At 71.4% G+C, this 227,839-nt stretch carries 211 protein-coding genes, 1 tRNA gene, 2 pseudogenes and 2 riboswitches (2 of these 216 only partly in view); of the genes and pseudogenes, 67 read left to right on the forward strand and 147 right to left on the reverse strand.

Going from position 1 to position 227,839, the window contains the following annotated elements:
- Window positions 1–2,340 carry the 5' portion of an FAD-dependent oxidoreductase gene (locus ABGA98_RS28315; RefSeq protein ID WP_347621447.1) on the reverse strand. Its footprint begins 24 nt before the window's first position, so only the first 2,340 of its 2,364 coding nucleotides appear in the window; the start codon lies at window positions 2,338–2,340; the stop codon falls past the left edge of the window.
- Between the two features lie 68 nt (window positions 2,341–2,408).
- Between ABGA98_RS28315 and ABGA98_RS28320 the strand changes: the two genes are divergently transcribed.
- Complete coding sequence (locus ABGA98_RS28320) at window positions 2,409–3,314, forward strand: choline/ethanolamine kinase family protein (RefSeq protein WP_347621448.1); 906 nt, start codon at window positions 2,409–2,411, stop codon at window positions 3,312–3,314.
- 4 nt (window positions 3,315–3,318) lie between these two features.
- Window positions 3,319–3,924, forward strand: coding sequence for a DUF4126 domain-containing protein (locus ABGA98_RS28325; protein WP_347621449.1), 606 nt, complete (start codon window positions 3,319–3,321; stop codon window positions 3,922–3,924).
- An 83-nt stretch (window positions 3,925–4,007) separates the two neighbouring features.
- On the opposite strand, the gene ABGA98_RS28330 is transcribed toward ABGA98_RS28325, so the two are convergent.
- The 3 genes from ABGA98_RS28330 to ABGA98_RS28340 all read right to left on the reverse strand — a co-directional run bounded on the left by ABGA98_RS28330 (window position 4,008) and on the right by ABGA98_RS28340 (window position 6,952).
- Window positions 4,008–4,808 carry an alpha/beta hydrolase gene (locus ABGA98_RS28330; protein ID WP_347621450.1) on the reverse strand — a complete coding sequence of 267 codons (801 nt, stop codon included), beginning with the start codon at window positions 4,806–4,808 and terminating at the stop codon, window positions 4,008–4,010.
- A gap of 4 nt (window positions 4,809–4,812) precedes the next feature.
- The gene (locus tag ABGA98_RS28335; protein WP_347621451.1) at window positions 4,813–5,649 is read right to left on the reverse strand and encodes a glucose 1-dehydrogenase; all 837 of its coding nucleotides are present in this window, start codon (window positions 5,647–5,649) and stop codon (window positions 4,813–4,815) included.
- Window positions 5,650–5,812: 163 nt separating this feature from the next.
- Window positions 5,813–6,952 (reverse strand): transposase, encoded by a 1,140-nt coding sequence (locus ABGA98_RS28340; protein ID WP_347621452.1) that lies wholly within the window; start codon window positions 6,950–6,952, stop codon window positions 5,813–5,815.
- Window positions 6,953–7,369: 417 nt separating this feature from the next.
- On the opposite strand from ABGA98_RS28340, the gene ABGA98_RS28345 reads away from it, so the two are divergent.
- A complete protein-coding gene (locus tag ABGA98_RS28345) occupies window positions 7,370–7,978 on the forward strand; it encodes a hypothetical protein (protein WP_347621453.1) in 609 nt (202 codons plus the stop codon).
- 57 nt (window positions 7,979–8,035) lie between these two features.
- Window positions 8,036–8,611 carry a Uma2 family endonuclease gene (locus ABGA98_RS28350; protein WP_347621454.1) on the forward strand — a complete coding sequence of 192 codons (576 nt, stop codon included), beginning with the start codon at window positions 8,036–8,038 and terminating at the stop codon, window positions 8,609–8,611.
- Here ABGA98_RS28350 and ABGA98_RS28355 read toward each other — a convergent pair.
- On the reverse strand, window positions 8,608–9,171 hold the full coding sequence (locus ABGA98_RS28355) for a hypothetical protein (RefSeq protein WP_347621455.1): 564 nt from the start codon (window positions 9,169–9,171) through the stop codon (window positions 8,608–8,610). The two genes, ABGA98_RS28350 and ABGA98_RS28355, sit on opposite strands and share 4 nt — an antisense overlap.
- A 284-nt stretch (window positions 9,172–9,455) precedes the next feature.
- On the opposite strand from ABGA98_RS28355, the gene ABGA98_RS28360 reads away from it, so the two are divergent.
- The gene (locus ABGA98_RS28360) at window positions 9,456–10,352 is read left to right on the forward strand and encodes an RIO1 family regulatory kinase/ATPase (RefSeq protein WP_347621456.1); all 897 of its coding nucleotides are present in this window, start codon (window positions 9,456–9,458) and stop codon (window positions 10,350–10,352) included.
- 9 nt (window positions 10,353–10,361) lie between these two features.
- On the opposite strand, the gene uvrB is transcribed toward ABGA98_RS28360, so the two are convergent.
- Both uvrB and ABGA98_RS28370 read right to left on the reverse strand, forming a co-directional pair.
- Window positions 10,362–12,470, reverse strand: coding sequence for an excinuclease ABC subunit UvrB (gene uvrB / locus ABGA98_RS28365; RefSeq protein WP_347621457.1), 2,109 nt, complete (start codon window positions 12,468–12,470; stop codon window positions 10,362–10,364).
- Between the two features lie 36 nt (window positions 12,471–12,506).
- Complete coding sequence (locus tag ABGA98_RS28370) at window positions 12,507–12,740, reverse strand: helix-turn-helix transcriptional regulator (RefSeq protein WP_347621458.1); 234 nt, start codon at window positions 12,738–12,740, stop codon at window positions 12,507–12,509.
- A gap of 154 nt (window positions 12,741–12,894) precedes the next feature.
- Here ABGA98_RS28370 and ABGA98_RS28375 point away from each other — a divergent pair, with 154 nt between their 5' ends.
- The 3 genes from ABGA98_RS28375 (at window position 12,895) to ABGA98_RS28385 (ending at window position 16,678) form a co-directional block, all read left to right on the forward strand.
- Window positions 12,895–14,520: an SPFH domain-containing protein gene (locus ABGA98_RS28375; RefSeq protein ID WP_347621459.1), complete on the forward strand. Its 1,626-nt coding sequence runs from the start codon at window positions 12,895–12,897 to the stop codon at window positions 14,518–14,520.
- A 135-nt stretch (window positions 14,521–14,655) separates the two neighbouring features.
- The gene (locus ABGA98_RS28380; protein ID WP_347621460.1) at window positions 14,656–15,894 is read left to right on the forward strand and encodes an SPFH domain-containing protein; all 1,239 of its coding nucleotides are present in this window, start codon (window positions 14,656–14,658) and stop codon (window positions 15,892–15,894) included.
- A gap of 10 nt (window positions 15,895–15,904) precedes the next feature.
- On the forward strand, window positions 15,905–16,678 hold the full coding sequence (locus tag ABGA98_RS28385) for a sporulation protein (RefSeq protein ID WP_347621461.1): 774 nt from the start codon (window positions 15,905–15,907) through the stop codon (window positions 16,676–16,678).
- On the opposite strand, the gene ABGA98_RS28390 is transcribed toward ABGA98_RS28385, so the two are convergent.
- Window positions 16,675–16,818, reverse strand: coding sequence for a hypothetical protein (locus ABGA98_RS28390; protein WP_347621462.1), 144 nt, complete (start codon window positions 16,816–16,818; stop codon window positions 16,675–16,677). The two genes, ABGA98_RS28385 and ABGA98_RS28390, sit on opposite strands and share 4 nt — an antisense overlap.
- 51 nt (window positions 16,819–16,869) lie before the next feature.
- Between ABGA98_RS28390 and ABGA98_RS28395 the strand changes: the two genes are divergently transcribed.
- On the forward strand, window positions 16,870–18,318 hold the full coding sequence (locus ABGA98_RS28395) for a zinc ribbon domain-containing protein (protein WP_347621463.1): 1,449 nt from the start codon (window positions 16,870–16,872) through the stop codon (window positions 18,316–18,318).
- Between the two features lie 10 nt (window positions 18,319–18,328).
- Here the strand turns inward: ABGA98_RS28395 and ABGA98_RS28400 are convergent, their stop codons facing one another.
- From ABGA98_RS28400 to polA, 8 genes are all read right to left on the reverse strand, one after another.
- A complete protein-coding gene (locus tag ABGA98_RS28400; RefSeq protein WP_347621464.1) occupies window positions 18,329–19,711 on the reverse strand; it encodes a glycoside hydrolase family 43 protein in 1,383 nt (460 codons plus the stop codon).
- Between the two features lie 144 nt (window positions 19,712–19,855).
- Window positions 19,856–20,458: a dephospho-CoA kinase gene (coaE, locus tag ABGA98_RS28405; RefSeq protein WP_347621465.1), complete on the reverse strand. Its 603-nt coding sequence runs from the start codon at window positions 20,456–20,458 to the stop codon at window positions 19,856–19,858.
- A 52-nt stretch (window positions 20,459–20,510) separates the two neighbouring features.
- Window positions 20,511–20,969, reverse strand: a complete 459-nt coding sequence (locus ABGA98_RS28410) for a GNAT family N-acetyltransferase (protein ID WP_347621656.1) — start codon at window positions 20,967–20,969, stop codon at window positions 20,511–20,513.
- Window positions 20,970–20,982: 13 nt separating this feature from the next.
- The gene (locus tag ABGA98_RS28415) at window positions 20,983–22,755 is read right to left on the reverse strand and encodes an alpha/beta fold hydrolase (protein WP_347621657.1); all 1,773 of its coding nucleotides are present in this window, start codon (window positions 22,753–22,755) and stop codon (window positions 20,983–20,985) included.
- 114 nt (window positions 22,756–22,869) lie between these two features.
- On the reverse strand, window positions 22,870–24,003 hold the full coding sequence (locus tag ABGA98_RS28420) for an epoxide hydrolase family protein (protein WP_347621466.1): 1,134 nt from the start codon (window positions 24,001–24,003) through the stop codon (window positions 22,870–22,872).
- 259 nt (window positions 24,004–24,262) lie between these two features.
- Window positions 24,263–25,747, reverse strand: a complete 1,485-nt coding sequence (gene rpsA / locus ABGA98_RS28425) for a 30S ribosomal protein S1 (RefSeq protein ID WP_132593811.1) — start codon at window positions 25,745–25,747, stop codon at window positions 24,263–24,265.
- A 192-nt stretch (window positions 25,748–25,939) separates the two neighbouring features.
- Window positions 25,940–26,986 carry a polysaccharide deacetylase family protein gene (locus ABGA98_RS28430; RefSeq protein WP_347621467.1) on the reverse strand — a complete coding sequence of 349 codons (1,047 nt, stop codon included), beginning with the start codon at window positions 26,984–26,986 and terminating at the stop codon, window positions 25,940–25,942.
- 134 nt (window positions 26,987–27,120) lie between these two features.
- The gene (polA, locus tag ABGA98_RS28435) at window positions 27,121–29,811 is read right to left on the reverse strand and encodes a DNA polymerase I (RefSeq protein WP_347621468.1); all 2,691 of its coding nucleotides are present in this window, start codon (window positions 29,809–29,811) and stop codon (window positions 27,121–27,123) included.
- Between the two features lie 79 nt (window positions 29,812–29,890).
- On the opposite strand from polA, the gene ABGA98_RS28440 reads away from it, so the two are divergent.
- The 6 genes from ABGA98_RS28440 to ABGA98_RS28465 all read left to right on the forward strand — a co-directional run bounded on the left by ABGA98_RS28440 (window position 29,891) and on the right by ABGA98_RS28465 (window position 35,171).
- Window positions 29,891–30,286 (forward strand): hotdog fold thioesterase, encoded by a 396-nt coding sequence (locus tag ABGA98_RS28440; protein WP_347621469.1) that lies wholly within the window; start codon window positions 29,891–29,893, stop codon window positions 30,284–30,286.
- Between the two features lie 398 nt (window positions 30,287–30,684).
- Complete coding sequence (locus ABGA98_RS28445) at window positions 30,685–31,974, forward strand: branched-chain amino acid ABC transporter permease (protein WP_347621470.1); 1,290 nt, start codon at window positions 30,685–30,687, stop codon at window positions 31,972–31,974.
- 16 nt (window positions 31,975–31,990) lie between these two features.
- Complete coding sequence (locus ABGA98_RS28450; RefSeq protein WP_347621471.1) at window positions 31,991–32,989, forward strand: branched-chain amino acid ABC transporter permease; 999 nt, start codon at window positions 31,991–31,993, stop codon at window positions 32,987–32,989.
- Window positions 32,979–33,917 (forward strand): ABC transporter ATP-binding protein, encoded by a 939-nt coding sequence (locus ABGA98_RS28455; RefSeq protein ID WP_347621472.1) that lies wholly within the window; start codon window positions 32,979–32,981, stop codon window positions 33,915–33,917. The genes ABGA98_RS28450 and ABGA98_RS28455 overlap by 11 nt, the downstream gene beginning before the upstream one ends.
- Complete coding sequence (locus ABGA98_RS28460) at window positions 33,914–34,699, forward strand: ABC transporter ATP-binding protein (protein ID WP_347621473.1); 786 nt, start codon at window positions 33,914–33,916, stop codon at window positions 34,697–34,699. The genes ABGA98_RS28455 and ABGA98_RS28460 overlap by 4 nt, the downstream gene beginning before the upstream one ends.
- A gap of 223 nt (window positions 34,700–34,922) precedes the next feature.
- Entirely contained in the window at window positions 34,923–35,171 is a 249-nt protein-coding gene (locus tag ABGA98_RS28465) for a hypothetical protein (protein WP_347621474.1), read from the forward strand.
- Window positions 35,172–35,226: 55 nt separating this feature from the next.
- Here the strand turns inward: ABGA98_RS28465 and ABGA98_RS28470 are convergent, their stop codons facing one another.
- Complete coding sequence (locus ABGA98_RS28470) at window positions 35,227–36,528, reverse strand: ABC transporter substrate-binding protein (protein WP_347621475.1); 1,302 nt, start codon at window positions 36,526–36,528, stop codon at window positions 35,227–35,229.
- Window positions 36,529–36,717: 189 nt separating this feature from the next.
- On the opposite strand from ABGA98_RS28470, the gene ABGA98_RS28475 reads away from it, so the two are divergent.
- The gene (locus ABGA98_RS28475; RefSeq protein WP_347621476.1) at window positions 36,718–37,572 is read left to right on the forward strand and encodes a hypothetical protein; all 855 of its coding nucleotides are present in this window, start codon (window positions 36,718–36,720) and stop codon (window positions 37,570–37,572) included.
- 47 nt (window positions 37,573–37,619) lie between these two features.
- On the opposite strand, the gene ABGA98_RS28480 is transcribed toward ABGA98_RS28475, so the two are convergent.
- Complete coding sequence (locus ABGA98_RS28480) at window positions 37,620–38,921, reverse strand: ABC transporter substrate-binding protein (RefSeq protein WP_347621477.1); 1,302 nt, start codon at window positions 38,919–38,921, stop codon at window positions 37,620–37,622.
- A gap of 329 nt (window positions 38,922–39,250) precedes the next feature.
- Window positions 39,251–39,895 (reverse strand): response regulator, encoded by a 645-nt coding sequence (locus ABGA98_RS28485; protein ID WP_347621478.1) that lies wholly within the window; start codon window positions 39,893–39,895, stop codon window positions 39,251–39,253.
- Window positions 39,896–39,942: 47 nt separating this feature from the next.
- On the opposite strand from ABGA98_RS28485, the gene ABGA98_RS28490 reads away from it, so the two are divergent.
- The 3 genes from ABGA98_RS28490 (at window position 39,943) to ABGA98_RS28500 (ending at window position 40,851) form a co-directional block, all read left to right on the forward strand.
- Window positions 39,943–40,025: transfer RNA gene (locus tag ABGA98_RS28490), tRNA-Leu, on the forward strand.
- 209 nt (window positions 40,026–40,234) lie between these two features.
- The gene (locus tag ABGA98_RS28495; RefSeq protein ID WP_347621479.1) at window positions 40,235–40,378 is read left to right on the forward strand and encodes a hypothetical protein; all 144 of its coding nucleotides are present in this window, start codon (window positions 40,235–40,237) and stop codon (window positions 40,376–40,378) included.
- On the forward strand, window positions 40,375–40,851 hold the full coding sequence (locus ABGA98_RS28500; protein WP_347621480.1) for a hypothetical protein: 477 nt from the start codon (window positions 40,375–40,377) through the stop codon (window positions 40,849–40,851). The genes ABGA98_RS28495 and ABGA98_RS28500 overlap by 4 nt, the downstream gene beginning before the upstream one ends.
- Before the next feature lie 36 nt (window positions 40,852–40,887).
- On the opposite strand, the gene ABGA98_RS28505 is transcribed toward ABGA98_RS28500, so the two are convergent.
- The 5 genes and pseudogenes from ABGA98_RS28505 to ABGA98_RS28525 all read right to left on the reverse strand — a co-directional run.
- Window positions 40,888–41,328, reverse strand: coding sequence for an AMP-binding protein (locus ABGA98_RS28505; RefSeq protein WP_347621481.1), 441 nt, complete (start codon window positions 41,326–41,328; stop codon window positions 40,888–40,890).
- A 6-nt stretch (window positions 41,329–41,334) separates the two neighbouring features.
- Window positions 41,335–43,218, reverse strand: a complete 1,884-nt coding sequence (locus ABGA98_RS28510) for an ABC transporter ATP-binding protein (protein ID WP_347621482.1) — start codon at window positions 43,216–43,218, stop codon at window positions 41,335–41,337.
- Window positions 43,215–44,897, reverse strand: coding sequence for an ABC transporter ATP-binding protein (locus ABGA98_RS28515; protein WP_347621483.1), 1,683 nt, complete (start codon window positions 44,895–44,897; stop codon window positions 43,215–43,217). The genes ABGA98_RS28510 and ABGA98_RS28515 overlap by 4 nt, the downstream gene beginning before the upstream one ends.
- Before the next feature lie 8 nt (window positions 44,898–44,905).
- Window positions 44,906–45,133 (reverse strand): MbtH family protein, encoded by a 228-nt coding sequence (locus ABGA98_RS28520; RefSeq protein ID WP_347621658.1) that lies wholly within the window; start codon window positions 45,131–45,133, stop codon window positions 44,906–44,908.
- 63 nt (window positions 45,134–45,196) lie between these two features.
- Window positions 45,197–45,358: pseudogene (locus ABGA98_RS28525) on the reverse strand (SidA/IucD/PvdA family monooxygenase); the annotation flags it as partial.
- Between the two features lie 214 nt (window positions 45,359–45,572).
- Between ABGA98_RS28525 and ABGA98_RS28530 the strand changes: the two are divergent.
- Window positions 45,573–45,995: a pyridoxamine 5'-phosphate oxidase family protein gene (locus tag ABGA98_RS28530; protein WP_347621484.1), complete on the forward strand. Its 423-nt coding sequence runs from the start codon at window positions 45,573–45,575 to the stop codon at window positions 45,993–45,995.
- A gap of 23 nt (window positions 45,996–46,018) precedes the next feature.
- Window positions 46,019–46,981 carry a 2,3,4,5-tetrahydropyridine-2,6-dicarboxylate N-succinyltransferase gene (gene dapD / locus ABGA98_RS28535; protein ID WP_347621485.1) on the forward strand — a complete coding sequence of 321 codons (963 nt, stop codon included), beginning with the start codon at window positions 46,019–46,021 and terminating at the stop codon, window positions 46,979–46,981.
- A 612-nt stretch (window positions 46,982–47,593) separates the two neighbouring features.
- On the opposite strand, the gene pyk is transcribed toward dapD, so the two are convergent.
- The 4 genes from pyk to gltB form a co-directional block, all read right to left on the reverse strand.
- Window positions 47,594–49,024, reverse strand: coding sequence for a pyruvate kinase (gene pyk, locus ABGA98_RS28540; protein WP_132508412.1), 1,431 nt, complete (start codon window positions 49,022–49,024; stop codon window positions 47,594–47,596).
- Window positions 49,025–49,149: 125 nt separating this feature from the next.
- On the reverse strand, window positions 49,150–50,793 hold the full coding sequence (locus ABGA98_RS28545; protein WP_347621486.1) for a S8 family serine peptidase: 1,644 nt from the start codon (window positions 50,791–50,793) through the stop codon (window positions 49,150–49,152).
- Between the two features lie 394 nt (window positions 50,794–51,187).
- The gene (locus ABGA98_RS28550; protein WP_347621487.1) at window positions 51,188–52,666 is read right to left on the reverse strand and encodes a glutamate synthase subunit beta; all 1,479 of its coding nucleotides are present in this window, start codon (window positions 52,664–52,666) and stop codon (window positions 51,188–51,190) included.
- A 77-nt stretch (window positions 52,667–52,743) separates the two neighbouring features.
- A complete protein-coding gene (gene gltB, locus ABGA98_RS28555; protein ID WP_347621488.1) occupies window positions 52,744–57,249 on the reverse strand; it encodes a glutamate synthase large subunit in 4,506 nt (1,501 codons plus the stop codon).
- Window positions 57,250–57,568: 319 nt separating this feature from the next.
- On the opposite strand from gltB, the gene ABGA98_RS28560 reads away from it, so the two are divergent.
- Window positions 57,569–59,140, forward strand: coding sequence for a bis-aminopropyl spermidine synthase family protein (locus ABGA98_RS28560; RefSeq protein WP_347621489.1), 1,572 nt, complete (start codon window positions 57,569–57,571; stop codon window positions 59,138–59,140).
- A 179-nt stretch (window positions 59,141–59,319) separates the two neighbouring features.
- Here ABGA98_RS28560 and ABGA98_RS28565 read toward each other — a convergent pair whose 3' ends face one another.
- The 6 genes from ABGA98_RS28565 to ABGA98_RS28590 all read right to left on the reverse strand — a co-directional run bounded on the left by ABGA98_RS28565 (window position 59,320) and on the right by ABGA98_RS28590 (window position 64,966).
- On the reverse strand, window positions 59,320–59,907 hold the full coding sequence (locus ABGA98_RS28565; protein ID WP_347621490.1) for a hypothetical protein: 588 nt from the start codon (window positions 59,905–59,907) through the stop codon (window positions 59,320–59,322).
- Window positions 59,907–60,614 carry a hypothetical protein gene (locus ABGA98_RS28570; RefSeq protein WP_347621491.1) on the reverse strand — a complete coding sequence of 236 codons (708 nt, stop codon included), beginning with the start codon at window positions 60,612–60,614 and terminating at the stop codon, window positions 59,907–59,909. Before ABGA98_RS28570 ends, ABGA98_RS28565 begins: the two co-directional genes overlap by 1 nt.
- Before the next feature lie 1,184 nt (window positions 60,615–61,798).
- Window positions 61,799–62,503, reverse strand: a complete 705-nt coding sequence (locus tag ABGA98_RS28575) for a VIT1/CCC1 transporter family protein (protein WP_347621492.1) — start codon at window positions 62,501–62,503, stop codon at window positions 61,799–61,801.
- Complete coding sequence (gene lgt, locus ABGA98_RS28580) at window positions 62,500–63,705, reverse strand: prolipoprotein diacylglyceryl transferase (protein ID WP_347621493.1); 1,206 nt, start codon at window positions 63,703–63,705, stop codon at window positions 62,500–62,502. Before lgt ends, ABGA98_RS28575 begins: the two co-directional genes overlap by 4 nt.
- A 26-nt stretch (window positions 63,706–63,731) precedes the next feature.
- A complete protein-coding gene (locus ABGA98_RS28585; protein WP_347621494.1) occupies window positions 63,732–64,496 on the reverse strand; it encodes a thioredoxin domain-containing protein in 765 nt (254 codons plus the stop codon).
- Window positions 64,493–64,966 (reverse strand): MauE/DoxX family redox-associated membrane protein, encoded by a 474-nt coding sequence (locus ABGA98_RS28590; protein WP_132600894.1) that lies wholly within the window; start codon window positions 64,964–64,966, stop codon window positions 64,493–64,495. The genes ABGA98_RS28585 and ABGA98_RS28590 overlap by 4 nt, the downstream gene beginning before the upstream one ends.
- 216 nt (window positions 64,967–65,182) lie before the next feature.
- On the opposite strand from ABGA98_RS28590, the gene ABGA98_RS28595 reads away from it, so the two are divergent.
- Complete coding sequence (locus ABGA98_RS28595; protein ID WP_347621495.1) at window positions 65,183–65,764, forward strand: TetR/AcrR family transcriptional regulator; 582 nt, start codon at window positions 65,183–65,185, stop codon at window positions 65,762–65,764.
- A gap of 251 nt (window positions 65,765–66,015) precedes the next feature.
- On the opposite strand, the gene trpA is transcribed toward ABGA98_RS28595, so the two are convergent.
- The 9 genes from trpA to ABGA98_RS28640 all read right to left on the reverse strand — a co-directional run bounded on the left by trpA (window position 66,016) and on the right by ABGA98_RS28640 (window position 72,442).
- Window positions 66,016–66,810 (reverse strand): tryptophan synthase subunit alpha, encoded by a 795-nt coding sequence (gene trpA / locus ABGA98_RS28600; RefSeq protein ID WP_347621496.1) that lies wholly within the window; start codon window positions 66,808–66,810, stop codon window positions 66,016–66,018.
- Window positions 66,811–67,025: 215 nt separating this feature from the next.
- Window positions 67,026–68,231, reverse strand: coding sequence for a tryptophan synthase subunit beta (gene trpB, locus ABGA98_RS28605; protein WP_347621659.1), 1,206 nt, complete (start codon window positions 68,229–68,231; stop codon window positions 67,026–67,028).
- Between the two features lie 38 nt (window positions 68,232–68,269).
- A complete protein-coding gene (gene trpC, locus ABGA98_RS28610; RefSeq protein WP_347621497.1) occupies window positions 68,270–69,109 on the reverse strand; it encodes an indole-3-glycerol phosphate synthase TrpC in 840 nt (279 codons plus the stop codon).
- A gap of 118 nt (window positions 69,110–69,227) precedes the next feature.
- A complete protein-coding gene (locus ABGA98_RS28615; protein WP_347621498.1) occupies window positions 69,228–69,659 on the reverse strand; it encodes a DUF2752 domain-containing protein in 432 nt (143 codons plus the stop codon).
- A gap of 46 nt (window positions 69,660–69,705) precedes the next feature.
- Window positions 69,706–70,275, reverse strand: coding sequence for a CD225/dispanin family protein (locus ABGA98_RS28620; protein WP_347621499.1), 570 nt, complete (start codon window positions 70,273–70,275; stop codon window positions 69,706–69,708).
- A 154-nt stretch (window positions 70,276–70,429) separates the two neighbouring features.
- Window positions 70,430–71,026 carry a DUF4190 domain-containing protein gene (locus tag ABGA98_RS28625; RefSeq protein WP_347621500.1) on the reverse strand — a complete coding sequence of 199 codons (597 nt, stop codon included), beginning with the start codon at window positions 71,024–71,026 and terminating at the stop codon, window positions 70,430–70,432.
- 110 nt (window positions 71,027–71,136) lie between these two features.
- On the reverse strand, window positions 71,137–71,715 hold the full coding sequence (locus ABGA98_RS28630; RefSeq protein WP_347621501.1) for a Trp biosynthesis-associated membrane protein: 579 nt from the start codon (window positions 71,713–71,715) through the stop codon (window positions 71,137–71,139).
- An 8-nt stretch (window positions 71,716–71,723) separates the two neighbouring features.
- Window positions 71,724–72,071 (reverse strand): phosphoribosyl-AMP cyclohydrolase, encoded by a 348-nt coding sequence (gene hisI, locus ABGA98_RS28635; RefSeq protein ID WP_347621502.1) that lies wholly within the window; start codon window positions 72,069–72,071, stop codon window positions 71,724–71,726.
- A gap of 50 nt (window positions 72,072–72,121) precedes the next feature.
- A complete protein-coding gene (locus ABGA98_RS28640; protein WP_347621503.1) occupies window positions 72,122–72,442 on the reverse strand; it encodes an STAS domain-containing protein in 321 nt (106 codons plus the stop codon).
- A 168-nt stretch (window positions 72,443–72,610) separates the two neighbouring features.
- Here ABGA98_RS28640 and ABGA98_RS28645 point away from each other — a divergent pair, with 168 nt between their 5' ends.
- Together ABGA98_RS28645 and ABGA98_RS28650 are read left to right on the forward strand one after the other, a co-directional pair.
- A complete protein-coding gene (locus tag ABGA98_RS28645) occupies window positions 72,611–72,736 on the forward strand; it encodes a hypothetical protein (RefSeq protein ID WP_347621504.1) in 126 nt (41 codons plus the stop codon).
- A gap of 4 nt (window positions 72,737–72,740) precedes the next feature.
- Window positions 72,741–73,118 (forward strand): ATP-binding protein, encoded by a 378-nt coding sequence (locus tag ABGA98_RS28650; RefSeq protein WP_347621505.1) that lies wholly within the window; start codon window positions 72,741–72,743, stop codon window positions 73,116–73,118.
- Between the two features lie 72 nt (window positions 73,119–73,190).
- On the opposite strand, the gene ABGA98_RS28655 is transcribed toward ABGA98_RS28650, so the two are convergent.
- Entirely contained in the window at window positions 73,191–74,972 is a 1,782-nt protein-coding gene (locus ABGA98_RS28655) for an ABC transporter ATP-binding protein (RefSeq protein ID WP_347621506.1), read from the reverse strand.
- Window positions 74,969–76,801, reverse strand: a complete 1,833-nt coding sequence (locus ABGA98_RS28660; protein ID WP_347621507.1) for an ABC transporter ATP-binding protein — start codon at window positions 76,799–76,801, stop codon at window positions 74,969–74,971. The genes ABGA98_RS28655 and ABGA98_RS28660 overlap by 4 nt, the downstream gene beginning before the upstream one ends.
- Before the next feature lie 69 nt (window positions 76,802–76,870).
- Between ABGA98_RS28660 and ABGA98_RS28665 the strand changes: the two genes are divergently transcribed.
- The 3 genes from ABGA98_RS28665 (at window position 76,871) to ABGA98_RS28675 (ending at window position 79,261) form a co-directional block, all read left to right on the forward strand.
- Window positions 76,871–77,500, forward strand: a complete 630-nt coding sequence (locus ABGA98_RS28665) for a TIGR03085 family metal-binding protein (protein WP_347621508.1) — start codon at window positions 76,871–76,873, stop codon at window positions 77,498–77,500.
- Between the two features lie 176 nt (window positions 77,501–77,676).
- Window positions 77,677–77,838 carry a hypothetical protein gene (locus tag ABGA98_RS28670; RefSeq protein ID WP_347621509.1) on the forward strand — a complete coding sequence of 54 codons (162 nt, stop codon included), beginning with the start codon at window positions 77,677–77,679 and terminating at the stop codon, window positions 77,836–77,838.
- 61 nt (window positions 77,839–77,899) lie between these two features.
- Entirely contained in the window at window positions 77,900–79,261 is a 1,362-nt protein-coding gene (locus tag ABGA98_RS28675) for a glutamine synthetase family protein (protein ID WP_347621510.1), read from the forward strand.
- A 4-nt stretch (window positions 79,262–79,265) separates the two neighbouring features.
- Here ABGA98_RS28675 and hisF read toward each other — a convergent pair whose 3' ends face one another.
- Genes hisF through hisD form a run of 9 tightly spaced genes read right to left on the reverse strand, consistent with a single transcriptional unit; the run spans window position 79,266 to window position 85,286 of the window.
- Entirely contained in the window at window positions 79,266–80,027 is a 762-nt protein-coding gene (hisF, locus tag ABGA98_RS28680) for an imidazole glycerol phosphate synthase subunit HisF (RefSeq protein WP_132637079.1), read from the reverse strand.
- The gene (locus ABGA98_RS28685; protein ID WP_347621511.1) at window positions 80,024–80,434 is read right to left on the reverse strand and encodes a Rid family hydrolase; all 411 of its coding nucleotides are present in this window, start codon (window positions 80,432–80,434) and stop codon (window positions 80,024–80,026) included. Before ABGA98_RS28685 ends, hisF begins: the two co-directional genes overlap by 4 nt.
- A 20-nt stretch (window positions 80,435–80,454) precedes the next feature.
- Window positions 80,455–81,177 (reverse strand): bifunctional 1-(5-phosphoribosyl)-5-((5-phosphoribosylamino)methylideneamino)imidazole-4-carboxamide isomerase/phosphoribosylanthranilate isomerase PriA, encoded by a 723-nt coding sequence (gene priA / locus ABGA98_RS28690; protein WP_347621512.1) that lies wholly within the window; start codon window positions 81,175–81,177, stop codon window positions 80,455–80,457.
- Window positions 81,177–81,506 carry a hypothetical protein gene (locus ABGA98_RS28695; protein WP_347621513.1) on the reverse strand — a complete coding sequence of 110 codons (330 nt, stop codon included), beginning with the start codon at window positions 81,504–81,506 and terminating at the stop codon, window positions 81,177–81,179. Before ABGA98_RS28695 ends, priA begins: the two co-directional genes overlap by 1 nt.
- A 25-nt stretch (window positions 81,507–81,531) precedes the next feature.
- Window positions 81,532–82,164: an imidazole glycerol phosphate synthase subunit HisH gene (gene hisH, locus ABGA98_RS28700; protein WP_347621514.1), complete on the reverse strand. Its 633-nt coding sequence runs from the start codon at window positions 82,162–82,164 to the stop codon at window positions 81,532–81,534.
- Window positions 82,161–82,316, reverse strand: a complete 156-nt coding sequence (locus ABGA98_RS28705; protein ID WP_347621515.1) for a hypothetical protein — start codon at window positions 82,314–82,316, stop codon at window positions 82,161–82,163. Before ABGA98_RS28705 ends, hisH begins: the two co-directional genes overlap by 4 nt.
- Window positions 82,313–82,906, reverse strand: a complete 594-nt coding sequence (hisB, locus tag ABGA98_RS28710; protein ID WP_347621516.1) for an imidazoleglycerol-phosphate dehydratase HisB — start codon at window positions 82,904–82,906, stop codon at window positions 82,313–82,315. Before hisB ends, ABGA98_RS28705 begins: the two co-directional genes overlap by 4 nt.
- Window positions 82,903–83,973 carry a histidinol-phosphate transaminase gene (locus ABGA98_RS28715; RefSeq protein WP_347621517.1) on the reverse strand — a complete coding sequence of 357 codons (1,071 nt, stop codon included), beginning with the start codon at window positions 83,971–83,973 and terminating at the stop codon, window positions 82,903–82,905. The genes hisB and ABGA98_RS28715 overlap by 4 nt, the downstream gene beginning before the upstream one ends.
- Window positions 83,970–85,286: a histidinol dehydrogenase gene (gene hisD, locus ABGA98_RS28720; RefSeq protein ID WP_347621518.1), complete on the reverse strand. Its 1,317-nt coding sequence runs from the start codon at window positions 85,284–85,286 to the stop codon at window positions 83,970–83,972. Before hisD ends, ABGA98_RS28715 begins: the two co-directional genes overlap by 4 nt.
- 411 nt (window positions 85,287–85,697) lie before the next feature.
- Between hisD and ABGA98_RS28725 the strand changes: the two genes are divergently transcribed.
- The 3 genes from ABGA98_RS28725 (at window position 85,698) to ABGA98_RS28735 (ending at window position 88,559) form a co-directional block, all read left to right on the forward strand.
- The gene (locus ABGA98_RS28725; protein ID WP_347621519.1) at window positions 85,698–85,892 is read left to right on the forward strand and encodes a hypothetical protein; all 195 of its coding nucleotides are present in this window, start codon (window positions 85,698–85,700) and stop codon (window positions 85,890–85,892) included.
- A 48-nt stretch (window positions 85,893–85,940) separates the two neighbouring features.
- Complete coding sequence (gene ligD, locus ABGA98_RS28730) at window positions 85,941–86,945, forward strand: non-homologous end-joining DNA ligase (RefSeq protein WP_347621520.1); 1,005 nt, start codon at window positions 85,941–85,943, stop codon at window positions 86,943–86,945.
- A gap of 90 nt (window positions 86,946–87,035) precedes the next feature.
- Window positions 87,036–88,559, forward strand: a complete 1,524-nt coding sequence (locus ABGA98_RS28735) for a trypsin-like peptidase domain-containing protein (RefSeq protein WP_347621521.1) — start codon at window positions 87,036–87,038, stop codon at window positions 88,557–88,559.
- Window positions 88,560–88,600: 41 nt separating this feature from the next.
- On the opposite strand, the gene ABGA98_RS28740 is transcribed toward ABGA98_RS28735, so the two are convergent.
- On the reverse strand, window positions 88,601–89,725 hold the full coding sequence (locus ABGA98_RS28740; RefSeq protein ID WP_347621522.1) for an MFS transporter: 1,125 nt from the start codon (window positions 89,723–89,725) through the stop codon (window positions 88,601–88,603).
- Window positions 89,726–89,778: 53 nt separating this feature from the next.
- Between ABGA98_RS28740 and ABGA98_RS28745 the strand changes: the two genes are divergently transcribed.
- Entirely contained in the window at window positions 89,779–90,516 is a 738-nt protein-coding gene (locus tag ABGA98_RS28745; RefSeq protein ID WP_347621523.1) for a helix-turn-helix transcriptional regulator, read from the forward strand.
- Between the two features lie 20 nt (window positions 90,517–90,536).
- Window positions 90,537–91,031, forward strand: coding sequence for a Cys-tRNA(Pro) deacylase (ybaK, locus tag ABGA98_RS28750; protein ID WP_347621524.1), 495 nt, complete (start codon window positions 90,537–90,539; stop codon window positions 91,029–91,031).
- A 3-nt stretch (window positions 91,032–91,034) separates the two neighbouring features.
- Here ybaK and ABGA98_RS28755 read toward each other — a convergent pair whose 3' ends face one another.
- A complete protein-coding gene (locus ABGA98_RS28755) occupies window positions 91,035–93,287 on the reverse strand; it encodes a transglycosylase domain-containing protein (RefSeq protein ID WP_347621525.1) in 2,253 nt (750 codons plus the stop codon).
- A gap of 51 nt (window positions 93,288–93,338) precedes the next feature.
- Window positions 93,339–94,649, reverse strand: coding sequence for a UDP-N-acetylglucosamine 1-carboxyvinyltransferase (murA, locus tag ABGA98_RS28760; RefSeq protein WP_347621526.1), 1,311 nt, complete (start codon window positions 94,647–94,649; stop codon window positions 93,339–93,341).
- A gap of 192 nt (window positions 94,650–94,841) precedes the next feature.
- Between murA and ABGA98_RS28765 the strand changes: the two genes are divergently transcribed.
- Window positions 94,842–95,228: a hypothetical protein gene (locus ABGA98_RS28765; protein ID WP_347621527.1), complete on the forward strand. Its 387-nt coding sequence runs from the start codon at window positions 94,842–94,844 to the stop codon at window positions 95,226–95,228.
- A gap of 38 nt (window positions 95,229–95,266) precedes the next feature.
- Here ABGA98_RS28765 and ABGA98_RS28770 read toward each other — a convergent pair whose 3' ends face one another.
- Window positions 95,267–96,637, reverse strand: coding sequence for an amidase (locus tag ABGA98_RS28770; protein WP_347621528.1), 1,371 nt, complete (start codon window positions 96,635–96,637; stop codon window positions 95,267–95,269).
- Between the two features lie 53 nt (window positions 96,638–96,690).
- Window positions 96,691–97,479: a type II CAAX endopeptidase family protein gene (locus ABGA98_RS28775; protein WP_347621529.1), complete on the reverse strand. Its 789-nt coding sequence runs from the start codon at window positions 97,477–97,479 to the stop codon at window positions 96,691–96,693.
- A 124-nt stretch (window positions 97,480–97,603) separates the two neighbouring features.
- Between ABGA98_RS28775 and ABGA98_RS28780 the strand changes: the two genes are divergently transcribed.
- Together ABGA98_RS28780 and ABGA98_RS28785 are read left to right on the forward strand one after the other, a co-directional pair.
- On the forward strand, window positions 97,604–98,815 hold the full coding sequence (locus ABGA98_RS28780) for a sensor histidine kinase (RefSeq protein ID WP_347621530.1): 1,212 nt from the start codon (window positions 97,604–97,606) through the stop codon (window positions 98,813–98,815).
- Window positions 98,812–99,459 (forward strand): response regulator transcription factor, encoded by a 648-nt coding sequence (locus ABGA98_RS28785; protein WP_347621531.1) that lies wholly within the window; start codon window positions 98,812–98,814, stop codon window positions 99,457–99,459. Before ABGA98_RS28780 ends, ABGA98_RS28785 begins: the two co-directional genes overlap by 4 nt.
- A 227-nt stretch (window positions 99,460–99,686) precedes the next feature.
- Here ABGA98_RS28785 and dnaE read toward each other — a convergent pair whose 3' ends face one another.
- Window positions 99,687–103,214: a DNA polymerase III subunit alpha gene (gene dnaE, locus ABGA98_RS28790; RefSeq protein ID WP_347621532.1), complete on the reverse strand. Its 3,528-nt coding sequence runs from the start codon at window positions 103,212–103,214 to the stop codon at window positions 99,687–99,689.
- 310 nt (window positions 103,215–103,524) lie between these two features.
- On the opposite strand from dnaE, the gene ABGA98_RS28795 reads away from it, so the two are divergent.
- Window positions 103,525–104,454: an SGNH/GDSL hydrolase family protein gene (locus ABGA98_RS28795; protein WP_347621533.1), complete on the forward strand. Its 930-nt coding sequence runs from the start codon at window positions 103,525–103,527 to the stop codon at window positions 104,452–104,454.
- 25 nt (window positions 104,455–104,479) lie between these two features.
- On the opposite strand, the gene ABGA98_RS28800 is transcribed toward ABGA98_RS28795, so the two are convergent.
- Window positions 104,480–104,776, reverse strand: a complete 297-nt coding sequence (locus ABGA98_RS28800) for a chorismate mutase (RefSeq protein ID WP_347621660.1) — start codon at window positions 104,774–104,776, stop codon at window positions 104,480–104,482.
- Window positions 104,777–105,921: 1,145 nt separating this feature from the next.
- Between ABGA98_RS28800 and ABGA98_RS28805 the strand changes: the two genes are divergently transcribed.
- From ABGA98_RS28805 to ABGA98_RS28830, 6 genes are read left to right on the forward strand one after another with little or no spacing between them, the layout of a single operon-like run.
- The gene (locus tag ABGA98_RS28805; RefSeq protein WP_347621534.1) at window positions 105,922–107,736 is read left to right on the forward strand and encodes a serine/threonine-protein kinase; all 1,815 of its coding nucleotides are present in this window, start codon (window positions 105,922–105,924) and stop codon (window positions 107,734–107,736) included.
- A gap of 10 nt (window positions 107,737–107,746) precedes the next feature.
- Window positions 107,747–109,381: a serine/threonine-protein kinase gene (locus ABGA98_RS28810; RefSeq protein WP_347621535.1), complete on the forward strand. Its 1,635-nt coding sequence runs from the start codon at window positions 107,747–107,749 to the stop codon at window positions 109,379–109,381.
- 2 nt (window positions 109,382–109,383) lie between these two features.
- Entirely contained in the window at window positions 109,384–110,214 is an 831-nt protein-coding gene (locus tag ABGA98_RS28815; protein WP_347621536.1) for an AraC family transcriptional regulator, read from the forward strand.
- Between the two features lie 22 nt (window positions 110,215–110,236).
- Window positions 110,237–110,899: an AzlC family ABC transporter permease gene (locus ABGA98_RS28820; protein ID WP_347621537.1), complete on the forward strand. Its 663-nt coding sequence runs from the start codon at window positions 110,237–110,239 to the stop codon at window positions 110,897–110,899.
- Window positions 110,896–111,207 carry an AzlD domain-containing protein gene (locus ABGA98_RS28825; protein ID WP_347621538.1) on the forward strand — a complete coding sequence of 104 codons (312 nt, stop codon included), beginning with the start codon at window positions 110,896–110,898 and terminating at the stop codon, window positions 111,205–111,207. The genes ABGA98_RS28820 and ABGA98_RS28825 overlap by 4 nt, the downstream gene beginning before the upstream one ends.
- Window positions 111,208–111,217: 10 nt before the next feature.
- A complete protein-coding gene (locus tag ABGA98_RS28830) occupies window positions 111,218–112,582 on the forward strand; it encodes a protein kinase (RefSeq protein ID WP_347621539.1) in 1,365 nt (454 codons plus the stop codon).
- On the opposite strand, the gene ABGA98_RS28835 is transcribed toward ABGA98_RS28830, so the two are convergent.
- Genes ABGA98_RS28835 through ABGA98_RS28845 form a run of 3 tightly spaced genes read right to left on the reverse strand, consistent with a single transcriptional unit; the run spans window position 112,583 to window position 114,439 of the window.
- Window positions 112,583–113,512: an RluA family pseudouridine synthase gene (locus ABGA98_RS28835; RefSeq protein ID WP_347621540.1), complete on the reverse strand. Its 930-nt coding sequence runs from the start codon at window positions 113,510–113,512 to the stop codon at window positions 112,583–112,585.
- The gene (gene lspA, locus ABGA98_RS28840; RefSeq protein WP_347621541.1) at window positions 113,505–114,014 is read right to left on the reverse strand and encodes a signal peptidase II; all 510 of its coding nucleotides are present in this window, start codon (window positions 114,012–114,014) and stop codon (window positions 113,505–113,507) included. The genes ABGA98_RS28835 and lspA overlap by 8 nt, the downstream gene beginning before the upstream one ends.
- A gap of 35 nt (window positions 114,015–114,049) precedes the next feature.
- Window positions 114,050–114,439 carry a TraR/DksA C4-type zinc finger protein gene (locus tag ABGA98_RS28845; protein WP_347621542.1) on the reverse strand — a complete coding sequence of 130 codons (390 nt, stop codon included), beginning with the start codon at window positions 114,437–114,439 and terminating at the stop codon, window positions 114,050–114,052.
- A gap of 475 nt (window positions 114,440–114,914) precedes the next feature.
- Here ABGA98_RS28845 and ileS point away from each other — a divergent pair, with 475 nt between their 5' ends.
- On the forward strand, window positions 114,915–118,058 hold the full coding sequence (gene ileS / locus ABGA98_RS28850; protein ID WP_347621543.1) for an isoleucine--tRNA ligase: 3,144 nt from the start codon (window positions 114,915–114,917) through the stop codon (window positions 118,056–118,058).
- Between the two features lie 147 nt (window positions 118,059–118,205).
- Here the strand turns inward: ileS and ABGA98_RS28855 are convergent, their stop codons facing one another.
- From ABGA98_RS28855 to mraZ, 18 genes and pseudogenes are all read right to left on the reverse strand, one after another.
- The gene (locus ABGA98_RS28855) at window positions 118,206–120,344 is read right to left on the reverse strand and encodes a hypothetical protein (protein WP_347621544.1); all 2,139 of its coding nucleotides are present in this window, start codon (window positions 120,342–120,344) and stop codon (window positions 118,206–118,208) included.
- A 77-nt stretch (window positions 120,345–120,421) separates the two neighbouring features.
- The gene (locus ABGA98_RS28860; RefSeq protein WP_132598847.1) at window positions 120,422–121,312 is read right to left on the reverse strand and encodes a DivIVA domain-containing protein; all 891 of its coding nucleotides are present in this window, start codon (window positions 121,310–121,312) and stop codon (window positions 120,422–120,424) included.
- 104 nt (window positions 121,313–121,416) lie between these two features.
- Window positions 121,417–121,704 (reverse strand): YggT family protein, encoded by a 288-nt coding sequence (locus ABGA98_RS28865; protein ID WP_132331012.1) that lies wholly within the window; start codon window positions 121,702–121,704, stop codon window positions 121,417–121,419.
- A gap of 80 nt (window positions 121,705–121,784) precedes the next feature.
- Window positions 121,785–122,285, reverse strand: a complete 501-nt coding sequence (sepF, locus tag ABGA98_RS28870; RefSeq protein ID WP_347621545.1) for a cell division protein SepF — start codon at window positions 122,283–122,285, stop codon at window positions 121,785–121,787.
- A 139-nt stretch (window positions 122,286–122,424) separates the two neighbouring features.
- A complete protein-coding gene (locus ABGA98_RS28875; protein ID WP_347621546.1) occupies window positions 122,425–123,117 on the reverse strand; it encodes a YggS family pyridoxal phosphate-dependent enzyme in 693 nt (230 codons plus the stop codon).
- A 96-nt stretch (window positions 123,118–123,213) separates the two neighbouring features.
- On the reverse strand, window positions 123,214–124,758 hold the full coding sequence (gene ftsZ, locus ABGA98_RS28880) for a cell division protein FtsZ (protein ID WP_347621547.1): 1,545 nt from the start codon (window positions 124,756–124,758) through the stop codon (window positions 123,214–123,216).
- Window positions 124,759–125,094: 336 nt separating this feature from the next.
- Window positions 125,095–125,763 carry an FtsQ-type POTRA domain-containing protein gene (locus tag ABGA98_RS28885; protein WP_347621548.1) on the reverse strand — a complete coding sequence of 223 codons (669 nt, stop codon included), beginning with the start codon at window positions 125,761–125,763 and terminating at the stop codon, window positions 125,095–125,097.
- A 76-nt stretch (window positions 125,764–125,839) separates the two neighbouring features.
- Complete coding sequence (murC, locus tag ABGA98_RS28890; protein WP_347621549.1) at window positions 125,840–127,237, reverse strand: UDP-N-acetylmuramate--L-alanine ligase; 1,398 nt, start codon at window positions 127,235–127,237, stop codon at window positions 125,840–125,842.
- On the reverse strand, window positions 127,234–128,313 hold the full coding sequence (gene murG, locus ABGA98_RS28895) for an undecaprenyldiphospho-muramoylpentapeptide beta-N-acetylglucosaminyltransferase (protein ID WP_347621550.1): 1,080 nt from the start codon (window positions 128,311–128,313) through the stop codon (window positions 127,234–127,236). The genes murC and murG overlap by 4 nt, the downstream gene beginning before the upstream one ends.
- 12 nt (window positions 128,314–128,325) lie before the next feature.
- On the reverse strand, window positions 128,326–129,585 hold the full coding sequence (gene ftsW, locus ABGA98_RS28900; RefSeq protein ID WP_347621551.1) for a putative lipid II flippase FtsW: 1,260 nt from the start codon (window positions 129,583–129,585) through the stop codon (window positions 128,326–128,328).
- Complete coding sequence (gene murD, locus ABGA98_RS28905; RefSeq protein ID WP_347621552.1) at window positions 129,569–130,945, reverse strand: UDP-N-acetylmuramoyl-L-alanine--D-glutamate ligase; 1,377 nt, start codon at window positions 130,943–130,945, stop codon at window positions 129,569–129,571. The genes ftsW and murD overlap by 17 nt, the downstream gene beginning before the upstream one ends.
- The gene (gene mraY, locus ABGA98_RS28910; protein WP_347621553.1) at window positions 130,945–132,000 is read right to left on the reverse strand and encodes a phospho-N-acetylmuramoyl-pentapeptide-transferase; all 1,056 of its coding nucleotides are present in this window, start codon (window positions 131,998–132,000) and stop codon (window positions 130,945–130,947) included. The genes murD and mraY overlap by 1 nt, the downstream gene beginning before the upstream one ends.
- 932 nt (window positions 132,001–132,932) lie before the next feature.
- Window positions 132,933–134,162, reverse strand: a pseudogene (gene murF, locus ABGA98_RS28915) (UDP-N-acetylmuramoyl-tripeptide--D-alanyl-D-alanine ligase); the annotation flags it as partial.
- On the reverse strand, window positions 134,162–135,691 hold the full coding sequence (locus ABGA98_RS28920; RefSeq protein WP_347621554.1) for a UDP-N-acetylmuramoyl-L-alanyl-D-glutamate--2,6-diaminopimelate ligase: 1,530 nt from the start codon (window positions 135,689–135,691) through the stop codon (window positions 134,162–134,164). The pseudogene murF and the gene ABGA98_RS28920, both read right to left, overlap by 1 nt.
- A 40-nt stretch (window positions 135,692–135,731) precedes the next feature.
- Window positions 135,732–138,554, reverse strand: a complete 2,823-nt coding sequence (locus ABGA98_RS28925; RefSeq protein ID WP_347621555.1) for a penicillin-binding transpeptidase domain-containing protein — start codon at window positions 138,552–138,554, stop codon at window positions 135,732–135,734.
- Window positions 138,551–139,084: a hypothetical protein gene (locus tag ABGA98_RS28930; RefSeq protein WP_347621556.1), complete on the reverse strand. Its 534-nt coding sequence runs from the start codon at window positions 139,082–139,084 to the stop codon at window positions 138,551–138,553. Before ABGA98_RS28930 ends, ABGA98_RS28925 begins: the two co-directional genes overlap by 4 nt.
- The gene (rsmH, locus tag ABGA98_RS28935) at window positions 139,074–140,039 is read right to left on the reverse strand and encodes a 16S rRNA (cytosine(1402)-N(4))-methyltransferase RsmH (protein WP_347621557.1); all 966 of its coding nucleotides are present in this window, start codon (window positions 140,037–140,039) and stop codon (window positions 139,074–139,076) included. The genes ABGA98_RS28930 and rsmH overlap by 11 nt, the downstream gene beginning before the upstream one ends.
- A 218-nt stretch (window positions 140,040–140,257) precedes the next feature.
- Entirely contained in the window at window positions 140,258–140,689 is a 432-nt protein-coding gene (gene mraZ, locus ABGA98_RS28940) for a division/cell wall cluster transcriptional repressor MraZ (RefSeq protein ID WP_132511788.1), read from the reverse strand.
- A 469-nt stretch (window positions 140,690–141,158) separates the two neighbouring features.
- On the opposite strand from mraZ, the gene ABGA98_RS28945 reads away from it, so the two are divergent.
- Genes ABGA98_RS28945 through ABGA98_RS28955 form a run of 3 tightly spaced genes read left to right on the forward strand, consistent with a single transcriptional unit; the run spans window position 141,159 to window position 145,848 of the window.
- Window positions 141,159–142,136, forward strand: coding sequence for a MoxR family ATPase (locus ABGA98_RS28945; protein WP_132604931.1), 978 nt, complete (start codon window positions 141,159–141,161; stop codon window positions 142,134–142,136).
- A complete protein-coding gene (locus ABGA98_RS28950) occupies window positions 142,133–143,395 on the forward strand; it encodes a DUF58 domain-containing protein (RefSeq protein WP_347621558.1) in 1,263 nt (420 codons plus the stop codon). Before ABGA98_RS28945 ends, ABGA98_RS28950 begins: the two co-directional genes overlap by 4 nt.
- On the forward strand, window positions 143,392–145,848 hold the full coding sequence (locus ABGA98_RS28955) for a DUF3488 and transglutaminase-like domain-containing protein (protein WP_347621559.1): 2,457 nt from the start codon (window positions 143,392–143,394) through the stop codon (window positions 145,846–145,848). The genes ABGA98_RS28950 and ABGA98_RS28955 overlap by 4 nt, the downstream gene beginning before the upstream one ends.
- 60 nt (window positions 145,849–145,908) lie before the next feature.
- On the opposite strand, the gene ABGA98_RS28960 is transcribed toward ABGA98_RS28955, so the two are convergent.
- From ABGA98_RS28960 to ABGA98_RS28995, 8 genes are all read right to left on the reverse strand, one after another.
- Entirely contained in the window at window positions 145,909–146,322 is a 414-nt protein-coding gene (locus ABGA98_RS28960; protein ID WP_347621560.1) for a DUF3040 domain-containing protein, read from the reverse strand.
- 229 nt (window positions 146,323–146,551) lie between these two features.
- Window positions 146,552–147,793: a DNA polymerase IV gene (gene dinB / locus ABGA98_RS28965; protein WP_347621561.1), complete on the reverse strand. Its 1,242-nt coding sequence runs from the start codon at window positions 147,791–147,793 to the stop codon at window positions 146,552–146,554.
- A 127-nt stretch (window positions 147,794–147,920) separates the two neighbouring features.
- Complete coding sequence (locus ABGA98_RS28970) at window positions 147,921–148,640, reverse strand: methyltransferase domain-containing protein (protein WP_347621562.1); 720 nt, start codon at window positions 148,638–148,640, stop codon at window positions 147,921–147,923.
- 165 nt (window positions 148,641–148,805) lie between these two features.
- Entirely contained in the window at window positions 148,806–149,150 is a 345-nt protein-coding gene (locus tag ABGA98_RS28975; protein ID WP_347621563.1) for an MmcQ/YjbR family DNA-binding protein, read from the reverse strand.
- A 381-nt stretch (window positions 149,151–149,531) separates the two neighbouring features.
- Window positions 149,532–149,942 carry a transcription antitermination factor NusB gene (gene nusB, locus ABGA98_RS28980; RefSeq protein ID WP_347621564.1) on the reverse strand — a complete coding sequence of 137 codons (411 nt, stop codon included), beginning with the start codon at window positions 149,940–149,942 and terminating at the stop codon, window positions 149,532–149,534.
- 1 nt (window position 149,943) lies between these two features.
- Entirely contained in the window at window positions 149,944–150,504 is a 561-nt protein-coding gene (efp, locus tag ABGA98_RS28985; protein ID WP_347621565.1) for an elongation factor P, read from the reverse strand.
- Between the two features lie 25 nt (window positions 150,505–150,529).
- Window positions 150,530–151,579: a Xaa-Pro peptidase family protein gene (locus ABGA98_RS28990; protein ID WP_347621566.1), complete on the reverse strand. Its 1,050-nt coding sequence runs from the start codon at window positions 151,577–151,579 to the stop codon at window positions 150,530–150,532.
- A 58-nt stretch (window positions 151,580–151,637) separates the two neighbouring features.
- Window positions 151,638–153,323 (reverse strand): serine/threonine-protein kinase, encoded by a 1,686-nt coding sequence (locus ABGA98_RS28995; RefSeq protein WP_347621567.1) that lies wholly within the window; start codon window positions 153,321–153,323, stop codon window positions 151,638–151,640.
- Between the two features lie 138 nt (window positions 153,324–153,461).
- Here ABGA98_RS28995 and ABGA98_RS29000 point away from each other — a divergent pair, with 138 nt between their 5' ends.
- Window positions 153,462–153,602 carry a hypothetical protein gene (locus tag ABGA98_RS29000; protein ID WP_347621568.1) on the forward strand — a complete coding sequence of 47 codons (141 nt, stop codon included), beginning with the start codon at window positions 153,462–153,464 and terminating at the stop codon, window positions 153,600–153,602.
- Window positions 153,602–153,811 carry a helix-turn-helix transcriptional regulator gene (locus ABGA98_RS29005; RefSeq protein ID WP_347621569.1) on the forward strand — a complete coding sequence of 70 codons (210 nt, stop codon included), beginning with the start codon at window positions 153,602–153,604 and terminating at the stop codon, window positions 153,809–153,811. The genes ABGA98_RS29000 and ABGA98_RS29005 overlap by 1 nt, the downstream gene beginning before the upstream one ends.
- A 118-nt stretch (window positions 153,812–153,929) precedes the next feature.
- Here the strand turns inward: ABGA98_RS29005 and ABGA98_RS29010 are convergent, their stop codons facing one another.
- Window positions 153,930–155,219, reverse strand: a complete 1,290-nt coding sequence (locus ABGA98_RS29010) for a dicarboxylate/amino acid:cation symporter (RefSeq protein ID WP_347621570.1) — start codon at window positions 155,217–155,219, stop codon at window positions 153,930–153,932.
- Between the two features lie 211 nt (window positions 155,220–155,430).
- Entirely contained in the window at window positions 155,431–156,471 is a 1,041-nt protein-coding gene (locus ABGA98_RS29015; RefSeq protein WP_347621571.1) for an LLM class F420-dependent oxidoreductase, read from the reverse strand.
- A gap of 92 nt (window positions 156,472–156,563) precedes the next feature.
- Here ABGA98_RS29015 and ABGA98_RS29020 point away from each other — a divergent pair, with 92 nt between their 5' ends.
- Window positions 156,564–157,451, forward strand: coding sequence for an endonuclease/exonuclease/phosphatase family protein (locus ABGA98_RS29020; RefSeq protein WP_347621572.1), 888 nt, complete (start codon window positions 156,564–156,566; stop codon window positions 157,449–157,451).
- Here ABGA98_RS29020 and ABGA98_RS29025 read toward each other — a convergent pair.
- The 33 genes from ABGA98_RS29025 to pyrR form a co-directional block, all read right to left on the reverse strand.
- Entirely contained in the window at window positions 157,437–158,003 is a 567-nt protein-coding gene (locus tag ABGA98_RS29025; protein WP_347621573.1) for a nucleotidyltransferase family protein, read from the reverse strand. The genes ABGA98_RS29020 and ABGA98_RS29025 overlap by 15 nt on opposite strands.
- A complete protein-coding gene (locus tag ABGA98_RS29030; RefSeq protein WP_347621574.1) occupies window positions 158,000–159,103 on the reverse strand; it encodes an XdhC/CoxI family protein in 1,104 nt (367 codons plus the stop codon). The genes ABGA98_RS29025 and ABGA98_RS29030 overlap by 4 nt, the downstream gene beginning before the upstream one ends.
- Entirely contained in the window at window positions 159,096–160,172 is a 1,077-nt protein-coding gene (locus ABGA98_RS29035) for a VWA domain-containing protein (RefSeq protein ID WP_347621575.1), read from the reverse strand. Before ABGA98_RS29035 ends, ABGA98_RS29030 begins: the two co-directional genes overlap by 8 nt.
- Window positions 160,165–161,031 (reverse strand): MoxR family ATPase, encoded by an 867-nt coding sequence (locus ABGA98_RS29040; RefSeq protein ID WP_347621576.1) that lies wholly within the window; start codon window positions 161,029–161,031, stop codon window positions 160,165–160,167. Before ABGA98_RS29040 ends, ABGA98_RS29035 begins: the two co-directional genes overlap by 8 nt.
- A gap of 67 nt (window positions 161,032–161,098) precedes the next feature.
- Window positions 161,099–161,545 carry a PH domain-containing protein gene (locus ABGA98_RS29045; protein ID WP_347621577.1) on the reverse strand — a complete coding sequence of 149 codons (447 nt, stop codon included), beginning with the start codon at window positions 161,543–161,545 and terminating at the stop codon, window positions 161,099–161,101.
- 19 nt (window positions 161,546–161,564) lie between these two features.
- Complete coding sequence (gene ribH, locus ABGA98_RS29050) at window positions 161,565–162,032, reverse strand: 6,7-dimethyl-8-ribityllumazine synthase (RefSeq protein ID WP_347621578.1); 468 nt, start codon at window positions 162,030–162,032, stop codon at window positions 161,565–161,567.
- Window positions 162,029–163,258, reverse strand: a complete 1,230-nt coding sequence (locus ABGA98_RS29055) for a bifunctional 3,4-dihydroxy-2-butanone-4-phosphate synthase/GTP cyclohydrolase II (protein ID WP_347621579.1) — start codon at window positions 163,256–163,258, stop codon at window positions 162,029–162,031. Before ABGA98_RS29055 ends, ribH begins: the two co-directional genes overlap by 4 nt.
- A complete protein-coding gene (locus ABGA98_RS29060; RefSeq protein WP_347621580.1) occupies window positions 163,255–163,914 on the reverse strand; it encodes a nicotinamide mononucleotide transporter family protein in 660 nt (219 codons plus the stop codon). Before ABGA98_RS29060 ends, ABGA98_RS29055 begins: the two co-directional genes overlap by 4 nt.
- A complete protein-coding gene (locus ABGA98_RS29065) occupies window positions 163,911–164,501 on the reverse strand; it encodes a riboflavin synthase (protein WP_347621581.1) in 591 nt (196 codons plus the stop codon). Before ABGA98_RS29065 ends, ABGA98_RS29060 begins: the two co-directional genes overlap by 4 nt.
- Entirely contained in the window at window positions 164,501–165,619 is a 1,119-nt protein-coding gene (gene ribD / locus ABGA98_RS29070) for a bifunctional diaminohydroxyphosphoribosylaminopyrimidine deaminase/5-amino-6-(5-phosphoribosylamino)uracil reductase RibD (protein ID WP_347621582.1), read from the reverse strand. The genes ABGA98_RS29065 and ribD overlap by 1 nt, the downstream gene beginning before the upstream one ends.
- A gap of 106 nt (window positions 165,620–165,725) precedes the next feature.
- A riboswitch (FMN riboswitch) is annotated at window positions 165,726–165,856 on the reverse strand.
- Between the two features lie 89 nt (window positions 165,857–165,945).
- Window positions 165,946–166,755 carry an oxygenase MpaB family protein gene (locus tag ABGA98_RS29075; protein WP_347621583.1) on the reverse strand — a complete coding sequence of 270 codons (810 nt, stop codon included), beginning with the start codon at window positions 166,753–166,755 and terminating at the stop codon, window positions 165,946–165,948.
- Between the two features lie 35 nt (window positions 166,756–166,790).
- Window positions 166,791–167,453 (reverse strand): ribulose-phosphate 3-epimerase, encoded by a 663-nt coding sequence (gene rpe / locus ABGA98_RS29080; protein ID WP_347621584.1) that lies wholly within the window; start codon window positions 167,451–167,453, stop codon window positions 166,791–166,793.
- An 11-nt stretch (window positions 167,454–167,464) separates the two neighbouring features.
- Window positions 167,465–168,442: a phosphatase PAP2 family protein gene (locus ABGA98_RS29085; RefSeq protein WP_347621585.1), complete on the reverse strand. Its 978-nt coding sequence runs from the start codon at window positions 168,440–168,442 to the stop codon at window positions 167,465–167,467.
- 121 nt (window positions 168,443–168,563) lie between these two features.
- Window positions 168,564–170,030 carry a transcription antitermination factor NusB gene (locus ABGA98_RS29090; protein WP_347621586.1) on the reverse strand — a complete coding sequence of 489 codons (1,467 nt, stop codon included), beginning with the start codon at window positions 170,028–170,030 and terminating at the stop codon, window positions 168,564–168,566.
- A gap of 42 nt (window positions 170,031–170,072) precedes the next feature.
- Window positions 170,073–170,999, reverse strand: coding sequence for a methionyl-tRNA formyltransferase (fmt, locus tag ABGA98_RS29095; RefSeq protein WP_347621587.1), 927 nt, complete (start codon window positions 170,997–170,999; stop codon window positions 170,073–170,075).
- Between the two features lie 4 nt (window positions 171,000–171,003).
- Window positions 171,004–171,552, reverse strand: a complete 549-nt coding sequence (gene def / locus ABGA98_RS29100; protein WP_347621588.1) for a peptide deformylase — start codon at window positions 171,550–171,552, stop codon at window positions 171,004–171,006.
- A gap of 121 nt (window positions 171,553–171,673) precedes the next feature.
- Window positions 171,674–173,017, reverse strand: coding sequence for a hypothetical protein (locus ABGA98_RS29105; protein ID WP_347621589.1), 1,344 nt, complete (start codon window positions 173,015–173,017; stop codon window positions 171,674–171,676).
- Between the two features lie 37 nt (window positions 173,018–173,054).
- Entirely contained in the window at window positions 173,055–174,527 is a 1,473-nt protein-coding gene (locus ABGA98_RS29110) for a hypothetical protein (RefSeq protein ID WP_347621590.1), read from the reverse strand.
- A gap of 49 nt (window positions 174,528–174,576) precedes the next feature.
- A complete protein-coding gene (locus tag ABGA98_RS29115) occupies window positions 174,577–177,489 on the reverse strand; it encodes a primosomal protein N' (RefSeq protein WP_347621591.1) in 2,913 nt (970 codons plus the stop codon).
- Between the two features lie 383 nt (window positions 177,490–177,872).
- Entirely contained in the window at window positions 177,873–179,060 is a 1,188-nt protein-coding gene (gene metK, locus ABGA98_RS29120; protein ID WP_347621592.1) for a methionine adenosyltransferase, read from the reverse strand.
- A 129-nt stretch (window positions 179,061–179,189) separates the two neighbouring features.
- A complete protein-coding gene (locus ABGA98_RS29125) occupies window positions 179,190–179,552 on the reverse strand; it encodes a hypothetical protein (RefSeq protein ID WP_165974989.1) in 363 nt (120 codons plus the stop codon).
- A gap of 132 nt (window positions 179,553–179,684) precedes the next feature.
- A complete protein-coding gene (gene coaBC, locus ABGA98_RS29130) occupies window positions 179,685–181,220 on the reverse strand; it encodes a bifunctional phosphopantothenoylcysteine decarboxylase/phosphopantothenate--cysteine ligase CoaBC (RefSeq protein WP_347621593.1) in 1,536 nt (511 codons plus the stop codon).
- A gap of 8 nt (window positions 181,221–181,228) precedes the next feature.
- Window positions 181,229–181,498: a DNA-directed RNA polymerase subunit omega gene (gene rpoZ / locus ABGA98_RS29135; protein WP_132510563.1), complete on the reverse strand. Its 270-nt coding sequence runs from the start codon at window positions 181,496–181,498 to the stop codon at window positions 181,229–181,231.
- Between the two features lie 5 nt (window positions 181,499–181,503).
- Window positions 181,504–182,112 carry a guanylate kinase gene (gene gmk / locus ABGA98_RS29140; RefSeq protein ID WP_347621594.1) on the reverse strand — a complete coding sequence of 203 codons (609 nt, stop codon included), beginning with the start codon at window positions 182,110–182,112 and terminating at the stop codon, window positions 181,504–181,506.
- Window positions 182,113–182,212: 100 nt separating this feature from the next.
- The gene (gene mihF / locus ABGA98_RS29145) at window positions 182,213–182,536 is read right to left on the reverse strand and encodes an integration host factor, actinobacterial type (RefSeq protein ID WP_020541698.1); all 324 of its coding nucleotides are present in this window, start codon (window positions 182,534–182,536) and stop codon (window positions 182,213–182,215) included.
- A 912-nt stretch (window positions 182,537–183,448) separates the two neighbouring features.
- Window positions 183,449–184,141 (reverse strand): orotidine-5'-phosphate decarboxylase, encoded by a 693-nt coding sequence (pyrF, locus tag ABGA98_RS29150; RefSeq protein WP_347621595.1) that lies wholly within the window; start codon window positions 184,139–184,141, stop codon window positions 183,449–183,451.
- A gap of 74 nt (window positions 184,142–184,215) precedes the next feature.
- On the reverse strand, window positions 184,216–185,193 hold the full coding sequence (locus ABGA98_RS29155; protein ID WP_347621596.1) for a dihydroorotate dehydrogenase: 978 nt from the start codon (window positions 185,191–185,193) through the stop codon (window positions 184,216–184,218).
- Window positions 185,183–186,049 carry a dihydroorotate dehydrogenase electron transfer subunit gene (locus ABGA98_RS29160; RefSeq protein ID WP_347621661.1) on the reverse strand — a complete coding sequence of 289 codons (867 nt, stop codon included), beginning with the start codon at window positions 186,047–186,049 and terminating at the stop codon, window positions 185,183–185,185. The genes ABGA98_RS29155 and ABGA98_RS29160 overlap by 11 nt, the downstream gene beginning before the upstream one ends.
- Window positions 186,050–186,084: 35 nt before the next feature.
- Window positions 186,085–189,372, reverse strand: coding sequence for a carbamoyl-phosphate synthase large subunit (gene carB, locus ABGA98_RS29165; RefSeq protein WP_347621597.1), 3,288 nt, complete (start codon window positions 189,370–189,372; stop codon window positions 186,085–186,087).
- 144 nt (window positions 189,373–189,516) lie between these two features.
- Entirely contained in the window at window positions 189,517–190,713 is a 1,197-nt protein-coding gene (gene carA, locus ABGA98_RS29170) for a glutamine-hydrolyzing carbamoyl-phosphate synthase small subunit (protein ID WP_347621662.1), read from the reverse strand.
- A gap of 29 nt (window positions 190,714–190,742) precedes the next feature.
- The gene (locus ABGA98_RS29175) at window positions 190,743–192,032 is read right to left on the reverse strand and encodes a dihydroorotase (RefSeq protein ID WP_347621663.1); all 1,290 of its coding nucleotides are present in this window, start codon (window positions 192,030–192,032) and stop codon (window positions 190,743–190,745) included.
- 32 nt (window positions 192,033–192,064) lie between these two features.
- Window positions 192,065–192,982, reverse strand: a complete 918-nt coding sequence (locus ABGA98_RS29180; RefSeq protein WP_347621598.1) for an aspartate carbamoyltransferase catalytic subunit — start codon at window positions 192,980–192,982, stop codon at window positions 192,065–192,067.
- The gene (gene pyrR / locus ABGA98_RS29185; RefSeq protein WP_132510581.1) at window positions 192,979–193,524 is read right to left on the reverse strand and encodes a bifunctional pyr operon transcriptional regulator/uracil phosphoribosyltransferase PyrR; all 546 of its coding nucleotides are present in this window, start codon (window positions 193,522–193,524) and stop codon (window positions 192,979–192,981) included. Before pyrR ends, ABGA98_RS29180 begins: the two co-directional genes overlap by 4 nt.
- Window positions 193,525–193,810: 286 nt before the next feature.
- Here pyrR and ABGA98_RS29190 point away from each other — a divergent pair, with 286 nt between their 5' ends.
- The 5 genes from ABGA98_RS29190 to ABGA98_RS29210 all read left to right on the forward strand — a co-directional run bounded on the left by ABGA98_RS29190 (window position 193,811) and on the right by ABGA98_RS29210 (window position 199,183).
- Window positions 193,811–195,064, forward strand: a complete 1,254-nt coding sequence (locus ABGA98_RS29190) for an arginine deiminase (RefSeq protein ID WP_347621599.1) — start codon at window positions 193,811–193,813, stop codon at window positions 195,062–195,064.
- Entirely contained in the window at window positions 195,064–195,999 is a 936-nt protein-coding gene (arcC, locus tag ABGA98_RS29195; protein WP_347621600.1) for a carbamate kinase, read from the forward strand. Before ABGA98_RS29190 ends, arcC begins: the two co-directional genes overlap by 1 nt.
- Before the next feature lie 10 nt (window positions 196,000–196,009).
- Window positions 196,010–197,431, forward strand: coding sequence for an amino acid permease (locus tag ABGA98_RS29200; protein WP_347621601.1), 1,422 nt, complete (start codon window positions 196,010–196,012; stop codon window positions 197,429–197,431).
- 89 nt (window positions 197,432–197,520) lie between these two features.
- Window positions 197,521–198,387, forward strand: coding sequence for a universal stress protein (locus ABGA98_RS29205; RefSeq protein ID WP_347621602.1), 867 nt, complete (start codon window positions 197,521–197,523; stop codon window positions 198,385–198,387).
- Window positions 198,388–198,688: 301 nt separating this feature from the next.
- A complete protein-coding gene (locus ABGA98_RS29210; protein WP_026214021.1) occupies window positions 198,689–199,183 on the forward strand; it encodes a transcriptional regulator in 495 nt (164 codons plus the stop codon).
- 399 nt (window positions 199,184–199,582) lie between these two features.
- Here the strand turns inward: ABGA98_RS29210 and ABGA98_RS29215 are convergent, their stop codons facing one another.
- The 3 genes from ABGA98_RS29215 to ABGA98_RS29225 all read right to left on the reverse strand — a co-directional run bounded on the left by ABGA98_RS29215 (window position 199,583) and on the right by ABGA98_RS29225 (window position 201,880).
- Window positions 199,583–200,029, reverse strand: a complete 447-nt coding sequence (locus ABGA98_RS29215; protein WP_347621603.1) for an SAV_6107 family HEPN domain-containing protein — start codon at window positions 200,027–200,029, stop codon at window positions 199,583–199,585.
- Between the two features lie 459 nt (window positions 200,030–200,488).
- Complete coding sequence (locus ABGA98_RS29220) at window positions 200,489–200,680, reverse strand: ferredoxin (protein WP_347621604.1); 192 nt, start codon at window positions 200,678–200,680, stop codon at window positions 200,489–200,491.
- Window positions 200,681–200,686: 6 nt separating this feature from the next.
- Window positions 200,687–201,880, reverse strand: coding sequence for a cytochrome P450 (locus tag ABGA98_RS29225; protein ID WP_347621605.1), 1,194 nt, complete (start codon window positions 201,878–201,880; stop codon window positions 200,687–200,689).
- Between the two features lie 96 nt (window positions 201,881–201,976).
- On the opposite strand from ABGA98_RS29225, the gene ABGA98_RS29230 reads away from it, so the two are divergent.
- The 3 genes from ABGA98_RS29230 to ABGA98_RS29240 are packed head-to-tail and all read left to right on the forward strand — an operon-like array spanning window position 201,977 to window position 203,173.
- Window positions 201,977–202,582: a TetR/AcrR family transcriptional regulator gene (locus ABGA98_RS29230; protein WP_347621606.1), complete on the forward strand. Its 606-nt coding sequence runs from the start codon at window positions 201,977–201,979 to the stop codon at window positions 202,580–202,582.
- A gap of 55 nt (window positions 202,583–202,637) precedes the next feature.
- Window positions 202,638–202,805 carry a hypothetical protein gene (locus ABGA98_RS29235; RefSeq protein WP_347621607.1) on the forward strand — a complete coding sequence of 56 codons (168 nt, stop codon included), beginning with the start codon at window positions 202,638–202,640 and terminating at the stop codon, window positions 202,803–202,805.
- Complete coding sequence (locus ABGA98_RS29240) at window positions 202,802–203,173, forward strand: hypothetical protein (protein WP_347621608.1); 372 nt, start codon at window positions 202,802–202,804, stop codon at window positions 203,171–203,173. The genes ABGA98_RS29235 and ABGA98_RS29240 overlap by 4 nt, the downstream gene beginning before the upstream one ends.
- A 33-nt stretch (window positions 203,174–203,206) precedes the next feature.
- Here ABGA98_RS29240 and ABGA98_RS29245 read toward each other — a convergent pair whose 3' ends face one another.
- On the reverse strand, window positions 203,207–203,944 hold the full coding sequence (locus tag ABGA98_RS29245) for a L,D-transpeptidase family protein (protein WP_347621609.1): 738 nt from the start codon (window positions 203,942–203,944) through the stop codon (window positions 203,207–203,209).
- Window positions 203,945–204,138: 194 nt separating this feature from the next.
- Between ABGA98_RS29245 and ABGA98_RS29250 the strand changes: the two genes are divergently transcribed.
- Together ABGA98_RS29250 and ABGA98_RS29255 are read left to right on the forward strand one after the other, a co-directional pair.
- The gene (locus ABGA98_RS29250; protein ID WP_347621610.1) at window positions 204,139–204,615 is read left to right on the forward strand and encodes a YbaK/EbsC family protein; all 477 of its coding nucleotides are present in this window, start codon (window positions 204,139–204,141) and stop codon (window positions 204,613–204,615) included.
- 274 nt (window positions 204,616–204,889) lie between these two features.
- Entirely contained in the window at window positions 204,890–205,198 is a 309-nt protein-coding gene (locus ABGA98_RS29255; protein WP_347621611.1) for a GNAT family N-acetyltransferase, read from the forward strand.
- A gap of 405 nt (window positions 205,199–205,603) precedes the next feature.
- Here ABGA98_RS29255 and metF read toward each other — a convergent pair whose 3' ends face one another.
- Entirely contained in the window at window positions 205,604–206,524 is a 921-nt protein-coding gene (gene metF, locus ABGA98_RS29260; protein WP_347621612.1) for a methylenetetrahydrofolate reductase [NAD(P)H], read from the reverse strand.
- A gap of 91 nt (window positions 206,525–206,615) precedes the next feature.
- Between metF and ABGA98_RS29265 the strand changes: the two genes are divergently transcribed.
- Window positions 206,616–207,683 carry a polyprenyl synthetase family protein gene (locus tag ABGA98_RS29265; protein ID WP_347621613.1) on the forward strand — a complete coding sequence of 356 codons (1,068 nt, stop codon included), beginning with the start codon at window positions 206,616–206,618 and terminating at the stop codon, window positions 207,681–207,683.
- Between the two features lie 41 nt (window positions 207,684–207,724).
- On the opposite strand, the gene thiE is transcribed toward ABGA98_RS29265, so the two are convergent.
- Genes thiE through ABGA98_RS29280 form a run of 3 tightly spaced genes read right to left on the reverse strand, consistent with a single transcriptional unit; the run spans window position 207,725 to window position 209,909 of the window.
- Window positions 207,725–208,363 carry a thiamine phosphate synthase gene (gene thiE, locus ABGA98_RS29270; RefSeq protein ID WP_347621614.1) on the reverse strand — a complete coding sequence of 213 codons (639 nt, stop codon included), beginning with the start codon at window positions 208,361–208,363 and terminating at the stop codon, window positions 207,725–207,727.
- Window positions 208,341–208,715 carry an Rv2175c family DNA-binding protein gene (locus ABGA98_RS29275; RefSeq protein ID WP_132510611.1) on the reverse strand — a complete coding sequence of 125 codons (375 nt, stop codon included), beginning with the start codon at window positions 208,713–208,715 and terminating at the stop codon, window positions 208,341–208,343. Before ABGA98_RS29275 ends, thiE begins: the two co-directional genes overlap by 23 nt.
- A gap of 30 nt (window positions 208,716–208,745) precedes the next feature.
- Window positions 208,746–209,909, reverse strand: coding sequence for an FAD-dependent oxidoreductase (locus ABGA98_RS29280; protein ID WP_347621615.1), 1,164 nt, complete (start codon window positions 209,907–209,909; stop codon window positions 208,746–208,748).
- 59 nt (window positions 209,910–209,968) lie between these two features.
- A riboswitch (TPP riboswitch) is annotated at window positions 209,969–210,085 on the forward strand.
- Here ABGA98_RS29280 and thiO point away from each other — a divergent pair.
- The 4 genes from thiO (at window position 210,075) to pknB (ending at window position 214,382) form a co-directional block, all read left to right on the forward strand.
- A complete protein-coding gene (gene thiO, locus ABGA98_RS29285; protein WP_347621616.1) occupies window positions 210,075–211,211 on the forward strand; it encodes a glycine oxidase ThiO in 1,137 nt (378 codons plus the stop codon). (Overlaps the previous riboswitch by 11 nt.)
- Entirely contained in the window at window positions 211,208–211,408 is a 201-nt protein-coding gene (gene thiS, locus ABGA98_RS29290; RefSeq protein ID WP_132510617.1) for a sulfur carrier protein ThiS, read from the forward strand. The genes thiO and thiS overlap by 4 nt, the downstream gene beginning before the upstream one ends.
- Window positions 211,401–212,156 carry a thiazole synthase gene (locus ABGA98_RS29295; RefSeq protein ID WP_347621617.1) on the forward strand — a complete coding sequence of 252 codons (756 nt, stop codon included), beginning with the start codon at window positions 211,401–211,403 and terminating at the stop codon, window positions 212,154–212,156. The genes thiS and ABGA98_RS29295 overlap by 8 nt, the downstream gene beginning before the upstream one ends.
- Window positions 212,157–212,477: 321 nt before the next feature.
- Window positions 212,478–214,382 (forward strand): Stk1 family PASTA domain-containing Ser/Thr kinase, encoded by a 1,905-nt coding sequence (gene pknB / locus ABGA98_RS29300; RefSeq protein WP_347621618.1) that lies wholly within the window; start codon window positions 212,478–212,480, stop codon window positions 214,380–214,382.
- 71 nt (window positions 214,383–214,453) lie between these two features.
- On the opposite strand, the gene alc is transcribed toward pknB, so the two are convergent.
- The 4 genes from alc to ABGA98_RS29320 form a co-directional block, all read right to left on the reverse strand.
- Complete coding sequence (gene alc / locus ABGA98_RS29305; protein WP_347621619.1) at window positions 214,454–215,443, reverse strand: allantoicase; 990 nt, start codon at window positions 215,441–215,443, stop codon at window positions 214,454–214,456.
- On the reverse strand, window positions 215,444–216,754 hold the full coding sequence (allB, locus tag ABGA98_RS29310; RefSeq protein WP_347621620.1) for an allantoinase AllB: 1,311 nt from the start codon (window positions 216,752–216,754) through the stop codon (window positions 215,444–215,446).
- Window positions 216,751–217,995 carry a glycerate kinase gene (locus ABGA98_RS29315; protein WP_347621621.1) on the reverse strand — a complete coding sequence of 415 codons (1,245 nt, stop codon included), beginning with the start codon at window positions 217,993–217,995 and terminating at the stop codon, window positions 216,751–216,753. Before ABGA98_RS29315 ends, allB begins: the two co-directional genes overlap by 4 nt.
- A 132-nt stretch (window positions 217,996–218,127) precedes the next feature.
- Window positions 218,128–218,340 (reverse strand): EF-hand domain-containing protein, encoded by a 213-nt coding sequence (locus ABGA98_RS29320; RefSeq protein WP_347621622.1) that lies wholly within the window; start codon window positions 218,338–218,340, stop codon window positions 218,128–218,130.
- A 78-nt stretch (window positions 218,341–218,418) separates the two neighbouring features.
- Here ABGA98_RS29320 and ABGA98_RS29325 point away from each other — a divergent pair, with 78 nt between their 5' ends.
- Window positions 218,419–218,940 (forward strand): GNAT family N-acetyltransferase, encoded by a 522-nt coding sequence (locus ABGA98_RS29325; protein WP_347621623.1) that lies wholly within the window; start codon window positions 218,419–218,421, stop codon window positions 218,938–218,940.
- On the opposite strand, the gene ABGA98_RS29330 is transcribed toward ABGA98_RS29325, so the two are convergent.
- The 7 genes from ABGA98_RS29330 to ABGA98_RS29360 form a co-directional block, all read right to left on the reverse strand.
- Entirely contained in the window at window positions 218,930–220,309 is a 1,380-nt protein-coding gene (locus ABGA98_RS29330; protein WP_347621664.1) for an 8-oxoguanine deaminase, read from the reverse strand. The two genes, ABGA98_RS29325 and ABGA98_RS29330, sit on opposite strands and share 11 nt — an antisense overlap.
- Window positions 220,310–220,350: 41 nt before the next feature.
- Entirely contained in the window at window positions 220,351–220,821 is a 471-nt protein-coding gene (locus ABGA98_RS29335) for a (2Fe-2S)-binding protein (RefSeq protein WP_347621624.1), read from the reverse strand.
- Window positions 220,821–221,681 (reverse strand): FAD binding domain-containing protein, encoded by an 861-nt coding sequence (locus ABGA98_RS29340; protein ID WP_347621625.1) that lies wholly within the window; start codon window positions 221,679–221,681, stop codon window positions 220,821–220,823. Before ABGA98_RS29340 ends, ABGA98_RS29335 begins: the two co-directional genes overlap by 1 nt.
- A 6-nt stretch (window positions 221,682–221,687) precedes the next feature.
- Window positions 221,688–222,548 (reverse strand): factor-independent urate hydroxylase, encoded by an 861-nt coding sequence (gene pucL, locus ABGA98_RS29345; protein ID WP_347621626.1) that lies wholly within the window; start codon window positions 222,546–222,548, stop codon window positions 221,688–221,690.
- Window positions 222,549–222,848: a hydroxyisourate hydrolase gene (gene uraH / locus ABGA98_RS29350; protein ID WP_347621627.1), complete on the reverse strand. Its 300-nt coding sequence runs from the start codon at window positions 222,846–222,848 to the stop codon at window positions 222,549–222,551.
- On the reverse strand, window positions 222,845–223,354 hold the full coding sequence (gene uraD / locus ABGA98_RS29355; protein ID WP_347621628.1) for a 2-oxo-4-hydroxy-4-carboxy-5-ureidoimidazoline decarboxylase: 510 nt from the start codon (window positions 223,352–223,354) through the stop codon (window positions 222,845–222,847). The genes uraH and uraD overlap by 4 nt, the downstream gene beginning before the upstream one ends.
- A 108-nt stretch (window positions 223,355–223,462) precedes the next feature.
- Window positions 223,463–224,404 (reverse strand): NADP-dependent oxidoreductase, encoded by a 942-nt coding sequence (locus ABGA98_RS29360; RefSeq protein WP_347621629.1) that lies wholly within the window; start codon window positions 224,402–224,404, stop codon window positions 223,463–223,465.
- Window positions 224,405–224,639: 235 nt separating this feature from the next.
- Here ABGA98_RS29360 and ABGA98_RS29365 point away from each other — a divergent pair, with 235 nt between their 5' ends.
- A complete protein-coding gene (locus ABGA98_RS29365; protein ID WP_347621630.1) occupies window positions 224,640–225,479 on the forward strand; it encodes a deoxyribonuclease IV in 840 nt (279 codons plus the stop codon).
- A 430-nt stretch (window positions 225,480–225,909) separates the two neighbouring features.
- On the opposite strand, the gene ABGA98_RS29370 is transcribed toward ABGA98_RS29365, so the two are convergent.
- The 3 genes in view from ABGA98_RS29370 to ABGA98_RS29380 are tightly spaced (at most 22 nt apart) and all read right to left on the reverse strand, a layout consistent with a single transcriptional unit that may run on beyond the window.
- Window positions 225,910–227,403 carry a cation acetate symporter gene (locus tag ABGA98_RS29370; RefSeq protein ID WP_347621631.1) on the reverse strand — a complete coding sequence of 498 codons (1,494 nt, stop codon included), beginning with the start codon at window positions 227,401–227,403 and terminating at the stop codon, window positions 225,910–225,912.
- Window positions 227,400–227,699, reverse strand: a complete 300-nt coding sequence (locus ABGA98_RS29375) for a hypothetical protein (protein WP_347621632.1) — start codon at window positions 227,697–227,699, stop codon at window positions 227,400–227,402. Before ABGA98_RS29375 ends, ABGA98_RS29370 begins: the two co-directional genes overlap by 4 nt.
- 22 nt (window positions 227,700–227,721) lie before the next feature.
- Window positions 227,722–227,839, reverse strand: the 3' portion of a protein-coding gene (locus tag ABGA98_RS29380; protein WP_347621633.1) for a LytTR family DNA-binding domain-containing protein. It continues 623 nt past the right edge of the window; the window shows 118 of its 741 coding nt (coding positions 624–741); its start codon lies beyond the right edge, outside the window — the gene reads right to left on this strand; its stop codon occupies window positions 227,722–227,724.

A 227,839-nucleotide genomic window follows, 5' to 3' on the forward strand; every position in this document is an offset into this window, starting at 1 on the left:
CACGGTGCCCGGCACCCAGGTGCCCTCGACCTCGATCTCCACCCCGGCCCCCGGCTCGACCGGCAGGTACGCGTAGGCGATCGACCGGCCGGCGGTGTAGCCGTACCCGCCGGAGGTGACGCGGGCCAGCACCTGACCGTCCACCCGGACCGGCTCGTTGCCGAGCGCGACCGCCCTCGGGTCGCTCAGCGTCACGCAGCGCAGCCGTCTCCCGGGATCGGGGTCGAGGGCGTCCCCGCCGAGGAAGTCCTTGTCCGGCTTGACGCAGAACCCCAGCCCCGCCTCGTACGGCGTCGTCTCCGGCCCGATGTCGGCGCCCCACACCCGGTAGCCCTTCTCGAGCCGGAGGCTGTCGATGGCGCGGTAGCCGCAGGCCGCCATCCCGTGCGGCTCGCCCGCCTCCCACAGCGCCTGCCACAGCGCGAGGCCGTACTCGCTGGAGCAGTAGAGCTCCCAGCCGTGCTCCCCCACGAACGTCACCCGCAGCGCCAGCACCGGCACGTCGCCCACGGTGAGCTCCCGTGACGACATGAACGGGAAGTCGAGCGGGTCGGGGGTGAGGCCGGACAGGATGTCGCGGGCGCGCGGCCCCCACAGGGCGAGGCAGGCGTACTGGCCGGTGACGTCGGCGATCCTGGCGGTCGAGCCCGTGAGCGCGGCTTGCTTGCGCAGCCAGCCGAGGTCGTGCGTGCCGCACGCGGTGCCGGTGACGATGAGGAACTCCTCCTCGCCGCGCCGGGTGACGGTGAAGTCGCACTCGATGCCGCCGCGCCGGTTGAGCGCCTGGGTGTAGGTGACCGCGCCGACCTCGCGGGCGACCCGGTTGTCGCACACCCACTCGAGCAGGGTGGCCGCGTCCGGACCGGTGACCTCGATCTTGGCGAACGAGCTCTCGTCGAACAGCCCCGCGGCCGTGCGCGTGGCCCGGTGCTCGGCCCCGGTCGCGGGCGACCACTCGCGTCCCGCCCAGCCCGCGGGGCGCTCGCCGCCGTCCCCGCCGGCCTCGTTGGCCGCGTAGTGGTTGACCCGCTCCCAGCCCGCCTTCTCGCCGAAGACGGCCCCGTGCCGCTGGTGCCACGCGTACGCGGGCGAGACCCGCAACGGCCGTCCGGCCGACCTCTCGTGGCCCGGGTAGCGGATGTCGTAGTACGTCTCGTAGTTCTCGACCGCGCGCTTGATCGTGTACGACGGCGAGCGGTAGTGGCGGCCGAAGCGGCGGATGTCCATGTGCCGGACGTCCATGGCGGGCTCGCCCTCGACGATCCACTCCGCCATCACCTTGCCGATGCCGCCGGCGCCGGCGATGCCGTGGGCGCAGAACCCGGCCGCGACGAAGAACCCGCCCACCTCCGTCTCCCCCAGGCAGAACTCGTTGTCGGGGGTGAACGCCTCGGGCCCGTTGATCAGCTTGCGGATGCCGACGTCGGCCATCGCCGGCACGCGGATCCTGGAGTTGTCGGAGATCTCCTCGAACCTCGCCCAGTCCTCGGGCAGGAGGCGGCCGTTGAAGTCGGGCGGCACCGCGTCGAAGGTGCCAGGACCGGCCGTCCAGGGCGCGCACGTGCGCTCGTAGCCGCCCATGACCAGGCCCTGCACCTCCTGCCGGTAGTAGACGAGCAGGTCGGGGTCGCGCAGCGTGGGCAGGCCCTGGTGGCCGTGGAAGGCGTCGGTCACCACGTACTGGTGGGACATCGGCACGATCGGGACGCGCACGCCGGCCATGCGCCCGATCTCGGCGGCGAACATGCCGCCGCAGTTGACCACGATCTCGCAGTCGATGTCGCCCTGGTCGGTGCGCACGCCGGTGACCCGGCCGCGCGCGGTGGTGATGCCGAGGACGCGCGTCTTGGTGCGCAGCCTCGCCCCGCCCTCGCGGGCGCGCGCGGCCAGCGCGTAGCAGAGCTGGGAGGGGTCCACCTGCCCGTCCGTGGGCAGGTACGCGGCCCCCACGACGCCTTCGGGGTCCATGAGGGGGAACAGCTCGACGGCCTCCGCCACCGAGATCTCCCGCAGCGGCAGCCCGAACGTGCGCGCCCAGCCGATCTGGCGGCGGATCTCCGCCATGCGCTCGGGCGTGGAGGCCAGCTTGATGCCGCCGCACTCCGTCCAGCCGGCGTCGAGGGTGCGGTAGAGCTCGACGGAGTACTGGTTCATCCGGGTCAGCGTCGGGTCGGCGCGCAACTGGCCGACCAGGCCCGCGGAGTGGAAGGTGGAGCCGCTGGTGAGCTCGTCCCGATCCAGCAGGACGACGTCGCGTTCGCCTAGTTGGGTGAGGTGGTAGGCGACGGACGCGCCGCCCACCCCACCACCGATGATCACGATGCGGGCCGAGTCGCTCATGGTCGCGAGGCTAACCGCCGTACCATAAAAGGTCTAGACCGTTTAGGCCGGTGGAGCTAGCATCGACCATGGCCGTTGCCCAGGTCCTCGATCGCATCCCCCTGCTGTCCGGCGTGCCACGAGCCGTGGAGGAGCTGCCAGGGGGGTTGACCAATCGCAACTATAAGGTGACCACGCCCGGCGGCACGTATGTCGTGCGCGTGTCGGCCAGCGACGGCGCGCTGCTGGCCATCGACAGGGACGCCGAGCACGCCAACTCGCTGGCCGCGGCACGCGCCGGGGTCGGCGCGCCGGTGCACGCCTACCTGCCCGGCCAGGGGGTGCTGGTGGTGGGCTACCTCGATGCGCGCACGTTCACCGAGGCGGATCTGCACGATCCGGCCAACCTGCCGAGGGTGGCGGAGGTGTGCCGGCGGCTGCACGCCGGGCCGCGGTTCGTGAACGACTTCGACATGTTCGACGTGCAGCGGCGCTACCTGGGGATCGTTCAGGAACGCGGCTTCCGGCTTCCGACCAGATATCTCGATTTCATGCCCATCGTTGCCGAGATCCGGAAATGTCTGGCTATACGGGATGAAGGCACGGTTCCGTGTAACAACGACCTCCTGCCCGGCAACATCCTCGACGACGGCAGGCGCCTCTGGCTGATCGACTACGAGTACGCCGGCAACAACGACCCCTGTTTCGAGCTCGGCAACGTCTGGAGCGAGTCCGACCTGCCGCCCGGCCACCTGGAGGCGCTCGTCACCGCGTACTACGGCCGCCCGCTCCGCCACAAGATCGCCCGCGCCCGCCTGCTCGGCCTCATGTCCAAGTACGGCTGGACGCTCTGGGCCTCCATCCAGGACAGCGCGAACGCGAGCATCGACTTCGACTTCTGGTCGTGGGGGATGGAGAAGTACGAGCGGGCGGTGGCCGAGTTCACCGGTCCCGCCCTGGCGGGCCTCATGGACGACGCGGCCCGGGCAGACTAGGGGCATGCTCGCCGCTCTGACCGGACTGGGCCTGTCCACGGCCGCCGGGCTCAACGCCTACATCCCGCTCCTCGTCGTGGGCGTGCTCGCCAACTTCACCGACGCCGTGAAGCTCCCCGACGGCTACGCCTGGCTGTCCGACTGGGGCGTGCTCGCCGTGATCGCGGTGCTGCTGATCGCGGAGACGGTCCTCGACAAGGTCCCCGCCGTCGACAGCGTCAACGACGCCATCCAGACCGTGATCCGCCCGGTGTCGGGTGGCGTGGTGTTCTCCGCCACGAGCGCCGCCGCCGAACTCGACCAGTCGACCTGGATGGCCGAGCACCCGTGGGCCGGATGGTTGCTGGGCATCGTGATGGCCCTGGCCGTCCACGTGGTCAAGACGACCGCCCGGCCGGTGATCAACGTCGGCACGGCCGGGGCCGGCGCGCCGGTCGTCAGCACGGCGGAGGACGCGGGCGCGCTCGGCATGAGCCTCGTCGCGATCTTCCTGCCCGTCCTCGTGATCGTCGCGCTGCTGCTGCTCGCCGTCCTGAGCTGGTGGCTCATCAGGAAAGTACGCCGCCGCCGCGCCCGCGGACGGGCGGCCGGAGGCCTTCCTCCTGCCTGAGGCGTCCTCCCGGCCGAGGCGCTCCGGCCTGAAGCCGCCCCCGGCCCGGCCCCGGCCCGGCCAGCGGGCCCGTCACCGGCCGGTCACGTGCGCAGGCGGGCCACCCACCCCTCCACCAGGTGGACGAACTCGGCGGCCCGTTCCTCGTGCAGCCGGTGGCTCGAACCCTCCCAGCACACCACCTTCGAGGCCGGATCGCTCATCAGCCCGGCCTCCCAGCGCGCCCGGCCCGGATCCGACCAGATCGACAACACCGGGCACCGCCTGCGCGCCAGATAGTCGTCGGAGGCAGGCCGCACCCCGATCGCGTCCGGACCGGTGAACATCGCCTCGAACGCCTCCGCCAGCACGTGCGGCGGCATGGCGTGCAGCCGGCGTTTGTGCCAGCGCCTGATGACGGCGGGGGTGGCGGCGTTCGTGCACCACTCGTCGATCTGCTCGGCGACCGCGTGCGCGTGCTCGCCGCGCAGGCCCGCGATCATCTGGGGGAAACCGGCGGCGACGTCCGCCGTCATGCCGTAGCCGGGGTCGACGGCGACGACCCCGCGCACTTGCCCGGGATGGTCGACGGCGAGGATGGACACCACCTGGGCGCCCATCGAGTGCCCGGCCACGGTCGCCCGCGGGATGCCGAGGTGGTCGCCGAGCAGGGCGTGCAGATCGCCGGCCATCGCGCGGGGCGTGTTGCCGGTCGCCGGAACCGTCGAGTAACCGTGGCCGCGCAGGTCGACGGCGATCACGCGGTGCCGGGCGGCCAGCGCGTCGATGTGCCACGACCACTGGTGCGAGTCGGCGCCCCACCCGTGTACGAGCAGCAACGGCGGCCCGTCACCGTCATCGGTGTAGAAGAGCCGGACATCCTCCCCGACGTCGGCGTACGGCATCGGCCTACCGCTTCCCTTCCGGCTGTTCCTCGTCCGGCCCGTTCCCGTCCCGCGGGCCCTCGTCCTGCCGGTTCCCCTCCATGCGGCTTCTGTCGGGGCGGAGCAGCAGCGCGGCCTCCCCCGCCGTCAGCCCTCCGTCGACGGCCAGCTCGGCCCCCGTCACGTACGAGGCCGCGTCGGACAGCAGGAAGGCGATCGTCTCCGCGACCTCCTCCGGCTCCCCCCAGCGCCCGGCCGGGGCCAGGGGGAAGGTGCCGTCGCCGGACACCGCGCCGAGCGGCTCGGTCATCGTTGTGACGATCATCCCGGGATGCACGGAGTTGACCCGGATGCGGTGCCGCCCGAACTCCAGCGCCGCGATCTTGGTCAGCCCGCGCACCCCCCATTTCGAGGCGCCGTAGCCACCCGTGCCGGGCAGGGCGCTGAGGCCGGCGACCGACGACAGGTTCACGATCGCGCCGCCACCCGACTCGCGCATGGGCCCCACCACCGCCTTGAGACCAAGGAAGACGCCGAGCAGGTTGACCCGCAGCACGTTCTCGAACTCCTCGGCCGACTGCTGCTCGATCATCAGCATGGTGGCGATGCCGGCGTTGTTCACCAGACCGTCGATTCGCCCGTACTCGTCGACCGTCTGGGCGACCACCGCCGCCCACTGATCCTGATCGCGCACATCGTGGGCGATGAACCGGGCGTCCACTTCCTTGGCCGTGGCCGTACCCTCGTCGACCAGCACATCCGTGAGAACCACCCGCGCCCCCGCCGCGGCACACCGCCGCGCTGTCGCGGCCCCCATCCCCCGCGCACCACCAGTGACGATCACAACCTTGTCCTCAAGCACCGCCCTGTTCCTTTCTGCCGCACAATGCCTCTGGTCGCGTCGCCGGCAGGCGTGACCCGCCGCCCGGCGACCGATGCCGATGGTGAAGTCAGCTTCTCGGCCGTGAGTGAACGACCGAGCTTGCAGCTCCTCGCCGTACATGGGGTGCACGGTCTGGTCCGCGTCAGGCAGCGTGACTCACTGCCCAGCCCGTATCACCGCGTGAGGCGATGTTGCGGGCCGCGTTGACGTCGGCGTGCTCAGCGAAGCCGCACGACGTGCAGGAGAAGGTGGCCTGGCCGGGCCGGTTGCGCCGGTCCACGTGCCCGCACTGCGAGCACTGCTGTGAGGTGTAGGACGGGTCGACGTGGATGACGGCGACCCCGGCCCGGGCCGCCTTGTAGGAGATGAAGCTCCCGAGTTGGTGGAAGCTCCACGCATGCAGCGTGACCCGCTGGGGCTTGCGAAGCCGTACCCGCTCGCGGATACCCTGGAGGTCTTCCAGAGCGATCCCTCGCCCGGTGCGTTCCGCCTCGGTCACGATCTGCTTGGCGATCACATGATTGGTGCCGGCCGCGAACCGGGCCTCCTTGCGGCGACGGCGCTTGAGCAGCCGCTTGGCGGACTTGGTCGCTCTGGCCTGCAACCGGCGGCGCAATGCACGATGCCGGTGCCGCACCGCGTTCAGCCCTCTACCGCTGCGCCGGACGCCGTCGCTGGTGGTGGCGATGTTGGCGATGCCCAGATCCACGCCCAAGAACCCCTCCGGCGCGGCGGCCGGAACGTCGGGGACCTCGATGGTGGCGTGCAGGAACCACATCCCGTCCCGGCACACCAGATCCGACTCGCCACGGCGGTGCGCGGCCAGCAGCGCCAGGTGCTCCTCTGAGCCGGTGAAGGCCACCCCTTTCAGCCGGCCGCCGGTCGTCCAGATCGACACCGTCCGCGCCTCGTGCTGCCAGGACAGGCACCGGTCGTCATACGGCTGAGCCGCCAGCGGCCGGAAGGAGACCGGCTTGGCTTCGGCCTTGAGACGGCGGGATCCAGGCCCTCCCAGACTCCCGGCGGCCAGGTTGGCGTGCAGCGTGCGATAGGCGTCGGCGACCTTCTTGATCACATGCTGGGCGGCCTGGGCCGCCAGCCCGAACTCCGCCTTGATCTGATCGTAGGCGTGCCTGCGCCGATCGAAGTTACGGAAACAGCGGCGCTGGAACGCCAGTGCCGCGACCAGATTCGCCGCTCGGTTGACGGCGTCCAGAGTGGCTTCCAGCGCCGCCGCCTGCTGCGGCGTCGGCAGCAGCTTCACCTGCACCACCAGTTTCACGATCGAACACACTATCAAGAGGTCCATGTCACAGCGCGGGGAACCTCAACCCGATATCCGCGCTGCGCAAGGAGTTTGCGGTCCACATCCGCCGGTACCTATGGGGTGGCCGGCTCTGGTCCCCCTTCGTATGTCTCCGCGTCCTGCGGCGGGCCACCCCTGCCGATCATCAAGGAGTACATCGGGAATCAGAAGCGGCCAGGCTGAGCCACCCACACAGACTGGCTGTCAGAGCATTGCTCGGGCCTGGAGGCCCTCCCGCGCTGTCGTTTCCTCCCGGGCGTAAATAAACGCCCGGGGTTCCACGCCAGATCACGCTGAAACACAGGCCAAACTGATCGATCAAGAGCGGCTCCGGCCAAGCGCCCCAGACCCGCCCGGCCGGACTATCCTTCACATCAACAACCCCGACAGGAGGTGGCGGAGATCAGCGAAATCCTTCTCATCGCCCTGGTGATCCTGGCGTTCCTCCTGTTGCTGGGCGGCGTCGGCATCTACGTGCTGGTCAAGCTGGGCAAGAAGGCCGCCGTCAAGGCCAGGGAGGCCACGACGCGGATCGCCACGCACGTCAACGCGATGGGCACGGGCGAGGCCGCCGAGGTCGAGCGCCTCCGGCTCGACCTGCGCCGCGAGATGTCCCTCACCCGCCAGGCCGTCGACCAGGCCCAGCGCCAGGGATGGGGCCTGGGCGACCTGCCGAGGATCATGGCCGACCTGACGAAGCACGTCGACACGCACGACGAGCAGCTGGCGATGTTCGCCCAGCAGCAGCGCGTGTCTCCCTACCTCGACCACGCCACGCTCGACCGGCTCAGGCAGCACCAGGCCACGCTGACGGCCACGTGCGCCCGCATACGCACCGGCCTGCTCAATGACCAGGTCCACCACACCGCGTCGGGCATCGCCGACCTGACCTCCCGCACCGACCTGGAGATCGAGGCCCGGCGCCGCGACCCCGACCCGCTCGACGAGATCGACGACCTCTACCGCCGCACGATGGAGGAACGCAGGAACCGGCCCGAGTGATCACTTACCGTGGCACCATGGTCGCTTCAGCGCGATGCTCACTGAGGAGGCCTACCGGTGACCACGGCTCTCCCGGAATGGTTCTATCCCGGCCCTCCCGGCGGCTGGACCGCCGACATGCTCGATCACCTTCCCCCCGACGCGCCCCGGCACGTCGAGCTGATCGACGGCTCACTCATCATGAGGCCGCCGCAGACCGGTTTCCACATGCTCACGCTCCGGATGTTCGAGATCTCGCTCAAGCCGCCACCGCGGCTCGCGGTGGTTCGCGAGATGACGGTTACGCTGGGTCCGCGCCAGCGGCCGGAACCAGATGTCCTCCTGGTCAGGAAGTCGGCGATCGGCCCGGCGACCACGTCGTTCAAGCCGGAGGATGTGCATCTCGTGGCAGAGGTCGTGTCCGAGGAGTCTGGGGAAAGAGACCGGACCACCAAGCCGATCAAATACTCCAACGCCGGCATCAAGCACTTCTGGCGCATCGAGCAGGAGAACGGCTTGCCGCTGGTTCACACGTTCGAGCTTGAGCCGACGACCAGGACATATGTCCCCACCGGCATCCACCGCGAGCGGCTGCAGACCAACATCGGGTTCGACGTGGACGTCGATCTCGCCCTCACATGGCCGCCCGCTTAGGGGTCCGTTCGCCAGTCGCCGAAGATGACCGCGGCCAGCTCCGCCTCGCCAGCGCCCTTGCCCACCATGGCCTTGGTGGCCTGAGCCTGCTCAATGGTGGGCAGGCGGCCGTCCAGGAGCACGGGCAGGGACAGGCGCCGCAACAGCACCTCCGACGCCGAGATCCCGTACGGGCGGCGTGTCACGGCCACGTTGACCCGCAGCGCGTGCTCGTTGCCGGGCGGCACGCCCGGACGGTCGATCTCGATGGCCGCATAGCGGAAACCGTTGGCCAGGTCGCAGGGGGCGCACCCCGCCGGGCCCCTGCTGAGCCGACCGCCGCACTCCGTGCAGGTCAGGCGGTCGTACGCGGCGTCCACCACGCGCCACGCATGCCGGTCCGGTTCGTCCACGACCATCTCGGCGACGAGCCGCTCGCCGGACGGCTCGGGCGCGCCGAACTCGCGCTCCAGGAAGGCCCGCCAGCCCTCCTCCACGATCTCGTCGACCAGACGCGCGCACCGGGCACAACCATGGGCCCCGGCCGGCTCCCACTGCCCGCACTCACCGCACCGTCGCATGCCCGCAAGGTACACGCCCATCCGGCCGTACCGCACCGCGATATCCTGCCCCACCCGCACACGCCGGCGGCATCCGCCCGCATCGCGACAGGCCGCCTATTCGGTTGCGGCGCTCGGGGTGGACCGGCATACTCGGGGCGAGTTGATCGCCGCGACGCGAAGGGAGGGTGAGACCGTGATGACGATTTTTCGCGTGCCGGCTTCCGCGTCCTCACACCTTCCCACCGGGCGTTCGCTGATCTGACCGACGAGCCGGTGGGCCTCACTTCTGGAGCATTCCCACCGTGCCCAAGCACTCGCAACACCGCCGCCGCGGCAAGTACGCCCTCGACGCCGACGACATCGCCTGGCTGGAGAGCACCTCCTCGAGCATCTCACCGGGCACCTCCTCCGGGCCCGACGACGGCCCTCCCGAAGGTGATCGCTGGTCCACCTGGGACCAGAGCACGCCCACCGAGAAGGGCCCCCGGCCCTACCCCGACTGGCTGGTCACCGAACTGGCCGCCGTCGACACCGAGCACGGCGTGCTCAAGACCGGCAAGGAAGCCGACGTCCACCTGATCTCGCGTGGCGTGCCCGGCACCGACCGCGAGTGCCTGCTGGCCGCCAAGCGCTATCGATCCGCCGACCACCGCCTGTTCCACCGCGACGCCGGCTATCTGGAGGGACGCAGCACCCGTGAGAGCCGGATGAACCGGGCCATGGCCAACCGCACCGCCTTCGGCAAGCAGGTGATCGCCGCCCAGTGGGCGGTGGCCGAGTTCGCGGCCCTGTGCCGGCTGTGGCAACTCGGGGTGCCGGTGCCGCATCCGGTGCAGATCGTCGGGACGGAGATCCTGGAGGAGTTCGTCGGCACGCGGGACGGCTTCGCGGCGCCGCGGCTGGCCCAGGTGTCCGACGACCTGGACGACCTGTGGGAGCAGCTGGTCACGGCCATGGTCACCCTGGCCAGGGAAGGGCTGGCCCACGGGGACCTGTCGCCGTACAACCTCCTGGTGCACGAGGGCAGGCTGGTCATCATCGACCTTCCGCAGATCGTGGACGTGATCGCGCATCCGGCGGGCCCGTCGTTCCTCGACCGGGACGCGCGCAACGTCGCCACCTGGTTCGCCGCCAAGGGCGTCACGGCCGCCGACCCCGACACCCTCGCCGCCCTTCTGCGGGAGGAAGCCCGGATGTGACCGCCCCCGTTATTCGACGCCTGCCTCGCGCATGTCGCGCAGCTCGCGCTTGAGCTCCTTGATCTCGTCGCGCAGCCGGGCGGCCACCTCGAACTGCAGGTCGGCCGCGGACTGGTGCATCTGCTCGGTCAGCGAGTCGATCAGGGACTCCATCTGCGCCCTGGGCATGTCGCCGGCGATGGCCTTGGCGTGCTGACCGGCCTGCCGGGCGGCGAAGCCCGGCACCGGCGCCTTGCCGCGCGACTGCTGACGGCCCCCGCCGAGCAGCCGGTCGGTGTCGGCGTCCTCGCGCTGCAGCGAGTCGAGGATGTCGGCGATCTTCTTGCGCAGGGGCTGCGGGTCGATGCCGTTGGCTTCGTTGTAGGCGATCTGCTTGGCCCGGCGCCGGTTGGTCTCGTCGATCGCCCGCTCCATCGACGGGGTGATCTTGTCGGCGTACATGTGGACCTGGCCGGAGACGTTACGGGCGGCACGGCCGATGGTCTGGATCAGGGACGTCTCCGACCGGAGGAAACCCTCCTTGTCGGCGTCGAGGATCGACACCAGCGAGACCTCGGGCAGGTCGAGGCCCTCGCGCAGGAGGTTGATGCCGACGAGCACGTCGAACTCGCCGGTGCGCAGCTCGCGCAGCAGCTCGATGCGGCGCAGCGTGTCGACCTCGCTGTGGAGATAGCGGACCCGGATGCCGAGCTCCAGGAGGTAGTCGGTCAGGTCTTCCGACATCTTCTTGGTCAGCGTGGTGACCAGGACGCGCTCGTCGCGTTCGGCGCGCTCGCGGATCTCGTGGACCAGGTCGTCGATCTGGCCCTTGGTGGGCTTGACCACGATCTCGGGGTCGACCAGGCCGGTCGGGCGGATGACCTGCTCGACGACCTCGCCCTTGACCCGGCCCAGCTCATAGGGCCCCGGAGTGGCCGACAGGTAGACCGTCTGCCCGATGCGCTCCAGGAACTCCTCCCACTTGAGCGGCCGGTTGTCGAGCGCCGACGGCAGCCGGAACCCGTGCTCGACCAGCGTGCGCTTGCGCGAGGCGTCGCCTTCGTACATGGCGCCGATCTGCGGCACGGTCTGGTGGGACTCGTCGAGCACCAGGACGAAGTCTTCGGGGAAGTAGTCGAGCAGCGTGTTGGGAGCGCTGCCGGCCTCGCGGGCGTCCATGTGGCGCGAGTAGTTCTCGATGCCGGAGCAGGTGCCGATCTGGCGCATCATCTCGATGTCGTACGTCGTGCGCATGCGCAGCCGCTGCGCCTCCAGCAGCTTGCCCTGGCGTTCGAGCTCCGACAGGCGTTCGGCCAGCTCCGCCTCGATGCCCGCCACGGCGGCGGCCATGCGCTGCTCCCCCGCGACGTAGTGGGAGGCGGGGAAGATGTAGAGCTCTTCGTCCTCGGTGATGACCTCGCCGGTCAGCGGGTGCATGGTCGAGAGCTTCTCGATCTCGTCGCCGAACATCTCGATGCGCACGGCCAGCTCTTCGTATTTCGGGATGATCTCGATCGTGTCGCCGCGCACCCGGAAGGTGCCCCGCGTGAAGGCGAGGTCGTTGCGGGTGTACTGCATGTCGACCAGGCGGCGCAGCAGCTGGTCGCGGTCGACGTCCATGCCGACGCGGAGCCTGGCCATGCGGTCGACGTATTCCTGCGGCGTGCCCAGGCCGTAGATGCATGACACGGAGGCGACCACGATGGTGTCGCGCCGGGTGAGCAGCGAGTTGGTCGCCGAGTGGCGCAGGCGCTCGACCTCGTCGTTGATCGAGGAGTCTTTCTCGATGTAGGTGTCGCTCTGCGGGACGTAAGCCTCAGGCTGGTAATAGTCGTAGTAGGAGACAAAATATTCGACCGCGTTGTTCGGCAACATCTCGCGGAGCTCGTTGGCGAACTGCGCGGCCAGGGTCTTGTTGGGCTGCATCACCAGCGCGGGCCGCTGCAGCCGCTCGATCAGCCAGGCGATCGTGGCCGTCTTGCCCGTGCCGGTTGCCCCCAGCAGGACGTTGTCCTTCTCCCCGGCCTTGACGCGGCGCTCCAGCTCGGCGATGGCCGTCGGCTGGTCGCCGGAGGGAGTCATCTCGGTGACGACCTCGAAGGGCGCCACCTTCCGCTGCAAATCTGTGACCGGTCGCATGGTGCCCACTGTAGGCGGCCGGACCGACAGAAAACGTCAAGCGGACCGCTCGCCGATCCTGGGGAAAGGGCTGGTGGAGAAGACCACTTCGACGGGCACCTCGAAATAGCCGGCGATGCGCAGCGCCAGGTAGAGGCTGGGGCTGTACTCGGCGCGTTCGAGATAGCCGACGGTCTGGTAGTGGACTCCGAGGGCCTCGGCGAGCTGCCTGCGGGTCACGTTCCGCTCCGCGCGCAGCAACGCGATGCGGTTGTAGACGGTCTCGCTCATCGAACTCCTTGCGCCCATCCCCGACGTAGCACGTCCACTACATGAGCAGCACACCTGCTACGAACAGCCATACACATGTGACGCCGCATTGCAAGCGAACAGTAAGTCATTCCCGATACGGTCGGAATCGCCTGTAGCGGAAAAGGAAGGTCCAATGTCACGTCCCAGAGAGGCACTACGCCAAGCAGGTCAGGGCATCGCCCAAGCGGTGGCGCAAGGGGGTGACGTACGCCAGGCGATGGGTCAGGCCGCAGAACAGTTCGCCGGCCAGATGGGGCCGCTGGGCGGACAGGGCCAGGCCCGGGGCTTCGCGCTGAACCCGCACGACTTCGCGGCGGCCCGCGACGGCGGCGCCTCCGTCGGCACCCTCATCGAGGCCAGGACGGCGTCGCTGAACGAGGCCGGGGAGATCGTCAACCGCAGCTTCGCCGACAACGGCATGCACGTCATCTCGCCTGTGGTGATCCCCAAGGGCAGCACCGCGAAGGTGCTCGTGCCCCTCGTCATCCTCGTGGTGCTCGGCCTGATCGGCGCCCTCGGCAACGTCATCCCCAACACCGACCTGATCTTCGGCCCGCACTACTGGTTCGTGCTGGTCATGGCCGCCGTGTTCCTGTGGTGGCGGCGGAGCGTGGTGATGGTGCCCGAGGGCTGCAAGGCGCTGATCACCAAGTTCGGCAAGCTGGTGCACATCGCGGACCCCGGGCGGGTGACGCTGTTCAACCCGTGGAAGCGGGTCAGCTACATCGTCAACACCACACGTGAATACCCGTTCAACGCGCCGATCAGCGAAGCGCCGACCCAGCAGGGCGTCAAGGCGAGCGTGGACCTGTTCCTGCAGTTCAGGATCGAGAACCCGGCCGAGTTCATCTTCGTGCTCGGCTCGGTCAGCGGCTTCCAGTCGAAGCTCCAGAACGCCATCAGCGAGGTCACCCGCTCCCTCATCTACGCCCAGCGGGCCGAGGAGATCTACGACCTGGTGGGCGAGAGCACGCTCGGCATGCTGGAGAGCCTCAACCAGCAGTTCCTGCCCGCCGTACGGCTCACCGACGTGAACATCACGCACGCCGAGCCCTCCAGCCAGGAATACCGCATGGACCTGGCGGCCCCCGAGATGGTCCGCGTCGCCAAGGAGGCCTACACCTACGAGTACGAGCTGAACCTGCGCAAGGAGCAGAACGAGGGCGACCTGATCAAGGAGCTGGCCGGGCTGCAGGAGACGCTGAGCGCCATCCAGGCCGAGATCGCCGGCTACCAGGCCCGCATGGACACCGCGCTCGAACGCGCCACCCACCAGGCCACGGCGCAGGCCAGGCAGCGGCTGGTCGAGGCCGAGTCCACGGCCAACGCCAACGCCGCGCTCCTGGAGGCCCAGGCCCTGGACATCAGGGCGTTGTCGGCAGCGGAGGCGCCCGAGATCCTCGACTACCGCTTCCAGCAGGACCTGCTGACCAAGCTGGAGTCCGTCTCGGCCCGGCTGCCGCAGGTGGTGCAGGTGGGCGAGCAGACCGACATCGACTTCCTGGCCCTGGCGCAGCAGCTGGTGGGCGGGAAGGGCGCGGTGCTGTTCTCCCCCGAGGACATGGCCGCCATCCGCTCCAGGCTCGACGAGATCGGCGCGCGCGTGGCGGGCCGGGAGGACGAGATCGTCGCCCTGCTCAAGAAGGCCGCCGCCGACGTGGGTGAGGCCGTGGAGGCCCCGGAGCCCGACCCGGAGCTCGATCGGACCGTCGAACGCCTCCTGCCGGGCGGCCGGGCCCAGGGAAGTGAGCTCCTGTGAGCAGAGAGCCGAACCGACGCGTGCATGAGGAGCTGAGCGACCGATGAGCAGGGAGCGAACCCGACGCAGTGAGCGGAGTGGAGGGCCGAGGAACGAGGCACTCCGCGGAGCGAATGAGGAGCTGGTGAGCGACCTATGAGCAGGGAATTCTCGAAGATCAAGGAGTCGCTGGCCTCCTGGGGCGAGATCCGCCAGCTGCTGCGCGGCGGCGAGCAGGGCCAGCTCGTCCCCGTCGTGATCCCCAAGGACCGCCGCGGCTTCGCCTGGATGGCGCTGGTGTTCCTGGCGCTCTACTGCGCCGGCATGGCCGCGCTGACCGACCTCACGGTCATCGCCGCGCTCGCGGCGCTGGTCTTCCTGGCCCTGGCGCTGGTCATGATGTGGCGCAAGGCCATCATCGAGATCGAGGAGGGCACCACCGGCGTGCGCAGCCGTTGGGGCGCCATCACCAGCACGCTGCCCCCTGGCCGCCACTACCTCTGGCTGCCGTGGGACCGGGTGGACGCGGTCGTCGACACCTCGACCGAGATCCCGTACTCGGCGCCGATCGTGGCCTGCCCCACGGCCGAGAACGTGCCGCTGAAGTCGATCGAGTTCTTCCTGAAGTTCCGCATCGTGGACCCGGTCGCGTTCGTCCGCACGATCGGCGCGGGCAACTTCGACCTGGTGCTCTCCAGCGCGGTGCAGGACGCGATCAGGCAGCGCAGCCGCAGGGTCCACACCGAGCGCGCGTACGACCTGCGCGGCTCCGACGTCGGCGACATGCAGGACGCCCTCAACCGCCAGCTCGGCAGGTACGGCGTGCGCATCACGGGTGCCAACATCCCCGACGTCCAGCTGCCCGACCAGTACCAGCAGCACCTGTCCACCCGGGAGAAGGTGGCCAAGGAGATGTCGGCCTACGAGCGCGAGTGGGAGCTGACCCGCAAGCGCCGCATCGACACCCTGCTGATGGAGATCGAGCGCTCCAAGAAGACCCGTGACGCCCGCGTGGTCGAGGTCAAGGCCGCCCACAACACCGCGCGCAAGGACGTGGCGCGCATGCTGGAGGAGCAGGAGACCGAGGCGCAGCGGGTGACGTGGGAGATCGAGGCGCGCGGCAGGGCCGAGCTGACCGCCGCCGAGAACGAGGCCAAGGCGCTGCGCCGGCTGGCCGAGTCGTACCGGGACAACCGGGCCGTGCTGCAGTACGAGCTGGCCCGCAAGCGCCTCGACGTGGGCGCCAAACTGGCGGAGAACGCGCCCCAGCCGCTGGTCGTACGCACCCAGCAGGGGCAGTCGGACTCCGCGCTCTCCACCCTCCTCCTGGCCCAGCTGCTTCCCCGAATCTCGGGCACGGGCTCCGGCCAGAACGGCCACACACCTTCCGCATAGGAGAACCCCCATGGTGTTCCGCAAGTTGATGGCCGCGTTCGGCGCGGGCGTCGAGGTTGACACGGTGCTGACCAACACGGGAGTGCGCCCTGGCGAGCTGCTGCGCGGGGTCGTCCACTTCCGCGGCGGCAAGGCGGACTACAAGGTCGAGGGCATCCACATCGATCTGACCGCGGTCGTGGAGGTCGAGTCGGGCGACAACGAGTACAAGTCGACCTACAGTTTCCTGCGCCAGCAGGTCTCGGGGCCGTTCCAGCTCGCCGCGGGCGCGCAGCACGAGCATCCGTTCGAGGTGGCGATCCCGTGGGAGACGCCGATCAGCGCGATCGCGGGGCAGCCGCTGCGCGGGATGAGGCTGGGCGTGCAGACGGAGCTGGCGCTGGCGGGCGCGCTCGACAAGGGCGACCTCGACCCGCTGTTCGTCAGCCCGCTGCCCGTCCAGGAGCACGTGATCGCCGCGCTCGACCGGTTGGGCTTCCGGTTCAAGAAGGCCGACCTGGAGCGCGGCACGCTCTACGGCTCGACGATGCCGTTCTTCCAGGAGATCGAGTACTACGCCGGCGGCACGTGGCGGCGCCACTTCAACGAGCTGGAGCTGACGTTCGTCGCGGGGCCCGGGAGGATGGACGTCATCCTGGAGGCCGACAAGCGGGGCGGCTTCCTGACCTCCAGCCATGACTCCTACAACCGGTTCACCATCCGCTACGACGATCCGCCCGGCGCGGCGGACCAGGCCCTGGAGCGAGGGCTGGAGAAGATGGCCCGCCACCGCGGGTGGTTCTAGGCCCGCGTCACGGCCAGCAGATGACCGCTGGCCCCCAGGAGCGACGGCTCGCACTCGACCTTGCGGGCGGCGTCGAGCAGCAGCTCGCGCCGCCCGTCGTCGTCCAGCCAGGCGTTCACGTCGCCGTAAAGCCAGAACACGCCTTCCAGGCCGTAGCGGCGCGGCTCGGGCAGCCCGGCCTGCCCGCCGACGTGTTCGAGGCGGAGGCAGCGCCGCGCACAGCGCGGATGCTGCTGCTGTCGGCGTGCGACGGGCAGCAGGCCGGCATCGAGCGCGGCGACGATCCCACGCGGGCGCTGCTGCGCCTGCAACTCCCCACCCGTCCCGACCCGCGCTCCTACCGGGACTGGACGTGGGTGTCCTGCCCGATCGCGCTGCCGCCCACGATCCCGGCCCGCGCGGTGCTGCACCTGCCCACCCTGCGCATCCGCCGGGGAGAAGTCCGCGCTGATCTCGCCTACACCCACGCGGTGCCCAAGACCCGGCGCACTGGTCACACGGTCGCACTCGGCGTGGACTGGGGCCTGAACACGCTCCTCAGCGCCGGCGCCGCCCGTCTGAACGACGAGGGACGCCTCACCGCCCTCGGCTCCGGCGCCCAGTTCCGGGCCGCGGGCGTGCTGGCCAAGCAGCATCGGCTGCGCCGCCTGTCCGAACACCTCCACGCTAAAATCGACCACTACCAGCGACTGATCAGCCAAGACGCCGACAATCCCCTGGCCGCCAGGCACGCGGTCCTGACCGGCGAGCTGACGGCGGTGTCCGAGCGCAGGTCGCACCTCAACCAGGCCCTGGCTTGGTCGGCCGCCCGCTGGGCCGTGGACCAGGCCATCGCGGCCGGTGCCACGGTCATCTACCTGGAAGACTTGCGCTCCATGGAAGCCAGGGGCATGGGCCGCAGCATCAACACGCGCTTGTCCCAGCAGGTACGTGGGCAGATCGCCGACCGTATGCGGCACCTGGCCGCCGAGACGGGCATCGCCGTGGTCACCGTTCCGGCCCGGGACACCTCCCGGCGCTGCCCGCAGTGCCTGACCGTGTTGCGGCACCGCAAGGCACCCGACCGGCCCACTGCTGCGGGCTGGAAGTGGGCGATCTGCCCCGACCGCGACGACTGTGGCTGGCAGGGCGACCGCGACATGGGTGCATGGCGGCGGATCGCCGCACGCGGCCTGACCCACCAGGCCACAACCGTGACCGACCGCGCCGGCGGGCAGATGGTCATCCGCAGCGTCGCAGACAAGCTCGAAGCCAAGGCGGTCATCACCCCGGCCGGACCACAGGCCAGCCGAAAGGACCGGTCCAAGACCGGCCCCACCCGGCGACGAACCACACGCCCCGCGCCCAGGCGACGCAGGGCACCCTCCCCCACCGGCCCATCGGGTCCGGCGGGCAAGCGTCCGGAGGGACACGCACCCACGGGCCGGACCCGGCTGCCCCGCGCAGCCCACCGGCACCAGAGCGTGACGACGATCAGCACTCCCTCCCCCAGACTCCGTCCGGAGGGCTCCCCATCCAGCCGACACCGGCCACGCGGGGCGGCATTGGGCGCGGGCTTCCATCTCCGCGCTCACGCCACCCGCCCACGATGGGAAATCCCGCTGCCAGACACCACGTCTGGCATAGGATCACTTAGCTGATTAGAGACGCTCAGTACACCTCGATCCGGTCCATGCTGATCACGGTGCTGCCCGAGGCGGGGTTCTTCTCCCCCGTGACGCGGACCCGCAGGGTGTGCGTGCCGCGCGGCAGGACCGGGCTCAGGTAGTTGAGCTGCTCACCGACCCGGATGCCGCTGTAGTAGTCGACGCGCTGCTCGGGACCCCCGTCGATGGAGATCGCGGCGATGCCGTTGCCGCGGTCGCGCACGCTCAGCAGAGCCACTCTGGTGCCGGTGAAAGTGACGGTAGCGGTCGCGCCGGCCTCGCCGCTCCAGTGGTCGTTGCTCCAGAAACACTGGTTGCCGCAGCCGGAGCCTGACTGCCACGTGCCGGTGTACGACACCTGCGGGTCGAAGTCGTTGATCACCGAGGTGGCCGCGCCGGGGTCGCCGGACGGAAGATCCTGGGTGGCGCCGGCGGCCAGCGGGCGGCCGAAACCGGGCGTGCCGTCGGCGTTCCAGGTGAACTTCTGCACGCGGGTGGTGCGGAAGTCGTAGGTGTAGGTGCTGGTGTTCTTGCCGTGGTAGGCGATCCAGTCCTCGGTGCCGTCGGGCGAGCGGAAGAACGAGTGGTGACCCGGTCCCCACACGCCGGTGGCGTCGTTGCGCGAGAACACCGGCCCGGGATGCTGCCTCCAGTTGGCCGCCACCATCGGGTCGCCGCCGTCCGCGATGCTCTTCATCCACAGCTGGTAGTCCGGCTTCCCGGTGTCGCACGTGGAGTAGGTCAGGAACGTCCTGCCGTTGCGGTAGAGCGGGGTCGGCCCCTCCCGCACCTCCGTGCACCCCCCGTCGGCGGGGATGGCCACCCGCCCGCCGGTCACCGTCCACGGGTTGCTCATGCGGGCGATGTAGAGCTGCGCCGGGCCGCCCATGCCGCGGCCCGGGCCGGCCCAGACGAAGTACTGCCGGCCGTTGTGGGTGATCGGCTCGCCGTCGATGGCGTACTCGCCGAAGTCCGCGATCTTGGCCTTGAAGGTGTACGGGCCCATCGGGTCGTCGCCCGCGGACTCCAGGACGTACATGCGGTGGTTGGCGTCGACGCCGTCGGAGGCGGTGTAGTAGACGTACCAGCGGGAACCGACGTGGCGGAAGGCGGGCGCCCACATCTGGGTGTTGCGGCTCGGGTCGCTGTCGCGCCACACCACCTGCTCGGGCGCCGACAACAAGGTGGCCAGGCTGGGCGACTTCCAGATGCCGATCCGGTCGCCGCGCGTGGTGGCCACGTAGTAGTTGCCGTCGTGGTACATCAGGCTGGGGTCGGCGCTCGGGTTGACCGGGTTGCGGAACGTCTGCGTCGCGGCGCTCCCTGCGGCGGCGCCGGGGAAGATCCCCATGAGCGCGATGAGGACTGCGGGTAAGACTGCGGACAAGCGCGGCATCGGGGGTCCTTCCACGAAACCTGTCGGACGATCTTTCCGATGGTCATGGATCGTGGTCAGCCCGTCAACGCCCATCGTCCCCGGGACGGCGGGCTCCTGCCGTGCCGGGCACGGGCGGGAGCCGTCTGCTCGTGCTCAGCCGCGGCCGGCGCGTCTCGTCAGCTCGTCCCAGACCTCGGCCACGCGGGTGTCCAGCTCGTCGAGGGAGCCCTCGTTCGGCACCACGATGTCGGCCGCCGCCAGCCGGTCCTCGCGGCTCGCCTGGGCGGCGATGCGGGCCCTGGCGTCGGACTCCGGCATGCCCCGGTGTTCGGCGAGGCGCCTGACGCGCACCTCGTCGGCCGCGTCGACGACGATGACGACGTCGTACATGGCAGCCAGGTTGTTCTCCACCAGCAGCGGCACGTCGTAGACCACGATCGCGTCGTCAGGAGCCTGGCCTTGCAGCTCGGCCACCCGCTCCCCCACCAGCGGATGGACGATCGCGTTGAGCTCGGCCAGCCGCTCGGCGTCCTGGAACACGATGGACCCGAGCCGCTCCCTGTCGAGCGAGCCGTCCGGGCGGAGCACCCCCTCGCCGAACGCGGCGACCACCTTGGCCAGGCCCGGCGTGCCCGGCTCGACCACCTCTCGCGCGATCTTGTCGGCGTCGATCACCATGGCGCCTCTGGCCGCGAACCGCTTGGACACCTCGCTCTTGCCGGAGCCGATTCCGCCGGTGAGCCCTGTCGTCAGCACGAGCACGAGCCTATCGACCGGAGCCGCGCCATGGGGAAGGCGCCTGCGCCGATCACCTCGGGTCCGCGGGCCTGCGCAGGTGCACCAGCGTCAGGTGGTCGTCCATCCGCTCCCGGCGCGTCTCCCGATAGCCGAGGCGACGGCAGAGCCGCACGTTGCCCTCCGACAGGTGCCCCGTGAACAGGTCGAACGCCGACGCCTCCGGCACCTCCGCGTGCAGGGACCGCAGCAGGGCCGTGCCCAGCCCCTGCCCCTGGCGGTCGGGCGCGACCACCAGCCGGCCGACCACGCACGTGGTGCCCGACAGCTGCCCGCGCACCGCGCCGACGATCCTCCCCGCGTCGAGCGCCTTGAGCACGACGGCACCTTCGATGGCCTTGCGCACCTGCTCCAGCGACTCGACGAGCGGCGGGATGTACGGGTCGCCGTAGAGCTGGGCCTCGCTCACATAGGCCGCCCGCTGCACGGTGAGGATCTCACCCGCGTCCGCGGCCACCGCCCGTTCGATCAGCACGCGCAGCACCCTACCCGGCGGTCGCGCCTCTCGGGTCCATGCCGTCCACCAGGGCTCCCCTGCAGGCGGTGCCGCGGGCGGGCAGCGTGCCCTTGACGAAGTAGTCGTGCACGCGGGCGCGCAGGCAGGTGGCGCGCAGCTTGCGTACGCCCTGCAGCAGGTAGGCGTCATGCCCGTCGCCGTGCCACAACACCACCGCGCCGGGGATCCGCCTGGCCGCCCGTGCCGCGCCGGAGGCGGGCGCCTCGATGTCCAGCCGCCCGATCCCCACCAGCACCCGCGTCCCCGCGGACAGCGAGGACAGGCGGGACGGCTGGGACACCGCAGAGGAGGGCCGGGACGGCTGGGAGGGCCCGGTGCCCGCCAGGCCCAGGCAGCGGCCGGCCTCGTGTCTCCCGCTCATCCACCCCACCCGGGGAGCGACCGCGCGCAGCCTCTTCTCCATGCCGAGAAAGCCCTGGTATCGGGGCATGGCGGACACGAAGTCCTGACACATCATCATCCGCAGCGTCGTACCGTTCGTGCTCGGCAGCCGAGGCGCATCGTCCGCGCCCGCCGGAGCCGGAGAGCCCGGGGAGGCCGGGGAGGCCGGGGAGGCCGGGGACGGAGAGGTCAGGAACGGAGACCCCGGTGACGCAGACGCCAGGGACGCCAGCGGGCGGGCGTCGCCGGATCCGGCCGCCGACAGAGCTCGGGCCAGTTCGGGCCAGCGTGCCGGGGTGAGGCCGGCGTACACGGCGGCGACCAGCCGCCGGGCGTTCACCTCGCTTCGCGGCCCGGCAGGCAGCGGCACGCGTCCGGCCAGGTGGTCGAAGACCGACACGGCGTCGTCCTCGCCCAGCGGGCAGCCCAGCCGGCCCCGGCACCAGTCGCGGAAGGCGTACAGCTGGCGCTCCACCGCGCGGGCCCTTGCGGTCATCCGCCGCTCCAGCCCGGGTTCGACGAGGTCGGGTACGCCTTCCAGGTACATCCGCCCCACGCGGCCCGGGAACGACTCCGCGTACGCCTGCCCGTAGACGGCCCCGTAGGAGTTGCCGAAGTAGCGCAGCCGTGCCTCGCCGAGGGCGGCCCGCAGGGCGTCGAGGTCGCGGGCGACCTGCCAGGACGTGAGCCGGGTGGCTCCCGCGGCGGCGCGGCAACTCCTTCCGTAGGCGGCGTTGGCGCGGGCGTGGGCGCGCCAGCCGGCCGGGCCCCGGGACAGTTGGAGGCGCAGCACGTCGGGGGGCGGCACCGCGCATCGTACGGCCGCCGCACTGTCGTGGTCTCCGGAACCGCGCGCCTCCATGATCACGACGTCGAACCACCGCGCCAGCTCGCTCACGGTGTCGGGCCGCGCCCGCACGTCCTGGATGGAGGACCCCGCACCGGTGTTCACGACCAGGTGGCCGCGACTGCGCCTCGGGTCCCGCGCTGGCAATCGGGCCACGTCGATCTCGGTACGGGCTCCGCCCGGCCTGGCCCAGTCGGCGGGCACGGACAGCTTGGCGCACCGCAGCCCGTCCCCGCAGTCCCACCAGGCAAGCCGTCGCCGCGTCCCGCCCGCCTGCCGCTGCGCCGCGCCGCCACCGCGCGCCTCCGCTGCCACGCGGGCGCCACTGACCTCCCGCACCCCAGAAACGCTGCCCGCCTCGGGAGCGCCGCTGACCACCGGCATGGGTCCCGTCCCATGAACCTCCGGCGCGACCCGCTCGGGGCCCGCGCCGACCGGCGCCGGTGCGGTGAGTACGCCACCCGCGCCGGCGACCGCCAGAGCGGTCGTCATCCGCAACATCCGCTGACCCATGCCCACCGCGTCGCTCCTGCAGAGTAGTGCCGACAGCGCAGGTCAGCAGTCTGTCAGCGCCCTGCGGGCCGGTGGACGGCTTCGCCGAAGGCCGTCGGGAAATCTCCGGCAGCCTCAGCGGATCGTCCGGAAAGCGGCGCGTATGCCCGCCACCAGGGAGTCCGGCGCCGCCATGGCGACCATGTGGCTGGGGCTGTGCGCCTCTCCCCAGTAGACGATGTCGTTGCCGCGTTCGGCGATCCGCCGCATCACCGCCGGCCCTCCGTGCGTCACCCCGGTCGGCACGGCGCGCTGGTCGATGGGCAGCCCCGCGGCGCCTTCGTAGTAGGGCCACGACGACGACCCACCGGTGCCGGTCAGCCAGTAGAGGCTGGCGTTGGCCAGCACCAGGTCGCGCTCGACGGTCTCGGACCCCGCCCCCCACCCGTCGAACTCCTTGAACCTCTCCACGAGGTAGGCGAGCTGCGCCACCGGTGAGTCGGTGAAGCCGTACGCGAGCGTCTGCGGCCTGCTCGCGAGGTAGGGGCCGTACCCGCTGCCCTCGGTCATCCAGGCGGCCGTCTCCGCCAGCTCGGCCCGCTCGGCCTCGCTGAACCCCTCCAGCTGCGCCGGGTCGCCCGTGTGGATGCCGAGCCCGGCCGTGATGACGGAGCCGATCACGTGCTCGCTGTCGAGCACGGCCAGTCGCGGGCTCACCAGCGCTCCGGCGTCGTTGCCGTGGGCGCCGTACCGCTCGTAGCCGAGCCGGCGCATCAGCTCGGCCCACGTGCGCGCCACCCGCTCGATGGTCCACGGCCGCTCGTCGGCGGGCTCGGGGAACGGCGAGAACGCGAACCCGGGCAGCGAGGGCGCCACGACGTGGAAGGCGATGTCCGGGTCGAGCCCGTGCCGGCGCGGGTCGGTGAGGGGCCCGATGACGTTCAGGAACTCGGCGACGGAGTTCGGCCAGCTGTGCGTCATGACCAGCGGTATGGCGCCGGGTTCCGGGGAGCGGGCGTGCACGAAGTGGATCGTCTGCCCGTCGATGCCGGTGGTGAACTGCGGGAAGGCGTTGAGCCTGGCCTCCCACTCCCGCCAGTCGAAGCCGTCGGCCCAGTGTTCGGCGAGCTCGCGCAGGTATGGTGCGGGCACGCCCCGGTTCCACCCGCCGGGCAGCGCCCTCGCCCATCTCGTGCGCCGCAGCCGGTCGCGCAGGTCGTCGAGGTCGTTCTGCGGAATGTCCAGGTAGAAGCGCTTGATGACGTCCATGCCCGGCACCCTAGGAATCCTTGCGGCAAGAACGCTTCCGCATTGACGCCCGATCCACCGCTCGGACGGACCGTCCGGAGGACGGCGTACGCGGGGAGTGCCGCCTGAGCGTCACCGGCGCGGGCCGGAGGACTGCGTACCGGACGTGCTCCGGGGTGTACCCCCCGCGAAGACACCCGCAGACGAGAAACCCCGCACGGTCATCCGTGCGGGGTTCTTCGTTCAGGCCAGGGATCGAGCCGCAGCCTTCAGCGAAGCGTCAGCTCTGGCCGCCGGCGAGCTTCTCGCGCAGGGCCGCGAGCGCCTCGTCAGAGGCGAGCGCGCCGCTGGCGGGAGCCGACGACGAGCCGCCGCCCGACTGGGCCGGGGAGTCGCCGCTGTAGGACGAGGGAGCGGCCTCGCCGGCCTCCGCCTCGGCCTTGCGGGCCTCCTCGATCTGCTTCCTGTGGGCCTCGAAGCGCTGCTGGGCCTCGGCGTACTGCCGCTCCCACTCCTCACGCTGCTTGTCGAAGCCCTCGAGCCACTCGCCGGTCTCCGGGTCGAAGCCCTCGGGGTAGATGTAGTTGCCCTGGTCGTCGTAGGTGGCCGCCATGCCGTAGAGGGTCGGGTCGAACTCGACCTCGGTGCCGACACCCTCGTTGGCCTGCTTCAGCGACAGGCTGATGCGACGGCGGTCGAGGTCGATGTCGATGATCTTGACGAAGATCTCGTCGCCGACCTGGACGACCTGCTCCGGGATCTCCACGTGGCGCTCGGCCAGCTCGGAGATGTGGACCAGACCCTCGATGCCCTCCTCGACCCGGACGAACGCGCCGAACGGCACCAGCTTGGTGACGCGGCCCGGCACGACCTGGCCGATCTGGTGGGTGCGGGCGAACTGCTGCCACGGGTCTTCCTGGGTGGCCTTGAGTGACAGGGAGACGCGCTCGCGCTCCATGTCGACGTCGAGGACCTCGACCGTGACCTCCTGGCCCACCTCGACGACCTCGGACGGGTGGTCGATGTGCTTCCAGGACAGCTCGGACACGTGGACCAGGCCGTCGACGCCGCCGAGATCGACGAAGGCGCCGAAGTTGACGATCGAGGAGACGACGCCCTTGCGGACCTGGCCCTTCTGGAGGGTGTTGAGGAACGTCTGGCGAACCTCGGACTGCGTCTGCTCGAGCCAGGCACGGCGCGACAGGACCACGTTGTTGCGGTTCTTGTCGAGCTCGATGATCTTGGCTTCGAGCTCGCGGCCGACGTACGGCTGCAGGTCGCGGACACGCCGCATCTCGACCAGGGACGCCGGGAGGAAGCCACGGAGGCCGATGTCGAGGATGAGACCACCCTTGACGACCTCGATGACGGTGCCGGTGACGATGCCGTCCTCGTCCTTGATCTTCTCGATCGTGCCCCAGGCGCGCTCGTACTGGGCGCGCTTCTTGGACAGGATCAGGCGACCCTCTTTGTCCTCCTTCTGGAGAACCAGGGCCTCGACGTGTTCGCCGACCTCCACGACGTCAGCAGGGTCGACATCGTGCTTGATCGAAAGCTCGCGCGAGGGGATGACACCCTCGGTCTTGTAGCCGATATCGAGAAGGACCTCGTCTCGATCGACCTTGACGACGGTGCCCTCGACAATGTCGCCGTCGTTGAAGTACTTGATGGTCTCGTCGATCGCTGCGAGGAAGGCTTCCTCGGACCCGATGTCGTTGACCGCTACCTGCGGGGTGCTCGAGGTGGCCTCAGTGCTGGACGTCATGTGTGGAATTGCTCCGAACGCGGACAGGATGTCGATGTGGCGGATGCGCGGCAGGCCCTCTTCCGCATCAAGCCGAGGAATGACGACATCGACGTGACCGAGCGCGAGCCCGCTCCGTCTGAGGCGCGCGCGAGCCCACAGCGCAGCGATCAGCATATGAGACCTGGGCCACGGGGTCAATCCAGGGAGGCGTCAATACGCGATGACCTGGAGCCCTCGCTTGGCCACGATATTACCGCGAAGTTTCTTCGGTATGGAGATCCGGTCGGGGTCGCCGTCGGAGACGTAGCGCTCACCAGGGTGCTTTCGCAGCCAGTCGAGCCAGTGTTGCGAACACCACTTGCGGCACTCGCCCTTCTTGGCGTTGCTCTGGATGCGCTGGATCGCCCCCCGGTCGAATTTTTTCGCGTAGGGCGAAAGTGACGGCTCGGCTCCGGCGAGGAACACGCCCGCGAAATCATAACGCGTGCCGTCCCACGCCCCGACCCGAGCGGGCTTCTTCCCGCGGGGCAACGAGCCGTACGGCAGGGCCATGGTCCTGGAGGACGGCACGCCAAGCTTCTTGAGCAGGCGTTCGAGCCGGACGATCTGCTCGCGCACCTTCTTCCGCTTGATCGTCCGCAGGTCGGGGTGGCTCCAGGTGTGGTTGGCGACCTCGTAGCCATGGTCGACCAGCCACCGCACCGCCGCCGTCTGCGACGGCCTGTCGCGCAGCCCGAACGGCTCCTTGTTGATCCAGAACGTGGCGACGGGCCGGAAGGACGGGTGTTTCCTGGCCACCTCCTGGATCACGGCCACGGCCGTGTCCGCCGCCGGGTTGCCCGCGGCGTCGAGGGCGAAGTGGCTGGGGTGACCGTCGTCGAACGTGAGCACCACCGGGAACCTCCCCGCGGGGACCCGGATGTCGCCGGTGGCGAACTCCCTGGCGCTGATCGGCACGTAGCCCTCCTTCGCCAGCCGCTCCAGCTCCTTCCTGAGCTGGGCGGGGGTCCTGTCGATGGAGGCCTGCCGTTCGGCGACGATCCGGTGGTACATCAGGACCGGCACCAGGCCGGCCTCGTTGGCGCGCACCTGACGGGCGAACTCGGGCGTGGACACGACGCCGGGCGGCTGGCCCACCGGCGACGGGCTGGGCGGCGAGCTGGGCGGCGGAGGGTTGTCGCCGACCTCTGCCGCGTCGTCGGGCCGCGCGTGCGGCCGCGGCTCGTCCGGTAACAGGCTGAGCCCGACGATCGCCACCGTTATCACCACCACGTTCGCAACGCCGATGATCCGCGTGAGGGACGCTGGTAACCGCACAGAACTCCCGGGCCGCTCGGGTGAGAAACACGATCAGGCTAGTGCAGATCCCCCACGGCGGGCGGCCCTCGACGTCAGTGGCCGGCGTCCTCCCAGGTGCGCCCGACGCCCACGGAGACCTCCAGCGGCACGCGCAGGTGGTAGGCGGCGTTCATCTGGTCGCACACGAGCTGCGTGAGCGGCTCCAGCTCGCCGGGCGCCACCTCGAACACCAGCTCGTCGTGGACCTGCAGCAGCATCCGGGAGGCCAGCCCCTCCTCGCCGAGCGCCTGGCGCACGTGCAGCATGGCGACCTTGATGATGTCGGCCGCCGAGCCCTGGATGGGGGCGTTGAGCGCCATGCGCTCGGCCATCTCACGGCGCTGGCGGTTGTCGCTGGTGAGGTCGGGGAGGTAGCGGCGGCGGCCCATGATGGTCTCGGTGTAGCCGTCGGCGCGGGCCTGCTGGACGATGGCGTGCAGGAAGTCGCGCACGCCGCCGAACTCGGTGAAGTATTCCTCCTTCAGCGCCCGCGCCTCGGCCACCGGGATGTTGAGCTGCTGGGACAGCCCGAAGTCGGACAGGCCGTAGGCCAGGCCGTAGTTCATCGCCTTGATGCGGGCGCGCAGCTCGCCGTCGATCTGCTCGGGCGGCAGGTCGAACACCCGGGCGGCGGTGGCCTGGTGGAAGTCGTGACCCGACTCGAACGCCTCGATCAGCGACTCGTCGCCCGACAGGTGGGCCATGATGCGCAGCTCGATCTGGCTGTAGTCGGCCGTCAGCAGCGTCTCGTAGCCCTCGCCGACCACGAAGCCCTGCCGGATGCGGCGGCCCTCGGCGGTGCGGATCGGGATGTTCTGCAGGTTGGGCTTCTCCGACGACAGCCGGCCCGTGGCGGCCATGGTCTGGTTGAACGTGGTGTGGATGCGCCCGTCGTCGGCGATCTCCTTGATCAGGCCCTCGACGGTGATGCGGAGCTTGGCCTGGTCGCGGTGGCGCAGCATGATCGTGGGCAGCTCGTGCTCGGTCTGGGTGGCCAGCCAGGCGAGCTGGTCGGCGTCGGTGCTCCAGCCGGTCTTGATCTTCTTCGTCTTGGGCAGGTTGAGCCGGACGAAGAGGATCTCCTGCAACTGCTTGGGCGAGCCGAGGTTGAACTGCTCGCCGACCGAGCGGTGCGCCTCCTCCACGGCGTGCTTGACGGCGGCGCCGAACTCGGCCTCGAGGGCCGCGAAGTATTCGCTGTCGACGGCGATGCCGGCGCGCTCCATCTCGGCCAGCACCGACAGCAGCGGCAGCTCCACGTCGGTCATGAGCTGGGTGCCGCCCCTGCCGGCCAGGAAGCTCTCCAGGGCGTCGGCCAGCTCGCGCACGGCGTGGGCGCGCAGCGCGAGGTCCTTGGCCGGCGCGTCCTCGTCGTCGCCGAACAGCGCGGCCTGCCCGTCAGACTCCTCCTCGGCGCGCAGGTCGCGGTTGAGGTAGCGCCTGGCCAGGTCTTCCAGGGCGAACGTGCGCTGCCCCGGCATGGCGAGGTAGGCCGCCAGCGCGGTGTCGCAGCTCAGGCCGCGCAGCTCCATGCCCTGCGCCCAGAGGGCCAGGATGGGGCCCTTGGCGTCGTGGACGGCCTTGGGACGGGCGTCGTCGCCCAGCCAGGCGCGCAGGGCCGTCTCGTCGGCCTCGGTGAGCTTGACGAGGTCGATGTGGGCGGCCGTGCCGTCGGGCGAGGCGATGGCGACGGCGTCGACGCGCCCGCCGCCGCTGCCGTAGGAGCCCTTGAACGCCAGGCCCGCGCGGCCGGCGGGCAGCGCCGACAGCCAGCCCGCGACGCGGTCGGGGCCGAGCAGCACGGTCTCCACCTCGAAGCCCTGCTCGGGCTCCTGCTCGCCGGTGCCGAGCACCTTGAACACCCGCTCGCGCAGCTCGCCGCGGATCTGGAGGGTGTCGAACAGTTTGTTGATCTCCTCGCGCTCCCACGTGCCCTGGCTGAGCGCGCCGGGCTCGACCTCCAGCGGGACGTCGCGCAGCAGCTCGGTGAGCCGGCGGTTCATCAGCACCTGGGCGACGTGCTCGCGCAGCTTGTCGCCGACCTTGCCCTTGACCTCGTCGACCCGGTCGACCAGCGCGGTCAGCGAGCCGAACTCGCGCACCCACTTGGCCGCGGTCTTCTCCCCCACGCTCGGGATGCTCAGCAGGTTGTCGCTGGGGTCGCCGCGCAGCGCCGCGAAGTCGGGGTATTGCGCGGGCGTCAGGCCGTATTTCTCCTGGACCGCCTCGGGCGTGAACCTGGTCATGTCGCTGATGCCGCGCCGGGTCATCAGAACGGTGACGTTCTCGTCGACCAGCTGGAGCGCGTCGCGGTCGCCCGTGACGATCAGGACGTTCATCCCCTCCGCCGAGGCGCGGGTGGCCAGCGTGGCGATGAGGTCGTCGGCCTCGAAGCCCGCCTTGGACAGCCGCGGGATGCGCAGCGTGTCGAGCAGCTCGAAGATCAGCTGCATCTGCCCGCGGAAGTCTTCCGGCGTCTCGCTCCTGTTGGCCTTGTAGTCGGAGTATTCCTCATGGCGGAACGTCGGCTCCGACCTGTCGAAGGCCACCGCCACGTGGGTCGGCTGCTCGTCGCGCAGGATGTTGGTCAACATCGAGGTGAACCCGTAGACCGCCTCGGTGTGCTGACCGTCGGTGGTCATCAGGTTGGCGTCCTTGAGCGCGTAGAACGCGCGATAGGCCAGGGAATGCCCGTCAAGCAGCAACAGGCACGGGCGGCTGGGGGTCACTTCACTCTTCGGCACACCCGCAGCCTAGTCTGCGTCTGCGACAGAAACCTGAGCTCGGAAGAGTGGAGGCGTCCCTTTGACACAGACCAACCCCATGGATGTAGCGATGGTCGGCGACATGCACGCGGGCACGCTTCCCGAGCGGATGGGCGTCGAGTTCCTCGAGGCCACACCGGAGCGAGTGACGGGCCGGATGCCGGTCGAGGGCAACACGCAGCCGTACGGGCTGCTGCACGGCGGGGCGTCTGTGGTGCTGGCCGAGACCCTGGGCTCGGTGGCGGCGGCCATCCACGCGGGGCCCGACCGCATCGCCGTGGGCATCGAGATCAGCGCCACCCACCATCGCTCCGCGACCTCCGGCCATGTGACCGGCGTGGCGACCAGGTTGCACGCCGGCCGGACGCTGGCGACGTACGACATCGTGATCAGTGACGAGCAGGGGCGTCGCGTGTGCACCTCTCGCCTCACCTGCATGCTGCGCGACCGCTGACACACCGGCCACTTGCGCACAGCCTTTGCGCGCTCCCCCCGCGGGTCGCTACGGTTGACCGAACAGAGCCCCGCGGGGAGGCTCAGTAGAAAACGTGTACGGCCGGGGAAGCCTTACACGGCCCCAAAGGCCGCCCCGCGGGCTCGTCAACATCCACAGGCGATCGTTATTCCATCGTTTTTCCCCATGCCAGGCGTCTCCCCCGATCTAGCCCCTGACCTGCCTCGTTGTTTCCTCACATCAGTGACACACGCATGTCACTAATTGGTGACGAACGATACTGAAACGGGCGCACCCAGAATAGGCTCCCGCCATTGCATCCCAGTTGTGCCTGCGATGCGCGCGTGTCGAGATGGAGGGGCACAACCCCGCCTTGACCTATTTTCGAGGGAGCACCATTGCGCAGAGCCGTGATCGCGTTCACGGCCTTCCTGGGTGGACTCATCTTCCTGCTCGCCGGCCCGGCCCACGCGGGGCCGGCCGACTGCCAGGGCTTGAGGGGAACACTCAACTTCCAAGGCCAGCCAGTGAACGGCGCCAGAATCTCCGTGACCACCGAGGACGGCAAACCCGTCTCGGAGGCCACCACCGACGCTCAGGGCAAGTGGGATGTCCAGGTCGAGGATCCGGGCAGGTACAAAGTCACCCTGGATCCCAGCAGCCTGCCGCAGAACGCCGAGCCGCGGGGCGGCACGAACGTCCGCACGCTGAGCGTCCATGAGGGCAACTGCTCCACCGCCCTCTTCCCCCTCCAGCCGAAGGGCGCCGGCCAGGACCAGGGGCAGCAGAGCGACGACAACAGCGCGTTCTGGACCCGCGCCGCGCAGCTCACCTTCGAGGGGTTCAACCTCGGCCTGATCATCGCCCTGGCCGCGCTCGGCCTCTCGCTCATCTACGGCACGACCGGCCTGACCAACTTCGCCCACGGCGAGCTGGTCACCCTCGGCGCGATCCTCGCCTACGGGTTCAACGCGGGCATGGGTCTCGGCCTCATCCCCGCCGCCGCCATCGCCGTCATCGTCGCCGGCCTGCTCGGCTACCTCCAGGACCGCTTCTTCTGGGGGCAACTGCGCAGGCGCGGCACCGGCATCATCGCCATGATGATCATCTCGATCGGCGTCGCGCTCTTCCTGCGCTACCTGTTCCTCATCCTCTTCGGCGGCCAGACGGAGGCGTACACCGAGTACAACGCCCAGCCCGGCGTGCAGGTGGGGCCGATCTCGGCCGCGCCGAAGAACTTCGTCGCCATGGGCATCGAGCTGGTCGTGCTGATCATCGTCGGCATCGCCCTGCTGCGCACCCGCACCGGCAAGGCCGCGCGCGCGGTGGCCGACAACCCGGCGCTCGCGGCGTCGTCCGGCATCAACGTCGACCGGGTCGTCCGCATCATCTGGACCTCGGGCGGCGCCATCGCCGCACTCGCGGGCATCATGCTCGGCCTCTCCCAGAACCTGAAATACACGATGGGCCAGGAGATGCTCCTGCTCATCTTCGCCGGCGTGACCCTCGGCGGGCTCGGCACCGCATTCGGCGCGTTGATCGGGTCACTGGTGGTCGGCCTGTTCATCCAGGTCTCGACGCTGTGGGTGCCGCCGGAGCTGAAGAACGTCGGCGCGCTGGCCGTACTCATCATCGTGCTCCTCGTCCGGCCGCAGGGCATCCTCGGCCGCCGCGAGCGGATCGGCTGATCGGGGGAGGATCAGAATGGACTGGATCACGATCTTCAGCACCACCATCAAGGCCGCGGTCGGCGTCGAGACGGTGCTGTACGGCATCGCCGCCATCGGTCTCAACATCCACTTCGGCTACACCGGGCTGCTCAACTTCGGCCAGGCCGCGTTCATGGGCGTGGCCGGCTACGGCCTGGCGGTCACCGTCGTCGTCCTCGGCATGCCGTTCTGGGTCGGCATCATCTTCGGCCTGATCGCAGCGGTGATCCTGGCGTTCCTGCTGGGCATACCGACGCTGCAGTTGCGCGCCGACTATCTGGCCATCGTCACCATCGCGGCGGCCGAGATCGTCCGGCTCGTCTTCCGCTCGGTGCAGTTCAAGGACGTCTTCGGCGGCTCCGACGGCCACCGCGGCTTCACCGAGGGCTTCTACGCGCTCAACCCCTACCCCGCGGGAAACTACGGCTTCGACCTCGGCCCCATCCCGCTGTTCTTCAACCACCGCACGATGTGGGTGATCACCGTCGGCTGGGTGCTGATCGCCCTGGCCTGTTTCGTGGTCCACCTGCTGATGAAGAGCCCGTGGGGCCGCGTGCTCAAGGCCATCCGCGAGGACGAGGACGCCGTGCGCAGCCTGGGCAAGAGCGTCTTCTCCTACAAGATGCAGGCGCTGGTGCTGGGCGGCGTCATCGGCTGCATCGGCGGCTTCATCTATGGGCTGGGATATGCCTCGGTGCAGCCTGACGTGTTCGGCACCGAGACGACGTTCTACATGTACACGATGGTCATCCTCGGCGGCGCGGCCCGCGTGCTCGGCCCGGTCATCGGCTCGATGCTCTTCTGGGTCCTGCTCGTGCTCATCTACGGCGTGCTCTCCGAGGCCGTCCGCGTGGGGTACATCACCTTCATGGACACCAACCAGGTCGGCGCCCTGCGCTGGATCCTGGTCGGCGCCGGCCTGATCCTGTTGCTTGTCTACCGGCCACAGGGCATCTTCGGTGACAAGAGGGAGATCGCAATCGATGCACGCTGAGACCACGAGCACCGACCGCAAGGCCGCCGCCCTGGCCGCCTTCAAGGACCTGGCGCGCGATCCGGGCGTGCCCAAGCCCGACCCCATCCTCGTGGTGGACCACGTCGTCCGCCGTTTCGGCGGCCTGACCGCCGTCGACGTCGGCCACGTGGAGATCCAGCGCGGCTCCATCACGGCGCTGATCGGCCCCAACGGCGCCGGCAAGACCACGTTCTTCAACCAGCTCACCGGGTTCGACAAGGCCGACGCCGGATCGTGGACGTTCAACGGGCGGTCCATGAACGGCGTTCCCGCCCACAAGGTGGCCAGAAGCGGCATGGTCCGCACGTTCCAGCTCACCAAGGCGCTGTCGCGCCTGACGGTGCTGGAGAACATGCGCCTCGGCGCCCAGCGGCAGAAGGGCGAGAACTTCTGGCAGGCGCTCGTGCCGAGCCTGTGGCGTGCCCAGGAGGACGAGATCACCGAACGGGCCGAGGAGTTGCTGGCCCGCTTCAAGCTCGACGCCAAGCGCGACGACTTCGCCGGATCGTTGTCCGGCGGCCAGCGCAAGCTGCTGGAGATGGCCCGCGCGCTCATGGTGAACCCCGAGCTGGTCATGCTCGACGAGCCCATGGCGGGCGTCAACCCGGCGCTGACCCAGTCGCTGCTCGGCCACGTCAAGGACCTGCGCGAGCAGGGCATGACGGTGTTGTTCGTGGAGCACGACATGGACATGGTCCGTGACATCAGCGACTGGGTGATCGTCATGGCCCAGGGCGCGGTCATCGCCGAGGGCCCGCCCTCGACCATCATGTCCGACGAGCGGGTGATCGACGCCTATCTGGGGGCCCACCACGACGCGCCCCTGTCCGAGGGCGAGCTGGAGGCCCAGTTGCAGGAGGCTGAGGCGGCGCTGGAGGCCGAGATCGAGGAGGAGACGCAGAAGTGAACGCCGGCCCAGAGTCGAAGGCGGCCGTCACCGACCGCAGCGCGCACCTGGAAGGCGCCGAGGACGCCGTGCTCCGGTGCGACGAGCTGATCGCCGGCTACCTGCCGGGCGTCAACATCCTCAACGGCTCCGACCTCTACGTGAAGGACGGCGAGCTGATCGGCATCATCGGCCCCAACGGCGCCGGGAAGTCGACGCTGCTCAAGGCCATGTTCGGGCTGGTCAACATCCGCAGCGGCACGGTGCTGCTGAAGGGTGAGAACATCACGAACATGAAGGCGCACACGCTGGTCGCCCGCGGGGTCGGCTACGTCCCGCAGACCAACAACGTCTTCCCCAGCCTCACCATCGAGGAGAATCTCGAGATGGGCGCCTTCCAGACACCCGGGAAGTTCAAGGAGCGCTTCGCGTTCGTCGCCGAGTTGTTCCCCGCGCTCGCGGAACGGCGCAAGCAGCGCGCCGGATCCCTGTCCGGCGGCGAGCGGCAGATGGTGGCGATGGCCAGGGCCCTGATGACCGAGCCCTCGGTGCTGCTGCTCGACGAGCCGTCCGCGGGTCTGTCGCCCAAGCTGCAGGACCTGGTCTTCATCCAGGCCCAGCAGATCAACAAGGCGGGCGTGACGGTCATCATGGTGGAGCAGAACGCGCGCCGCTGTCTGCAGATCTGCCACCGCGGCTACGTCCTCGACCAGGGCCGCAACGCCTACACCGGCACCGGGCGCCAGCTCGCCAACGACCCCAAGGTCATCGAGCTCTACCTCGGCACGCTGGCCAAGGCGTAGATCCAGCGATCGTTCGCGGAAACGGCGAAGGGGCTCCCGGTGAGCCCCTTCGCCGTTCTTTAATGATCGGTGTGAAACGTTTGGCGACAGTCGCGCTCATGCTCCCCGTCCTGCTCGCCGGCTGCCAGGACGCCGCCTCGTCGGCGGGAAAGTACAGCACCGGAGGCGATCCCACCGACAGCCCTGCGCCCGCGTGGTGTCCGCCATCGGGTACGCGGGCCTCATGCTGGGCCCGAAGGGCCAGGAGGACCGCCAGCACTTCGAGGACGCCCTGACCGGCCGCCTGGCGGAGGTGCACGGCATCACGCGGGAGTTCGGCGGCCGGTTGCCCGGCTCGCTGAGCGGGGCCGTGGAGACCGTCGAGGCGACGACCGCGGGGCTGTCCAGGAACGACGTGCCGCGCGAGCGGCGGGTGGCGCTGCTGAAGCGCTACCGCGCGGCCGCCGACCGGATCGTGGCAGGCTGCGCGTGAAAGAAGAAGGGCCCGGTCCTGACGACCGGGCCCTTCTCCGTCACGCGGGTGCTGGTCAGCCCTCGATGTTGCCGGTGCGGTACTCGAGCGCCTTGACCGGGTACTTGTTGTCGTCGCCGTACTGGTAGATGCCGATGGTGGCGACGGCAGGGTCACCGGCGTCGTTGAACTCGACCGGGCCGCTGACGCCGTCGTAGTCGATGTCCTTGCCGGCCTTCAGCAGGTCGACGCACTCCTTGAAGTTCTTGCACTTCTCGCCGTCCTTGCTGACCTCGGCCAGCTTGGCCGCGATGTCGGCGCCCGCGTCGCTCTTGGCGGCCTCGGCGGCCAGGGCGATCAGGTTGGCCGCGTCGTAGGACTCGGGAGCGTACGTGAAGTCCTCGAGCTTCGGGTCGACCTCCTTGAGGTCCTTCCTGAACGTGTCCGGGGCCGAGGCGCCGGGGTAGGTGCCCTTGACGCCCGTGAGCGTGCCCTTGGGCATCTTCTCGTAGTTGGTGTTCGACATGTTGCCGTCGACCATGTACCACTTGTGCTTGCTGGCCGGCATGCCCTGCTTGACGAGCTCGCCGATGACCTTGGCGGTCTCCTCGAAGCCGATGAGGACGATGGCCTTCGGGTTCTTCGCCTTGATCTTGGCGATGTCGGCGGAGAAGTCGGGCGCCTTCGGGTCGTAGTCGACCCGCTCGACCACCTGGGCGCCGGCGTCGGTGACGGTCTTCTCCACCTGGTCGGCCAGGCCGGTGCCGTACGAGTCCTGCATCGCCATGATGGCGACCGTGTCGTTGCCGTCGGACACCACGAGGTCGCCCAGCACGCGGCCCTGCAGCTTGTCCGGCGGCGCGGTGCGGAAGTAGAGGCCGTTGTCCTTGATGGTGGTGAACTTGTCGGAGGTGTTGGCGGGCGAGAAGTGCACCACGCCGGCACCCGTGATCTTGTCGATCACCGACTCCGACACCGACGACGACGCGGCGCCGATGATGGCGTCGGCCTTCTGCGCCAGCAGCTTGTCCACCGACTGGGACGCGATGTTGGTCGTCGTGTCACCCGAGTCGGTGTCGAACTTCTCGACGGGCTTGCCGAGCACTCCGCCGGCCTCGTTGATCTCCTTGAGCGCGAGATCGACCCCGGCGAACTCGGGCGGGCCGAGGAAGGCCAGCGAACCGGTCTGGGGCAGCAGCGTGCCGAGGGTGAGCGTGCCGTCACCCTTCGCCGCGGCCGGCGCCGACGAGGATGAGGCGGGCGCGGCACTTTCGGAGGTTTGCGTGGCCGTGTCGCCGCCACCACCGCAGGCTGTCAGGGCCAGGCTGGTGGCAGCCGCGACAGCCAGCGCCCGTCCCACGGGAGCAATGCGGATCATGAAGTGTCTCCTTCATTTCAGGCCGGGGATCCGTCAGCACCGCCGAACGTTCCCGATCGAATGACGGAAACGTACAAAACTGTCGCATGCTCCAACCAGATGCCGCGAGGAACTGTCGGCACTTGGATGCGGAGTCGTAATCAGTCCTCAACTTACGGGACCTGCGGAAGGAGGCTTAATGTGCGTCAGGTGAAGCGTATTACCACCTTCTTGGCCGCGGTGGCCCTTCTGACCGGCTGCGGCTCCACCGGGGCGACGTCCGGGCCGTCTCCCGCGGCTCTCTCGGGCCCGCCCGCCGGCGTCTCCGTCACGCTCGGGCAATGGCGTTCCGACGAACCGGCGCACCGGCTTCAGGTGGCCGTGCGCAACACCCGCGACACCCCCGTCTATTTCGCCGACGTCCAGCTGGTGACGCCGTCTTTCCGTACGGTGCCCGCGAGCCAGGCCGGCGCCGCCATCGGCAGGACCGAGCGCACCGACCTGCCCATCCCGTACGGCGCCGCCAACTGCCCGCCCGGCGGCCTGCCCCAGGTGCGGCCCGCCACCGTCGTGGCCCATCTCCGCACCGGCTCGGAGCCGCTGCGCAAGGTCGCCTTCGAGCTGCCCCACCCCGACCCGCTGCTGGCCAGGCTACTGCGCGACGAGTGCTCGGAGTTCCTCATCAAGCAGGCCGTGAACATCACGTTCGGCCCGGAATGGACGGAGTCCGGCACGGTCATGCGCGGCGACCTGGTCGTCACCCGGCGCGGCGCGGGAGCGGTGACACTGGCCTCCATGGGCGGCACGACGCACTACAACGTCGCCTACGACGGCCGGCGCCTGGGCCTGCTGCGGGCCACGGAGCAGCGCCTGGAGGTGCCGATCGAGCTCACCCCCGCACGCTGCGACGGCCACGCGTTCGGCGAGGCCAAGAAGGCCTTCCAGTTCCCCGTGCGGGCCGGCATCGACGGCGGCGAGGAGCGGGTGGTCGTCGTGGCGCCGCCCAAACCGCTGCAGGACCGCCTGATCGGCTACGCGTTCAGGGCGTGCGGCTTCGGCCGCTGAGCGACCCGCTGTACGCCGGGTCGCTCAGCTGCCGGACCCGGAGGTCTTCAGCCCTCGATGTTGCCGGTGCGGTACTCCAGCGCCTTGGTGTCGTAGGTGTTGTTCTCGCCGTACTGGTAGATGCCGATGGTGGCGACCGCCGGGTCGCCGGCGTCGTCGAACTCGACCGGGCCGCTGACGCCGTCGTAGTCGATGTCCTTGCCCTCCTTCAGCAGGGCGGCGCACTCCTCGAAGTTCTTGCACTTCTCGCCGCCCTTGCTGACCTCGGCCAGCTTGGCCGCGATCGACGCGCCGGAGTCGTCCTTCGCCGCCTCGGCGGCCAGGGCGATCAGGTTCGCCGCGTCGTACGACTCCGCCGAGTACGTGAAGTCGTCGAGCTCGGCATTGAGCTTCTTGAGCTTCTTCCTGAAGTCGTCAGGAGCCTCGGCGCCCGGGATGGTGCCCTTGACGCCCGTGAGCGTGCCCTTGGGCATCTTCACGTAGTTGGTGTTCGACATGTTGCCGTCCACCATGTACCACTTGACCTTGTCGGCCGACAGGCCCTGCTTGACCAGCTCCGCGATGACCTTGGCGCCCTCCTCGAAGCCGATCAGCACGACCGCCTTCGGGTTCTTCGCCTTGATCCGTGCCACGTCGGCGGAGAACTCCGGCGCCTTCGGGTCGTAGTCGACCCGCTCCACGACGCTCGCCCCCGCCTCCTCTGCGGTTTTGGTGACCTGGTCGGCCAGGCCGGAGCCGTAGGAGTCCTGCATGGCCAGGATGCCGATGGTGTCGTTGCCGTCGGCGGCGATCAGGTCGCCCAGCACGCGGCCCTGCAGCTTGTCCGGCGGCGCCGTGCGGAAGTAGAGGCCGTTGTCCTTGATCGTGGTGAACGCGTCGGAGGTGTTGGCCGGCGAGAACTGCACCACGCCCGCGCCCGTGACCTTGTCGATGATCGACTCCGACACGGACGACGAGGCCGCGCCCACGATCGCGTCCACCTTCTGCGCCAGCAGCTTGTCCACCGACTGCGACGCGATGTTGGTCGTCGTGTCACCCGAGTCGGTGTGGACCGTCTTGACCGGCTTGCCGAGCACGCCCCCGGCGTCGTTGATCTCCTTGACGGCCTGGTCGACGCCGGCGAACTCGGGCGGGCCGAGGAAGGCCAGCGAACCGGTCTGCGGCAGCACCGTGCCGAGGGTCAGCGTGCCGTCGCCCTTCGCCGCGGGTGCCGAGGACGCGGCGGACGACGACGCCGGCGCCGACTGCTGCGCCGACGTGTCGTCGCCACCGCCGCCACAGGCCGTCAGGGCCAGGCTCGCCGCGGCCGCGACGGCCGGCAGGCGTCCCGCTGGAGCAATGCGGATCATATAAAAGACTCCCCCAATCTCAGCGAAGGAACGTCCCCTTCGCCGGGTTCTCCCAGCTCAGCATGCCTCTCGGAAGGGACAAAAGGGGGTTGTTACCTGGCTTTTATGCCGATTCGTGATGTCCTAAATACCCATAGTAATGGGATGTTTCACCACAGTTACGGACACTTCACACAAGGAACGGTCCTGACCCGAAATTTCGGATCAGGACCGGAATGTGGGGAAGATGGGACGTAAGGGAATGCGGAGACCATCCGGGACCGCGCCGTGACCGACGCCCCGCCCCGCGGGCTCCGATGCGGTGGGACACCCCACGTGGCGCGGGCGCCTCAGCCCCGCTCGGCCGCGTCGTCTATAACGATCTGAGCAACCTCACGCATGCTCAGACGCCGGTCCATCGACGCCTTCTGAATCCACCGGAAGGCCTGGGGCTCGCTCCAGCCGTGCTGCGTCATCAACTGCCCCTTTGCGCGCTCGACCAGCTTCCGCGTCTCCAGTCGCTCCGACAGGTTGGACACCTCGGCGGCCAGCGCCACCATCTCCTCGTGCCTGCTGACCGCCATCTCGATGGCCGGCACCAGATCCGCCTTCGTGAACGGCTTGACCAGGTAGGCCATCGCCCCCGCGTCCCTGGCCCGCTCGACCAGGTCACGCTGGGAGAACGCGGTCAGGATGAGGCACGGCGCGATGCGCTCGCCCACGATGCGCTCGGCCGCGGAGATGCCGTCGAGCACGGGCATCTTGACGTCGAGAATGACGAGGTCGGGTTTCAGCTCGGCGGCCAGCCGGATCGCCTGCTCGCCGTCACCGGCCTCGCCCACGACGACGTAGCCGTCCTCCTGGAGCATCTCCTTGAGGTCGAGGCGGATCAGGGCCTCGTCTTCCGCGATCACTACTCGCCGCTGCGTACTCACGAGCGCAAGAGTACAGACGTCCGGTAGATTAGATCCACGCTGGCACCCGTTGCTGATCATCTTCGGCGGTGGAGCGCGGCGTTGATCCGGACAAGTCCGGAAAATCAGCCGGAATGATGGAATGGCAGACATGGACGCCTCAAAAGCGTCTGCTCGAAAGGGCGTGCGGGTTCGAATCCCGCTTCCGGCACTCCATCCACGCGTGACCGCGCCCGCTCCAGCTGCTGGGGTCGGGGATGCGGAACGTCACCTCCAGAAGCCGCCCGCCGGGCGCGTCCGGACCCGGGGTGGCCGGATCGGCGACGACGGCGGCGCCCTCGGCCGCGACTGCTGGGGTTGGACATATCGGGTGTCCTAAACTGGCGCGCTGACAGGGACGCATGATCATTGGGGTGCCGCATGGCTACGCTCTCCGGACAGGATGACGATCGCGAGATCATGGCCGCGATCGACGGCAAGGTCGACCAGATGGTGCGGGAGTCCTTGGCGGCGCGGGATCGCGATCGGGTGATCGCCGGGTCGGTGAGAGCGACGACAGGATGATCAGGGCGAAGGCCGACGCCGACGGCGCGATCGTTTCGCTCGCTCTCGATCCGCGCGTGATGCGGCGTGACGCGGACCGTCTCGCCGAGGATGTGGCCGCGGTGCTCAGCGCGGCGCAACGGGACGCGCGGGAGATCCTGGACGGCGCCGCCCTTTCCTCGATCACGTCCGACCGGCTCGGCGAGAGCCTGGCGACCGACCGCGACGGGCGGGCGGTGAGCGACGTTCTCCGCCGCCTCCTGGAGATGTCCGGCTCCGGCGCCGTGGCGGACGAGGACGAGCGCCGGGTGCCCGATGTCCTGGAGAAGCGGTACGACGAGCTGGAGAGCGTGGTCGGCACGGGCGCGGACGCGTCCGGGCACGTCACGGCGACCGCGGACGCGTACTGGCCATGCACTTCCCTTATTTACTTCGACGACGTGGCCGCTCGACGGGATCACCGCCGCGGTCTCGTGCCGGCACGGCTCCGCTGAGGAGGAGCGGCTTGGTCGGCCGTAATCCGCAAGACCTCAATCGATCAGCAATCTTTCGGTCAACTGCACTTTTACCACCTGACGCCGGTCGTTCAACGACATTTTCCGCATGCCGCAGCCGCCCCCAGGGGTGCGCGTGACCGTAGCACGCATTTCATGCGCAGCTCCTCGTCGCAGATGTGCACGTGGTGGCACTCGACCAGCCACAGCAGTTCCTCCCACGACATGGCGAAGGAGAAGGAGACCGTGTGGGCGACGGTGAGGATCCGGCCGCGGGGTCGAGACGGCGACGACCTCCTCGGGGCGCAGCCCCTGCTTGTGCAGGTGCTGCGCCAGCTGGAAGACGCGAGCGCCGAGTTCCGCGTACGTCAGCCGCACGCCGGGCGCGACGACGGCCGGCGCCTGCGGGGTCCTGCGCACCTGGTCGATGAACAGGTCCGCGATCGTGGTGATCCTGGCGGGAGAGTTCGCTTCCATGGCTGCCTAACGTGATGACGACGTGGGGGTGCGCGCCTCCCAGGCACGCCAGAGCTGCGCGTACCGGCCGCCCGCGGCGACCAGCTCCTGGTGCCGGCCCTGTTCCGCGATCCGGCCGTGCTCCAGGACGACGACCTGGTCGGCGGCGGCGGCCTGGGTCAGCCGGTGGGCGACGATCAGGGTGGTACGTCCCCGGGTGGCCGCGGCGGCGGACTCCTCCAAGGTGCGCGCGCCGAGGCTGCCCGCCTCCGCGGTGGCCTCGTCGAGGATGGCGATCGCCGGGTCGACGAGGATCAGGCGGGCGAGGGCGAGTTGCTGGGCCTGGGCCGTGGTCAGTTCGTGGCCGCCCTCGCCGACCACCGTGTCGAGACCGTCGGGCAGGGCCGTCGCCCAGTCCAGCGCGCCGACGGCGGACAGCGCGGAGGCGATCTCGCCCGGCGACGCCCCCTGCCTGGCCAGGCGCAGGTCCTCGATGAGAGGGCCGGCGAAGACGTGCACCTCCTGGGTGATGATCGCGACGTGCGCGCGCAGCCGGTCGGGCGGCAGCGCCACGCCGCCCACGGACACGGTGCCGCTGCCGGGGCGCAGGATGCCCGCGGCGATCGCCGCGAGCGTGGACTTGCCCGCGCCCGTGGATCCGACAAGCGCGACGCGGGCGCCGGCGGGCAGGCTGAGGGAGACGCCGTGCAGCACCTCCGGCCCGCCGTCGTAGCCGAAGCGCACGCCGGACAGCTCCAGCCCGGCGCCGGCCGTCCCGCCCGCGCCGCCGCCGGCCCGGCCCGGGTCACCGCCGGCACGGCCCGGGTCACCGCCGCGGGCCGCCAGGCCGCCGGCTGGACGGTCCAGGCTGCCACCGGGACCGTCAGCGTCACCACCGGGACGGTCCGGGCCGTCGCCTGGGTCCGCCGCGAGGTCCACCACGCCGACCAGCCGGGCCAGGCTCGCCGCCGCCGCCTGCAACTCGTCGAACGTGAACAGCAACATGCCGATGGGATTGAACAGGCGGTGGAACAGCACGGCCGCCGCGGCGCTCTGGCCGACGGTGGCGGCTCCCGACCGGACGAGGAGGAAACCGACCACGAGGATCGCGGCCAGGCCGAAGAACTCCGCCCGGTTGACCCGGCCGACGAAACGGGTGAACAGCGTGAAAACCGACAGGGAGATGTCGTGCACCCGGTGCGAGGCGTCGCCGATGTCGCGCAGCCGGCGCTGCTCCAGCCGGTAGGCGTGCACCGTACGCACACCTTGCATGTTCTCCACCAGCAGCTGCGAGTTGCCGGCCACGGCGTGCCGCTCGGCGGCGTACTTCGGCGCCGCCCTCGGCAGGTACCACCGCAGCGCCGCGACGTAGAGCGGGACGGCGACCGCACCGGCGAGCCCGAGCCGCCAGTCCATCCCGGCCATCGCCACGATGCTCAGCACGCCCAGCAGGAAGGCGGAGATCATCGTGGGGACCACGCTGGTGGCGGCCTTGCCGATCGAGGCGGCGTCGGTGCTGACCCGTGACAGCAGATCTCCCTTGCCGACCCGTTCCAGCGTGGTGACGGGCAGGGTGAGCGCCCTGGCCACCGTGCGTTCCCGCAGGTCGGCCAGCATGTGCCCGCACACCCGGCCGATCAGGTACGTGGCCGTGCCGGTGGCCGCGCCGCCCGCGACGGCCGCGGCCACGATGACGACCGCGATGGGCACGATCGCCGAGACCGGCGCCTGCTCCCTGACGCGGTCGACGAGGGTGCCCAGGGCGTACGCGGGCACCACCGACGCGGCGGCGCCCACGACGCCCACCAGCGCGGCGAGCGTGCCGCCGATCCATCGCGCACGGAGTTCGAGCCGCAGCCACGCCCAGGTCCTGCGGGCGTCGGCGACGGGCAGCCGGTCCGGTCCGGTCATCGCAGCACCGCCCGGTTGTAGTCGTCGTCGGTGACGGCCAGTTCGGCGTGGGTGCCCTCGGCGGCGATCCGGCCGCCGTCGAGGACCACGACCCGATCCGTCATGGCGAGCAGGGCAGGGCTGCTCGTCACCACCACGGTGGTGAACCGCCCGGAGCCGGAGTGGCGCAGGGCGCGCAGCCCGCGGGCGATCTCGTGCTCGGTCACCGCGTCCACGGCGGTGGTGGGGTCGTGCATGACGAGGATCGCGGGGCGTGCCGTGAGCGCGCGGGCCAGCGCCAGCCGTTGCCGCTGCCCGCCCGAGAGGCCGGCGCCCCGCTCCGCGACGACGTGCGTGAGGCCGTCGGGGTGGGCGGAGACGACCTGGTCGGCGGCGGAGGCGGCCAGCGTGGCCTCGTCCAGCGGGCCTCCGGCGGTCACGTTCTCCTCGATCGTCCCGGTGAACAGGTCCGTGAGGTGGGGTTCCACGAGCATCGCCCGGCGGGCGTGCTCCGGGTCGAGGCGCGCCAGGTGCGTGCCTCCGACGAGGACGCCGCCCTCGTACTCGCCGGGCGCCACCCGGCCCGACAGGATCTTGACCAGTGCCTCCCCGTCAGCGGGGCGGTGGGGCACCACGCCGACGAGTTCGCCGGGACGCACGTGCAGGTCGACCCCGTCCAGCGGGCCGTACCTGAGCGCCCGCAGTTCGAGGCCGGGTGAGCCGGTGTCGAGCGTCTCCGTGCCTTCTGGCAGCAGCGCGGGCGCGTCGAGCACGGTGGCGACACGGTCGGCGGACGCCCTGGCCTCGGCGACCCAGCCGGGCACGACGGCGAGCGTGCCGATGGGCTCCATCAGGAACTGCGCGAGGCCGATGACGGTGATGAGCTCGCCGACGGTGATCCTCCCGTTGAGCGCGAACCATCCGGCCAGGATCGCGATGCCGCCGGTCAGGAGCGCGCCGCCGGCCGTGGAGGCGGACAGGTACGCGCCCTGGGTGCGCGCCGCGCGTAACGCGGCCCGCAGGGACCGCCTGCTGACCTCGTCGTAGCGGCCTGCCGCCGCCCGCTCCGCGCCGATGCCGCGCAGCGGGCGCACCCCGCTGACCAGGTCGGCCGCCAGCGAGGTGGCCTCCCCTGCGAGGTCCTGCTGCTCGGTGACCCGCTTGGTGATGAGCGGGGTGGCGGCCTGGAGCCCGAGGAGCACCACGGGCGTTCCGGCCAGCACGGCCAGCCCGAGTCGCACGTCGATCACCAGCAGCGCGACGGCGCTCACCGCGGTCGCCGTGACCGCCCCCGCCACGCGCGGCACGTAGTCCAGCAGGTAGGAGGTGTTGTCGGTGTCGGTCGTGGCCACGGTGAGCAGGTCACCGGCACGGCGATCGGTGCTGATCCCGCGCGGCTGCATGATCTTGGAGGCCACTTCGACGCGCAGCAGGTGCGCCTCGTCCGCGATGGCGAGCATCAGCCGGCGGGCGCCGAAGCGGTAGGCCGTGCTCAGCACGGTGAACAGGCCGGCCAGGGCGGCCACCCAGAGCACCAAAGCCCCGCCGTCCCCCGGGCCGATGGCCTGGTCGACGATCACCCCGATGAGGATTGGCACCAGCGACTCGCAGACCTGGTGCAGGCTGATCAGGCCGGTCCCCGTGCTGAGCTGCCACCGGTTGCGCGTCACCGCACGCCACAACACCCGCCGGCCGGTCATGGGCCGCGTCACTGGTCGGCGGCCATGCTCTCGCGCAGGCTCCTGGGCCGCAGGTCCGTCCAGTGCTCCTCGACGTAGTCCACGCACTCCTGGCGTTTGCTCTGGCCGCCTTCACCGAAGACCACCCGCCAGCCCTGTGGCACCTCCTTGAACGTCGGCCACAGGGAGTGCTGCCTCTCGTCGTTCACCAGCACGTAGAAGGTGCCGTTCTCATCGTCGAAGGGATTGTTGGACATCGTGACTCCTGACTGCGTGATGGGGATGACCAGCGGGGTGTGGGGCTCCGGCGTGTGCGAGCCGAAGCCGGGCTGCTTCTCCAGGAGTCGCACGTGGACCCGTTCGGGTGCTGGGACCCGGGTGTTGTGCTCACGCAAGGCGATCGCCAGCGCGAGATTCGATGGGCCGAAGCCGATTCCCAGGATGTCGTAGGTGCCGTTGAATCTGCTCAGCTGTGTCTCCACCGAGGCGTCGCCTCCCCCTGCGGCAGATGCTAGGTTAGCTTAGCCTTACCTTGCAAGGGCGGCTGTCCGCCCCGAGGCAAGGGGTCGGGGGCCTGGGATCCGGCGAGCCAAGACCGGGGGACGACCGGCGCGGAAAGGGACGGCGAGTGGCTTTTCGGGACCGCTCCCACCGGGAATGACCGTCATCAAGATCGATGAAGACGGGGGTGGGCGCATGCCGTTGGACGTGGCGGCACGGGAGGCGTTCCTGGCGGAACCGCACATCGCGAGCCTCGCCGTGGAGGCCGGCGAGGGGCGGGGGCCGCTGAACGTACCCGTCTGGTACGACTACCGCCCCGGCGGCGAGATCCGGTTCCTGACCGACGGCGACTCGGTCAAGGCCCGGCTGATCGCGAAGGCGGGCAGGTTCTCGATACTGGTACAGCGGGTCAGCCCCACCTACCGGTACGTGTCGGTGGAGGGGCCGCTGGTGCGCTCCGATCCCACGACGCTGGAGGATCTGACGCGCATCTCGGCGCGTTACCTGCCACCCGACGCCGTGTCGGGTTACGTGCAGGGCTCCGACCTGCACGCGCTCGTCACGTACAGGATGCGGCCCGAACACTGGCTCTCGGCCGACCTCGGCGCCCTGAGCTGAGCGGAAACGGTATTTTTGGCCCCGTGACTGCTATCGATCCCACCTCGACCGGCGCGTTCGGCGTCGGCCTCGCGACCATCGCCTCCGACGGCACCGTGCTCGACACCTGGTTCCCCGCACCCGAGCTGGGCGACGCGCCCGTTTCGGGCACCGAGCGGCTCCCCGCCGGCGAGGCCGGCGAACTGGCGGGGCTGACCGGGCCCGACGAGGCGCGGGGCGTGGAGGTGGTCGCGGTGCGCACCGGCATCGCCAAGCTCTCCGAGGCCCCCGTCGACGCGCACGACGTCTACCTGCGACTGCACCTGATCTCCGCGCGCCTCGTCAGGCCGCACGGCGTCAACCTCGACGGCATCTTCGGCCTGCTGGCCAACGTGGTGTGGACCGACGCGGGCCCGTGCCCGGTGCCGGACTTCGAGCGGACCCGCCTGCGGCTACGGGCCAGAGGCGCGGTGACGGTGTACGGCGTCGACAAGTTCCCGCGGATGGTCGACTACGTGATGCCGTCCGGCGTGCGGATCGCCGACGCCGACCGGGTGCGCCTGGGCGCGCACCTGGCGAGCGGCACCACCGTCATGCACGAGGGCTTCGTCAACTTCAACGCCGGCACGCTGGGCGCCTCGATGATCGAGGGCCGGGTCTCGGCCGGCGTGGTGGTCGGCGACGGCTCCGACGTGGGCGGCGGCGCGTCGATCATGGGGACGCTGTCGGGCGGCGGCAAGCAGGTCATCTCGATCGGCGAGCGCTGCCTGCTGGGCGCGAACGCCGGCATCGGCATCTCGCTGGGCGACGACTGCGTGGTGGAGGCCGGGCTCTACGTGACGGCGGGCACGAAGGTCGCCCTGCCCGAGGGCCGGGTGGTCAAGGCCGCCGAACTGTCGGGGTCGAACGGCATCCTGCTGCGCCGCAACTCCCAGTCGGGCGCGGTGGAGGCGGTGCCGCGCGAGGGCGGCACCATCGAACTCAACGCCGCCCTCCACGCCAACTGACCCGACCATACAAAGGCTCTCTTCCTTTACGGCTGCGCCCCGGTCCAGCCACCCGCCGCACGTGGCTGAGGACCTTCCAGGAAACGGCCGCTGACCCTTCAGCGGCCGGTCACCGTAACGGAGCGCGCGGTCGGCCCGCTTCGTGGTCCGGGTCACCCGGTCGCGCAGCGGCCCGCCGCCGGCCGAATGCCGGGCGCCGGCGGGGTGCGGCCGGATGCCGCCACGGGCCCTCCCCCCGCCCGTGCGCCCACCCGGCCCTCGGACACCGACCTCACACCCGACGTTCCAGGCTGCAGGGCGGACCCGGGCCCTACGTGCGCACCACGGAGCGGGCCCGCCCTGAGAACCACGGAGCGGGCCCACTGTGCGCTCCGTGGCGGCGGGCGGCCGGTGAGGGGTCAGCGGCCGTTTCAGGCGGCAGGCATCCTCGCCTGCCAGGGGATGCACCACAATGAACCCCACGGCCGCTCATTGATGATCAGGTGCTCGGCAAACCCAGATCGTCGATGAGCGGCCGCCTGCGCATGGGCGTTGTTACAAGATCGCGACAGCAGTATGGACCCACGGGATCCTCCTGCTTCACTGTTCAAAAGTGAGCCAAGAACCGAAAAGTCAGTGCGCGTGGGACACGGCGGATCCGATGGTGTGGACGCGCAGGGCGTTGGTGGAGCCCGGGGTGCCGGGAGGCGAGCCGGCCACGATGACCACCTTGTCGCCCTTCTCCAGCCGCCCCGACGACAGCAGCGAGGCCTCGACCTGCCGCACCATGTCGTCGGTGTGGTGGACGAACGGCACGTGGAACGTCTCCACCCCCCACGTCAGCGAGAGCTGCCCCCGCACGTGGGGCGCCGACGTGAAGGCCAGCAGCGGGATCGGCGAGCGGTAGCGGGCCAGCCGCCGGGCCGTCTCGCCCGACATCGTGAACGCCACCAGCGCCTTGGCCCCGACGATCGCGCCGACCTCGGCCGCGGCCCTGGCGATGGCGCCGCCGGTCGTCTCCGGCATGCGCTCCAGCGTGTGGGTGGCGTGCAGGGAGTGCTTCTCCGCGGCGCAGGCGATGCGGTCCATCGTGGAGACGGCCTCGATCGGGTAGTTGCCGACGGAGGTCTCGCCGGACAACATGACCGCGTCGGCGCCGTCCATGACCGCGTAGGCCACGTCGGAGGCCTCGGCGCGGGTGGGGCGTGGGGAGCTCATCATGGAGTCGAGCATCTGGGTGGCGACGATGACCGGGCGGGCCTTCTCCCGGCACAGCTCGATGATGCGCCGCTGCACGATCGGCACCTGCTCGAGCGGCAGCTCGACGCCGAGGTCGCCGCGGGCCACCATGATGCCGTCGAAGGCCTCGACGATGTCGGGGAGGCGGTCGACGGCCTGCGGCTTCTCGATCTTGGCGAGCAGCGGGAGGCGCACGGCCTCCTGCTCCATGATGTTGCGCACGACGTCGGCGTCGGACGGGCGGCGGACGAACGACAGGGCGATCATGTCGCACCCGGTGCGCAGCGCCCAGCGCAGGTCGGCTTCGTCCTTGTCGGTCAGCGCGGGCGCGCTGACGTTGACGCCGGGCAGGTTGAGGCCCTTGTTGTCGGAGATCATGCCGCCGATGACGACGCGGGTGGCGATGCGGTCGCCGTCGACGCGGGTGGCCTCGAGCACCAGGCGGCCGTCGTCGACGAGGATCGTGTCGCCGGGGCGCACGTCGTTGGGCAGCCCCTTGTAGGTGGTGGAGACCTGCTCGCGGTCGCCCGGCACGTCTTCGGTGGTGATGGTGAAGACGTCGCCGAAGCCCAGCCTGACGGGGCCTTCTTCGAACGTGCCGACACGGATCTTGGGGCCCTGCAGGTCGGCGAGCACGCCTACACCGCGGCCGAGGTCGGCCGCCACCTCCCTGACCCGGTCGTAGACCTCTCTGTGCAGGTCATGGTTGCCATGACTGAGGTTGAACCGTGCCACGTCCATGCCGGCGGCGATCAGCTCGTGCAGGCGTTCCTTGGACGATGTGGCGGGGCCGAGAGTGCAGACGATTTTCGCGCGACGAGTCACGAGTCCTACCTTAATTGGTACAGACCACTTAACAGTCACTGACGACGGAGAACGTACCCGCAGAAGGCGAACAGAACGAGAACGGCGCCCCCTGGACGGGCCAAGTTCGGGTACTCGTCGGACTCTCAGGGTTCGACGGTCGCGGCCTTCCAGGCGTCCACGATGCCGTGGCCGTAGAAGCCGTTGTCTGCTTTGTCGCCCTCACACTCGTGCGTCTCGGTCTTGTTGTAGATCTTGTAGACGTGGCGGCGGGGCGTCGGGCACGCCTTCTGGGTCGCGGTCTTGTAGAGCAGTCGCTCGGTGGTGGCCGGATCGAGGTGGAGCCCGCCCTTGCCGGGCTTGCCGAAGCGGCTGATCAGGATCGCCGCGACCCCGGTGGCGTGCGGCGAGGCCATGGAGGTGCCCTCCAGATACTGGTAGTACGAGCAGCGGCCGTCCTTGCAGTCCTTGACCACGTCCGCGCCCTTCGGGTTGCCCTTGGCGTCGATGCGCCCTGATGCGCGCAGCACGTGCTCGGGTGCGGCGGCCAGGATCCCCCGGTCGGCCCTGGCGCCCTCACCGTCGAGGATGTCGCCTCCGGGCGCGGCCAGGTCGGTCTGCTCGACACCGTAGTCGCTGTAGATCGCCTTGCGTCCGGAAGGGCCGACGGCGGAGACGGAGATGACGCCGGCGGACTCCGCGGGCACGTTGACGCAGGAGTTGTCGATCTCGCGTTTCTTCTCGTCGCCCTTCGGGTAGCCGGGGCTCTGGTCGTCGATCGTGGGATGGCCGAGGTCGGTGCCGCCGTTGCCGAGGGCGGAGATGAGCGTCACGCCCTTCTTCCTGGCGTAGTCCAGGGCCCGCTGCATGCCGGTGATGACGGCCTGCTGCTCCAGCTGCTGCTTCTTGGTGTCGGCCGGGTTGGCCTTGCAGTTGAACAGCCAGGGGTCGACGTAGTAGCTCATGTTCACGACATCCACGCCGATGTCGGCGGCGTAGGCGAGCGCGTCGAGGCTGGGCTTGAGGAAGAAGAACCCGGAGTCCTGGCCGGCCCTGAGGTTCACGATCTGCACGCCGGGCGCCACTCCCGCGATGCCGATGCCGTTGATCGGGGAGGCGATCGTGCTGGCAACGTGGGTGCCGTGGCCGTCGTCGTCCACGTCGGCGGGGTCCTTGCAGCCCTCGGCCTCGCAGGGGCCGTCGAGCGTCTCGCCGTGCCGGTCCTTGGGCCGGTCGGTGACGAAGTTGCGGCTCAGCTCGCGGTTGAAGTTGGGGGCGATGTCGGGGTGCTGGCCGTCGACGCCGGTGTCCATGACGCCGACCAGGACCTTCTTGGTGCCGGGGACCTTGGCGTTCGCGCGGTCCGCGCCGATCATGCGCATGTCCCACTGGCGGCCGGCGAGCGGCTCGGCCGCGCTCTTGGTGAACGACGACGCGTCGGGGAAGGCCGCGGGCCGGGCCGCCTGATGCGTGCCCTGGCGAGCCGTGGCGTAGCCGATGCGCCGGTCGGCGGACACGCCCACGACGGCCTGGTCGGCGCCCACGCCCTCGGCGAAGCCACCGCCCGCGCCCCTGGCCAGGAGGTAGCCGAGCCTGGCGTCCTCTCCGACCGTGGTGCCGCCGGCCCGTTCGACGGCGTTCACGGCCTCCGCGTGCCGTCCCGCCGCGTAGAAGACGAGATAGTCGTTCTGGGACGTGGCCGGCCTGTGGGGGTTCGCGGCCGGCGGTGCGCAGGCCGTGAGGGCGACTGCGGCGGCGAGCGCCATCGTTCCTGAGGCGACTCGCCGCATGGTTCCCCCGCTCGCTGACTGGTAGTGAATCCGCATCTTCCCGACAGTCAACCAGCGATGCGCCTTAGTAGTGAAATTTCGGTCGATAGGGGGCGAAGCTGGGTCAATACCCTCAGCCCACTGCGCGGCAAGCGCTGCGCCGCCGTTGCGCATCATCCGGGAGGGCATCGCTGATCTGCGTGCGGCGTGGGCGCGCCATCCGGACGACACGGCCCTGTCGGAGCTTATCGACGAGCCGGCCCGGGCCGGCGGCTGGTCATCCACCGTGCCGCCGATCCCGCCTCCCAGCGTGTCCTCGACGCCGTGACCGGCGCGGCCGGCGCCGCGAACGTTCTCACCTCCCGCTGAGCGCACGGATCCGGGGCCGCCTCGCGGGCGGCCCCGGGCGGTGCCGTCAGACCAGCGGGCGGGCGGTGGGCAGGATCGGGTACGGCAGCGACGTCTCCCCCGTCAGGAACCGGTCCACGCCCGAGGCCGCCGCGCGGCCCTCGGCGATGGCCCAGACGATGAGCGACTGCCCGCGCCCCATGTCGCCCGCCACGAAGACGCCGTCCACCTTGGACATGTACGTCTTGCCGCGCGAGACGTTGCCCCGAGCGTCGTAGAAGCCGTCACCGGCGACGGCGGCGAGGTCCTGCAGCAGGGCGCCCTTCTCCGGGCCGAGGAAGCCCATGGACAGGGTGACCAGCTCGGCCGGGATCTCCCGTTCGGTGCCGGGGACGGGCTTGAACCCGTTCTGCGGCCCTTCGACCTCGACCAGCCGCAGCGCCCGCACGTTGCCGTCGGCGTCGCCGGCGAACTCGGTGGTGGAGACGGCGTAGACCCGCTCTCCCCCGCCGTCGGCGAGCTCCTCGTGGGCGCTCTCCATCTTGAACAACATGGGGTACGTCGGCCACGGCTGGTTGCCCGGCCTGGTCGCCGGCGGCTGGGGCATGATCTCAAGCTGGGTGACCGACTTCGCGCCCTGCCTGATCGCCGTACCGATGCAGTCGGCGCCGGTGTCGCCGCCGCCGATCACCACCACGTGCTTGCCCTCGGCCGAGATCGGTGACCGGTCGAGATCGCCCTCCTGGACCTTGTTGGACAGCGGCAGGTATTCCATGGCCTGGTAGATGCCCTTGAGCTCGCGCCCGGCCACCGGCAGGTCACGCCACTGGGTGGCGCCGCCCGACAGCACCACGGCGTCGAACTGCTCGCGCAGTTCGGCGGCGGTGATGTCGACGCCGACGTTGACGCCGGTGCGGAACTCGGTGCCCTCGGCCCGCATCTGGTCGAGACGGCGGTCGATGTGCCGCTTCTCCATCTTGAACTCGGGGATGCCGTAGCGCAGCAGGCCGCCGATCCTGTCGGCCCGCTCGAACACCACCACGTCGTGCCCGGCCCTGGTGAGCTGCTGGGCGGCGGCCAGGCCCGCGGGCCCCGAGCCGACGACGGCGACCCTCTTGCCAGTCCTGACGGCCGGCGGCTGCGGGGTCACCCAGCCCTCGGCGAACGCCCGGTCGATGATCTCGACCTCGACCCGCTTGATCGCCACCGGGTCGGAGTTGATGCCGAGCACGCACGCCGCCTCGCACGGAGCCGGGCAGAGCCTGCCGGTGAACTCCGGGAAGTTGTTCGTGGCGTGCAGCCGCTCGATCGCCTCGCGCCAATCGGTGCGGTAGACGAGGTCGTTCCACTCGGGGATGAGGTTGCCGAGCGGGCAGCCATTGTGGCAGAACGGGATGCCGCAGTCCATGCAGCGGGCCGCCTGCCTGGTCAGCTTGTCCTGCGGGAAGTCCTGGTAGACCTCGCGCCAGTCGCTGATGCGGACGTCCACGGGGCGGCGCGCCGGCAGCTCCCGGTCGTGCGTGAGGAAACCCTTCGGGTCAGCCATTCGGTTACGCCTCCCTTAACCCTGAACAGTGGTTGACAAGCACGGCCCGCCATGGCGGGACGGCTCATTACGGCGGGTCATGACTGCACCGCGGCCGCCATGACGGCCTCGTCGACGTCCCTGCCTTCGATGCGGGCGGCCTCGGCGGCCTCCAGCACCCTCTTGTAGTCGGTCGGCATGACCTTGCCGAACCTGCCGAGCGCGCCGTCCCAGTCGGCGAGCAGTTGCTTGGCGACGGGCGAGCCGGTCTCCGCGAAGTGCTTCTCGACGGTCTCCTTGAGGAACTCGGCGTCCTGCTCGGTGAGCGCCTCGATGGCGACCATCTCGCGGTTGACCCGCTCGGGCTTGAGATCCAGCAGGTACGCGACGCCGCCCGACATGCCGGCCGCGAAGTTGCGCCCGGTCGGGCCGAGCACCACGGCCTTGCCTCCGGTCATGTACTCGCAACCGTGGTCGCCGACACCCTCGACGACCGCCGTGGCGCCGGAGTTGCGCACGCAGAAGCGCTCGCCGACGACGCCGCGGACGAACACCTCGCCGGACGTGGCGCCGTACAGGGCGACGTTGCCGGCGATGATGTGGCCGTCGAGCGGAGCCGCCTCGTGCGGCCGGACGGTGATCCGCCCGCCGGACAGCCCCTTGCCGAGATAGTCGTTCGCGTCGCCGGTCAACCTCAGCGTGATCCCGCGCGGCACGAACGCGCCGAACGAGTTGCCCGCCGAACCGGTGAACGAGATGTCGATGGTGTTGTCGGGCAGGCCCTTGCCGCCGTGGCGCTTGGTCACCTGGTAGCCGAGCATGGTGCCGACCGTGCGGTTGACGTTGCGGATGGGCAGTTCCAGAGTCACGGGGGTGCCGTTCACGAGGGCGCCCTCGGCGAGCTGGATCAGCGTGTTGTCGAGGGCGTGCTGGAGCCCGTGGTCCTGCTCGACGACGCGGCGCAGCGCGGTGCCCGCGGGCAGCTCCGGCCGGTGCAGGATCGGCGACAGGTCGAGCCCACCGGCCTTCCAGTGGTCCTCGGCCGCCGTCGTGTCGAGCAGCTCGACGTGCCCGATGGCCTCGTCGAGCGAGCGGAAGCCCAGCTCGGCCAGATATTCGCGGATCTCCTCGGCGATGAACTCGAAGAAGTTGACCACGAACTCCGGCTTGCCGGTGAAGCGCTTGCGCAGCTCGGGGTTCTGCGTGGCGACGCCCACGGGGCAGGTGTCGAGGTGGCAGACCCGCATCATCACGCAGCCGGAGACGACGAGGGGCGCGGTGGCGAAGCCGTACTCCTCGGCGCCCAGCAGCGCGGCGATGATGACGTCGCGGCCGGTCTTGAGCTGGCCGTCGACCTGCACGACGATGCGGTCGCGCAGGTCGTTGAGGAGCAGCGTCTGCTGGGTCTCGGCCAGGCCGAGCTCCCACGGGGCGCCCGCGTGCTTGAGCGAGGTCAGCGGCGAGGCTCCGGTGCCGCCGTCGTGCCCGGAGATGAGCACCACGTCGGCGTGCGCCTTCGACACGCCCGCCGCGACCGTGCCGACGCCGACCTCGGCGACCAGCTTCACGTGGACCCTGGACTCCGGGTTGGAGTTCTTCAGGTCGTGGATGAGCTGGGCGAGGTCCTCGATCGAGTAGATGTCGTGGTGCGGCGGCGGCGAGATGAGGCCGACGCCGGGCGTGGAGTGCCGGGTCTTGGCGATCCACGGATAGACCTTGTGGCCGGGCAGCTGGCCGCCCTCGCCGGGCTTGGCGCCCTGGGCCATCTTGATCTGCAGGTCGGCCGCGTTGACCAGATATTCGCTGGTGACGCCGAAGCGCCCGGAGGCCACCTGCTTGATGGCGCTGCGGCGCGCCGGGTCGTAGAGCCGCTCGGGGTCCTCGCCGCCCTCGCCGGTGTTGGACTTGCCGCCGAGCCGGTTCATCGCGATGGCGAGCGTCTCGTGCGCCTCCATCGAGATCGAGCCGTACGACATCGCGCCCGTGGAGAAGCGCTTGACGATCTCCGAGGCGGGCTCGACCTCCTCGATGGGGATCGGCGTGCCCTTGCGCAGCTTGAACAGGCCGCGCAGGGTCATCAGCCGCTCCGCCTGGGAGTCGACGAGGTTCGTGTACTCCTTGAAGATCTCGTAGCGGCGGGTCCTGGTGGCGTGCTGCAGCTTGAAGACGGTCTCGGGGTTGAACAGGTGCGGCTCGCCCTCGCGCCGCCACTGGTATTCGCCGCCGACCTGGAGGTTGCGGTGGGCGTTCGGCACCCGCGGGTAGGCGTGGCGGTGCCGGAGCTCGATCTCCCTGGCCAGGACGTCGAAGCCGACGCCGCCCAGGCGGGAGGTGGTGCCGGTGAAGCAGGAGTCGATGACCTCCTGGCTCAGGCCGAGCGCCTCGAAGATCTGGGCGCCGGTGTAGGAGGCCACCGTGGACACGCCCATCTTGGACATGACCTTGATGACGCCCTTGCCGTAGGCCTTGATCAGGTTGCGTACGGCCTTGCGCTTGTCGAGCTGGAGCGCGCCCGAGTCGACGAGGTCCTCGACGGTCTCGACGGCGAGGTAGGGGTTGACCGCGCCGGCGCCGTAGCCGATGAGCAGCGCCATGTGGTGGCACTCGCGGGCCTCGCCGGTCTCGATGACCAGCCCGATCTTGGTGCGGGTCTTCTCCTGGATCAGGTGGTGGTGCACCGCGCCGGTCAGCAGGAGCGCCGGGATCGGCGCCAGCGTCTCGGACGAGCCCCGGTCGGACAACACGATGATGCGCGCGCCGCCGGCGATCGCCTGGGACGCCTCCGTCCTGATCTCCTCCAGGCGCCGCAGCAGCGCCTGGCCGCCGCCGGCCACGTCGTAGAGCCCGCTGATGACGTACGGGTGGAAGCCGGGCAGGTCACCCTCGTCGTTGATGTGGATGATCTTGGCGAGCTCTTCGTTGTCGAGCACCGGGTACGGCAGCACGAGCTGGCGGCACGACGTGGGGCCGGGGTCGAGCAGGTTGCCCTCGGGCCCGATCGTGCTGGCCAGCGAGGTGACCAGCTCTTCACGGATGGCGTCCAGCGGCGGGTTCGTGACCTGCGCGAACAGCTGCGTGAAGTAGTCGTACAGCAGGCGCGGCTTCTCGCTCAGCACGGCCACGGGCGTGTCGGTGCCCATGGAGCCGATCGGCTCGGCACCGGCCCTGGCCATCGGCGACAGGATGACGCGCAGCTCTTCCTCGGTGTAGCCGAAGGTCTGCTGCCGCCTGATGAGCGCCTCGTGCGTCGGGATCTCGCGCTGTCGTGCGGGCAGCTCCTCGAAGCGGACCAGGCCCGCGTGGAGCCAGTCGGAGTACGGCAGCTCGGCCGCGAGCTCGGCCTTGATCTCGTCGTCTTCGATGATCTTGCCGCGGGCGGTGTCGATGAGGAACATGCGGCCCGGCTGCAGGCGGCCCTTCCTGACGATGTCGTCGGGCTTGAAGTCGAGCACGCCGGCCTCGGAGGCCAGCACGACGAGCCCGTCGGCGGTCACCCAGAAGCGGCCCGGGCGCAGGCCGTTGCGGTCGAGCACCGCGCCGGCCAGGGTGCCGTCGGTGAACGTGATCGAGGCGGGGCCGTCCCAGGCCTCCATCAACGTGGAGTGGAACTCGTAGAAGGCCCGCCGCGCGGGGTCCATCTCGGTGTGGTTCTCCCACGCCTCGGGGATCATCATGAGCACGGCGTGGGGCAGGCTCCGGCCGCCGATGTGCAGCAGCTCAAGGGCCTCGTCGAAGCTGGCGGTGTCGCTGCCATCCGGGTCACAGATGGGGAAAAGTCGTGAAATATCGCCAGGAATGTCGGCGGACTTCAGCATCGCCTCGCGCGCCCGCATCCAGTTGCGGTTGCCCTTGACCGTGTTGATCTCGCCGTTGTGGGCGACGTAACGGTAGGGGTGGGCCAGCGGCCAGCTGGGGAACGTGTTGGTGGAGAACCGCGAGTGCACCAGCGCGATCGCGGTCGCGTAACGCTCGTCGCTCAGGTCGGGGAAGAACGGCTCGACCTGGTCGGGCGTGAGCATGCCCTTGTAGACGATCGTCCTGGCCGACAACGAAGGGAAGTAGACGTCGGCCTCGTGCTCGGCCCGCTTGCGCAGGCAGAACGCGAGCCGGTCGAGCTCCAGCCCCTCCAGCCCGCCGGGTCCCGACACGAACAGCTGGGCGAAGTGCGGCATGACGGCCCGGGCGCTCGGCCCGGGAAGAGCGCGGTCGACGGGCAGCTCCCGCCAGCCGAGCACGGTGAGGCCCTCCTCGGCCGCGATCTCCTCGATCAGGCCGACGGCGACGCGCCTGGCCTCCGCGTCGATCGGCAGGAAGGCGATGCCGGACGCGTAGGCGCCGGCGGCGGGCAGCGCGAACGGCACGGTCGCGCGGTAGAACTCATCGGGGATCTGCGTCAGGATCCCGGCTCCGTCGCCGGTGTCCGGCTCGCTACCCTTGGCCCCCCGGTGATCAAGGTTGCACAACGCCGTCAGCGCCTTGACCACGATGCCGTGACCACGGCGTCCCGCGACGTCGGCGACCATGGCGACACCGCAGGCGTCGTGCTCGCTGGCGGGGTGGTAGAGGCCCTGGGGCTCGGGGAACCCGAGGTGGGCAGCAGGCATTTAATCCCTCCCGTCGTCATCGTCTGTCTCGAACTGCTCTACAGGCGGGGACGACGTTGGCCCTGCTGCGTATCGTGGGTAGAGGTTACAACACCCTGCCGGAATGGTGCCCGCCACGTCCGCATTGCGAACATTCGGGCTGGTCCACCATCCGAACTCTCTATCCCAAACTCCGGGCGAGGCCCATGTCATTCCCGGTTCGGCGCACCTGTATGCGGCAGAGATGACGATTTTCTGCCGGCCCCGCGCGGCGGGTGGCTCGCCGGCCGCGCTGCGCGAGCGTTCCGGCACGACCCTGGCCCCTCGATAGGGTTTGCCCATGGACCGCGAAGGGGTGGAGCGCCTGCTCCGAGAGGCCGGTGCCGACAGCAGGCGGCTGAGGCACGCGCTGACGCTCGTATGCGACGGCCAGTGGTGGAGGCTCGCCGGCCTGGTCCGCGAGACCGCCACGTCGAGGCGCACCATCGAGGCGCTGCTCCGCGAGCTGCCGCTGGAGCGGTCCGGCGACGCCTTCCGCGTGCCGCTCACCCAGGCCCCCGCCTACCAGGACCTCTTCGCCGTCGCGCCGCCACCGGAAGACCCGGTCGCCCACCTGCTCCCCCACTACTCCACCGCGCTCGACCGCCTGAGCGCCCTCATCGCCGGCGCCCCGCGCGCCCGCCACGTCCTCGACCACGTCGCCGCCACGCCCGAGACCGTGCTGCGGCGGGCGCTGCTGCTCGGCGCCCGCTTCTGGCTGCCGGGCGCGCGCCTGCTGTGCGTGGGCGACCACGACCTGACCTCGCTGGCCGTCAAGCTCGTCCACCCGGAGACCGAGGTCACGGTGGCCGACATCGACGAGCGCATCCTGGCCTACATCGACGCCCAGGAGCTCGGCGTCCGCACCCGCTGGGCCGACCTGCGGCTCGGCCTGCCGGCCTCGGCCAGGGGTCACGACCTGGCGCTCACCGACCCGCCGTACACGCCGGAGGGCGTCGGCCTGTTCGTGGCGCGCGCCGTGGAAGGGCTGAAGGACGACGGGCGGGTGTTGCTGGCGTACGGCGCCGGCGAGCGTATGCCCATGCTGGCGTTCAAGGTCCAGCAGGCCCTCGCGGACCTCAACCTCGCCTACGAAGCCATCTACCCCGACTTCAACCGCTATTTCGGCGCGGAGGCCATCGGCTCGGCGGCCGACCTGTACATCCTCCGGCCCACCAGCAAGACCCGCCCGGCCGTGACGTCCCGCCTGAGCCGCCAGGCCACCGCCATCTATACCCAAGGCCCACAAGCCGTAGAAAACGCCCACAAGGGCATCTCAGCCCCAGAGAGGTGCATTTCAGACTTCGAGCCCGACCTGCTGGTGGGCGAATGGCCCAAGGAGCTCGCCCAGCCCCGGGTCAAGGTGTCGACCTGGCTCGCCAAGCCGTACGCGGCCGCCTCCGACCGCGTGGCCGTCGCCCTGCCGCCCGGCCTGGAGGCCGCGCTCCCCCGCCTGCTCCTGGCGACGCGCGCCTCCCACGTACGCGTCATCGGCGCCGGCCTGCCGCCCCTGCCCGGCGTGCTGTCCGCCGTCTACACGTCGAGCGCCGGCGAGGACCTGCTCGACGCCGTACGCCTCCCGCAGCCCGGCGACCCGGCGGCCCGCGTGCTGCGCAGGATCCTGGACAACGGTCACGCCAAGCTGGCCAACACGTGGCGCGAGGCCCTCATCGCGGCGGCCCGCGAGCAGGGCGCCACGCTCACCAAGAACGACGCCAGGGCCCTCATCCGCGAGGCGGCCCCCTGGGCGGAGGACCTGACCCCGCTGGAGGCGCCGCTGCACCGCCTGTCCAGCCTCCCGGAGGCGGTCTCCGCAACCGTCACGTCCCTGACCACGACCTCCCCCACGTCCCCTGGCAGCACCTCCTCCTGACCCGCTTTCCCCGGCTCGGCTCCCCCTCCCCGCGGCTTTCAGGGTCGCCCGGTGGCAGCACGGCGTTCCTCCAGAGGCGGAGCGCCGAACCGCCCGCCCCGAACCGAGGCCGGCCCCAGCCGGAGTGCGGCTACGTACCCGAGATCCAGCAGCTGACCAGGTCCGGCACCGTTTCGAGGTCAGGTGGTGGCGACGACGCGGTCCTGGACGACACGGCCCAAGCCGTCGAGTGCCACCAGCGCCGCAAGGAGTTGCTGCGCGGGCGCGGAACCGCCGACCCAGCTCACCGTTACGTAGTGGCCCATGGCACGCACCTGCGCGCGACTGCCGGCGGCCTCGAAGGCGATGCCCTGGCGTACGAACCCGTCCGTGCCCAGAGCCGACACCAGCGCGTCGGCGGCTCGCCCGTCACCCATGTTGAAGATGACGAACTGGCCCGTGGTCAGGTTGCCCTTGTAGACGCCCTGGAGCGCCTGCGTGCAGCCCGAGGCCGAGGCGCCCCACAGGACCTCGTCGCAGTCGGTGAACTGCTGGGTGCTCTCCAGCCGCATGGCCCCCAGGGTTTTGGCCGCGGAGGTGAAGACCTCCTGCAGGGTGAGCGGGGCGGCGTCGTTCTTGCGGTCGTCGATGGCCGCGTAGAAGGCGGAAGTGGGCTCGGCGTGGAAGGCCGACGGGCGGGGTTCGTCGCGGCGCAACCACCACCAGCCGCCCGCGGCGACGGCGACCAACGCGGCGATCACAACGGAGACGACGAGACGGCGTGACATCAGGCCGACGGCCCCGTGAGCGAGACGACCCTGCGGTAGACGGGCTTCTCCGCCCCGCGCAACGCCAAGGTCAGGGAGACGAAGTCGTCCTTGGCGGTCGGTTCGGCGCCGTCGGTTCGGCCGAGCCAGACAAGGCCGACATAATGCCCCAGCGCGTAGCCACCCGCCTCGGAATAGCCTCCCGCGGGGAAGGACGCCTTGGAGGAGGGCAGGGGGATCGTCCACCCGCCCCGGTAGTCGGTCTTCAACGACTCCACCAGGGCGGCGGCCGACTTGCCGTCCTTCAGGTTGAGCAGCGTGTACTGGCCGACATAGCGGCCGTCGGAACTGGCGTACAGGCCACGGGCGGCCTGGCTGCATCCGGCGTCGGAGACCTGTTCCACCACGGTCTCACCCCACAGAGCCGCCGAACAGTCGGCGTCGAGTTGCTTGGCGACCAGCTTGAGCTTGAGCTTCTTGGTGACGGAGAGCTGCTTGTGGCCGAACATCTCCTTCTTCGTCAGCGCGCGCTTGTCCTTGGTCCTGTCGGTCAGCGGGGCGAACAGTCTGGGCGAGCTCCAGCCGTGGAAGATCCGCGGCAACGTCGAGCCGGGCGCGACCACGGCGGCACTCGTGCGCCGCTGAGGCGTGTACTCGCCGATGGAGCCCACGGCGAACACCAGCCCCGTGCCACCGGCCAGCACGCCCACGACCACGGCGATGATCACGAGCAACCGCTGCTGATCAGGACGCAGGCCCCAGGCGGTGAGCAGCGGGAACTGCCAGTCGGACGGAGGCGTGCGCCGCCGCTTGCGCGAGGGCGTGCCCGCCCCACGCCCGACGGCCGCGGCCTCGCCCGTGCCGCCGTCCTCCTGCAGCGGCCACCCGGCGCCGCCCCGGAGCTTGACCCTGCCCCCGGACCGCTCGGCACGGCCGCTTGCCCGCCTGCCGCCCTCCGACGCCCCGGCCTCGCGCTGCCCGGTGCCGCCCCCGCCTTCCGGCCAGACCGCACCGCCCTGACCCTCGGACTGCCCGGCACCGCCCCCGTCCTCGGACCATCCGGCCCCGCCACCTCCATGCCGCCCGGCACCCCGCCGGCCCTCCGACCGACCACCATCCTCAACACCGCCGGACCGCCCGGCACTCCTACGGCCCTCGGTTCGACCAGCACCCTCAGCACCGCCGGACCGCCCCGCACCCCTACGGCCCTCCGACCAGCCACCTTCTTCAGGACCGCCGAACCGCCCACCATCCCTACGGCCCCCGGTTCGACCAACATCCTCGCCGCCGGGCCGGCCGGGAGCGCGGCCGTCTTCGCGGAACCAGCCGGCCCCGCCGCCTCCTGGTCCGGGTTGCCCGGTGCCACCGTGGAAGCTCCCGCCCGCCGGCTCCGCGCCGAACGGCCCGGTGTTGGGGCCAGGTCCGAAGTGACCGGTGCCCGGATCGCCGGATGGTGGGTCGGCAGCGGCCCGGCGGGCCGACCTGCGTCCTCCACGCGTACGGGCCGACCGGCCGCCGTCGCCCTCCCCGCTCGCCGCCGCGGGCCAACCGCCGCTGGATTGGCCCGCGGGCCGGTCATCACCGTCCGCTGACCGGCCACGGGAGTTCGTGCCATCGGCGTCGGGGGGCACCTGCTGCCTGCTGCCACGTACCCGCGCCCTCCGGCCGCCACGGGAGCCCGCCGACCGGTCCGCGCCGTCGGCGTGCGCGCCCTCCGCCGCCGGAGACGACCCCGGGCCCTGCGCCCCCGCCACAGGCCGGCCATCACCACGGCCCTCCGCCGCAGGCCACTCACCACTACGCCCACCCGCGGCGCGCGGGCCGCCGCCCTGGGGGTCGGCTGCGGGGCGGACACCGTCGTGAGGGCTTCGTGAGGGATTGCCGGAACCGGGCGCGGCTCTTCTGCGGGCCATCACAGCACCTCCGCCCCGATCAGGTTGCCCAGCGCGAACGTGACCGCGGCGGCCACCCCGCCCACCACGAGCTGCCGCAGCCCGGAATACCACCAGTTACGGGCAGTCACCGTCGAGGCGAGAGCGCCGGCCGCGAACAGGGCCACGCAGGAGATCACCGCCGACACCGTCAGGCTCTGCACCCCGACGAGGTACGGCAGCAGCGGCAGCACCGCCCCCAGGCTGAACGACAGGAACGACGACACCGCGGCCAGCGACGGTGACGGCAGGTCGCCGGGGGCCACGCCGAGCTCGTTACGGGTGTGAACCTCCAGCGCCTGCTCGGGGTTCTGCGAGATCTGCCGGGCGACCTCGGCCGCCAGCTCAGGGGACACGCCCCTCTCGACGAACGTCTGCGCCAGCTCGGCGCGCTCGTCGTCGGGGTGACGGGCGAGCTCGCGGCGTTCGACGGCGATCTCGGCCTGGGCCAGCTCGCGCTGGCTCGCCACCGAGACGTATTCGCCGCCCGCCATGGACAGCGCGCCCGCGGCGAGCCCGGCGACGCCGGCGAGCGAGATGACCTTGGTGTCGGCGGTGCCGCCCGCGACACCCGCGATCAGCGCGAAGTTCGACACCAGACCGTCCATCGCCCCGAACACCGATGGCCGCAACCAGCCTCCGGTGACGTCGCGGTGCTGGTGGTGCGCCTCCGCGCGACCGCTCATCGCGCGTTCTTCCCCTTCGTCGCGGCCTCACCGTCAGGGATCTCCGCCGGCTCGCCGGGCGCCGGGTCATCACCCTTCGGCCCGCGATCGGCGTCGCCGCCGTCGGCCGCGTCAGCCCCGGCCGCGTCGCTCCGGGCCGCGTCGTCCCCCGCCGCGTCGCTCCGGGCCGCGTCGGCCCTGGGCGCGTCGTCCCCCGCCGGGGAGGTTTCGTCGGAGGGCGTCGCCGTTTCCGCACCGGGCTCGCCGGAGGTGCCGCCGCCGGACCCCTCCGCCGGCGGCTCAGAAGCGTCGCCCGACGGCGCCGAGGACGGGGCGTCGGGCGAACCGGGGTCGGCCTGGCCGGACACGTGCGCCGGGTCAGGAAGGTCGGACAGGGGCACGACGATCTCTTCGCCGTCCTTCCTCCTCGTCGCCCAGAAGTAGACCAGCGCGCCCACGAAGAGCACGACCGACGTCCACTGGTTGATCCGGAGCCCGAGGAAGGTCACCGCGTGATCGACCCCGCCGACCGGGTCGATGCGCAGCCCTTCGATCCAGAACCTGCCGAGCGTGTAGCCGGCGACGTAGAGGGCGAACAGCCGGCCGTGGTGCAGCATGAACCGCCGCCCGGCGAACAGCAGCGCGAAGCCGAGCGCGATGTCCCAGATCGACTCGTACAGGAACGTCGGGTGGTAGAGGACCCCGGGCTCTCCCCCGTGGTCGGCGTCGATCTCCAGGCCCCACGGCAGCGTGGTCGGCGAGCCGTACAGCTCCTGGTTGAACCAGTTGCCCCAGCGGCCGATGCCCTGGGCGAAGGCGATGCCGGGCGCGACCGTGTCGGCGATGGCGCCCATGGAGATGCCGCGCTTGCGCACGGACCACCAGACGCCGACGCCGCCGAGCGCGACCGCGCCCCAGATGCCGAGACCGCCCTCCCAGATGAACAGCGCCTGGATGGGCTCCTTGATCGCGCGGCTGCCGAAATAGGTCTGCCAGTCGGTGATGACGTGGTAGAGGCGGCCGCCGATCAGACCGAAGATGACCGCGGGAACCGCGATGTCGATGATCGTCCCCTGCTGGCCCCCACGAGCGCGCCAACGCCGCTCGCTCAGCCAGACGGCGACGATGACGCCGAGCACAATGCAGAGCGCATAAGCCCGGATCGGGATGATTCCGAGATACCAGACCCCTTGGGAAGGGCTGGGAATCGAGGCAAGGGGCATGTCACGTGAGGGTAGCGGAAGCGCGGCTACTTGGCCGCCTTCGTAATCTCTTCGCGCAACTCTTGTGGGCTGAAGAGTACCCCGTTGTCTATTTCTATGCCGTTCAGTTTCACGGTCGGCGTGTGGTCGAGCTTCTGTTCATCGCTGACCTTCTTGCTGTACGACAGCTGCGCCTGGGCGTGCTTGCCCGAGGTGACGCACTGCTCGAACCCCGGCGACGTGACCCCGGCGTCCTTGCCCCACTGCACGAGTTGCTCGGGGGTGAAGCCCGGCTCGGTCTCCGGCGGCTGGTTCTCGAAGAGCAGGTCGTGGAAGGCCATCCACTGCTTGCCGTCGGCCACGCAGCGGGAGGCGCTGCCTGCGCGTACGGAATTGGACTTGGTCGGCTCCTGCGAGAAGATCGTGATGGGGTGGTAGACCACCTTGGCCAGGCCCTCGGCGGCGAGGTTCTTGAACGTCTGCCCGCTGACCCGCTCGAGCTCCTTGCAGGCGGGGCACTGGAAGTCCTCATAGATGTCGACCACGGGCGAGGTGACGCCCTGCTTGGCCATCACGGCGGCGCCGTCGGGCTGCACCGTGATGGGTGCGAGCGCGCCGGAGGCCTCCTCCGACTGGGAGGTGCTGGCCGCATACCACCAGCCGGCTCCGACCGCGGCCACCGCGACCACTCCGGCCGTCACGTAGGTCACGATCTTCCTGCGTCGCTCCTGGGCGCGAGCGGCGGCCTGCTGTTCCTTGATCTTGTCACGCGCTGACTTCGACATGGTCTTCGTCCGCTGCCCCTTGCTCATCCTTCGTCCTCCACATCACGAGTATCGCCTCCCAGACCGAGTGCTCCGTCGAGAGCGAAACGGCCCGGCGGGAAACGCGTGATCCAGGCGCCGAGAAGCACGAGGCCGAAGTCACGCAGGATGTCGAGCAGGTAGGTGGGCTCCTGCCCCTTTCCCAACTGGCCGCCGCCGCCGAAGCAGCCGCAGTCGATCCGCAGCCCGTTCGCCCAGGCCCAGGCGATGCCGAAGACGAACGCGAACATGAGCAGCCCCGCGACCACCGCGGCCACCCTGGTCAGCAGACCGACGACCAGCAGCACGCCGACCACGATCTCCAGCATCGGCAGGGCGTAGCCCACCGGGACGGCGATCGACTCGGGCAGCAGCTGGTAAGCCTTGACCGCCACCACGGAGTCCGTCGGGTTGCCGATCTTGAGCGCGCCCGCCGCGATCAGCACTCCGCCCAGGACCAGCCGGGCGACGACCGTCACCCAGGGTATCGCCGACGTAGCTCGATGTGACGGTTGTGACGCGGCCACGGGTCATCTCCTCTTTCTCTGTGCCGAGATGGGCACAGTACCGGGTTCCCATCCGATCATGTTCACGATAAGCGTCGGCTAAGCCCCTTCCTGGTTCAGGCTCTCCGAGTTGCGTGTTTTACTTGGATGAGTTAAAAATTACTCATACAAGTAAAGCGGGAGGATTCGGTGACGAGCTCCGCGCGGCGCGCACAGATCGTCGCCGCGACCATCGCCACGATCGCCGAGCTCGGCTACCGGCAGGCGTCCTTCTCCAGGATCGCCGAGCGGGCCGGGCTCAGCAGCACCCGGCTGATCTCCTACCACTTCGACAGCAAGGACGAGCTGATCGGCAAGGCGATCGGCACGATCTACAGCGAGCTGGCGGCGTTCATGACCGCGCGGGTGAGCGCCGCGACCACGCCGGGCGCCGCGCTCGAGACCTACATCCGCTCCCTGGTGGAGTACATCGCCGGCCACCGCGCCGAGATGCGCGCCGCCACGGAGATCTTCCTCAACTTCAGGCCGGAAGGCGGTTCTGCGGCGCAGGACGCGGCCACCGACCTGTCGGTGCTGGCCCACGTCGAACGTGTCCTCGTCTGGGGCCAGGAGAGCGGCGAGTTCGGCGCGTTCAACACCCGCGTGACGGCGATGGCGATCCAGCGGGCGCTCGACGGGCTGCCGTTCCTGCTGGAGGCCGACCCGGACGCCGATCTGGCGGAATATGCCGACGAGCTGGCCGGGCTGTTCGCCAGGGCTGTGCGGCCGTGAGCGCCAGGACCAGAGGGCTGCTCACCCTGGCGGTGGACGTGGGCTCGGCCTGATCGTCGACACCGGCGTGCGGGTGGTCATCGCCCACACCCTGCCGATCGACGTCGTCCCCGGCCTCGGCGCCGTGCAGTGTGCCGGCCGGCTGGTGCTGATGCAGGTCGCCCTCAACCTCTGTCTGGTGCCCAGCGGCGTCCGCACCCGTTGTTCCAAGCTCTACGCCGGCCTCCGCCACGCCCGGAACGCGCCCGGCGTCAGCGGCGCACGCCCTTGGCCATGTCTTTCGCGAGGACGGCGATCGACTCCCGGCCCGCGGCCTCGTCGGGGGCGTCGAGGATGCGGCGGATGAACGCCGACCCCACGATGACGCCGTCGGCGTAGGCCGCCACCTCGGCCGCCTGATCACCGGTGCCGACCCCCAGGCCCACGCACACCGGCAGGTCGGTGTGGGCCCGGGTGCGCTGCACGAGGCCCTCTGCGGCGACGTTGACGCTCTCTCTGGCGCCCGTGACGCCCATGAGCGAGGCCGCGTAGACGAAACCTGTGCAGCAGTCGACGACGGCCTTGATGCGCTGCTCCGTCGAGCTGGGCGCCACCAGGAACACGGTGTCGATGCCGGCGCCCGCCGAGGCGGCCCGCCACGGCTCCGACTCCTCGGGCGTCAGGTCGGGCGTGATCGTGCCCACGCCGCCGGCGTTGGCCAGGTCGCGGGCGAAGCGCTCGGCGCCGTATTTGTCGATGGGGTTCCAGTAGGTCATGACGAGCGTGGCGGCGCCGGTCGCGGCGACCCCCTCGACCGTGCGCATCACGTCGGCGATGCGCGTGCCGTTGACCAGGGACCGGTGCACGGCGTCCTGGATGGTGGGCCCGTCCATGAGCGGGTCGGAGTAGGGGAGCCCGATCTCGATGACGTCGCAGCCGGCCTCCACCAGGGTCGCGGCGGCGGCGATGGCGCCGTCCTTGGACGGGAAGCCGGCCGGCAGGTAGCCGACGAGCGCGGCCCGGTTGTCCGCCTTCGCCTTGGCGAAAACCGTCTGAAGAGTCGTCATGTCTGTCCGTTTCGAAGGTCGAGTCTCACCATGATGCCCTGCCGCGCGCCCCGCCCAGAATCCTCCGCGCCGATGAAGGCCCGGGGTGTCGCGGGAGACCGCGCGGTGAGCGCCCGGCGCAGGCCGTCAGCGGTCCGCGTGGTCCCGGCGGCCCCGGCCTCTCAGCGGTCTCGAAGGTCTCCGGGGGCTCGGAGGTCTTGAGGCCTCGGAGGGTCTCAGAGGTTGAAGTATTTCATCGCCGTGCCCATGTCCTTGTCGCCGCGGCCGGAGAGGTTGACCAGGATGGTGGCCTCCGGGCCGAGCTCGCGGCCGAGCTCCAGCGCGCCCGCCAGGGCGTGGGAGGACTCGATGGCGGGGATGATGCCCTCGGTCCTGGCCAGCAGGGAGAACGCGGCCATCGCCTGATCGTCGGTGACGCCGTGGTAGGTGGCGCGGCCGGAGTCTCTCAGCCAGGCGTGCTCGGGGCCGACGCCCGGATAGTCGAGCCCGGCGGAGATCGAGTGGGACTCGATGGTCTGGCCTTCGTCGTCCTGCAGGACGTAGGTGCGCGCGCCGTGCAGCACGCCGACCGAGCCCGCGGTGAGGGTGAGCGCGTGCTCGCCGCTCTCCAGGCCGCGTCCGGCGGCTTCGTAGCCGTGCAGTTGCACGCCCTCGTCGCCGATGAACGCGTGGAAGGCGCCGATCGCGTTGCTGCCGCCGCCGACCGCGGCGCACACCGCGTCGGGCAGCCTGCCGGTCAGCTCGAGGATCTGGCGGCGGGCCTCCACGCCGATGATGCGGGCGAAGTCGCGCACGATCTCGGGGAACGGATGCGGGCCCGCGACCGTGCCGAAGAGGTAGTGGGTGGTGTCGACGTTGGTCACCCAGTCGCGGAACGCCTCGTTGATGGCGTCTTTCAGCGTCTGCGAGCCGTTGGTCACCGGCACCACGGTCGCGCCGAGCAGCTTCATCCTGGCGACGTTGAGTGCCTGGCGCTCGCAGTCGACGGCGCCCATGTAGATGACGCACTCCAGGCCGAGCAGCGCCGCTGCGGTCGCCGTGGCCACGCCGTGCTGGCCGGCGCCGGTCTCGGCGATCACCCGCTTCTTGCCGAGCCGCTTGGTCAGCAGCGCCTGGCCCAGCACGTTGTTGATCTTGTGGGCGCCGGTGTGGGTGAGGTCCTCCCGCTTGAGCACGACCCGGGCGCCACCGGCCTGCTCGCTGAAGCGCGGCACGTCGGTCAACGTGGTCGGCCGGCCGGCGTAGGTGCGCAGCAGGTGGTCGAACTCGCGCAGGAACTGCGCGTCGTTCTTGGCCTTCTCGTAGACCGCGGCCACCTCGTCGAGCGCCGGGATGAGGGCCTCCGGCACATATCGGCCGCCGAAGATGCCGAACTTGCCGTGCACGTCGGGATCGTCGCCGTGCGCGCCGTTGCCCGCCAGGTCGGCGGCGGTCAGGATGGAACCTTCGTGTGCCACTGCTATCCCTCTGCTGAGTGGTCGGGGCGCGTCGACGGATGGGCGCCGGCCGTCACCAGCGCCTCCACGGCCTTGCGCGGGTCCTTGCCGGTGACCAGGCTCTCGCCCACCAGGACGGCGTCGGCGCCACCTCTAGCGTAAGCGAGCAGGTCATGCGGGCCACGCACACCCGACTCGGCGATTTTGATCACATTATCGGGGATCTTCGGCGCCAGCTTCGCGAACACGTCGCGATCGACCTCAAGTGTCTTCAGATTGCGGGCGTTGACCCCGATGACCCGGGCCCCCGCGGCGACCGCTCGCTCGAGCTCGTCCTCGGTGTGCACCTCGACCAGCGGGGTGAGCCCGATCGACTCGGCCCGCTCGATCAGCGACACCAGCGCCTCCTGCTCCAGGCAGACGACCATCAGCAGCGCCAGGTCGGCGCCGTAGGCCCTGGCCTCCCACAGCTGGTAGGAGGTGAGGATGAAGTCCTTGCGCAGGATCGGGATGTCGACCCTGGTGCGGACCGCGGCCAGGTCGTCGAGGCTGCCCCCGAACTTGCGGCGCTCGGTCAGCACGCTGATGACGTGGGCGCCGCCCGATTCGTAGTCGGCGGCCAGCGCCGCCGGGTCGGCGATCGCGGCGAGCGCGCCCTTGGACGGGCTGGACCGCTTGACCTCGGCGATCACCGAGATCCTGTCGCCCCCGAGCGCGGCCATCGCGTCCCGGGCCGGCCGGGCCCGCTCGGCTCGTTGCTTGAGCTCGTCCATGGACACCGCCTGCTGGCGTGCGGCGAGGTCGGCGCGCACCCCGTCGAGGATGCCGTCGAGGACGCTCGGCCCTTCCGTCCGCTCACTCACGCGCTTGGGGTCCCTCCGGTCGACAGTGGGGGTGGCGGAGAGTTCGCCTCGCGTACGCTCTCCGCCTTGTCCTGCGATGGTATCGGCCCCAGCGGGGGCACCTCACCACCGGCCCTGCCTAGGGGGCGAGGAACGCGCCGACAGGCAGATTACGGACGACCCAGTAGACCATGACGACCCCGATGAAGGCCCACAGCCACGCCGGATGCGCCAGTGTCGTGCGTCTGGGCCGGCCCTGCCAGGCGCGCAGCACCCATCGCCCCCACCAGAACAGCAGGAACGGGATCATGGCCACGGCGAGCGGGTTGAGCCCCAGCGCGGCGACCGGGTCGAGATGCGCGAGGGCGTGCATGGTGCGCATGGTGCCGCAGCCGGGGCAGTAGAGGCCGGTGAGCCACAGGAACGGGCACGTCGGATAGTGCCCGGGCTCATTGGGGTCGACCACGCCGACGAAGGCGAACGCGGCGCCCACGCCCGCCGCAACGCCGAGCGGCGCGAGCAGGCGCCTGGCGCGACCCGTGTCACGCCGCCCGGCTGTTGCGATGCTCATGCTTTCAGTATCCGCCTTCCAGCGCACTTCCCGCCGTCACACCGGCTCAGTACGTCGAGTACGAGTACGTGGACACGCTCGCGGCCAGGATGAAGAAGATCACGATGTACGCGATGATGCCGATGACGATGCCGATGGCACCGAAGATCAGGCTGCGCTTCCACCACGTCTTGGCCTCTTCCGCGGCCTGCATCGCACCCTGGTAGTCGCCGACCTGCCACTTCGAGTTGACCTGCGACGACTTGACGAGCGCCACGATGCCGAGCGGCAGGCAGCAGAACAGGGTGGTGAGGATGGCCGGGACGAGCTGGTTGTCGGGCGGGTTGCCACCGCCGCCGTAGCCACCGCCGGGGGGCTGGCCGTAACCGCCGTCGCCGTAACCACCGCCGCTGGGCGGCTGCTGGCCGTAGCCACCGCCGTAACCACCGCCGCTCGGCGGCTGCTGGCCGTAGCCACCGCCACCGCTCGGGGGCTGCTGGCCGTAGCCACCGCCATAGCCACCGCCGCTCGGCGGCTGCTGGCCGTAACCGCCGCCACCGCTGGGAGGCTGCTGGCCATAGCCACCGCCGGGTGGCTGGGCGCCGTAGCCACCGTCGCCCTGGTTTCCGTAACTCATGCTAGTGACCCCTCATGTCGTCATCTCGAGTCCAGTTCGCGCGGCAGCCTAGCGAGAAACCATCTTCTACGTGGATCAACACGGATTTTGCGGAAAATTCGTAATCGGACCGCAAGCACGCCGTCACGGTCCGGCTACACGCGCCGCGGCCGACCTACTGGTACTCCACCGTGCTGCTGGCGGTGCTGGCGAGCCCGATGAAGGAAAGGAGCATACCGCCGAAGATCAGCCAGCACAGGAGCCAGATCACCACCGTGATGTACGACGTGACGAGGCCGCCGATGGCCATGCCCGAGCCTTCCTCTCCGGTGCGCTTGATCCGGCTGAGCGCGACATGCCCGAGGATGACGCCGGGGATGCTGGTGAGGCCGCAGAAGACCAGGCCGATGATGCCGAGGACGAGCGAGGCCACCGCCATCCCGTTGGTGGACCTGGGCTGCTGGTAGCCGTAGCCCTGCTGGGGGTAGCCGCCGTAGCTCGGGGGTTGCTGGGCGTAACCGCCGCCGTAGCTCGGCGGCTGCTGGCCGTAGCCGTAGGGCTGGTCCCCGTAGCTGGGAGGCTGCTGGCCGTAACCACCGCCACCCGGAGGTTGCTGGCCGTAACCGCCGCCGCTCGGCGGCTGCTGGCCGTAGCCACCCCCGCCCGGAGGTTGCTGACCGTAACCACCGCCGCTCGGCGGCTGCTGGCCGTAGCCTCCCCCGGGAGGCTGTGCGCCATAACCTCCGCTACCGCCCTGATCCCCGTAGCTCATGAGCCGGCTCCCTCAACGTCCGTGGCGAGTTGCAACGGCAGCTTATTGAGGAAACGTTTGCCGGGCGCACACGGGTTCAGAACAGTGGAGGTTTCGTAACCGTCACCGGCTCAGCGGCCGTCGGTGGGGTCGTCTCCGCGGTCGAGCGCGTCCCACAGCGCCCTGTCGTCGGCGCGCGCCGAGGGCGCGCCCGCCGTCCGGTCGTAGCGGGCGGACATGCCCGCCCACCGGCCGCCGCGCACGACCGCCAGCACGCCGCCGGCCATCACCAGGACCGCTCCGACGACCGTCACGGCGGGCCAGAGCGGCGCGATCTCCCAGGACAGCCCGGCGGCCCCGGACAGCACGTTGTCCTCGCGCAGGCGCGCGGTCACGGTGCCGCCCGACAGCGCCGCCCACGTCGCCGCCGCTGCGCCGGCCCCGCACAGGGCGAGCAGCAGGCCGACGGCCCGGCGGCCCGCGCCCTTGGTGGCCAGCACCGCCACCACGCCGGCCAGCCCGGCCAGCGCCACGGGGGTCAGGACGGGGCTCAGCTCGCCGCCGCTCGGGGCCCGCGCCGCGGCGCCGTCTCCCAGGACCGTCACCCATGCCTGGCCCGCGCCCCACGACACGAGCACGCAGCCCAGGGCCGTCATGACCACCCAGCCCCACAACTCCCCGCGCCTGGATGTCCGCGCCTCGGGCTCCATCCGCTCTCCTAGCTCGGCGCGAGCTCTAGCGGGTAGGCGTCGAAGCAGGTGCGATCACCCGTGTGGCACGCCCCGTCGACCTGGTCGACCTTGACCAGGATGGTGTCGCCGTCGCAGTCGAGCGCCACGGACCTGACCTGCTGGACGTGACCGGAGGTGGCGCCCTTGACCCAGAGCTCCGCCCTGCTGCGGGACCAGTAGGTGGCCCTGCCGGTGGTGAGCGTCCGATGCAGCGCCTCGTCGTTCATCCAGGCCAGCATGAGCACCTCGCCGGTGTCGTACTGCTGGGCGATCGCGGGGACCAGGCCGTCGGGATTGCGCTTCAACCGTGCGGCGATCTTGGCGTCGAGGGACATGCAGCCCATTCAACCAGGTCGTGCCGCCGCCCCCGCCACCGGCGCGAGCCTCAGGCCAGGGCCTGGGGAAGGGTGTCGTAAATGGGGAAGAGCGGCGCCAGGTTGGTCCTGCGCAGCCGCCGGAGCACCTGCCCGGGGGGTGCCACCAGAGCCATCGTGCCGTCCCTGTCGCGCAGCGTGGCGAGCGCGCGCACCAGGACGCCCAGCCCCGTCGTGTCGATGAAGCTCAGGCCGGTCAGATCGACGACCAGCCGGGGGACGTGCTCCGCCACGGCTTCGTCGAGACATTTCCTGACCTCGGAGACGTTGTCGAGGTCGACCTCCCCCGCCAGGCTCACCACCACGAGATCTCCGTGTCGGCGTCGCGTCATCTCCAGCACATCCGCGCCCATGCTCCTCATGACCCCTCCCGTGGGCGGCCCCGCCGAAAAGGTACACCTGACTGCGACGCGTCACGGTGGGTTTTACCGAGAATGCGGTACGTGATGGCGTGGAGCGGAGTAATTTCGGTTTCCCGAGCCTGCCGTGGGAGGGTCGTCGTGGTGCACGTCGTAGGCTCCGCTCCCCGATACCGGCGGGTCTTCCCCGGGCCGGCCGGGGCGCGCGAGCACGGGCTGATCGGGGCGGGCAGGTCCGCCGTCGTCCTGCCGGTGCGCGATGGGTAGGCAGGTGCTCCGTGTCAGCTTCGCGCGGGGGCACATCACAGGGCTGCGCAGGACCGTGACCGAGCTCGCCGCCGGCGAGGGACTGGCAGCCGGGCGGCTCGAGGACTTCGTGCTGGCGGTCAACGAGGTCGCCACCAACGCGGTGGTGCACGGCGGAGGCCACGGGCGGTTACGGCTGTGGACGCGGGACGGGCGCCTGTGGTGCGAGGTCGCCGACGACGGCCCCGGGCTGCCACCCGGGTGGATGGGCGACACAGGGCCGCCCATGGGGTACGAGTTCCAGGGGCGGGGCCTGTGGCTGACGCGCATGGTGTGCGAGCACCTCGTGATCGTGTCGGGGCCGCGTGGCACGACCGTGACGTTCGCCTCGGCCGCACCGTGACCAGGAGCGCCTCCCGCGGGCCGGCGGACGGCCGGGTGGGAGCCCGGTGGCACGAGCCCGCGCGGCGGCCGGTCACGAGTGGGCGGCGGAGATCCACGAGGCGTGCAGGTCGGCGTACACGCCCGGCCGGCCCGCCAGCTCCGTGTGGTGACCGCGCTGCACCAGCCGGCCCCCGTCGAAGACCAGCACCTCGTCGGCGTTCTCGGCCGTGGACAGGCGGTGCGCGATCGAGATGGCGGTGCGGCCGCGGGTGACGCCCTCCAGCGCCCGCGCCAGCCGTACCTCGGTGGCCGGGTCGACCGCCGAGGTGGCCTCGTCGAGCAGGAGCAGGTCGGGGTCGGCGAGGTAGGCGCGGGCCAGGGCGACGAGCTGGCGTTCGCCCGCCGACAGTGACTCGCCGCGCTGGCCGACGGCCGTGTCCAGGCCCGCGGGCAGGCCCTCGAGCCAGTCGGTCAGGCCCAGCTCGGTCATCGCGAGCCGGATCTCGTCGGTGGTGGCGGACGGCTTGCCGTAGCGGATGTTCTCCTCCAGCGTCCCGTCGAACAGGAAGCCGTCCTGGGGGACCATGACGATGCGCTCGCGCAACGAGGAGAAGCGGATGTGACGCAGGTCGTGGCCGTCCACGGTGACGCGGCCCGCGCCCGGGTCCATGAGACGCGTCAGGAGCTTGGCGAACGTGGTCTTGCCCGACCCCGTCTCCCCCACGACCGCGACACGCGAGCGCGGCGGGATCTCGAGGGTGACCTCGCGCAGTACGGGCGCGCCCCCCGGGTAGGAGAAGTGCACGTCCTCGAAGGCGACCGAGATGGGGCCGCGGGGCAGCTCCACGCCCTGCTCGCCGGGGTCGGCCACGTCCGGCGGGGTGTCGATGACCCCGAGGACGCGCCGCCAGCCCGCGACGGCGTTCTGGGCCTCGTTCAGCACCTCGGTGGCCGTCTGGAGCGGCGAGACGAACAGGGTGATCAGGAACAGGAACGCCACCAGCTCGCCCTGCGTGATCTCGCCCGACATCCCGAGCCGCACGCCCAGCAGCACGATGCCGGCGATGGCGACGGCCGCCACGATCTCGGTGAGCGGGAAGACGAAGCCGACGATGGTCTGCGCCCTGGTCTGGGCGCGCCTGTTGGCGTCGACCGCCTGGTCGATGCGCTCGGCCGTACGGCGCTCCGAGGCGTAGGCCCTGATGACGGCGGCGCCGACGACGGACTCGCTGACCGCGGCCAGCATGTCGCCGGTGCGCTCGCGTACGGTCGTGTACGCCCGCGACAGCAGCCTCTGGAAGCGCGGCAGGGCGATCATCAGGGGGATGAAGCACAACCAGACGAGCAGGGTGAGCTGCCAGGAGTAGACGAACATCAGCACCGTGGCCACGAACAGCTGGCCGAACGCCACGATGATCATCAGCCCGCCCCACTGCATGAACGTGCTGATCTGGTCGATGTCGTTGGTGACGCGCGAGACCAGGGAGCCGCGGCGCTCGGTGTTCTGGGTGAGCACGGACAGGTCGTGCACGTGCCGGAATCCGCGCACGCGCAGGGTGGCCAGGGACGACTCCGTCGCCTTGTAGAGGCGGACGTTCATGACGTAGCCGGCGGCGGCCGTGAGCAGCACCGCGCCCGCGCAGACCAGGATGGCCCGGGTGATGTACGCGGTGTCCGGGGCGCCGGTCTTGAGTCCTGTGTCGATCGTCTGCTGGACGGCGATCGGTACGATGATCTTGCCGATGGTCGCGACGACCGCCAGCAGCAGCGTGACCACCAGCCCCTTGCGGAACTCCGGCGTGAGCGAGAGCCCATGCCGGATGGTGGCCAGCGCCGAACGTTCGGTGTTGCCTCGGATGACCTCGGCCGTCATGCGCTGACTTCCTCTTCTTCTCCGGCCGGCACGTCGATGGCGGCGCGCTCGGCCTCCTCACGCTCGTAGGCGGTCACCAGGTTGCGGTAGCCGGCGCAGCGGGTGATCAGCTCGTCGTGCGGGCCGCGGTCGACGACCCGGCCGTGGTCGAGGTAGACGACCTCGTCGGCGAGGGCGATGGTCGCCATCCGGTAGGCGACGACCACGACGGTGGACGCCTCGGCGGCGTCCCGCAGCCCGTAAAGGATCTTGGCCTCGACCTGGGGGTCCACGCTGGAGGTGGCGTCGTCGAGGATGAGCAGGCGCGGCCGGCGCACCACCGCGCGGGCCAGCGCGAGGCGCTGGCGCTGGCCGCCGGACAGCGAGGTGCCGCGCTCGCCGACGCGCGTGTCGAGCCCGTCGGCCAGCCGGCCGACGAACCCGTCGGCCTGCGCCAGCCGCAGGGCCGCCCGCACGTCCTCGTCGCCGGCGTCGAGGCCGAGCGTGATGTTGCCGCGCACGGTGTCGTCGAACAGGAACGTCTGCTGCGGCACCAGGGCGACCGATGCGGCGATGCCGCCGTGGGCGAGCTCCCGGACGTCCACGCCGTCGAGCAGCACCTGCCCCTTGTCGGGGTCGACGAGCCGGACGAGCAGCTGCACGAGCGTGGACTTGCCCGACCCCGTGGGGCCGACCAGCGCGACGGTACGGCCGGCGGGCACGTCGAAGGTCACCTCGTGCAGCACCTCGGCCTCGCCGTAGGAGTAGGAGACGTCGCGGACCTCGAGCGCGGCGGGCGCGGTCGAGCTCGCGGCGGCCTGCCCGTACTCCATGGAGCCGCTCGCGTCCAGCACGGCCTGCACCCGCTGCCAGCCGACGACGCTGCGCGGCAGCTCGGCCAGCACCCAGCCGAGCGCCCTGATCGGGAAGGCCAGCAGCGTGAACAGGTAGGCGACCTGCACCAGGTCACCGGAGTCGATCAGGCCGCCGGACAGCCGGGCCGAGCCGACGCCCAGCACCGCGAGCACGCCGATCGTGGGCAGGGCCTCCAGCATCGGGTCGAACAGCCCGCGCACCCGCCCGACCGCGATGTTGGCGTCGCGCAGCTCGTGGGCGCGCCGCTGGAACCGCTCGGTCTCCAGGTCCTCCCTGCCGAGGGTCTTGACGACGAGCGCGCCGTCGAAGCTCTCGTGCGCGATCTCGCTGACCTCGGCGCGCAGTTGCTGGGCGCGGGTGGCGAGCGGGCTGAGCTTGCGCTGATAGACCAGGTTGAGTACGGCGATCGCCGGAAATATCAGGAAGCCGACCAGCGCCAGCACAAGATCCGTGAACACCATCGCGACCGCCGCCGTGACCAGCATGACGATCACGCCCACGGCCATCGGCAGCGGCGCCAGTGGCGCCCAGGCGGCTTCGGCGTCGGCGCTGGCGTTCGACAGCAGCTGCCCTGTGGGGTGCCGGTGGTGCCACGACAGCGGCAGCCGTAGGTACTGCTTGGTCACGTCCCTGCGCGACCTGGCCTGCATGCGGTACTGCAGGATGCCGGCCAGGATCCGCCGGCCCGCCACGCCCAGCGCCTTGAGCAGCGCCGTGCCGAAGATCAGGAACGTTCCCGTCCACAACGCGCCCGCGACGGCGCGGCCCTCCCCGAAGGCCGGCAGCACGACGTTCTGGGTCGCCCACCCGAGGGCCCACGCGGAGGCGACGGTCATGCCCCCGTAGACGGCGCTGGCCAGCACCGCCAGCGTGAACACCACCTTCTCTGTGCGAATGGCCACCCCAAGGACCCGCAGTCCTTGGCGCATCACGGCCGAGGTGACCTTGCTCGCCACTCGGTTGGGTCCTCTCATCGCGGCATTTCTACGTATGTCACTATCACCCCTGATCATCTCGTTATTCCCGCGGGTAGGGTTGCCCGTGTGACTCACGCTCGTGGCGAACGCACCGCGCTCTGCGACCTGCTCGACCGGCTCGGCCCCGACGCCCCGACGTTGTGCGCGGGCTGGAGCACCTACGACCTGGCCGCGCACCTCGTGCTGCGCGAGCGCAGGCCCGACGCGATGGGCGGCATCGCGCTCAGGCCGCTCGCCGGCTACACCGCCTCGGTCCAGAACGCGCTCAAGGCCAGGCATCCCTATCCCGAACTGGTCGCCAAGGTGCGCGAGCCCGGCGGCGTGTTCCGGCTCCTGAAGGCCCTCGACCAGGCCGTCAACACGATCGAGCTCTTCGTGCACCACGAGGACGTCCGCCGCGCGCAGCCGTCGTGGGAGCCGCGCGAGCTGCCCGCCGAGCTGGAGGAGGTCTTCTGGAAGCGGCTGTCGTCCGGCGCCAGGCTGATGTTGCGCAGAGCGCCGGTGGGCGTGGTGCTGCACCGGCTGGGCGGCGGAGTGCTGCTGGCCGGCCCGCGCGGAGGCCCCAAGGTCGAGGTCACCGGCAGGGCCGGCGAGTTGCTGATGTTCTGCTTCGGACGGCAGGCGCACGCGAAGGTGGAGCTCACCGGCACGCCCGAGAACGCCGAGCGCCTGCGCGAGGCCCCGCTCGGCATGTAGCCGCGCGCCGATGGCGCAATTCTCGGCGCCACAGGCGCTCGCACCTCGTCTCAAGCCCTTACCATGGCAGAGGAAAGAAGCCCCCCGGTTAGGATCATGAACATCTTCATAGAAGATGCCAGTGATCGCCCAGATCCGGGTATATACGGCTGGGAATGGACTGCAGGAGGCCCCCCATGCAGGTCAAGAAGGTGATCACCTACGTCGCCGTCGCGTTCGTGGTCTTCTACCTGTTCACCCGGCCGGCCGAAGCCGCCGCCGCGGTCAACGGTGTGTTCGACGGGATTCTTCAAGGAGCCAATCAGTTGGCCACGTTCTTCTCAAGTGTTCTGACCTGACCTACGGTCCTGTCTGCGTCAGGTGCTTCCAAGCACTGCCGGATCGTGTTACGCAGGCAGGATGAGAGATCGCCCGAGCGGCACCACGATCCATCAGCTCGGCGCCACCGCGCGGCGCGTCCTCGAGCGAGCCGAGCTCGAGGGCATCGAGCTGATCCGTTTCCTGTACGCCGACCACGGAGGCGTGATCCGTGGGAAAGCGGCGTCCCGGTCACGGCTGGCCGAACGGCTCGACACCGGCATCGGGCACACGGTTGCCATGATGGCGATGAACATGCTCGACCAGCTCCAGGACGTCGAGCACATGGGTCCGGTGGGCGAGGTGCGCATCGTTCCCGACCCCGCGACCTACGTCACGTTGCCGCACGCGCCGGGCGCGGCGGCGATGCTGTCCGACCTGCGCCTGACCGACGGCTCCCCGTGGGGCGCGTGCCCCCGGACGTTCCTCAAGGACGCCATCGCCGAGCTGGCCACCGAGGGTTACACGCTGGTCGCCGCGTTCGAGCCCGAGTTCACGCTCGGCCGCCGCCTGCCCGACCCGTCCGGCGGCTACGACCGGCTGGTGCCCATCGACGACTCGCTCTGCTACGCGGGCACCGGCTTCGACACGGCCCACGACTACACGATCACACTCATCCGCGCCCTGGAGACGCAGGGCCTGCGCGTCGAGCACTGCCATCCCGAGCTGGGCCCCGGCCAGCAGGAGCTGTCGGTCCACCACGCGCCCGCGCTGCGGGCCGCCGACAACCACGTCCTCTACCGCGAGACCGTGCGCGGCGTGGCCATGCGCATGCAGCTGTGGGCCTCGCTTGCGCCCAAACCGCTGGCCGACCAGGCCGGCAACGGCGCCCACCTGCACCTGTCGCTGTGGCGCGACGGCCGCAACGTCTTCGCCGGCGACGGCGAGGCGCGCGACGGCTTCATCGGCGGCCTGCTCGCCCATCTGCCCGCCCTCACCGCGCTGACCTGCGGCAGCGTCAACAGCTTCCGCCGCCTGGCGCCCCGCATGTGGTCGAGCGCGTACGCCGTCTACGGCCCCGACAACCGGGAGGCCGCGGTCCGCGTCTGCTCGCCCCTCGGGGAGACCGGGGAGCCCAACCTGGAGCTGAAGCCGTCCGACTCCTCCGCCAACCCGTACCTGTCGCTGGGCGCCGTCATCCACGCGGGCCTCGACGGCATGCGGCGCGAGCTCGATCCGGGCGAGGCCGTGGAGGTCGACCCCGACACGCGGCCCGGCCGGTATCCGCGCCTGCCGTCGTCACTGGAGGAGGCGCTCGACGCGCTGGAGGGCGACGAGGTGCTCATGGAGGCGCTCGGGCCGCTGCGGCGCGACGCGTACCTTGCCGTCAGGCGGTCCGAGGCGGCCGCGTTCGCCGCCCAGGACGCCTCCTACGAGCTGTTCCACCACCTCCGGGCGTTCTGACGCGCTAGCGGACCGGGTGGCCCGCCATCCGGAGCGTCTCCTTGACCTCGGAGATCTTCAACGTGCCGAAGTGGAACACGCTGGCCGCCAGCACCGCGTCGGCGCCCGCCGCCACCGCCGGAGGGAAGTCCTCCAGGCGGCCGGCGCCGCCGCTGGCGATCACCGGCACGCGCACGACGGCCCGGACCGCGCGCAACATCTCCAGGTCGTAGCCGTCGAGCGTGCCGTCGCCGTCCATCGAGTTGAGCAGGATCTCGCCCACGCCGAGTTCTTCGCCGCGCGCGGCCCACTCCACCGCGTCGATGCCGGTGCCGCGGCGGCCGCCGTGCGTCGTCACCTCGAAGCCGCTCGGCGTGCCGGGCGCGCGGCGGGCGTCCACGGACAGCACGACGCACTGGGCGCCGAACCGCCGGGACGCCTCGGTGAGCAACTCGGGCCGGGCGATGGCCGCGGTGTTGAGCGACACCTTGTCGGCGCCGGCGCGCAGCAGCCGGTTGACGTCGTCGACCGTGCGCACGCCGCCGCCCACGGTGAGCGGGATGAACACCTGCTCGGCGGTCCTGCGCACCACGTCGAGCATGGTCTCGCGCTCGCCGGACGACGCGGTGATGTCGAGGAAGGTCAGCTCGTCGGCGCCCTCCTCGTCGTAGCGCCTGGCCAGTTCGACCGGGTCGCCCGCGTCGCGCAGGTTCTCGAAGTTGACGCCCTTGACGACGCGTCCGGCGTCCACGTCGAGACAGGGAATGACTCTTACCGCCACGGTCATGCTCGCAGTGCCTCGATTTCGATCTCGACCAGCATCCTCGGGTCGACCAGTCCGGCCACCCGTACCCCGGTGCAGGCGGGGCGCACCTCGCGGAAGACGTCGTGGATGGCCCGCCCGACGGGGTCGAAGTGGCGCTGCTCCACGACGTAGTAGCGGACCATGACGACGTCCTCGCGGGTCAGGCCGCCGGTCGCGACGGCCGCCAGCGCGATGTCGATCGCGGTCAGGGCCTGTTCGTAGGGGTCGCCGAGGTGACGCACCTCTCCTTCGACGGTGGCCGTGCAACCGGACACGATCACCCGGTCACCCGCGATGACAGCGCGGGCGTAACCGTACCTCTCCTCCCAGATGCCACCCGAGAACACCCTCCGCCCGGTGTTTTCCATGCCGATGCTGCTGACGCTCATCCCGCCCCCTCCTGGCGAAGCTACACGCGTACCGCGGCAAGCGCCTCTTCCAGCGTGAACGCGTGAGCGTACAGGGCCCTGCCCACAATGGCACCCTCCACTCCGTCGGGAACGAGAGAGGAGAGCGCGATCAGGTCGTCGAGGCTCGACACGCCGCCGCTGGCCACGACCGGCCGGTCGGTGCGGGCGCAGATCCGGCGGTAGAGCTCGAGGTTGGGGCCCTGGAGCATGCCGTCCTTGGTCACGTCGGTGACGACGTAGCGGGGGCAGCCGTCGGCCTCGAGCCGGTCGAGCGCCTCCCACAGGTCGCCGGCGTCTTTGGTCCAGCCGCGGGCGGCCAGCGTGGTGCCGCGCACGTCGAGGCCCACCGCGATCCGGTCGCCGTGCTCGGCGATGATCTTCCGGCACCAGCCGGGGTTCTCCAGGGCGGCGGTCCCGATGTTGACCCGGCGGCAGCCGGTGGCCAGCGCGGCGGCCAGCGAGTCGTCGTCGCGGATGCCGCCGGACAGTTCGACGTTCACGTCCAGCTTGCCGATGACCTCGGCGATCAGCTCGCGGTTGCCGCCCCGGCCGAACGCGGCGTCGAGGTCGACCATGTGGATCCACTCGGCGCCGGCGTCCTGCCAGGCGAGCGCGGCGGCGAGCGGCTCGCCGTGGCGGGTCTCGGTGCCGGCCTCGCCCTGGGTCAGGCGTACGGCCTGGCCACCGGCCACGTCGACGGCGGGCAACAACTGCAACGACATCAGATCCTCCGGTCGAAGGCGAGGGTCACGACAACGGGTGTGAGCAGCAGGGACAGGACGAGGACACCGAAGCTGAGCGGCGGCGAGCCCCAGACCAGCCAGACGATCACCTGCACGAGCAGGAGCCCGAGCGCCACCACCGCGTTCTGGGCGCGGCGGCGGCGGGCGAGCCGGCCGCCCTGGCGGGCGATCCGCGCCGGGCGCGGGAACACCCGGCCCAGGAACGCGCGCCGGCGGGCCCGGCGCGCCTGCCGCAGCTCGTTGGCCCGGATGGCGCGGGCCCGCTCCGCTTCGCGCTCGGCCCGCCGCCGGGCGCGTTCCTTGCTCACCGGACGTCCCGGCCCGCTCGCCCGCTCACAGCGTGCCGAGCCAGTTGCGGAGCAGGGTGGCGCCGGCGTCGCCGGACTTCTCGGGGTGGAACTGGGTGGCCATGAGCGGGCCGTTCTCCACGGCGGCCACGAACGGCACGCCGTGCTCGGCCCACGTGACGAGCGGGTCGGAGAAGCCGTCGCCCGCCTGCAGCTCCCACTCGCGCACGCCGTAGGAGTGGACGAAGTAGAAGCGGGTGGCGGGGTCGAGCCCGGCGAACAGCACGCTGCCGGCCGGCGCCTTGACGGTGTTCCAGCCCATGTGGGGCAGCACGGGGGCGTCGAGCCGGCCCACCGTGCCCGGCCACTCGCCGCAGCCCTCGGTCTCCACGCCGTGCTCGACCCCCCGGGCGAACAGGATCTGCATGCCGACGCAGATGCCCAGCACCGGGCGCCCTCCGGACAGGCGGCGGCCGATGATCTGCTCGCCGCGCACGCCCTTGAGACCCGCCATGCACGCCTCGAACGCGCCGACGCCCGGCACCACCAGCCCGTCGCAGGAGAGCGCGGCGTCGAAGTCGGACGTCACGGTCACGTCGGCGCCGGCCCTGGCCAGCGCACGCTCGGCCGAGCGCAGGTTGCCCGACCCGTAGTCGAGCACCACCACCTTCTTGCTCACCACCACAGCACCCCCGCCGTGATCGCCATCGCCGCGCCGAACGCGCAGACCGCCGCACCGAGCTTAAGCCCCTGCTTGGCCAGGGAGAACACCCCGCCGATGAGGAACAGCCCGAGGAAGACCAGCACGCCGGCGATGAGGTTTTCGGTCATAGGACACCCTTGGTGCTGGGCACCCCCGTGGCGCGGGGGTCGGGCTCGGACGCCTCGCGCAGGGCCCTGGCCAGGGCCTTGAACTGGGACTCCACGATGTGGTGGGCGTTGCGGCCGTAGGGGACGTGGACGTGCAGGCAGATGGCGGCCTGCGCGACGAACGACTCCAGGATGTGGCGGGTCATCGTCGTGTCGTATTCAGGGCCGATCATCGGCGCCATGCCCTCAGGCTCGGAGTGCACGAGGTAGGGGCGGCCGGACAGGTCGACGGTGACCTGGGCCAGCGATTCGTCCAGCGGGCACGACGCGCTGCCGAACCGCCTGATGCCCGACTTGTCGCCCAACGCCTCGCGGAAGGCCGCGCCCAGGGCGAGCGCGGTGTCCTCGATCGTGTGGTGCGAGTCGATGTGCAGGTCGCCCTCGGTCTTGACCGTCAGGTCGAACAGGCCGTGCTTGCCCAGCTGGGCCAGCATGTGGTCATAGAAGCCCACCCCGGTCGACACCTCGACCCGGCCGGTGCCGTCGAGGCCGACCTCCACCAGGACCGAGGTCTCCTTCGTAACACGCTCGACGCGGCCGACGCGACTCACAGCACTCCTTCCAGGGCGGCGCGGAACGCCGCCATCTCCTCGCCGGTGCCGATCGACACCCGCAGCCATTCTGGCGGGCCCACCTCGCGGACCAGCACCCCACGCTCCAGCAGGCCCTCCCACACCGCGCGCCGGTCGGGAAAGCGCCCGAACAGCACGAAGTTCGCGTCGGAATCGGCCACCCGCAGGCCCTTGGACCGCAGCCACGCCACCGTGTCGTCGCGTTCGCGCCGCAGCGCGTCGACCGTGCCCAGCAGCTCGGCGCGGTGCCGCAGCGCCACGCGCGCCGCCGTCTGGGTGAGCGTGGACAGGTGGTACGGCAGGCGCACCAGCAGCAGCGCCTGCACCACGGCCGGGTGCGCGGCGAGATAGCCGAGCCGGGTGCCGGCCATGGCGAACGCCTTGGACATCGTCCTGGTGACGATCAGCCGCGGGTGGGCGGGCAGCAGGGTGAGCGCCGACGGGGTGCCCTCGCGGGCGAACTCCGCGTAGGCCTCGTCGACCACGACCACGCCGTGCGCGGCGGCGAGCACCGCCTCGATCGTGGCCAGCGGCTGGGCCGTGCCGGTCGGGTTGTTGGGCGAGGCCAGGAACACGATGTCGGGCCGGTGCTCCTCGATCGCCGCCACGGCCTTGCCGGGGTCGATCGAGAAGTCGGACTCGCGGCTGGCCTGGATCCACTCGGTGCTGGTGCCGCTGGTGATGATCGGGTGCATCGAGTAGGAGGGCTCGAACCCGATGGCGGTGCGGCCGTGGCCGCCGAACGCCTGCAGGATCTGCTGGAGCACCTCGTTGGAGCCGTTGGCGGCCCACACCTGCTCGGTCGTCAGGCCGTGTCCGAGGTAGGCGGCCAGGTCGGCGCGCAGGGCGGTGGCGTCTCGGTCGGGGTAGCGGTTGAGCTCGCCCGCCTGGGCCCGCACCGCCTCGGCCAGGTCGTCGACCAGCCGAGGCGAGGGCGGGTAGGGGTTCTCGTTGGTGTTGAGCCGGACCGGGACGTCGATCTGGGGCGCGCCGTACGGCGTCTTGCCCCTCAGGTCGTCGCGGATGGGCAGGTCGTCGAGGTTCACTCGGTCTCCGTGGGCACTCGCCAGTCGAAACGGGCGCGGATCGCGGCGCCGTGCGCCGGCAGGTCTTCGGCGTCGGCCAGCACCGACACATGGGCCGCCGCTCCCGCGAGCGCCTCGCGGGAGTAGTCGACGACGTGGACGCCGCGTAGGAACGACTGCACCGACAGGCCGCTGGAGTGGCAGGCGCAGCCGCCCGTGGGCAGCACGTGGTTGGACCCGGCGAGGTAGTCGCCGAGCGAGACGGGCGCGTAGGGGCCGACGAAGATCGCACCGGCGTTCCTGACGCGGGCGGCGACGGCCGCGGCGTCGGCGGTGTGGATCTCCAGGTGCTCGGCGGCGTAGGCGTCGACGACCTTGAGGCCGTCGTCGAGGGAGCTCACCAGCACGATGCCCGACTGCCTGCCGCTCAGCGCCTCGGTGATGCGCTCGGAGTGCCTGGTCGCGGAGACCTGCCCCGGCAGCTCCTTCTCGACCGCGTCGGCCAGCTCGGCGCTGGTGGTGACCAGCACGGCGGCCGCGATCACGTCGTGCTCGGCCTGGCTGATCAGGTCGGCGGCGACGTGGACGGGGTCGGCCGTCTCGTCGGCGAGGATGGCGATCTCGGTGGGGCCGGCCTCGGAGTCGATGCCGATGCGGCCCTTGAGCAGCCGCTTGGCCGCCGCCACGTAGATGTTGCCGGGGCCTGTGACCATCGTGGCCGCCGGGCACTCCTCGGTGCCGTAGGCGAACATGGCCACCGCCTGCGCCCCGCCGGCCGCGTGGACCTCGTCGACGCCGAGCAGCGCGCACGCGGCCAGGATCGTGGGGTGCGGGAGCCCGCCGTGCTCCTTCTGCGCCGGGCTGGTCACGGCCAGCGAGCCGACGCCGGCCTCCTGGGCGGGCACGACGTTCATCACCACACTGGACGGATAGACCGCGCGGCCGCCGGGAACGTAGAGGCCCACGCGCTCGACGGGCAACCACCGCTCGGTCACCGTGCCGCCGGGCACGACCTGGGTGGTGACGTCGGCGCGCCGCTGGTCGCGGTGGACGAGCCTGGCCCGCCTGATCGACTCTTCCAGCGCCGCCCTGACCCTGGGGTCGAGCTCGCGCAGCGCCCTGTCGAGGGCCTCGGCGGGGACGCGGGTGGCGGCGATCTCGACACCGTCGAACCTGGCGGTCAGCTCCCGTACGGCTGCCGCCCCACGATGGCGCACGTCCTCGCAGATGGGCCGCACCTTCTCCAGGGCGGCCTCGACGTCGAGCTCGGCGCGGGGCAGCACGTCGCGCAGGTCCGCGGGAAGCGAACCGCGCATGTCGATACGGGAAATCACCATCACAGTTTACGGAGTCCGGGCGGCGGATCCCCATCCGTCCACCATGCGGACCTCTTCGGGCTGTCATTCCGGGCGGAACGCGCGGCGGCCGCGGGGCGGCGCTCGCCGAAGCCGCGCCCGCGGCCGCCGTCACCCCGGACCGGGCCTGCCGGGGCGGGGGCCATGGCCGTCACGGGGGCACGGCCATGGCCGGGGAAAGCCTGGCTCCCAGCTGCCCCGGTCGGGCCCTCATTAACGCGCCATGCCCAGAAATCTCATGACAAGGGAAACTTAACGTTACGGACCTTTACGCCGCCCGCGTGTCACGGCCCCTGTACGGCAGGCCCGTACGCCGCCTCCCCATCACGAACCGTGCGAGATGTTTCATATCGCTTGTCCTGTATGTCCGGTTCGTTTACTCTCTCCGGCATGGGACAGTGGCACGGCCCCGGCGGCATCCTGGTCGAGGCGATCATCCTCGATGATCGCCCCCTGCTGCGTGTCTCCCACCAGGTCAACGGCAGAAGCTACCTGCGCGGCTACTGCGCCACCGTCGCCGAGCTCGGCGAGCACGGCGTCGACCTGGCCGACCTCGTGGAGAACGCGCCCCTTGACCATCTGTAGACCCCCGTCGGCCACTGCCGGCCCACCGGAGGGGGTACGGCCTGCAGCATGGTCCGGCTGCCTGCCTACAGGCCCATGCTGGCCCGGCTCGGCACCCTGACCTCCGTCCAGGGCGCGGGCTGGGCCGCGGAGATGAAATGGGACGGTGTACGCGCGCTCGCCTACATCGAGGACGGCCACGTACGCCTGATGTCGCGCAACGCCAAGGACATCACCCCCGCCTACCCCGAGCTGCAGCTCATGGGAGGCGCCACCGGCCGGCGCGCGGCCGTCGTCGACGGGGAGATCGTCGCGTTCGACGAGGCGGGACGGCCCAGCTTCGAGGCGCTGCAACCCCGGATGCACCAGCGCAATCCGCGGATCGTGGCCGAGCTGGCCAGGACGGTGCCGGTGACGTTCATGGCGTTCGACATCCTGCACCTCGGCGACCACGCCGTCATCGCGCGCCCGTACACCGAGCGCAGGGACCTGCTGGAGAGCACGCTCACGCCCGGCTACCGATGGCAGGTGCCCGTCTGGTTCGCCGGCGGGGCCGCGCAGGCGGTCGACTCCTCCCGCCGGCTCGGACTCGAAGGGGTCGTGTGCAAGCGGATGAACTCGCCGTACCGGCCGGGCCGGCGCAGCGCCGAATGGACGAAGGTCAAGAACGTCAGCACCGCCGAGGTCGTGATCTGCGGGTGGAAACCGGGGGGCGGGCGGCGTTCCGGCACGATCGGCTCGCTGCTGCTCGGCGCGTACGACCCGCGCGGGCGACTGCGGTTCGTGGGGCACGTCGGCACCGGGTTCACCGAGTCCATGCTCCGCGACCTGCACGATCGCCTGACGCCGCTAGAGCGGCGTGATCCGCCGTTCGACGAGCCGCTGCCGCGCGAGGACGCCCGCGACGCGCGCTGGGTGGATCCACGGGTGGTCGGCGAGGTGCAGTACGCCGAGGTCACCGGCGACGGCAGGCTGCGCCACCCGTCCTGGCGCGGCCTGCGCCCCGACCGCGAGCCGTCCGAGGCCCGTACGGCCGCGATCGCCCAGCCGGGGACGGACGCGGCCGCGGGCTGACCGGGTGACAGGCGAACCCGCAAACTACACTTCGTTTACAAGTAGTGACTTAGAGTGATCTGAGGTATCGACGTGTCCGGGAGGGGCGCTGTGCCGAAGACACTGGTCATCGTGGTGGCCACGCTGGCGTGGCTGTCCCTCGCGCCGGCCCCGCCCGCCGTCCGCACCGTCACCCCCATCCGGCCGCCCGCCCAGGCGCAGGCACGTTCCGGCGCCGTGTCGTCACCGCCGATGCGCCCGGAACACGCCGTGCGCTACTGGACCGCCGAACGGCAGGCCGCCACCGGCCCGCCGGAGAGCTCCAGCGGAAAGCGCGGCGCGCCACCGGCCGCACCACCAGCAGGGACGGCGAACCTCGCAGGGGCGCGGCGGCGCAGCGTACCCGCGTCCAAGCGCCTCACCCCGGGCAGCGACGCCAACGGGTACGCCCGCGTACGGCGGCCGTACACGCGCGCGGCCACCAGCCGGATCACCGGCAGGCTCTTCTTCGTCAACTCCGGCGGGCACGGCGACTCCTGCAGCGCCTCCGTCGTCCGCTCGGCCGCGGAAAAGCTCGTGGTCACCGCCGCCCACTGCGTCTACAGCGTTCCCGCGGGCGCCACGACCGGCCGCTGGCACCAGCGCTTCGCGTTCGTCCCCGCCTACGACGGGCGGGCGGCCACGGTGAAGAAGCGCGAGCCGTACGGGCGGTGGGGCGGCCGGCGAGCGTGGAAGCCCGACGGCTACACCGGCCTGACCGGCGGCGACTGGAACTCCGTCCACGACATCGCCCTCATCGAGGTCGGCACCCGCAAGCGCACCCTCCAGAAGGCCGTCGGCGCCTTCACCCCGATGCGCAGCCAGGGCGGCAGGCACACGATCACCACCATGGGCTACCCCGGCGTGCTCGGCCGGCAGCCGTACGACGGCCGGGACCAGCTCTGGTGCCTCGGCCGCACCCGCCAGGCCACCGGCGTTGTCCTCGGCGCCACCCTGCCCGCCTCCCTGCCGGCCTCCCTGCCGGCCGCCCCCGCCGAAGCCCGCCGCTCCGCCACGACCTCGCGGCCGGGCCGGCTGGAGACGCACAACTGCCACCTGCACAAGGGCCACAGCGGCGGGCCCTGGCTCGTCCAGGGCACCAGAGACCTGGTCGGGGTGCTGTCGGCGGGCAAGGAGGACGGCTACGCCGCAGGTAACGCCGTCGCCAACGCGCTCAACGCCGAAAGCTACGGCGCCATCGTCCGCCAGGCCGACCCGCGGGGAGTGTACGACGCCCTGTCGGTCAAGCTCAGAGGGCCCGGACGACCGGTCAGGCGCGGCTCCGCCGTCACCGTCACGGCCACCGTCACGATGCGCGGCCTGATGGCCGCCGCCCAGGTCCCCGTCACGCTCACCCTGGCGGCCGGGGCGACCCTCACGGCGACCCGTGGGGCCACCTGCGTACGCGAGCCCGCCAAGGCCTCCTGCACGATCGCCACGATCCGCCCGCGCCGGCCGGTGCGCATCACGGCCACGATCGCCGTCGCCCGGGATGCCCGCGCACCCCTGCACGTCGCCGGGCACGTGACCTCGACCGCCCTCGACCCGTCACAGAAGGACAACACCGGCACCGTGCGGCTCAAGACCCGCCCCTGAGGAGAACGCGCCGGGCAGGGCGGGGACGCCTGGTGGCGGGGTCAGGTGGCGGGGTCGAGGGCGGGCTCCTTGAGCGTGCGCGCCAGCAGCCAGGCCAGGACGGGGAACACGATCAGGCACGCCAGCGCCACCCGCAGCGTCGCCGCCTCCGCCACCGCGCCCACCAGCGGGCTGGCCAGGCCGCCGACGCTCACCGCCAGCCCCAGGGTCACGCCGCTGGCCGTGCCGACCCGGCTCGGCAGGAAGTCCTGACCCAGCGTCACATGCAGCGAGAACGGGGCGTACAGGGCGATCGACGAGGCGGCGACGAAGGCGTACGCGACGGGCCCTGGGACCAGCACCACGCCGGCGACAGCGGGAACCGCCAGCAGGTAGGCCAGGCCCATCGTGCGTACCCGGCCCCAGCGGGCCGCCAGCCGGCCGCCGAGCACCGTGCCCACCGCACCGCCGGCGAACAACACGAACAGCGCCACCGCCCCGGCCGCCCCTCCCCCCATGTAGAGGGCCACGAAGGCGCTCAGCCCGACGTACACGACCGAGCGGAACACGATCACCAGCGTCAGCCGGGCGAACGACGGCCAGTCGTCCCGGCGGGAGACCGGCGCGGCCGCCCGCGCCACGGGACCGGCCCCCGACAGCGCCCGGATCGCCGGGAGCGTCACCACCGCCCCCAGCACCGCCGGCGCCGCGAGGAACGGTGACGCGCCGAGCCCCCACACCGCCAGCAGCGGCGTCACCAGCACGGGCGCACAGGCGAAGCCCAGCGTCCCGCCCAGCGAGAACCAGCTCATCCGGACGTGGCTGCCCTCGCTGGCGATCCTGGCCAGCCGCGCCGACTCCGGATGGTAGGCCGCCACGCCCAGCCCGGACAGCGCCACCGCCAGCCAGGTCAGCACGTAGGAGCCCGTCACGCCGCCGAACGCCACCCCGGCGCCCGCGACCACCATGCTCACCGGGATCAGCCACGGCATCCGCCACCGGTCGGTCAGGACGCCGAAGAGCGGCTGCACGATCGACGACGACAACGTCGCGGCCAGCACGATGCCGGAGACGGCGACGTAGCCGTACCCGCGCTCGGCCACCAGAAAGGGCACGAGGGCGGGCACCGCGCCCTGGTAGAAGTCGACGGTCGCGTGGCCTGCGGCGAGCGAGGGGATCCTGTTCACGCTCCGATCCTGCACATGGCGAGACTGGCGCGCTTCCGATAAATTGCCAATCCATGTCGGAGATCCGCCACACGCCCGAGGCGCCCACCGGCCGGCGGCCCCTGGCGCCGGGCGCGGGCATCGACGCGCACCGGCACGACACCCACCAGATCGTGTACGCCTGCCGCGGCGTGCTCTCCGTCACGACCGGCTCGGGCATCTGGGTGGCGCCCGCCAGCCGGGCCATCTGGATCCCGGCCGGCACCGTCCACGAGCACCGCGCCCGCGGCGACACGGACCTGCGGCTGGTGGGGCTCTCCGACAACCCGCTCGGCCTCGACCGCCCCGCGGTGCTCGCGGTCGGCCCCCTGCTCCGCGAGCTGATCATCGCCTGCACCGGCGACGACGGCCCGGTCGGCGGCGAGCGGGAACGGCTGCGCGCCGTGCTGCTCGACCAGCTCAGGCGCGCCCCCGAGCAGCCGCTGCACCTGCCCGCCGCCCGTGACCCCCGGCTGGCCGCCGTCTGTGAGGCCCTGCACCGCGACCCCGCCGACGGCCGGCCCCTGGCCCGGCTCGCCGTCCAGGCCGGCACCAGCGAGCGCACGCTGGCCCGGCTGTGCCGCCGCGAGCTCGGCATGAGCTTCCCCCAGTGGCGCACCCAGCTCCGGCTGCACCACGCGCTGCTGCTGCTCGCCGACGGCGTCTCCGTGACCGCCGTCGCCCACCGGTGCGGATGGGCTTCGGCGAGCGCCTTCATCGACGTGTTCAGGCGGGCGTTCGGGTACACCCCCGGCCGCGCCTTTACAATGTAGATTCGCTACAATCGGGTGTCGTGAGTAGTTCGAAAGGCAAGGGCGGCACCCCGGCCACCGTGGCGCTGACCAAGGCCAAGGCCGCGTTCACGCTCCACCCCTACGCGCACGACGCCTCCGCGCAGGCCTACGGGGAGGAGGCCGCCGACGCGCTCGGCGTGCCGTACGAACGCATCTTCAAGACCCTGGTGGCGGAGGTCGAGAGCGGGCTCGCCGTGGCGGTCGTGCCGGTGTCGGGCAAGCTCGATCTCAAGGCGCTGGCCAGTGCCCTCGACAGCAAGCGGGCGGCGATGGCCGACGCCGCCAAGGTGGAGCGGGTGACCGGCTACGTCGTGGGCGGCATCAGCCCGCTGGGCCAGCGCAAGCAGCTCCCGACGGTGGTCGACTCCTCGGCCCTCGACTTCGAGACGATCTTCTTCTCGGCGGGCAAGCGCGGCCTGCAGATCGAGACCGCGCCCGACAACCTCGTCACGCTCACCCGTGCCGTCACCGCCCCGATCAGCAAGACCGGCTGAGCGCTAGTCACGCCGCCGGGGCCGGTCCCGGCGGCGGCCGTCGTGGCGGTCCCGGCCCGGCAGCGTGATCTCCACCCGCCGCGGCCTGCGCCCGAGCAGCCACTCGAAGAGATGGCGAGGCCTGCGGGCGTGGCGGTCGCCGCGCCGGCCCTCACGCCGCTCCTCCTCGGCCAGCGCCTCCTCCAGACCCGGCGTGTGGCCGCCGCCGAATCGGGACATGTCCGGCCCCGGGAATCCGCGCGGCTCGACCTCGCGCAGCGCGGGCCGCATCGACTCCACCCAGATCGGCCCCGGCAGCGACGCCCCCTGCACCGAGCCGTAATAGCGGTCACCGATCCGCACCCCCGTCAGCGGGAACCGGTAGGACCCGCGGATGTCCCCGACGCTGACCGCCGCGGCCAGCGCCGGCGTGTACCCGGCGAACCACGCCGAGGTGTAGCCGTTGTTGGTGCCCGTCTTGCCCGCCGCCGGGCGGCCGATGCCCTGGCCCCTCATCGTGCCCTCGGTGAACACCCCCCGCAGCACGTAGTTGACGGCGTCGGCGACCGGCCGTTCGATGACCTGCTCGCACGAGGGCGGCACGTGGGTGCGCCGGCCGTCCCTGCCGACGATCTCCACGATCGCCAGCGGCCGGCAGTAGCGGCCCCTCGCGGCGAACGTCGCGAACGACGCCGCCACCGTCACCGGGTCCATCTCGTTGACGCCCAGGGTGAACGTCGGCACCTCCTTCAGCGGCTCCCCGTCGGCCCTGACGACGCCGAGCGACCTGGCCGTCTTCACCACGTTGCAGAGGCCGACCTTGCGCTCCAGCATCATGAAGAAGATGTTCACCGACTTCCAGGTGCCCGTCTCGATGCTGTGCGGGCCGCCCTCCCCCTCGCCGCTGGCGTTGAGGATGCGCGTGTTCGGGTCGTTCACGGGCCGGCCGGCGCAGTCGCGGTAACCCTGGCCGGGCACCAGCGCCCCCGGCGTCTTGAAGCCGTCGCCGAACCGCCACCCCTGCTTGAGCGCCGTGGCCAGCGTGTAGGCCTTGAACGTGGAACCGGCCTGGAACCCCTGGCCGCCGCCATGCGCCGTGTCGGCGGGCAGGTTGAAGGTGGTCTTGGGGCCGTTCTTGCGGTTGCCGGGGTTGCGGCCGAACCGCTTGCTGGCGGCCATCGCCCTGATCCGCCCCGTACGCGGCTCCACCATGGCCTCGGCGGCCACCTCGGTGTCCTCCGGCGCCACGTACCGGCGGATGGCCTGCTCGGCGGCGTGCTGCGCGATCGGGTCGAGACTCGTCCTGATCACCAGCCCTCCCCTGGCCATGCGCCTGCGCCGCTCGGTGGCGGTGTTGCCGAAGACGGGGTTCGACAGCAGCTCGCGCTGCACGTACAGGCAGAAGAACGGATACGCGCTCTGCGCGCAGCCCCCGGGCTCCGGGCGCAGCCGCAGACCCAGCGGCGCGTTCTTGGCGTCGGTCGCCTGCCGCTGGGTGATCAGCTTCAGCCCGGCCATCCGGTCGAGCACGAGGTCGCGCCGCGCCTTCAACCGCGCGCGGTGCTCCCCTCCGAGCGAGGGATCGGTCGAGTACGGCATCCGCACCGCGCCCGCCAGCGTGGCCGCCTCGGTCAGGGTCAGCCTGGAGGCCGAGGTGGAGAAGAAGCGCCTGGCCGCCGCCTCCACGCCGTGCGCGCCGGCGCCGAAGTACGCGATGTTCAGGTAGCGCTCGAGGATCTCGTCCTTGCGGTACTTCTCCTCCAGCGCCAGCGCCAGCCGCAGCTCGGTGATCTTGCGCGCCAGGTTGGGGGCGCGCGCCTTGTCGCGTTCGGCCTCCGTCCGCGCGCCCTCGACCAGGATGTTCTTGACCAGCTGCTGGGTCAGGGACGAGCCGCCCTGCCGGATGCCGCCCGCCTGGGTGTTGGTGAGCAGCGCCCGGAACGTGCCCCTGACGTCGAGCCCGCCGTGCTCGTAGAAGCGGGCGTCCTCGATGGCCACGATCGCCTGGCGCATCACCGGGGCGACCGCGCCGAGCCCGACGTTCGTCCTGTTGGCCTCGTAGAACTGGGCGAACTGGCGGCCGTCCTTGTCCAGCAGCCTGGTCACCTGCGCGAGGGGCTCCTCACGTGGAGCGGGCGGCAGGTCGAGGAACGTGTTCGCGACGTTCTTGGCGGCCATGCCGCTCCCGCTGACGGCGGGCACGGCCAGTGCCGCCGTCAGCACTCCACCGAGCGCTCCCGCCAGTCCGAGCGCACCGACGGATCTGAGTACGGTCACTTAGACGATCTGCAACGCCCGGATCGACGGCAAACGCCCGCCCGTGATCCTTTACCGTTTCCTGCGGATGTCCAGACCCAGGGACGCGAACTGCTCGAACGGCCGGTGATAGCCCCGCTCGATGTGGTGCACGCCGCGCAGCGTGGAGGGCCCGTCGGCCACCGCGGCCGCCAGCACCGCCGAGAAGCCCGCCCTGATGTCGGGCAGCGTCACATCGGCGCCCTTGAGCTGCGACACGCCGCGCACGACGGCCGAGTGGCGGGCATTCGTGTCGTGGTAGCGGCAGGCGGGCCCGCCCAGGCACTGGTCGAACACCTCGATCTCGCAGCCCATCCGCTGCAGCGCGGGCACGTACACCAGGCGGTTCTCGAAGACCGTCTCGTGCAGCACCGACATGCCCTGGCTCTGCGTGAACAGCACCATCAGCGGCGTCTGCCAGTCGGTCATGAAGCCGGGATGGGTGTCGGTCTGCACGGCGGCCGCGCGCAGCCCCTCGGGCGGCGCGGTCGCGCACAGGTACTCGTCGTTGATGTCGAACTGCGCGCCCATCCTGGCCAGCGTGGTGATCGCGGTGACCAGGCGATCCTGCGGGCAGCCGTGCACCCGCACCTCACCCTGCGTGATCAGGCCCGCCGCCAGGTACGAGAACGCCTCGATGCGGTCGCCGTTCAGCCACGTGGACGCGCCGCGCAGCCGTTCGACACCCTCGATGACGATCCTGCGGTCGGGCGAGAGCTCGATCCTCGCCCCCATCCGCTGCAGGAACAGCGCCAGCTCCACCACCTCGGGCTCCATCGCGGCGTTCTTCAGCACCGTCTTGCCCTCGGCCAGCACCGCGGACATCAGCACCGTCTCCGTGGCGCCCACGCTCGGGTAGGGCAGCTCGATCCGGGTGCCGTTGAGCCGCTTGGCCTTGGCGAAGATGCCGGCGTCGCCCACCTCCACCTCGGCGCCCATCGCGCGCAGGGCCTCCACGTGGAAGTTCACCGGCCGCCGACCGATCGGATCGCCGCCGACCAGCGGCACGAACGCCTCCCCCGCCAGGTGCAGCAGCGGGCCCAGCATGAGGATGGGGATGCGGTTCAGGCCGGTGAACGCGTCGGGCACCCGCGGCTCGATCTCGGGCCCCTGCGCGATCCTGATCTCCGTACGAGAGATCTCCACATCGATGCCGAGCGCCCGCAGCATGGCCGCCGTGATCTCGACCTCGCCCACCTCGGGCGCGTTGTGGATGCTGCTCTCGCCGCTGCCCAGCATGGCGGCGACCATGTGCTTGGACACGCCGTTCTTGGAACCGCGCACTTCGACGTCTCCCCGGAGCGGACCGGAGGGCTCTATCAACCAGACCTCTTCTGCAATCACGAAGTGAGCCTAACCGGGGGATACCATCGAGCTGATTCGGACGCACATGTGAAGGGGAGTGGCGTGACGAGGGAAGTACGCGCTTTTGCGGTAACTGTCCTCACACTCGCCGCTCTCGGGGTGGCCGCAGGGCTGCTCTGGTCGGGCGTTTCCCCACGGGCCCCGTACACCGTCACGGAGGGTGGCGAATCCGTGCTGGCCGATCCGTCCACGCAGGCCCTGATCGCGGCGGACGGCTGGTTCGCGGTGATCACGGGCGGGCTGGGGCTGCTCTGCGGCGGGGTGGCCTGGTTCGCGGCCCGCCGGTTCATGCTGCCGGTGCTGCTCGGGCTCGGCGCGGGTGGGGTGCTGGGGGCGCTGCTGACGTTGTGGGCCGGGTCGACGTTCACCATCGGAGCCGTCATGGTCGAGGCCGCCGTGTTGCCCGATGTCAAAGTCGTCCCGGGGGCGCTGGCGCTGACCGCCCCCGGCGTACTCGTGTCCTGGCCGCTGCTCGCGGTGGGGCTGTTCGGGCTGCTGGAGGGCATGCACGGATACCAGGAGTCGCCGCTGCGGCACCCGTACGGCGACCTGCCCTGAGGCCACGGGCCACCACCGGCCGTTGCGAAGCCCGCCCCTCAGAGCGGGGGGCGGCGCCGGCCGTGGCCGGTGGCCCGCTCGAACGCGCGGGCGACGCGCAGGACCCGGGCGTCCTCGAACGGCCGCGCGACGATCTGCACCCCCACCGGCAGCCCTTCCGTCGTGAACCCGGCCGGCACAGACGCCGCCGGCGCGTGAAGGACGCTGATCCAGTAGGCGGAGCGCATCCACGCGAGATAGTCGGGAAGCCGCTCGCCGTTGATCTCGCTGACGTGGGGCTGCTCGATGGGGAACGGCGGCACCTGGCTGACCGGCGCGATCAGCACGTCGTAGGTGTCGAAGAAGGCGGCCATGCGCTGGTAGAGGCGGCTGCGGGCACGCTCGGCCGCCGCCAGGGCGGCCCCGGTGACCTCACGGCCCCGCTCGACGTTCCAGGCGGTGTTGGGCCCGAGGCCGCTGAGGTCGCCGAAGGACAGCGCGTAGTTCCACGCACGGTAGGTCCTGAACGCCTCCTCCGCGCCGGAGAGGTCGAGCTCCACCTCCTCGACCCTGGCTCCCAGCCGCTCGAACACGGCCGGGGCCGTCGCGGTCACCGCCGCCGTGCGCGGGTCGACCGGCAGCCCACCCAGGTCGGGGCTCCACGCCACCCGCAGGCCCGCCACGCCCTCCTCCGGCTCCGGAGTGAAGACCTCCCTGATCGAGTAGGGGGAACGGCGGTCGAACCCGGCGATGGCCGAGAACATCAGCGTGACGTCGTCGACCGTCCTGGCCATGGGCCCCTGGACGGACAGCGTGTACCAGGCGGCGGTGTCGGACACGGCGGGCACCCGGCCGGGGGTGGGACGCAGGCCGACGACGTTGCAGAACGAGGCGGGGTTGCGCAGCGAGCCGCCCATGTCGGACCCGTCGGCCAGCGGAACCATGCCGGTGGCCAGGGCGGCGGCGGCCCCACCGCTGCTGCCTCCGGCGGACTTGGACAGGTCGTAGGGGTTTCTGGTGGCGCCGAACACCTCGTTGACGGTGTGGGAGCCGGTGCCGAACTCCGGGGTGTTGGTCTTGCCGACGGTGATGGCGCCGGCGGCGCGCAGCCGCTCGACGACCGGGTCGTCCTCGGCCGGCACGTGGTCGGCGAACAACGGCGAGCCGTAGGTGGTGCGGATGCCCGCGGTGTCGACGAGGTCCTTGTGCGCGACGGGCAACCCGTGCAGCGGGCCTTTCGGCTCGGCCGCGTCGGCCACCCTGGCCGCCTCGATCGCCTGGTCGGCGACCAGGGTGACGATGGCGTTGACGTGCGGGTTGACCTGCTCGATGCGGTCGAGGCAGGCCTGGAGGACCTCCACGGCGCTCACCTGCCTGGTCCTGATCAGGTGGGCCAGCTCGGTCGCGGTCAGGTAGTGCAGTTCGCTCACCCTGCGATCCTGCCCCATGGGCGGCCGCGAGACGACGGCAAGGGTTGCCGGAGTCAGGCGGCCAGGCCCTCCTCCTGCCGCCGTCGCCCGGCCAGGAGGATCACGCCGCCGGCGGCGGCGAGCGCGCAGGTGATGATCACGAGCTGCACACCGAACGCGACCTCCTGAACCGGCAGCACCCGGTTGCCGATGTGCAGGCCGAAGTGCACGCCGACCGCCATCCACACCGTTCCCGTACGCGCCCGCGCCGCCCCGCAGGCGAAGCCGAGCGCGATCGCCTGGACCACGTAGAGCAGGCGCTCGGCGACGGTGTCCGCCGGGCTCTGCGAGATGATGTGCAACGCGCCGAACACCACGGAGGTCACCGCCAGCACCGCCACCGGCGACAACCGGTCCGACAGGATGTCGAACAGGTGCCCGCGCCACAACAGCTCCTCCGGGAAGGCCTGGCCGAGCAGGGCGAGGACGATCCCGAGCGGCAGGTACGGCAGCGCCGGCCGTACCACGTCCCACGGCACCCACGCGGCCACGCCGAGCGCCACCGACACCAGGCTCGACACGGCCACCGCGAGCGCGCCCGCCACCACGCCTGCGAGAAGGTGCGGCACCGCCGTCCGCGGCCGCGCGAGTCCCACGCCGCGCCACGGGCGCCGGTGCAGGAAGCGGCGGACCAGATAGATCAGCGCGAACGCCGCCAGCGTGATCCCGGCCGTGCCGAGCAGCTGGTAGAGGGGATGATCGGAGTCCAGCAGCAGGGTCACGGGGAGGGTGCCGCCGAACACCTGCGCGAACATGATGGCGACGGCGACCAGCACCGCCCAGACGGGATGGATGGCTCTCATGGGAGGCCACGCTAGGAACGCGGGCGAGGCGCGCACATCGGGCCGCGGACCGAATCGGCCATGACCATGGTCATGGGCCTTCAGGAGGATCCCCTCGCCCGCGCGGGATACTAGGGTCGCGGTCATGCAGTCCCGTCCGCCCCTGCTGCGCGATCCCGACCGGCCGGCCCTGTTCAGTGTCGTGTTCTGGCTGGTGCTCGCGGGCACCGCCGTGACCGGATACCTCGCCCATCCGGGGACGATCGCCGCGCTCGTGCCGTTCGGCGTCAACCTGACGGTGGTGACCGGGTCGTGGCTCCTGCTGCCGTGGCGGCGGGCCAGCGGGTGGCGGCGGCCGCTGGGCGTCGTTTTCCTGGTGGCGACGATCATGCTGGGGATCACCGGCTCGGCCGAGGTTCACATGCTCCTGACGCTCATCGGCATCGCGAACGTGGCATTCGTGCACGGCATGCGGATCGCCTGGACGATCATCGGCGGCATGGCCGGTGCCCTGTTCCTCACGATCGTGCTGCTCTTCGGGTACGGAGTGGAGAACGCCGTCGCCCAGACCGTGCCGTTCATCGTGTTCGCCGTGTTCGTGCTGGGCCTGACGTCGGCCGTGCTGGAGGCCCGCCGCAGGCGGGCGGAGGCACAGCGGCTGGCCGCTCGGGTCCGGGAGCTCACGGTCGCCGAGGAGCGGGCGCGGATGGCCGCGGACATGCACGACTCCATCGGTCACCACCTGACGGTGATCAAGATGAGCCTGGAGAACGCCGAACGGTTCCGATCCCGCCGGCCCGAGTCGGCCTGGGAGGAGGTGCGGCAGGCCAAGGAGACGACCGTGACGGCGCTGACCGACGCCCGCCGCTGGGTCAGGGCACTACGCCCGCTCGCGCTCGAAGGGCAGATCAGCGGCGCGGCGCTGGAGCGGCTCGCGGCCTCGTTCGACGGCACAGGGCTGGCGGTGTCGTTCGAGGTGGCGGGCGGGGAGGCGCCGCTGGATCCGGACGTGGAGCTGGTCCTCTACCGCGTGCTGCAGGAGTCCCTGACCAACGCCGTCCGGCACGCGAGCGCCCGGCACGTGAGCGGCAGGCTGGCCTTCGAGGACGAGCGGGTGGTGCTGGTGGTCGCCGACGACGGCCGTGGCCGCGTTCCTGACGCGCGCGGCGGCTTCGGCCTGCGCTCGCTCGCCGAACGCGCCCGCACAGTGGGCGGCGTCCTGACCGCCGGCAACCGCCAGGGCGGCGGCTTCGAGGTACGCGCGGAACTCCCCGTCCCGCCCGCCGGGGGCACCGCCTGGGACCCTGCCCGCGAACCTGACCGGAACCCCGCCGAAGACGTGGAGGCGGCGCGATGAGCACGATCCGGGTGCTGCTGGCCGACGACCAGGAGCTGATCCGGCGGGCGCTGCGCAAGATGCTGGAGATCGAGGACGGCATCGAGGTGGCCTGCGAGGCGGCCGACGGCGAGGAGGCGCTGCGCGTGGCCGGCGAGTGCCGGCCGGACGTGGCGCTGGTGGACGCTCGCATGCCGAGGATGGACGGCGTCGAACTCATCGCGAGGCTGTCCGCCCGGCATCCCGGCGTGGCCGCCATCGTGCTCAGCACCTTCGACGAGGACGACTACATCTTCGGCGCCCTGCGCGGCGGGGCCGTCGGCTACCTGCTCAAGGACTGTACTCCGGAGGAACTGGTGGACGGCATCCACCGGGCCGCGCGCGGGGAGACGGTGCTCGCCGCGTCCGTCGCCGGACGCCTCGTGGCCGAGATCCGCCGCCGCCCGCCCGCGCCGCGTCCCCGAGATGAGGGCCTGTCCGCCAGGGAGGCCGAGGTGGCCGGGCTGATCGCCGAGGGGGCAACGAACCGGGAGATCGCGGCGCGGCTGCTCGTCACGGAGGGCACGGTGAAGAACCACGTCTCAAGCCTGCTTCGCAAGTTCGCCCTCCCTGACCGGACCCGCCTCGCCCTCCACCTCAGGGACGTTCACCCACCCCACCCCTGACACCCCGCCCCTGACACCACGCCCCTGACACCCCGCCCACCGGCACCACGCCCTGTCCGAGCCTCAGGGCAGCGCCCCGCGGAGTGGTGCACGCGGACGGCCCACGGGGCGCGCGTCACGGCGGCCCGCCACGCGCACCCGGTGAGCGTCACCCTGGACGGGGCCCGGCCGCGTGCACAGGGTGGGCCCTCCCGCGCGAAGCCGTAAAAAGGAAAAGGAGGGATCGGTCAGGCGCCCAGGCAGGCCGGGCCGAGCAGCTCTTTCAGGTCGCCCATCAGGGCGGGGGACGGGGTCACGCGGAGGCGGTCGTCGACGCGCATCACCGTCGTCCTGGGCCCGTTGTGCACCTGCAGGTGCACCTCGGACGTGCCCGGATGCGTCGTGAGGATCTCCCTCAGCCGCCCCACCACCGGGGGTGTGCAGCGGGTCAGGGGCAGGCTCACCAGCAGCGGCCCGCCCGCCTCCTGGCTCAGGTCGGGGGCCGTCACCTCCATGGCGATGATCTTCGCGACGTCCTCGCGCTTGTCGATGCGCCCCTTGACGAACACGATGGCGTCCTCGGCCAGGATCGTCGAGCAGAGCTGGTAGGCCGACGGGAAGATCATCACCTCGATCGAGCCCGCGAGGTCCTCCAGCTGGGTCAGCACCCAGGTGTCGCCCTTCTTGGTGACCTTGCGCTGCACCCCGCTCAGGATGCCGCCCACGGTCACCACCTGCCCGTCGGAGCGGCTTTCGTCCTGGAGGGCGGCGATCGAGCAGTCGGCTCCCGCCGCGAGGATGTGCTCGACGCCGAACAGCGGGTGGTCGGACACGTAGAGGCCGAGCATCTCGCGTTCGAACTGCAGGAGCGTGGTCTTGTCCCACTCCCCCAGCGGGATCTGCACGTCGAAGGTCTGGTCCTCGCCGCCCTCGATCGCCCCGAACAGGGAGTCCTGGCCGATGGCTTCGTTCTTCTTGATGTCGATGATCGCGTCGACGGCCTGTTCGTGCACCATGACCAGCCCCTTGCGCACGTGGCCGAGCGAGTCGAACGCTCCCGCCTTGATCAGCGATTCGATGACCCGCTTGTTGCAGACGATGGCCGGCACCTTGCGCAGGAAGTCTTTGAAGTCGGCGAAGCGGCCCTTCTCCCTGCGGGCGATGATGATGCCGTCGACGACGTTGGCGCCGACGTTGCGGATGGCCGACAGACCGAAACGGATGTCGGTGCCGCGCGGGGTGAAGTCGAAGTCGGAGTCGTTGACGTCCGGCGGGAACACCTTGATGCCCATGCGGCGGCACTCGTTGAGGTAGAGGGCCGACTTGTCCTTGTCGTCCTTCACCGAGGACAGTAGCGCGGCCATGTAGGCGGCCGGGTAGTTGGCCTTGAGGTAGGCGGTCCAGTAGGCGACGAGGCCGTAGCCGGCGGTGTGGGCCTTGTTGAAGGCGTAGTCGGAGAACGGCAGCAGGATGTCCCAGAGCGCCTTGATGGCCGCGGCGGAGAAGCCGTTGTCCTGCATGCCCTTCTCGAAGGTCACGAACTGCTTGTCCAGCTCGGCCTTCTTCTTCTTGCCCATCGCCCGCCGCAGCAGGTCGGCGCCGCCCAGGGAGTAGCCGGCGACCTTCTGGGCGATGGCCATGACCTGCTCCTGATAGACGATCAGGCCGTAGGTCGTGTCGAGGATCTCCTTCAGCGGCTCCTCGAGCTCGGGGTGGATCGGGGTGATCTCCTGCTGGCCGTTCTTGCGCAGCGCGTAGTTGGTGTGGGAGTTGGCGCCCATCGGGCCGGGCCGGTAGAGCGCGAGGGCGGCGGAGATGTCCTCGAAGTTGTCGGGGCGCATGAGCCGCATCAGCGAGCGCATGCCGCCGCCGTCGAGCTGGAAGATGCCCAGCGTGTCGCCCCGCGCCAGGAGTTCGTAGGCCTTGCGGTCGTCGAGCGGAAGCTCCAGCAGGTCGATCTTCTCGCCACTGGTCGACTCGATCATCTTCAGGCAGTCGTCGATGATCGTGAGGTTGCGCAGGCCCAGGAAGTCCATCTTCAGCAGGCCGAGCGTCTCGCAGGTCGGATAGTCGAACTGCGTGATGATCGCGCCGTCGGAGTCGCGGCGCATGATCGGGATGTAGTCGGTCAGCACCTCGGCCGACATGATCACGCCGGCGGCGTGCACGCCGGTCTGCCGGATCAGGCCCTCCAGGCCCTTGCCGAGGTCCATCGTCGCCTTGACGTCGACGTCTTCCTCGTAGAGCTTGCGCAGCTCGCCGGCCTCGGCGTAGCGCGGGTGGTCCTTGTCGAAGATGCCCGACAGCGGGATGTCCTTGCCCATGACGGCCGGCGGGAACGCCTTGGAGACGCGGTCGCCGAGCGCGTAGGGGTAGCCCAGGACGCGGCCGGCGTCCTTGATGGCGGCCTTCGCCTTGATGGTGCCGAACGTGGCGATCATGGCGACCTTGTCGGCGCCCCACTTCTCGGTCACGTAGCGGATCACGTCACCGCGCCTGCGCTCGTCGAAGTCGATGTCGACGTCGGGCATGGACACGCGCTCGGGGTTGAGGAACCGCTCGAAGATCAGGCCGTGCGGGATCGGGTCGAGGTCGGTGATGCCCAGCGCGTACGCCACCAGCGAGCCGGCCGCGGACCCACGGCCGGGACCGACGCGGATGCCGTTGTTCTTCGCCCACATGATGAAGTCGGCGACCACGAGGAAGTAGCTCGGGAACCCCATCTGGATGATGACGCCCAGCTCCTTCTCGGCCCAGGCGCGGTGCTCCTCGTCGACGCCCTTGGGGAATCGCCGCTCCAGGCCCTTCCACACCTCCTGGCGGAAGTAGTGTTCTTCGGTCATCCCCTCCGGGACGGGGTAGGTCGGCATGAGGTTCTTGAACTCGAAGAACCCGGCCGGGTCGACCTTCTCGGCGACCAGCAGCGTGTTGCGGCACCCCTCGGCCCACAGGTCGGAGGAGTCGACCGCGCGCATCTCGTCGGCGGTCTTGATGTAGTAGCCGCTGCCGTCGAAGCGGAACCGGTCGGGGTCGGACAGCTGCTTGCCCGTCTGGATGCACAGGAGGGCGTCGTGGGAGGCGGCGTCGGACTCGTAGGTGTAGTGGGAGTCGTTGGTGACCAGAGGCGGGATGCCGAGCTCCTTGCTGATCCTGGTCAGGCCGTCGCGGACCCGGCGCTCGATGTCGAGGCCGTGGTCCATGATCTCCAGGTAGAAGTTGTCCTTGCCGAAGATGTCCTGGTATTTCGCGGCGGCCTTGAGCGCCTCGTCGTACTGGCCGAGCCGCAGCCTCGTCTGCACCTCGCCCGACGGGCACCCCGTGGTGGCCATCAGGCCGTCGGCGTGCTCGGCGAGGATCTCGGCGTCCATCCGCGCCCACTTGCGGACGAACCCCTCGGTGTAGGCGCGCGACGACAACCGCATCAGGTTGTGCAGACCCGCCTTGTTGCGCGCCCAGATCGTCATGTGGGTGTAGTAGCCGCCCGCCGAGACGTCGTCCCTCTTCTGGTGCGGCTCGCCCCACAACACGGGCTTCTTGTTAAGGCGCAGCTCGGGCGCGACGTAGGCCTCGATGCCGATGACCGGCTTGATGCCGGCGGCGGTGGCCTGCTTGTAGAAGTCGTAGGCGCCGTGCATGTTGCCGTGGTCGGTGATCGCGATCGCCGGCATGCCCAGGTCGCCGACCTGTTTGAACATCTGCTTGAGGCGGGCGGCCCCGTCCAGCATCGAATATTCGGTGTGTACGTGCAGATGGACGAACGAGTCGCTGGACGACATGGAGCGGCGCCTCCTGGCCTCGACGGGTTGTGCGATCCGACTTTAGTGGGCCCGGCCGACACTCCGGGGCCATCGCCCGCCACCGCGTCACAGCTGGACGCCGCCGCCAGGACATCGCGCCGCGCGGGCCGCCCGGACGGATCACCGGCTGGGTAGGCTCGATGGCGCATGCTGGAGTGATCGTTTCGGGGAGGACACGCTGGACGAGGCGAAGCGGAGGATCGCCCAGACCGTCGCCGCGGCCGCGCTCGGCGTCGCGCTGGCCCTGGCCTGCCTGCCGCTGGGCGTCTTCGAGAAGCTGGCCTGCGCCATGCTGGACACGGGTTGTCCCGCCACCCGGGAGCCGCCCGGCCGGCTGCCGCAGGTGACGCGGCTGACGCCCGTGGAGGTGGCGCAGAGCGGCGCGTACGTCGCGCTCGGCGACTCCTACTCCTCCGGTGAGGGCGTCTACGACCTTGACGAGCGGCCGGTCAACGACGGCGCCGACCGCTGCCACCGCGCGACGGGCTCGTACGTGCCGCTCGTGGCCGGGGCCTACCGGTTCGGCGGCGGCACCGCCTTCTTCGCCTGCAGCGGCGCCACCACGACCGACCTCTTGTCCGGCCAGCACGGCCGGCAGCCCCAGATCAGCCGCGTCGGCCCGGCGACCAGTCTCGTGACGCTCAGCATCGGCGGCAACGACGCCGGTTTCACCAAGGTGCTCACGGGCTGCATCGTCAAGCTGCCCGGCTCGTCGGCCTGCGTCGAGCAGGAGGCCGCCGTCGGACGCCGCATCGGGGAACTGCGCTCCAGCGTCCTCACGGTCCTCAGAGAGCTGCGCGTACGCGCGCCGGGAGCCCGCGTCATCGTCCTCGGCTACCCGCGGCCGTTCCCGGCGAACCCGGTGCGCACCGTCGACAACCTCAGCCCGCAGGACCAGCGGTGGCTCAACAGCATGACGCGCCGCCTCAACGACACGGTGGGCACGGTGGCCGCCGGCTTCGACCGCATGCTCGCCGCCTTCGAGGCGCCGGGCAGCGTGGAGTACGTGGACGCCTACGACGCCTTCACCGGACACGAGGTGGGACGGCCCGAGCCGTATCTCAACGGGCTGCACGTGGACATGGGCGAGCTCGCGGTCAACGCCCGCAGCTACCACCCGACGGGCGCCGGCTACCGCCGCTTCGCCGACCTCATCACCCGCCAGATCGCCAAGGGTCCCGGCCGGCCCCTGCACAACGTCCGCCTCACGACCCCCTGACCCGGCCGCTCCGGCGCCCGCGCGCTCAGCGGCGGGCGCGCTCCTCGGCCAGGTGGAGGCCCGCCTCGATGACGGCGTTCATGATGGGAGCGAGCCGGTGCTCCCCCAGCGACGGCGCGCGCGACGCCATGCGTTTCACGAGGGCGCGCTCCCGGTCGAGGTCGCGCCCGGCGAAGCCGCCGACGGGCTTGATCCGCTGGACGATGCCCGCCAGCGCGGCTCTGCGCTCCAGCAGCGTCGCCAGCGCGGCGTCGACCCGGTCGATCGCGTCCCTGCACTCCGGCAGCGTGGCGGGCGCCTCAGGACGGAGCAGGGCGCCCACGACGGTCACGGCCTCCTCGGCCACCCGCAGCGCCGCCTCCTGGTCGGCATCGGGGATCGCCCCGGGGTCCGCCATGGCTCCCGGCAGTCCGATCCCGTCCGCCGCCGCGAACTCCCGGGCCACGACGCCCGCGTAACCTGACCGCCTGGTCCCCGCGGGGTCGTTCTTGCCCGCGTGCCCGGGGTCAGCCATCCCGCCGTGCCCGCCACCGGCCGCGCCCCCGCGACCTGCGGAGTCCGCCCCGCCGTTCCGGGAACCGGCGCCGCCGGGCCGCGTGGAAGCGTGGGCGCGGTCGCCGGAGGAGGCGGCCGGGTTGCCCGCGCTCTGGGAGGGCGCGGGGAGGAGGAGGCCGTCGGCGCCGGCGGCGACCGCTGCGGCGGATAGCCCGACATTTCGGGAAACGTCGGCGAGCACCGGCCTCCCGGACGCCACCCGCGCGGCCCGCATCAACCCCAGATCCAGCGAAGGCCCCTCGCAGAGGATCACCTGCCCGTCCCCCTCTGCCGCGCAGTAGCCGGCCAGCCCGAGCCACTCCTCCAGGGTCCCCGCAGCCCGTCGCTCCACCACGACCGGCAGGCCCAGCCCGGCCGCCGCCCGCACCAGCGGGATGTCGCGCGTCCACGACGATCCCACCACCACCGCTCCGGCGAGCGCGGCGATCGCCGGAAGGTCGGCCGCCGAGAGCGGCTCCACCAGCAGCGGGGCCGACCGCGCGGCCCGCTCGCGCAGCACCTCGTACACGTCCGCCCGCCCGTGGCGCTCCCGCAGGCTCACCCGGCCGTCGATCACCACGGCGGGCCCCTCGCCCACGAGCAGCCCGCCCACCGCCACCGCGTGCCGTTCCAAGGTCGATGACATCTCGATCCCTCGCTCGGGCCGGCTCTCCGGAACCGGCAGGAAAACCAAAAAGGCAGAGACGGGGCGTCTCTGCCTCTGCCGACTCCAGGTGGTCGCTAGCCGCCGACCGGCCCTCCTGGAGCCGGCTCGGTAAACGCGTAGCGACAAGTCATGTCTGAAACCTTACACCCATGCCTCCACCTGCTGGACGATGCTTCTCACATGGCGGACTGGCCCTCCGGCGAGTCGCCGTTGATCCCTGCCTATGGGAGTATTTCTTGGCCTAGAGGGAGGGTTTGAGGCCGTTGATGTCGGATCGCAAGCAGGACGGACGCCGCATCGCCGGCCGCTACCAGCTGCAGGAACCCATCGGCAGGGGCGGAATGGGCATCGTCTGGCGTGCCCACGACGAGCTTCTTGACCGCACGGTCGCGGTCAAGGAGGTCAGGTACGCCGCCGCCCTGGGCGATGAGGTGCAGCTACTGAACCGGCGCACCATGCGCGAGGCGAGAGCGGCGGCGAGATTCGAGCATCCCAACGTGATCGTCGTGCACGACGTGATCGAGGAGGATGACAGGCCCTGGATCGTCATGCAGCTCGTCCAGTCACGTTCGCTGGGCACGGTGATCAAGCAGGACGGGCCGCTGCCGCCCAAGCGGGTGGCCGAGATCGGCCTGGCCGTGCTCGACGCGCTGCACCGCGCACACGAGGCGGGCGTGCTGCACCGCGACGTCAAGCCGGAGAACGTCCTGCTCGCCGACGACGGCAGGGTCGTGCTGACCGACTTCGGCATCGCCACGCTGGAGACGGAGACGCAGCTGACGGTGACGGGGCTGGCCGGCACCCCGGCGTTCATCGCGCCCGAGCGGCTCAAGGGGCTGCCCGCGCGGCGCGAGTCGGACCTGTGGTCCCTGGGCGCCACGCTGTACACGGCCGTGGAGGGCCGTTCCCCGCACGAGCGGGGGATGGCGCTGGCCACGATGCACGCCGTGCTCACCGACGAGCCCGATCCCATGCCGCACGCCGGCCCGCTCGCCGAGGTGATCAGCGGGCTGCTGGTGAAGGAGCCGGTGCAGCGGCTCACGTACGAGGAGACGCAGCGGCTGCTGCGCGCCGCCATCGCGCAGGCGAGTCCCCCGCCCACGGCGCAGTTCCCCGCCGCCCAGCCGCTCGAGGTGCCCCCTCCGGCCGGCGCACCGGCCAAGGCGCGCAAGGTCCCGTTCCCGCCCGTGTCGGCGAGCAGGCCGCGGCGGGCGCCCGCCCCTGCCGTGGACGAAACCCCGACCGACCCGGCCCTGGCGGCCGCGGCGGCCCGGGCCGTCCCGGAGACCGGCGCCCGGATCTCCCCGCTGACGGAGGAGCCCCGGCCGGCGTCGGAGCCGACGGTGGACGCGGCGAGGCCGGGCCAGGTGCGGGCCGGGATGGTCGTCGCGGCCGCCGCGGCGGTCGTTCTCGTCGCCGGCGTGGGCGGCTACCTCGGCCTGCGCTCGGCCCCCGACGACCAGGCGGCGGGCGGGCCGGTCACCTCCGCGCCCGCGACGCTCACGCAGGCGTCGCCGAGCGCCTCCGCGAGCACCTCGCCGTCGGAAAGCCCGTCCGGGGATCCCTCGCCGAGCCCCAGCGACAGCCCGGCCCCGGAGCCCAGCGAGACGGCGAACGCGCTGCCCGACGGGTGGAAGATGTACAAGGACAAGAAACTGGGCTTCTCCATCGGGTTACCCAAGGGCTGGGACGTATGGGACCGCGGCGGCAGGCAGGTCAAGTTCAAGGGGCCGGGCGCGGCGTCCAACGCCTATCTGATGATCGAAGAGGCGGCCAAGCCTGGGAGTGACCCGTACAAGGACTGGAAGAAGCAGGAACCGCACCTCAAGCACAACTTCGGTGGCTACAAGAAGCTCGACATCGAGAAGGTCGACACCGAGAAGTTCGGCTACATGAAGGCCGCGGCCGACTGGGACTTCACCTGGAACACCAACACGGGCAAGACCCGCGTGCGCAACCGGGGCTTCGTCACCACCAACGGACGGGCGTACGCGATCTACTGGCACACCCTGAACAGCCACTGGAAGGCCGACTACGACTTCTTCGAAGGGTTCTGCGCGACGTTCAAACCGGCGAAGTAGGCTTCCCCGCGTGGCACGGCAGGTCAGCAACCGATACCACCTCCTCGAGCCTCTCGGCGAGGGCGGGATGGGTGTGGTCTGGCGGGCCTACGACCAGCTGCTCGACCGCACGGTCGCGATCAAGGAGGTCCGCTACTCCGGCGTCGGCGACGCGCGGCGGGCCGAGCTCACCCGCAGGACCATCAGGGAAGCCAGGGCGGCGGGCCGCCTCGACCACCCGTCGGTGATCGTCATCCACGACGTCGTCGAGGAGGACGGCCGCCCGTGGATCGTCATGCAACTGGTGCCCTCCCGCTCGCTGGCGGAGGTGATCCGCGAGAGCGGTCCCCTGCGCGTGGGGCAGGTCGCGGTGATCGGCGGCCGGGTGCTCGGCGCCCTGCGGGCCGCGCACGCGACCGGGGTGCTGCACCGCGACGTGAAGCCGGAGAATGTCCTGCTCGCCGACGACGGCAGGGTGGTGCTCACCGACTTCGGCATCGCCTCGATGGAGGCGGAGGCAGGGCTGACGGCGACCGGCAATGTGGTGGGCACGCCCGCCTACATGCCTCCTGAGCGGCTGAACGGCGATCCGGCCGGGCCCGAGTCCGACCTGTGGTCGCTGGGGGCGACGCTCTACGCGGCCGTCGAGGGCGAGCCGCCGTTCAAGCGCGACTCGTGGGCCGCGACGGTGGCCGCGGTGCTGCGTGACGAACCCGAGCCGCCGACGCGGGCCGGAGCGCTGAAGCCGGTCATCATGGGGCTGCTGCGCAGGAACCCCGCCGCCAGGATGCCCGCGGAAGAGGCCGCCAGGCTCCTGTACGACGCCGCCGGCGCACCCGACCGGCCGGCGACGGCCACCGGCCCCGCGACGCCAGGCCGGGCGGGCGGCACGGCCGAGGTCCCCGGCCCGCCGGACGGCGCCCGCGCGGTGACCGGCGGCCGGTTTCCCGCCGGCGACCGGCGGCCCACGGAATCCGGCCGGCGTGCGCGTGCCAGGACCTGGTGGATCGCGGTGCCCGCGGCGGTGATCGGGGTGGCGGTGCTGGGCACGGGGGGCGTGCTGCTGTCCGACGGATGGACGGCGACCCCCACGACCGGCCCCACGACCGGCCCCACGACCGGCCCTACAGGCGGCGAGCCCACCGCGACGCCCACGCCCACTGAGCCGACACCTGGGCCGACCACTGAGCCGGACCCCACGAGGGCGCCGGTGCCGGAGGGCTGGCGGACGTACACGAGCGCCGCGGGCCGCTTCTCGATCGCCCTGCCCCGGCAGTGGAGGGCCGAGAAGCACGCCACCAGGGACAGCGTCTCCTTCTCCCGCCCAGGCGCCTCCGGCACGATGATCGTCGAGTGGACCGTCCCCGACATCCCGTGGGACGACCCGCGCGGGCACTGGATCGGCCTGGAGAAGGAGATCCTGGCGAAGAAGCTGTTCAAGGGCTACGAGCGCATCCGCATCACGCCCACGAGGTTCCTCGGCCGCGAGGCCGCCGACTGGGAATTCACCCGGGAGCGTGACGGTTCCACCATTCACGTGCTCAACCGCGGTTTCCACACCGCGGACGGCCGCCCGTACGCTCTCTACTGGGAGACCACCCAGGCGCGCTGGCAGCGTGACCGGCACTACTTCGCGGCGTTCGCGAAGACGTTCAGACCCGAATGACCATGAAGGAACAAGCACACTTCTGGCGGCACCCGGCGGTGCCGGAGACCGACCTGCTCAAAGCCCGCTACGTCACCCACCGTTTCTCCCGGCACGTGCACGACGGCTACGCCATCGGGGTCATCGTGGGCGGCGTCGAGGAGTTCCACTACCGCGGCACCCTGCACCGGGCGGGCACGGGCGAGCTGGTGCTGGTCAACCCCGACTCGGTGCACACCGGGCAGGCCGGCGTGCCCGGCGGGTGGGCGTACCGCATGCTCTATCCGTCGATCGACGCGCTGTCCTCGGTCGCCGCCGAGCTGGGCGCCCCCTACGCGACGCCGCACTTCCCCGAGCAGGTGGTGCGCGACGACGAGGTGGCGGCCCTGCTCGGGCGGGCGCACCAGGCGGCCGAGCGGGGCGACGCGCTGGCCGCCTCGACGTTGAGCCGCACGCTGTTCGCCCGGCTGGTGACGCGCCACGCCACGCCCAGGCCGGCCGCGGCCCTGCCCGCCGAGGGCAGGCGGGCCGTGCGGGAGGCACTCGACCTGCTCCACGGCAGCCTCGTCGACCCGCCGACGCTGGACGATCTCGCCGGCGCGGTGGGGGCGCGGCCGTTCGCACTGCTGCGGGCGTTCAAGGCCGCGACGGGCATGCCGCCGCACGCCTACCTCACCTCACTCCGGGTACGCCAGGCGCGCCGGCTGCTGCTGTCCGGGGTACGCCCCGCGCAGGTGGCGGCCGAGGTGGGCTTCACCGACCAGGCCCACCTCAACCGGCATTTCAAGCGTGTCGTGGGCGTACCTCCCGCCGCCTACCAGCGCGCTGCAGGAACGTACAAGACCGGCGCTTGACCCCACGCCTAGCCTCGGCGGCATGGAACAGACAACACACCGTTCCGCCGCCGTGCGGGACGGCTTCGGCGTGGGCCTGGCCGTGGGGCTGTCCGGGCTCGCCTTCGGCGCCGCGGCGGTCACCGCGGGCCTGAGCGTGCCGCAGGCGTGCGTGCTGAGCCTGCTGACGTTCACCGGCGCCTCGCAGTTCGCGCTGACGGGCGCGGTGGGCGCGGGCGGCGACCTGGTGGCCGCCACCCTCGGCGCGCTGCTGCTCGGCGGCCGCAACACCCTGTACGGCCTGCGCCTGGCCGACCTGCTGCGGGTACGCGGGCCGCGCCGGCTGGTCGCCGCGCACGGCGTGATCGACGAGACCGCGGCCGTCTCCCTGGCCCAGCCGACCCCGGAGGCGGCGCGCACCGGCTTCGCGACCACGTTCGCCAGCCTCTACGTCACGTGGAACCTCACCACCCTGGCGGGCGCGTACGGCACGTCGTTCCTCGGTGACCCTGACATGGTGGGCCTGGACGTGGTGGGCCCGGCCGCGTTCCTGGCCATCCTGTGGCCCCGTCTGGCGAAGAGCGCCGAGCTGCGCCTGCTGGCCGGGGCCGGCGCGGCGATCGCCCTGTGCGCGACCCCCTTCCTGCCGCCGGGCGTCCCCGTGCTGCTGTCGGCCGCGGCGGTTCTGGTGGTGATGGCCCGATGACGTTGTGGTGGGCCATCGCCGCGCTCTGCGCCGGCTGCTACGCGCTCAAGCTGGCCGGGCTGGCCGCGCCGCAGCGGGTGCTGGAGCATCCGGTGGTGAGCAGGTTCGCCGAGCTGGTGCCGGTGGCGCTGCTGGCGGCGCTGATCGCGGTGCAGATGTTCACCGAGGAGGGCGGGCTGTCGTTCGACCCGGCCCGTGCGGCGGGTCTCGGCGCGGCGGTGATCGCCCTGCTGCTGCGTGCCCCGTTTCTGATGGTTCTGGCGTCTGCGGCGGTCATTACCGCGCTTGTCCGGATTTTTACTGGGTAGTCGCTCGTGCATGACCGATGCAACGGGGATGGTCGGTGGACGGTACCGGCTGGTCAGGATGATCGGCCAGGGCGGCATGGGCACGGTGTGGCAGGCGCACGACGAGGTGCTCGGCAGGGACGTGGCCGTCAAGGAGGTCCTGCCGCCTCCCGACCTCACGGGTTCGGAGCGCGAGGTGTTCGCCGTACGCACCTTCCGCGAGGCCAGGGCCGCCGGCCGGGTGGCGCACCCGAGCGTCGCCGCCGTGTACGACGTCCTGGAGGAGCGCGGGCACCCGTGGATCGTCATGCAACTGGTCCGCTCCCGCACGCTCGGCGAGGCGATCCGCGAGGACGGCCCGATGCCCCCGTCACAGGCCGCCCGCGTCGGGCTGCAACTGCTGGAGGCGCTGCGCGCGGCCCACGCGGCGGGCGTGCTGCACCGGGACGTCAAACCGGACAACGTGCTGCTCACCAAGGACGGCCGGGCGGTGCTGACCGACTTCGGCATCGCGACCACGGAGGACGAGGCCCCCGTCACGAGGACGGGCATCCTGATCGGCACGCCCGCCTACATGGCGCCGGAGCGCGCCGCGGGCGGCCGCGCTGGACCGGCCTCGGACCTGTGGGCGCTGGGCGCGACGCTCTACCTGGCGGTCGAGGGCGACTCGCCCTTCCAGCGGGAGAACGCCCTGGCCACGCTGGGCGCGGTCATGCACGCCGAGCCGGAACCGCTGTCGCGCGCGGGGGCGCTGGCTCCCGTACTGCTCGGTCTGCTGCGCAAGAACCCTGCCGAGCGCATGTCGCTGGAGGAGGCCGAGCAGCGGCTGGCCGCGATCATCGCGGGCGCGGCGCCCGACCCCACGGGCCCCTTCGCCGCACCGGAGACGCGCGGAGGCGCGCCGCCCCGGACGATCCCGGGGACGGCGCGACGGAGGCGCGAGCTGCACCTGGCCGCGATCGCGGGAGGCGCGCTGCTCGTGGGGCTCGTCACGGGAGGCGCGGTGTGGTTCTCGAACCAGCCGTACAACGTGCCGGCACATCAGCAGGTGCCCATCGTGGTGACGACCTCGGGCGAGCCGACGCCGACGGAGGAGGCGTCATCGGAGGCGCCGTCGGAGGAGGCGTCGCCGCGGCCGGAGCGATCCTCGGAGAGCGGCCCCGTCTCCAAGCCGGGAGGGGAGACGCCGGCGCCGCCGACGGCCCGTGAGCGGCCGGAAACCCCTCGCGAGGAACGCGGCCGCGTCACGCGCGCGCCCGCACCCACCGAGTCCGCGGAGAAACCGCGCGAGGACGAGAAGGTGGAGAGGCCCGGCCGGACCCCCGGCCAGGTCGAGGGCTCCGAGGACGGCGGGGCGGCGGCCGGCGAGACCCAGGAGAGCGAAACCGGGTCCTGATCAGGACTCGGCGCGGACGATGTCGAGGGCCTTCTGCAGGTCCTGCGGGTAGTCGGTGCCGAACGACATCCACTCGCCCGTCTCCGGGTGCTCGAACCCCAGCGCGACCGCGTGCAGCCACTGCCGGATGACGCCCAGCCTGGCCGCGAGCGTGGGGTCGGCGCCGTAGAGCAGGTCTCCGACGCACGGGTGGCGCAGCGCCGACATGTGCACCCTGATCTGGTGGGTGCGCCCGGTCTCCAGCTTGATGTCGAGCAGCGACGCCGCCCGGAACGCCTCGATCGTGTCGTAGTGGGTCACCGACGGCTTGCCGCCCGCCACCACGGCGAACCTGCCGTCACCCGACGGGTGCCGGTCGATGGGCGCGTCGACGGTGCCCCTGAACGGGTCGGGATGCCCCTGGACCAGCGCGTGGTAGCGCTTGTCGACCGTACGTTCCTTGAAGGCCCGCTTGAGATGGGAGTAGGCGTGCTCGCTCTTGGCCACCACCATCGCGCCGGTGGTGTTGGCGTCGAGCCGGTGCACGATGCCCTGCCGCTCGGCCGCGCCGCTGGTGGCGATCGTGTGCCCGGCCCCCATCAGCCCGCCGATCACGGTGGGGCCCGTCCAGCCGACGGTCGGGTGGGCGGCCACCCCGATCGGCTTGTTGACCACCACGATGTCGTCGTCCTCGTGGACGATCGTCATGCCCGGCACCGGCTCGGCGACCGGCATGGGCGTGGTGATCGGCGGCGGCATCGTCACGTCGAGCCAGGCGCCCGCGTGCACCCGGTCGCTCTTGGCCGGTTGCCTGCCGTCGACCAGCACCTCGCCGGCCCCGATCAGCTCGGCCGCGCGCGTGCGGGAGAAGCCGAACAACCGCGAGAGGGCGGCGTCGAGCCGCTCGCCCTCCAGGCCGTCGGGGACCGGCAGGCTCCGCTGCTCAGTCATCCCCGGCCACCTCCTTGGAGCCGTCGATCTGCACGTTGCGCCAGGCCAGGAGCACCGCGAGGATGCCGCCGCAGACGATCGCCGAGTCGGCGATGTTGAAGACGGGGAAATAGTCGATCACGGGGAAGTGCCCGGGGAACACCTCGATGAAGTCGACGACGTGCCCCTGGAACTGCGTGGGGCGCCCGATGCCCGACGGGTAGCGCAGGAGGCGGTCGGTGAGGTTGCCGAACGCCCCGCCGAGCAGCAGGCCGAGCGTGACCGCCCAGGCCCTGCTGCCCAGCTTGCGGGCGGTGCGCACGATGGCGACAACCACGCCGGCCGCGATGATGGTGAAGATGAACGTCATCCCGGTGCCGATGCTGAACGCGGCCCCGGGATTGAAGATCACCCTGAACTGCAGGACGTCCTGGATGACGACCAGCGGCGCCTCGCCCTCGAGCGTGCGCAGCACCACCGTCTTGGTGACGAGGTCGGCCGCGTAGATCACGGCCGCCAGCACGATGAGGACGGCGAAGAGGCGCCGGCGTGGGCTGCCTACCGGCGTTCCTCCCTCTGCTTGCACTTGACGCACAGCGTCGCCCTCGGGAACGCCTGAAGGCGTTCCTTGCCGATCGGCTTGTGGCACGATTCGCACACTCCGTAGGTCCCTGCGTCGATCCTGGCGATCGCACGTTCGTTCTGCGCGACCAGATCGCGCGCATTCAGGGTAAGGGCGATCTCGCGTTCGCGCTCATACGTCTTCGCGCCGGCGTCCGCCTGGTCGTCGCCGGCTCCTTGGGTGACGTCTCCAGAGGCTATCTCGGACTCGTGCCGGAGGATGTCCGCGTTGAGTTCGTCGATCTCGCTCTGCAGTCTGCCGCGTACCTCGGCCAGCTCCTCGCCCGACCACATCGACGGTGTAGCGGTCTGCGTGACTGCCGCCATGGCTGCCTCCATTGCTGATCAAGGCCCGTAATGGTGCGGGCAGCTTAGGATCCGGATAACGGAACGGCAAACGACCCGCCGGTCGGTTTACCTCCCCCGTACTATCCCGCCACGCGCATTCAACTCCTCCTCAGCGGCGTCCATTCCCACAACTTTGTCGCCGTTTACGACTTCCGGACTGACATGTCTGGACATCTATGGCCGTAGCCTCCCCCACCAGGGAAACCGGGAAGCCTTCGCCCCCACTCTGCGTTATGGTTTGAATCTGCAAGGCGTTGATGGGGCCCCACTGTGAGGGATATCACCCCGGAGCCGCCGGAAGAACGGCTCGTCCGAGCTCATTAGACCCGGCAGCAGAGCGAATGAAGAGGGCTCCGCCCAGCGCGGAGCCAAGAAGGGTGGTACCGCGGAGCCGCACGGCTTCGTCCCTTCACGCCAGCCAGCCGGCCGATCAAGCGTGGAGGTCACGCCCGAGATGTCCCCAACATTCCGCTCTCTTCCCGCGCAGGTCGACCTGCCCGCGCTCGAGCGCGAGGTCCTCGACCGCTGGCGGGACGGGAAGATCTTCGAGCGGTCCGTCGAGCAGAACACCGGCAACCCGTCGTGGGTCTTCTACGAGGGCCCGCCCACCGCCAACGGCCTGCCCGGCGTCCACCACGTCGAGGCGCGGGTCTTCAAGGACCTCTTCCCGCGCTACAAGTCCATGCGCGGGTTCAGCGTCCCGCGCAAGGCCGGCTGGGACTGCCACGGCCTGCCCGTCGAGGTCGGCGTCGAGCGCGAGCTGGGCCTGTCCGGCAAGAAGGACATCGAGACGTACGGCATCGCCGAGTTCAACGCCAAGTGCCGCGAGTCGGTGCTGCGGCACGTCGACGCGTTCGAGCAGCTGACCGAGCGCATGGGCTACTGGATCGACCTGTCCCAGGCCTACCGGACGATGGACCCGTCCTACATCGAGTCGGTGTGGTGGTCGCTGAAGGTCGTCCACGACAAAGGGCTGCTGTTCCGCGACTTCCGGATCACCCCCTACTGCCCGCGCTGCGGCACCGGCCTGTCCGACCACGAGCTGGGCCAGCCCGGCGGCTACGAGACCGTCTCCAGCCCGTCGGTCTACGTCCGCATGCCCGTCACGTCCGGCCCGCTGGCCGAGCTGGGCGCGGCGCTGCTCATCTGGACGACCACGCCGTGGACGCTCGTGTCGAACACGGCGGTCGCCGTGCACCCCGACGTGACCTACGTCGCCGCCCGCACCGCCGGCGGCGAGGTGCTGGTGGTGGCCGAGCCGCTGCTGTCCGTGCTCGGCGAGGACGCGACCGAACTGGCCCGCTTCACCGGGCGCGAGCTGGAGCACACCCCCTACTCCCGCCCCTTCGACCTGGTCGACATCCCGGGCGCCCACTACGTCGTGCTGGGCGACTACGTCACCGTCGACGACGGCACCGGCCTGGTCCACCAGGCTCCCGCGTTCGGCGCCGACGACCTGGCCGTCATCAAGCGGTACGACATGCCGGTCGTCAACCCGATCGGCCCCGACGGCCGCTTCCTCGACGACGTGCCCATGGTCGGCGGGCGCTTCTTCAAGGACGCCGACGAGGAGCTGACCGGCGACCTGCGCGCCCGCGGGCTGCTCTTCCGCGGCGGCCACTTCGACCACAGCTACCCCCACTGCTGGCGCTGCCACACGCCGCTGCTCTACTACGCGCTCCCGTCCTGGTACATCCGCACCACCGCGGTCAAGGACCAGATGCTGGCCGAGAACGCCAGGACCAACTGGTATCCCGACACCATCAAGTGGGGCCGGTTCGGCGAGTGGCTGCGCAACAACGTCGACTGGTCGCTGTCGCGCTCGCGCTACTGGGGCACGCCGCTGCCGCTGTGGGTGTGCTCGGCCGACGAGTCCCACGTGACGTGCGTCGGGTCGCTGCAGGAGCTGGGCGAGCTGGCCGGCCAGGACGTCTCGGCCCTCGACCCGCACCGCCCGTACGTCGACGACGTGACCTTCGCCTGCCCCGACTGCGGCGAGCAGGCCCGGCGCGTCCCCGACGTGATCGACGCCTGGTACGACTCGGGCTCCATGCCGTTCGCGCAGTGGGGCGAGCGCGGCAGGCCCGAGGGCGTCTACCCGGCGCAGTTCATCTGCGAGGCCACCGACCAGACGCGCGGCTGGTTCTACTCGCTGATGGCCGTCGGCACCCTCGTCTTCGGCCGGTCCTCCTACGAGAACGTGCTCTGCCTCGGCCTCATCCTGGCCGAGGACGGCCGCAAGATGAGCAAGCACCTGGGCAACATCCTCGAGCCGATCCCGCTGATGGAGCAGCACGGCGCCGATGCCCTGCGCTGGTTCATGGCCTGCTCGGGATCGCCATGGGCGTCCCGCCGGGTGGGGCACACCACCCTCGAGGAGATCGTCCGCAAGGTCCTGCTGACGCTCTGGAACACCGCGTCGTTCTTCACTCTCTACGCCAACGCCGAGTCGTGGTCGCCGTCCCGGCTGCGGGAGGCCGCACCGGCGGCCGAGCGCCCGCTGCTCGACCGCTGGGCGCTGGCCGAGCTGCACCGCACGGTGGCCGAGGTGACGGCGTCGCTCGACGACTACGACACCCAGCGGGCCGGGCGGCGGCTGGCCGACTTCCTCGATGACCTGTCCAACTGGTACGTCCGCCGCTCCCGCCGCCGCTTCTGGCAGGGGGAGCAGGACGCGTTCGCCACCCTGTACGAGTGCCTGGAGACGGTGCTGCGGCTGATGGCGCCCGTCACGCCGTTCGTCACCGACTACCTGTGGGACATCCTGCGGCCGGGGGACGCTCCCTCCTCGGTGCACCTGGCCTCGTGGCCCGAGGTGCGTGACGACCTGCTCGATCCGGCGCTGTCGGAGCAGATGGCCCTGGTCCGCCGGCTGGTGGAGCTGGGCCGTTCGGCCCGTGCGTCGTCGGGCGTCAGGACCCGGCAGCCGCTCCGCCGGGCCCTGGTGGGCGCGCACGGCTGGCCGTCGTTGCCCGCCGAGCTGCGCGGCCTGGTGGCCGACGAGCTCAACGTCCAGGCTCTGGAGGACATGTCCGGCTTCAGCGCCGATCTGGTGTCCTACTCCGTCAAGCCCAACTTCCGGGCCCTGGGCAAGCGCTTCGGCTCCCAGACCAAGCTCGTGGCCACCGCGGGGGCCGCCGCCGACCCCACCCACGTGGCCAGGGCCCTGCGCTCGGGCTCCACGGTCACGGTGGAGGCCGGCGACCTGGGCGAGGTCACGCTCGGCCCCGACGAGGTGATCGTCAACGAGCAGCCCCGCTCGGGCTGGGCGGTGGAGACGGGAGCGATCGGCACGGGCACGGGCGAGACGGTCGCCCTCGACCTCGAGCTCACCGACGACCTGCGCCGCGCGGGTCTGCTGCGCGAGGTCATCCGCCTGGTGCAGGAAGCCCGCAAGTCGACCGGCCTGTCCATCACGGACCGGATCGAGCTGTGGTGGACCGCGTCCTCGCCCGACCTGGCCGCGGCGTTGCGGTCGGACTGGCAGGTCGTGGCGGAGGAGGTGCTGGCGACGTCGGTCACGGAAGGCACCGCGGCAGACCTGCCGTCCCACACGGACGAGGACCTCGGGCTGACCTTCCAGCTCCGCCGCACCTGACACAGGGCCGGCCGGGCCACGTGCGGCCCGGCCACGCCCGCCCCCTCCCAAGGCCCGCACCGTACGCTCAACGGCGGGCGACCACGTACGTCCCCGCGCCTTCCAGGGCCCGCGCCACGCACTCGAGGGCCGTGGAGGTGTGGGCGGTCAGCTGACCGATTCGCGGTCGTGCTGGCAGACCGAGCAACTCGTCAGCCCGGCCGCCTCGGCCGCGTCGGCCGCCATGGTCTCCACTCCCGACTCGCCCGCACCCCTGATCAGCGGGCAGTTGGTGCTGTGGTAGCGGCGGGTGCCGACGATGACCTTCACCGTGCGGCTGTCGCCGCCCTTGGGTTCGTCGCCCGGCTTCCTCTCGGAGCCCTCAGCCGTGGAATCGGCGGCCGGAGCCTTCGAGCCGGCAGCCGGAGCCTTCGCGGGTGTGCCCCCGGAAGGCTGGGAACCCTGCCGAGGCTTGCCCTGCTCCCGGTCGCTCTGCCCTTGCCGAGGCCTACCGGTATCCTGCGCGCTCTGCCCTTGGCGAGGCTTGCCCGGCCCCTGGTCACCCTGCCGTTGCTGAGGCTTGCCGGCAGGCTGAGCACCGGTGCCGGACGGCTGCGGTCGAGCAACCGGAGAGCCGCCCTTGGGCGTGCCGGTGCCATCGTTGGAGGGTTCTGATGCCGCAGCCGCCCCCTGCGTGCCGGGCCGGGACGTCGCGTTCTTCTGGCCGGCGCCGGAGGGGCTTCCCGCCGCGGCGGGCGTTCCGGCCTTGGGGGCGGTGCCGGGCTTGGCCGGCGGGCCCGAGGGACGGCCCTCCGCCGCGGACCTGGCCGTCGCGCCCGCGGGCAGCGGCCCCTTGGGCTTGGCCTCCGACTCGGCCGAAGACGCGGGCCGTTCAGGAAGGATGAGGGTCTGCCCCACCGCTGCGGAGGTGTCGGCATCCCCGGACGGAGTCTTCGACGGCCCGGACGCTCCCGGACGGCCTGGCGTGGCGGAGGACGGCACCCTGGGCTGGGGCGCGGTCGCGGGGCCCGCGGAGTCGTCGTCCGCCGCGCCGCCCGTGGCGCCCTGCGGACGCTTGCCGTCACCTCCGGACCGCCCCGGCTTACCACCGGACTGCTGCGGACTCGCGGCGGACCGCCCCGGCTTGGCCGGGGTCCGCGCGGGCGAGTCCGCGGACGATTCCTGCTCTTCGGCGGGCGTCCCCGGCCTGCCCGGGGACTGTGCGGGCTTTTCCGCAGCCTGCCCGGGCTTGCCCGCGGGACGCTCAGACGCGCCGCTCGGCTGCCCCGGCCCGGCGCCGGGCTGCTCGGGTGTGCGGGCGGACTGGGCGGACGACGTGCCGGGTGCGGGCCGGCCGGACGAGCCGGACCTCTTCGCGGGCGCGGACGAGCCGGACCTCTTCGCGGGCGCGGACGGGCCGGACGTCTTCGCGGGGGTGCCCGGCCGGGTCCCGGGCTTGCCGGGAGAGGCCTTGCCAGGGGAAGGCTTGCCGGTCGACGGCTCGGGCGGCGCGCTGGAAGGCGGCGTCTCGGCCCTGAGCGTGTGCGGCCGGAAAACAGAAGTCTGGGTCTCCGCCTGCTCATCATCCGAGTCGGGGGCGGCGGAGGCGGAGTGGCCGAACCACCCGGCGCCTTCCTCGTGGGCGGCGGCGGGCTCCGGGCTGGGGGTGGAAGCCTTCGTGTCGGGCTTCGGCGGTGCGACCGGCGAACGTAGGTCGCGGGTCTCCGCGGAGTTTTCCGCCCGGCTCTCCGCGCTGATGGCGGAGCCGGGTGCGACGGCGGGCTCGGGGTCGGCGGCAGGCGGCAGCTGCCGTCCGCCGAGCGCTGCGTCAGGCAGGCACGTCGTGCAGGGCGTGAAGCCCTCCTCGCGGGCCTCCTCGTAGGTGAGCTCCTCGTTGGTCCGGCCGCTGAGCTGTCGGCAACCGGGCACGTGATATCTCTTGCGTCCCGGGATCACCAGCACGATCGCATCCGGTGAGATGCCCGCGGCCGCCGGGCGGCGCGGGGCGGAGGCGGCGGGAACGGTCGCCACCCGCTGGGGTGCCCGCGGTTGCGGACGCGGATGCGGTCGGGTGTGCGGGGGTGGCTGGTGAGCCATGGCACCGGTCTGGGTGTACGGCATGCCGGGCGGGGTGAGCCCCTTCGGGGGGGTGGCCGGCGCAGCGGCCTGCCCACCACCGGGAAAAAGCTCGTTTCGCCGCAGGAAGGCCCCGATCACCAGGAACAGCGCGGACAGCACGCTGACCACGATGGACCACATGATCAGGAACGGCTTCGCCAGTACGAAGCCCGCGATCAGCAATACCACTGCCGCGAGCACCAAACCAGCACTGATGAGGATCACAGAGGGCTCTTTCGAGTGACAGGTCCTAGTGACCCTGTACTTTACCGGCGGTCGTTGTGGGGACCGTCACCGCCGGGGAAGGCGCCCTGCGGAGCCGCCTCGCCGCCGAACGGGTTGGGGCCACCGGGCAGGGGCTGCTGGCCACTTCCCTGAGGCACGGCGTGCGACATGGCAGGCGCCGCCGCCTGGCCCTGCGGACCGCCGGACATCACCGGGAACCCGCCGCTGCCCTCGGCCGCGACGTTGAGCTCGGCGAGCTGGTTCTCCAGGTAGAGCTTGAGCCTGCTGCGATATTCGCGCTCGAAGCTGCGCAGCTCCTCGACCTTGCGCTCGAGCTCGTCGCGGGTCTGCACCAGCGAGCCCATCGCCTGGCGGTGGCGCTCCTGGGCGTCGCGCTCGAGCGTCTCCGCTCGGGCCCTGGCGTCGCCGATGACCTGCTCGGCCTGGCGGCGGGCCTTGGTGAGGATCTCGTCGGCCTCGCGCCGGGCGCGGGTCACCGTCTCGTCCGCCTCCCGGCGGGCGTCGGAGATCGCCTGGTCGGCGGTCTGCTGGGCGAGCGCGAGCACACGGGCCGCGGTGTCCATGTTGTCCTCCGCCGGAGGCATGTTCATGGCCACGGGGACCGGCTGCTGCTGCACCGGCGGCGGCTCGGGGGCCCGCATGGGCTCCGGCTGCGGCGGCGCCATCATCTCGGGCTTGGGCTGCTGCTCCTGGACCGGGGCCGAGGCCATGGGCATGTTCATGCCGCCCGGCACCTTCCCCCGAAGGCACTCGGCCAGCTTGGCGCGGAGCTCCTCGTTCTCTTGGATCAGGCGGTCGAGCTCAGCCTCCACCTCGTCGAGGAAGGCGTCGACCTCTTCCTCGTCGTAGCCCGGCCGCAACCGGGTGGTACTGAACTGCTTGTTCCGCACATCAGCGGGCGTCAGCGGCATTTTTGGTCTCCTTGGCGCGCTTTGGAGTCTGTCCTGAGGACGGTAACCCGAATCACTTCAGCGCGGACACGAGTTGGATCACGACCGGCACGACATCGGCCCGTTCAGCGAAGCGCTCCCGCGATCTGGATCAGGATGAGCACGACGATGAACAGGACAGTGAAGCTTAGGTCAAAGGCCACCGTACCCAACCGGAGCGGAGGAATGAAACGGCGGAGGAACTTGAGTGGTGGGTCTGTTGCGGTGTATGTGGCCTCCGCCAGCACCAGGACGACGCCCGTAGGACGCCACTGGCGAGCGAAAGCCTGCACCGTCTCGAAGATCATCCTGCCGATGAGCAGCACCAGATAGAGAGACAGGACAACGACCAAGATCTGACTGACGATCCCCACGGCCCGGCCGCGCCTCCACTTCTGATGTGCCCTCCCGGCCTCGGCGAGACCTGGTTGGGTGCGATAGACATACAGAGACTCTAACTCTGGTTGAAGAACCCGCGCTCCGCGATTCGGGCCTTGTCCTCGGCGGTCACCTCGACATTGGCAGGGGACAACAGGAACACCTTGTTCGTAACACGTTCAATGCTGCCATGTAGGCCAAAGACGAGACCCGCCGCGAAATCGACAAGGCGCTTTGCGTCGCTGTCGACCATCTCGGTCAGGTTCATGATGACCGGGGTGCCGTCCCGGAAGTGCTCCCCTATCGTACGCGCTTCGTTGTACGTGCGGGGGTGAAGGGTCGTGATGCGGGCGAGATCCGTCGTGCGGCGCTCCACGATCGCCGTCGCGGGCCGCGGCGCGGGCACCCCGGCCTCCGCTTCCTCGTCGCGGTCCTGGACCGCGACAGGCCGCTCTTCGCCGGTTCGCTGCACGTCGTCCTCGTAGGCGTACTCGTCCGGGTAGGTCTCATACCTCTCGTAGCGGTCGTCCTCCACGAGACCGAGGTAGACCGCCATCTTGCGCATCGCGCCGGCCATCGCTACGTCGTCCTCCTGCTCATGGTCGCACTCGCTCGGGCCCGTCTCCGGGCGCCGAGGCGGTAGGCGTACCCCCCTGGAGCTCACCGCTGATCGACCTCTACTCGGTCATGGACCTGAAGACCCACTTGAGGGGACATTACCTGACGAAGGGCCTGCGACGACCGAGCAACGCCGTACCGATCCGCAGGTGTGTCGCACCGTAGGCGACGGCCTCGGTGAGATCTTCGCTCATACCGGCCGAAACCATCGTCGCCCGGGGATGCTGCTCCTGTACGCGGGTCGCCACTTCCCGCAACCGGGCGAACGCCTTGGCCGGCTCCTCCCCCAGCGGGGCCACCGCCATGACGCCGCCCAGCCACACGCCCTCGGCGAGCGCCACCTCGTCGGCGAGCGCGAGCACGTCGCCGGGGCGCGCGCCGCCTCTGGCCGGGTCGTCGTCGAGCGCGACCTGGAGCAGGCAGCCGATGGTGCGGCCCTGGCGCACCGCCTCCTTGCCGATCGCCTCCACCAGCCTGAGGCGGTCGACGGAGTGGATCACGTCGGCGTACCCGACGACGGAGCGGACCTTGTTGGTCTGGAGCTGGCCCACGAAGTGCCATGTCAGCGGCAGATCGGCGAGCTCGCGCGCCTTGGGGGCGGCCTCCTGGTCGCGGTTCTCCCCGACGTCGCGTACGCCCAGCTCGCACAGGATGCGTACGTCACCGGCGGGCCTGGTCTTGGTGACGGCGATCAGCGTGACCTCGCCGCGGTCGCGCCCGACGGCCTGGCAGGCCGCCCCGATGCGCGCCTCGACCTCGGCGAGCCCGGCCGCGATCTCGTCCCTTCTCACTGCCTCTTCCTCTCGCTTCCGATCCTGTGGCACGTCCGCCGTGAACACGACGGCGCCGCTCCCGTTTCCCTTCGGGGAGCGGCGTCAGGCGACCAGCTATTTGAGGAAGTCGGGGACGTCGAGCTCCTCCTCCTGCTCCTCGAAGACCACGCGCGGACGTTTGGCGGGCTCCGACATGCGGGAGGTGATGGGCGTGGGCGGGTTGGCGGGCTCCGGCGTCGGCCGGGGGATGGAGACGGGGCCGGACGGTTCGTCAGCGACGGCCTCGCCTGCGTCCTGCCCGGAGGTCTGCGCAGAGGCCTGCGCGGGCTCAACAGGCCGCACCGGTTCGGGGCGAGACTCCGGACGGGACTCGGGGCGCGGCTCCGGGGCCGGCTCGGCCCTGAAGTCGGAGCGCGGCTCGGGCCTGAACTCCGTACGCGGCTCGGGCCTGAACTCCGCGCGCGGCTCCTGCCGCGGCTCAGGTCGGAAGTCGGCGCGCGGCTCTGGACGTGCCTCCGGACGGACATCGGCGCGCGGCTCGGCCCGGAAGTCCCCGCGCGGCTCCGGACGCTGCTCAGCGCGCGGCTCAGGGCGTGCCGGAGGCGACTCGGACTTCACGCTGGGCGCCGAGACGCTCGGACGGGCGGGAGACGAGACCGGCGGCGCGGCGGGACGCCCCACCGGACGGGCGGCCGGCTTGTCGGCCGCGGTCGGCACGTCGTCGAACCCCGCCGCGATCACCGTCACGCGCACCTCGTCGCCGAGGGCGTCGTCGATGACCGTGCCGAAGATGATGTTGGCGTCGGGCGCGGCCGCCATGGACACGAGCTGGGCGGCCTCGTTGATCTCGAACAGGCCCAGGTCGGAGCCGCCCGCGATGGACAGCAGCACGCCGTGGGCGCCGTCGATGCTGGCCTCCAGCAGCGGGCTGGAGACCGCCATCTCGGCCGCCGCCACCGAGCGGTCGTCGCCGCGGGCGTGGCCGATGCCCATGAGCGCCGAACCGGCGCCCGACATGACCGACTTGACGTCGGCGAAGTCGAGGTTGATCAGACCGGGGGTGGTGATCAGATCGGTGATGCCCTGCACACCGGAGAGCAGCACCTGGTCGGCCGCCTTGAACGCGTCGAGCACGCTCACCTGGCGGTCCGAGATGGACAGCAGCCGGTCGTTGGGGATCACGATGAGGGTGTCGACCTCGTCGCGCAGCGTCTCGATGCCGGCCTCGGCCTGCGAGGCCCTGCGCCGCCCCTCGAAGCTGAACGGCCGGGTCACGACGCCGATCGTCAGCGCGCCGAGCGACCTGGCGATGTTGGCCACGACGGGCGCGCCGCCGGTGCCCGTGCCACCGCCCTCACCTGCCGTGACGAAGACCATGTCGGCCCCTTTGAGGACCTCCTCGATCTCCTCACGGTGGTCCTCGGCCGCCTTGCGCCCCACGTCGGGGTTGGCGCCCGCACCCAGTCCGCGCGTGAGCTCGCGGCCCACGTCGAGTTTCACATCGGCGTCACTCATCAGCAGCGCCTGGGCGTCGGTGTTTATCGCGATGAACTCGACGCCCTTGAGTCCCTCTTCGATCATCCGGTTGACGGCGTTCACTCCGCCGCCGCCGATGCCGACGACCTTGATGACCGCGAGGTAGTTCTGCGGTGCTGCCACGACGAGGGGCCTTTCCGCTCGTTGACTTGCCATTTCGGTGCGGATCGTCTCCGCTTTTAGTCAGTTCGGGTAACTCTCAACCTCAAGTTGAGATTTAGATTTATGTCAACCTGAGGATTGATACGGACAGTAGGAGTTACGCTCCGGGCGGGTCAACTAACCGCGCCGCAAGCACGTCCGGCGTGTCGCGGGCTGTCCGTTTCGCTCCGAAGTCGCGCCTGGTCGGGGCCCTCCTCTGCCGAACGTCCGCTCTACAGGCTCTCACGTCGTACCCCCCACCCCGCACAGGCTCGGCGATGCTCTTGCCGCACGGTTGCCAGACCCTGACGATCACCGTCACTTCAGCGTCACCACGTCCGGGGAGCTCACGTCGTAGCGGGTGGCATCGCGCTCGCGCCGGAGCAGCGAGGTGAGGATGCGCCCCTTCTCCTTGGGCCGGTCGGCGCCACCCCAGATGACGGTGCGCCCGTCGGACAGCTCGAGGGTGACTCCCTCGGCCGTGCCCGCGCGCACCTCCTTGACCCTGACCGCCACCGACCCCGGCACCACCTGGATGACCTGGAGCGCCGCCATCAGCGCCGGGTCGCCCTCGGCGGGGCGATCCACCTTGATCAGCGGCAGCAGGGCCGGCACCGTCGTCGCGACCTCGATCACCACGCCCTGTTTGTCGACGATGGCCACCTGGTCGCCCACGGGGACGGCCGCCACAGGCCTGCGCTCGACGACCTGGATCTTGAGCGTGCCCGGCCAGACGCGTTCGGCCTTCGCCCCGGCGAGCCGTCTGATGCCCCTGACACGGCTCTCGACACCCGCCAGGTCGACGGTGGCGAGAGGGTGGAGGTCGGCCACCCCGGCACGCTGCTTGATCTCGTCTCCGGGCACTGTGACATTTCCCACGATCTCGATCGACCGCACGCCCAGCACGGGAGAGAAGAACACCAGCCACGCCGCCGTGCCCACCACTCCCGCCGTCAGCAGCACCAGGAACGCCGTCCGCGCCTTCATCGCCCTCCCCTGCATGTCGGCACAACCTACGCCGCCGGGTGGATGAACACCGCGCGCCACGCCCAACGGCGGCGGCTCAAGACAGGCGGGCGACGATCTGCGGGCCGAGCTCGGTGATGTCGCCCGCGCCCATGGTGAGCACGATGTCGCCGGGCCTGGCCCGCTCGGCGATCATCCCGGGCACCGCCGCCCGGTCGGGCGCGTACGCCACCCGCTCGGCCGGCAGCGGCACCCGGCCCGCCACCATCGCCCCGGACACGCCGGGCTCGGGATCCTCGCGGGCGCCGTAGACGTCGAGCACGATGGCCTCGTCGGCCAGCCCGAGCGCCGCGCCGAACTCGTCGGCGAAGAAGCGGGTGCGCGAGTAGAGGTGCGGCTGGAAGACCGCGATGACCCGGCCGGTGCCGGAGTAGGAGGCGACCACGTCGCGCGCGGCGCGCAGGTCGGCGGTCAGCTCGGTCGGATGGTGGGCGTAGCTGTCGAACACGGCGATGCCGCCGGCCTCGCCCTTGGCCTCGAAACGCCGCTTGGCCCCGGTGAAGGCCCCCAGACCCTGCCTGATCTCCTCGAACGGCAGCCCCAGCTCGTCGGCCACGGCGATCGCCGCGGCGGCGTTGAGCGCGTTGTGCGCCCCGGGGACGGCCAGCCGCACGTCGCCCTTGCCCTCGATGGCGAACACGGTGCCGAACCCGTCGGGCGCGACCCCGGTGACGCGGTAGTCCTCGCCCCGCAGGCCGTAGGTCTTGACCCGCAACCCCCGCTCGCGCGCCCGGCCGGCCAGCTCTGCCGCTCCCGGGTCGTCCGCGCACACGATGAGCAGCGAGCCGACCCGGTCGGCGAACCTGGCGAAGCCGTCGTGCACCGCCCGCGGGTCGCCGTAGTTGTCGAGGTGGTCGGCCTCGACGTTGGTGACCACCGCGATGTCGGGCGCGAGCATGAGGAACGAGCCGTCGCTCTCGTCGGCCTCCGCCACGAACACCGTGCCCTGGCCGTCGTCGGCGCCGAGCCCGGTGGTGACGAGCTGGCCGCCCACGCAGTAGGACGGGTCGGCCCCGCACTTCTGCAGCGCCACGGTCAGCATCGAGGTGGTGGTGGTCTTGCCGTGGGTGCCCGCGATGGCCACGGCGGTGCGCCCGGCCATGACGCTGGCCAGCGCGGCGGCCCGCGGGATGATCCGCAGCCCCTGCTTGAGCGCCTCACCCAGCTCGGGGTTGGAGTCGCGGATGGCGGTCGAGACGACCACGGTGTCGACGTCTCTGATGTGGGAGGCGGCGTGCCCGATGTGCACCGTCGCGCCCAGCTCGCGCAGCTCGGTGATCAGCTCGGAGCTGCGCGCGTCGCTGCCCGACACGCGGACGCCCCGCTTGAGCAGGATGCGGGCGATGCCCGACATGCCCGCGCCGCCGATGCCGATGAAGTGCACCCGCCCCAGATCATCGACGGCGACGGGATCGACCAGCTTCACGAGACTCATCGGGCTATCTCCAACACTTTCCTGGCAAGCATGATATCGGCGTCCTTGCGCCCCAGCCGGGAGGCGGCCTCCGACATGACGGCGACCCGCTCGGGATCGTGGAGCATCGGCAGCACGTTCTGGATGATCCAATCAGGGGTCAGGCCCGCGTCGTCGACCAGGATGCCGCCGCCGCCCCGGGCGATGCGCTCGGCGTTCATGCGCTGCTCGCCGTTGCCGTACGGCAGCGGCACGTAGGCGGCGGGCAGCCCGACCGCGGTCAGCTCCGCGCACGTCAGCGCGCCACTGCGGCACAGCGCCACGTCGGCGGCGGCGTAGGCCAGGTCCATGCGGTCGAGGTAGGGCAGCAGCACGTACTGCGGATCGCCGGGCGGCGGCTCGTGCTCGACGGTGTTCGCCGGGCCGAGCACGTGGAGCACCTGCACGCCGGCCCGGCGCAGGGCGGGCGCCGCGGCGAGCGCCGCGTCGTTGACCGACCTCGCCCCCTGCGATCCGCCGAACACCAGCAGCGTCGGCCGGTCGTTCTCCAGCCCGAACCAGGAGCGCGCCTTGTCGCCCATGGACAGCCGGTCGAGGTTGACGATGTCGCGCCGCAGCGGCGTGCCGATGTATTCGGCCTTGGGCAGCAGCTGGGCTTCGGGAAAGCCGGTGAACACGTGGTCGGTCAGCCTGGCGCCCAGCCGGTTGGCCAGGCCGGGGCGTGGATTGGCCTCGTGCACGACGATCGGCAGGCCGCGCCGCTTGGCCGCCAGATAGGCGGGGGTCGCCACGTAGCCGCCGAAACCGACGAGGATGTCGGCCCCGACCCGGTCGAGTATGGCGGCCGTGGCGTTGATCGCACCGGCCAGCCTGCCGGGAACCGTCAGCAGGCTCGGAGTGATCGACCTGGGCAGGGGCACGGCCGGCACCAGCTCAAGATCGTAGCCCCTGGCGGGCACGAGCCGCGTCTCCAAACCGCGATCCGTGCCCACGCAGGTGATGCCGGCGCTGCGGTCAAGATGGCGCAGCGCGTCCGCAAGGGCTAGCGCGGGCTCGATGTGCCCGGCTGTCCCCCCACCGGCGAGGACCACCCTCATCTCGGTCACTCCCTAACGTGTCACTCGGCCTTTGGTCGTAGCTCCCAGGCCCAGCCAGCTTAGGGCCCGGGCGGCGGGCCCGGGGCCACGAGCCGCCAGGGCCTCACGCGCGCCGGGCTCGCGCTTGGCGAACGACAGCAGCATGCCGAGCGCGGCGAGCGTGGGCAGCAGCGACGATCCGCCGTACGAGACCAGGGGCAGGGGGATGCCGGTGATCGGCAGCACGCCGAGCACGGCACCCATGTTGACGGTGGCCTGGCCGACGATCCAGGCCACCATGGCGGCGGCGGCCAGCCTGATGAAGGAGTCGTTGACCCGCACGGCCACCCGCAGCCCGGCGTAGCCGAGCAGCCCGAACAGCGCCACCACCATGAGCGTGCCCATCAGCCCCAGCTCCTCGCCCAGGATGGCGAAGATGAAGTCGCTCTCGCCGTGCGGCAGCCAGCTCCACTTCTGCCGGCTGCTGCCCAGGCCGAGCCCGAACCAGCCGCCGGAGCCCATCGCGATCTGCCCCTGGACGGCCTGGTATCCGGCGCCCTGCGCGTCGGCCCACGGGTCGAGGAAGGAGCTGATGCGCGCCATCCGGTAAGGTTCCACCTTGATCATGATGAGGGCGGCCAGCACCGCCAGCGACAGGATGCCCCCGAACAACTTGACCGGCGCCCCCACCACCCACAACAACGCCAGGAAGATCATGAAGAGCACGAGCGTGGTGCCCAGGTCGCTGCCCAGCATGACCATGACGGCCAGGATCGCGGTGCCGGGCATGAGCGGGATCAGCATCTGCCGCCACTCGATCGTGCCCTGCCGCGCCCGCCGGGCCAGCAGGTCGGCCCCCCACAACGCGAGCCCGAGCTTGGCGGGCTCGGACGGCTGGAGGGTGAACGGGCCGATGTAGATCCACCGCTGCGCGCCCAGCTCCGACGAGCCGATGAACAGCACCATGACCAGCGCCAGGATGGACAGCGCCATCAGGGGGTAGCCCGCCCAGCGGAAGAACTTCGTCGGCAGCCGCGAGCAGGCCCACATCACCGGTACGCCCAGCGCGGCCGACAACGACTGCTTGATGAACCACGAGAACGGGCTGCCGGTCTTCTGCAGCGCCTCGATGCTGGACGCCGACAACACCATCATCAACCCGAGCGCCAGCAGCAGCGCGCTGCACATGATGATCAGGTAGTAGGTGGTGAGCGGCTTGTCGAGCAGTTCCTTCAGCGAGCCGAGCTGCTCGCGGGCCCAGTTGCCGGGCCCCTCCTCAGCGGTCGCGCTCACGTCGCAGCCTCAGCTCGCGCACGGCACGCGCGAAGGCCTCCCCCCGCGCTGGATAACCGGCGAACATGTCAAGGGAGGCCCCCGCCGGGGAGAGCAGCACGGTGTCCCCTGGCGAGGCCAGCCGCGCGGCTTCGGTGACGACTCTTTCCATCACCCCAGTGTCGCGATCGGCGATGTCCACTACGGGGACATCCGGGGCGTGTCGCGCGATGGCTTCGGCGATCGTGACCCGGTCGGCGCCCAGCAGCACCGCGCCGCGCAGCCGTGGAGCCGCCTGACGCACCAGGTCGTCGACGTCGGCGCCCTTGAGCTGCCCGCCGGCCACCCACACGATCGACGAGTACGACGCCAGCGCCGCCGCGGCCGCGTGCGGGTTGGTCGCCTTGGAGTCGTCGATGTAGTCGACCTCGCCGATCCTGTCCACGTGTGACAGCCGGTGCGGATCGGGCACGAAGTCGCGCAGGCCCCTGGCCACGGCCTCGGACGGCACGCCGAGCGAACGCGCCAGTGCGGCGGCGGCCAGCGCGTTGGCGACGTTGTGCGGCGCGAAGGGCCGTACGTCGTCCAGCGTGGCCAGCTCCTCCGCGCCCTCCACCGGGTCGGCGACGAACGCCCGGTCCACCAGCAGATCCTCGACCACGCCGATCTCGCCCCGCCTGGGCACCCGCAGGGTGAACCCGACCGCCCCGGGATAGGGCGCGGCCAGCCTGGTCGCCTCGGGATCGTCGGCGTTGTAGATCACGGTGCCGGCGCGTTCGTAGACACGGCCCTTGGCCGCGGTGTACTCCTCCAAGGAGCCGTGCCAGTCGATGTGGTCGGGGGCCACGTTGAGCACGGCGGCGGCGTGCGGGGCCAGCGTGCCCGACCAGTGGAGCTGGAAGCTGGACAACTCGACGGCCAGCACGTCGTACGGCTCGGCGACCGCGCGCACGACGGGGACGCCCACGTTCCCGACCGCCACGGCCTTCTGCCCGGCCGCGAGCAGGATCGAGGTGAGCATGCGCACCGCCGTGGTCTTGCCGTTGGTGCCGGTCAGCGCCAGCCACGGGGCCGCCTGCGCTGGGCGCAGCCGCCAGGCCAGCTCCACCTCCCCCACGACCTCGACCCCGGCAGCGAGCGCGGCGGCGACCAGCGGGTGGTGCGGCGCCCAGCCCGTGGTGACGAGCCGGGTGACCCCCTCGGGCAACACCATCTCCCCGAACCGGGTCTCGACGCCGAGCCGGGCCAGTTCGGCCGCCGCGGCGAGCTGCCGCTCCCCCTCAGCCGCCTCCACGACCACGACCCGCTCGCCGCGACCGGCCAGCACCCGGGCCACGGCCGTGCCGGAGACGCCGAGCCCGGCGACACAGGTGAGACTCATCACCTGGGCATCCATTCGACGTAGAAGAGCCCGAGACCGAGCGCCGCGCAGAGCATCGCGATCAGCCAGAACCGGACCACGATCGTGGTCTCCGCCCAGCCTTTCAGCTCGAAGTGGTGTTGCAGCGGCGCCATCCTGAACACCCGCTTACCGGTCATCTTGAAGGAACCGACCTGGATGATCACCGACAGCGTGATGATCACGCACAGGCCGGCGAGAATGATCAGCAGCAGCTGGGTACGGGTGGCGATGGCCAGCCCGGCCAGCACGCCGCCCAGGGCCAGGGAGCCGGTGTCGCCCATGAAGATCCGGGCGGGCGGGGCGTTCCACCACAGGAAGCCGATGAGCGCCCCGAGCACGGCGGCGGCCACCACGGCCAGGTCGAGCGGATCTCGTACCCAGTAGCAGTTGGGGCCGAGCTGGTCGATGCAGTTGTTGCGCAGCTGCCAGTTGCCGATCAGCACGTACGCGCCGAGGACCACCCCGGTCGCGCCGCTGGCCAGGCCGTCGAGACCGTCGGTGAGGTTCACCGCGTTGGAGAACCCGACGATCATGATGAGCACCCAGATGGTGAAGCCGACGATGCCGATCGACGGGCCGATGTCCCGCAGGAACGACACCCTGGTCTCGGCGGGGGTGATGCCGTAGACGTTCGGGTGGCGTACGACCAGGAACGCGAAGACGGCGCCGACGATGAGCTGGCCGAGGGCCTTCGCGCCGCTGCGCAGGCCCAGGCTGCGCTGCTTGTAGATCTTGATGAAGTCGTCGAGGAACCCGACCGCGCCGAGCCCTGTCATCAGGAACAGCACCAGCATGCCCGACACGGTGGGCGTCGAGAGCATCGCCAGGTGCGACGCGCCGTACGCGAGCAGGGCGGCCAGCACGATCACGGTGCCGCCCATGGTGGGGGTGCCTCGCTTGCTGTGGTGGCCGGACGGGCCTTCCTCGCGGACCTCCTGGCCGTAACCGCGCCGCGAGAACAGCCGGATCGCCAGCGGGGTGCCCAGCATCGAGAGGATCAGGCCCACCGCACCGGCGACGATGATGTTGGTCACTGGGGGGCACCTCCGAGCACGAGCTCGGCCGTCCGCTCCAGACCCATCGCCCTGGGCCCCTTGATCAGCACCGCGTCACCCTGCCGCAGCCACCCCGCCAGCTCGGCGGCGGCCGCCTCGGCGTCGGGCACGTGCACGATCCGCGTCACGTGCTGCGGGCATGCCCCGTCACCTCCCGGGCCCCCGGCCGGTGCGCCCGGGACGGCCGGAGGAGCGCCGGCGGGGACACCGGCCGCGGGGGCCGCCGGTGGACCGCCTGAGGGGGGACCGGCCGCCGGGGCACCCTCGGCGGAGTGCCCGCCCGATGGCGGGACAGGCGCCTGCCCCGCTCCGGGCGCTCCGGACCCGTGCCATCCGTGTGCCGGGACGCCGTGCGCGGGCGCCTGCCATGCGGGCTGGACCGCGCCACCGCCCTGCCGCTCCTGCGCGGCCTCTCCCTGTCCGGGAGCCTGCCAACCTTGTGAGGGCTCACCTTGCCCCGGAGCCTGCCGGTTCTGGGGGGCGCCCTGGCCGGGGGCCGGACGGCCCGGCGCTCCCGCGGGGGCGTCCTGGGCGGGTCCCTGCCGGTCCTGGTGGGCGCCGGCGGGGTGGGCGCCGCCCGGCGGAGACCCGGCGGGCCCGTGAGGAAGGGGACCCGGCGCGGCCACCGGGAAGGGGCCGGCGGGCGCGTGAGGCCCTGAGACCGGCGGCCCGGCCGGTCCGGCCGTCTGGGGACCGACGACCGGACCGGCGGCCATCTGGGGGAACGTGATAGGACCGACGCTCTGAGGCCTCACGGGCCGCGGGCCGGTGACCGGCCCGCCGGCGCCCTGCGGACCAGCGGCCTGGGGGGCCACGCCCTGCGGGCCTGGACCGGGGCCACCGGCACCCTGCGGACCAACATTTTGCGGGCCGGAGGGCGGGGGCAGGGCGCGGGCTGTCGTGGCGGCTTGGGCGGCCGTGTGGGCGCCCTGGAGGACCGGCTCCGCGTCAGGGCCCGCCACGATCAGCCCGGCCAGCCCCGCGCCGCCGGCCAGCCGGCCGAGTTCGGCGTTGAGCGCCGGCCCGTCGTCACCGAGCTCCCGCAGCGCCGCGATGACGGCGAACCGCCGCCGCCCGCGCCCCAGCACCTCGAACGCCTCGAACGCCGCCCGCATCGAGTCGGGATTGGCGTTGTACGCGTCGTTGACGACCGTCACCCCGTCGGGCCTGTCGTTGACCTCCATCCGCCACCGGCTGCGCGGCGTCGCCTCGGACAGCTCGGCGGCGATGGTGGCGACGGGCAGCCCGAGCTCGTATCCGGCCGCGGCCGCGGCGAGGGCGTTCTCGACCGCGTGCGCGCCGTACAGCTTGAGCGACACGTGCGCGCTGCCTGACGGAGTGCGCAGCGTGAAGGACGCGCGCCCGCGGGCGTCGAGCACGACGCCCTCCGCCCTGATGGCCGCGGACTCGCCCCGGCCGAAGTACGTGACCCGGGCGTCGGTGCGCGTGGCCATCGCGCGGACCAGCGGGTCGTCGGCGTTGAGCACGGCCACTCCGGTGCGCGGCAGCGCCTCGACGAGTTCGCCCTTGGCCTTGGCGATGGCCTCCTTGCCACCGAACACGCCCAGGTGCGCCGTGCCGACGTTGAGCACCACGCCGATCTGCGGCGGCGCGATGCGGGTCAGGTCTTTGATGTGTCCGATGTTCCTGGCGGCCAGTTCGAGGACCATGAACCGGGTGTCGGCGTCGGCCCGAAGCACGGTGAGCGGGTGGCCGAGCTCGTTGTTGAAGCTGCCGACGGGGGCGATGGCGGGCCCGATGCGACCGGTGAGCCTGGCCAGCAGGTCTTTGGTGCCGGTTTTGCCCGCCGAGCCGGTCACGCCGATGACGGTGACCTGGGGCAGCGCGCGGACCTGCGCGGCGGCCAGCGCGGCCAGTGCGGCGGCGGCGTCCGGGACGATCACCGCGGGCGCGTCGACGGGCCTGGTGGCCAGGACGGCGACCGCTCCTGCCCTGATCGCCTGCGCGGCGTAGTCGTGACCGTCGACCCGCGCGCCCTTGAAGGCGACGAACAGGGATCCCGGTTCTACGGCCCGCGAGTCGATCACGACGGGCCCGCGCACCACGGCGCGGGGATCGGCCATGCCCGACAGGGCGCCCGAGGTTATCTCGGCGATCCTGGCCAGAGGCAACGGGATCATTAGTGCTTCCTGCTTTCCTTGCGTGCGTCGATCGCTTCGGCGACCACTTCGCGGTCGTCGAAGGGGATCACCTCGCCTGAAACGTACTGGCCCTGCTCGTGGCCCTTGCCGGCCACGACGATCACGTCGCCGCGCCCGGCTCTGGCGATCGCCAGGCCGATGGCGGCCGCGCGGTCGGGCTCAATGATCACATGAGCGCGGTCGTGCCGCGGAACGCGGAGCGCTCCCTCCATCATTGTCGCGAGGATGGAGAGCGGATCCTCCGAGCGAGGATTATCGTTCGTAAAAATAGCGACATCTGCCAGCTGGGCGGAGATTTCCCCCATGATGGCGCGTTTGCCCTTGTCGCGGTCACCGCCACAGCCGAGCACGATCGTCAGGGCGCCCGCTGTGACCGACCGCAACGAGCGCAGCACCGACTCCACGGCGCCCGGCTTGTGGGAATAGTCCACGACCGCCTGGAACGGGTCGTCAGAGCCCGTGATGCGCTGCATGCGCCCGGGGACTCCGGTCAGGGATCCGACGCCGTGCACGGCCGTCTGCAGCGGCACCCCGGCCTCGACCAGGGTCACGATGGCACCGAGCGCGTTGGACACGTTGAACGGACCGGGGAGCGCGATCTGCGCGTCCGCCTCGACCCCGCCCGGGCCCACCACCCGGAACGCGCTGCCGTCGGCGCCGAGCCTGGCGTCCAGCACCCGCCACTCGGCCTCCGGATCGCCCTCCGCGGAGAACGTGGTCATCGGCACCTTCGCCAGGCCGATCAGCTCACGCCCGTAGCGGTCGTCGATGTTGGTCACCCCGGCACGGCTCAACTCGGGCTGGAACAGCCGCGCCTTGGTCGCGAAGTAGTCGTCGAAGTCCTTGTGGAAGTCGAGGTGGTCCTGCGAGAGGTTGGTGAACAGGGCCACGTCGTAGAAAATGCCGTCGACCCGGCCGAGCGCGAGCGCGTGGCTGGAGACCTCCATCACGGCCGCGCCGACGCCCTCTTCGCGCATCAGGGCGAACAGGCCGTGCAGATCGCAGGCCTCCGGCGTGGTGAGCGTGGGCTCGAAGCGCTCATCGCCCACGTGGATCTCGACGCCGCCCACCAGGCCGGCCGTGTGCCCGGCCGCCCGCAGGCCGGCCTCCAGCATGAACGTGGTGGTGGACTTGCCGCTGGTGCCGGTGACGCCGAGGATCTGGACGTCGTGGGCCGGCTGGCCGTACACCCAGGAGGAGATCTGCCCCAGCAGGGCGCGCGGGTCGGGCACGACCAGCACGGGCAGCCCCGTCGCGACGGCCGCGTCGCGGCCGGCCCGGTCGGTGAGCACCGCGACGGCACCGCTCGCCATCGCCTGGGCGGCGAAGTCGGCGCCGTGCACGCGGCTGCCGGACAGCGCGACGTAGAGATCTCCCCGCCGGACGGCGCGCGAGTCGATGGTGACGCCGGTCAGAGCGGCATGGGGCGACCGTGACGTGCCGGAATCGGCGTCGATCATGGTCGCGAGCCCGCTCAGCGGGCGAGGCGGGCTGGTCGTGGGACGCATAGACGACGGGGGACGCACGGCGAGAGCGTACCTTCCCTGGTCACTGTCCCGCGCGCGTCCGCACCGGCGGCGCGGCGGAGCCTGTGGGAGGAATCTTCCTGCTCTTGATGGCGAACGTCATCACATCCTTGAACACGGGGGCCGCCAGCTGCCCGCCGAAATGGCCGTTCTTCGGGTTCTGCAGGACGGAAAGCACCACGAGCCGGGGGTTGTCCGCGGGGCTGAACCCCACGAACGAGGCCGTATAACCGTCATAACGGCCGAGCTCGGCATCATAGCGGTTCGCCGTGCCCGTCTTGCCCGCCACCCGATAGCCGGGGATGGCCGCGAGCTGCCCGGTGCCCTCCTCGCCCACCGCGCCCTCCAGCATGGCCGTGATCTCCTTCGCCGTCGTCTGGCTCACCACCCTGGTCCGCTTACCGGCAGGAGCGGGGACGAACCTCCCCGACGGGTCCGTCGTGCCCGCGACGATCTGCGGTTCGATCTTGACGCCGCCGTTGGCGATGGTCTGGTAGACGCTGGCCGTCTGCAGCGCGGTCACCGACACGCCCTGCCCGTAGGCGACCGTGCAGCTCTGGCTGCCGGACCACTTCTTGTAGTCGGGCAGCAGGCCGGCCTCGGCGCCGGGCACGCCGCCACCCGGCCGCGTGCCGAACCCGAACGCCTTGAGCATCTCGTGCAGGCCCTCGCTGCCGACCTTGCGCGCGGCCATGATCGTGGCCACGTTGCTGGACTGCGCCATGGCCTGGCGGAACGTCATCGACTCCGTCTTGTGCGTGTGGGCGTCGCGCAGGACCTGGTCGGCGCACCGGATCCGGTCAGGCACCTCGAACACCGTGTCGGGCCCGACCACCCCCGCCTCCAGCGCGGCGGCGGCTGTGATCACCTTGTTGGTGCTGCCCGGTTCGAAGACGTCGGCGGCGGCCTTGTTGACGTAGCTGCTCGCCGGTTCCTTGCGCCAGTTGTTCAGGTCGAGCTCGGGAGAGTTGGCCATGGCGATGATCTGGGCGGTCCGCACGTCCATCACGATCACGGTGCCGCTGTCGGCACCCGACTCGCGGACCTGCTCGCCGATCGACTTCTGGGCGGCCCACTGGATGTCGCGGTCGATGGTGAGCCGCACGTCACGGCCGTTCACGGGGGCGGTGCGCTGACTGCTGGTCATGGGGATGCGCAGGCCGTCACGGCCGGTCTCGACGCGCATCTCGCCGTCGCGGCCGGCCAGCAGCGAGTTTCTCGCCTGCTCCATGCCGCCCAGGCCGTCACCCTCGTCGCCCACGAACCCAATGAGACTGCCCGCCAGATCACCCGCCGGGTAGAGCCGGCGGTAGGTGTTCATCGCCGACAGCCCGGGCACGCTCGCCTGCAGCAGGCGGCTGGCCACGACAGGGTCGACGCCCCTGGCCAGGAGCTGGTAGCGGGTGTCGGTCCTGGCCAGCTTGGCGGCGATGTCCTGCTGGTCCTTGCCCAGATGCCTGGCCAGGACGGCGGCCACGTTGGCGCGCGCGGCGGCCGGCACCTTGGTCGGGTCGATCGACACGTCGCGCGCTTCGACGGTCACGGCCAGCTCGTGGCCGTTGACGTCGGTGATCGAGCCCCGCTTCGCGGGGATGTCCTCGGTGTGCTGGCGCTGGACGGCCGCCGCGGCGGTGTACACCTTGGTGTCGAGCCCCTGCATCTGGATCAGCCGCCCGGCGAAGATCGACAACACGAACGTCATGCCGATCAGGCCGATGTTGATGCGCCTGCGCGGGCTGCCCAGCCGCAACATCAGCGGCGGCCTGGGCGGGCGCGGCGGCGTGGGGGGACGGCGCGGCCCTCTGGGTGGCGGCGCGTCTCCGCCGCGGCGCGCCGCCACCCGCTCGCGGCCGCCCCGCGCCTGCTCCGGCCCGGAGCCACCGGCCCTGGCTCCTCCCGCCTGGGGACGGCGCAGCGGCCCGTCCTCCTGCCGGCTGGTGCGCCGGGGATCGCCGGCGTCCGGCCGGGCCCCGTCACGGCGCGGACGCTGCGCCGCGTCGGGCGCCTCCCGCCGGTCGCCCCGGCCGCGCGAGCGCTCGTCGCGCCCTCTGAGCCGGTCCGCGGCATCACGCCCCTGCGCGGGACGCCCTCGGGAACGCTCCCCCTCGTCACGCCCCTGCGCGGGACGCCCTCGGGAACGCTCCCCCTCGTCACGACCCGGCGTGGCACGCCCCCGGGAACGCTCCTCGTCACGACCCGGCGTGGCCCGGCCGCGGGGACGTTCCCCCTCGTCCCGGCCTGGGAGGGGACGCCGCCTGGGCCCTTCGTCGCGACTCTGCGCGGCCCGGCCGCGGAGCCGATCGTTCTCCTCACGCCCTTGAGGCGCCCGCCCTCTCGGAGCGTCGCCCCCGCCGCCGCGGGGAACGCGACCCCTCGAGCCGTCGCCGTCGCGTGACGTGCGGCTCCTCGGCGGGTCGCTCTCGTCCCGAGGCCGCCGGCGCGCGCCGGCGTCGCCCGCGCGACCCCGGCCGGAGTCACGGCCGGAGTCACGGCCGGAGTCACGGCCGGAGTCACGGCCGGAGCCGCGTCCGGAGCCGCGTCCGGGGTCACGGCCGGAGTCGCCGGGGCGGCGCTCGCGCGGGGAGCCGGGCTCCTGCGGCGGGCGCTCCCTGGTCGCGTCGTCACGCCCGAACGGCAGGTCGAACGGGTCGGGCTTGCGTGGCCGGCGGGGCGGCTCGTCCGGTGGGGCCGGGCGGCCCGTGCCCTCGGAACGGGGGGAGCCGCCCTGCCGTCCTGCCCGTCCCGGCCCTCCCGGCGTACGACGAGCGGCGCCTGGCCCTCCTTGAGAGCCGGCGCCGCCAGCGCCGCGGCCGGGTCCCTGCCCCCTGCCGCTGGAGTCCCTCACCGTTCCCTGTCCACCCGGCTGGCTCGATCTCCCGCGCTGGTCCAGGCGTTGACGTCATCCCAGTCGGGCTGGTGGCCCTGCTTCTCGGCCATCTCGGCGATGACGTTGGGCTGCGTCTTGCGCTGGTATTCCTGGTCGATCTTCTCGTTCTCCTGGCGGGCCACGGCGATCTCCTCGCGCAGGTTGGCGTCGGTGATCGCGTCCTTGGCCAGCATGGTGTTGAGCAGCAGCAGGCTCACCAGGCCGCCGCAGAGCAGCCCGACCACGAGCAGCACGAACGGCGCGCGCTGCCGGCGCGCGGGCCGGCGTCGCGGCACGGGGCGGCCGGTCTCGGCGCGGGCGCCGTCGGGGAGCCGCTTGGCCTCGGGACGCGCGCGGCCGGTGACCGCCCCCGCGCCTCGGACGTGGGGGCGTGCGTCAGGACGGGGCCGCGGCTTGGACTGGTGCTGCGCTCCGGACCGGCGCGTGCCCGTCTTGGGCACGGCGCGGCGGACGGGCGCACCCCGGCCGAACTCCTGCTCAGTCGTCAACACGGATCCTCTCTGCCGCCCGTAGCCGGGCCGAGGCCGCCCGCGGGTTGCGGGCGAGCTCTTCTTCGCTTGGGAGCTCTGCTCCCCTCGTCAGCAGGCGGAACCTCGGCTGGTGCGCCGGCAGCGGGACCGGCAGCCCTGGCGGGCTGGTGTCCTTGGTTCGCGCCGCGAGGGCCTGCTTGGTGAGCCGGTCCTCGAGTGAGTGGTAGGAGAGCACGACGACTCGCCCACCGAGCGCCAGCGCGTCGAGGGCCGCGGGGAGCGCCGCCTCCAGGGCGGACAGCTCGGCGTTCACCTCGATGCGCAGCGCCTGGAAAGTCCTCTTGGCGGGGTTTCCCCCGGTACGCCGGGTCGCGGCGGGGATCGCCGCTCGGATGATCTCCGCCAGCCGCTTGGTTGAGGTTATTGCCTCTTTGGCCCGTTCTCTGATGATCAGGCCCGCGACACGCGGGGCGAATCGTTCTTCGCCGTAGTCACGCAGGATGCGGATCAGCTCGTCCGCGGCGTAGGTGTTGACCACCTGCTCCGCCGTCAGCTCCTGCTCGGTGTCCATCCGCATGTCGAGCGGCGCGTCGTAGGCGTAGGCGAACCCGCGCTCGGCCTCGTCGAGCTGCGGCGAGGAGACCCCCAGGTCGAACAGCGCCCCGTGGACCGTGGTGCGCCCCGCGCGGGCGAGCACCTCGGTCAGGTCGGCGGAGGACGCGTGGACCAGGGTCGTCCTGTCGGCATAGGGGCTCAGCCTGCGGGTCGAGTGTTCGATCGCGAAAGGGTCGCGGTCGATCCCGATCAGATGAAGGGAGGGAAAGCGCGCGAGCAGGGCCTCCGAGTGCCCGCCGAGGCCGAGGTTGGCGTCGACGACCACCGGCGCTGGACCGGACAGCGCGGGACCGAGCAGTTCCAGAACGCGCTCGAGCATCACCGGAACGTGACCGTCCGTGCCGACGTCGTTCTGCATCTCCAACCCCCCTCTCGCGTCCTGCTCGCGGATGACGCGTATCGATCGTCTCGCCGGTCTACCTGGGTCCCCACCCGGCGCCGCCCGGCCAGGTCCCCATCCGCACCCTCTTCGTGGACGCCTGTCATCTGACACCGGGGAAGGTGCATCAGCTGGCAGACAGTGGTTGCGGGTGGAGACCTCGCCGAACGACATCACCGACGGATCGACCGTGGTCACTACAAGATCCCTGGCAGCACCTCCTCCGACAGATCGGCGAACGCCTGCTCCTGCGCGCTGAGATAGGTTTCCCAGGCCTGCGCGTCCCAGATCTCCAACCGGGTGTTGGCCCCGATGACAACGCAGTCACGCTCCAGCCCCGCGTACTGGCGGAGGCTCTGCGGGATCGTGATGCGCCCTTGTTTGTCTGGTTTCTCGTCGGACGCGCTGGCGAAGAAGACGCGGCTGTAGTCACGCACCGCCTTGGCGGTGACCGGGGCGGTGCTGAGAGCCTCGGTTATGCGCTGGAACTCCTCCACGGGAAAGACGTAGAGGCATCGCTCCTGGCCTTTGGTGATCACAAGACCCTCCGCCAGCTCCTCACGGTACTTAGCCGGCAGGAACAGCCGTCCCTTGTCGTCCAGACGCGGTTGATGGGTGCCGAGGAACATCGGCCCCACCTCCCGTGCCTCGTGAAGCGCTCAGCGCTGGCGCACCGGGCCCTCCACTGCGCACCACCATACTCCACTTCTCCCCACCGTCAACTGATTCGAACCGTCTTCATCATCAGTTTCCCTTGCGTTACCGCAGGTCAGAGCGGTGGAGCGGGGTGGAGGGGGGTGAACGGCCGGTCAACCCTCATGGGCGTGTCGAGGGTTGAAAAGACCGCGCAATTAGGCGGTGCGCGCTTCACGAAGGCCGCAGTGGGGGAATGTGGTGCGGATCATGGTCCGCCCTGTCACTGGATTCGCACCCCTATGCCACAAGAACAGGAACATCGCTGAGGTTCGCTGGAATATCCACAAATGTCGCTCGCGAACCCGCAGCGTCGTAGGGTCGTACACACAATGGAAAAGGAATGGCATGGCTCCCGCAATGGCACCAACGGGACAGCCGTCGCACTTCTCTCATGGAGGCCTGGTGGCAGTTACCCATGACGTCCCTCCCCAGCTCGACGAGCTGGTCTCCACCGCCCACCGGATTCGGCAGGCCATCGAATCGGTGATCGAGGGCAAGAGCGACGCCGTCCGCCTCACGCTGACCGTCCTGCTCGCCGAGGGGCACCTCCTCATCGAAGACGTGCCCGGGGTCGGCAAGACCATGCTGGCCAAGGCTCTCGCCCGGTCGATCGACTGCCCCGTGCGGCGCGTGCAGTTCACCCCTGACCTGTTGCCCAGCGACATCACCGGAGTGAGCGCGTACAACCAGCAGACCAGAGAGTTCGAGTTCAAGCCCGGGCCGGTGTTCGCCAACATCGTCGTGGGCGACGAGATCAACCGTGCCTCCCCCAAGACGCAGTCCGCGTTGCTGGAATGCATGGAGGAGCACCAGGTGACGGTGGACGGGGTGACGTACCAGCTGGATTCACCGTTCATGGTGATGGCGACCCAGAACCCCATTGAGATGGAGGGCACCTATCCCCTGCCCGAGGCACAGCGTGACCGCTTCTCCGTGCGGATCGCGATGGGCTACCCGGAGCCGACCGCCGAGTTGGAGATGCTCGACGTGCACGGCAGCGCCTCCCCGCTCGACAAGCTCGAGCCGGTGGCGACGACCGCCGAGGTGCGGGCGCTCATCGAGGCCGTGCGCGGGGTCTACGTCTCGCAGGCGGTCAAGAAGTACGCCATCGACCTGGTCGTGGCCACCCGCCACTCCCCCGATCTGCGGCTGGGCGCCTCACCCCGGTCCACGCTGCAGCTCGTACGGGCCGCGCGGGCCCACGCGGCGCTGGCGGGCCGCGACTACGTCATCCCCGACGACGTGCAGGACCTGGCCATCCCCGTGCTCGCTCACCGGCTGCTGCCCAGCATCGAGGCGCAGGGACAGCGCCGGCTGCCCGAACAGGTGGTGGCCGATCTGCTCAGGCGCGTACCGGTGCCCGAGTCGCGAGCGTCGTGAGAGCCGGACTGCAGGCGCTGACCCCCAGAGGCAGATCGTTCCTCGCCTCGGGGATCGCGGCGCTGCTGATGGCCGTGCTCCTGGGCGAGAACGACCTGTTCAGGATCGGGGTGCTGGTGACCGCGCTACCGCTGCTGGCCGCGCTCGTGGCGGCGCGCACGCGCTACCGCCTGAGCTGCGCCAGGCGGCTGGATCCGTCAAGGGCCGAGGTGGGCGGCGAGGCCACCGTCACCCTGCGGCTGGAAAACGTCACCAGGCTGCCCACCGGCCTGCTGCTCATCGAGGACACCGTTCCCTACGCCCTCGGCGTGCGGCCCCGGTTCGTGCTGGACCGGGTGGAGTCGCGGGGCGTACGCGAGATCGACTACCGAGTGCGCTCCGACCTGCGCGGCCGCTACACGATCGGCCCGCTGTCGATCCGCATCACCGACCCGTTCGGCCTGGTCGAGCTGACCCGCTCGTTCACCATCAGCGACACGCTGGTGGTGACGCCGCACGTCGCGGCGCTGCCGCACGTGCGGCTGTCGGGCGAATGGACGGGCGGCGGCGACAGCCGCACCAGGAGCGTGGCGGCGGCCGGCGACGACGACGTGGCGCCGCGCGAGTACCGGCAGGGCGACGACCTGCGGCGGGTGCACTGGCGCTCGACCGCGCGCCGCGGCGAGCTGATGGTGCGCCGCGAGGAGCAGCAGTGGCAGAGCCGCGGCGCGCTCCTGCTCGACACCCGCAGGCACGCCCACCGCGGCGAGGGGCCGCGCTCGTCGTTCGAGGTGGCGGTCTCGGCCGCGGCCTCGATCGGCGTGCACCTCGCCCGCGAGGGGCTCGGCCTGCGGCTGGTGACCGACCAGGGCGCCGAGCACCTGACCGACACGGGCCTGAGCTGGTCGCTGCTCGACACCCTCGCCGTGGTACGGCACAGCCCCGCCCGCTCGCTCGAGATGGGCGTCTCCGCCCTGCGCCAGGGCGGCGGCGACGGGCTGATCGTGGCCGTGCTCGGCTCGATGGACGCGGAGGAGGCGAGGGAACTGGCCAGGCTGAGGCACAGCGGCATCACCGGAGTGGCGGTCCTGCTCGACGTGGCGACCTGGGACGGCGGTGACAGGAAGGCCGCTGAGGACCTGGAGGCGGTGCAGACCGTCCTGGCCGGGTACGGCTGGCGCATCGTACGGCTGCCCGCGGGCACCACGATCGCGTCCGTCTGGCAGGACGCCGCCAACCACGGCAGGTACGCGGTCGGCCCGGCGGGAGGTGCGGCATGAGACTCACCGGCGCCTCCGGCGTGGCCGTGTTCACCGCGGCGATCCTGCTCTACCCGCTCTTCCAGGGCGGCGCCTGGTTCTGGGCGTCGCTCGGCGCCGTGCTCGCGGTGGTGGCCGCGGGCCTGCTCACCAGCCGCCTGTCGTTGCCCGCGTGGGCGGCTCCGCTGGTCGCGCTGGCCGCGACGTGGATCTATCTGACCGTGGCCTTCGCGTCGTCCGAGGCGTGGGCCCTGGTGGTGCCGACGAAGGGGTCGGTCGCGGAACTGGCCCGGCTGCTGGGCGTCGGCTGGGCCGACATCCAGCGCTTCGCCGCCCCCGTGCCCGTGACCGACGGCATCGCGCTCCTGACCGCGGGCGGCGTGGCCCTCATCGCGATCACCGTGGACCTGCTGGCCGCGCGGCTGCGGCGGGCGGCGCTGGCCGGGCTGCCGCTGCTGGCGCTGGCCACGGTGCCGGCCACGATCCTGACCGAGCCGATCAGCTGGCCCGCGTTCATCATCGCCGCGCTCGGGTTCATCGGCCTGCTGATCGCCGACGGGCGCGAGCGGGTGGGGCACTGGGGCCGGGCCGTGCTGGTGCGGCGGACCACCCGCGCCGCGCAGTCTCATGACGGCGCCCGTTCCCCGGCCGACACCAGTGGCCTGCGCCTGTCCGGCAAGCGCATCGGGTTCGCCGCGATCGCGCTGGCCGTGCTGGTGCCGGCCGCGCTGCCGGCGATGGAGCCCGTGTCGTTCTTCACCTTCGGCGTGGGCGGCAACGGGTCGGGGCGGGGCAACTCGATCAGCATCCCCAACCCGATCGCGAACCTGAAAGGCCAGCTGGAGCTGCCCGAGCGGCGGGTGGTTCTCACCTACAGCAACAACGACGACCAGGCCAGATATCTGCGGATCTACTCGCTCGACAGGTTCGACGGCCAGCAGTTCGGCATGACCGAGCCGAAGGGCGCGCCGCAGAACAGGACGGACAACGGCCCGCTGCCCGACCCGCCCGGGCTCAGCCGGCGACCGAAGATCAACAACGTGATCACGAACGTCCAGATCAGCGACGAGATCGCCCGGCTGTCGTTCCTGCCGCTGCCGTACCCGGCCCGGCAGATCCGGGTGGACGGGGACTGGCGGGCCGACGTCGACACGCTCATGGTCTTCTCCACCCGTGACGAGGCCGCCGGCCTGGAGTACGAGGTGGCGACGAGCGAGCCGGAGCCCACACCGGACCTGCTCGACTCGCTCGACGGGGAGCAGCCGAGGGTCGACGACCGGTATCTGGCGCTGCCGGACAACCTGCCGCCCGAGATCGCCGCGCTGGCCGAGCGGGTCACCCGTGGCGCCTCCACCACCTACGAGGCGGCTGTGAAGCTGCAGCGCTTCTTCACCACGGACGGCGGTTTCACCTACAACCTGCGTACGCAGGGGCACGGCAACTCGGCGTTGCGGGACTTCCTGCTGCGTGACCGGGCGGGCTACTGCGAGCAGTTCGCCGCGTCCATGGCGGTGATGGCCAGGCTGGTGGGCATCCCGTCGCGGGTGGCGATCGGCTACACGGGCGGCATGAAGATCGGCGACCGGTGGACGGTCGGGACGAACGACTCCCACTCCTGGCCCGAGTTGTACTTCGAGGGCGTGGGCTGGCTACCGTTCGAGCCGACTCCTTCGGGGTCGATCGGCCAGGGCAGCGCGCGCGTGCCGTCGTACTCGGTGCCCCGTCCGAGCACCCCCTCGGGCGAGGAGTCGACGCCGTCGACGGGAGAGAGCGGTTCCCCGGCCGACGAGCCGCAGGACCCGCAGGCCCGGCGCAACGAGCGGCAGCTGGACCGCGAGGCCCAGGCCGCGACCGGCGGGCTGCCCCCGGACGACTCGATGCCGCTGATCGGCCAGGTCGGCATCGGCGCGGGCGCGCTGCTGGTGCTCCTGCTGGTCCCCGCCGGCGTGCGGCTGGTCGCGCGGAACAGGCGCGTACGCATGCTGAAGGGGATGGCGCCGCAGCCGTCCACGACGCCGTCCACGACGCCGGCGACGGCGCCGGGGAGGACACGGCGCAAGCACGGGGACACCGTCCCCTGGGTGACGGCCGTCTGGGCGGAGCTCGACGACGTGCTGTACGACTATGGAATGGCCCGCGAGGACAGCGAGACCCCGCGGGCGCTGGCCCGGCGGCTGACCCAGCAGTACGAGTTCGATGCGGATTCCGCGGCGGCCATCTCGTCCATCGCCTCCGCGGTCGAGCGCGTGTTGTACGCCAGGGACCCGGGCCCGATCGCGCCCATGAGCAAGGACCTGCGCCAGGTGCGGCTGGCCCTGGCGGCCACGATGTCACGCGGCCGGCGGATCAGGGCGGTGCTGCTGCCTCCGTCGACGCTGCGCCGGCTGCGGCGCATGGGAGAGGGCCTGCTCGACGGGTTCGACCTGCTGGAGAACATCAGGATGCGGCGGACGGCGGCGCACAAGGGATCATGACCACATGACCCAGCGTGCGGCCGCTCCCCTCGTCAGGGAGCGGCCGCACGCTTGGGTGGGTCAGCGCTCGTCGTGGCGACGGCGCCAGCGCTCTTCCATTCGCTCCATGAAGGTGCCACGGTTGCCTCTGCGGGGCTGCTTGCCCCGAGGAGCGGCCGTGCCGCCTGGGGCGGCCGGGGGCGAGTCACCGAACCCATTCATACGTTTCCAGCTGGACAAGCCCCACAAACACGCGGCGAGCATGACCACGAAACCGCCGACGCCGAGCGGGATCAGGGCACTGCCACTGACGACCACGCCGACCATCATGATGACGACGCCGAGGGCAAAGCCGATGGAGGCTTTGATCAGGCGACGCTTGTAATGGCTGCGCGGGTCACTGATCCTTACGGTGTTGGCCCACTTCGGGTCCTCGGCGTAGAGGGCCTGCTCGATCTGGTCGAGCAAGCGCTGCTCGTGCTCAGAGAGCGGCACGGCGCCTCCCAAGGACGGCCCCAGGACGGGGAAGACGGCAACGGACGACACGGGGTGTCCGAACCTCGCGGTCGGTCATCCCCAGGATACGAGGCTGTAGACGCAGGCGAAAGCAAACGTCCAACGCAGACCAAACCGGAGGTGACGTCATGGCTCCATTGTGACCCATCTCGTCCCCCTTCCCCCAAAACTGGGGCACTGACGTCCCCCTAAATCTGGACATCGAACGTCATGTCTCTATTTCATCAAGCTTGCCACGTACTAGCGATGCTGGGAGCACCGCGTCGGGACCGAATCGCCGGATCGCCTTGTCCATGGCCTGTTCGGCCTCGCGCCAGCCGGTCTCCCGCTCGCCCAGACTGAGCTGGCGCACGGCTTCGCCGGCCGGTCGCAAACTTTCCATCCGCACTCCCACCAGGCGCAACCTCACACGTTCGAGGCCGGCGGCGGCGAACAGCTCGCACGCGGTGGCATAGATGACCTGCGCCACATCAGTGGGCTCGCGAAGCGTCCGCGAGCGGCTGATCGTCGTGAAATCGGCGCGGCGGAGCTTCACACTTACCGTTCTCCCCACGTGGCCGCCCTGACGCATCCGGGCGGCCACCCGCTCCGACAGGCGCAGCAACTCACGCTTGATCACCTCGGGATCGTCCACGTCGGCCGCGAACGTCTCCTCGTTGCCGATGCTCTTGTCGGGCACGTGGGCGGTCACCGGCCGCTCGTCACGCCCCCAGGCCAGCGCCGCGAGATGGCTGCCCGCGGCCTGCCCCAGCTCCCGCTGCAGGGTGCTGGGCGGCACCCTCGCGAGGTCTCCGACCGTGCGGATGCCCAGGCGCACCAGCGCCTGCTCGGTGCGCTCCCCCACCCCCCACAAGGCCGACACCGGCAGCGGATGCAGGAAACCGACCACCTCGTCGGCGGGCACCACCAGCAGCCCGTCGGGCTTGCACTGCTTGGAGGCGAGCTTTGCCACGAATTTACTCGCGGCGACGCCTACGGAGCAGGTGATGCCGTAGCGGTCGAGGACCTGCTCCCTGACCATGGCGGCGATGGCCGCGGGCGGGCCGAGCCTGAGCCTGGCTCCCCCGACGTCGAGGAACGCCTCGTCGGAGGCGATCGGCTCGACCTGCGGGGTGATCGCGCGGAAGATCTCCATGACGCCCTTGGAGACCTCGGAGTATTTGCCGTGGCTGGGCGGGATGACCGTGGCCTGCGGGCAGAGCCGGCGCGCTCTGCCCATCGGCATCGCCGAGTGCACGCCGTGCGCCCTGGCCTCGTAGGTGGCGCTGAGCACGACGCCGCGCCCGGCGGGCGAGCCCACGATCACGGGCCGGCCCGCCAGCTCGGGGCGGTCGAGCAACTCGACGCTGGCGTAGAAGGCGTCCATGTCGACATGGAGGATCGGGCAGCCGCTGTCATCGACCCCGGTCCGCGGAGCGGGGCCAATGCCGGTGATCTGCTTGCGAGACACGCCGCCGATTCTATCCGAACAGAAGTTCTACACCGAGGGGAGCCGCCATCGATCTTTTCCTTCCTGACACTGAGGTGCCGGGGCGGTGAGGCGCGACCTCCGCCGCGCTGGTGCCGGTCATCGGGGCTCAGGTCCTGTGACCGAGCGCGTGCAACTGGGTGGCGATGTCTCTCAGCACCGGATGGGTCGACGCCGCCTGCTCGAGCGCCACGAGCGCGTCCGCGGCGCCGGGCTCGCCGTCGACGAGCCTGCTCGGCACCAGATCGGCGAAAACGCGCACGCCGTGGACGGCCCCGATGGAGAAGCCGGTGGCGCCCAGCAACTCGACGAGCGTGGCGGCGGCGAAACGCCGGGGCGTGGGATCGCGCTCGCCCCAGCTCCCCTCCGGGTCGTCGAGCACGGACCTGGCCTCGTCGAACTGGCCGGCGAGCGCCCGGTGGATGGCGCTGGCGACCGGGTTGGCTGCCAGCACGCTCACGGCCCCGCCCCTGCGCAACACCCCGGCGACGGCGGTCAGCGCGCTGATCGGGTCTTCGACGTATTCCAGCACGCTGTGGCAGAGCACCAGATCGGCGCTGTCGCGGCTGAGCAGCTCGCCCAGGTCGGCGACGTCACCCTGCAGCGCGCGCACGCCCACGCCCTGCTCCTTGGCCCGGCGTTCGAGCGCGGCCAGGGAGTCGGGGCTCGGGTCGACGACGGTGACGCCGTGGCCGAGCGCCGCAAGGGGCACGGCGAACCCTCCGGTGCCGCCGCCCGCGTCGACGATGTCGAGCCGCTCACGCCCGGCGGACGCGGCCCGCTCCGCCAGCACGGAACGCAACGCGTCCCAGACGACGGCGGTCCGCACCGCCGGGGTCCTCGTGACGCCTTCAGCACGCAACGTCGGCTCGCCTCCCTTTCCCTCGCGACCGGCGCCCTCGCGAACGCGCACTTCGCGAACGGCTTCTTCGCGGATGGGCCCAGCCTACGCCGTGCGCGCGATCGCCCGCTCCCCACCGGGCGACCCCGGCGGTCAGGCCCGGGCGTCGAACTCGGCGGCCAGCCGTTTCGGCGCGCGCAGCCGCCAGGCCTCGGTCAGCAGCTCGCCCATCTCCTCGGCGTCCACCGCCCCGAACCGCGCGAGCACGATCGCGTGCCCGTCGTAATGCGGTGTGGTGAAGAACTTGGCGGGCTCGGCCGCGATCAGCCCGGCCTTGTCCTCCTCGGCCGGCACCGGGAGGACGAGCACGTCGCCCTCTTCCCTGATCCGGGCGAACCACTTGCCGCGCACGTAGAAGGCGGGGGTGCCGTACATGCTCTTCTCGGTCGTCTCGGGCAGCGTCAGCGCCAGCCTGCGCACGTCATCCTCCGTCACCATCAGAGCCTCCTGAGGGGACCGTCGCCTTCAGGCGATGGGGAATCGGGAGCGGGAGGATCGTCGAGGGAGCCCCTGCGCGCAGTGGCAGAACCTCAGACATTGTCGCCACCTCCGGATACGAATGAGCTTGTGCTTTCGGGCAATCGGTCAGGCTTGGCCGGCGTTCCCGCGCAAGCGGGGCGAGAAGCCGCTCCCTCAAGACTTCGGGGAGCGGAGGAGTCACGGTGCGCACCTTAGCCGGGCGTGGCAGGGAAAAGGGCGCGTCGCGGCTGGTGACGCGCCCTTGCTCCGCAGGCCGGACGGACCCGCACGCGCCGTGCGGGATCGCCGTGGTTGGAACGTACCCCGAACTTGCGGCCATGACGGCGGGCAACAGGGTGTCTAAAGGGTGAGGCTTGGCTTGAGTTGCTTGAAGCGGGCCAGCAGCCCGTTGACGAACTGGGGCGACTCGTCGGTCGAGAGCTCGCCCGCCAGGTGCACCCACTCGCTGATGACCACGCCCTCGGGCACGTCGGGCATCCACAGCAGTTCGTACGTGCCGCCGCGCAGCAGGTTGCGGTCGACCGCCGGCATGCGGTCGAGGGTCCATCCCTCGGCGTAGGTGGTGATCAGCTCGTCGATGCGCTCGTTGTGCCGGGCGACGCCCTCGACGAGGGCCGAGGTGTATTCGTTGACCGGAGGCTCCTGCCGCTCCACCCGCTCGGCGAGGATCTTCAGCGCATCCTCGCCGCGCAGCTCGGCCTCGAAGAGGATGTCGAGTGCCCGCCTGCGTGCTTTGCCGCGTGCCGACACCTCAGGCCCGGCCGAGGTATTCGCCGCTGCGGGTGTCGACCTTGACCTTCTCCCCGGTGGTGATGAACAGCGGGACCTTGATCTCGGCGCCGGTCTCCAGGGTGGCGGGCTTGGTGCCGCCGGTGGAGCGGTCGCCCTGCAGGCCCGGCTCGGTCTCCGAGATGGTCAGCTCGACGGCCGCGGGCAGATCCACATAGAGCGCGGAACCCTCGTTGAAGGCCACCGTGGCCAGGGTGTTCTCCAGCATGTAGCTGGCCGCGGTGCCGACCGTCGCGCTGGGCACGTTGACCATGTCGTAGGTCTCGGTGTCCATGAACACGAACTCGTCGCCGTCCTTGTACGAATATTGCATCTCGCGCTTGTCGACGTTGGCCACCTCGACCTTGACGCCGGCGTTGAAGGTCTTGTCGACGACCTTTCCCGAGAGGACGTTCTTGAGTTTGGTGCGCACGAACGCGCCGCCCTTGCCCGGCTTGACGTGCTGGAATTCCACAACGGCCCAGAGCTCCCCGCCGTCGAGCTTCAGCACCATGCCGTTCTTCAGGTCGTTGGTCGTCGCCACTCGTTCTCTCCCGCGTGTGGCCGCTCTAAAGGACGAGCAGCTCCTTGGTCGTCTTGGTGAAAAGCTCCGGCCCGCCCTCGCGTGTCACAAGCGTGTCCTCAATGCGAACGCCGCCCCGGCCCGGGAGGTAGACCCCGGGCTCGACGGTGATCGGAACTCGATCCTCTAGTCTACCGGTCCGAGAGGGACCCAGGAACGGCTCCTCATGGATCTGCAGCCCGACCCCGTGGCCGAGACCGTGCCGGAAATGCTCACCGTGACCGGCGTCGGCGATCACGGTGCGGGCGGCGGCGTCCACGTCGCCGGCCGCCGCTCCGGGGGCGAGGGCGTGCCTGCCCGCCCGCTGCGCCGCGACGACCAGGTCGTACAGCTCGCGCTGCCAGGCGGCGGGCGGGCCGAGGCAGACCGTTCGCGTCATGTCGGCGTGGTAACCGCGGTAGCGGGCGCCGAAGTCCATGGTGACCAGGTCGCCGGCGCGCAGTTCCCTGCCGGTGGGGGCGTGGTGGGGGATCGCGCCGTTCTCGCCGGCCGCCACGATCGTGTCGAACGCGGGCTTGTCGGCGCCCAGCTCGGTCATGCGGTTGTCGAGCAGGCGGGCCACGTCACGCTCGGTCATGCCGGGGGCGATGCGCTGCCGGACGTCCTCGAACGCCTGGTCGGTGAGCTCGCAGGCGGTGCGCAGGAGCGCCAGTTCGGCGTCGTCCTTGACCGCCCGCAGCACCTCCACCACCGGTTCCAGCGGGACCAGCCCTTCGCCCAGCCGGTGATAGGCGGCCACGCTCATGCTGGCCGCCTCGATGCCGGTCCCGGGCCCGTCAAGGACGCCCACCAGGGCGCCCGCCACGTCGGCCGCCTCGACCGCCGGTACGTCGAGGGCGCGTGCCACGTCGATGTAGCGGTTGTCGGTGGCCAGCAGCGCCGAGCCGTCGGCCCTGACCAGCACGGCCGCGTTCGAGCTGGCCAGGCCGGTCAGGTAGCGGACGTTCTCCGGCGAGGTGACCAGCAGGGCCTGGACCTCGTGGGCGGGCAGCAGCGCGGCGAGCCGCTCCCGGCGCGCCGCGTAATCGAAGGTCATTCCGCCAATGTACGCGCTATGTCCCGCCTTATCACGATTGCCCGCCCTGGCGCGGCGGTCAGCGGCCCGGCAGGCGCCACTCCCCCATGAACTCGGCCAGCGGCCCTCCCGGCACCATGTCGCCCTTCTCCTGCGCGCGTACCAGGTCGCGGTAAACCCCGCCCACGTGGTTGAGCGCCGGACCCATGTGGCCCTCGTCGAACTTCCTGCCCGCCTTCCTGATCTTCTCGCGGGCCTTCGCCGCGACGGCGGGGTCGATCCCGCCCATGGCCTGCTGGGCGTTCAGCGCCTCGTCGAACGCCTGCAGCCACCTGCCCCATCCGCCCGGAGGGATGGCCTCCCCCAGGGTGGCCTTGGGCGGCACCGTCCCGAGCAGGGTGGTCGGTCCGGTGTCGAGCGTGGTCACGATGCCGGGGGTCGGGTTGCTGGAGGGGGTGTCGAACGGCGTCTCGATCGACGTGCTGGGCGAAGGGGAAGGCGTGGACACGGCGGCCTGCCGCTCCCCCGACACCGCCCACGCCACCATGACGACGGTCACGACGGCGATGACCGCCACGGCCGCGCCGAGCTGGATGAACAGCTTGCGGTTGGCGGCGCCGGGCGCCAGATCGCCCGCCTGGTAGATCGCGGTGTCACCGGCTCTGGGGGCGGCGAACCGGTAGACCTCGGTCGCCCCACCGCCAGGAGCGCCGGGGGCGCCGGTCCTGGGAGGGGCGGCCGGGTTGGCGCGCGGTCTGGCGATGGCCGCCAGCGCCCGCCGGATCGGCTCGCCGCCCGCGGGCCGCTTGGCCGGGTCCTCGGCGAGCATGGCCAGCACCAGCCGGTCCAGCTCGGCGGGCACTTCCGGCCGGTGCGCGCTGGGCGGCACGAGCCCGCCCCCGCGCGCTCCCGCACCGCCGGAAGCGCCGACGCCACCGGGCGTGCCGGTGGCGGCCGGGTCGCCGGACGCGGGCCCGCCGGCGCCGTCCTGGGCGGCGGCAGAGCCGGACGAATCGGCCTCACCGGACGGGAACGAACCGGTGGCGGCGGAGGCGGAAGGGCCGCTGGAAGCGGAGCCGGCCGAGCCCGGCGCAGAGGTGGAAGGGGTGCCCGTCGAGCCGGGGGCGGCTGAGGTGGAGGGGCCTGAGGCGGCGGGCGGGTGGCCGCAGAGCAGCTCGTAGCAGACCGCACCGAGCGCGTACAGGTCACCGGGAGCCTGCGCCGCCTGGCCGGCGACCCGCTCGGGCGCCACGTACCGCTGGTCGCGGACGGGCGGCTCCTTGTCGTGCATCCCGAACCCGACGGCTTTGAGCACCCCGCTCCCGGCCCGGCGGAAGCTGTCGGGGTCCACCTGGCCGTGCACGACGCCGGCCCGGTGCGCGGCGTCGAGCCCGGCCGCGGCCTGCCCGATCAGGTCGCAGACCTCCACGACCGGCAGCGGGCCCCGCGCGGCCAGCTCCTCGCCCAGGCTGAGCCCGGTGAGGAACTCCATCACCAGGAACGGAGCGCCGTCCTCGTCGCCGACGTCGAGCACCATGGCCACGTTCGGATGGATGACCCGCGCCGCGGCCTGCGCGTGCTGCTTGAGCACCTCTCTCGTGGCGGACCCCGCCGCCTTGGCGCCGAGGACCTTGACGGCCACGACCCAGTCGGCCCGCGTGTCGTACCCCCGCCACACCTCACCCATCGGCCCGCTGCCGATGCGCTCGTCGAGCCGGTACCGGTCAGCGACCAAGGACGGCGCGCGCTCCGTCGCGTCGGACATATCCCCGCCAATAGCTTGAACATCAGTATTTCGACCAACCATAGAGCCACACGGCCCCCGCCGCCCCGGCATCGCCCCGGACGGCGGGCTTCCCACCACCTTGACGTAACGACTATCGTTATCGCCCTCGCCGCCATATTGCTGACCGAGAGCTATCCGTTCTACCCGCCGTCGAGCACGTTGCTCTGGGCCGTCGTCGCCGGTTTCGCCGCGCTCGGCGTGTCGGAGATCGTACGGCGGGGGCTGGCGCTGCCAGAAGAGGTCGAGGCCACGGTCTGATGGGCGAACCGGTCATCAGGGTGCGGCTCGACGAGCTGCTCAAGGAACGCGGCATGACACTCACCGAGCTGTCGCACCGCGTGGAGATCACCGTGGTCAACCTGTCCATCTTGAAGAACGGTCACGCCAAGGCGATCCGCTTCTCCACGCTGGCGCGGCTGTGCCAGGCGCTCGGGTGCCAGCCGGGCGACCTGCTGACGTACGAATGATCCCGGCCGGGCCGGTCGTGGAGGTCCGTGAGGTCGTGGTCCGGCAGCCGGATCCGGACGTCTTCGTCCTGAGCGGGCCTGGCGGGAAGCCGGTGACTTCCCGCCAGGCCAAGGAGGCTCAGGCCGTGGCCGGTTCGGGTGAGCGGGGCGCGCGGCCCGCGGAGGCGGGGTCGAGCGGCTGCGGCGGCGCGTTGAAGACGGCCTCGTCGAGGCGGCCCTCCGAGCGCGCCACCAGGACCGGCACCACCATCTGGCCGGTGACGTTGGTCGCGGTGCGGATCATGTCGAGGATCGGGTCGATCGCCAGCAGCAGGCCGACGCCCTCGAGGGGCAGCCCCAGCGTGCTGAGCGTGAGCGTCAGCATGACGATCGCGCCGGTCAGCCCGGCCGTCGCGGCGGATCCGACCACCGAGACGAACGCGATCAGCAGGTAGTCGCCCACCCCGAGCGGCACGCCGAACACCTGGGCCACGAAGATCGCCGCCAGGGCCGGATAGACCGAGGCGCAGCCGTCCATCTTGGTGGTGGCGCCGAACGGCACGGCGAAGGAGGCGTAGGCGCCGTCCACGCCGTTGCGCTCGATGGTGACCTTCTGGGTCAGGGGCAGCGTGCCGACGGAGGAACGCGAGACGAAGGCCAGCTCGATAGCGGGCCAGGCGTTGCGGAAGAACTGGATCGGGTTGACCTTGCCCCACACCGCCAGCAGCGTCGGGTAGACGGCCAGCAGCACGATGAAGCAGCCGGCGTAGACGCCCACGCTGAACTTCGCGAGTGGCGCGAGCAGGTCCCAGCCGTACGTGGAGACGGCCTTGCCGATCAGGCCCGCCGTGCCGAGGGGTGCCAGGCGGATGACCCACCACAGCGCCTTCTGCACCAGCTCCAGCACGGACCGGCCGAGGTTCAGGAACGGCTCGGCCTTCTCTCCGACGGCCAGGGCCGCCGCGCCGAGCACGACCCCCAGGAAGACGATCTGGAGGACGTTCACCTCGGTGAAGGCGGTGACGACGTTCGTCGGCACGACGCCGGTGACGAAGTCGAGCCAGCTGCCGGAGCTCTCCGGCGCCTTGGCCGCTCCGGTGTCGAGGGTGACGCCCTGGCCGGGGTTGATGATCAGGCCGAGCCCGATCGCGAACGCCACCGACACGAGCGCGGTGAGGAGGAACCAGAGCAGCGTCTTGGACGCGAGCCTGGCCGCGCCGCTGACGTTGCGCAGATTGGCCACGCTGACCAGCACGGCGGTGAAGACCAGGGGCGGGACGGCGAGCTTGAGCAGTTGGACGAAGATCGCGCCGACCTGGGTGAGCGTCTCGGCGAGCCAGGTCACGTCCCAGATCCTGGCGACGAACCCGAGCGCGACGCCGGCCACAAGGCCGAGCAGCAACTGCAGGGAGAAGGACAATCTCTTCACGGGGGAGCTCCGAGGTTTCGCGGCATGCCGAAGGGCAGGCCCAGGGGTGGAGGGTCGTAGGCGGAGCGATCAGAGACAGAGAGAGCCGCGCGTCCGGCACAGGTCGATGTGCAGCCGGCCGACCAGGCGCACGAGCACGACAGAGAACCTCACAAAGCCGATTAACTGCCCTGTATTTACGGATATTCCCCAGTGAGTGTGTTTTAGCCCACTATTCGGCGATCTCCTTGATCGTTTCGATGAGGCGTACGCGCTCCTCGTGCGTCCTGCCGAGCGGCGTCACGTTGAGCGTGGTCACGCCCGAGTCCTTCAGCGCCCGCACGCGGTCGCGCACGAATCCTTCGCTGCCGATCAGCGACATGTTCTCCAGCAACTCGGTGGGCACCAGCGCGGCGGCGGCGTCCTTCTGACCCTCCAGGTAGAGGTCCTGGATCTGCTCGGCCTCCTTCTCGTAGCCGTAGCGCCTGGCCAGGTCGTTGTAGAAGTTCTTCCCCTTGGCGCCCATGCCGCCGATGTAGAGCGCCGCCATCGGCCGGCCGAACTCCAGCAGCCCCGCCACGTCGTCGCCGATCGCCAGCGACGCCTGCGCGATCACGTCCAGCTCGCCCAGCTCCGGGTCGCGCCCGGCCTTGCCCGCGGCCAGCGAGGGACCCCACACGTCCGCGGCCTTCTCGGGGTAGTAGAAGATCGGCTCCCAGCCCTCGGCCAGCTCGGCGGCCAGCTCGACGTTCTTGGGGCCGATGGCGGCGACCACGATCGGGATGCGGGAGCGTACCGGATGGTTGATCAGCTTCAGCGGCTTGCCCAGGCCCGTTCCCTGGCCGGGCGGCAGGGGCAGCGTGTAGTGCCTGCCGTCGTGCTCCAGGCGCTCGCGCCGCCACACCTTGCGGCAGATCTCGATGACCTCCCGTGTACGCCCCAGCGGCGCGGTGTACGGAACCCCGTGGAAGCCCTCGATCACCTGCGGCCCCGAGGCCCCGAGACCGAGCGTGAAGCGCCCGTCGGAGACGTAGTCGAGACCCGCCGCCGTCATGGCCAGCAGCGCCGGCGTGCGGGAGTAGATCGGCAGGATGCCGGAGGCGATCTCCAGCCGCTCGGTCCTGGCCGCGATGTAGCCCATCTGGCTGACCGCGTCGAACGAGTAGGCCTCGGCCACGAACACGATGTCCAGGCCCGCCTTCTCGTAGTCGGACAACTCTTCAACCGACTCCTTGAAGCCGCCCGAGTAGTTGAGTGCCATACCGATGCGCATGCCGGACTCCCGCTGACCGAATGTTGTTCCGTTCGAGTGGGAACAGGCTATCGTGTCGGCTGTTCGGAGCGGGAGCCGCTAACCTGGATCAGATGCTGAGCCGGATCGTCGTCATCGTCTCGGCCGCGGTGGCCATGACCCTGGCGGGGCATGGGCTGATCCCGGCGCTGGGCGGGTTCACGCCCGTTCTGGAGAGCCTGCTGCCCTGGATGGGCTGGTCCGTTCCCGTGTTGCTCGCGGCCGCCACGCTGGCACGTTCCAGGGCGGCCGCCGCCGCGGCACTGGTGCCCGGGATCGTGTGGGCGGTGATGTTCGGGTCCACGCTGCTGCGCACGCCGCCGGGCGGTCCCAGCGACCTGACCGTCGGCACGATCAACGTCGGCGTCACCAACAACGCCTCGGGCGAGGCCGTGCGGCAGGTCGCCAAGGACCTCGACCTGCTCGCCGCCCAGGAGCTGACCCGCGGCGGGCCCGCGGCCAAGCAGCTCAACAAGATGTTCCGCTACCGCTACCCGGTCAGCACGGTCGGCCTGTGGAGCCGCTACCCGATCACCAAGAGCAGGCCTCTCGACGTCGGCATGGGCTGGCCGCGGGCGCTGCGCGCCGTGATCTCCACGCCCAAGGGCAAGGTGACCGTCTACGTCATGCACCTGGCCTCCGCCCGGCCCGGGCACACCACTTCGCGCGACGCCTCGCTCGCGCAGGCGCGCAGGCTCATCGACGCCGACTCCAGCGAGCGCATCCTGCTGCTCGGCGACCTCAACACCGCCACCACCGACCGGGGCATGCGCGGGCTCACGCCGCCGCTGACCGACGCCCAGACCGCGGCCGGCGACGGGTTCGGCTTCACCTGGCCGTCGGAGTTCCCCGTCACCAGGCCCGACCACATCCTCTACAAAGGCATGACGGCCACCAAGGCGGGCGTGGCCCCCGCGACCGGCAGCGACCACCGCGCGGCCGTGGCCTCACTCCGCCTCTAGCAGGTGCAGGTCCTCCGGCGTGTCGATGTCGGCGGGGTCGCCGTGGCCGTCGCACGGCACCTCGGTGACCAGCTCGGGATGGGCCTTGATGTACGCCCGCGCGCCGACGTCGCCCTCGGCCAGCTCCGCCACCCCGGCGAAGTGCTCCCGGCCGATCAGCACCGGATTCCTGCGCCGGCCACCATAGGTCGCCACCGCCAGCCCCGCGCCGGACGCGATCAGCGCGCGCACCGCGCCCGGGCGGATCAGCGGCTGGTCGACCAGCGCGACCACCACGGACTCCGCCTCCTCGGGCAGCGCGGCCAGCCCCACCCGCAGGGACGAGCCCATGCCGGCCGCCCAGCCGGGGTTGCGCACGGTCACCGCACCCCGCACCTGCACGGTGGCCGCGCCGAGCACCACCACGACGGGATGGCAGCCGCCCTCCTCCAGCAGCCGCACACCCCGGTCGACCAGCCGCTCGCCGGCATATTCCACCAGCGCCTTCGGCGTGCCCAGCCGGGAGCCCCGCCCGGCGGCCAGCAGCAGCCCCGCCACCCCGCCGGATCTCATGGACCCTCGTGATGGATGCGGCCGCGCGTGGTGGACAGCGGGGCGCCCGAGCCGCCCCACCGCAGCTGGATCAGCTCGGCGGCGATGGACACGGCCGTCTCCTCGGGGGTGCGCGCGCCGAGGTCGAGACCGATGGGCGAGTGCAGCCGGGCCAGCTCGTCCTCGGTGAGTCCGGACTCGCGCAGGCGCACCAGCCGGTCGTCGTGGGTGCGGCGCGAGCCCATGGCGCCCACGTAGCCGGCGTGGGTGCGCAACGCCACCTCCAGCAGCGGCACGTCGAACTTGGGGTCGTGGGTGAGCACGCAGATCACCGTGCGCTCGTCCACCTCCACGGAGGCCAGGTAGTCGTGCGGCCACTTGACCACCACCTCGTCGGCGTCGGGGAACCGCTTAGCGGTGGCGAAGATCGGCCGGGCGTCGCAGACCGTGACGTGGTACCCGAGGAACTTGCCCACCCTGGCCACGGCCGCGGCGAAGTCGATGGCCCCGAACACCAGCATCCGCGGCGGCGGCGCGAACGACTGGACGAACACCGCCAGGTCGTCCAGCCGGCGCTCCCCCTGGCCGCCGTAGTGCCTGATGCCGGTCAGGCCCTGGGCGAGCATGCCGCGGGCATCGTCGTCCACGGCCTCGTCGAGACGCTCCAGGCCGAGGCTGCCCGACGAGCGGTCAGGCCAGACGATCCGGCGGGCGCCGACCTCGCCGGGGCCGGAGACGATGGTGGCCACGGCGACCGGCCGGCGCTCCTCCACGGCCGCGGAGATCTCCTCCAGCTCGGGGAACGCCTCCCGCGAGACGGGCTCGACGAAGACGTCGATGATGCCGCCGCACGTGAGCCCGACGGCGAACGCGTCGTCGTCGCTGACGCCGTACCGCTGGAGCACGGGCCGGCCGGTCTCCGTGACCAGCTCCGTGGCCAGCTCGAACACCGCGCCCTCGACACAGCCGCCGGACACGCTGCCGGCCACCTCCTCGCCGCGCACCGCCATGGCCGCGCCGGGCGGCCGCGGCGCGCTGCTGAACGTGCTGACCACGGTCGCCAGCCCGAACCGGTGCCCGGACCTCCACCACTCCATGATCTCCGGCAGCACGTCACGCATGGGCGAGCCTTTCGCTGAGTTGCTCGTAGGCGGCCAGGCTGTGCCCGGCCACCAGGTCGTCGAGATGTGGCAGAGCGGCCCGCATGCCGCCGGTGAGCGGCTGGTAGTCCGCGTATCCCTTGTGCGGGTTGACCCAGATCACGCGGTGCGCCTGCCGGGCCAGCCTGGCCACCTGGGCACCGAGCAGCGCGGGGTCGCCGCGCTCCCACCCGTCGGAGGCGATCACCGCGATCGTCCCTCTGGCGCTGTAACGGGCCAGGTACTCGCGGAGTTCCTCCCCCAGGCGGGTCCCCCCGCTCCAGTCGGGAATGGTCTTGGAGACCTCGTTCAGCGCCGTGCCCGGGTCGCGGTGGCGCAACTCGGCGGTGATCGGGGTCAGCCGGGTGCCGACGGAATAGACCCTGGTGGCCCGGGGCTCGCTCCTGACCAGCGCGTGGGCGAAGCGGAGCAGGGTCTCGGCGTACGGGGCCATGGAGCCGCTGACGTCGACGAAGAGCACCACCGTACGCGGCCTGGTGGTGTGCCTGCGGTGCCTGAGCCGCGCCACGTCGCCCTTCCTGAGCGCGTCACGGATGGTGCGCCGCTGGTCGAGCACGCCCCGGTGGGCGCTCTCGAACCTGCGCGAGCGCCGCCGCGCCCGCCCGCCGCGCAGCAGGGAGAGCATCCGGTGCACCTCGGCCCGTTCCGCCTCCGTCAGCCGGGCCACGTCGCGGTGCCGCAGCACCTCCGCGCGGCTCGCGGTGGCCGGCGCCGCCGTCCCGTCGTCGCCGCCGTCCTCGCCGCTCTCGGCCTGCGCGGCGAGGTGCCGGGTCACGGTGGACGTGCTCGTACGGGCGACGCCCGCCCGCGCCCCGCCGAAGTAGGCGGCGAAGCACCGGTCGTATCGCGGCAGGTCGTCGGGCGTGGCGCACAGGGTGAGCCGTCCGGCCCAGTAGACCTCGCCCGGGTCGGTCACGTCGAGGTGGCCGAGCGCCCTGAGCAGGTTCTGGGTGCGTTCGTGGTCGGCCGCGACGCCGGCCGCGCGCAGCGTCCTGGCGAACCCCGTCATGGTGGCGGCCGGCTCATCCATGGGCGAGCAGCCCGTTCCCGAGCACGGTGGCGACGTCCTCGCGGTATTTCAGCGCCGCGCCCAGCGTGGCCGCGGCCCTGCCCGGATCGAGTTCCTTGGCGCCGAGCGTCAGCAGCGCCTCGGTCCAGTCGAGCGTCTCGGCCACGCCCGGCGGTTTGACCAGGTCGGCCCGGCGCAGCCGCCCGGCCGCCCGCGCCACCTGCACGGCCAGCGTCTCGGTGCAGCCGGGCAGGCGGCGCAGCAGGATCGCGACCTCGCGGTCGAAGCTCGGATGCTCCAGCCAGTGGTAGAGGCAGCGCCGCTTCAGCGCGTCGTGCACCTCGCGCGTCCTGTTGGAGGTCACCACGACGACCGGCGGCGTCGTGGCCCTGACGGTGCCCAGCTCGGGGATGGAGATGGTGAAGTCGGAGAGCACTTCGAGCAGGAACGCCTCGAACTCGTCGTCGGCCCGGTCGATCTCGTCCACGAGCAACACGCTCGGCTGCGTCTCCACGGCCTTCAGCAGCGGCCTGGCGATCAGGAACCGCCGGTCGTAGATCTCCCCTTCGAGCCGGCTCACGTCGGTGATCCCGGCGGCCTCCGCGGCCTTGAGGTGGAGGAGCTGGCGGGCGAAGTCCCAGTCGTACAGGGCCTGCGCCGCGTCGAGCCCCTCATAACACTGGAGCCTGATGAGCGGCGCTTCCAGCAGCGCCGCGAGGGTCTTGGCCAGCTCGGTCTTCCCGACGCCCGCCTCTCCTTCGAGGAACAGCGGCCGCCCCATCCGCAGCGCGAGGAAGGCCGCCGTGGCCAGCCCCTCGTCGGCCAGGTAGGCGTGCCGGTCGAGGAGCTCGATCAACTTGTCCGGCGACTCGATGTCCATTGCCTTGATTGTCGGCCGTAGCACGCTTTCAGGCTACGCCGCCGCCGGGCGGGAACGGCAGGAGCGGCTAATCCTCGCGTGCCTCGCCGCGCTCGCGGATCAGGGCCTCCAGCTCGGCCGTGGCCCGGCGGGCGCGGGCCTTCTCCGAGCCCTGGATGCCCATGGCGCCGATCGTGCGCCCGTCGGAGAAGTCGATCCGCGGCCACGGGTCGCCCACGAGGAGCGTGACGTCGAGGATCTCCGGCCAGCTGTAGCGGTGGGTGCGGACGGCGTTGACGATGGTGATGCCCTCCTCGTCGGCCTCCACCCGCACCCGCCCCAGCAGGTGCAGCACGTAGGCCACCGCGCAGCCGAACGCCACGATCGCCACCCGGTCGGGCAGCTTGAACGGCGCGGCGATGAAGACCGCCATGACCACCGCCCCCAGCACGATCAGCACGGCGAAACCGTAGGCGACGATCCTCGCCCGGCGTGGACGCCAGGTGACGGGCAGGGGCGGTGCGGGCTGTGACACGAAGGAAACCTACCGCACGCTAACGGAGGTCCCGGAGGAGGAGGGCGGTCTCGAGCGCGGCGACGGCCGACTCGTATCCCTTGTCCTCCTTGCTGCCCGGCAGCCCGGAACGGTCGAGAGCCTGGTCGAGCGTCTCGCACGTGAGCACGCCGTTGCCGACCGGTGTGCGCTCGTCCAGTGAGATCCGGGTCAGCCCTGAGGTCACCGAGTCGCAGACGTAGTCGAAATGGGCGGTCTCTCCCTTGATGACCGCGCCCAGTGCCACGACGGCGTCGCAGCGGCGGGCCAGCGCCTGGGCCACCACCGGGATCTCCAGCGAGCCCGGCACCCGCACCACCGTCGCCACGGCGCCGCTGTCGTCGCACGCCTGCACGGCCCGCGCCACCAGCTGGTCGGTGATCGTGGCGTGCCAGCTCGCCGCCACCACCCCCACCCTCAGCCCTGACGCGTCCGGCGCCACCGCCCCGGGCCGTCCCTCACCGCTCATGACGCCTCCCCCGATGTCGTGGCGATGTCGTGGCCGAGCCGGTCGCGCTTGGCCAGGAGATAACGTTCGTTGTGGCGGTTCATGGCCACCGGCATGGGTTCGCGGCCGAGCACCTTGATGCCGTAGCCGTCCATGCCCTTGAGCTTGGCCGGGTTGTTGGTGAGCAGCCGCACCGACTTCACCCCGAGGTCGGCGAGGATCTGCGCCGCGTTGGAGAACTCGCGCGCGTCCACCGGCAACCCCAGCTCCACGTTGGCGTCGACGGTGTCGCTGCCGTTGTCCTGCAGGCTGTACGCCCTGAGCTTGGCCAGCAGGCCGATGCCCCTGCCCTCGTGGCCGCGCAGGTAGACGACCACGCCGCGGCCCTCCTCCGCGATGGCCGCCATGGCATGGTCGAGCTGCACCCCGCAGTCGCAGCGCAGCGAGCCGAACACGTCGCCGGTCAGGCATTCGGAGTGGGCCCTGACCAGGACGTTCTCGCCGCCGGACAGGTCGCCGTAGACGAGGGCCACGTGCTCGCCGCCGTCGAGCGCGCTGGCGTAGCCGTACGCCCGCCACATGCCGTGCGCGTTGGGCAGCCGCGTCTCGGCGACCCTGGTGACCATGCTCTCGGCGCGGCGGCGGTGGTCGGCGAGCTGCTCGATCGAGACCAGGGCCAGATCGTGCTCGTCGGCGAAGCGGCGCAGCTCGGGCAGCCTCGCCATGGTGCCGTCGTCGTTGACGACCTCCGCCAGCGCGCCCGCCGCCGACAGCCCGGCGGCCCTGGCCAGGTCGACGGCCGCCTCGGTGTGGCCGCGCCTGGCCAGCACGCCGCCCTCGTGGTAGCGCAGCGGGAAGATGTGGCCCGGGCGTACGAGCTCGTCGGGCTCGGTGGCGGAGTCGGCGAGCGTGCGGATGGTCTGGGCCCGGTCGGCGGCGGAGATGCCCGTGGTGACGCCGTCGCGCGCGTCGACGGTGATCGTGTAGGCCGTGCGCATGCGTTCGGTGTTGTGGAAGACCATGAGGGGCAGGCCGAGCCGGTCGAGCTCCTTGCCCTCCATGGCCACGCAGATCATGCCGCTGGTGTGCCGGATCGTGAACGTGCACAGGTCGGGCGTGGCCTTGGCGGCGGCGAAGATGAGGTCGCCTTCGTTCTCCCTGCTCTCGTCGTCGACGACCACGACGGGTCTGCCGGCGCGGATGTCCTCGATGGCGCGTTCGATGGGGTCGAGCTTGATGGTGTTCACTGCGCCACCGCCACCTGAAGCCGGGTCGTACGGGATTCGCGCAGCCACTTCACGAACCCGACGATGACCAGCACGAAGAACACGGCGTACACGTAGCCGGAGACCACGAGCCCCGAGTAGAACGCCACCGGCACCCCCACCAGGTCGACGGCCACCCACACGATCCAGAAGTCCACCAGCGCCCTGCCCTGGGCCCAGGTGGCCATCGCGCTGCCGACGAAGATGTAGGCGTCGGCCGCCACCAGGAAGGCGCCCTCGGGCAGCGGCACCGTGGCGCCCCACGACAGGCCCGTGACATAGAAGAGCAGGCCGACCGCGGCGGTGCCCAGCACCATGAAACCGATCAGGACGAGCCGTTCCCACCACCGCGCCGGGCGGATGGCCAGCTGCCTGCCGTTCTCGGTGCCGCGGCGCCAAGCCCACCACCCGTAGATCGCCAGGCCGGCGAACATCGCCTGCTTGAGCGCGTTGCCGGTGACGTGCGCGTTGATGGAGGCGATGAACAACAACACCGAGCCGGTGAACTGGACCGGCCACGTCCACATCGACTTGCGGATGGCGAGCAGGACCGTCGACAGGGCGGCGATGTTGCCCACCAGGTCGGTCCACAACACATGCGTGCCGAAGATCTCAAATCCGGCGTCGGCCCAGTTCACTTCCTGCCCACCAGCCTCTCCACATACTTGGCGATCACGTCGACCTCGATGTTCACCATGTCGCCCACCTGGCGGTCGCCCAGGGTGGTGAGCTTGAGCGTGGTCGGGATGAGGCTCACGCCGAAGCTTTTGTCGTCAACCGTCGTGACCGTCAGGCTGATTCCGTCGATGGCGATCGAGCCCTTCTCCGCGACGTAGCGGGCGAGCGGCTCCGGCAGCGAGAAACGCACGTCGTCCCAGCTCTCACCGGGCTCCCTGGACAGCAGCGTGGCGGTGCCGTCCACGTGGCCCTGCACGATGTGGCCGCCCAGGCGCTGGTCGGCGCGTACGGAGCGCTCCAGGTTGACGGCGGAGCCCTCGGTCAGCGCGCCCAGGGAGCTGCGGTCGAGCGACTCCCTGATCACGTCGACGGTGAACACGTCGTCCTCGACCGTCACGACCGTGAGGCACACGCCGTTGACCGCGATGGAGTCGCCATGCCGGGCGTCGGAGGTGACGAGCGGCCCGCGCACCGCCAGCAGGGCTCCGCCTCCTGACCGTTCGACGGCCATGACCTCGCCCTTTTCCTCGATGATTCCGGTGAACATCACTGCTCCCTGCCTAGTGGGTGGGCGGGCCGGGCGATCAACCGAAGATCCGGCCCAATGAGGGAAAAGTCATCAAAGGTCAGGCGGTGGATCTCGCCGATCGTGCCCACGCCCGCCGAGCCGAGCGCGGCGCTCCCCGAGCCGAGCAGCGCGGGCGCCACGTAGGCCAGCACCCGGTCGGCCAGGCCCTGCCTGACGAACGAGCCGGCCAGCGTGGGCCCGCCTTCCAGGAACACGCCGACCACCTCGCGCGCGGCCAGCTCCCGCAGGAGGGCACGCAGGTCGAGGCCGTCCTCGTGGCGGGGCAGGCGCAGCAGGTCGGCTTTGAGGCCGGTGCGGGTGTCGTCGGCCACCGCGACGAGCGTGGGCGCCCGGTCATCGAGCACCCTGGCGTGCTGGGGGGTGCGGCCCTCGGTGTCGATCACGACCCGCAACGGCGCACGGACACCCCGCGCGGGGCCGTCCTCCCCATCGTGTCCGGGTGGCCGGGCGGTGAGGCTGGGGTCGTCGGCCAGGACGGTGCCGATGCCGGCCACGATCGCGTCGGCGGCGGCGCGCATCCGGTGCACGTCGGCCCGAGCCTCGGGAGAGGTGATCCACTGGCTGGTGCCGTCTTCGGCGGCCGACCTGCCGTCGAGCGTCGCGGCGAACTTCCAGGTCACGTGGGAACGCCCGAGCCGCGCGTACGTGAGCCACTCCTCGTTGCCCCGCTCGGCCGCGCCGGCGAGCACCCCGGACGTCACGGGCACGCCGTGTGCCCGCAGCCGCGCGGCCCCGCCCGCCGCCTTCGGGTTGGGGTCGGTCACCGCGATCACCACCCGCGCGATGCCCGCGTCGAGCAGCGCCCGGCTGCACGGGCCCGTCCTGCCGGTGTGGTCGCAGGGCTCGAGGGTCACGTAGGCGGTGCCGCCGCGGGCCCGCTCTCCGGCCTGGGCCAGCGCGACGATCTCGGCGTGCGGCCCGCCGGCGTACGCGTGGAACCCCTCGCCCGCCACCTGGCCGGCCGCGTCGAGCACGACGCAGCCCACGACGGGGTTGGGGCTGGTGGTGCCGCGCCCGCGCCCGGCCAGCTCGATGGCGCGCGCCATGTGCGCGGCGTCCCGCTCGGGAGTCTCCACCCGGGTCTCCTACTCGCCAGTAGCTCTTCGCCACGGCGGGCCCCGGGGGACGTGCGATGGTGCACCCGTGCACCACAGCAGGCGCCCGGTTGGGACACCGGACACCTCGCGCGCTTCCTCCCATCCGGACTTTAACCGTCGGTCCCGGAATTTCACCGGGTCAACCGGCCGATGGCATCGGCCGGGTCGCGGACTGTCACCGCCGGTTCGGAATTTCACCGACCCCGGAGCACGCTAGCTCTTCTCGCCTACCAGTTTGCCATGCCCCGATCCGGGCGCGCGACCACCCCTGGCACAACGACCAACCGGCCGCTTGGTAAAGGTTCTCAGGCGGCCATGATGCGGTGCGCGCGCCGGGCCGCCGGGCTGTGGAGTACGTGCCCGGGGACCAGCCCGATCCCGGTGTGCAGCGTCCGCAGCGTGGCCGTCGCCCACAGGTCGCCGACCGGCGTGGCGGGCAGCCCGTACAGCCGTCTCGCCCAGCGCGGCAGCGTGGCGAACGCGAGCAGCGTCAGCGCCGGCATCGCCGGCTTGAGCGGCGTGAGCAGGACCGGGAGCGGAGCGTTGAGGGACAGGCGCAGCGGGTGGGACGCCTCGGGGACGAAGCGCAGCCCCGGCCGCTCGGCGTCGATGTAGGCGCGCAGCTCCGCCACCGAACCGGGCACCTCCTCCCCCCGCAACCCCACGACCTCGGCGGCCCGCCGCCACTCCGCGACGAACGTGTCGGCCTCGTCGTCCGTCAGCCGCACCCCCGCCCTGCGGGCGACCGACAGGTAGGAGTCGACCTCGCCGACGTGCACCCAGCGCAGCGCGTCGGGCTCGTCGAGGCGGAACGTGGTGCCGGTGTCGGGGTCGTGGGCGGTCAGCTTGGCATGGATCTTGCGTACGCGGCGGCCGGCCCGCTCGACCTCCGCGCGGGTGCCGTACGTGCGCACGCGGACGAACTCGGTCGTGCGGACGAACCGCGACCAGGCTTCGTTCGGATCCATGAGCGCGGAGTTCTGCAGCACCCCGCGCATCGCCCTCGGATGCAGCCCCTGCATCAGCAGCGCGCGAATGCCGCCCACCAGCAGAATCGGCTCGCCCATCACCCGCCACGTCACCGAGCGGGGCCCGAAGATGCCATGGTCGCCCATAAGTGGATAATTACCCCGGCAACCGGCATTTCATGTCACGAGCCGGCGCGCTCTGCGGCGGCCCTGAGCCCGTCGACGGCGGCCATCGGGTCGGACGCGCCGAAGACGGCACTGCCCGCCACGAACACGTCGGCGCCCGCCTCGGCGCAGCGCTCGATGGTCTCGCCGGTCACCCCGCCGTCCACCTGCAGCCACACACGCCCGCCGTGCCTGTCGACGAGCTCGCGCGCCCGCCGCACCTTCGGCAGCACCACGTCGAGGAACTTCTGCCCGCCGAACCCCGGCTCGACGGTCATCAGCAGCAGCATGTCGACCTCGCCCAGCAGGTCTTCGAACGGCTCGACCGCCGTGGCCGGGTTGAGCGCGAGGCCCGCCCTGGCCCCGAGCGCGCGGATCTCGCGCAGCGTGCGGACGGGAGCCCGTGCCGCCTCCGCGTGGATGGTGACGCTGCCGGCGCCCGCCTCGGCGTACTGAGGCGCCCAGCGGTCGGGCTCGGCGATCATGAGGTGGCAGTCGAGCGGCTTGTCGGTCGCCTTGCGCAGCGACTCGACCACCGGCAGGCCCAGGGTGAGGTTGGGGACGAAGTGGTAGTCCATCACGTCGACGTGCAGCCAGTCGGCGTTGGGCACGGCGGCGGCCTCGTCGGCGAGCCTGGCGAAGTCGGCGGCGAGGATGCTGGGCGAGATCTGTACGGCCATGATGCGCCAGTCTATTGAACGGCCTGCACCCGTCTCGCCGGGGCCATCAGCCCGAGCCTGATGAACAACACCGGCGCTCCCAGCTGCACCCAGAGCGCCACCAGCGCGTATCCGGTGTACAGGACGGCGCCGGTCTGCGGCAGCTGCTCGCGCATGACGTAGAAGACGGCCACGGCGACGAGCGTGCCGAGCAGCCAGCGGGCGACGCGCACGCCGGGCGGCCCGCCCGCCTCGAACCAGCCGATCCGGTGCATGATCGAGGTGCCCGCCAGCGTGCCGGCCAGCAGCCCGGCGAGGATGACGACCCGGTCGAGGTTCTCGGGGTCGACGGCGCCGGCGGGGCTCCACGCCGCGGGCGGCGACCAGCCGGCGTAGGGGGTGTTGATGAGCGCCGCCGCGCCGATCAGCGCGAACGACAGCGCCGCGGAGGCGGCCAGCTGCGCCCACAGCGCCTGCCGCCGCCACCACGCCGTCACGGGGCGTTCCAGCTTGATGACGAGCACCAGCACGACCAGCCCGAGCACCACCCCGGCCACGACATCGGAGATGAAGTGCACACCGAGATAGACCCGGCTCAGGCACACCAGCCCGACGAGCCCGCCCGCCGCCCACCACGCCCACGGACCGCCCGACAGCGAGGCGAGCCGGCCCAGGCCGGCCGTGCCGCTCTGGGCGTGCCCCGACGGCAGCCCGAACGCGCCCTCCAGCGACAGCGGGAGGACGCGGGCGTCGATCCAGTACGGCCTCGGCTGGTGCCAGGCGAGCTTGGCGAGGGCGTTCGTGGCGCCCGCCACCATCACCGTGAGCCCGAGGCGCAGGGCGAGTGCGGGGTTGACGCACCAGTAGAGCACGGGTAGGCAGAGCAGGTAGAAGGTGTCGGTGCCGAGGGCCGACACCAGCTCCATCACCGGCAGGACCCACTCGGGCCACTGCTGGAGCCCGACGATCGGCCCGAGCTCCGCCAGGTGCAACTCGTCCAGGAGATCCACCCTGCCCTCCATCCTGCCCATCGTCTCCCATCCGCGCGCCGTCATGCCCGGCGCGCCGGTCCCGGCGGCATGATTCGCGCCGTGCCGGCCCGGTGAGCTGGGCGGACGGCGCGCGTAACGATCAGTGACGCTTGCGCAGCAGGGCCAGGAACATGGCGTCGGTGCCGTGCCGGTGCGGCCAGAACTGGGCGTGGGGCCCCTCCCCCAGGCCTTCGACGCCCGGCAGGTGGGCTCGCGCGTCGAGCTGCTCGACGTCCTTCCTGCGGGCCGCGACGTCGCCGACCACGACCCGGGTCTCGGCCAGGTGGGGAGAGCAGGTCACGTACGCCACGACGCCCCCGGGACGCACGGCGTCGAGCGCCGTGCCGAGCAGCCGCCGCTGCAGCTTGCCCAGGTCGCCGATGCCGGCCGGATCGCGCCGCCAGCGCGCCTCAGGACGCCGCCGCAACGCGCCGAGCCCGGTGCAGGGCGCGTCGAGCATGACCCGGTCGAACACCCCCTGCCGCCAGGCCGGCTCGGTGCCGTCGGCGGTGACCACGCCGGCGTCCCTGGTGGTCTGCCAGACCAGCCGCGCCCGGTGGTGCTGCAGGTCGGCGGCCAGCAGCCGGGCCCCTCCGGGAAAGGCGCCGGGGGCTCCGGCGTCGAGCCCCGCCAGGTCTCCGTGGACGGCGATGGCGTCCAGCAGCCCGGCCTTGCCGCCGGGGCCCGCGCACAGGTCGAGCCAGCGCTCCTCGCCGTCGCCCTCGATCGGCACCCGGGTCAGGGCGAGCGCCACCAGCTGGCTGGCTTCGTCCTGCACGGCGGCGCGCGTCTCGCCGACCGCCGCGATCTGGCCGGGATCGCCCTCAGGCAGGTAGGCCGCGTAGGGAGAGTAGCGGCCCGGCGCGGCGCCCGCCTTCTCCAGCTCCGCCACCGAGCTGCGCCCCGGCCGGGCGACCAGCGTCACCAGCGGGCGGGCGTTGTCGGCCTCGAGCAGCGCGGTCAGCTCGTCAGGGCCGCCCAGCGCGTCGCGGAACGCGGAGACGATCCACCGGGGATGTCCGTAGGCGACGGCGAGGTGGCCGACCGGGTCGTCGGCCGGATCGGGGGCGACGATGGGCAGCCACTCCTCGATCGTCCTGGAGCCGATCTTGCGGAGCACCGCGTTGACGAACTTGGCCGCGCCCGCGCCGATGCGCAGGCGTACGAGGTCGACGGTGGTGCCGACGGCCGCGTGCGGCGGCACGCGCATGCGCAGCAACTGGTGCGCGCCGAGCCTGAGGGCGTCGAGCACGTCGGGGTCGGGGGTGCGGTCACTGCACGTCTCGATGATCGCGTCGTAGGTGCCGAGGCCGCGCAGCGTGCCGTAGGCGAGCTCGGTGGCCAGCGCCGCGTCACGCCCCCTGATCCCGCGCTCGCGCAGCAGGCGCGGCAGCAGCAGGTTGGCGTAGGCGTCGCGCTCGTCGACGGCGCGCACGACGTCGAAGGCCGCGTTGCGAGCCTGATCGCGCGCCGGCTTCCGCGACGATTTCTGGGCCGCTTTCTGGGCCGGCTTCTGGGGCCTGCGCGTACGGTTGCCGCCGGCCCCCTGGTGCCCCCTGGTCGTCATGCCCTCAAACTTTCCGCGCGGCCTGGCCGGCGCCGTGCCGGGTCACTTGAAGCTCTCTTCGCCTGCCGGGCGGACCCCTCGGGCCCACTCGACCGCCCCCATCAGCCGCTTGCCCTGCGGCTGCACGTCGCCGATCTCCACCGCGTCGGACGCCGTGCCCACCCGCACCGACGTCTTCGACGCGGCGATCTCGCCCGGCGCGAGCCGCTCGCCGGCGAGCACCCGCACCGGGCCGAGCTTCACCCGCTGCCCCCTGAACTCGGTCCAGGCGCCGGGGCCCGGGGTGCAGGCCCGGATCAGCCGGTCGACGTGCAGGGCCGGGCTGTCCCAGGCGACCCGGGCGTCGGCGACGGAGATCTTGGGCGCGACGCTCACGCCGTCGGCCGGTTGGGGCCGGGCCTCCAGGGCGCCGTCCTCGACGCCGTCGAGCGTGGCGGCGAGCAGGCCCGCCCCCGAGACCGACAGGCGTTCCAGCAGGGCGCCGCTCGTGTCGGACGCCCGGATCTCCTCGGTGACCACGCCGTAGACGGGCCCCGCGTCGAGCTCCTTGACGATCTGGAACGTGCTCGCGCCGGTGATCTCGTCGCCGTGCAGGATGGCGTGCTGGACGGGGGCGGCCCCGCGCCAGGCGGGCAGGATCGAGAAGTGCAGGTTGATCCAGCCGTGCCGGGGCACGTCGAGGGCGGACTGCGGGAGCAGCGCGCCGTAGGCGACCACCGGGCAGCAGTCGGGCTCAAGAGCGCGCAGCCGGTCGAGGAAGGCGGGATCGCCGGCCTTCTGCGGGCGCAGCACCTCGATGCCCGCCTCCTCGGCGAGCTCGGCCACCGGAGAGGGGTGGACCTTGCGCCCCCGGCCGGACTGGGCGTCGGGACGGGTGACGACCGCCACCACGTCGTGCCGGGGCGAGTCGATGAGGGTGCGCAGCGACGGCAGCGCCGTCGCAGGGGTGCCCGCGAAGACCAGACGCATGCTCTCAGAGCGCCTTTCCGCCGGTGGGGTGCGGCGAGGCCCTGATCACCGGAGCGGACAGCCCGCTCCACTCGGCCTCGCGCACGGCCTTCATGGCGAGCTTGCGCTGCTTGGGGTCCATGCGGTCGATGAACAGGATGCCGTCGAGGTGGTCGGTCTCGTGCTGGAAGCACCGGGCCATCAGGTCGGTGCCCTCGAGGACGACGGGCTCGCCGTGCATGGTGAAGCCCTTGGCCACGGCGCGGACTGCGCGCGGCGTCGGGAACGACAGGCCGGGGAAGGACAGGCAGCCCTCCTCGCCCTCCTCGTCGATCTCCGAGGACAGGTCGAGGTCAGGATTGATCAGGTGGCCGAGCTGATCGTCGACGTAGTAGGTGAACACCCGCAGCCCGACGCCGATCTGCGGCGCCGCCAGGCCCGCGCCCGGGGCGTCCATCATCGTGTCGGTGAGGTCTTTGACCAGCTTGCGGAGCTCCTTGTCGAAGTCGACGACCGGGGCCGCCGGGGTGCGCAGCACCGGATCTCCGAACAGCCGGATCGACTGGATCGCCAAGGGGGTCACTCCGTTTCTCGAACGTGGATCAGCCCAGTTTAGTAGAGCATGTCACCTGCGAGAGGCCTCCCGCGCCGCCCGCGGCCGGCGGCGGGCCGCTCACCCGCGCGGGGCCGTCCTGCTACGACGTCGTGCGCGGACCGTCGTGCACCAGCGAGCGGGCCTTCATCGCGGCCTTGCGCGCCGCCTTGACCACGGCCTGGTCGTCGTGGGCGGTGGCGAGCATGTCGAGCACCGCGATCGTGTCGGGGTGACCGACCGCGGGCATCTCGCCGACGAGCTTGATCAGGTCTTCGCCGGGCTCGGGGGTGTCGAGCCGGCCAGCCGCGTGGCCCGACAGGTGCATGAGCGCGGCCAGGGAGTCGACCGCGATCCAGGTGTGGTCCTCCGGGCTGAGCGCCGGCGCATCGAGGTCGCGGATGTGCAGCCACGAGGCGGCGTAGCGGCGCATCAGCGGATCGCCGAGCGCCTGCCTGACGGGCTGCTCCGCCTCCGGGCCGAGCTCTTCCAGGATCGCGCCCACCGCGCCGCGCTGGCCCGCCGTGCCGGAGGCGGCGATCTCGATCAGGGCGCGGGCGGCCGACTCGGGCGAGCGGCGCTCCAGCCACCCCGCGACGGCGCTCTGCGTGGCCGCCCCCTTGACCAGCTCGTCGACCAGCTCGGCCGCGGACAGGTCGGCGTACACCTCGACCTCGGCCGTGGTCGGCGCGTCGTGCCCCTCGCGCAGCAGGTCGCGGCGGATGGCCCAGACGCCGAGCGGGGTGAGCGCGGTGCGGCCCGCGGCGGTCTGCTCGACGAGCCCGCAGTAGGCAAGCAGCGACAGCGCCTCCAGCAGCTCGGCGGGCAGCGCCGCGGCGAGCCTGCGCATCTCGACGGGGCCGGGCGCGCAGGCGACCTCGTGGGACTGGAGGATGCCGCGGGCGAGGTTGGCGGTGGCGACGCCCGAGCGCACGGAGTAGATCGTGGCGAGCATCTCGGCCAGATGGCCGTCGACCACGGCCGAGCCCGTCAGTCCCTCGTCGGCGCGGTCGAGCACGTCCATGACCACACCGTCCCAGAACTCCAGCGTGGCCTCGACGGTGAGCTGCATCGACAGCGGCCCCCGCGAGGCCCGCCCGCCGAGGATCTGCAGCAGCCCGGTGTTGACGGCGACGATCCAGATCAGGCGCAGCCGGGAGGCCGGAACCCCGAGCTCCGCGGCCGCGGCCCGCGCGGTGGCCTCGTCGAGGTGCCCTTCGGCGGTCACCTGCCGGGTGCCCGTCCAGTTCGTGAGCCTGATGGCGTCGGCGACCAGCGGGGCCGTGGGCACCGCCCGGGCCAGCTCGGCGTCGGGCGCCAGCAGGACCGGCGGAAACGTCAGCGCCTCGTGCTCCACGTGAGTCTCCACGGGAGGCCGTGACGGCACGGCGGCCTGCTCATCGATCAGCTTGCGCAGCTCGGCGAGGTCGAAGACATTGTTGGCCACCCACGAAACTTACTGCACACGAGTCACATGAGCGTACTCAACGGATGGCCCGGGATCGGGCTTTGAACGCGGCCTTGCGGGCCGCCTTGGCGACCGTGCCGTCGGGTATGGAGCGTCCGAGCAGCTCGAGGACGTCGACGACGTCGGGGTGGTCGACCCGCCACATCTCCTCGATCATGTGGGCGGGCGGGCCGGAGGCGGCCATGTTCTCGGCGAACACCTCGAGGTCCTCCTCGGCCGCCGGCATCGCGAGCGCGAGCATGTCGACGCTGACCCAGAGCAGTTCCTCCTGGGTGAGCTGGGGCGCGGGCAGCCCCCTGGCGGCCAGCCAGTGGATGGCGTGCGGGCGCAGCTCCTGGTCGTCGAGATAGTCGCGCACCTGCGGCTCGGCCTCGGGTCCGAGCCGGTCGACGATGGTGATCGCGATGCCGCGGGCCACGGCGGGCGCGCCGGAGGCGGCGCCCAGCAGCTCGGCCGCGGCCTCTCCCGCCTCCCTGCCGGTCAGCCAGCGGCTGATGTCGTCCTCGGCCAGCTCGGCGGGCACGCCTTCGAGCAACCCTTCGATGAGGCCGCGGGCGTCGGCCTCGGCCAGGTCGGACGCCTGCGGGGCGTCGAGCCCCAGCGACAGGTAGTGCTCGCGCAACCCCCACACCGCCAGCGGCGTGAGCTCCGCGGTGTCGCCGGTGACCTCGATCATGCCGTGCCAGGCCAGCCGGTCGAGCACGGCGTCGAGGTCGGCCCCGCCCTCGCCGGCGATCTCGTCGAGATAGTCGCCGATCACGGTGACGGGGACCCGCACCTGGAGCCGGTAGAGCATGTCGAACAGGTCGTAGAGGCCCTCGTCGAGCTCGGCCGAGCCGGTCACGGCGCCCCGCGTGCCCGGCTCCAGCATGCGGGCCACCGCCTGCGCCCACGCCTCCATCGGGTCGCCGCCGCTGTCGGCCGGCGGCTGCCCGGCCAGCATCGGCACCGAGGCGAGCCCGGCGCGCAGATCGTCAGGGGAGGCCAGCCGGGCGGCCGGCAGCGGCGTGCAGCCCGGGCAGTCGCAGGGCGCCTCGCCCAGATCGGGCACCTCGCCGGACGGGATGGCGATCGACTGCTCGAGCGACTCTGGTCCGATGGAGCTGAACAGGCTCTTGGCCATGCCGAAGTTGGCCGGGTCGGCGAGCGCCTCCGGCATGCGCGGCTCGATGTCGTCGAGCCTGCCGCGCATGAGCGCCGCCGTCTCCTCGCCGACCGCGCCGCGCTCGCTGAGGTAGGCCACCAGAGTGCGGGCCGCGGACACGGTCTCCCGCGCGCTCTCCGGCGGCGCGATGACCTTGCGCGGATAGATGGACAACAACAGCTCATCGAACGTCTCGGGGGTGAAGTCACCCGGCTCGTTGACGTTGAGGTAGTCGCTGGCGTAGTCGCAGAGCAGGCGGACCTCGTCCGCGTCCACTTCGACGTCCCGCGAGCGCCCCCAGGCACGCAGGTCGTCGATGGCCTGGTTCACCCATTCGATCGACACAGGGGCACGCTAACGGCTGGCCATGAGTTGAGCGAATCGGGGAAACGGTTTAAATCAGGTCGAGCGGGTCGACACTCACCCTCACCACCTCCGGTGTCTTGCGCGCCGCGCGCACCCCGCTGGCGCCCTTGAGCGCGGCCGCCAGCGCGGCCCCCCCGGCCCGGCGTACCCGGATCATGGCGCGTTCCTGTCCCGGCTCGTCCACCGGCACGGGGCCGAGCACCTGGGCGTCGGGAGGCAGGCGTACCTCGTCGAGCATCTGCCTCACCGCGCTCGCCGCGCCCGTGAGCGTCGCCATCCGCACCGCGGGCGGGAAACCGAGCTCGGCCCGCTCGCCGAGCTCACGCTCGGCGTGCGTGATGGGGTCCCACCTGACCAGCGCCTGTACGGCGGGCAGCGCGGAGTCCCCCAGCACGACCAGCTCGGCGGCGGGGCGGAGCAGGGCGGCGGCGTTCATCCAGCGGCGCACCGCCTCCTCGGCCGCCCTCAGGTCGGCCCGGCCGAGCAGCGCCCACCCGTCGAGCAGCACGGCCGCCGCGTACCCTCCTTCGGCCACGGGTTCCGCGCCGGGGGTGGCGACGACCAGCGCGCGGGTGGACGGCACGGTGGCCAGGACGCCGTCACGGCCCGACGTGCGCACCGGCACGGACGGGAAGGCCCTGCCGAGCTCCTCCGCCGTACGCCTGGCCCCCGTGACGACGGCGCGCAGCCGGGGACTTCCGCAGGACGGGCACCGCCAGCGCGCGTCCACCCGGCCGCACCAGCGGCAGTAGGGGGCGGCGTGGCCGCCCCTGAGCGCCAAAGGGCCGTGACACAGCGGCCCCCCCACGCCCGTCCCGCCGGCTCCGGTCACCACGGCCCGGCCGGGCTCGCCCTCCTGGCGGGCGGGGTGCTCACGCCGGGCGCCCGCGCCGGGCTGCGCGGCCTGGGACGTGCCGCCGTACGGATCCCGGCCTCCGGTCAGGGCCGGTGTGGCGAGCGGGCCGTCGGCGCCGAGCCGATCGGTCCGGGACGGCCCTCGGTCCGCACCCGGACCGCCGGCCCGCCCTCCCTGAGACCGCCCGCTGATCGCACCGGCACCACCGGGCTCCCCGGCCTGGGACCGCCCGCTGACCGGACCCGCACCACCAGGCGGCCCTGCCGGGGACGGCTCGGTGAGGGGATCCGGGCCGCCGAGCCTGATCGCCCCCGCCATGGCCGGACCAGGGGATCTCCCACTCGACGGCGGGAGGACAGAGGCGGCCGTCCTGGTGGGCGGCAGGACACAGCGGGCAGGCGCACGGCAGTGCCGGCAGGCCAGGGCGGGCAGGTAGCCGCGTCTCGGCACCTGCACCAGCACCGGCCCTCTCTCCAGCCCCTCCCGCAGGGCCCGCCAGGCGATGCTCGGCAGCCTGGCCTGCCGCGCCGCCTGGTCCTTGGCCAGTTCCGCGTCCTCACCCGCCGGGCGCACGCGGGGGGCCATGCTTCTGATCGTCGTACGGGCGGCCACGATCGGCCTGGCCCAGCGGGAGGCGACGAGCTGCGTGGCCTCCGCGGTGCGCGCGTATCCGCCGACCAGCATCGCCGCGCCGGTCCTGTGCGCCCTGAGCCCGAGCACCTCCCGGGCATGCGGGTACGGGGCCAGGCGCTCGGCGTGCAGATCGTCGCCGTCGTCCCAGATGGCCACCAGACCGAGATCGGCCACGGGGGCGAACATGGCGGCCCTGGTGCCGACAACGGCCCGCACCTGTCCTCTCAGCACCTTCAGCCACCGCCTGTACCGCTCCGCGGGCCCCAGATCGGCCGTGAGCGCCACGTGCCTGCCGGGACCGAGTGCCCGCTCGAATGCGGCGTCCGCCAGGGCCACGTCCTTGCCGTCGGGGACCACCAGGACCGCTCCCCTGCCGCCGTCCAGCGTCGCGCGTACGGCCTCGGCCATCGCCCTCGCCCATCCGCGGGCGCCGGGCAGGGCCGACCACACGGCCCGGGGCGCCCGCCCGCCGCGCAACGCGTCCAGGAAGGAAGGCCCGGTGGGATAGGCGTCCCAGGCGCTCTCACCCTGCGCCACCTCCCCGCCGTGAAACTGCGCCGCCTGCTGAGCACCTCGGCCCCGCGCCGCCTCGCCGCCGCCGGCCCGCACCGCCTGCTCAGCGCTTCCGCCCCGTGCCGCCTCACCGCCGGCCCGCACCGCCTGCTCAGCGCTTCCGGCTCTCCCGGCGCCTGCGGACTCCGCCGCCTGGCCATCGCCGCCGCTCGGCGCCGCCTGCTCCGGCGTCGGGGGCTCCTCCGCCGAGGACACCTGACCTGGCCGGGGCCGTCCCTCCACACCAGCGGCCTCGACGGGCCGCTCCGCCGCATCGGCCGTCTCGCCGCCCCGCGGCACGGCGGCGGTCGCGTCACCGGGCGGAGGCCGCTCCCCCTCGCCGGGACGGGACGCGTTCCCCACGGTGACCGGATCATCGAGTCCGGGTCGAGTATCGGTAGTGGCGCGCGCGGCCGGGACGGGCGCATCGGGAGCCGGCCCGGGCGGAGCCGGGGTCTTGGGGGTCTCCGACTCGACCTTGGCATGGCGCGGCGGGACGGCGAGGCGCAGCACGTCGGTCAGGGTGCCCGCGTAGCGGTCGGCGACGGCACGGGCCAGCCCGGCGATCTCCGGCGTGAGCACGCGTTCGGGAGAGACCACACGTTCGAGAGGCGTGAGCCGCCCTTCGTGCTCGCTCTCCTCGGCCCGCTCCAGCAGGAACCCGTCCACGAGCTTGCCCGCGAACCGCACCCTGACCCGCACGCCCGGCTCGGCCAGGTCGTGCATGGAAGCCGGCACCAGGTAGTCGAAAGAACGGTCGAGGTGCGGCAGCGGGCTGTCCACCACGATTCTCGCCACCGGCCGCTCGGGAGCGGGCACGGGAGCGCCCTTGGCGTCCTTGGACGACGCTGGAGGCCGCACGGCGTCGAGCGGCAGAAGGGCGTCGTCGGAGTCGGTCACGCCCTACGTCTACCAGACCTCACCACCCGCGGCGTCCGGCGGCCGCACACGGCACGAACGCCGCATGCCGCATCCCGGACAGGGAATGCGGCATCCGATACACCAGCTGACAGGCCGTTCGCGCATGGCGCGAGCAGGCGTCACAGCCCATCGCACGACGGGAGCCGCCCTGACGATCCCCAGGGGCGCCACGACCACTCCCCGGCCGTCTCTGCCCGGGGGACATGTGCCGGCCGGCCCGCTCCAGGATCATCCGGCCGTACGCCGAACCGGCCCCGGGCCCTGCGGAGCCCGGGGGTCGGCGCGTCACGTCATGCGGACCGGCGGCGTCCCGCGCCCCAAGGCCGACCGGCCGGGAGAGCGAGACGCCCGGAGCGGCAGGCTCACATGCCGGCCGCGGTGCGCAGGGCCTCGGCGCGGTCGGTGGACTCCCAGGAGAAGCCCTCACGGCCGAAGTGCCCGTAGGCGGCGGTCTCGGAGTAGATGGGCCGCAGCAGGTCGAGGTCGCGGATGATGGCGGCAGGGCGCAGGTCGAACACCTGGAGGACGGCCTCCTGGATCTTCTCCACGGCCACCTTCTCCGTGCCGAAGCACTCCACGAACAGCCCGACCGGCTTGGCCTTGCCGATCGCGTACGCCACCTGGACCTCGCACCGGTCGGCGAGCCCGGCGGCGACGACGTTCTTGGCGACCCAGCGCATCGCGTAGGCGGCCGAGCGGTCGACCTTGGACGGATCCTTGCCCGAGAAGGCTCCGCCGCCGTGGCGGGCCATGCCGCCGTAGGTGTCAATGATGATCTTGCGTCCGGTGAGCCCGGCGTCGCCCATCGGGCCGCCGATCTCGAAGCGGCCGGTCGGGTTGACCAGCAGGCGGTAGCCCTCGGTGTCGAGGTCGAGCTCCGCGAGCACGGGGTCGACCACGTGCTCCTTGATGTCGGGCGTCAGCATCTCCTTGAGGTCGATCTCGGCGGCGTGCTGCGTCGAGACGACCACGGTGTCGAGCCGGATCGGCGTGTCGCCGTCGTATTCGATGGTGACCTGGGTCTTGCCGTCGGGCCGGAGGTAGGGGACCGTGCCGTTCTTGCGCACCTGGGACAGGCGCAGGGCGAGCCGGTGGGCCAGCGTGATCGGCAGGGGCATCAGCTCGGGGGTCTCACGGCAGGCATAGCCGAACATGAGGCCCTGGTCACCGGCGCCCTGGCGGTCGAGCTCGTCGCCGTCCTCGCCCTCGCGGTGCTCGTAGGCGGCGTCGACACCCTGGGCGATGTCGGGCGACTGCGCGCCGATGGACACCGACACACCGCACGAGGCGCCGTCGAAGCCCTTGTGGGAGGCGTCGTAGCCGATCTCAAGGATCTTCTCCCGGATGACGCCAGGGATGTCGACGTAGGTCTCGGTGGTGACCTCGCCTGCGACATGGACCTGGCCGGTAGTGATCATCGTCTCGACGGCGACCCGGCTCTTCGGGTCATCTTTGAGCATGGTGTCGAGAATCGCGTCACTGATCTGGTCGGCGATCTTGTCCGGGTGGCCCTCGGTGACCGACTCGGAGGTGAACAGGCGACGTGACAACTCAGTGGCTCCTCATGCAGCGGCTGCTGACGTATGTACGGCTCAGGGCCCGACGGGCGGACCTGGGCTTCGCCGAAGTCTAGCCCCACCCGGCGCCCGGCCGCGAAGCCGCACACCGCATGTCGGGCATCACAGGTCGGGCAGTGGATCCGGGGGAAGGGTCTCCGGCGCGAAGACCTCCGCGTCGGCGGCCTTGATCACCGCGGTGTACTCCTCATCGAACTCGAACGCCATCGAGCCCAGCTCGATTATCGGTCCAGGCTGGATGGGGCCCAGCCTCGTGTGCCTCGGAAACGACGCGAACACCGCGACGGGGCGGTCGCTTCTGAGCGTCCTGGTGGCGAGCACCGAAATAGCCGCATCGGTGACCACGATGAGGAAATGTCCGCTTTCCGTCGTTCCCACCGAGTGCGCGGGGAAGACGTAGTGGAGCTCCCCTTGGTCGCCGAGCAATGTCCTACAACGATCCCTGACAGCAGAACCCACCGGCATTCCATCCCCCCTTGCCCCAAGTATCCGCAGGCGTATGGGGGTGTCGCAACATGCGATTTGGAATAGGTCTGGCACGCTTTGTACGTTCTTCGCCGCCCACATCCCTTATACAACCGTTAGTACGGTCCCCGCTCAGGCGAGACGGGCCGCGACGAGATCCCACACGACGTCGGCGAGATCCTCCTTGGGACCGAGCGGCACCTCGACCGGGTCACCTCCCGCGACGAGCACGGTGGCCGCGTTGTCGGAGGTGCCGAACGCCCTGCCCTCGCCCACCTCGTTGACGACCAGCAGGTCACAACCCTTGCGTGCGAGCTTGGCCTGCCCGTTGGCGAGCACGTCGTGCGTCTCGGCCGCGAAGCCGACGATCACCTCGGGGCACGGCTCCCGCACCGCGTCCCCCACTGCCGCCCCCGGCCGCGCGTCACCGGACGCGCCGCCCTCACCCCCGGCCCCGACCCGGCGGGCCACGTCACCACCGGACGCGACACCGGGAACCGCCTCACCACCGGACGCGACGCCAGGCACCACGTCATCACGGGGCGCGACACCGTGGTCCGTCTCGCCCTTGGACGCCGCCCCACCGGCCGCAACAGCCACCGGTCCGTTCACACCGACCGTGTCCGGCACACCCGCGGCGCCCGCCGCACCCTCGGGCTCGCCGGGGCCCGTCGTGCCCGCCGGGTCGCCGGCGCCCGGGCCCGCGGCACCGGTCGCATCGGGGACGCGGGCCTGGCGACGGCGGCGGCCGAGCTCGGCGAGGATGTCGGGATTTTTCGTCAAGTGGATGGACTCGGGCTCGCCATCCGTCTTCTTGATCTTCTCGTCGTGCCGCGTCGCGGGCCGGAAGTCGGCCACGGCCGCCGCCATCACCACGACGTCGGCGTCACCCGAGGCGGCCAGCACCGCATCGCGCAGCTCGGCCGTGGACTCCACCCGCACCACCGTGGCCCCCGCGGGATCGGGCAGCGTGACGTTGGCGGCGATGAGGGTCACCTCGGCCCCGCGGGCGACCGCCGTGCGGGCCAGGGCATAGCCCTGCAGTCCCGACGAACGATTGCCGATGTAGCGAACCGGGTCGATCGCCTCACGGGTGCCCCCGGCGGACACGACGACCTTGCGCCCGGACAGGTCGCGCGGCCGGCCGCGCAGCACGCGCAGGCAGATCTGGAAGATCTCCGCCGGGTCGGGCAGCCGGCCGGGCCCGCTGTCGGCGCCGGTGAGCCGTCCAGCGGCGGGGTCGATCACGATCGAGCCGCGCTCGCGCAGCGTCGCGACGTTGGCGCGGGTGGCGGGATGCTGCCACATCTCGGTGTGCATCGCGGGCGCGAACACGACCGGGCATCTCGCGGTCAGCAACGTGTTGGTGAGCAGATCGCCCGCCAGCCCGTGCGCCGCCCTGGCGAGCACGTCGGCGGTCGCGGGCGCCACCACGATGAGGTCGGCCTGCTGGCCGATCCGCACGTGGGGCACCTCGTGGACGTCGTCCCACACCTCGGCGGTCACGGGGTTGCCGGACAGGGCGGCCCAAGTGGGCGCGCCCACGAACTTCAGGGCGTCGCGGGTCGGGACGACCCGCACCTCGTGCCCCGACTCGGTGAACAGGCGCAGCAGCTCACAAGCCTTGTACGCGGCGATGCCGCCGCTGACGCCCAGAACGACCTTCATCGAAGGGGTCAGACCGCGCCTTCGATGGGCTCGGCGTTGAGCAGGCCCTCGGAGACCTCGCGCAGCGCGATGGACAGCGGCTTCTCCTGAGCATGCGTCTCGACCAGCGGCCCGACGTATTCCAGCAGGCCCTCACCGAGCTGGGAGTAGTAGGCGTTGATCTGGCGAGCGCGCTTGGCGCCCATGATCACCAGGGAGTATTTGCTGTCGACGATGTCGAGCAGCGCGTCGATCGGCGGGTTGGTGATGCCCTCCGCGGCCGGGATGGTGCCTGCCACGATTGTCAGACCTCTCGGTTGGTGGTTGTCGTGACCCCCTGAGGGTCAGTCATCAAGGCTATCAGCCGGCGGCACACGTCTTGGACACTCGTGTTCACCAGGGTGAGGTCGAATTCGGATTCGGCGGCCATCTCGATCCGCCCGGCCGCCAGACGGCGTGCGATGACGTCCTCGGGCTCGGTGCCGCGCCCACGCAGCCGCTTCTCCAGCTCCTCCCAGCTGGGCGGGGCCAGGAAGACCAGCAGCGCCTCCGGCATGCTGCGGCGCACCTGCCTGGCGCCTTCGAGGTCGATCTCGAGCAGGGTCGGCACGCCCTCGGCCAGCTTCTTCAGCACCGGCTCGCGCGGCGTGCCGTAGCGGTTGCCCGCGAACTCCGCCCATTCGAGCAGCTCACCGGCCGCCGCGAGCCGGTCGAACTCGTCGCCGTCGACGAAGAAGTAGTGGACCCCGTGCACTTCGCCGGGCCGGGGTCTCCTGGTGGTCACCGAGACCGACAGCCACACTTCGGGGTGTGCCCGCCGGAGCTCGGCGACGACCGTGGACTTGCCGACGCCCGACGGTCCGGAAAGGACCGTCAGCCGTCTCTCGCTCAGGGGCAGGAAGCCGTCCTCCACTTCCGATCCGGCAGTCTCATGGGCACTGACGTCGCCGGACCAGGACCTGTCGGCCACTTCCTACCCCCCGTTGAACCTGCGCCTTCGTGTGGAACAGAGATTAGCTCTCGTTGCCACCGAACTCGCGCTCGAGGGAGGCCCTCTGGTTCGCGCCGAGGCCCCGCACGCGGCGGGACTCGGCGATGGCCAGCCGCTCCATGAGTTGCTTGGCGCGGACCTTGCCCACGCCTGGGAGCGATTCCAACAAGGCCGACACCTTCATCTTGCCGATGACGTCGTCGGTCTGCCCATCCTTGAGCACCTCAGCCAGAGAAACCGCGCCATGCTTAAGCCGGTTCTTGACCTCGGCACGCTCTTTACGGGCCTTGGCAGCCTTCTCCAGGGCTGCGGCGCGCTGCTCGGGGGTCAGGGGAGGAAGAGCCACGCCGGGTCACCTCGAATTTCTGTCGATGTACTCGGACGGGAAGGGAAACTAGCTGGTCATCGCCCCCTAAGCAACGTCAAGAGCACTTTCTCTCGCCACAAAACACACTTCATCACTGTCCGTGTTTGTAAAATCACATTGCGCTGATCAAATCGCCGCACTTCCCGCTCAGGGCGGCGGCGCGCGACGATGTCGCGAAACGCAATGAAGATCACATTTCAGCCGTCCGGCATTGTCCGAAATGCCGCCCGCACCTGGGCCGAAACCTTCTCGGCGATCGGTGTGCGACCGCTTCCGGAATGCCTTATGATCTTGCGAGCGGCACTGGACGGCAAGATCCATCTTGCCCGCTCGTCCATGATCCACCGACCCATGGCGACGGGCGCACGGACAGGCGCGGCGACCACCTCTGACTCGCGCCCGTCAACCCACATCCGTCACCCCATGCCGGAGGGCGCCGCCTCCCACCCGACCACACAGGACCGACGCGACATCCCGACGTCTCGCCGGCACGGAGCCGGCACGGAGCCGGCACAGAGCCGGCACAGAGCCGGCACGGAGCCGGCACGGTGTCCCGGCCGCACGGAGCCCAGCGCCCTGGACCGGGGCGACGGCCTCGACCATGCGTGAATGCCGGGTGCGTGTCCTGCGGCCGCCACGGCACACGCTCCACCCGCCGGTACGCGGGCGTCGATGCACCGTGACCGGCCACGGACGCGCACTCGGATGCCGGCCACCACGACCCAGGTCGGGCGCGCGCCCGTGGGGGCCGGGTCACCACGGGCCGGGTCAAGTGTGCGCTCGTCACGGCGAGCGCCACGTGAGCCTTCACGACCGGCCATGACGGGCGGAGACCGGCGTCGGCGCGTGCGGGCAGGTCAGGCTTGCCGTAAGGGAGATGATCGTCACACGTCAGACGGAACGGCGGAGAGAGGCGGCGATGGCGGCGGCCGCGGCGCCCGGGTCCGGGGAGCCCGTGATGGGGCGGCCGATGACGAGCAGGTCGGCGCCGTCCGCGAGGGCCTGTTCGGGCGTGGCCACGCGCGCCTGGTCCTGCGTGTCGGCGCCTGCGGGGCGCACGCCCGGCGTGATCAGCCTGATCCCCTCCCCCACCTCCGCCCGCACCGCGGACACCTCGTGGGGCGAGCACACGAGCGCCGTCGCGCCCGCCTCGACCGACAGCGCTGCCAGCCGGCGCACCGCGGCGTCGGCCGGGCCGGCGAGCCCGATACGGTCGAGGTCGGCCTCCGTCAAGGAGGTGAGAACCGTCACGGCGGCGATCTCGGTGTGCGGCGCCGCCTCCACGGCGGCCCTGATCATGGCGGGCCCGCCGGCGGCGTGCACGGTCAGGATCGCGGGGCGCAGCCGGGCCACGGCGCGGGCGGCGCCGGCGACGGTGTTGGGGATGTCGTGCAGTTTGAGGTCGAGGAACACCTGCACGCCGCTCGCCCCCTTGACGGAGGCGATCACGTCGGGGCCGTAGCGCAGGTAGAGCTCCAGGCCCACCTTGACCGTGCTGACGTGCGGCGTCACGAGGGCCGCCCACTGGGCTGCGGTCTCCAGGTCGGGTGCGTCGAGGGCGACGGCGATCGGTGCGATAGTCAAGACGTGCTCTCCTCGGGTGCTGGAGCGATTGCGGGCGGGGAAGTCAAGGGCGCTTCCGAGCCGACCTGTCGACCTCACGGGGCACTCTCTTCGGAGTCGACCAGGAGATGCCGGGGCGCGCTTCCCGGGGGACGGTGCGCCAGGCCGACGGCGTCGGCCAGGCGCTGCAGGCCGCGCGCCCTCAGGAGGTCTTCGAGCTCGCGTTCGATGCGCAGGCAGGCGTAGGGGTCGTGGAAGAGCGCCGTGCCGACCCCGACCACGCAGGCGCCCGCCAGGACGAGCTGGAAGGCGTCCTGGCCGCTCATCACGCCACCCATGCCGATCAGCGGGACTCCGGGCAGCGCGGCGTGGACCTGCCAGACGCAGCGTACGGCCAGCGGCAGGACGGCGGGCCCCGACAGCCCTCCGGTGACGGCGGCGAGCGAGGGCCGCAGCGCCTCGGTGTCGATGGCCATGCCGAGCGGGTTGTTGATCATGGACAGCGCGTCGGCCCCGGCGTCCACGCACGCCCGGGCGACCGAGACGATGTCGGCGACGTCGGGCGCGAGCTTGGCGACGACGGGGACGTCGTAGCGCATGATGGAGCGCACGGAGGCGATCACCTCGGCCGCCGAGCTGCCCTCCCGGGCGAAGACGCGGCCGCGGTCCTCCATGTTCGGGCAGGAGAGGTTGATCTCCAGCGCGGTGACCCCGGGCGCGTCGGCCAGCCTGCGGGCCAGCTCGGAGTATTCGGCGACGGTGCCCCCGCCGATCGAGACGATGGTCTTGATGCCCCGCTGGGCCAGCCAGGGCAGCTCGCGCTCCAGGAACGCGTCGATGCCGGGGCCCTGCAGGCCCACGGAGTTGAGCATGCCCGAGGGCGTCTCGGCCATCCGCGGGGTCGGCCGGCCGGCGCGCGGCGCCATGGTGATCGAGCGGGTGGTCAGCGCGCCGAGCCGGTGCAGGTCGAAGAACTGGGCCAGCTCACGTCCCGAGGACGCGCAACCGGCCGCCGTGGTGATCGGGTTCGCCAGCTCCACATGCGCCAGAAAAGTCCGCATATCAACTGACATGTCGTGCTCCGCCTCCGGGGGCGCCCAGCGCGTCGAACGGGATGGTTCCCACGTCCTCGAAGCGCACCCGTTCCCCCCGGAACACCGGCCCTTCCGCGCACGCCCTGACCATCCTCGTCGCCCCGTCGTCGCCGATGACGGGCAGCACGCACGTCATGCACACCCCGATCCCGCAGGCCATCGACTCCTCGACCGCCACCTGCACCGGGATGTCGAACTCCATCGCCACCGCCGTCACCGCCCGCAGCGTCGCCATGGGCGCGCAGGCGTAGACGGCGTCGGCCCGCGTGTCGGCGATCACCGAGGGCAGCGCGTCGGTGACCGTGCCGCGCAGGCCGAGCGAGCCGTCCTGGGTGGTCAGCGTGGTCGTCTCGGCCATCCTGCGGGCCCGCATCGCCCCGAAGACCCGTTCGGCCTCGGCTCCCCCGATCACGAAGTCGACCCGGCAGCCCCGCGCCAGCAGCGCGTCCGCCAGCGGGAACAGCACGGCCGAGCCGTAGTCGGAACCCACCAGCACGCAGTGCGCGGGATCGCGCGGCAACGGGAACGGCCGCCCGAGCGGCCCGACCAGGTCGAGCGTGTCACGGGCACGCCGCTCGGCGAGCCAGGCCGTGCCGGGCCCGCCGGTGGTGAAGACCAGTTCGACCGTGCCGCCGTAGTCGGCCTTGACGTCGTGGATGAAGAACGCCCGGCGCGTCACCATCGAGGTGTAGACCCCTCCGACCGCCACCGACACGAAGTGACCGGGGCGGTAGCGCTCGGCTATCCCCGGCGCCACCACCGTCAGCGCATGGTAGGCGTCGACGCGGCGCGTCGTCAGCACCGTGCCAGTCACCTGCACCGGAGTGCCGGCCAGTCGTCTTCACCTCCCGCCCCGGGGGTCGTACGGGGTCAGCCCCTGAGTGCCTGCGCGTGTTCCTGCAGTGACCGTACGCCCACATCGCCGCGCACGATCGCCTGGATGCCCGCCGCCGCCGCGGCGAGTCCCGCGACCGTGGTGATGCACGGGATGCCGCGCAGCACCGCGGCGGTGCGGATGTCGTAGCCGTCGAGCCGCGGGCCTGACTGCCCGGGGCTGCCGAAGGGCGTGTTGATGATCAGATCGACCTCGCCGTCGAGAATGCACTGCACGCTCGTAGGCTCACCTCCGGGCCCGGTCCCCTCGCTGTGCTTTCGCACGATCTTGGCATGGACGCCGTTGCGGCGCAGCACCTCGGCGGTCCCCTCGGTGGCCAGGATCTCGAACCCGAGGTCCGCGAGCGCCTTCACAGGGAAGATCATCGCACGCTTGTCGCGGTTGGCCACGGACACGAACGCGCGTCCTTTGGTCGGCAGCTCACCGTAGGCGGCCGCCTGGGACTTCGCGAACGCCACGCCGAAGAAGGCGTCGATGCCCATGACCTCGCCCGTGGAGCGCATCTCGGGCCCGAGCACGATGTCGACGCCGCGGAAGCGGTTGAACGGCAGCACCGCCTCCTTGACCGCGATGGACGAGTCGAGCGGCAGCGTGCCGCCGTCGCCGGTCGCGGGCAGCATGCCCTCCTCGCGCAGCGAGGCGATCGACGCGCCGAGCATCACCCGGGCCGCCGCCTTGGCCAGCGGCACCGCCGTGGCCTTGGACACGAACGGCACGGTGCGGCTGGCGCGCGGGTTGGCCTCCAGGACGTGGAGGACGCCTGCGGACATGGCGTACTGGACGTTCAGCAGCCCGCGCACCCCCACCCCGGCGGCGATGGCCTCGGTGGCGGCGCGGATGCGCTTGATGTCGTTGCTGCCGAGCGTGATGGGCGGCAGGGCGCACGCCGAGTCGCCGGAGTGGATGCCGGCCTCCTCGATGTGCTCCATGACGCCCCCGAGATAGAGCTCCTCGCCGTCGTAGAGGGCGTCGACGTCGATCTCGATGGACTCGTCGAGGAACTTGTCCACCAGCACCGGATGGCCGCCCTCCTGGGCCGCCATGTAGGTGGTCAGCGTCTCGTCGTCGTAGACGATGGCCATGCCGGCCCCGCCCAGCACGTACGAGGGGCGCACGAGCACCGGGTAGCCGAGGTCCTCGGCGATCTCCAGCGCCTCCGAGACGGTCAGCGCCGTGCCGTGCTTGGGCGCGGGCAGGCCCGCCTCGGCCAGCACCCGTCCGAACGCGCCGCGCTCCTCGGCCAGGTGGATGGACTCCGGCGAGGTGCCGACCACGGGCACGCCCGCGTCCTTCAGCGCCTGCGCGAGCCCCAGCGGCGTCTGGCCGCCGAGCTGCACGATCACGCCCGCCACGGGCCCTGTCTGCTGCTCGGCGTGCACGACCTCCAGGACGTCCTCCAGGGTGAGCGGCTCGAAGTAGAGCCGGTCGGAGGTGTCGTAGTCGGTGGAGACGGTCTCGGGGTTGCAGTTGACCATGACGGTCTCGAAGCCGGCCCGAGACAGCTCGAACGAGGCGTGCACGCACGCGTAGTCGAACTCGATGCCCTGCCCGATGCGGTTGGGCCCGGAGCCGAGGATGATGACCTTCTCCCGCTCGCCGGAGGGGACCTCGCTCTCCTCGTCGTAGGTGGAGTAGAGGTAGGGGGTCTTCGCGGCGAACTCGGCGGCGCACGTGTCGACGGTGTTGTAGACCGGCCGCAGCCCGAGAGCGTGCCGCAGGTCGCGCACCCGCGCCTCGTCGATGCCGCGGATGTCGCCGATCTGCACGTCGCTGAACCCGTGGCGCTTGGCGCGTTCGAGCACCTCCACGGTCAGCTCGGCCGCCGCGGCGACCGTCTCGGCCTCCTCGTGCAGCAGGAAGAGCTGGTCGATGAACCACGGGTCGACGCGCGTGGCCTCGAACACCTCGCCGGGCGTGGCGCCCGCCCTGATGGCCTGCTGCATGGTGTGCAGCCGCCCGTCGTGCGGCGTGCGGCACTCGGCCAGCAGCTCGTCCTTCGGCCGGAGCTCGCCGGCCCAGGTGAAGGAGGAGTCTTTCTTCTCCAGCGACCGCAGCGCCTTCTGCAGCGCTTCGGGGAAGGAGCGGCCGATGGCCATGGCCTCGCCGACCGACTTCATGTGCGTGGTGAGCGTCTGGTCGGCGCCCCTGAACTTCTCGAACGCGAACCGCGGCACCTTCACCACGATGTAGTCGAGCGTCGGCTCGAAGGAGGCGGGGGTCTCCTTCGTGATGTCATTGGGGATCTCGTCGAGGGTGTAGCCGACGGCCAGCTTGGCCGCGATCTTCGCGATCGGGAAGCCGGTGGCCTTGGACGCCAGCGCCGACGAGCGCGACACGCGCGGGTTCATCTCGATGACGATCATGCGGCCGGTGCGCGGGTCGACCGCGAACTGGATGTTGCAGCCGCCGGTGTCGACGCCGACCTCGCGGATGACGGCGATGGCGACGTCGCGCATGTTCTGGTATTCGCGGTCGGTCAGGGTCAGCGCGGGCGCGACGGTGACGCTGTCGCCGGTGTGGACGCCCATCGGGTCGATGTTCTCGATGGAGCAGACGATGACGACGTTGTCGGCCTTGTCGCGCATGACCTCGAGCTCGTACTCCTTCCAGCCGAGGATCGACTCCTCCAGGAGCACCTCGGTGGTCGGCGACGCGTCGAGCCCCGCGCCGGCGATGCGCCGCAGGTCTTCCTCGGTGTACGCGAACCCGGACCCGGCGCCGCCCATGGTGAACGACGGCCTGACCACCACCGGGTAGCCGAGCTCGCCCGCGGCGGCCAGGCACTCGTCCATCGTGTGGCAGATGACCGACCGCGCGGACTCGGCGTTGAGACCGTGCTCGCGGGCGACCTTGGCGACGATCTCCTTGAACCGCTCGCGGTTCTCGCCCGCCTGGATCGCGTCGAAGTCGGCGCCGATCAGCTCGACTTCGTAGGTGTCCAGGACGCCCGACTCGTGCAGCGCGACCGCCGTGTTGAGCGCCGTCTGCCCGCCCAGCGTCGGCAGCAGCGCGTCGGGGCGCTCCTTGGCGATGATCTTCTCGACGAACTCGGGGGTGATGGGCTCGACGTACGTGGCGTCGGCGAACTCCGGGTCCGTCATGATCGTCGCAGGGTTGCTGTTGACCAGGACGACGCGGAAGCCCTCGTCCCGCAGCACCCGGCACGCCTGGGTGCCGGAGTAGTCGAACTCGCACGCCTGACCGATCACGATCGGGCCCGAGCCGATCACCAGGACCGACCTGATGTCCTCACGCTTGGGCATTCGAGGCCTCCCTCGTCCGGCCGGGCAGCAGGTCACGCGCCGGGGCGCGGAGCCCGCGGGCAGGTGAAACGTCTGTGGAGCTGGTGTAAGACCGCAAGGAGAGCGTCCCTTTCTGGCGGGCGGTCGGCTGCGAAGCAGGAACCTCTATCCGCAAGGGTGAGAATCCTTCCCGTCTTTCCCAGAGTCCCGCGCGCAGGACGAGGCCAGGATCTCGCAGAACTCGTCGAAGAGGTAAGCCGCGTCGTGGGGCCCCGCGGCGGCCTCCGGGTGGTATTGCACGCTGAAGGCGGGCTGCTCCAGCAGGCGCAGGCCCTCCACACAGCGGTCGTTGAGGTTGACGTGAGTGACCTCGGCCGGACCGTACGGCGTCTCGAACGGCCCGTCGAGCGGCGCCTCCACCGCGAACCCGTGGTTGTGCGCCGAGATCTCCACCTTCCCGGTGCGTACGTCCTGCACCGGCTGGTTGACGCCCCGGTGCCCGTAGCGCAGTTTGTACGTGGACAGGCCGAGGGCCCGCCCGAAGAGCTGGTTGCCGAAGCAGATGCCGAAGAAGGGCACCCTGGCCTCCAGCACCTGCCGCAGCGCCGACACGTCGGCGGTGGCGGGGTCGCCGGGGCCGTTGGAGAAGAACACGCCGTCCGGCTTCACCGCCATGATCTGCTCGTACGTGGCGGTCGCGGGCAGCACGTGCACCTCGCAGCCGCGCTCGGCCATCCGGTGCGGCGTCATGCCCTTGATGCCCAGGTCGACGGCCGCCACCGTGAACTTCTTCGTCCCGGCCGCGGGCACGACGTAGGGCTCGGCCGTGGCCACCTGCGCGGCCAGGTCGGCGCCCTCCATGCCGGGTGAGCGGCGCACCCGCTCGACCAGCTCCTCGACGGGCTCGGACGGGCCGGCGAAGATGCCGGCGCGCATGGCGCCGCGCTCGCGCAGGTGGCGGGTGAGCGCGCGGGTGCCGGAGATGGCGATGCCGACGACGCCCTGCTCCTTGAGGTAGGCGTCGAGCGATCGGGTGGCCCGCCAGCTGGAGACCACCCTGGACGGTTCGCGCACGACGTAGCCGGCCACCCAGACGCGCGACGACTCGGGGTCGTCGTCGTTGACGCCGGTGTTGCCGATGTGGGGCGCCGTCATGGCGACGATCTGCCGGTGGTAGGACGGGTCCGTCAGCGTCTCCTGGTAGCCGGTCATGCCGGTGTTGAAGACCATTTCGCCGAACGTCTCGCCTTCGGCGCCGTACGGGGTTCCGTGGAAGACGCGGCCGTCTTCCAGAACGAGCACCGCCCCTCTGGGGGCTCCGCCCTCCGAGTACCCCCCGAAGGGGGAGCCGCTTCGCGGCACGTTGTTGTTCATGTCAGCAGGGCTGTCGTTCAAACCAGCTTCCCTTCGAGAACGGTCGGCCTGCCGCGCAGGAACGTGGCGACCACCCGGCCCGGCAGCGTCATGCCTTCGTAGGGTGTGTTCCTGCTCTTCGACGCGAAGGCGGAGGGATCCACCTTGGTGCGCGCGGACGGGTCGTACAGCATGATGTTGGCCGGCTCGCCCGCCTGAAGCGGACGGCCCTGACCGGGCAGGCGGCCGATGCGCGCGGGCAGCGCGGACATCCGCTGCGCGACGCCCGCCCAGTCGAGCAGCCCGGTCTCGACCATGGCCTCCTGGACGACGCTGAGCGCCGTCTCCAGGCCGACCATGCCCATGGCCGCGGCCGACCACTCGGTCTCCTTGTCCTCGACCGGGTGGGGCGCGTGGTCGGTGGCCACGATGTCGATCGTGCCGTCGGCCAGCGCGGCGCGCAGCGCCTCCACGTCGGCGCGGGTGCGCAGCGGCGGGTTGACCTTGTAGATCGGGTTGTAGGCCCCCACCGGTGACTCCTCGACCAGGTCGTCGGTGAGCAGGAGGTGGTGGGGGGTGACCTCGGCGGTGACGTTCCAGCCCTTGGACTTGGCCCAGCGGATGATCTCGACCGAGCCCGCCGTGGAGACGTGGCACACGTGCAGCCTGGAGCCCACGTGCGCGGCCAGCAGGCAGTCGCGGGCGATGATCGCCTCCTCGGCGACCGCCGGCCAGCCGGCCAGGCCGAGCCTGCCGGAGACGACGCCTTCGTTCATCTGGGCGCCGGAGGTGAGCCTGGGCTCCTGGGCGTGCTGGGCGACGACGCCGTCGAACGCCTTGACGTATTCGAGGGCGCGGCGCATGAGGACGGCGTCGTCGACGCACTTGCCGTCGTCGGAGAAGACGCGCACGCGGGCGGCCGAGTCGGCCATCGCGCCCAGCTCGGCCAGTTGCCTGCCCTCCAGGCCGACGGTGACCGCGCCGACGGGGTGCACGTCGCACAGGGCGTGTTCGCGGCCCAGCCGCCACACCTGCTCGACCACGCCGGCGGTGTCGGCGACGGGCGAGGTGTTGGCCATGGCGTGCACGGCGGTGTAGCCGCCGCGGGCCGCCGACTGCGTGCCGGTCCGCACGGTCTCGGCGTCCTCCCGGCCCGGCTCGCGCAGGTGGGTGTGCAGGTCGACCAGCCCGGGGAGCGCGATCGCGCCCGCGCCGTCGATCGCCTCGGGCGCGTCCATGCCCGGCGCGACCTCCGCGATCACGCCGTCGGCGATCCGGATCGAGACCGGCTCGCCGCCGAGAATTCTGACGTTCTTGATGATCGACATGCTCTGCCCGTCGGTTGGTTCGCTGCGCTCTTTCACGTGCTCTCTCCTCCGAGCAGCAGGTAGAGGACGGCCATGCGAATGGTCACGCCGTTGGCGACCTGCTCCACGATCGTCGAGCGCGCCGAGTCGGCCACCTCGGCGGCGATCTCCATGCCCCGGTTCATCGGACCGGGGTGCATGACGATCGCGTCGTCCGGCATCTTGGCGAAGCGGTCGCGGTCGAGTCCGTAGCGGCGGGAGTATTCGCGCTCGCTCGGGAAGTAGGCGGCGTTCATCCGCTCCTTCTGCACCCGCAGCATCATCACCACGTCGGACTTCGGCAGCACCGCGTCGAGGTCGTAGGAGACCTCGCAGGGCCAGGTGCCGACGGAGACGGGCAGCAGCGTGGGCGGCGCGACCAGCGTGACGTCGGCGCCGAGCGTGCCGAGCAGCAGCACGTTGGAGCGGGCGACCCGGCTGTGCAGCACGTCGCCGACGATCGTGATCTTGCGCCCTTCGAGCGCGCCCAGGCGGCGGCGCATGGAGAAGGCGTCGAGCAGCGCCTGCGTCGGGTGCTCGTGGGTGCCGTCGCCGGCGTTGACGACGCTGCCGTGCACCCAGTTGGCCAGGCGGTGCGGCGCGCCGGAGGCGCCGTGGCGGATGACGACCGCGTCGGCACCCATGGCCTCCAGGGTGAGCGCGGTGTCCTTGAGCGACTCGCCCTTGGACACGCTCGACCCCTTGGCCGAGAAGTTGATCACGTCGGCGGACAGCCGCTTGGCCGCCGCCTCGAACGAGATGCGCGTACGGGTCGAGTCTTCGAAGAAGAGGTTGACCACCGTGCGCCCGCGCAGCGTGGGCAGCTTCTTGATGGAACGTTCCGAGACACTCGCCAGCTCCTCGGCGGTGTCGAGGATGAGCAGCGCGTCGTCCTTGGTGAGGTCTCCGGCGGAGATCAGATGCCGTTTCACCTGGCGCCCCCCTTGACCAGCACGACGGCGTCGCGGCCGTCGATCTCCTGAAGGTAGACCTTGACCTTCTCGCTCTTGGCGGTCGGCAGGTTCTTGCCGACGTAGTCGGCGCGGATGGGCAGCTCGCGGTGGCCGCGGTCGACCAGCGTGGCCAGCTGCACGGCGGTGGGCCGGCCGAGGTCGTTGAGCGCGTCGAGCGCCGCCCGCACGGTGCGGCCGGAGTAGAGCACGTCGTCGACGAGCACCACGACCTTGCCGTCGATGCCGTCGGGCGGCAGCTCGGTGTGGCCGAGCGGCCGGGCGGGCTTGAGCCGCAGATCGTCGCGGTACATCGTGATGTCGATCGAGCCGACGGGGATCTTCACGCCTTCGAACTGCTCGACGCGGTCGCCGAGCCGGCGGGCCAGCGTCGCGCCACGGGTCGGGATGCCGAGGAGGACGACGTCGTCGGCGCCCTTGGTCCGCTCGAGGATCTCGTGCGCGATCCTGGTCAGCGCCCGGTGGATGTCGGGGGCCTCCAGCACGGCGCGGGAATCGGACATGGTGAATCTCACCACCTTTCCCGCCTCACGGGACGGGTCTTAAAGGGTGTTGGTCGGGAGACAGAGTACCAGGGGCTACCAGCTACAACGCGAGCGCCCTCCGAAACGCCGCGACGGCTCCCCTACAGGGGGTGACCGGCCAGGGCGGGCTCCGCCGCCCTCATCGGCGGCCCGCCATCGGGTAAAACTCCCCTCTTCCGCCGTGTCGGCCGGTCTCGCGCGGGCAGGTCACGGAGGGCTTGCCGGGCGATCGTTCATGTCCGGCTTTTGGGGGGATAGAGCGAAGATGACCTTTCATGTCGATTCGGAGGTGGGGCGGCTGCGCCAGGTCCTCCTCCACAAGCCCGATCTGGCGCTCAAGAGGCTGACCCCCACCACCAAGGACGCGTTCCTCTTCGACGACGTGCTGTGGGTCCAGCGCGCGATGGAGGAGCACGAGGAGTTCAGGCAGGTGCTGACAGGCCGCGGCATCAAGGTGTACGAGCTGGCCGACCTGCTGCGGGAGACCGTCGACATCCCCGAGGCGCGCAAGCACATCCTCGACGCGGTCATCGACGAGCGCTGGCTCGGCCCGGCCGCCATCGACGACATCCGCAACACCCTCGACGGCATGGACGCGGCCACGCTGCAGCTCTACCTGACGGGCGGCATCACCAAGGACGAACTGGTCGCCATGGGCTGCGCCCCCAAGTCGGTCACCTTCCACACCACGGCCGGCGACGACTACATCCTGCCCCCGCTGCCCAACCACCTCTTCACCCGCGACACGTCCTGCTGGATCTACGACGGCGTATCGATCAACGCCATGCGCAAGAAGGCCCGCATGCGCGAGACGGTCAACATGGAGGCCGTCTACATGTTCCACCCGACGTTCGCCGGCGGCTTCGACCGGCCCGGCCAGGGCGGCTACCACTGCTGGATGCCCGGCCAGGCCGTGGCGCCCGCCACCCTCGAAGGCGGCGACGTCCTGGTGATCGGCAACGGCGCGGTGCTGATCGGGATCAGCGAGCGCACCCGGGCGCAGGCGGTCGAGATGCTGGCGCAGCGGCTGTTCAGAGCCGGCTCGGCGCGGAAGATCGTGGCGCTCGACATGCCGAAGGCGCGGGCGGTCATGCATCTCGACACCGTGATGACGATGCTGGACGTGGGGGTGTTCACCAAGTACGCGGGCCTCGGGATGTTGCGCTCGTACACGATCGAGCCCGGTGAGACGCGCAAGGAGCTCAAGGTCACCGACCACCCGCCGGAGGACATGCACAAGGCCATCGCCCGCGCGCTGGACCTGGACGACATCAAGGTCCTCACCCCCACCCAGGACGTGTACGCCGCGGAGCGGGAGCAGTGGGACGACGGCTGCAACGGGCTGGCGCTGGAGCCCGGCGTGGTGGTCGCCTACGAGCGCAACACCACGACGAACAACTTCCTGCGCGACAACGGCATCGAAGTGATCACCATCAGGGGCAGCGAGCTCGGCAGGGGCCGGGGCGGCCCCCGCTGCATGAGCTGCCCGCTCGAGCGGGACGCGGTCCAGGAGGCCTGATGCGGGTCATCGTCGCTCTCGGCGGCAACGCCGTGCTCAAACGCGGCCAGAAGGCGGACGCCGACGTCCAGCTGGCCAACGTGCGCACCGCCGTCAAGACGCTCGCCCGGCTGGCCGGCGAGCACGAGCTGGTCATCACCCACGGGAACGGCCCGCAGATCGGCATGCTGGCGCTGGAGAGCGCCGCCGACCCCGACCTGACCCGGCCCTACCCGTTCGACACGCTGGTCGCGCAGACGCAGGGCATGATCGGCTACTGGATGCAGCAGACCCTGCAGAACGCGCTGCCGGGCCGGCAGGTCCTCGCCATGGTCACGCAGACGCTGGTGACGGCCGTCGACCCCGCCTTCGAGCAGCCGGCCAAGTTCGTCGGCCAGGTCTACGACCAGGAGGAGGCCGGGAAGCTGGCCGCCGAGAACGGCTGGACCGTCGCCCAGGACGGCCCTCACTGGCGGCGTGTCGTCCCCTCCCCCTCGCCGCGGCGCATCGTCGAGACCCGGTTGATCCGCAAGATGATCCGCGAGGGCGTGGTCGTCATCTGCGCGGGCGGCGGCGGCATCCCCGTCGTCCGTGACGAGTCCGGCCGTCTGATCGGCGTCGAGGCGGTCGTGGACAAGGACCTCACCGCCGCGATGCTGGCCGAGTCGCTCGAATGCGACGCGTTCCTGATCCTCACCGACGTGCCCCGCGTGATGCGCGGCTTCGGCACGCCCGAGGAGACGGAGATCGCCCACACCACGCCGCACGAGCTGCGGACCATGGAGTTCCCCGCCGGGTCGATGGGCCCGAAGGTGGACGCCGTGTGCCGTTTCGTCGAGAACACCGGTGACATGGCCGCCATCGGGAAGCTTGACCAGGCCGAACGCATACTCGACGGCTCAGCGGGCACCATCGTCACACCCAACGGCAGGTGGCCGCTGACGAGCACGTTGTAGGGGGTGTCGGATGGCACTGGCCCAACGGCTCCTGCGTACGAAGCCGGCCGAACGCATCGTGGCCGAGGCCGGCCGGGGCGAGGGCGGTGAGCTGCGGCGCACGATGTCGCTGTGGCAGCTCACACTGTTCAGCGTGGGGGCCACGCTGGGCACCGGCATCTTCGTGATCCTCGGGCAGGCGGTCCCCAAGGCGGGGCCCGCGGTGGTGCTGGCGTTCGTGCTGGCCGCCTTCACCGCGCTGCTGTCCGCCCTGTCGTACGCCGAGCTGGCCGGGACGATCCCGGTGTCCGGCTCGTCCTACTCCTACGCGTACGCGACGCTGGGCGAGCTGGTGGCCTGGATCTGCGGCTGGTGCCTCATGCTGGAGTACGCCGTGTCGGTGGCGGCGGTGTCCGTGGGCTGGGGCGAATATCTGAACGCGTTCCTGCGGTCGTTGTTCGGCTTCACCCTGCCCGACGCGATCACCCGCTCCCCCGGCCAGGACGGCGGCGTGGTCAACGTCACCGCGATCCTCATCGTGCTGCTGGCCACCTGGCTGCTGCTCTACGGAGCGTCCGAGAGCGCCACGGCCAATGCGATCTTCGTGCTGATCAAGATCGCGGTGCTGCTGTTCTTCTGCGCGGTGGCGTTCACCGCGTTCAGTGCGGGCAACCTCTCGCCCCTCGCTCCGATGGGGCTGGCCGGCATCACCGCCGCCGCCTCCCAGGTCTTCTTCTCGTACATCGGCTTCGACGCCGCCTCGACCGCCGGCGAGGAGGCCAAGAACCCCAGGCGGGACCTGCCCCTGGCCATCGTCCTCTCCCTGGCCATCGTCACGATCATCTACGTGCTCGTGGCGCTGGCCGCCGTCGGCGCGATGCCGTGGACGGAGTTCGACCCCGAGAGCACCGAGGCCAGCCTGGCCTACATCGCCGACCTGGCCATGGGCGCCACCTGGCCCGGCCTGATCGTCTCCTTCGGCGCGGTCATCGCCATCGCGAGCGTCGTGCTCACCGTCATGTACGGCCAGACCCGCATCCTGTTCGCGATGTCCCGCGACGGGCTCATCCCCCGCGTCTTCCAGAAGGTCAACCCGCGCCACCAGGTGCCCGTCGCCAACACCCTCATCGTCGCCCTGTTCATCTCGGTGCTGGCCGGGCTCGTGCCGCTGGGCCAGCTCGCGGAGGCGACCAGCATCGGCACGCTGTTCGCCTTCGCCATCGTGAACGTCGGCGTGCTCGTGCTCCGCTACCGCAGCCCCGAGTTGCCGCGCAGCTTCCGCGTGCCGTTCTTCCCCGTCACGCCGATCCTCGGCGCGGTCTTCTGCCTCGTCGTCATGGCGGGGCTCGCCGGTGTCACCTGGCTGGCGTTCGCGTTGTGGATGCTGGTGGGCCTGACCTGCTACTTCCTCTACGGCTACAGCCATTCGCGGCTGAATGTCGAGGTGGGCTGATTGGCTTCCCCGACAGGTCTTCGAGCCGGGCAGCCGACTGGCCGGCTCCCCAGGGCTGAGGTCCGGGGTCTCCGGCGAAGGAGGAGCCGATGAAGCTGGAGAACGTGCTCGCCGGATACGCGCCGGGGCCGCGGGGCAGGGACGGGCTGACGCTGGCCGTCCTGCTCAAGGAGCAGGCGCGCGGGCGCCTGACGGTGGCGAGCGTGCAGCCGCCCGTCTGGACGCCGCCGGGGCCCGCCAGGGCCGAGGAGAGCGCCTGGCGCGCCTACCTCACCGAGCAGGCGGCCTCGACGCTCGCGCAGGCCCGCGAGCTGGCCGGCGAGGACGCCGAGTATGTCAAGCACACCCACCGGGGCAGCGGGCGCGGCCTGGTGGAGCTGGCCCGCAAACGCGGCGCGGACGTCGTGGTGATCGGCTCGGCCCCGCGCGGCGGCAGGGGCCGCATCGCCCTGGGCAGCACGGCCGACCAGCTGCTGCACTCCTCCTCCGTCCCCGTCCTGCTCGCCCCCCGCGGCTACGGCGAACGGCCGCCGGCCGCCTTCGACCGCCTCACCGTCGCCTACCGGCGCGGCCCCGGCGGTGACGCGGCGGTCAAGGACGCGGCCAGGGCGGCCGCGACGCTCGGCGTGTCCCTGAGGCTGGTCACGCTCGTGGTCAGCAGCGGCAGGCGGGCGCGGGTCGAGAGGGAGATGCTCGTACGCCTGCGCGACCAGGCCGCGGCCGACCTGCGCACGGCTGCGCGGGGGCACCGGCGGAGGTTGTCCGTGGAGGCCGAGGTGCTGGAGGGCCGGAGTGTCCCCCAGGCGCTCGGCACGACCTCGTGGCTCGCCGGCGAGATGATCATATGCGCTTCGAGCGCCACCGGGCCACTCAGGCGGGTCTTCCTCGGCGACACGTCCATAAAGATCGTCAAGGCCGCGACATGCCCGGTCATGGTGCTCACCCGCCAGACGTGAGTGGGCACGCTCCCTCGTCAAACTATGACGAAGTACTGGTACTACTGGGACATCAGAGGCGTTTGTGGCGATTCCTAACGGACCGGATTCGGCATCTTTTTTCCAATCAGCTTGACCTGGGGCGTCCACCCCTTTACCGTCACTGTGCGTAACCGCACTGCGCGGCGTTACCGGGGTAAACCCAGGCCGTGGCTACCGATGGTGCCGAGCATGGCACCAGACCCCCCGGTGGCCGGGGCATACGCCGCAAGGGAGCACAATCTACTAAGAGCGATACATACGAGAGCCGGGGGGCCACACGATGCCGTCTGAGTACGCAAAGTCGCTGGGTGCACGACTCCGCGCCATCCGCACCCAGCAGGGCCTGTCCCTGCATGGAGTCGAAGAGAAGTCGCGTGGCAGGTGGAAAGCCGTAGTCGTGGGCTCATATGAGCGCGGCGACCGGGCTGTGACCGTGCAGAAACTTGCCGAACTTGCCGACTTCTACGGGGTGCCCGTCTCCGAGCTGCTGCCGGGCGGCGCCGCCCCCAGCCCGCTCGGGCCGACACCCAAGCTTGTGATCGACCTGGAGCGCCTGGCGACCCTGCCGAAGGAGAAGGCGGGCGCGCTGGCCCGTTACGCCGCGACGATCCAGAGCCAGCGTGGCGACTACAACGGCAAGGTGCTGTCGATCCGCCAGGAGGATCTGCGCTCCCTGGCCGTGATCTACGACAAGTCGCCCAGCGAGCTGACCGAGGAGCTCATCAGCTGGGGCGTCCTCGACGCCGAGGCACGCCGGGCCGTCGAGTCGTTCTGAGGCCGGCTCCTCAGGGATTGCTCGTTTTCGAGGTCACCCGCCTGAGGCACGTGGGCTCGCCGTACACCGGCGAGCCCTTCGTCCTTTCCACGGGCCACACCCTCCCGCCGTCGACCACCACGAGGAGCGGCCCGCACGGCACCCCGGCTCACGGCCACCTGCCTTGCCGAGACGGTACGGCGGCCGCTCGCGGCTGAGCCCTCTCGCACGGGCACGCGACCGAGGCCCCGGAAGCTCAGGCCGGGTCAAGGCCTCTCGGAAGGCATGTGACCCCGGACGAGGCCGGAGCAGCACGCGGTCATCCCCGGCCGGGGTGGCCGCCCCGAAGGCCGGTGCGTCCCGTAGCGCCCCGGGTGGTCCCAGGGGAAGCCCTCGGGAGGGCTCGCGTGCGAGGGATCGTCAGCCCGCCAGGGGGACGTCCGCGGGAAGCTGGGGCTGGCTGGGAACGCCGAGCAGGTCTTCGATGGTGCAGACGAAGGTCTCCGCCTCGGCCAGGATCTCGTCGGCGTCGGCCGCGCCGATCCCGCGGACCATGCCCGCCTCGGCGGCGGCCCGCTTGGCGGCACTCGCCGCGAAGTAGGCGGCCCACTCGGCCAGGTGCGGCTCCGCCTCGGGCAGCAGCTCCCACGCGCTGCGCAGGCGGCGCCTGCGACCCTCCATGGGCCGCGGGCGGGCGGCCAGGATCGCCGCCGCCGCCCTGAGGGCGGCGAGGTGGGCGGCCACATATCGGGATGCCGGGGTGCGAGCGCCGGTCGCCTCCGCCAGGCAGGAACGTGCATCGATCAGGTGTGCCCGAACCGCAGCCGACAGCCGGGGCCCGGGCGTTTCTCTAGGCCGTGGTGCCATCTTGCGCTCCTCCTCTGGAGTCGTGGGCGGGCGGCCGGCGTTGCGCCGGTGGAGTCAACACTCGCAGACGCCACCGACATTTCCGCCGGGCCGGCCGGACGAGGAGCTTCCCCTCTCCCCGTCCGGCCAGGACACGCCCGCTCGTCTCCGCCGACGACGAGGACGTGCCCTTCGCCCGTGGAACCTGGCCGCGGGGATCGCTTGGGGAAGCGAACCGCCCGCGACCAGGCCCAGGTGACGCCGAGCCGCGAGCCTCACCGTCACTGGATCGAACATAATTTCGATCAGCTTCAGTGTCAACCACATCCACGAACACAGGTTCGACGACCATGGACGAAACGGCCGGCTCGCCACGAGGACAACCCGTACGACGAAAGCAGCCGCCGCCGCGGATGGGCACGCGGCGGCGGCTCGGGTCCAGAGGGCGCCGAGGCGGCGCCCAGGAGGGCCAGGAGGCGCTCAGGAGACGGAAATCGCCCCCGAGGGGCAGAGGGTCACGGCGCGCCGCACGGTCTCCTCCTGACCGTCCGGCGGCGTCTGGCGCAACAACACCACCGTGCCTTCGTCCTCGCTCTGGTCGAACACCTCCGGCGCCGTCAGCGCGCACATGCCGGCACCGATGCACACCGTGGTGTCTGCGTTGATCTCCATGATGACCTACCAAGTGACAGGGAGGCGGTGCACTCCATAGATGGTCATGTCCGAGCGCATCGGCACCTCCTCGGGCGTTACCGCCAAGCGTAGGCCAGGGAAGCGCCGCAGCAGCGCAGGGTAGGCGATGCGCATCTCGGCCCGGGCGAGCTGCTGGCCGAGGCACTGGTGGATGCCGTGGCCGAAGGTCATGTGACCGCCGGCGGGGCGGGTGACGTCGAGGTGCTCGCCGCCGGGGAATCGGGAGGGGTCGCGGTTGACGACCGGCAGGTGGACGCCGACCATCTCCCCCTCCTTGATGAGGTTGCCCGCGATCTCGACGTCCTCCGTCGCGAGCCTGAACGGGCCGAGGTGGATGATGGTGAGGTAGCGCAGCAACTCCTCGACGCCGTTGTCCACCACCGACGGGTCGTCGCGCATGGCGGCGAGCTGGTCGGGGTTGGTGAACAGCGCGTACGTCCCGAGGCCCAGCATGTTGGCGGTCGTCTCGTGCCCGGCCACCAGCAGCAGGAACGCCACCCCCGTGAGCTCCTCGTCGTCGAGATCCCCGCCCTCGATGAGCCCGCTCAGCAGGTCGTCGGCCGGCTCCTTGCGCTTGCGCTGGATCAGCCCGTACAGGTAGGCCGAGACCCGCCCGAGCGCCGCCAGTGCGTCGTCGGCCTTGGTCTCCAGGTTGACCAGGATCTTGGAGTCCTCCTGGAACTGCGCACGATCCTCGTACGGCACCCCGAGCAGCTCGCAGATCACCAGCGACGGGATGGGCAGCGCGAACGCCTGGACGAGGTCCACGGTGCCGCCGGTGGCCGCCATGTCGTCCAGGCAGGCGTTGGTGATCTCGGTGATCCGCGGCTCGAGAGCCTTCATCCTGCGCACGGTGAACTGCCCGGTCAGCAGCTTGCGGTAGCGCGTGTGCTCGGGCGCGTCCGTGCGCAGGAAGAACCCCCGCGGCACCCCGCGATCCCTGCGCTCGCCGACCAGGTCGGCCATGGACGGGATCGGGGCGTGCATCTTGTCCGGCCGGTTGCTGAAGCCGGGGTGGGCCAGCACCGCACGGGCCTCCGCGTAGCCGGTCACCAGCCAGCCGACGTGGCCGTCGGCGTACGTCATGCGGTGCATCGAAGCCTGTTGCCGCAGCTCCGCGACCTCGTCCGGCGGGTCGAACGGACGCTGCCTGGTCATGGGCAGGGTGAACTCGGACATGTCTCTGCTCCTTTCCGAGTGACCTCCCCAGAAAACCTCATTCAGTGCAAATTTTCAACCAGTGAAAACGATAAGAGTGTGCAGTACAGTTTCGGCATGGTGGGATTGCGGGAGCGCAAGAAGCAGCGCACGCGCCGGGCGCTGATCGAGTCGGCGCTCCAGCTGTTCGACGAGAAGGGGTTCGAGGAGACCACGCTGGCGGAGATCGCCGCTGGGGCCGACGTGTCGACGCGCACGTTCTTCAGCTACTTCGCGAGCAAGGACGACGTGGTCTTCTACGACACCAACGAGCGCATGGAGCTGGCGAGGTCCATGCTGACCCGCGCGGAGCCCGGGGTGTCACCGGCCGACCTGCTGAGCAGGCTCGTCGACAACAGCCTCGCCTGGTCGAGCGCGCAGGAGGATCTCACCTTCGAGGACGCCGAGCTGCGGCTGCGGCTCATCCTGACCGAACCGACACTGCAGGCGCGGGCGCTGACGGTGCTGTTCGACACCCAGCTCGCGCTGGCGCGGACGCTGCACGAGACGTACGCCGACGAGCTGAGCCTGATCGAGGCCGCGGCGGCGGTGGGCGCGCTGTTCGGGTCGGTCAAGCTCGCGGTGATCGCCAACCTGGAGCACAACCGGTCGCTGGAGGAGATCTGGGACACCGCTCGCCGGGCCGCCGACGTCGCGCTGGCCGGGATGCGCTCGCTCGGCTAGCATCTCGCACGCGGCTTCTGAGAAGCTGTCCCGCTGAGGCGGGAGAGGAGAGCGCATGGCGGAGAGCAGCCGGCGGCGGCCCATCGATCTGGCCCTGCTGGCACTGGGCCCGCTCCTGGCGGCGGCGTACGCGGCCGTCAACCACGCGGCCATCCGGGCGGGCGGCGGGCGCAGGTCACCGGCCCCGAGTGGGAGGGCGGCCCGCTCGACGCCGGCGAGATGACGGCGCTGGGCACCGACCTCTGGCGGCTGACCTGGTGGATCGCCCTGTTCATGGGGGTCGTGGCGGTGGCCTACCTCGTCATCGGCGCGCTGCTGCGGCGGCGTGGCCGGGGCCGCACGCTGCTCATGGTGCTCTCGGGCGTCCTCATCGTCCCGTACGCGCTCGTGTTCTTCGTCGCGCTGACGAACCCCGTACGCAGCCTGCCAGGCCTGTACGACTCCCCCGACTTCGCCGCGGGAGTGCCGGGCTGGCAGGCGGCCACGCCGCTCATCGTGCTCGCGGCCGGGCTGGCGCAGGCGGTGGGGATGACGATGGCGGGCTCGGCCCGCCGGCGCGCGGCGCGGGCAGGCGTGGAGCCGGCCCGCTGAGCCGCCGCTCACGCGAGCGCCGCGGGCGGAGTGTCACGCGCGCTTGAACGTGCCCCGCACGTGCACCGGCACACCCTTGCCGAGCAGGTCGGGAAGCTCCTCGGCGACGTTCATCGGCATGCGGACGCAGCCGTGCGAGGCCGGGTGGAGCGGCACGGACAGCGCCCCGTGGAAGGCGATGCCACCGTTGAAGAAGATCGGGTTGTACAGCTCGCCCAGGTAGGACTTGTGCCACCCGCTCGCGCGCCAGGTCGTCCGGTAGTTGCCGGTCGGCGTCGTGGCCGAGCCGCAGAACCGCTGCTGCTTGCCCTGCCACATGGCCGTCTCGCAGTAGGCGATGCCGCTGCCGGACGACACGTGGGTGATGAGCTCGGCCTCGCCCTTGACGTACATGACCATGATCTGCTTGGTCAGGTCGACCTCGGCGCGGGTCGGCTTGCCGTTCCTGGCCAGGACTCTCGGAGCCCTCGGCGTCTCCAGCGCCTCCCAGGTGCGCCTGGCGACGGTGCTGGTCGGCTTGATGCCGTTGACCTTCTGGAACGCCCACACGGCCGCCAGGGTCGTGCCGCCGTACTTCCCGTCCGCCTTGCCCGGGCGGTAGCCCAGTTCGGTCAGGCGCTCCTGCATCCAGGTGACGGCCTTGCCCTTGGCGCCGAGCTTGAGCGTCTTGCCCGGCGCGGTGACCGTCGCGGCGGGAACGGCGGCGGCCGGCCCGCCCGCCGTCGCGGGTGTCGTGGTGGTCGTCGCCGGCGCCAGCACGGGTGACGACACGTGCGTACGGTGCGGCGCCGGCGTGCCGCATCCCGAGACGATGACGGCGCCGGCCGTCAGGAGAGCAGCTACCCCGGGTAGCCGTCGAGCCCTCACCTGTACCACCTCTCACCCCGGTAACGAATGGATCAGTGGACCTTACACCACTCACCATCAATCGGTAATCAAGCAGTCATCCTGTTTAGAGTGTGTCCATGTCTGAGAAGTTGCCGGCCAATGCCGTCATTGTGGAATCAGCACTTCGCCGGCTCGGGGTGACCGGCGAGATCGTCGTTCTGCCGGAGAAGGCCCCCACCGCCGCGACCGCCGCGGCGCAGATCGGGTGCGAGGTCGGGGCCATCGCCAACAGCCTGATCTTCGACGCGGACGGCGGGCCTCTGCTCGTGCTGACGAGCGGTGCGCACCGGGTCGACGTCGAACTGATCGCCCGCACGGCGGGTGTCCAGCGGGTACGCCGGGCGTCGCCGGAGTTCGTCAGGACCGCCACCGGCCAGCCGATCGGCGGGGTCGCTCCGGTCGGGCATCCGGCGCCCGTGCCGACGCTGGTGGACAACTGGCTGAGCAAGCACGAGGTGGTGTGGGCGGCCGGCGGCCATCCGCTGACCGTGTTCCCGACCACGTTCGACGAGTTGGTGCGGATCACCGGGGGCACCCCTGTGGACGTCGAGTAGTGTGCGACAAGTGATCGAGTTCCGCGGGGTGGGTCCCGCCGGGTTCACCGAACGGCTGGAGACGGTGATCGGCATCTACACGGCCGCGATGAACCCTCCCGCTGACCAGATCGCCGGCCGCAAGACCATCATGCGAAATCATGGGACATATCCCCATTTTCAGTGTTATTTCGCTGAATTGCGTGATTCATCCCCGCAGCTACCCACTTCGGAACCCCAAATCGTGGGTTTCGCGTACGGCTTCCGGGGCGCACCGGGGCAATGGTGGCACGACGTGGTTCTCCGGGCCCTGCGTGACGAGATGGGCCCGGAAGCCGCCAACGCGTGGCTGGGATTCGCGTTCGAGCTGGCCGAGATCCACGTCCACCCCGGCTACCAGGGCAAGGGCATCGGCCGGGCCATGATCAGGACACTGTGCGCCGGCCGGCCGGAACGCTCGGCCGTCCTGTCCACGCACGACCAGCCGACGGCCGCCCGGCACCTCTACGCCAGCATGGGCTTCACCGATCTGCTGACGCGGTTCGTCTTCCCCGGCGGTCACGAGGAGTACGCGATCGCCGGCCGCCCCCTGCCCCTTCCCTGACCCTCACGAAAGAAGCCCCGCCGGACCCCGCCGAGCGCCCTCTCCCCCGACCCGCGATCTCCGGTGACAGGAAAAACTTGATGGCGACGTGACCCGCGGGTTTACCGGGCATGGTCGAGGGCATCATCCATGACAGAAAGTAACCGCCCCTTTACTCACCGGCTACCGGTCCACCGCCCGTCACCCGCCCGGTCCCCCTGCGGGCGGGTGGCGGGCCTTCCTCATGCTCCTCGCTGACCGGCCCACGCCTCGAACCACGTCTCCGGCCCACGTCGCGCCGTGACGGCGGCCCGCCCCGTGCGGGTCAGCGGGCGTCTCCCTGGAGGCCGCCGGCCCCGGTCGGCGGGTGGCGTGCCGCCGGCCGTGCCGTAACGAAAGACAGACCGCGCCGGGCGGAGAGCCGCGTCAGGCGGACAGCTGCACCCCGGGCAGTCTCTGGAACACCTCGCGCGTGGCGCTGGAGCGGTTGAACGTGATGAAGTGGATCCCCGGCGCGCCCTCGTCGAGCAGCCGCTGGCACAGCTCGGCCCCGTGCTCGATGCCGAGCCGCCGCACCGCGGCCGGATCGTCCTTGACCGCCTCGAAGCGTGCCGCCAGGCGGGGCGGGAACGGCGCCCCGGACAGCTGCTCCGAGCGCGCGATCGTGCTCATCTGCGTCACCGGCATGATGCACGGGATGATCGGCGTGTCACAGCCCTGGGCCGCCACCCGGTCGCGCAGCCGCAGATAGTCGTCGGCCTCGAAGAACATCTGCGTGATCGCGTAGTCGGCACCCGCCCGGCACTTGCGGACGAAGTAATCGGTGTCGGACTCGATGGACGGCGAGCGCGGGTGCTTGTAGGGGAAGGCGGCCACGCCCACGCAGAAGTCGCCCGCCTGCCTGATCAGCCGCACCAGGTCTTCGGCGTAGAGCACGCCCTCGGGGTGCGGCACCCACTCGGCCGTCGGGTCGCCGGGGGGATCGCCCCGGACGGCCAGGATGTTGCGCACCCCGGCGTCGGCGAAGCGCCCCACGAGGTGGCGCAGCTCGCGGACGGAGTGGTCGACCGCCGTGAAGTGCGCCACGGGCGTGAGCGTGGTGTCGTGGGCGATGCGCTCCACGATGTCGACCGTGCGGTCGCGGGTGGAGCCGCCCGCGCCGTAGGTCACCGACACGAACGTCGGCCGCAGCGACTCGAGCTCCCTGATCGCCCGCCACAACAACCGCTCGCCCTCGTCGGTCTTCGGCGGGAAGAACTCGAAGGAGAACGACCGCCCACCGCCGGCGAGCATGTCGCGGACGGTGGGAACACGTTCGGGGAAGAAGGAAGGTCGACCAAGCGCCATGGCCACCAGGCTACAGTGGCGCCGCGGGACCGGCAGCCCGAGAGGCACCTGGAGATCCTGACGCCCGCGTCCGGCCATTAGTCTCAGTGTCATGACCACTGACGCCGCCCGCATGGACGTCCTGCGCCCGCAGGTGGAGCGCTCCCTCGGAGAGTTCGTCGAACGGAAGTTGCCGGCCGGGGGCGATGCCGCCTTCGCCCCGCTGCGCACGGCCGCCGACGCCCTGCTGTCCGGGGGCAAGCGGCTGCGCCCGGCGTTCTGCTACTGGGGCTGGCGCGGCGCGGGCGGCGCCGACGTCCCCGCGATCTTCACCGCCGCCGCCTCGCTGGAGCTGCTGCAGGCCAGCGCGCTCGTCCACGACGACGTGATGGACAAGAGCGACCTGCGCAGGGGGATGCCGGCCGCGCACCGCCGCTTCGAGTCCATGCACGAGCAGTCCCGCTGGCAGGGGTCGGCCCAGCAGTTCGGCGAGGGGGCGGCGATCCTGCTCGGCAACCTGCTGCTCATCTGGTCGGGCGAGATGTGGCGCACCAGCGGCCTGCCGCCCGCGTCCCTGGAGGCGGCCCAGCCCGTGCACGACCACATGCGCACCGAGCTGATGTGCGGCCAGTACCTCGACCTGCTGGAGCAGGCCAACGGGGAGAACACGTTCGAGTCGGCGCTGCGGGTGGCGCTGTTCAAGAGCGGAAAATACTCGGTGGAGCAGCCGCTGCGGCTCGGGCTGGTGCTCGCCGGCGAGAAGCGCGCGCCGTGGATGGACGAGCTGTGCACCGGCTACGGCACCCGCGTGGGGATCGCCTTCCAGCTCAGGGACGACATCCTCGGGGTGTTCGGCGACCCGGCGCAGACGGGCAAGCCCGCCGGCGACGACCTGCGCGAGGGCAAGCGGACGATGCTCGTGGCCCGCACGCTGGCGGCCGCGTCCCCCGGGGCCGCGCGGACCGTCCGGCGGCTGCTCGGCGACCCCGAGCTGGACGAGGCCGGGGTGGCGACGCTGCGGGAGATCATCGACGACACCGGCGCGTTGCGGGAGTGCGAGGACCTGATCGGCGACTATCTGGGGCAGGCGCTGTCCGCCCTCGACGAGTCGCCGGTGACGGCCGAGGCCCGCTCCGCCCTGACCGAGCTCGCCATCGCCGCCACGTCCCGCAAGACCTGAGGCGGCCGGGCGGGCCAGTCAGGAGCCGCCAGGCGTTCGGCTCAGGGAGCCGCCAGGCGTTTGGCGAACTCGGCCGCCGCCGCCCCCGGATCGTCCGCGTCGGTGATCGCGCGTACGACCACCACCCGCTCGGCGCCGTACGACATGACCTCGTCGAGGTTGTCGAGGTCGATGCCGCCTATCCCGAACCACGGCCGCGAGGTGCCGAGCGCCGCCGCGTGCCTGAGCAGCGGCGGTCCGGGCGCCGGGCGGCCGGGTTTGGTCGGGGTGGGCCAGATGGGGCCGCAGCAGTAATAGTCGACGCCCTGCTCCACGGCCGCGGCGGACGCCTCGGCAGCGGAGTGGGTGGACCTTCCGATGACGATGTCGTCGCCGAGTATCTCTCGCGCGACCGTCACAGGAAGGTCGTCCTGCCCCAGGTGGAGCACGTCGGACCGGGCGGCGTGGGCGATGTCCGCCCGGTCGTTGACGGCCAGGAGTTTGCCGTGCCGGTCGCAGGCGTCGCGGAAGATCTCGAGGAGCGCGAGTTCTTCGCGGGCCTCCAAGCCCTTCTCCCGCAGCTGGATGATGTCCACGCCGCCGGCCAGCACGGAGTCGAGGAACTCTGCCAGGTCGCCGCGGTCGCGGCGGCCGTCGGTGCAGAGATAGAGGCGGGCCTCAGAAAGCGAGAGCCTGGGCACGCCGCTTGACCTCGGTGTGACGGCCGGCCCGGATCGCCTCGATGGGCGACCCCGGCAGGGACTCGTCCGGGGTGAAGAGCCAGCGCAGCGACTCGACGTCGTCGTAGCCGGCGTCCTGCAACACGGTCAGCGTGCCGGGCAGGCCCTTCATCACGTCTTTTCCGTCGAGGAACACCGCGGGCACCTGAGGCCCGCCGCTGCCTCTGCGTACGCCGAGCAGCTTGTGGTCCTTGAGGAGTTGCTTGGCCCGCCCCAGCGGAAGGTCGAGGCGTGAGGCCACTTCGGGGAGAGTGAGCCACTCGTCGACGAGCTGCTCGGTCTCCCGGTCGATCTGTGCAACAGAAAGTGTCACGAAACCACAACTACCACATGGCGCGCTTGCTCAAACAACACAATCTCGTAGGGACACTTCGGGATCTACCAGGCGTTTGGCATCGAGGCGTTGGCCCGAGGCGATGATTCTGCGGCCCTGTACGAGCTCCCGCGGCCGATCGACGGCGAGCACGGCGGCGAGGGCGTCGTCGGCGGTGAGCCAGACGGCCGACCATTTACCCTCCGTGTCACCGCGGTAGAGAAGACGTTCGCCGGCGGGGTGGTGGCCGGCGTACTGCAGCATGTGCCCGAACTGCTCCGACCAGAAGTAGGGCACGGGATCGTAGACGGCGTCCTCGCCGAGCAGCGTCGCGGCGGCGACCTCGGGCGCGTTGAGCGCGGAGTCCCAGTGTTCGACGCGGAGCCGGGTCCGCCAGCGGCGCGACCACCAGGCGGCGCAGTCGCCGACGGCGACGACGCCGGGCAACGAGGCGCGCAGATGCTCGTCGGTGACGACACCGTTGTGCAGGTCGATGTCCGCGTCGGCGAGCCACTCGACGGCGGGACGCACGCCGATGCCGGTGACGACCACGTGGGCCTCGACGAACGCGCCGCCCACCAACCGCACGCCGCCCTCGTCCACGGAGTCGACCATGGCGCCGAGCCGCAGGTCGATGCCGGAATACCAGGCCTCGGTGCGCGCGCCGATCTCGGCGCCGACCGCGGTGGCGAGCGGCGCGGGGCCGGCCTCGATCACCGTCACCGCGCACCCGGCCCGGCGTGCGGCGGTGGCGACCTCGGCGCCGATCCAGCCGGCGCCGATGATCGCGACGCGGGCGCCGGGGACGAGCATGGCCCTGAGCTCGTGGGCGTCGTCGAGGGTGCGCAGCACGTGCTGGGGACCGTCGCCGGGCAGCCTGATCGGGTCGGCTCCGGTGGCGATGACCAGGCCGTCGTAGCCCAGCTCCCCCTCGGTCGTCTCCACGACCCCCGCGCGCAGCGACTTGGCGCTGACGCCGGGCCAGAACTCGACGCCGAGCGCGGCCAGGTCGGCGCCGACGTAGCTGTCGTCGGCCTCCCCCGACAACACGGCCTTGGACAAGGGCGGGCGGTCGTAAGGGCGGTGGCGTTCCCTGCCGACCATGGTGACGCGCCCGGCGAAGCCCTTCGAGCGCAGCGCCTCCACGGTGCGCAGGCCGGCCAGTCCTGCTCCGACGACGACGACGTGTTTCACGTCCATGACCATAACGGGGGCGGTGTCCGGGCATGACACCGAGGCCGTACGCTGGTGAGGGAAAGACGCGCGGGAGTCCGGCCGTTACCGGGCTGAGAGGAAGGCTTGACCGGGCCTTCGACCGCAAGACACCTGATCCGGGTCATGCCGGCGAAGGGAGCGCATGTGGACGTGATCGTAGGCGGCGGGATCGTCGGGTTGTCGGTCGCCTGGCGGCTGGCCCGCTCCGGCCGGCCGGTCACCGTGGCCGACCCGGCGCCCGCCTCGGGGGCCTCGCACGCGGCCGCGGGGATGCTGGCTCCGGTCAGCGAGGTGACCTACACCGAGGCGCCGCTGCTGCGGCTCGGGATGGCCGCGCTGCGCCGCTGGCCGTCCTTCGCCGCCGAGCTGGCCGGGGACGCCGGGCTCTCCGGGCCGGCCGCGCTCGACTTCCGTACGAACGGCACGCTGGACGTCGCGTTCGGCGCCGACGACCTGGCGGCGCTGGACGAGCTGGCCGCGTTCATGGAGAAGCTGGAGCTGCCGGTCGAGCGGCTGACCGGGCGCGAGTGCCGGCGCCGTGAGCCCATGCTGGCCCCCGCCGTGCGCGGCGGCCTGCTGGCTCCCGGCGACTCCTGGGTCGATCCGCGCCGCGTGACGGCTGCGCTGCTCGCCGCCCTCGACCGGCTGGGCGTCCCGCTGGTGCGGGCGCGCGTGAGCGGGCTCCTGCGTGACGGCGGCAGGGTCACAGGGGTACGCCTCGCGCCACCGGACGTCCCGGCCTCCGCCGTGGCCGATGGCGGCGTGCCGCGGCACCTGCGGGCCGAGCGGGTGATCCTGGCGGCCGGGGCGTGGAGCGCCGGGCTGGCCGGGGTGCCGGTCCGGCCGGTCAAGGGGCAGATCATGCGGTTGCGCTCCGCCCAGCCCCTGCTCGGCCGGTGCGTACGCGGCACCGTGCACGGCTCGTCCGTCTACCTGGTCCCCAGGGGCGACGGCGAGCTGGTCGTCGGCGCCACCCAGGAGGAGATGGGGTTCGACACCAGGGTGACGGCCGGCGGGCTCTACGAGCTGCTGCGTGACGCCAGGGAGCTGGTGCCGGGCGTCACCGAGCTGGAGGTGGCCGACGTGGTGGCCGGGCTGCGGCCGGGGACGCCGGACAACCTGCCCGTCATCGGCCCGAGCGGCACGCCCGGGCTCACGCTGGCCACCGGGCACCATCGGGGCGGCGTGCTGCTGGCCCCGTTGACGACGGCCGTCCTGCTGGGCGAAGAAGGCGAGCTGGCGGCGCTGTGCTCGCCGGGAAGGTTTCAGGAAATTTCATGATTGTGATGATCAATGGGACCGCGCACGAGGTGATCGACGGCACGACCGTGGCGCAGGCCGTGAGCACGTTGACCGCGGCCACCACCGGAGTGGCCGTGGCCGTGAACGACGAGGTGGTCACGCGCAGCGCCTGGGAGACGACGGCGCTCAGCGACAGCGACCGCGTGGAGGTCCTGACGGCGGTGCAAGGTGGATGATCTGATCATCGCCGGGGAGAAGTTCTCGTCCCGGCTCATCATGGGCACCGGCGGCGCCCCGTCGCTCGAGGTGCTCGACCAGGCGCTGGCCGCGTCCGGCACCGAGATGACCACGGTCGCCATGCGGCGGCTCGACCCGGACGCCCGCGGCTCCGTCCTCGACGTGCTGCGCAGGCGGGACATCAAGGTGCTCCCCAACACCGCGGGCTGCTTCACCGCGGGCGAGGCCGTGCTGACGGCGCGGCTGGCCCGCGAGGCGCTCGGCACGCCCTGGGTCAAGCTGGAGGTCATCGCCGACGAGCGCACGCTGCTGCCCGACCCGATCGAGACGTTCGACGCGGCCGAGCGGCTGGTGGCCGACGGGTTCGTGGTGCTGCCGTACATCGGCGACGACCCGGCGCTGGCGCGGCGCCTGGAGCAGGCGGGCTGCGCGGCCGTCATGCCGCTGGGCGCGCCGATCGGCTCCGGGCTGGGCATCCGCAACCCGCACAACATCGAGCTGATCGTGGAGGCCGCGTCCGTGCCGGTCATCCTCGACGCGGGCATCGGCACGGCCAGCGACGCGGCCCTGGCGATGGAGCTGGGCTGCGACGCCGTCCTGCTGGCCACGGCGGTCACCCGGGCGCAGCGGCCCGACCTCATGGCCACGGCCATGCGGGAGGCCGTGACGGCCGGGCGTCTGGCCCGCCAGGCGGGGCGCATCCCCCGCCGCCGCTACGCCGAAGCCTCCTCCCCGATGACCCCGTAACCCTCGCCCACGGCGACCGCTCGCGCGGACGACGTTCACGGTCGCCGGGTCCCCACCGCGCGGGATCACCGCACGTGAGCCGCCGCCGGCAGCCCGGGCGACACGCCCGGGCTGCCGCGGGTTAAGGGACGGTTCGCCCCTGGGTCTCCTGGCTCCGGCCGGAGCTTGGGGGCGCGGGCGCGCGGCCGACCGGTAAGGGCGTGACGCCGGTGAGGCTATGTCCGCTTCCCGGGAACGAAGGGCGTACGAACGAGAACGTCTCCGCATCGGTTTCGGGCGGCCGGGCCCTGTCAGTGGCAAAACGCCCGTAAACTCAGCGGGGTGGATACGACGACTGCGGACCCCCTGGTCGGGCGGCTCCTCGATGGGCGCTATCGCATCGAGAGCCGGATCGCCCGGGGCGGTATGGCGACCGTCTACCTCGCGCTGGACATCCGGCTCGACCGGACGGTCGCGCTGAAGGTCATGCACCGCTCACTCGCCGAGGACCCGGCGTTCGTCCGGAGGTTCATCGGCGAGGCCAAGTCGGTGGCCAGTCTCTCCCACCCCAACATAGTGCACGTTTTCGACCAGGGCACCGACACCGACGTGGTCTACCTGTCGATGGAGTACGTGCCCGGCCGGACGCTGCGCGACATCCTGCGCGACCGCGGCCGGCTGCCGGCCCGCGAGGCGCTCGAGATCATGATCCCGGTGCTGGCCGCGCTCGGCGCGGCCCACCAGGCGGGTTTGGTCCATCGCGACGTGAAGCCGGAAAACGTCCTCATGACCGACGACGGCCGGGTCAAGGTCGTCGACTTCGGTCTGGCCAGGGCCATCGAGGCGACCAACCAGACCCGCACCGGCGTGATGATCGGCACGATCGGCTACATGTCGCCCGAGCAGGTCACCACGGGCGGCGCCGACGTGCGCAGCGACGTCTACGCGGCCGGCATCATGCTGTTCGAGCTGGTGACCGGGCAGCAGCCGTATGACGGCGAGACGCCGATGTCGGTGGCCTACCGGCACGTCCATGACACCGTGCCGGCGCCGTCGTCGTTCGTCCACGACGTGCCGCCGCTGATCGACACGCTGGTGGCGCACGCGACGGCCCGCGAGCCGGGCGACCGTCCCGCGGACGCCACCGCGATGCTGGTGGCGGCCGTCGACGCGCACCGCATGTTGCCGCGGACGACCGGCCAGCCCGTGAGCGGCCCGGTGCCGCCGCGCGCCCACCAGCAGGGCCCCGGCTCCGCCGCGGGGTCGCGCCCGCAGGCCGCTCCCGGGCACACGCTGATCCAGCCGCGGGCGGAGGTGCCGCAACGGCGCGCGTTCCGGCCCAACTGGTTCCTGGTGACGCTGGCCGCCGTGATGGCGGTCGCGGTGGGGCTGACCGGCTGGTACTTCTCGCAGTCCGACCCCGTCATCGTCCCCGACCTGGTCGGGAAGGACATGGCGATCGCTGAGAAGAACGCCGCCGCGCTCGGCCTCGTGGTCCGCAAGGCCGACGGCAGGCACGACGAGAAGGTGGCCGCCGGCCTGGTCCTGCGCACCGACCCGGTGGCCGAGACCGAGCTCGACAACGGCGACACGATCACGCTGGTGCCCTCGCTCGGTCCCAAGCGTGTCATCGTGCCCAACGTGGCCGGGATGACCGGCAACGACGCCCGCGTGGCCCTCGCCGACGCGGGGCTGACCGTCGACTCGGTCAAACGCCTGGCCAACCAGGAGGTCGAGCGCGACAAGGTGATCCGCACCTCGCCGCAGGTCGGCGAGAAGGTGAAGGAGGGCACCAAGGTCGACATCTTCGTCAGCGCCGGGCTGGTCATGCCCGACGTGGGCGGCATGCCGAAGGACGAGGCCGCCGGCCATCTCAGCGGGCAGGGCTTCCAGGTGCAGGTCAACGAGGTCGACGACGACGCCGAGCCGTGCACGGTCATCGCCCAGGAGCCCAAGGCGAAGGCAGAGGTCGACAAGGGCGCCCAGGTCATGATCACGGTGGCGCGGTGCCAGACGGACTTCTGGGACTGGTTCGGCGGCCGCGACGGCGAGGGCCGCGACGACCGGCACCTCCGCGTGGTGCCGGGGGTGCTCGGCAAGGAGCTCAGGGACGCCAGGTCCGAGTTACAGGCCCTGGGCTTCCAGGTACGGGTGCAGCGGCTGGTCAACGCCGGCGTGGTGAAATACCAGCGGCCGCTGCCCAACAGCGAACGCCCGTCGGGGAGCACGGTCTACCTCTGGCAGTGAGCGCGCCGGGGCCGCCGCGTCGCCGCCGGCCCTGGCGCACACCCCTGCCCACCGGCACGCTCCGGGCACGGTCAGGACAGGTGGCCGTGGAGGCGGACTCTGGCCAGACCGCCGTCCGGATAGATGTCGACCCTGACGTGGGTGACCGGGCCGGGGTGGTGGAGCCGGAAGCGGTGCGGTGTGTCGGGCTGGAGCCTGGTCCTGGGCAGCAGCTCGACCTCGCGCTCCCCGTCGATCCCGGTGAGCGCGACCGCGCCGGGCGCGTTGAACAGCAGGTTCGTGGTGTCGATCTCGGCCAGCTTGACGATGCCGCGGCCGGCCAGCCGGATCACCAGCCAGTCGTTGCCCTCGTCCCGGCGGCGCGCGGTCTCCCAGCCCTCCGCCTGGTGGCGGGCCAGGCCGGGGGCGATGACGTTGTTGGGGGCGGAGTAGAAGTCGTTGGAGCAGGCGGTGACCAGGCCGCCGTTCGCCAGGGCGGCCAGGTCGAGGCCGAGGCCGTCGTAGACGGACAGGTCGGGACGGGCTTCGCCGTGCACGCGCAGGCGGGCGACGCCCCCGTCGGGGTGGATGTTCAGGCGGACGTGCGTGTAGCGGGTCTCGTCGGCGACCTGGAAGTGGTGTTCGGCGTCGCCCTTCAGCCCGGCCTTCGGCACGATCGCGGTCCATGGGGCGGCCAGCAGCTCGTCCGGGGACGGGTGGCCGTCGACGGCGGCGGCCTCGACGGAGGCGTACGGCGGGTAGTTGCCCTTGAACCAGGCCGTGTCGATCATCACGGCGCGGATGACGCCGGGGACGCCCAGACGGACGAGGGCCCAGTCGTGGCCGGGCTCGCGCCTGCGCCGGGTCTCCCACCCGTCGTAGACCTGCCCCTTGTTGCCGAAGGTCTCGGCCTGGAAGCCCGGACGGCCCGGCCTGATCAGGCTCTCCTTCTCGGCGAACGACTCGTCGCTCGCCGCCACCACGGAGCCGCCGAGGGTGCGCCCAGCAAGATCGGGCAGGGCAAGATCGGGCAGGGCGAGATCGGGCAGGTTCGGGCCGGGCGGCGTGTCGGAGTGTGACATCTACTGCTCTCCCAGCAGAAGCCGTCCGCGGGGTTCGCCGTCCACCGGCCTGCCGCGCAGCCAGGTGGTCAGGACGGCTCCCTTGAGGGTGCGGCCGTGGTAGGGGGTGACGGGGTGCCTGTGGTGCAGGAGGGCGGCGTCGACCGGGCCGGTGGCGGCCGGGTCGAAGGCCACCAGATCGGCATCATTGCCCGGCTTGATGCCCCCTTTTCCCGATATTTCAGCCATCGCGGCGGGATTGGCTGACATCCAGCGGACCACATCCGCCAGCCCGAACCCCCTGCGCGACGCCTCCGTCCACACCGCGCGCAGCCCGAGCTGGAGCGAGGCGATGCCGCCCCAGGCGGCGGCGAAGTCGGGCGCCTTCAGCTCGGCGGGCGACGGCGAGTGGTCGGACACGACACAGCTCAGCACGCCCCTCCTCAGGCCGTCCCACAGCAGGTCGCGGTTGGCCTCCGAGCGGATGGGCGGGCAGCACTTGTACGCGGTCTCCCCCTCGGGCACCTGCTCGGCGGCCAGCGTCAGGTAGTGCGGGCAGGTCTCCGCCGTGACGGCCACGCCGCGGGCCCGGGCCTCCTCCAGGACGTCCAGGCAGGCGGCGCTGGAGACGTGCAGGATGTGCACCCTGGCCCCGGTCTCCCCGGCCAGCCGGACGACCTGCTCGACGGCGCTGCGCTCCGCCTTGTCCGGCCGCGAGTCCAGGAACTCCCGGTACGTCGGGCCGGTCGGCTCGCCGAGCAGCGCCGGATCCTCGGCGTGCACCACCATCACCCCGCCGAACCCGGCGATCTCCTCCAGAGCCTGCCGCGCCTCGGAGACGCCGAGCGGCGGGAACTCCTCCACGCCCGACGGCGACATGAAGCACTTGAAGCCGTGCACCCCGCGCTCGCGCAGCGGCGCCAGGTCCTTGACGTTGCCCGGCACGGCCCCGCCCCAGAACCCGACGTCCACCCGGCACTGGCCGGCGGCTGCACGCAGCTTGGCCTCGAAGGCCCCGACGTTCACGGTGGGCGGGAGCGAGTTGAGCGGCATGTCCAGGATCGTGGTGACGCCTCCGGCGGCGGCCGCCCGGGTCGCCGAGGCGAACCCCTCCCAGTGGGCGCGTCCCGGCTCGTTGACGTGCACGTGCGTGTCGACCAGGCCGGGGAGCAGGGCCAGGTCGCGCAGGTCGATGTCCTCGGCGGCGTCGAGCGGTGCCGCGTGGTCGTACAGGGCGACGATCTTCTCCCCGCGCACGGCCACCGCGGCCGCCCGCTCGCCCTCGGGGGTGACGGTCCTGCGGGACCGTACGACGAGGTCGAACCCGGTCATCCGGCGCCTCCCTGGAGATGGTCGGCGGCGAGCCGGGCGGCGAGGCGTTCGAGCAGCGGGCCGGCCTCGCTCATGCAGCGGTCCTCGTCGGGCTCCAGGTCGGTCAGGGCGTAGGCGGCCTCGATGCCCGCCGCCTTCAGCTCGGCGTCGGAGAGGGTACGGCGGCCGCAGACGGCGACGACGGGGACCCCCGCCCTGGCCGCGGCCTGGGCCACGCCGATCGGCGCCTTGCCGCGCAGCGACTGCCCGTCCAGCGACCCCTCGCCGGTGATCACCAGCCGCGCGTTCTCCGCCAGCTCGCCGAACCCGAGCAGGCCGAGCAGGTAGTCGATGCCGGGCCGCAGCTCAGCGTGCAGGAACGCCAGCGCCGCGAACCCCACCCCGCCGGCCGCGCCCGCCCCCGGCGCTCCGGCCACTCCCATGGCCCGCGGGGTGTCGTCATGCTCGTGCTCATGGTCGCGCCCGCTTCGCTCCTCTTCGGCTCGTTCCTCGCTCTCTCGTCCCGAGCTCCTGCGCTCGACGGCACCCACCAGCCCATGGGTGGCGGTCGCCACCGCCGCCAGCCGGGACAGGGAGCCCTCCAGGATCTTGACGTCGTCGGGGGTCGCGCCCTTCTGCGGCCCGTAGACGGCGGCGGCGCCGTGCGGGCCGAGGAGCGGGTTGTCCACGTCGCTCGCCACCACGAACTCCACGCCCGACACGTCGAGGAAACCGGACATGTCGATGCGGGCGAGCTCTTTGAGCGCGGCCCCGCCTCGGGGGAGCTCGTCGCCGCCGGCGTCGAGCAGGCGCGCGCCGAGGGCCTGCACCATGCCCGCTCCCCCGTCGGTGCACGCGCTGCCGCCCAGCCCCAGGACCACCCGCTTGGCGCCGCGGCGTACGGCGTCGGCGACCAGCTCGCCCGTGCCGTAGCTGGTGGCGGTCAGGGGCTCGCGCCCGCCGGGCAGCCGGCGCAGCCCGGACGCCTCCGCCAGCTCGACCACGGCTGTGCCGGCCGCCTGCCAGGCGTACGAGGCGGGGATCCGCTCGCCCGTGGGGCCGGTCACCTCGATCGTGACCCGCGTGAAGCCGCCGGCCACGGCGGCGTCGACGGTGCCGTCGCCGCCGTCGGCGACCGGCAGCTCCACCGTGGGAACGCCGAGCCCGGCCGACACCCGGGAGGCCACCTCCGCCGCCGTCAGCGACCCCTTGAACTTGTCCGGAGCGACCAGAACGGGCTGAACCACAACGAACTCCCACATGATGGTGAACAATGGCCTGACACGCCTTCCTGCCCGGTGCGAGCGGGCAGGAAGGCGTGACTCATCATCACATCCCGGGCCGTTCATCCCACACACTGCCCGGGCGATCGGCGGGCGCGTGCCGGACCGTCCCTAAGAAACCGCTCTGATGAACTCCTCCAGGGAGTAACGGCCGTCCTGGTCGAGATCGGCCTCCTGGCTCATCGCCCCGAGGGCCTCGGGCGGCAGGTCGGGGAAGTGCCGCATGAGCTCGGACTCGCTGATGTAGCCGTCGCCGTCGGTGTCGATCGACGCGAAGGTGCTCTTGAGCCGGGCCAGCCGCTCGTCTGGGAGTTCCGCCGCCACGGGACCGCCTTTCCGGATGCTCGTTCGTACGGGTGCTCGTTGTCCGGATGTCTCCCACACCATAGTCATCATTGACCCATGACAACCGAATGGAACCCCGTTTACCGGCGGGCGGAGAAGGGCCAGGAGGATCAGGTCCTGGCGGTGCTGGACGAGTGCGCCGCCTGGCTCGCCGCGCAGGGGGTGCGGCAGTGGCCGGACCGGTTCGAGCGGGCGTGGATCGAGCCGGCCGTCGCGCGGGGCGAGACCTGGCTGGCCCACATTGGGGACGAGGTGGCCGCCACCGTCACGCTGGACTGGTCCGACGGCCTGTGGGACGACGACGGGACGGCCGGATACATGCACCGCATGGCCGTACGCCGATGGGCGGCCGGGCTGGGCGCCCACGTGCTGGGCTGGGCGGCGGACACCACGCGCGGGCAGGGGCGCGCACGGCTGCGGCTGGACTGCGTGGCCTCGAACCGGCGGCTGCGCGGCTACTACGAGTCCGCCGGATTCGTCCACCGCGGGGACGTGGCCGTCGGCGGCCCGCCGGGCCTGCGCGAGCCGGACGGCCCGGTCACCCTCGTGAGCCGCTACGAGCTGCCGCTCACGCCGTGACGCCTTCGTGGACGTGCCTCGCCGGGCGCACGCCGCGCTCCTCCGCCAGCCGCACCAGCCGCCGGCGGGCGGCGGCGCCCGCGCGCCCCGCCGCGTCCTGGGAGACGGTCTTCAGCTCCCCGCCGGCCACCACGGTGCGCCCGCCGACCAGCACGAGGGCCGGCGGCGGCGCGGGCCCGAAGACCAGCGCGCACACCGGGTCGGCGACCGCCGCGGCGAAGGACCCGACCGGCCACAGGACGACGTCGGCCAGCTTGCCCGGCTCGAGCGAGCCGAGCTCGTCCGCGCGGCCCAGGTTGCTGGCTCCGCCCAGGGTGGCCAGTTCCAGGGCCTGCCGGGCCGTGAGCGCCCCGGGACCGTGTCGGGCCCGCTGGAACAGCAGGGCCTGCCGCATCTCCCCGGCCAGCGGGGTCAGCTCGGAGGAGGCGCTGCCGTCCACGCCGAGGCCCACGTTCATGCCGCGGCGCAACATCTCGGACACGCGGGCGATGCCCGCCCCGAGCCGGCCGTTGGAGGAGGGGCAGTGGGCGGAGCCGGTGCCGGTGGCGGCGAGCTTGCCGATGTCGGAGTCGCTCAGGTGCACGGTGTGCGCGAACCACACGTCGGGCCCGAGCCAGCCCAGCTTCTCCATGTAGTCGACGGGCCGCGCCCCGAACTGCTCCAGGCAGTGCTCGTCCTCGTCGAGGGTCTCGGCGATGTGGGTGTGCAGGCGAACGCCCTTGGACCTGGCCAGCGCCGCCGACTCCGTCATCAGCCCGGCACTGGCCGAGAACGGCGAGCACGGCCCCACCGCGACCCGCACCATCGAGGAGAACGACGGGTCGTGGTGGGCGTCGACGGCCTCGGCCGTGGCGGTCAGGACCTCGTCGAGCTCCTCGACCACGACGTCCGGTGGCAGCCCGCCCTTCGACTCGCCCATGTCCATGGAGCCGCGCGCCGGGTGGAACCTGAGGCCGATCTCGCGGGCGGCCTCGACGCCCGCCGCGAACAGGTCGCCCCTCCCCTTGGGGAAGAGGTAGTGGTGGTCGCTGGAGGTGGTGCAGCCCGACAGCGCCAGCCAGCCCAGCCCGGCGGCGGCGGCCCCCTTGACCACCTCGGCGTCCATGGCGGCCCACACCGGATAGAGCGCGACCAGCCACTCGAACAGCGTGGCGTCCTGCGCGAGCCCTTGCGAGGCCCACTGGTAGAGATGGTGGTGGGTGTTGACCAGGCCGGGCGTGGCCAGGCAGCCGGAGCCGTCGATCCGGGTCGCCCCCGGGGCGGCGGGCGCGGGCCCGGCGCCCAGCGCGGCGATGCGATCCCCCTCGATCCTGATGTATCCGGAGGGGATCTCGGGGCCGGTGACGGGCGCGACGTGCACGTTCTCGATCAGGATGACGGGTTCGGACGCCGGGCCGGTGCGCGGGCCGTTCACGTGGCCGCCTTTCGCCGCGCGGCCAGCCGTACCGCGTCGAGGATCTTCTCGTAGCCCGTGCACCGGCAGAGGTTGCCCGCCAGCGCCTCCCTGATCTCCGCGTCCGACGGCCGCTCCACGCGCGCGATCAGGTCGTGCGCCTGCACGATCAACCCCGGCGTGCAGAAGCCGCACTGCACCGCGCCGCACTCCGCGAACGCCTCCTGCACCGGGTCGAGCCGGTCCCCCTCGGCCAGCCCCTCGACCGTGCGCACCCGCCGCCCCTCGGCCTGGCCGGCGGCGACCAGGCAGGAGCAGACCGGCACGCCGTCGAGATAGACCGTGCACGAGCCGCATTCGCCCTGCTCGCAGGCGTTCTTGGAGCCGGGCAGGCCGAGACGCTCGCGCAGCACGTACAGCAGGCTCTCTCCCTCCCACACGTTGTCGGCGCTCTCCTCGCGGCCGTTGACGGTGAAGGTGACGCGCATCAGGCGGCCCTCCTTCCCAGATGGTCGTTCCAGGCCCAGGTGAGCGTGCGGCGGGCCATCACACCGATGGCGTGCACGCGGTAGGCGGCGGTGCCGCGGACGTCGTCGATCGGCGCGGCCGCGGCCGCGCACAGCTCGCCGAACCTCCTGAGCAGCGCCGGGTCGAGCGGCGCCTGCCAGTCGAGCTCCCGCGCCAGCAGCTCCTCGGCCTCGTACGCCCGCCGCGGCGTGGGCGCCGCCGACCCGAGCCCCGTGCCGACCCGCCGCTCCTCGGGGCGCAGCGCGACCGCGAACGAGCACACCGCGATCACCATGGCGTTGCGGGTGCCGACCTTGGAGAAGTACTGGGGCCCCGTGGCGGGCCTGACGTGCACGGCCCTGATGAGCTCGTCCGGTTCGAGCGCGCTGCGCTTGACCCCGACGTAGAACGCGGTGGCGGGGATCATCCTGACGCCCCGGTCCCGCGACTCCACCTCGACCACCGCGTCGGCGGCGAGCAGCGGCGGATGGCTGTCGCCCGCGGGAGAGGCCGCGCCGAGGTTGCCGCCGACGGATCCGCGGTTGCGGATCTGCGGCGAGCCGACCGTGCGCGAGGCCTGCGCGAGCCCCGGCAGCGGCCCGCCCAGCTCCTCGATGATCGTCGTGTACGGCACCCCCGCCCCGACCCGGCAGGCGCCGCCCTCCATGCCCCACGCGCGCAGCTCGGCCACCTGGCCGAGGTCGAGCAGCGCGGCGGGCCTGCGCACGTCGAAGTTGAGCTCGACCATCACGTCGGTGCCGCCCTGGATGGGCACCGCGTCGGGCCGGTCCGCCTTGGCGGCCAGCGCCTCCTCCCACGTCGTGGGGCGCAAGAAGTCCATCGGTGTCTACTCCCAGGCGAATCCGGCGTCGGGCGCGTCCTCCCGCAGCACGCTGCCCTCGATCAGGCCGTACGGGCGGTCGGCGGCGAAGAAGACCTCGTTGTCGTTGTCCAGGCCGAAGGGCGACAGGTCGACGGCGAAGTGGTGCTTGTTCGGCAGGGCCAGCCTGACCTCGCAGATCTCCTCGCAGGTGGTCAGCGCCCGCTCGCCCATGGCGTAGAGGGTCTGCTGCAGCGACCGGCTGTGCGTGTCCGCGAACGCCTCGACCAGGCATCGCCGCACCCGCTCGTACGACGAGCCGTAGGAGGGGGTGTCGCCGGCGTGCCGCCACCGTGCCTCGACGGCGGTGGCGAGGACACGGTCGGTGGCGGGCGGCAGCGTGGTGTACTCGTCGGCGATGTAGCCGTGGAACTCCGACCCCGTCGAGTTGAGCAGCACAAGGTCCTTGAGCCCGGACACCACGGTGGCGCGGCCGTCGCGGTCGCGGTGGACGACGCAGGTGCGCACCTCGCCGCCCTCGCGCGCGAACGAGTGCGGCCCCTCGCGACGCCAGGCGTACTCCTCGATCTCCACCCTGGCGTGGTGGATCGAGGGTTGCGACCCGGCGAAGTGCCCGGCCAGCAGGAGGGCGAACTCCTCGATCTGGCCGACGCCGTGTTTCCTCGCGAGCGCGTACACGGTGTTCTTCTGCGTGTCGGTCGGCAGCACGGCGGCGTTGTCGCCGGTCAGGTGGACGGCCTCCATGTCGCCCGACAGGGACGTGCTGACGTTGACGTCCTTGACGTGGTGCACGGGGCCGTCCTTGACGACGTGGACGAGCCGCGTCTCCGCCTTGCCGTAGCGGTTGGGCCCGAGCTTGACGGCCATCTAACTCCCTCGGTAGGTGGAGTAGGCGTACGGGCTGAGCAGCAGGGGCACGTGGTGGTGCCGGCCGGGATCGGTCACGGTGAAGGTGACGACGACCTCGGGATAGAACGTCTCGGGCAGGTAGCCGCCGGTGTCGAAGACGACGCGGTGCACGCCGGTCCTCGGCTCCCAGCCCCTGATCCGGCCGTCGGCGTCGGTCCGCCCCTCGGCCAGGACGCTTCCGTCGTGCTCCAGGCGTACGCGGACGCCCTCGGCGGGCAGCCCGGTGACCGCGTTCAGCACGTGCGTGGAGAAGCTCATCTCCCCTCCTCGATGAGCTTGCGCAGCCGCACCCGCGTGATCGCGGCCAGCTCGGCGCGTACGACGTCGCGCTCGGTCGCCTCGTCGTTGCGCAGCCGGGACGTGAGCCTGGCCAGCAACTCGGCGCCGTCGAGACCGGTGGCGCAGACGAGGTAGACGTGCCCGAAACGCTCCTCGTAGGCCCGGTTGCCCTCCGCCAGGGCCGCGCGCGACGCGTCGTCGACCCCTGACTGCTCCTGCCGCGACCAGGCCGCCTCCGCGCCGGTGCCGGCCGCCCGCTCGCCGATCCTCGGGTGCGCGCTCAGCGCCTCCAGCACGCCGGACCACTCCAGGTCCCGCACGGCCGCATCCGCGGCGGCGAGCAGCTCGCCGAGGCCGCGGTACGGTCGCAGCGCCGCGACCTTCGCGGCGAAGGCGCGGCAGGCGCAGCAGGCGAGCAGGGCGCGCTCGGCCTCGTCGGGCGGCCGTGCGTTGAAGGCGTCGAGCGCGGTGAGCGTGTCGGGCATGTCTGAAGTACACACATGCGCTACGTGCCCGGTCCATCCGCGAGAACTCCGAACCGGCCGCCCCGATGGCCGGGACTTTTGTGTCATGCTCCAAGTCCCGGGTCAGGGTCAGATCGTGATCACGGTCTTGCCCCTGGCGTGGCCTGCGGCGATGTCGCGCAGCGCGGCCGGCGCCCGCTCCAGCGGCACCAGCGACTCGACCCGCACGCGCAGCTCGCCGCCGTCGATCAGCTCGGCCAGACGCGTCAGGACCTCCGGGGTGACCCGGTTGACCACGTTGACGCCGCGCAGCCCTCTCGCGGCCAGGGCGTCAGGGTCGAGCGCGTGGATGACGCTGCAGATCACGCCGCCGGGGCGCAGCACGCCCGCCATGGCGTCGACGGCGCCGGCCGGGGTGACCAGGTCGAACACCGCGTCGATCCCGCCGGGCCAGGCGGCGAGCACCTGCCCGGGCACGTCTCCCCCGGTGTGGTCGACCGTCTCGTTGGCGCCCAGGTCCCGCATGAGGTCCTCCGCGTCCGGCGCGGCGGTGGCGATGACGTACGCGCGGCGCAGGGCGGCGAGCTGGGTGGCCGCCTGGCCCACGCCGCCCGTCGCTCCGACGATCAGCACGGTCTGGCCCTCGGCCAGTTCAGCCGTCTCGACCAGGGCGTACGCGGTCGCGCTCGCCGTGGGCACGGCCGCGGCCTGCTCGGGCAGCAGGCCCTTGGGCATGCGGGCGACGGGCCCGTCCTGGGCCACCACGCCGTACTCGGCGTAGCCGCCGAGGCCGCGGGCGGGGTCGCTGAAGCGTCCGTAGACCTCGTCACCGGGCCGGTACGCGGTGACCTCGGCGCCGACGGCCTCCACGACGCCGGCGGCGTCCTGCCCCATGATGAGCGGGAACCTGGGCGACAACCCCGCCATGGCGCCGCTCGCGATCTTCGTGTCGACCGGATTGTAGGCCGCGGCCCGCAGGCGGACCAGCAGCTCGCCGGATTCTGGCACGGGCTCTGGCAGCTCGACGAGCTCCGGCCGGGCTCCGAAGGCGGAAATGGCGATGGCACGCATGGGCTCTCCCCGTCTGGCCTGCGTTGGCGAACGAAAGAGGCGTTACCCGCCCGCGTGCCCGCCAAAGGGGACAGGCCGGCCTCTTGGAGCAACCTTTGTGCGGGCCGCCTCACCGGGCCACCTCACCGGGCCGCCTCACCGGCCGCCTCACCGGGCCACCTCACCGGCCTCCTGACCGGGCCGGCGCGCTGGCGTACGGTAAGTGTCCGCCACAGCGCCTACACTGGCGGTCATCATGACCCTGAAATCCCTGATCGGCGGACACGTGTCCGTGACGGGCGGCCTCGCGACGGGCGGCCTGACATACATGGCGGAGATCGGCGCCGAGATGATCCAGGTGTTCGTCACCAACCCGCGCGGGTGGGCGCTCACCGAGGGCAAGCCCGAGCAGGACGCCCAGCTGGCGGAGTCGGGCGTCGACACGTTCATCCACGTGCCCTATCTCGTCAACTTCGGCTCGCCCAGTCCCGAGACGCTGGCCAACTCCATCGCGATCGTGCGCCACACGCTGCGCCGCGGCGTGGCGACCGGCGCCAAGGGGGTCGTGGTGCACACGGGTTCGGCCGTGACGCAGCCCCGCGACGACGCGCTGCGCCAGACCCGGGAAAACCTGCTGCCGCTGCTCGACGAGATCCCCGACGGCGGGCCCGACCTGCTGCTGGAGCCGATGGCGGGCCAGGGCGCCATGCTGTGCGCCACCGTCCAGGACATCGAGCCCTACCTCGCGGCCCTCGACTGGCATCCGCGGGCCGGCATCTGCCTCGACACCTGCCACGCCTTCGCCGCCGGTCACGACCTCGCGGCCGAGGGCGGGGTGCGGGAGACGTTCGACGCCCTGCACACGATCGCTCCCGGGCGGCTCAAGCTGATCCACGCCAACGACTCGAAGGACGCCTGCGGCGCCAAGAAGGACCGCCACGAGAACATCGGCGCCGGGCTCATCGGCGCGCGGCCGTTCGCCGAGCTGATGCGGCACCCGGCGGTGGCGGGCGTGCCGATCTGCATCGAGACGCCGGGCAAGGCGCCCAAGCACGCCGAGGACATCGCCCTGCTCAAGCAGCTCCGCGACGGCTGAGCGCCGCACCGCGGCGCGTACGCGAGCCGGCACCGGCAGGGCGTGCCCCGTCGCGCGGGGTGCGGCGGCCACCGGTGACGGCCGGACACAACCGTAACCGGGCCACAGAACGTGACAGGGACGCCCGCTCGCGTGATCCGGAGCCCCCGTGGCCCGGATCGCGGGGCCGGCTCTCGCGGCCTCAGCGGGCGCCCCCTCACGGAACGGCGTGGCGGGCCCTACCCCCCGGTCAGGGCCCGGCCGCCGCGGCGACCTGCGCGGTCGCCGGTGAATCCGGCGCATCAGATCTGCTGTGAGCCCTGCGGCCCGTCCCCCCGATGCGCCGGGGTGGCTATCCGATGCCGAAACACTACGGTCGCGATCATGCGGGCGAAACCCCGTTTACGGGCAGCTCGTCGAACGGTCTGTAGTCATCGCCATACGGAGAGTGCTAATGCGACGAGCGGTCACCCGGCTGCGATGAGCGGCAGTCTGGGGGGCCCGCACCCGGCTCGGGCACGTGCATCCTGGCCATCATCCACCCCACCCCGCTCGGCACCCGGCCCGGCGTGACCAGGGACATCATGACCATGGCCGCGAACGCCACCGGCACCGCGACCAGCGCGGGATAGGACGCCGGCTCCCCCGCGCGCCCGCCCGCCTGCTCGCTCAGCACGAGCACGGCGGTCACGCCCCCTCCCACGGCGAACCCCGCCGCCACCCCCGCGTCCGTCAGCCGCCGCCACCAGATGCCGAGGACCAGCATCGGGCAGAACGTGGCGGCGGAGAGGGTGAAGCCGACCACCACCAGCGCCACCGACTCCCGCGGGGTGCTGACCGCGGTCAGGGCAAGCGCCGCCAGCAGCACCGCGGTCACGGCGGCACGGAAGGAACGCGCGCCCGCCGTCGGCACGCACGACGACACCGCGCCCCCGACGGCCACCAGCACGCCCACCATGGTCGCGAGCAGCGCCGCGAACGCCCCGGCGGCCAGCACCCCGGTGAGCGCCTCTCCGGCGGCCCCGGGCAACATCCTGGCGGGCAGCAGGAGCACGATCTCGTCCGCCGTCGCGTCACGGGCGTGCCGGTGCCCCAGCACCCCGTACAACGGCGGGACGACGCCGAACACCGCCAGCATCACCTGCGCCGCCACGATCGACCGCCTGGCCGCGCGGGCGTCCCTGTTGGTGTAGACGCGGACGATCACGTGCGGCAGCCCCATCGTGCCCAGCGCGCACGCCAGCAGCACCGCCAGCACCCCGGGCAGCGACGGGTCACCGGCTCCGGCCAGCCCGGCGACCCCGGCCCGGTAGGAGCCCTCGAACAGGGTGATCGGCCGCGCGCCCGACATCCACCAGCAGATGACCCCGACGCCCAGGAAGACGACCAGCTTCAGCCAGAACTGCGAGGCCTGCAGGCTCGTCACGCTCCCCAGGCCGCCCGCGACCGCCACGCCCAGCGTCGCCGCCCCGACGGCCGCCCAGCCCAGCCACGGCGGCAGCCCGGTCAGCAACCGCACCACGATCCCGGCGGCGTGCAGCTGGGCGACCATGAACGCCAGCCCGATGACCAGGAGGAAACAGGTGGTGAACGGGCGCAGCCGGGCCGAGCGGAGCCGCCATCCGGCGAAGTCGGGCAGCGTGTACGTTCCCGAGCGCCGCAGCGGCGCCACGACCAGGGCCAGGATGACGACGAACCCGGCGGCGGCCCCGACCGGGTACCACAACATCGGCCCGCCATGAGTGGCGATGAGCCCCGCGGTGCCGAGACAGGCCGCCGCCGAGGTGACCTCGGAGGAGATCGCGGCGCCGTTCCACCAGGGCGGCACCTCCCTGGCCGCCACGTGGAAGTCGGCCAGGCCGCTGGAGCGGCGCGGCCGCGCGGCGCCCACCATCACGCCCAGTACGACGACGAAGGCGACCCCGGTGAGCACCGCGACGGTCATTTCTCCAGCCGCTCCGCCCGTCTCAGTTGCACCACGGCCAGCCCCACCCAGGCGGCCTGGGCGGCCAGCGAGAGCGCCACCCAGACCTCGGGGGCGGGCACCCACATGGCGATGACGGGGACGCCCGCCAGCACTCCGGCGACGGCGGCCACCGTCAGCATGGCCTGCCGTAACTGGCGCCCCACGATGGCCGGCAGGTCGGGCGGGACCTGCCTGCCGTGCTCATCGACGCGCCGCCTGCCGCGACCGAGGGCGACCGGCCGGCGCGAGACGACGACACGGCGCTCCGCCGTCACCGGACCACTCCTCCGCCGACCGTCACGAGATCACGCCCCTGTGCTGGCGTACGAGCTGTTCGCGGACCTGGCGGCTGTGCCGCCTGCTGACCTGCAGCGTCTCGGTGCCGACGGTGAGCGACACCCGCCCGCCCTCGAAC

Source organism: Nonomuraea sp. B1E8, from assembly GCF_039871515.1.
Lineage (GTDB): Bacteria > Actinomycetota > Actinomycetes > Streptosporangiales > Streptosporangiaceae > Nonomuraea.

Bases quoted from the DNA above. Each gene is read 5' to 3' on its own strand.
- ABGA98_RS28320 (WP_347621448.1), top strand. From the start codon at position 2,409: ATGGCCGTTGCCCAGGTCCTCGATCGCATCCCCCTGCTGTCCGGCGTG.
- ABGA98_RS28325 (WP_347621449.1), top strand. From the start codon at position 3,319: ATGCTCGCCGCTCTGACCGGACTGGGCCTGTCCACGGCCGCCGGGCTC.
- ABGA98_RS28330 (WP_347621450.1), bottom strand. From the start codon at position 4,808: ATGCCGTACGCCGACGTCGGGGAGGATGTCCGGCTCTTCTACACCGAT.
- ABGA98_RS28355 (WP_347621455.1), bottom strand. From the start codon at position 9,171: ATGCGACGGTGCGGTGAGTGCGGGCAGTGGGAGCCGGCCGGGGCCCAT.
- uvrB (WP_347621457.1), bottom strand. From the start codon at position 12,470: ATGCGACCGGTCACAGATTTGCAGCGGAAGGTGGCGCCCTTCGAGGTC.
- ABGA98_RS28370 (WP_347621458.1), bottom strand. From the start codon at position 12,740: ATGAGCGAGACCGTCTACAACCGCATCGCGTTGCTGCGCGCGGAGCGG.
- ABGA98_RS28375 (WP_347621459.1), top strand. From the start codon at position 12,895: ATGTCACGTCCCAGAGAGGCACTACGCCAAGCAGGTCAGGGCATCGCC.
- ABGA98_RS28380 (WP_347621460.1), top strand. From the start codon at position 14,656: ATGAGCAGGGAATTCTCGAAGATCAAGGAGTCGCTGGCCTCCTGGGGC.
- ABGA98_RS28385 (WP_347621461.1), top strand. From the start codon at position 15,905: ATGGTGTTCCGCAAGTTGATGGCCGCGTTCGGCGCGGGCGTCGAGGTT.
- ABGA98_RS28415 (WP_347621657.1), bottom strand. From the start codon at position 22,755: ATGGGTCAGCGGATGTTGCGGATGACGACCGCTCTGGCGGTCGCCGGC.
- ABGA98_RS28420 (WP_347621466.1), bottom strand. From the start codon at position 24,003: ATGGACGTCATCAAGCGCTTCTACCTGGACATTCCGCAGAACGACCTC.
- rpsA (WP_132593811.1), bottom strand. From the start codon at position 25,747: ATGACGTCCAGCACTGAGGCCACCTCGAGCACCCCGCAGGTAGCGGTC.
- ABGA98_RS28440 (WP_347621469.1), top strand. From the start codon at position 29,891: ATGGATGTAGCGATGGTCGGCGACATGCACGCGGGCACGCTTCCCGAG.
- ABGA98_RS28450 (WP_347621471.1), top strand. From the start codon at position 31,991: ATGGACTGGATCACGATCTTCAGCACCACCATCAAGGCCGCGGTCGGC.
- ABGA98_RS28455 (WP_347621472.1), top strand. From the start codon at position 32,979: ATGCACGCTGAGACCACGAGCACCGACCGCAAGGCCGCCGCCCTGGCC.
- ABGA98_RS28465 (WP_347621474.1), top strand. From the start codon at position 34,923: ATGCTGGGCCCGAAGGGCCAGGAGGACCGCCAGCACTTCGAGGACGCC.
- ABGA98_RS28470 (WP_347621475.1), bottom strand. From the start codon at position 36,528: ATGATCCGCATTGCTCCCGTGGGACGGGCGCTGGCTGTCGCGGCTGCC.
- ABGA98_RS28480 (WP_347621477.1), bottom strand. From the start codon at position 38,921: ATGATCCGCATTGCTCCAGCGGGACGCCTGCCGGCCGTCGCGGCCGCG.
- ABGA98_RS28485 (WP_347621478.1), bottom strand. From the start codon at position 39,895: ATGATCAGCAACGGGTGCCAGCGTGGATCTAATCTACCGGACGTCTGT.
- ABGA98_RS28495 (WP_347621479.1), top strand. From the start codon at position 40,235: ATGGCTACGCTCTCCGGACAGGATGACGATCGCGAGATCATGGCCGCG.
- ABGA98_RS28500 (WP_347621480.1), top strand. From the start codon at position 40,375: ATGATCAGGGCGAAGGCCGACGCCGACGGCGCGATCGTTTCGCTCGCT.
- ABGA98_RS28505 (WP_347621481.1), bottom strand. From the start codon at position 41,328: ATGGAAGCGAACTCTCCCGCCAGGATCACCACGATCGCGGACCTGTTC.
- ABGA98_RS28510 (WP_347621482.1), bottom strand. From the start codon at position 43,218: ATGACCGGACCGGACCGGCTGCCCGTCGCCGACGCCCGCAGGACCTGG.
- ABGA98_RS28515 (WP_347621483.1), bottom strand. From the start codon at position 44,897: ATGACCGGCCGGCGGGTGTTGTGGCGTGCGGTGACGCGCAACCGGTGG.
- ABGA98_RS28520 (WP_347621658.1), bottom strand. From the start codon at position 45,133: ATGTCCAACAATCCCTTCGACGATGAGAACGGCACCTTCTACGTGCTG.
- ABGA98_RS28530 (WP_347621484.1), top strand. From the start codon at position 45,573: ATGCCGTTGGACGTGGCGGCACGGGAGGCGTTCCTGGCGGAACCGCAC.
- ABGA98_RS28545 (WP_347621486.1), bottom strand. From the start codon at position 50,793: ATGCGGCGAGTCGCCTCAGGAACGATGGCGCTCGCCGCCGCAGTCGCC.
- ABGA98_RS28550 (WP_347621487.1), bottom strand. From the start codon at position 52,666: ATGGCTGACCCGAAGGGTTTCCTCACGCACGACCGGGAGCTGCCGGCG.
- gltB (WP_347621488.1), bottom strand. From the start codon at position 57,249: ATGCCTGCTGCCCACCTCGGGTTCCCCGAGCCCCAGGGCCTCTACCAC.
- ABGA98_RS28560 (WP_347621489.1), top strand. From the start codon at position 57,569: ATGGACCGCGAAGGGGTGGAGCGCCTGCTCCGAGAGGCCGGTGCCGAC.
- ABGA98_RS28565 (WP_347621490.1), bottom strand. From the start codon at position 59,907: ATGTCACGCCGTCTCGTCGTCTCCGTTGTGATCGCCGCGTTGGTCGCC.
- ABGA98_RS28575 (WP_347621492.1), bottom strand. From the start codon at position 62,503: ATGAGCGGTCGCGCGGAGGCGCACCACCAGCACCGCGACGTCACCGGA.
- lgt (WP_347621493.1), bottom strand. From the start codon at position 63,705: ATGCCCCTTGCCTCGATTCCCAGCCCTTCCCAAGGGGTCTGGTATCTC.
- ABGA98_RS28585 (WP_347621494.1), bottom strand. From the start codon at position 64,496: ATGAGCAAGGGGCAGCGGACGAAGACCATGTCGAAGTCAGCGCGTGAC.
- trpA (WP_347621496.1), bottom strand. From the start codon at position 66,810: ATGACGACTCTTCAGACGGTTTTCGCCAAGGCGAAGGCGGACAACCGG.
- ABGA98_RS28615 (WP_347621498.1), bottom strand. From the start codon at position 69,659: ATGAGCATCGCAACAGCCGGGCGGCGTGACACGGGTCGCGCCAGGCGC.
- ABGA98_RS28620 (WP_347621499.1), bottom strand. From the start codon at position 70,275: ATGAGTTACGGAAACCAGGGCGACGGTGGCTACGGCGCCCAGCCACCC.
- ABGA98_RS28625 (WP_347621500.1), bottom strand. From the start codon at position 71,026: ATGAGCTACGGGGATCAGGGCGGTAGCGGAGGTTATGGCGCACAGCCT.
- ABGA98_RS28630 (WP_347621501.1), bottom strand. From the start codon at position 71,715: ATGGAGCCCGAGGCGCGGACATCCAGGCGCGGGGAGTTGTGGGGCTGG.
- hisI (WP_347621502.1), bottom strand. From the start codon at position 72,071: ATGTCCCTCGACGCCAAGATCGCCGCACGGTTGAAGCGCAATCCCGAC.
- ABGA98_RS28640 (WP_347621503.1), bottom strand. From the start codon at position 72,442: ATGACGCGACGCCGACACGGAGATCTCGTGGTGGTGAGCCTGGCGGGG.
- ABGA98_RS28655 (WP_347621506.1), bottom strand. From the start codon at position 74,972: ATGACGGCCGAGGTCATCCGAGGCAACACCGAACGTTCGGCGCTGGCC.
- ABGA98_RS28660 (WP_347621507.1), bottom strand. From the start codon at position 76,801: ATGAGAGGACCCAACCGAGTGGCGAGCAAGGTCACCTCGGCCGTGATG.
- ABGA98_RS28670 (WP_347621509.1), top strand. From the start codon at position 77,677: ATGCAGGTCAAGAAGGTGATCACCTACGTCGCCGTCGCGTTCGTGGTC.
- ABGA98_RS28675 (WP_347621510.1), top strand. From the start codon at position 77,900: ATGAGAGATCGCCCGAGCGGCACCACGATCCATCAGCTCGGCGCCACC.
- hisF (WP_132637079.1), bottom strand. From the start codon at position 80,027: ATGACCGTGGCGGTAAGAGTCATTCCCTGTCTCGACGTGGACGCCGGA.
- ABGA98_RS28685 (WP_347621511.1), bottom strand. From the start codon at position 80,434: ATGAGCGTCAGCAGCATCGGCATGGAAAACACCGGGCGGAGGGTGTTC.
- priA (WP_347621512.1), bottom strand. From the start codon at position 81,177: ATGTCGTTGCAGTTGTTGCCCGCCGTCGACGTGGCCGGTGGCCAGGCC.
- ABGA98_RS28705 (WP_347621515.1), bottom strand. From the start codon at position 82,316: ATGACCGAAAACCTCATCGCCGGCGTGCTGGTCTTCCTCGGGCTGTTC.
- ABGA98_RS28725 (WP_347621519.1), top strand. From the start codon at position 85,698: ATGGGACAGTGGCACGGCCCCGGCGGCATCCTGGTCGAGGCGATCATC.
- ligD (WP_347621520.1), top strand. From the start codon at position 85,941: ATGGTCCGGCTGCCTGCCTACAGGCCCATGCTGGCCCGGCTCGGCACC.
- ABGA98_RS28745 (WP_347621523.1), top strand. From the start codon at position 89,779: ATGTCGGAGATCCGCCACACGCCCGAGGCGCCCACCGGCCGGCGGCCC.
- ABGA98_RS28775 (WP_347621529.1), bottom strand. From the start codon at position 97,479: ATGAGAGCCATCCATCCCGTCTGGGCGGTGCTGGTCGCCGTCGCCATC.
- ABGA98_RS28780 (WP_347621530.1), top strand. From the start codon at position 97,604: ATGCAGTCCCGTCCGCCCCTGCTGCGCGATCCCGACCGGCCGGCCCTG.
- ABGA98_RS28785 (WP_347621531.1), top strand. From the start codon at position 98,812: ATGAGCACGATCCGGGTGCTGCTGGCCGACGACCAGGAGCTGATCCGG.
- dnaE (WP_347621532.1), bottom strand. From the start codon at position 103,214: ATGTCGTCCAGCGACTCGTTCGTCCATCTGCACGTACACACCGAATAT.
- ABGA98_RS28795 (WP_347621533.1), top strand. From the start codon at position 103,525: ATGCTGGACACGGGTTGTCCCGCCACCCGGGAGCCGCCCGGCCGGCTG.
- ABGA98_RS28805 (WP_347621534.1), top strand. From the start codon at position 105,922: ATGTCGGATCGCAAGCAGGACGGACGCCGCATCGCCGGCCGCTACCAG.
- ABGA98_RS28815 (WP_347621536.1), top strand. From the start codon at position 109,384: ATGAAGGAACAAGCACACTTCTGGCGGCACCCGGCGGTGCCGGAGACC.
- ABGA98_RS28820 (WP_347621537.1), top strand. From the start codon at position 110,237: ATGGAACAGACAACACACCGTTCCGCCGCCGTGCGGGACGGCTTCGGC.
- ABGA98_RS28825 (WP_347621538.1), top strand. From the start codon at position 110,896: ATGACGTTGTGGTGGGCCATCGCCGCGCTCTGCGCCGGCTGCTACGCG.
- ABGA98_RS28830 (WP_347621539.1), top strand. From the start codon at position 111,218: ATGACCGATGCAACGGGGATGGTCGGTGGACGGTACCGGCTGGTCAGG.
- ABGA98_RS28835 (WP_347621540.1), bottom strand. From the start codon at position 113,512: ATGACTGAGCAGCGGAGCCTGCCGGTCCCCGACGGCCTGGAGGGCGAG.
- ABGA98_RS28845 (WP_347621542.1), bottom strand. From the start codon at position 114,439: ATGGCGGCAGTCACGCAGACCGCTACACCGTCGATGTGGTCGGGCGAG.
- ileS (WP_347621543.1), top strand. From the start codon at position 114,915: ATGTCCCCAACATTCCGCTCTCTTCCCGCGCAGGTCGACCTGCCCGCG.
- ABGA98_RS28860 (WP_132598847.1), bottom strand. From the start codon at position 121,312: ATGCCGCTGACGCCCGCTGATGTGCGGAACAAGCAGTTCAGTACCACC.
- sepF (WP_347621545.1), bottom strand. From the start codon at position 122,285: ATGGCCGGCGCGATGCGCAAGATGGCGGTCTACCTCGGTCTCGTGGAG.
- ABGA98_RS28885 (WP_347621548.1), bottom strand. From the start codon at position 125,763: ATGAAGGCGCGGACGGCGTTCCTGGTGCTGCTGACGGCGGGAGTGGTG.
- murC (WP_347621549.1), bottom strand. From the start codon at position 127,237: ATGAGTCTCGTGAAGCTGGTCGATCCCGTCGCCGTCGATGATCTGGGG.
- murG (WP_347621550.1), bottom strand. From the start codon at position 128,313: ATGAGGGTGGTCCTCGCCGGTGGGGGGACAGCCGGGCACATCGAGCCC.
- murD (WP_347621552.1), bottom strand. From the start codon at position 130,945: ATGAGTCTCACCTGTGTCGCCGGGCTCGGCGTCTCCGGCACGGCCGTG.
- ABGA98_RS28920 (WP_347621554.1), bottom strand. From the start codon at position 135,691: ATGCGTCCCACGACCAGCCCGCCTCGCCCGCTGAGCGGGCTCGCGACC.
- rsmH (WP_347621557.1), bottom strand. From the start codon at position 140,039: ATGCAGAACGACGTCGGCACGGACGGTCACGTTCCGGTGATGCTCGAG.
- mraZ (WP_132511788.1), bottom strand. From the start codon at position 140,689: ATGTTCCTCGGCACCCATCAACCGCGTCTGGACGACAAGGGACGGCTG.
- ABGA98_RS28955 (WP_347621559.1), top strand. From the start codon at position 143,392: ATGAGACTCACCGGCGCCTCCGGCGTGGCCGTGTTCACCGCGGCGATC.
- ABGA98_RS28975 (WP_347621563.1), bottom strand. From the start codon at position 149,150: ATGGTGACGGAGGATGACGTGCGCAGGCTGGCGCTGACGCTGCCCGAG.
- ABGA98_RS28990 (WP_347621566.1), bottom strand. From the start codon at position 151,579: ATGACCTTCGATTACGCGGCGCGCCGGGAGCGGCTCGCCGCGCTGCTG.
- ABGA98_RS28995 (WP_347621567.1), bottom strand. From the start codon at position 153,323: ATGTCCGACGCGACGGAGCGCGCGCCGTCCTTGGTCGCTGACCGGTAC.
- ABGA98_RS29005 (WP_347621569.1), top strand. From the start codon at position 153,602: ATGGGCGAACCGGTCATCAGGGTGCGGCTCGACGAGCTGCTCAAGGAA.
- ABGA98_RS29015 (WP_347621571.1), bottom strand. From the start codon at position 156,471: ATGCGCATCGGTATGGCACTCAACTACTCGGGCGGCTTCAAGGAGTCG.
- ABGA98_RS29020 (WP_347621572.1), top strand. From the start codon at position 156,564: ATGCTGAGCCGGATCGTCGTCATCGTCTCGGCCGCGGTGGCCATGACC.
- ABGA98_RS29025 (WP_347621573.1), bottom strand. From the start codon at position 158,003: ATGAGATCCGGCGGGGTGGCGGGGCTGCTGCTGGCCGCCGGGCGGGGC.
- ABGA98_RS29030 (WP_347621574.1), bottom strand. From the start codon at position 159,103: ATGCGTGACGTGCTGCCGGAGATCATGGAGTGGTGGAGGTCCGGGCAC.
- ABGA98_RS29035 (WP_347621575.1), bottom strand. From the start codon at position 160,172: ATGGATGAGCCGGCCGCCACCATGACGGGGTTCGCCAGGACGCTGCGC.
- ABGA98_RS29040 (WP_347621576.1), bottom strand. From the start codon at position 161,031: ATGGACATCGAGTCGCCGGACAAGTTGATCGAGCTCCTCGACCGGCAC.
- ribH (WP_347621578.1), bottom strand. From the start codon at position 162,032: ATGAGCGGTGAGGGACGGCCCGGGGCGGTGGCGCCGGACGCGTCAGGG.
- ABGA98_RS29065 (WP_347621581.1), bottom strand. From the start codon at position 164,501: ATGTTCACCGGAATCATCGAGGAAAAGGGCGAGGTCATGGCCGTCGAA.
- ABGA98_RS29075 (WP_347621583.1), bottom strand. From the start codon at position 166,755: ATGGGCGACCATGGCATCTTCGGGCCCCGCTCGGTGACGTGGCGGGTG.
- rpe (WP_347621584.1), bottom strand. From the start codon at position 167,453: ATGGCCGTACAGATCTCGCCCAGCATCCTCGCCGCCGACTTCGCCAGG.
- ABGA98_RS29090 (WP_347621586.1), bottom strand. From the start codon at position 170,030: ATGACGACCAGGGGGCACCAGGGGGCCGGCGGCAACCGTACGCGCAGG.
- fmt (WP_347621587.1), bottom strand. From the start codon at position 170,999: ATGCGTCTGGTCTTCGCGGGCACCCCTGCGACGGCGCTGCCGTCGCTG.
- ABGA98_RS29125 (WP_165974989.1), bottom strand. From the start codon at position 179,552: ATGCCGGTGGGTTCTGCTGTCAGGGATCGTTGTAGGACATTGCTCGGC.
- coaBC (WP_347621593.1), bottom strand. From the start codon at position 181,220: ATGAAGGTCGTTCTGGGCGTCAGCGGCGGCATCGCCGCGTACAAGGCT.
- ABGA98_RS29155 (WP_347621596.1), bottom strand. From the start codon at position 185,193: ATGTCAGTTGATATGCGGACTTTTCTGGCGCATGTGGAGCTGGCGAAC.
- carB (WP_347621597.1), bottom strand. From the start codon at position 189,372: ATGCCCAAGCGTGAGGACATCAGGTCGGTCCTGGTGATCGGCTCGGGC.
- ABGA98_RS29175 (WP_347621663.1), bottom strand. From the start codon at position 192,032: ATGTCGATCATCAAGAACGTCAGAATTCTCGGCGGCGAGCCGGTCTCG.
- pyrR (WP_132510581.1), bottom strand. From the start codon at position 193,524: ATGTCCGATTCCCGCGCCGTGCTGGAGGCCCCCGACATCCACCGGGCG.
- ABGA98_RS29190 (WP_347621599.1), top strand. From the start codon at position 193,811: ATGACCTTTCATGTCGATTCGGAGGTGGGGCGGCTGCGCCAGGTCCTC.
- arcC (WP_347621600.1), top strand. From the start codon at position 195,064: ATGCGGGTCATCGTCGCTCTCGGCGGCAACGCCGTGCTCAAACGCGGC.
- ABGA98_RS29200 (WP_347621601.1), top strand. From the start codon at position 196,010: ATGGCACTGGCCCAACGGCTCCTGCGTACGAAGCCGGCCGAACGCATC.
- ABGA98_RS29205 (WP_347621602.1), top strand. From the start codon at position 197,521: ATGAAGCTGGAGAACGTGCTCGCCGGATACGCGCCGGGGCCGCGGGGC.
- ABGA98_RS29210 (WP_026214021.1), top strand. From the start codon at position 198,689: ATGCCGTCTGAGTACGCAAAGTCGCTGGGTGCACGACTCCGCGCCATC.
- ABGA98_RS29215 (WP_347621603.1), bottom strand. From the start codon at position 200,029: ATGGCACCACGGCCTAGAGAAACGCCCGGGCCCCGGCTGTCGGCTGCG.
- ABGA98_RS29220 (WP_347621604.1), bottom strand. From the start codon at position 200,680: ATGGAGATCAACGCAGACACCACGGTGTGCATCGGTGCCGGCATGTGC.
- ABGA98_RS29225 (WP_347621605.1), bottom strand. From the start codon at position 201,880: ATGTCCGAGTTCACCCTGCCCATGACCAGGCAGCGTCCGTTCGACCCG.
- ABGA98_RS29230 (WP_347621606.1), top strand. From the start codon at position 201,977: ATGGTGGGATTGCGGGAGCGCAAGAAGCAGCGCACGCGCCGGGCGCTG.
- ABGA98_RS29235 (WP_347621607.1), top strand. From the start codon at position 202,638: ATGGCGGAGAGCAGCCGGCGGCGGCCCATCGATCTGGCCCTGCTGGCA.
- ABGA98_RS29240 (WP_347621608.1), top strand. From the start codon at position 202,802: ATGACGGCGCTGGGCACCGACCTCTGGCGGCTGACCTGGTGGATCGCC.
- ABGA98_RS29250 (WP_347621610.1), top strand. From the start codon at position 204,139: ATGTCTGAGAAGTTGCCGGCCAATGCCGTCATTGTGGAATCAGCACTT.
- metF (WP_347621612.1), bottom strand. From the start codon at position 206,524: ATGGCGCTTGGTCGACCTTCCTTCTTCCCCGAACGTGTTCCCACCGTC.
- ABGA98_RS29265 (WP_347621613.1), top strand. From the start codon at position 206,616: ATGACCACTGACGCCGCCCGCATGGACGTCCTGCGCCCGCAGGTGGAG.
- thiS (WP_132510617.1), top strand. From the start codon at position 211,208: ATGATTGTGATGATCAATGGGACCGCGCACGAGGTGATCGACGGCACG.
- alc (WP_347621619.1), bottom strand. From the start codon at position 215,443: ATGTCACACTCCGACACGCCGCCCGGCCCGAACCTGCCCGATCTCGCC.
- allB (WP_347621620.1), bottom strand. From the start codon at position 216,754: ATGACCGGGTTCGACCTCGTCGTACGGTCCCGCAGGACCGTCACCCCC.
- ABGA98_RS29315 (WP_347621621.1), bottom strand. From the start codon at position 217,995: ATGTGGGAGTTCGTTGTGGTTCAGCCCGTTCTGGTCGCTCCGGACAAG.
- ABGA98_RS29325 (WP_347621623.1), top strand. From the start codon at position 218,419: ATGACAACCGAATGGAACCCCGTTTACCGGCGGGCGGAGAAGGGCCAG.
- ABGA98_RS29335 (WP_347621624.1), bottom strand. From the start codon at position 220,821: ATGCGCGTCACCTTCACCGTCAACGGCCGCGAGGAGAGCGCCGACAAC.
- ABGA98_RS29340 (WP_347621625.1), bottom strand. From the start codon at position 221,681: ATGGACTTCTTGCGCCCCACGACGTGGGAGGAGGCGCTGGCCGCCAAG.
- pucL (WP_347621626.1), bottom strand. From the start codon at position 222,548: ATGGCCGTCAAGCTCGGGCCCAACCGCTACGGCAAGGCGGAGACGCGG.
- uraH (WP_347621627.1), bottom strand. From the start codon at position 222,848: ATGAGCTTCTCCACGCACGTGCTGAACGCGGTCACCGGGCTGCCCGCC.
- uraD (WP_347621628.1), bottom strand. From the start codon at position 223,354: ATGCCCGACACGCTCACCGCGCTCGACGCCTTCAACGCACGGCCGCCC.
- ABGA98_RS29360 (WP_347621629.1), bottom strand. From the start codon at position 224,404: ATGCGTGCCATCGCCATTTCCGCCTTCGGAGCCCGGCCGGAGCTCGTC.
- ABGA98_RS29365 (WP_347621630.1), top strand. From the start codon at position 224,640: ATGACCCTGAAATCCCTGATCGGCGGACACGTGTCCGTGACGGGCGGC.
- ABGA98_RS29370 (WP_347621631.1), bottom strand. From the start codon at position 227,403: ATGACCGTCGCGGTGCTCACCGGGGTCGCCTTCGTCGTCGTACTGGGC.